The sequence below is a fragment of the Gardnerella sp. c10Ua_31 genome, from assembly GCF_055700915.1.
The window spans coordinates 1-230,686 of sequence record NZ_JANUYG010000001.1 but is presented as its reverse complement, the minus strand read 5'-3'; the positions used below and the strand labels follow the sequence as shown (position 1 = coordinate 230,686).

The following is a 230,686-nucleotide window of genomic DNA, read 5'->3' as shown; positions in this document are numbered from 1 at the left end:
GAAGTTGCAAACGCGCAAGTGTGGGCTGTGGAAAAGTCGCATGAAGCTTTTGAATATTTGCAAAAAAACTATCGCAAAATCGCGGAAAAATATGATATTTCAAACAGATATCACGCAATATTAGGCGATGCTACAAACGCTAATCTGCCTGAAATAAGTGCGATTAAAGGACTAGTAGACGTAGTAATTACGAATCCTCCATACGTGCCAGAAAGCAAGCCAGTCGAGCAGATTGAAGCTCGCGACTACGACCCAAAAATGGCGCTATACGGGGGATCTAAAGACGGATTGTTAATACCGCAAAAAATTGTAAAAGCGAGTTTTGCATATTTGCGTATGGGTGGAATAATGATTATGGAACACGATATTACGCAAGGAAAAGCGCTTGCAGATTATGCAAAAAACATAGGATTTAGCAGTGCAAAAGTCAAAAACGACTTAACAAACAGAGCAAGATTTGTAGTATGCAAAAAAGGGGCTAAAAATGAGTAAAATTTGCACAATTAACGAAGAATCATTGCAACTTGCAGCGCAAATAATTAACGCGGGCGGCGTAATCGTAGTGCCAACAGACACGGTTTACGGAGTGGCGTGCGACCCATTTAACGAGGCGGCAGTAGCGAAAATCTACCAACTAAAACGCAGGCCGCGCACAAAAGCCTTGCAAATACTTATGAGCAGTGTAAGTGACTTAGAAAAACTTGGTCTTTACTTGCCAAACCCGCTAGACGTGCTTGCGGAAAAATTCCTGCCAGGCGGATATTCACCAATCGCGCGCGCAAAAAAGGATTCGGTAGCTACAAGGCTTGCTACGCTTTGTAAAGCAGATGAGAGCAGTGAGCAAAGTCAAGCAACGCAAGGCGTGCGCGTTCCAGATTGCCCAGAACTAATGAAAATTTTGCGCGTTACGGGGCCATTGGCGGCATCTAGCGCGAATCGCAGCGGAAACGAGAGTGCAGACAGCGTAGAAGAAGCGTTTGCGGCTTTTGGAGACGAAATACCGCTGTACTTAAACGCTGGCCCAACGCGCTCGCACGTAGCAAGCACGGTGGTTGGTGCGGATGCAAGAGACAAAGACGGAATTGTGATTTTGCGCGAAGGTGTAATAAGTGAAGAACAGATAAGAGCAGAAAGTCGCAAGAAATGAGGGTATACCTGTTTATAGCAGCAATCGCAGGAGGCGCAACGTGGCTAATAATGCCGCTTATACGTCATCTTGCGATTCGCATAGGAGCTGTTGGAAAAGTGCGCGCTCGCGATGTGCACACAATACCTACGCCCCGTATGGGTGGAGTGGGAATGCTATTCGGCTTTGCTGTGTCGATGGCATTTGCAAGCTCCATGCCTTTTATTTCGGGGCTTTTTGCAGGAACACACCAGCCATGGGTGGTTTTAGCTGGAGCAGTACTCATATGCCTTTTGGGTGTTTGCGACGATATTTGGGATTTAGATTGGATGCTAAAACTTGCAGGTCAATTGCTAATAGCTGTTTTTGTAGCGTGGGGAGGATTGCAAATCGTAGCGTTGCCACTCGGGTCGCTAGTCACAGCCTCTCCAAGCCTTTCAATCGCAATAACCGCAATACTAATAGTTGCTTCAATTAATGCAGTCAATTTTGTAGACGGTCTAGATGGGTTGGCTTCTGGAATTGTGGCAATTGGCGGAATCGCATTTGCAACATACTCTTATATTCTTGCGCGCACGTCTCCGAGCTACGCTTCAATGGCAACTCTTATAGACGTTGCAATGGTTGGAATGTGCGTAGGCTTTATTTTGCACAATTGGCATCCAGCAAAGCTTTTTATGGGCGATTCTGGCTCCATGCTAATCGGGTATTTAATAACTTGCGCGTCTATTATAATGACAGGTCACTTAGATCCATCTGCAGTGCACACAAGCATCTATTTGCCAGTATTTATGCCGATTTTGCTTCCGATTTTAGTGCTGTTTTTGCCAGTTTTAGACATGTGTTTAGCAATATGCAGGCGTCTTGCAAAAGGGCAGTCGCCAATGCATCCAGACCGCATGCATTTGCATCACAGAATGTTGCGCATTGGGCACTCGGTACAAGGAGCGGTGCTTATTTTGTGGGGATGGGCGGCGCTCATATCTTTTGGCTCAATAATGATTCTGTTCTTTAAAGCAGTTTACGTGCTTGTTGGCATGATTATTGCGGCGGCGTTGCTTACAATTCTTACAATGATGCCATATTTGCGCAGACGTTTGCCAGAGTTGCGAAATTCGTGAAAAGCGAAATGGTGGATAATCGCTGCTGATTGAAGTTGGTCGTGTTTAATCGCGCTGTAGTAGCTTCGGCGCAAAATTGCCACTAAATATTGTGTATGAAACGCGGCTTTTGCAAACGTCATAGCAAAAACGTATAGTGACCCTATGGTTACAACTGATATGAACATGCAATCTGCGTATACTCCTGTTCCTCCAATTTTTGAAAAGCTCGGCCTCGCATATGACGATGTGCTTCTGCTTCCAAACGAGACCGATGTAATTCCATCCGAAGTAGATACAACTACTCATCTAACTCGCGAAATCACTATGAAAGTTCCTGCAATTTCTGCAGCAATGGACACAGTAACTGAGTCGGATATGGCTATTGCAATGGCTAGAAATGGCGGAATTGGCGTACTTCACCGCAATCTTTCCATTGATGATCAAGCTGCGCAAGTAGATATTGTTAAGCGCAGTGAGTCTGGCATGATTACCGACCCACTCACTGTTCACCCAGATGCAACGCTCGCCGATTTAGATAAATTGTGCGGGCGTTTCCATATTTCGGGCTTACCAGTAGTAGATGGCGAAAATCGTTTAGTTGGCATTATTACCAATCGCGATATGCGTTTCATTGCTTCCGAGGATTACGATCGCTTGAAAGTCAAAGACGTTATGACTCGCGAAAATCTTGTAACTGGTCCTTCTAATATTTCTAAAGAAGACGCGCATCGTTTGCTTGCAGAAAACAAGGTTGAAAAATTGCCTCTGGTTGATGCCGAAGGTAAGCTTACAGGTTTGATTACTGTTAAGGACTTTGTTAAGACTGAGCAGTACCCAGACGCCACTAAAGACGACCAGGGTAGACTTCGTGTGGCTGCTGGAATTGGTTTTCTTGGAGATGCTTGGCAGCGTGCGTGTGCGCTTATGGAAGCTGGAGTTGACGTACTTGTGGTTGATACTGCAAACGGCGAAGCTCGTTTGGCACTAGACATGATTCGTAGAATTAAGGCAGATAAGGCTTTTGATGGCGTGCAAATTATTGGCGGGAATATTGCAACTCGCCAAGGTGCACAGGCGATGATTGACGCTGGTGTTGACGCTGTAAAGGTTGGCGTTGGACCAGGCTCTATTTGCACTACGCGCGTGGTTGCAGGCGTTGGTGTGCCTCAGCTTACTGCTGTTTATGACGCTGCTCAAGCTTGCAAGGCTGCTGGAATTCCATGCATTGCTGATGGCGGTATTCACTATTCTGGAGATATTGCTAAGGCTTTGGTTGCAGGAGCCAACACCGTTATGCTCGGCGGCACTTTGGCTGGATGTGAGGAAGCTCCAGGCGAGAAGGTTTTGCTTCACGGCAAGCAATACAAGCTTTATCGTGGCATGGGTTCGCTTGGCGCAATGGCTCCTCGCGGTAAGAAGTCTTATTCTAAGGATCGTTACTTCCAGGCAGATGTTACTAGCTCCGATAAGGTGGTTCCAGAAGGCGTGGAAGGCGAAGTGCCATACCGCGGTCCACTTAACGCTGTGCTTTACCAGCTTCTCGGTGGCTTGCATCAGTCTATGTTCTACGTTGGTGCTCACAATATTGAGGAGCTTCAGGAGCGCGGTCGCTTTATTCGCATTACGGATGCAGGCCTTAGGGAATCGCATCCTCACGATATTGTGATGACTGCAGAAGCGCCAAACTACAGCGGTTTCCACAACTAAGTCGCAAGTTGTGCGCGAGTTGCGTATAAGTCGCGTATAAATCGCAAGTAATTTTGCATTAAACGGCGAAGAGTTAGCTAAGTCTTATTTGCTACTTTCTAACTTTTCGTCGTTTTTTGTTTTGACAATTCGTATAAAATTATTGTATAGTTAGTGGGATATCCCACTAAAAATGAGGTGTTTTGTGGAAGTAGTGAAAGATTATGACGTTCGTCTTGATAGTAAAAAGCGTGTAACTCTGCGCGGAGCTAAATACCCTTATTACAATGTTAAAGAATGTGATAACGGTTGTATTTTATTAGAACCTCGTGAGCTTACTATTCCTAAGAGTATCTCTTCTAAAACTCTTAAAAGTATGGATGAAGCAATCCGCAATTTTAAGATTGGCAAAGTCTCTGAACCAGTTGATCTTTCTGACTTCTAGGAGTAAGTGAATGAACTTCAATATTAGAATGGGTATTCCAGAGATGTCTAATATTTGGGAGAGATTGAAGAAAGAGTTTCTAGAAGGCAGTATAAGTAAAAAAGATCTTTCTCTTTATAAGAAATGGGGAAAATCTATGAAACTTTTATCTGAAAATCCAAGGCATCCAGGATTGCATACTCATGATATTGAAGAATTGACAAATAGATATGGTGTTAGAGTTTGGCAATCCTACTTGGAGAATAAAACAAGTAGTGCAATGAGAATGTATTGGGTTTATGGTCCAGATCATATGTCAATAACTATTATCGGTTTAGAGCCTCACCCTGAAGATAAGAAAAATGGATCATATTCTAGAATTTCACTTTCTGATATGCCAGAGATGTGATTTTAGCTGTTAGTCGTCGTTGGGAAGATGTAGGCTGATGGGTTCAAAAAAATATTAGGAAAGGAACGAAAATGGCAGAAGCTAAGGAAGATCTTACGTTTACGCCGGAAGAATCGCGTTTAATTTGGATTGATTGCGAGATGACGGGTCTCGATATTTTCCACGACGAATTATGCGAAGTGTCTGTAGTTCCAACTGACTTTAATTTGAAAGTTCTAGACGATGGCATTGATTTAGTGATTAAGCCAAGCGATGCTGCTGTGGCTCATATGAACGATTTTGTGCGCAATATGCACACATCTTCTGGTCTTGTTGACGAGTGGAATAAAAACGGTTTGCCTCTAGAAGAAGCACAAAAGCAGGTTGTTGAGTACGTAAAGCGCTTTTTGCCAGAGCACGGGAAAGCACATCTTGCTGGAAACTCCGTCGGCTCAGATAAAAAGTTCCTCGACCGCTACATGCCAGATTTAATGGCAAATTTGCATTACCGCGTAATCGACGTAAGCACGTTGAAGGAGATTTCGCGCAGACTTTACCCAGATGTTTACCGCAATAAGCCAGCAAAACACGGAGGTCATCGTGCGCTCGCGGATATTATTGAGTCGATTGACGAGTTGCGCTACTACCGCGATATGATGTTCGTTACAGCTCCAGGACCAAGCGAATCCCAGGCAAAAGCGGGAGCACAACACGTTGAAAGCACGAGTTTGCTTCGCGACTACGAGCGCCGAGGCGAAGCTCTAGAAGATGTAAATTCCGCAGAAAAGCGTGATTATTAAACCAAGCGTGATTATCAAACGCATTAAACGTAAATGCGCAAATAGCGCAAATAAAAGGTGCTGCCAATGAAGCAATCGGAAGCGTTAGAAATAATAAACGCAGGCGCAAGCGTGTTCTTAACAGGCGCTCCTGGGTCGGGAAAAACGTATGTTCTGAATCGTGCTGTGCGCTCAATGCGCGAAAACGGTTTAAGCGTTGCTGTAACGGCTTCAACGGGCATTGCAGCAACGCATTTGAACGGCCAAACCATTCACTCGTGGAGTGGAACAGGCGTTGCAAACGCGCTTACCGATTCGCTTCTTAAAACCATTAGAGCTCGGCGAGGAAAGCGCATAAAAGCCACAGACGTGCTTGTGTTGGATGAAGTTTCCATGATTCACGCTTGGCTTTTCGACATGGTTGACGAAGTATGCCGTAAAGTGCGCAAAAATCCTGCTCCATTTGGCGGCCTCCAAGTGGTGGTTTCTGGCGACTTCTTCCAGCTGCCGCCTGTTAGCACGTCTATGCGAAATCGCGATGTATTCGAGCCAAGCCCCGAGTTTATTGCGTCGCGAGAAAAGTATGCTGCTGCTGGCAAAAATCCAGAAGGCTATATTACGGAATCGTTTGCGTGGGATTCTCTAAAACCTGTTGTGTGCTATTTAACAGAGCAACACAGGCAAGATGATGGAAAGCTTCTTAGCGTTTTAACGGATATTCGAAGTGGCATTGTGAGTAATGAAGATAAGCAAGTTCTTGCTAGTCGACTTGGCGAATATCCTCAAGATAGCGAAGTTTCGGTTCATCTTTTTCCAACAAACTCGCAAGCTGACGGCTTAAATAATGTGCAACTTGCTGCGATTGATGCTGAGCCTCACGAATTTGTAGCAACGCAAGCTGGACCTAAAAATCTTGTAGAGCGCTTAAAAAAGAACATGCTTGCGCCTGAGCGTCTTGTGTTAAAGGCTGGTGCGGCTGTAATGGCTTTGCGAAATGACCAAGATAAGCAATATGTGAACGGTTCTGTTGGACGCGTATTGCGATTTGCGCCTGAATCCAAAGGTGGCTGGCCAATTGTTGAGTTTGAAAACGGCAATATTGTTACTCTTAAGCCTGCTGCTTGGGAGATGACGGATGGCGAAACGGTTCTTGCTAGCGTAAATCAAGTGCCACTTAGATGTGCGTGGGGAATTACGATTCATAAATCGCAAGGTATGACGCTTGATAGTGCTGTTATGGATTTGCGCCGTACTTTTGCGCCTGGAATGGGCTACGTTGCGCTTTCTAGAGTGGAAAATTTGAGTGGGCTTTATTTAGAGGGCATTAATGACCGCGCGTTTAGCGTTTGCGCGGATGCTGTGATTCTTGATGGCTCTTTGCGCGAGGCTTCTAAACGTGCTAGCGAGATTCTTGCAAACGATGGCGCTTGCGCGTTTATAAATAATGCGAATAGCGCAAATGGCGATTTTGCCGATCAGCAAGAGTTTGATATTTTTGCAAGTACTAGCAACGATGAGTTTGGATTCAATGACGAGTTTTAGTTGAAAATTACGTATTGTGAATTTGTTTAGCAGCGTAAACAAGTGTTTATGTCCTCGTGCGCAAATAGATTGGAACGCATGGGTTCTAATGTACTTCGTATGTCTAAGCTGTTTCTTCGTACGCTGCGCGAAGATCCAGCAGATGCGGACGTGACTTCCGCAAAACTTATGCAGCGCGCAGGCTACATTCGTAAATCCGCTCCAGGCGTGTGGACGTGGTTGCCGCTTGGTCTAAAAGTACTTAACAAAGTTCAAGCGATTATTCGCGAAGAAATCAACGGTATTGGTGCGCAAGAAGTTCACTTCCCAGCGCTTCTTCCACGCGAGCCATACGAGGCTACTAATCGTTGGGAAGAGTACGGAGACAACATCTTCCGCCTTAAAGATCGCCATGAGGCTGACTATCTTCTTGCTCCAACGCACGAAGAAGTCTTTACTCTTCTTGTAAAAGATATGTATTCTTCTTATAAGGATTTGCCAGTTACTTTGTACCAAATTCAAACGAAGTATCGTGACGAATTCCGTCCGCGCGCTGGCCTTATTCGCGGACGCGAGTTTATTATGCAAGACGCTTACTCGTTCTCGATTGACGAAGATGGTTTGAAGTCTGCTTATGTTGAAGAGCGCGCTGCTTACGCTCGAATTTTCGACCGTTTGGGCATTAAATACGTGATTGTTCACGCTGTTTCTGGCCCTATGGGTGGATCGGATTCCGAGGAATTCTTGGCTCCAATGGCAATTGGCGAAGATACTTTTGCTCTTGCTCCTTCTGGAAAAGCTTGGAACGTTGAGGCTTTGACAACACCAGAAATGCAAGATGTTGACTGCTCGGCAACTCCTAAAATGGAAGCTCTTGATACTCCAGATGCTAAGACGATTGAAGCTTTGGTTAAAGTTTCTAACGATTTGCATCCACGCAAAGACGGACGCGAATGGCAAGCAAGCGATACTTTGAAGAACTTGATTATTGCTGTTAAGCATCCGGCTGATGCTGAGGGTGGTGAGCACGAGGAACCATGGCGCGAAATCGTTGCTATTGGTATTCCAGGAGATCGCCAGGTAGATATGAAGCGTCTTGAAGCTCAATTTGCTCCTGCAGAAATCGAAGAAGCAACCGAGGATGACTTAAAGTCTCATCCTGAGTTTGTAAAGGGCTATATTGGCTTTAGCGTATTAGGTCCACAAGCTCGCAAAGATGGTAGCAAAATTGCTTGCCCTGTTCGCTACTTGATGGATGCTCACGTTGCAAAGGGAAGCACCTGGATTACAGGAGCTGATGAAGACGGCAAGCACGTTTACAACGCTGTATACGGCCGCGATTTTGAAGCGGACGGCGTTGTTGAGGCAGCTCAAGTGCGCGATGGCGATATGAGCCCAGACGGTTCTGGCCCATTGAGCTTTGAGCGCGGTGTGGAAATTGGCCAGGTGTTCCAGCTTGGATTAAAGTATTCTAAGGCTTTGGGCTTAAGCGTTCTTAACGAAAACGGCAAAGCTGTGCCAGTTTGGATGGGCTGCTACGGTATTGGCGTTAGCCGCGTGATTGCATGCCTTGCAGAAACGCATCACGATGAAGCTGGCCTTGCATGGCCTATGGCGATTGCTCCAGCTCAAGTTCATGTTGTTGCAACAGGCAAAGATCAAGTTGCTTTCGAAGCTGCAGAGAAAGTTGTTGAAGAGCTTAGCAAGCAAGGAATCGAAGTTATCTTTGACGATCGCCCAAAGGTTTCTCCAGGCGTAAAGTTTAAGGACGCGGAGCTTGTTGGCGTGCCGCTGATTGCTGTTGCTGGCCGAGATACTGTGAATAATGGCACGATTGAAATCCGTGATCGCAACGGTTCAAACGTTGAAGCGGTTCCAGTTGATGAGGCTGCTAGCCGCATTGTAGAGCGCGTTCGCGAGCAATTGTAATCGCAATAATTTGTAACAACTAATTAGCTATTAAACAATTGAACGATTAAAACAATATTGCCGTTGATATAATGCTTTGCACATTTTGCTATTTGCATATTTTGTATGTGTGCACATTATTTTCAGCGGCAATATTGCTATGAATAACAGTAGTAAAATTTTAAACAACACTATGTTTGAGTCTAATGTTTAATATTATTAGACTTTTCTAAAAATCATTGGCGCCTCTTTCAATATCGTTGTATTGTTCTTCATCTAATTGGCCTCCAAAATCATTTATCTCTTCATTTTCTTGAGAATTTTCTTGAGAATTAGAAGAATTTGATTTAGAAGACATTGGATTTTTCATTGCAAAGTTTTGATTTTGACTATCTCCATTTTCGCTATAGTCTTTGTTTTTAGACTCTGCGTTTGCAACGTTTCTGTTTCTAGCATACGAAGTCTTAGTAAATTCACTGATTCCGCGATTTAGGTCGTGTCCGATTGATGTTGCTTCTAGAACCACTCGCGACCGGTCTTCTCCATCTTTGTGCCAAGATTCCGTATTTAAATTTCCGCAAACTACGATTGCATCTCCCTTATGCACGCTTTTTAACACGTTTGATGCTAACGACTTGTACGCTTTTACAGTCATCCATGTTGTTGGACGCTCCTTCCATGCTTTTTCTTCGTTATGATAGTAAGAAGATGTGCTTCCAATTCTTAGTGAGCATGCGGGCGAGTTTTCATTTCGACTAAAGTTTACAGGGTCGCTTCCAACGTATCCGCTGATTGTTAATGTTGCTTGTTGCTGTGCCATATTTTTCAACCTTTCAAGAGTTTGGACTGCGACTAATTTAAGTCTCGAAGTTCATCGCGCAAAATCGTGTTGATTATCGTGGCTTTTGGCAAATTCGCCGCAGTAGAATCAACTATGAATTATGGAAAATAGTTGTGCAATATATTTTTATAAATGTGGTTAAAGCCTATGTTTTATTCACATTGATTAAAAAATCTTGACAAAATATGCAAAAGCGAGTATCGGATTAAAAGTCTAAAATATATGTAGATATGTAATTGGGGGGGGGGTATACTCAAAGCAGTGATTTTCTTTTGCAGCATAGAGTGAGCTTAGATTTTACTTACTTTCTACTTACTGCTATGTGAACATAAAATTGCTAATAGATAGTTATGTTCGTATACGAGAGAGGACTACACTTATGCGCAATAAGTTGCATGTGTTTTCTGTAAAGAAATGCCTAGCTGTTGCAACATCGGCTGTTGCTTGTGTGGCAATGATTGGATCTACTGCAGTATCTGCTAGTGCATTGGTTGATTTGCCTAATGACAGCGTTGCAAATGTTAATACAAATTGGCAGATTAAAGACAATAAAGTCGCAAGCTACATTTTAGGCGAAATACGTAATTTGCGCTTAAAGTATTATCAAGATGGCGTTACACTTCTTAATGGCATGCCTCTTGTAGACTATGTTGCTTCTAAGGGTCTTACAAAAGAGCAATATATTGATGGTATTCGCTACGATCGCGCAAACGAAGAAGATGCGTATCGTCGCGCAGAAGAGACTGCTAAGCATGGCAAGATTGATCATTTGGGTCCAGATGGCGTAAGCCTTCCAGACTACACTGGTCGTAAGGCTTGGGGCGAAAACCTTGCTTGGGGCGAAGATGCAAAAGAATCTATGCACGATTGGGCGAGGAAGGATGAGGAATCCCAATTGCATCAAGCTAATGGCATGATAAACAGTTATAACGCTCACTTATATCAGATTTTGAACCCAGAAAACATTTCCTTCGGCTATGGTGAAGCTAGTGGTGGTCCTTATGGAAAAGTATCTGCTTTAACTTTGTCAACTAAAGTTGGAGATACCGACTATCAAGATGGCAAGCTAAATAGCAATAACGCTACTCACCTTGATTTTGCTTGGATTGTTCGAGACAACGACATTGCTGTTGGTGCAAACGCATATAGCAATAAGACTCTTGAGTATCGTTGGCTTTCTTACAATTTGAGTACTCAACAGTGGGCAACTATTGCTGATTGGAGTACTGGAAACTGGGCTTCTTGGGTTACAAGGCCAGGCGACTATTGGTTGCATTGCGAAGTACGCGATCCTTATACCAAGAAAGTTATTTTAGAGAAGACAATTGCTTTCCACTACACAGTTCCAAGCCAGACTGTTATTGCTGGAACGTACGCTGCATGGCAGGGTAATAGTGTTCTTCTTGGCGCAACTACTAATAATCCTAATGGCTCTACCAAGATTAAGATTTACGATTACAACGCTAAGCAGTGGGTTGAAGGATTTGATGGTCCTTGGGCTTTGTGGAGCCCACGTCCAGGTATCTATTGGACTCATTTTGAGGCATATGATCAGAACGGTAACTTGTCGGATGTTAAGACATACGCCTTTGGCGTGTGAGTCTGATTAGCTGGTCTGATTATTTGGTCTGATTAGCAAGTCACATAAACATAAAAAGAATAATATAAAAAGCCTGCTTACGTATTAAACGTTTGCAGGCTTTTTGTTTACTTGTTTACTTTATTTATTATTTATTTGATATGCGATTTACCAAATGTGTACGCGCTCGCTTGGATTGAGCCACATCTCGTCGCCTTCTTTAACGTCGAATGCATTGTAGAACAAGTCAACGTTTCTAGCAATGCCGTTAGTGCGGCACTCTCGTTATTAAGTTAATGCTATGTTATAGATATTTATTACGCGAAAATCTATAGATATTTATTTTATTTATATAAATAATTGATTATGATTTTATATATGGAAGGCAATATTTCTTATGCTATCGGCATTGATGTCGGTTTAAATTCAGTAGGTCTTGCTGCAATTCGTTTGGATGATTATGGGGAACCTATAAGAATACTTAAAGCAATGAGTGTTATTCATGATGCTGGTATTGATCCAAATGGGGCAAAAGAATCTGATACGCGTAAAGCAATTTCTGGTGTCGCGCGGCGTGTGCGCAGGTTATATCGTCAGCGCAGACGTCGTTTGCAAAAACTTGATTTTCTATTGCAATCATTGGGTTGGCCTGTTGTTGAGAACAAGGATTTAGATTTTTCTGATTTGTTTATTCCATGGATTTTTCGTGCAAAACTTGCTGATGAATATATTGCGGATGAAGAACAGCGTAAACAAATGTTAAGTGTTGCAATTCGTCATATTGCTCGACATCGTGGTTGGCGCAATCCTTATCAGTCAATAAAGTCAATGATGCAAGAGACTGAGTATTCTGAATTTTACAATGAGTTGCTAAAAAATATTAAAAAGTTTGCGCCAGGAGTAGGTTGTGAAGGTTGTACGCCTGCGCAATTAGTACGCGATTATCTTTTATCACAACAAGGTAAAGCCTCGCGTCGTTTACGTATAACTACAGACAAGAAAAGGAAAGAACATCCCAACTCATTAGATCCTGTTTTACCACGTAAGCTAATGCAAAGTGATAACATGCTTGAGATTCTCAATATTTTCAATGTGCAACATATTGATGACAAGTATGTTAGAGAGCAGATTATTAATGCTGTTTTTTATGCGAAATCTCCGCGTGGCTCTGCAGAAAATCGTGTTGGCAAGGATGCTATAACAGGAAAGGGTAAGCGTGCTCTAAAGGCATCGTTAGCATTTCAGAAATATCGAATCATATCTACTATTTCTAATTTGCGCATAAGAGAAAATTCAAAAGAACGTTGTCTAACGATAGAAGAAAAACAAAACGTTTATAAATTATTAACAACTTCTATTGATAAATTTTCAAAAAAGAAAAGCGCTAAAGCTCCATTATATACTTGGATTGATGTGGCTGATTGCCTTGGAATTGAACGCTATAAGTTGTGTGGAGTAGGTTCACAAATAGGAGATGGAGAATCTGTTGGTAATCGTCCGCCAATGTTGAATAGTGAGTTAGCTATTATTTATGCGAAGGATGAATCTTTAAGGGAATGGTGGTTGGCTGCTAATCGCACGCAAGAAGAGAAAGAAGCTCTTATTGAGATATTGAGCAACACGGTAGACATAGAAGCAATTCATGATAATCCTGAATATCAAGATAAGTACGGCTCAGCAATAGCATTTATTGATTCAATGAATGAAACAGAAATTGCGGCATTGGAAAATATTTCATTGCCTGACGGTCGTGCTGCTTATAGTTTGGAAACATTAGATGAACTCAATAAGCAAATGCTTGAAACTGATGATGATTTATTTGAAGCACGCAAAAAGTTATTTAATTTACCAAATAATTGGCGTCCATCTGAAGCTCCTATTGCAGAGCCAACAGGTAATCCTTCAGTTGATCGAGTATTGAAAATTGTGCATCGATTCCTTATAAGTGCTAAAAATCGTTGGGGCAATCCTGAACGTATTAATATTGAACATGTTCGTTCTGGATTCCAATCTAAAAAAATGGCGAATTCATATAAGGAATTATTAGATAAACGAACCAAAGGCAAAGAAAATCTTAAAGCAATGATGCGGAATTCTTTGCATTTGGGCACGAATGATTCCATTTCAGATGCAGATATACGCCGTTATGAGGCTGTTCAACGTCAGAATGGTCAATGTTTGTATTGTGGCTCGGAGATTACTTATCTTACTTGTGAGCTAGACCATATTGTTCCGCGTAAGGGGCCAGGTTCTACGAATACTCGTGAGAATTTAGTTGCTACTTGCTCATCGTGTAACGCGCAAAAGTGTAATACTCCTTTTGTAACTTGGTGCGAGAAGTCTACATATTGCAAGAATCATGATATTAGTGTAGATTCCGCTATTAATCGGGTTCGTGCTTTTATTTTCCCTCCTAACTCATACGACAAACGCGGTGCTAACCAATTCAAAAAAGAAGTTATAGCTCGCTTGAAACAAAAAGTTGGTGATGAAGCGTTCGATAATCGTTCTATTGAATCGGTTGCATGGATGGCAAACGAATTGCATCGTAGAATTGATTGGTATTATAATTCACAGAATTATCAAACAAACAATGGTATTTCCGATATAAGTAATAAATCTCAAACAAATGTTGGAGTTTATGCTGGATCGCTTACTGCTATAGCAAGAAGAATGTCTGGAATTGACGGAAAACTAGAGTTCTTTGATGGTAGAAGAAAAACTCGTTTTGATAGACGACATCATGCAGTTGATGCATCAGTAATTGCAATGATGACTCCAGGAATAGCTCAAATACTTGCAATTAAATGCAATCTGCGTGAAACACAGTTATTACAAGGCAATAAAGTGGTTCCCGGTGGTATTGATTGGAAAGAATATCCAACGGCAAATGATCAAGGATATCAGCAATATGCTAATTGGTCTGTTCGTATGAATGCGCTATTGAAACTTCTTAATGAAGAAATGAGAGCTGATCGTATTGCTGTGGTTAATTCTATTCGTTTGAGATACAGTAATTCTTCTGTTCACCAATATGAGGTACATGCATTATTGAAGTTGCATGTCGGTGATGAAATCAACAGTGAAACAATCCGACGTTCTTCTACTCCTGCACTTTATTGTGCTTTGACAAGGAATCCTGATTATGATGTAAACAATGGTCTTCCTGAAAATCCAAATAGAACTATCCTGTTTCATAATAAGAAGTTAAATGCTGATGATTCGATTACTTTTTTCGAAGCACAAGCAGCGCAGCTTTTCGTACGAGAAGGTTCTGCAGAGATTGGTAATTCTATCCACCATCTACGCATTTATGAATGCTTTAAAAAGTTGAAAAGTGGAAAAGTTCAAAAATCTTATGGAATGATTCGTGTATTTCAAAATGATTTGCATAGACATATTCATGAAGATTTATTCTCGTGTGATTTGCCTGAGCAGTCTATCTCAATGAGATATGCTAATACTAAAGTCGCTCATGCTGTGCAAACAGGTAATGCTAATTATCTCGGATATCTTGTGCCTGGCGATGAGATTATCGTTGATTTTAGTCATATTACATTATCAGAAAATATAGGTAAATTTGTAGAATTCCTAAACAAAATAGGTGCAGATTGTACAGCATATAGGCATTGGGTGGTTGTGGGTACAGACACTGAAAAAGTTTTGATACTTAAACCATCGATGATTTCTTCTGAAGGAATTGACAAGTTGTATTCGAATTGCGAGCGCAATAACTTTGATTATTCTTCTTATGAAAAATCTATTAATGAGATTCTAGCTGGTAAAGGTTGGCGTGTTTCGGTTAATGTATTGGCTCAGTATAAAGCAGCAACTATTCGACGTAATGCATTAGGTGAGCCTCGTTGGGCATCGCGTTCTCATTTACCTATTTCTTGGCGTTGGGATACTGGAGAGAATAGAGAATAGAGGAATTATGCAGAATGCTTGGCGTGTGATTGATTGTACTAATTTACAAGGTGAATTACGGTATATTCGCGGTAGGGTTTTAGTGTGTGATCACGCATTAGAGCAGAAAGTTGAAATTCCGCTAGCGGAAACGGCAATATTGCTTATTGGTTTGCATTGTAACTGTTCTGCAGGTCTGCTTCATCAGTGTGCTGAATATGGTACTTGTGTAATGACCTGTGATTGGCGAGGTGTTCCTATAAGTGCTATGCATTCGTGGATTAATGTTCCTACGAGAATTACCATCCGTCAATTGTCGCAGGCAACAATGAGTGTGCCTCGAAGAAAAGCAGCGTGGGCTCAGATTGTTCGCGCGAAAATACGTGGACAAGCAGCTTGCCTTGATTTATTAAATAAAGAAGGGGGTGGATTATTACGAGGACTATCTAATACTGTTCGTTCTGGAGATGTAACGAATAGAGAAGGTCAAGCTGCTCGTGAATATTGGAAACGTATTTTTCCCAAGGAAGAAGATTTTCATCGTAAACCAGGGTCTGGTCAAGATAGGAATGCTTTACTTGACTATGCTTACATGGTGTTGCGTGGTTTTTCCATTCGTGCAGTTCTATCTGCTGGCCTTAATCCAACAATGGGTATGAATCATCATAATGGTACTAATTATTTCTGCTTAGCAGATGACATAATTGAACCATTTAGACCAGCTGTTGATTACGCTGTTTCAAAATTATCATTCTCAGATACTCCAAATGATAAAGCAGTTAAAAAGTATTTAATAGACAGTGTTAATCAACAGTTTAATGGTTCTGGGCATACAATTCCTAGCGCCTTATCTGATTTAGCTCAATCATATGGTATTTATGTGGAAAAAGACGTGGAAGAATTTCAAGTACCACAATTCGTAAGGAGTGAATTATGAAAGTCGATGAGGACAGTGGTGGCATGTGGTGTTTAGTAATGTTTGATTTACCAGTGAAAACAAAAGTAGAGCGTCACGCTGCAACTGTATTTCGCAATATGCTGCTTGATATGGGGTACGCAATGGTGCAATTTTCTGTATATGTTCGTTATAGCCCCACTCAAACAGGAAATAGAACTTCAGTAAAAATAATTAAGGATAATCTTCCTCCACGTGGATCTATACGCATTTTACATGTCAGTGATCATCAATGGTCATCTGCACAACGTTATTACAATGCCAGGCAAGAAAAGAAAGAGGAGACTCCCGATATTGCTATGCTTTTTTAATCATAAAATGTCTTATAAAGGTTGGAATTCTACCATTCTTGACGATATACCAATTATATCAAGAATGGTAGAAGCTAATTTTCAACCATTACTGTTTCTAGTGGTTCTCTTTCACAATTATATCAAGAATGGTAGAAGCTAATTTTCAACTATTGGTCTTGTGGTAGTTTTTGCGTTTCAATTATATCAAGAATGGTAGAAGCTAATTTTCAACAGAGATTTCTCGTCTTTTTTTGAAACCTCAATTATATCAAGAATGGTAGAAGCTAATTTTCAACACTCTTAGTATGGTACATTATGCGCTTAACAATTATATCAAGAATGGTAGAAGCTAATTTTCAACACGTTTAAGCAAACAGAATATTCCAACCCAATTATATCAAGAATGGTAGAAGCTAATTTTCAACTAACGCGGTCTTTGCCGTATCGCACTGACAATTATATCAAGAATGGTAGAAGCTAATTTTCAACATATCGCCCATTGATAAAGGTGTGATGCCAATTATATCAAGAATGGTAGAAGCTAATTTTCAACCGGTCTTGGTAACTCCGTCGTCGCCTTGCAATTATATCAAGAATGGTAGAAGCTAATTTTCAACATATCTTCCATTAATAAAAGTGTGATGCCAATTATATCAAGAATGGTAGAAGCTAATTTTCAACCCAGTATGATGCAGGCACTAGCGTGGTAGCAATTATATCAAGAATGGTAGAAGCTAATTTTCAACCCAGTATGATGCAGGCACTAGCGTGGTAGCAATTATATCAAGAATGGTAGAAGCTAATTTTCAACTTATTTTGACGAAACGGTGGACGGTAACCAATTATATCAAGAATGGTAGAAGCTAATTTTCAACAGATGGACGCGCTCGAGGATTTAATTGACAATTATATCAAGAATGGTAGAAGCTAATTTTCAACTGAGATATGACAACTTTCCTCGAAGCTCCAATTATATCAAGAATGGTAGAAGCTAATTTTCAACATTCATAATCGCGGCAACAAGGTTATTACAATTATATCAAGAATGGTAGAAGCTAATTTTCAACAGAAAAGTAATCGCGTGTTACAATCGCTCAATTATATCAAGAATGGTAGAAGCTAATTTTCAACGAGTGGCACTATAACATTCACGCCTTTATCAATTATATCAAGAATGGTAGAAGCTAATTTTCAACATTCGAGTCTTTCAAAGCAATATGGCAACAATTATATCAAGAATGGTAGAAGCTAATTTTCAACCAAAGCACACAAAGGACTTTGCACACAGCAATTATATCAAGAATGGTAGAAGCTAATTTTCAACGAATAAATAAAAACGGGGAAGCTAGAAAGCTTCCCCTGCAGTGATAATCATCAAAACTGCTGAGCAATCAAACTGGATAACAAGTCCAGTCTTATTGAAAATTAGCACTACAAATATATCATTTTTAAGAAATAAAAGACAAGTGATTTTTTAAGTTTTGTTAAAAGATTTGAAAAGTTAACATATCGATATATTCAATGAATGATGCAGTTGGAAATATTACTATTATTATGTTTAACATATATGCGTTTTTTAAAAAGTGCATTCCTAGAATGTATGTATGTACATAGATAGCATCCATATATTCATAATGGGAACGTTACTAATGCAGCGTTCCCATTATGTTTTTATAATATGCGACTTATCAGCGATTTACCAAATGTGTACGCGCTCGCTTGGGTCGAGCCACATCTCGTCGCCTTCTTTAACGTCGAATGCGTTGTAGAACAAGTCAACGTTGCGCGCAATGCCGTTAGTGCGGCACTCTGCAGGGGAGTGTGGGTCGATTTGAAGGTATTGCTCCGCAATCTCGTTACGAGACTTTGAACGCCACACAAGCGCGTAGCTTAAGAAGAATCGTTGCAAAGCAGTGAAGCCATCTACCTTAGGAGCGTTAAGCAAAGTTTCGCGAATTGCATCGTCACTTCCGTCAATCTCTTGACCATTGCTCTTTTGCAAAGCAAAAGCGTACGCTTTAAGCGCAATAGTTACGCCGCTTAAATCGCCAATATTTTCGCCGATTGTTAAAGCGCCATTTACGTGAGGCATTGCATTGCGCTCTTCTTTGCTCTTTAAGTGAGAATACTTAACAATAAGCTGCGTTGGCGTAAAAGCATTGTATTGCTCAATAAGCGCTTTAGTGCGCTCAGTGAAGTTGGTTTTGTCTTCTTCAGTCCACCAATTGTTAAGCACGCCGTCGCCATCGTATTCGCAACCTTGATCGTCAAAACCGTGGCCGATTTCGTGGCCAATTACTGCACCAATAGCGCCGTAATTTGCTGCGTCTGGAGCGCTTGGGCTAAAGAATGGCGGTTGCAAAATCGCAGCTGGGAACACGATTACGTTAAGCAGTGGATCGTAGTAAGCGTTTACGGTTTGCGGAGTCATCTGCCACTCTTCGCGATCCACAGGTTCTCCAGCTTTTGCAGTATACCTACCAAACACAAATCGAGAAACTTCGCGCATATTCTCAATTAAGCCAGCGTCTTCCTTAATATTTAGAGCAGAGTAGTCAATCCAATGGTTTGTATAACCAATATTTGGCTCAAACTTGCTAAGCTTTTCCAAAGCCTTTGCCTTAGTTTCCTCGCCAAGCCAGCTGCTGTTAGAAATCGATACGCGGTATGCGTTAATAAGATTGCTAACTAAGCCTTCCATGTACTTTTTAGAAGACTCAGGGAAGTGCAAGCGCACATATTCGCGGCCAACTTCTTCGCCGCAAGCATCGTCAACAACTCCGATTGCGCGCTTCCAGCGGTCGCGTGGCTTGGTGGCGCCAGAAAGCACTTTGCCGTAGAAGTCGAATCGCGCTTGTGCAAAGTCCTCGCTTAACATGCTTGCCCAGCACAAAATCACGTGCACGCGTGCCCAAAGCTTTAGATCTTCTAAGTCGGCTTCTTGCCAAATCTTATTCAATCCTTCTATAAAGCTTGGCTCGTGAACTACTACTTTGCTAAAAGCTTTACGAAAATCTATTGGCTGATTCTTTGCTTCTTCCGAGTTATCGTAAGATTTTTGAGCAGCATCTAAGAAGGCGTCAAGATTTAACGCTTCAAGCGTTTTTGCCAAATCCGCATAATCGTAAGGATTATAAGTTTTTTGAGAATCGCGTGTTGCTACATTATCCCAATGGTTGCTTGCGATTTGTGTTTCAACCTTCAAGAAACGTTCCGATTGCTCGCTTGTAGTAGTGGCATCTCCGTAACCAGCTAATCGCAGCAACTTTGCTACCATTTTTACGTATTCAGCGCGAATCGGAGCGTAATTATCTTCGCGATAGTATGCTTCGTCTGGCAAGCCCAATCCAGCCTGCTCAATGTGCATAATATTCGTCTTAGGGTCTTTAGGGTCTCCGCATACGCCAAAAGCAAACATTGCATTTGGACCGCCGTATGGAGTAAGAGAAGCAATAGTGCGAACTAAGTCTTCTTTGCTGCTGGCTGCATCAACAGCGTCTAAATCGCTCTTAATTGGCGTAATTCCAGCTTTTTCAATAGATGCAGTATCTAAATAGTTACGGTATAAGATTCGCGACTTTTTGGCTGGGCAATCTTCGCTTTCTAAAATATCTCGAATTTGCGTTTCTGCATCTTCTGCAAGCTTGTAGAAAGCACCAAACATTGGTTTGTCTTCTGGAAGAGTGTAAGTGTCAATCCAAGGACCGTTTACGTAGCGGAATAAATCGTCTTGTGGTCGAATAACCGAAGAGAAGGAAGCTGGGTCAAAATTTACAGCAGAAATTTCCTTCTGCGATTCCTCATTATTGTTATTATTTTCATTGTTATTAGGCATGTGCCTAGATTACAAGTATTAAGCGACATCATTGGCTAGTATTTTTCGCCATATTTTGTGCTATTTTCGTGCCTGCGCGTTAGTCTTAAATCATGATTGAACTTAAAACTCCATCCGAGATTGAAGCTATGAAGCCTGCGGGTCGCTTCGTTGGTAGTATTCTTAAAGATTTACAAGCAATGACAAAAGTTGGAACAAATCTTCTTGAGATTGATGACTTTGTTCGCCAACGCATTGTGAGCCGTAAAGGTGCGTCTTCTTGCTATGTTGATTACGCTCCTGATTTTGGAACTGGTCCTTTTGCGCACTACATTTGCACTTCTGTAAACGATGCTGTTCTTCATGGTGTTCCTTTTGATTACAACCTTAAAGACGGCGATTTGCTAACGCTTGACTTAGCGATTAACGTTGACGGATGGGTTGGAGATTCTGCTATTAGCTTTGTTGTTGGAAAGCATGCGGATCCTGAGGATTTGCGCTTGATTAAGTGCACGGAGGAAGCGCTGGAAGCTGGCATTAACATGGCTCAGCCTGGCAACCGTCTTGGGGATATTTCTGCAGCTGTTGGATGCGTTGCTCACGAGTATGGTTACAGCGTAAATCTTGAGTTTGGAGGTCACGGAGTTGGTCATATTATGCATGGCGATCCGCACGTTCCTAACGATGGCACAGCTCACCACGGCTACAAGCTTCGCCCAGGCTTGGTTATTGCTATTGAGCCGTGGTTCTTAAAGACTACTGACGAGATTTATCAAGATCCAAAAGACGGTTGGACTCTTCGATCTGCTGACGGTTCGCGCGGTGCTCATAGCGAGCATACGATTGCAATTACAGAGAATGGTCCAGAGATTTTGACTGTTCGCTAAACTTTTAATAGTAATTGTGTAAAGCGTTAAATAGCGTTAAATAGTAATTGCGTAAAACGAACATAATAAAACATAAAGAGGTACTTTAAGTAAATGGCGGAATTTGATTTTGCTCAAGCGTTAAATGATGTTGAAGCAAAGTATTCTTCGATTTCTAAAGCAATAGATATTGATTCGCTTAAGTCTACGATTGCAGATTTAGAAAAGCAAGCTGCACAGCCTGGACTTTGGGACGATTCTGAGCACGCTCAGCAAGTTACGAGTAAGCTTTCGGCAGCTCAGTCTCAATTAAAGCGTTTGCAAGCTGTAGATCAGCGCATTGAAGATGCTAAAACTTTGATTGAGCTTGGGCAAGAAGAAGGCGATGCCGATTCTATGAGCGAGGCTCAAGAGGAGCTTGGCGCTATTGCTCACGAGTTGGACGATATGGAAGTACAAACTCTTCTTGATGGCGAATACGACGCGCGTAGCGCTGTAGTTACTATTAGATCTGGCGCTGGTGGCGTGGATGCTGCTGATTTTGCGCAAATGCTTCTTAGAATGTACTTGCGCTGGGCAGAGCGAAATGGCTACAAAACTAAGATGATGGACACGTCTTATGCGGAAGAAGCTGGTATTAAATCTGCGACTTTCCAAGTGGATGCTCCATACGCGTATGGTCGTCTTTCCGTAGAAGGCGGCACTCACAGAATGGTTCGTATATCTCCATTCGATAATCAAGGCAGGCGTCAAACTGGCTTTAGTGCCGTGGAAGTAATCCCACTTGTTGAAGCTACGGATCATATTGATATTCCAGATTCAGACATTCGCGTAGATACTTTCCAAGCGTCTGGTCCTGGCGGACAAGGCGTAAATACTACGTATTCTGCTGTTCGTATTACCCATTTGCCTACTGGTTTGGTTGTTTCTATGCAAGATGAGCGCAGCCAGATTCAGAACCGTGCCGCTGCAATGGCAGTTTTGCAATCGCGTTTGCTTGTGTTAAAGCATGCGGAAGAAGCAGCGAAAAAGAAGGAGCTTGCTGGAGATATTAAGGCAAGTTGGGGAGACCAAATGCGCTCCTACGTTCTTCACCCGTACCAGATGGTAAAGGATTTGCGCACAGGCTACGAAACTTCGCAAACTCAAGCTGTTTTTGACGGAGATATTGACGGTTTCATTGAAGCTGGCATTCGATGGAGGCACGAGCAGCGAGTTGCTGCAAAGCGCGGATAATTGCGTCTAGGTTGTTTTGACTTAGCGTAAAGCGCCTAAAATCAAAAACAATCTATAAGATAGTAAAAAGTAAAGAATATCGTTCAATAGTTCGTAAAGGAAAATGCAGATATGTCTCTGATTTCGCTAGAACATGTGTCGAAGATTTATCCTAAGGGCACGCGTCCTGCTTTGGACGATATTTCTTTAGACGTTGATCGCGGCGACTTTGTGTTTCTTGTGGGTGCTTCTGGGTCTGGTAAGACAACGCTTTTGAGTTTGCTTTTGCGAGAAGAAGAAGCCACAAAAGGCGAGATTCACGTTGCTGGCAATGACTTGAGGCGACTGGTAAATCGCCAGGTTCCGCAGTATAGAAGGTCGCTCGGCTTTATTTTTCAGGATTATAAGCTGCTTAATAATAAAACTGTGTATCAAAATGTGGCTTTTGCACTAGAGGTTATTGGCACGAGCCGCTCTACGATTAAGTCGCTTGTTCCGCGAGTTTTGGAAACAGTTGGTTTAACTGGCAAGGAGAATAATTATCCGCACGAGCTTTCGGGTGGTGAAGCTCAGCGAGTTGCCATTGCGCGCGCGTACGTTAATCATCCGCAAATTCTTCTTGCAGACGAGCCTACTGGAAACTTGGATCCTACAACTTCGCTTGGAATTATGGAAGTTTTGGACGCCATTAATCGCACGGGTACTACGATTGTTATGGCTACGCACAATGAGGAAATTGTTAACTCTATGCGAAAGCGCGTTGTGGAGCTTCATTCTGGTCATATTGTGCGAGATGAGCGCGAGGGTTCTTACGATTCTGCGCTTTACTTCCCAGACGCAGATGTTGAGCAAAAGTCGAAAGCTCAACAAGCTGTAGAAGGAGACTCCATTAGTGCTGCTGTTGCTGATTCTAAGGGCGATTCTAAGAGCGGTTCAAATGGCGAATCTAGCTCAAATGCTAATAGTCAATCGTCTATAAATGCAAATGGTTTTGATGAGTCGCAAGAAAATTATCGTTTTATGTCTAAACGTGCAAAGCGTGCAGTTCAAGCAAAAAAGGCAATGGATGCTGTTGCTCAAACTTTGCAAAATGGGTCCGAAAATAATGAGGGCATTGCTCGTCTTGCGCAATCTGTTCATTCTGGCAGAACGGGTAGATATGGCGAGGTTTTTCAGCCTTTAGAAACAACTATGACTTGGGGGCGTGGGCTTTCAATTCCGCCTGCTCCTCCTGCAAAAAAGTCAGAAGATAAGGGTGATGCCAGTAGCGTTGATGGGTCGAATGAAACAAGCTCTAATAGCAAAGCTAGCGATAGTAAAGCGAATAAAACAGAAGTAAATAAAACAGAAGCGAATAAAAGCGAAGCGAATAAAACAGAAGTGAATAATAGCGAAAATCTTAAGAACGAAGGAGACGAGTAATGCGATTGCGATTCATATTCTCCGAAACGTGGATTAGTTTACGCAGAAACGTTTCTATGATTATTTCGGTAATGCTCGTTACCTTCATATCGTTCTTGTTTATAGGCGCATCTGTTCTTATGCAAGCACAAATCACAAAAGCTAAGGGCGATTGGTACGACAAAGTAGAAGTGGTTGCGTGGCTTTGCCCAGATGGTACGAGTCAGGCAGCATCTTGCGCTTCTGGAAAAGCTCCAACAAAGAGCGAAATCGTAAAGTTAGAAAACATTATTAACCAAGAACTTGGCTCAGATGTTTCAAACATAACTTACGTTAGCAGAAGTGAGTTTTACAAAAACACTTTTCTTAAGCAATATCCTAATGGCTTATATCAAGGCCGCACTTTAACAGCTGCAGATATGCAAGATTCCTTGCGACTAAAGCTTACAAATCCAACAAAATATCAAGTTGTTTCCGAAGTTCTTTCTGGGCGTGAAGGCGTAGAAGAAGTTGTGGATCAAAGGCAGATTTTTGACCCCGTGTTTAGTGTTTTGAATCACGCAACAGCTGTGACTATTGTGCTTGCTGCAGTTATGGTTGTTGTAGCGATTATGCTTACAGGCACTACGATTCGCATGTCTGCGGCTTCTAGAAAGCAAGAGACGGAGATTATGCGACTTGTTGGTGCTTCTAATTGGACTATTCGCATGCCGTTTATTTTAGAGGGAGCGTTTGCCTCTCTTATAGGCTCTTTGCTATCGGGTTGCGCGCTAAGTGTTGTTGTTAAAGTGTTTATTACGGATTGGCTCGCACAAAACGTTCGTTGGATGCCGTTTGTTAATCAAGCAACTGTTTGGATGACTGTTCCAGCGTTGGTTATTGGAGCTGTTTTGCTTTCAATAATCGCCTCTGCGTTTGCTTTGAGACGATATTTGCAAGCGTAAATTGTCTTAAATATAAATATAAGTGATATAAAACTTAAGATTGGTTTGAAACGCTTACGGTTAATAAGATTTTTAATGTATAATTCGCATTAGTGCTTGTAAAGGTTGAAAGGAAAGCAAGTTGGGTAGAAAGTTTGAAAGCAAAGGATGCTATTTTTACTATTCTAAACGCGTTGTTACTAGCGTGATTGCGCTAGGCGTTCTTATGCTTTCTGCATTTACTATTCTACTTGCGTATACTCCTTTGCGTGCGAATGCTGTAACAATGCAAGATTACAACAGAAAAGTGCAAAGTAATGCGGCTCTTAGAAAGCAATTGGCTGGAGTTAGTAAGCAGCTTGCAGATAAGATTTTAGAGCTTAATGATATTAACGAGCATCAAATTCCAAACCAGATTCGAGCAGCTCAACAGGCTCAAGATCAAGCGCAACAAGCAATGAGTCTTGTTGAATCAACAAATCAACGTTTGCAATCTGCTCAAAAAGATAAGCGCGATTTGGAAGAAAAGATTAAAAAAACTGGCGAAGATTTTGACGACGCAAAGGCTGCTGTGGCTCAGCTTGCGCGAAAAAGTTTCCACGGTTCAAACGCTTCTAATGTAATGGCTATGGTAACCAATTCAACAACTACCGAGCAATTTGTTGGAAAACTTCAATCGGAAGCTGCTGTTGTTCGTAGTGAGGCGAATGCTGCTAACGATGCTGCTGTTACTTTGAACAACTCAATGAATAGGCGTCAGCGTTTGGCTGCTATAGAAGATGAGATTCAAAAATTAAAGCAAAAAGCTCAAGATCAAGCGCAAAGCGCGCAAGCTGCAGCAAAAGCTGCTGTAGATAAGCAGCGTTCTTTGCAAAATCTGCGAGACCAGGGAAGTGTTCTTAGAAAGCAGTTGGAAAGTCAAAAGAACAGTCTTACGTCTCGTACTGCTCGTGAGGCTGCAGAAATCGTTGCGTTAAAGTCTCAAATCGACGCTCAAGCTAGGGCTTTGGCTGCGTCTGCTGCAGCTCGCATGAATCCAAATGCTAATCGCCAACAAATGCGTGGTGGTGGCTGGAGTGCGCCTTATTTGCCTGCGTTGCCTCTTTCTAATGGTGCTGCAAGTGGTATGAATTACTCAGTTCCTGGCAATTGCCCTGCTGGTTCTGGTAATTGCTACGGACATAATACTGGTAATACTGCTGGAGGTTCTGCATACCCTGCTCGCCAGTGCACGCTTTGGGCATATTTGCGTAGGTCGCAGCTTGGTTTGCCTGTTGGATCATTTATGGGAAACGGCGCAGAGTGGGCAAATTCTGGGCGCAGACTCGGTTATCTTGTAAATCGCACTCCACACGTTGGTGCCGTTATGGTGTTTTCTAGAGGTGCTGCTGGTTCCGACCCTACGTACGGCCATGTTGCTGTTGTTGAGCGTGTAAATTCCGATGGCTCCGTGCTTATATCCGAAGGCGGTGTTGGGTTTGCAACTTTCCCGTCTTATAGGACTATCAGCAATGCTGGAAACTATGAGTACGTTCACTATTAATTTTTAATTTTTATGATTTGATTTAGGTATGACTCGATTTAGGTTGGTGTAGTTTGGATAAGAAACCTGGTTCAGATGGTACTTTAACTGTTGCAAGGAATAAGAAAGCTAATCACGACTATGCGATTGAAGATTGCTACGAAGCAGGTATTGCGCTTACTGGAACCGAAGTTAAGTCTTTACGAGAAGGTCGAGCTTCTTTAGCTGAAGCGTTTGTAAATATTGATAGACGTGGTGAGATTTGGCTAGAAGGTGCAAATATTCCAGAGTATCTAAATGGAACGTGGAATAATCATGCTCCTAAGCGCAAGCGCAAGTTACTTCTTCATGCTGTTCAAATTGCTAAGCTTTCTAGGCAGATTGAAGCTAAAGGTTATACGATTGTGCCTTTGAGGATTTATTTTAAGGGCAGCTACGCTAAAGTTGAGATTGCTTTGGCGCGAGGCAAAAAAGAGTACGATAAGCGACAAGCGTTGCGCGAGGAACAAGATAAGCGCGAGGCTTTGCGTGCTATGCGATACAAGAATATGCAATCTAGGTGATTCATGTATTGGGTCTATAAACGACACGCCGTATATTATTCATTTTTACGAATAATATACGGCTTTTTGATTTTGTAATTCGTTATTTTTCGCTATTTTTCAGCATATGCGTGTATGGCAATTTGTGAATATTCAGTTTTTGCATTTTAATAATCGCAATTTAGTAGCGATATCGTGTATAGTTATGCATATCACTGTAAATTATAAGTTATTTATTCTTTAAGACTGAAGGATTGAACAGGAGAAGAAAATGCTTAAGTCAAATAAGATTTTTAAGTCAATTAAGTCAATTAAGCCAATTGCTGCAATTGCAACGCTTGCATTGATTGGATGCACATGCGCATGCGGACCTGCTGATTCTAAAGCAGCAGATCCAGATGTGGCACGCAGCTACGATGTAAGCAAAGTTCAAAAAGACGAAGAGATTGCAAAGCTTGTTCCAGAAAGCGTTGCAAAAACTGGCGAACTAACTGTTGGCGTAAATGTTAGCTATGCTCCTGCAGAATTCTTTGCTGCCGATGGCAAAACCCCAGTCGGCTACGAAATCGACTTTTCTAAAGCGCTAGCAAAGTTGATGGGCTTAAAGGCCAAGATTATGCATGCTCAGTTTGATTCCATTATTCCAGCAATCGGAAGCAAGTATAACGTTGGAATCTCTGGCTTTACAGTCAACGCTGAACGTATGAAGTCCGTTGATTTTGTAACGTACGCAAACGCTGGTTTATCTTTTGAAGTTCGTAAAGGCAATCCGACTAAGGTGGATCCAAAGAATCTTTGCGGTAAAAAAGTTACATTAGAAACTGGCACTGTTGGCGAGCCAATCATGGAAGAAGCCAAAAAGCAATGCAAGGCGAATAACAATAAGCCGCTAGAAATCTTAAGCTTTAAGGATCAAACAGATGCCACTACAGCTTTGCTTTCTGGCCGCGCAGATGTTATGTATGCCGATACTCCTGTTGCTGGATACGCTGCAATAAAGAATAGCGGAAAGCTAGAGATTCTAGAAAGCAGCAACGACGCTGAGCCAATGGGTGCAGCCGTTAAGAAGGGCGATGCTAAAATGCTAAAGCTTATTAAGGCTGCAATCGATAAGCTTATGAAGAATGGTGTTTACAAAGACATTCTAAAGAAGTGGGGCGTTGAAAACGTTGCCATTAAGGAATCGCAAGTAAACCCAGAAGTATGATCTTAAAGTTGGCGTGCGTTTACAGTTACTGCATAAGTAAAATCGCACGCCAATTTTTGTATTTAATCTATAGTGATTGCTAGTTAGTAATTTGCATATGTTGCAACCAAAAGCCTTTATGGAGAAAGTATGTTTAACAGTTTAAATAAAAAGCCTTTGCAAAATTCGCAAGGGAACGAGCGCATTTTGCCAGTTAAAAATCCTGGACCAATCGTAGCTGGCATAATCGTAGCTATAATCGCATGCTCGCTGCTTTATTCTATAGTCACAAATCCGCGATTTGAGTGGGATGTTGTTGGAATTTATCTTATAAGCAATAACGTTCTTGCTGGTATTGGTTGGACTTTGTTGTTGACTTTGCTTTCTATGGTTATTGCGATTGTTTTGGCTGTTTGTTTGGCTATGATGCGTAAGAGTGTTAATCCTGTTTTGCGTGGTGTTAGCTGGTTCTTTATTTGGTTTTTCCGTGGTACGCCTGTTTATACGCAGCTTGTTTTTTGGGGTATGTTTGCGGTTCTTGTTCCTAAGTTGAGTTTGGGTATTCCGTTTACGTCTGTTGAGTTTTTCTCGATTGATTCTAATGTTGTTATGACTTCTTTGAATGCTGCTGTTATTGGTTTGTCTCTTAATGAGGCTGCGTATTTGTCGGAGATTGTTCGTGCTGGCTTGGAGGCTGTGGATGCTGGTCAGGTTGAGGCTGCTCAGGCTTTGGGTATGGGTAGGTCTTTGACTATGCGTAGGGTTGTTTTGCCTCAGGCTATGCGTATTATTGTTCCGCCTTTGGGTAATGAGACTATTGGTATGCTTAAGACTACGTCTTTGGTTTTGGCTGTTCCTTTTACTTTGGAGCTTCAGTTTGCTACTAATGCTGTTGCTAATCGTATTTATAAGCCGATTCCTCTTCTTATTGTTGCTAGTGTTTGGTATTTGGTGATTACGTCTGTTTTGATGGTTTTGCAGGTTATGTTAGAAAAGCATTTTGGCAAAGGATTCGAAGCAAAAGACATTGTAAACAATAAGCAAATCAACTCGAATGCTGCAAAGCGTGGAGATAAGGCCATTAAAGCTGCTAGCGATGCAGTAAATGGTCGCAATAATGCAACAATGCTTGGATTTAACGCATAGTTGTATTGATTGCATAATGCATGCATAAATAAGTGCATTATAAATGATAAAATTCCATTAGTTTTTATTAGATTTGAGGAAAAATGACAAATAATCTAACACTTACAGAGCAAGACGTACAAGACGTGCAAAATCAGAATAATAATAATGATATTCCAGCAGTCGTTATAAGCGATTTGCATAAGAGCTTTGGCGATTTGCAAGTTCTTAAGGGCATTAATATGACTGTTAAGCCAGGAAGTGTAACAGTTATACTCGGTCCTTCGGGAAGTGGAAAGTCAACTTTGCTGCGATTAGTGAACCAGCTTGAAACAATCACATCTGGAAAAATTACGATTTACGGCGAGCGCATTGGCGTAAAAACTGTTGTTCGTAAGGGTAAAGAAGCTTTGCAAGCGTTAAACGATAAAGAGATTGCATCGCAGCGCGCAAAGCTTGGAATGGTGTTTCAGCGTTTTAATTTGTTCCCGCATATGACTGCTATTGAAAACGTTATGGAAGCGCCAGTTCACGTTTTGCATATGGACAAAATTGCAGCGCACGATTTAGCGGTTAAAGAGCTTGAGCGCGTTGGAATGGCAGACCGCGTAGATCATTATCCTTCGCAACTTTCGGGCGGCCAGCAGCAGCGAGTGGCTATTGCTCGCGCGCTTGCTATGAAGCCAGAAATAATGCTTTTTGATGAGCCTACGTCTGCGCTAGACCCAGAGCTTGTTGGAGAAGTGCTTAATGTTATGCGCGACTTGGCAAACGATGGAATGACAATGATTGTTGTAACTCACGAGATTGGTTTTGCTCGAGAAGTTGCAGATCAAGTTGTGTTTATGGACGGCGGAAAAGTTGTTGAATTTGGAACGTCTGGGATTATTGATAATCCTCAAACTGAAAGGTTCAAGGATTTTCTGCACAACGTTTTGTAAGCATAACATATAAATGTAAATACGTAAAAATTAAAGTATTTTGTGTAAAATCATGAATAATTTATGGCTGTGGTGTTTGCTGCAGCCTTTTTATTTTGATTAGTATTATTATTCAAACAATTTTACGTAAAGAATATCTTGCGCAATGTTTAGCGTGTTTGTGTAATAACAAACATAGTGTAAAGTTGTTCATTGTTTGAATATTCCATCCAATTTATTCGGAGATTAGTATGAGTGATGCATGTTCTTCATGCGAATCAAACTCGCATAGTAAGAACGGCGTTCGTGTATCTCGTTGGCTAAGATTTGTTGCTGCGTTTACGTCGCTATCTTTACTAGGATTTTCTAGTGCTTGCGGAACAAGCGATGCGGTTGGGCCAGATCCTCTTTTAGCTCGCAGCTACGACGTTAATCGTATTAAAAAAGATAAAAGTATTGCTGCAATGTTGCCAAAAAAGCTTGTTGAAAGTGGCGAGCTTGTAATGGGTACTAATGTTGGATATGCGCCAGCAGGATTTTATGCTAGAGATGGAAAAACGGTTGTAGGCTACGAAATAGACTTAAACAAAGCGCTAGCAAAATTGATGGGATTAAAGCTTCGCATTGTTCACGCGCCATTTGACGCGATTTTGCCATCTGTTGGAAGCAAATTCGATATTGGAGTTTCGGGATTTACAGTTAGCAAAGAGCGAGAAAAGTCGGTTGATTTTGTAACGTACGCGGATGCTGGTTTGCTTTTTGTTGTTAGAAAAGGCAATCCAACAAATGTGAATCTTAACGACTTATGCGGTAAAAAAGTCTCTGTGCAAGTTGGAACAACAAGCGAAACTCAAATGTATGACGCAAGAGATGTTTGTAAAGTAAGTCGCAAAGCGCCATTAGACGTTCTTGCGTTTAGAGAGCAAACGGATGCTACGACTGCAGTGGTTGCAGGCCGCGCAGATGTTATGTATGCAGATACTCCTGTTTCTAGTTTTGCGATTGAGCAAACGGACGGCCAGTTGGAGCCATTGGGTAAAAGCCGCGATAAAGCTCTTATGGGCATTATTGCTCAAAAAGGAGATGCTCAGCTTGTAGAAGCAATAAAAGCTGGTATTGAAAAGCTAATACAAACGGGCGCGTATCAAGAAATAATGAAGGCGTGGGGTGTTGAAGACGTTATGATTAAGCACCCAGAAGTAAATCCAAAAGTGTGATTCCTGTGTGATTTGCCTTGCTAAATGCTTTCTATGAATGCTTTATATGATTGATTTAGCTATTTAATATTCGCTAGTAGAAACTTTGTATGCTTAGAGTAGGATTAAAAACATGAGTGCTAAAAATAACAACAACGAGCGTATTTTGCCAGTCAAAAAACCTGGACATATTATATCTGGCATTATTGTTGCGATTCTAGCGTGTGCTCTTGTGTATTCAATTGCTACAAATCCGCGATTTGAGTGGGCAATCGTTTGGAAATACATTTTTAACGAGAATGTTCTTGCTGGTATTGGTTGGACTTTGTTGTTGACTTTGCTTTCTATGGTTATTGCGATTGTTTTGGCTGTTTGTTTGGCTATGATGCGTAAGAGTGTTAATCCTGTTTTGCGTGGTGTTAGCTGGTTCTTTATTTGGTTTTTCCGTGGTACGCCTGTTTATACGCAGCTTGTTTTTTGGGGTATGTTTGCGGTTCTTGTTCCTAAGTTGAGTTTGGGTATTCCGTTTACGTCTGTTGAGTTTTTCTCGATTGATTCTAATGTTGTTATGACTTCTTTGAATGCTGCTGTTATTGGTTTGTCTCTTAATGAGGCTGCGTATTTGTCGGAGATTGTTCGTGCTGGCTTGGAGGCTGTGGATGCTGGTCAGGTTGAGGCTGCTCAGGCTTTGGGTATGGGTAGGTCTTTGACTATGCGTAGGGTTGTTTTGCCTCAGGCTATGCGTATTATTGTTCCGCCTTTGGGTAATGAGACTATTGGTATGCTTAAGACTACGTCTTTGGTTTTGGCTGTTCCTTTTACTTTGGAGCTTCAGTTTGCTACTAATGCTGTTGCTAATCGTATTTATAAGCCGATTCCTCTTCTTATTGTTGCTAGTGTTTGGTATTTGGTGATTACGTCTGTTTTGATGGTTTTGCAAGTTATGTTAGAAAAGCATTTTGGCAAAGGATTTGAAGCAAAAGCAGATAGCATTCATAGCAACAGATAGCAGTAATTGCAAAACATAATTCAAAACATAATTGCAAAACATGTAGAAACACACACGTTTTATAACGTAGAATAGAAGATTATGTGTGGAATTGTTGGATACGCAGGTTTTGGCACAGTTTGCGCAAAGCCTTTAGAAGTTTGCTTAAACGGATTAGAACGCTTAGAGTACAGAGGCTATGATTCGTCTGGTGTGGCTCTTGCTGCTCCAGGAATGGATTCTATATGTGTTCGCAAAAAAGCTGGTCGCTTAGCTGTTTTAAGAAAAGATATAGCCGAAAATCCAATGCCAGATGCGAGCGTTGCAATAGGCCACACGCGTTGGGCTACAAATGGCGCTCCATGCGACTTAAACGCGCATCCTCATGTTAGTGCAGACGGAAAAATCGCCCTTATTCACAACGGTATTATTGAAAACGCTATTAGTCTTAAAGAACAAATGCAAAAAGAAGGCATAGAGTTTTCGTCTCAAACAGATACGGAAGTTGCAGCAAAAGCGCTTGGAAAAATCGCGAATCAAATAATTGAAGAAACTGGTAAGCCAGATCTTTTTGAAGCAATAAGACGAGTTGCAAAAATTCTTAAAGGAGCTTTTACTCTACTTGCAGTGGACGTTAGACAGCCTAATATTGTTGCTGCTGTTCGCCATGATTCGCCACTTGTAGTAGGTGTTTCAAATAACGAGTATTTTCTAGGCTCCGATGTTGCTGCTTTTGTTCAATACACAGATAAAGTGCTTGAAGTTGGTCAAGATCAAGCTGTTTTAATCGGAGATATAGAAGGAAACAAAAAAGCGCAGCTTTGTCTTACAGATTTTGACGGAAACGAGATTAAAGATCCTAGCTATTTTACAGTAGACTGGGATGCTTCGGCAGTAGAAAAAGGCGGATGGGATTCCTTTATGGATAAGGAAATCCACGAAGATCCGCATGCTGTAGCTGATACTTTAAGAGGGCGATTCGATGCAAAAGGGAATATTATTCTTGACGAAGTTAGGATTAGTCAAGATGTTTTGCGATCAATCGACAAAATAATAGTTGTGGCTTGTGGAACAGCAAGCTACGCTGGATTAGTTGCAAAATATGCGATTGAACATTGGGTGCGTATTCCAGTAGAAGTGGAGCTGGCTCACGAATTTAGGTACAGAGACCCGATTTTAACGCATAGAACGCTTGTTGTAGCAATTTCGCAGTCTGGCGAAACAATGGACACGTTAATGGCGTTAAGGCATGCGCGTGAGCAGGGTAGTCGCGTGCTGGCAATATGCAACACTCAAGGTTCGAGTATTCCGCGAGAATCGGATGCTGTACTTTACACGCATGCGGGACCGGAAATCGCAGTTGCTTCTACAAAAGCATTTGTTGCACAAATCGTAGCTGCATACATGCTTGGCCTTTATTTGGCTCAAGTCAAAGGAACAATGTACAGGGACGAGATTCAGCAAATCGTGTCTCAGCTTAAAGAAATGCCATCTAAAATCCAAAACGTTTTAGATACACAAACGGATTCAATAATGCAAGCTGCAAAGCGAACAATGGATGCAAAATCGTTCTTGTTCCTTGGCAGGCATGTTGGCTACCCAGTGGCGCTAGAAGGTGCGTTAAAGCTAAAAGAGATTGCGTACACGTTTACAGAAGGTTTTGCTGCAGGAGAGCTAAAGCACGGCCCGATTGCTCTTGTAGATAAGGGAGAGCCAGTTGTTGTTATAGTCCCATCTTCTAGGGGAAGAGACGTTTTGCACGCTAAAGTGATCTCGGGAATCGAAGAGGTTAAGGCTCGTGGAGCGTTTACGATTGCGGTTGCAGAAGATGGCGATCCAGACGCTGAGCGTTACGCAGATATTGTGTTCTGGCGCCCTAAGTGCCCAACATTGCTAAGCCCTCTTGTAGATGTTGTAGCATTGCAACTTTTTGCTATGAATATGGCAAAGCTTAAAGGCTACGACGTTGATAAGCCTAGGAATCTTGCAAAATCCGTAACTGTGGAATAGCAATACAATGAGTGTTATGAGTGCAAGAAGACCGCTCAAAAATCGCAAGCAGATTGCTGACTATTTTGTTAGGCGCATAATAACTGCTGTTTTATGCGTTTTCGCTGTTGTTTTTTGTGCGTCATGCGGATCTGTTGATTCTAGAACTAAAATCACGGTGTGGTCTTGGGAGCCAAGCATGAAGCGGATTGCTGCAGATTTTGAGAAGCAAAATCCAGATATTCGCGTTAGTGTTAAAGACACAAGTGGGTATAGCAATCTTAATAGCGCTATTCAAGATGGTTACGGCATGCCAGACGTTGCTCAAATTGAGTACTATGCATTGCCACAATACGCTGTTAGCGGTCAGCTTCTAGACATTACAGATAGGGTACAAGGAACTCAAACATTTTACACGCAAGGATCATGGTCTTCTGTGCAATTAGGAGGCCGAATATACGGTTTGCCAATGGATTCAGGGCCTTTAGCGTGGTTTTATAATCAAGATGTGTTTAGCCAAGCAGGTGTGGATGCTACACAAATTCACACTTGGAAAGACTACATTCATGCAGCAAGAAAGCTAAAAAATATTGGCGTTTATATTGCTGCAGATTCTGGAGATGCTAGCTTTTACAACGCTATGATTTGGCTTTCTGGCGGACATCCGTTTATAACTTCGCACGACGGAAAAACTGTTACTGTTCGTTTAAGTAAAGATAAAGGAACAAAAGACTTTACAAACTTTTGGCAATTAATGATTGACGAAGACTTAGTGGACACAAGGCTTACAACGTGGACTCCAGCCTGGAAGAGCGCTGTTGGCTCTGGCAATATTGCTTCCGTTTTTGCTGGAGCATGGATGACTTCGCTTTTAATGCACGATATTCCAGGCGGAGCAGGGCTGTGGCGTGTTGCAAGAGTTCCAACAATGGATGGTAAAAATCATAATGCGCAAATGGGCGGATCTGCGCTAAGCGTTTTGCAATCTAGCAGGAAGCCAGAAGCTGCAATGCGTTTTGTTGATTTTGTTTGCCACAATCAACAAGGTATTAAAGAGCGCGTTAGTTCGGGAGCGTTCCCAGCAGATGTTGTAACTCTTAGAGATAGCGCATTTTTGAATAAGACTACTGTTTTGGATTCTAGAGGAATTAAAGTGCCATACTTTGGCGGTCAACGCTTTAATCGCGTCTTTGCGGATGCAGCACAGCATGTGTATACGGGGTACAAGTATTTGCCATTTGAAGTATATTCGCGTAGTGATTTTCGATCCACAGTTGGCTTAGCTTACGATTGGAATCGAAAGTCAAAAGCGCGATTAAATATTAAAGCTATGATTGACGCTGGAATTAAGCAAGATGACGGAAAAGATTTTGTTCTTCCAGACGATCCTGGTCCTAAGATTCGACTTAAAGATGGAATCGCGCTTTGGAAAAAAGACTTAAAAGAATACGGGTATAATCAAGGTTTTGTTGTGCGATAATTATTCGCTAAGACTATGCTCTTTAGGTTTGTAATCCAAAGGAAAAGTCGCTAGCAGCCGATTGTTCTTCTATAAATCTCGTACATTCCCTTAAAAATCAAATTTGGATCGTAGTAATCGATTGCTGTAACGTCTTTTTCAAAAAGTCGCCCTAATCCGCCTGTAGCAACAACCTTAAAAGGCTCATTTATCTCTATTTTGAATTGCTCAATTGTGCGCTCAATGCCCCCGAGGAAGCTGTAGTAGAGGCCAGCTTGCATAGCGGGACGAGTTGATTTTGCAAGAACTGATTTAGGTCGAGAAATCTCCACTTCTGGAAGCTGAGCGGTATTATCCCATAGAGCTGCAGCAGCCGAACTAATTCCCGTGCAAATAAGTCCGCATGTAATAGCTGCGTTTGTATCAACGTAGTTATAAGTTGTAGCAGTTCCAAAATCAATTACTAATACGGGTCCGCCGTATTCATTAAATGCGCCAACGCAATCCGCTAAGCAGTCTGCGCCCAAAGAGCGAGGCTCGTCAATCCTAATATTTACGCCAGTTTTTACTCCAGGGCCCACAATCATAGGGTCGATTTGCAAAAACTTAACAATGCTTGCGCGGAAAGAGTGCATAACTTTTGGAACAACCGAAGCGACAATAACATCTTCAACATCGTTTACACTAAAACCGCTAAGATTTAAGAATTGCGTAATCATAATGCCGTATTCGTCGGAAGTGTGATTTGCCTTTGTAGTCATTCTATATGTGCCAACAATCTTGCCGTTCTCCAAGAATCCAAGCACAATATTTGTGTTACCAATATCGACTGCTAAAAGCATATTCGCCTCCAGTGTGTTTGTTGCGTGTTGCCAAACTTAAGTATGCGCATCTTTAGGCAATACTACATTAATGCTACGTCTGTTGTTGTCAATTTGATTATTTGCTGTCGCTTTAGAAAATCACCATCAAAGTGTGGCGGTGTAGAAGAGTAGGTGATAAAGTCGAAAACAATGGCAGCGAGGCTAGAAAGGAAATGTAAATGATAAATCGTCAAGCAATATTGCATAGGCCACTTTCACAATACGCGTATTCTACGGCAGAATATTGCTTAACAATTCGCTTGCGTGCAGCAAAGAATAATCTTTGTTCATGCGTTTTGCACTACGGAAATCGCGTTGATTTAACTCCGTTAGATCAGTTCCGCACGCTGAAAATGGAAAAGATTGCAAGCGACGATTACTTTGACTACTATGAAGCGAATATAAGCAGCGATTTAGATAGAGTTTGTTATTACTTTGAGATGCAAGATGCGGATGAGCGCTTGTATTTGTACGCCGATACTATTGCGACTGATTTTCCAGAAGATCGTACAGAAGTCTACCAGTTCCCATTTATTCGCCGCGAAGAGATTAGCGACGTTCCGCGTTGGCTTAAAGAGGCTGTTGTTTACAACATTTTCCCAGATAGTTTTGCAGATTCTAAGCGTGGCATAAGTTGCACAGCAAAAGATTATTTTGATGAGAAAACTGGTCAAACTTTGCACACTCGTTTGGGCGGAACAATTAGAGGCATAATCGAAAATCTTGATTATATTGAGGATTTGGGCTTTAATTGCCTGTATTTGAATCCAATTTTTACAGCTGCAGAATACCATCGTTACGATCTTCTTGACTATTACCATGTTTGCCCTAATTTGGGAACGGACGACGATTTTAGGGAGCTTGTTAGCGAGGTTCATAATCGCGGCATGCACATAATTATTGATGGCGTTTTTAATCATTCTAGTTGGTATTTCTTTGCGTTTGACGATGTTGTTAAAAATGGCGAAAATTCGCGATACAAGGATTGGTTCTATGGATTAAAGTTCCCTGTTAAGCGCCCCGAAGATGGCGGGCGTCCAAGCTATACGTGTTTTGCGTATGAGCGTAAAATGCCAAAGCTTAATACTTCTAATCCAAAAGTTCGCGACTATTTTATGGATGTTTGCCGCTATTGGCTTGAAGATTTTGATGTTGACGGTTGGCGTTTAGACGTTGCTAATGAGGTTGATAAAGACTTTTGGCGTGCCTTCCGCTCTGTTGCTAAAAAGACTAAAAAAGATAGTGTGCTAATTGCGGAGATTTGGGAGAATTCTGAGCGTTGGCTGCAAGGAGATATGTTTGACTCCACTATGAACTACGAGTTCCGCAAAGTTTGCCGCGATTTCTTTGCTTTTGGCAAGATTAATGCGCGCGAGTTTAATAGTCGATTTGTGGATATGCTTTTAAGGTACCCATTCCCGATTGTTCAAGGTCAGTTGAATTTGCTTGATAGTCATGACGTTAGTCGCTTTAGGAGCTTGTGCGCGCAAAATTCCGCGGATTCTGGCGATTCTTCTGCGCAAGATGAGCGATTCCGCTTGGCTGAGCTTTGCCTGCTTACATCTGTTGGAACTCCAAGCGTGTTCTATGGGGACGAGCTTGGAATAGTTGGTTTTGAAGAGTGTGATTACCGCGCCGCTATGCCTTGGGCAAATCCTGTAAAGGATAATCGTGACTTGTTCCGCGAACTTATAAACTTGCGTAAAAGTAACGATTGCTTTATTCATGGCAATTTTAGAGTTCTTGACTATGATGAGCGCGGAAAGTTTGTGTTTGCGCGGTCAACTGATTCTAAGCGCGTTGTTGTGGCTTTAAATGCGTTTAATGAGTCTAACGATTCGTTTAGTGGCTTGCCAGATTGTAAGCCGATTATTAGCTACAATTATGATGCTCAAAATCACTCTCTTGGAGCTTTTGGATACGCGATTTTTGAGGTAAAATAGCGATTTAATGGCGATTTAATTGAGTTTTAATAATAAATGTGGCACTTAATCAAGTGATTTAAGTGCCACTTTTATTTACAAGCTTAAGATATTTGCAAATCAAACTACAAATCTAAGAAAAGCTGGTGTATTCTAGTATCTTCGTCAAGCTCTGGGTGGAAAGCTGTTCCGATTTGATTTCCTTGGCGAGCAGCTACAACGTTGCCATTTACTGTTGCAAGAGTCTCGGCATTTGAGCCGACTTGCGCAATATAAGGCGCGCGAATAAATGTCATTGGAACAGATCCAAGATTTCCAAACTCAGATTCGCAATGGAAGCTTCCAAGCTGGCGGCCGTAAGCGTTGCGCTTAACAGTAACGTCTAGCGTGCCAAATCCGCTAACTTCGTTTCCTTCCACGTTTTTTGCAAGTAAAATCAATCCTGCGCAAGTGCCAAGAACAGGCATTCCGCTTGCAATCCTCTCGCGCAAAGGCTCAAGCATATTTTGCTCTTTAAGAAGTTTAGTTTGCACAGTGCTTTCGCCGCCAGGCAAAACAAGGCGGTCAAAAGATTGCTCCAAATCTCGCGCTTGACGAAGCTCAATAACGCGCGCGCCAAGCTTTTCTAGCATTAAACGATGCTCAAGAAAAGCTCCTTGAACAGCTAAAACAGCTACAGTGTGCGCGCAATTATTTGTATTGATAGGTGAGTTTGCCAAAATAATTCGCCTCAATTACTCGTTTTAATTACTCGCCGCGATTAGCCATTAAAAGCTTGATTTCTTGCTCGTTAATGCCAACCATAGCTTCGCCCAAATTCTCGGAAAGTTTAGCAATCATCTTAGCGTCTTTGTAATTAGTCACAGCTTTAACGATTGCAGCAGCGCGCTTTGCTGGGTCTCCAGACTTAAAGATGCCAGAGCCAACGAACACGCCTTCTGCGCCAAGTTGCATCATTAAAGCAGCGTCTGCAGGGGTGGCAACGCCGCCAGCTGCAAAGTTTACAACAGGAAGCTTGCCGTTTTGCGCAACGTACTTTACAAGATCGAAAGGCACGCGCAATGTCTTAGCTTCTTCAAAAAGCTCATCCTCGCGCATGCTTGTAAGCTTGCGGATTGCGGAATTCATCATGCGCATGTGGCGTACTGCCTGAATCACGTCTCCAGTTCCAGGCTCGCCCTTAGTGCGAATCATGGAAGCGCCTTCGTTAATCCTGCGCAAAGCTTCGCCCAAATCCTTAGCGCCGCAAACAAATGGAACTGCGAAATCGCGCTTGTTAATGTGGTACACGTCGTCTGCTGGGCTAAGAACTTCGCTTTCGTCAATGTAGTCAATCTCAATAGCCTCAAGCACTTGCGCTTCTACAAAGTGACCGATTCGGCATTTTGCCATTACAGGAATAGACACAGCTTCTTGGATTCCGTGAATCATAGCTGGGTCGCTCATTCTAGATACGCCGCCAGCTGCGCGAATATCGGCAGGAATGCGTTCCAACGCCATTACAGCGCAAGCTCCAGAATCTTCAGCAATTCGCGCCTGCTCTGGAGTGGTAACGTCCATAATCACTCCGCCCTTAAGCATTTGTGCAAGCTGGCGATTTAGAGCAGTGCGGTCTTGGCCACCGTTATTTTGCGGATCTGAGGATTCGTTTACTGTTACTGTAGTATTCAAGTTTTCTGCCATTATTCCTCGCTTTTTATTGGCGTTTTATTGGCGCATTTTGCATGCATGCTGTGTGTAACATCTTTATGCGTCTGTTATACATTTTTGCAAATATGCAAGCTATCGTATTGTTTTTTGCGCACGTTTGCAAGTTTACGTCTGATGGCATTTAACCACATTCATAGGATATGTGATTAAAATTGCGTTGAATTTTTATAGAATCGCGTTGAATTTTTTACACAATGATGTCAAATTTTTGTAAAAACGTATAAATATCAATTACTTATTAATGATTTATAACCAAGTTTTTAGACTCGCCCTAGTTTTGATTGACTTGCTAGCAAGCTACGATTGTATACGCCGTTGACTTTGTGTTGCAAGTGTTGCAATTAGATAAAGCGACGAGCTTAAACAATTAAATAACAACATAAACAACAATTAAATAAATGTATCTAATTCAATCCAGAAAGGTTTGTTGAATGGATAGCAAAGAACCCAAAGATGGCGCATACTCTAAAGATGCGACCAATAAATTCTATGGGCAAGAAAACGCGCAAGAATCGCAAGCTGGCTTTAGTACAGATGCTTCGCTTAACGCTGCGTCTAAAAGTGCGTATAAAACCAATAAGCGTGGTTTGGGAAAATTCTGGCTTGTTTCTGTAGCAATCGTAGTAATCGCAGTAGTTAGCGCGATTGTTGCAACGCTTACAGGTCCGCAAAAAAATCCTGCAAGTCAAACATCTTCTGCGCAAGTTTCAAATAAAACTGTGTCAATCGGATTAAAACTTGCTCCTACAAATCTCGATATTCGCAATCAATCTGGCTCATCATTGGAGCAATTGTTAATTGGAAACGTGTATGAAGGTCTTGTAGCTAGAAATGCTAAAAATCAGGTTGTTCCATCCCTTGCAGAAAGTTGGAAAATAAGCAAAGATGGCTTAAAATACACTTTCCACATGCGTAAAGGCGTTGTTTTTTCTAATGGGAATAAGCTTACTGCAAAAGATGCTGAGTGGTCTTTTAACGAGCTTGTTGCTAAGAAGTATCGCGGATCAAACATGGTTGGAAAAGTTGAATCTGCTAAAGCTAAAGATGATTACACGTTTGAAATTAAGCTTAAAGAGCCAAATGCAAAGCTTTTGTGGGCGTTGTGCTCTAGAGCTGGCTTAGTTTTCGATAAGCTTGCGAATTATGACGCTAAAACTCAAGCTGTTGGATCTGGTCCATATTTGGTAGAAAAGTTTGTGCCAAACGACCGAGTTGTGTTAAAAGCAAATCCGCGCTATAAGGGCATTAATAAGGCAAAAACTCAAAAAGTTGTTGTTCGCTATTTTGTAGACGATGTTGCTGCTGTAAATGCGCTTTCTTCGGGGTCTGTTCAAGCTTTGGCGCCTATTTCTGGTCAGCTTGCTAAGACTTTTAAGGCGGATTCAAAGCACTATGTTGTTAAAGCTGGAAACACTACCGATAAATTTGTGCTTGCTATGAATATGAATGGTGAGCGAACTAAAGATAAGCGCGTGCGTCAAGCGATTCGCTATGCGATTGACCATAAGCAAATTATTGCTTCGCGCGGAGGTACGGATGCTTTGCTTGGCGGGCCGATTCCTTCTTTGGACCCAGGATATGAGGATTTAACTAAGATTTACGCGCATAATGTTAAGCGTGCTAAGTCGTTAATGAAGGAAGCTGGTTTTAGTGAGTCGAATCCTTTGCATCTTTCGCTTACTTACCCGAATATTTATGGAACGCAACTTGGTGAGCAGCTAAGATCTCAATTAAAGCAAATTGGCATTGATCTTAAGGTAAACGTTGTTGAATTTACTACTTGGCTTCACGACGTTTATAACAATAAAAACTACGATTTGTCTATGGTAGATCACAATGAAAGCCATGATTTTGGCCAGTGGGCAGATCCTAAGTATTACTACGGTTACAACAATAAGCAAGTTCAGGATTTGTATGCTAAGGCAATGCTTTGCGCGAATACTAAGGAGTCTAATAAGCTTCTTGCAAAAGCTGCGCGAATCGTTAGCCAAGATGCTCCTGCAGATTGGTTGCTTAACTATAAGGTTGTTACAGCTAAGGTAAAGAATCTTGATGGCATGCCTTTTGACATTAATCAGGTTCTTTTGCCGCTATACAACTTGCGACTTAAGTGATTTGTTCTAAATTTCCCGATTTTGTTGCTCAAAACCGCAAAATCACGTACAAAAAGCGGAAATTCTCGGGAACATTAGATTAAGTAAGGGGTTTGTATGAAGCGCATGATTCTTCGACGCATCGCGTTGTTTTTTGTAGCGCTGCTATTTATTTCTGCAATCGTATTTCTTGCTCTTAGGGTTTTACCTGGAGACGTTGCTCAAGTTATGGCTGGCTTAAACGCGCCAGATGGAAAAGTTGAGCAATTAAGACGCGATTTAGGATTAAACAAGCCCCTTTTTGTTCAATATTTAGAGTGGATTTTTGGCGTTTTTAGAGGCGATTTTGGTGTTTCAATGCTTACAGGTCGCTCCGTTGCATCCACTATTGCTATGCGTGCTAGCATAACTTTTCCGCTCATTTTTCTTGGACTTTTAATTGCGCTCGCAATTGGTATTCCTCTTGGATGCTTGCAAGTTTTGCATTCTGGCAAGTCTTTGCAAGGCTTTTTAAGGTTTTGTGCGATTGCAGGCGGATCTGTTCCTGCTCTTTGGGGCGGAATGATTTTAATCATGATTTTTGGCAATGGCATTGGTTTGGTTGGGATTTTTCCTACTCAAGGTTTTCCAACAGACGGTTGGCGCGATTTTGGTAGCGCATTTTTGTCTTTGATTCTTCCAGCTCTAACAGTTGGCGTTATTGTTGGATCTGGTTTTATGCGTTACACTTCAGCATCATTAGAGCATATTTCTAATAGCGACATTGCTTTGCAAGCTATGGCTTGTGGAATGACTAAAAAGCAAATGATTTGGCGAGTTGGCTTGCGATTAGCGTTGCCGCAGCTTGTGTCTGTAATCGGATTGACTTTTGCACATATGATTATGGGTGTAATGGTTATTGAAAATCTGTTTTCGCTTCCTGGAATGGGCATGGGTCTTGTGCGCGATGTTGGCTTGCGAGATCTTATATCTGTTCAAGGAAATCTTTTTATGCTTTCTGCATTGTTCTTGCTTGTTGGATTTGCGATTGACGTGTTGCATCGTTTGCTGGATTCAAGACTTAGCCAAGATTCGAGTGGGGAGTGATTCGTGTGAGCGGTAATTCGAGCAGTGATTTAAGTGGGGGGCAATTCAAGCAATGATTAAGTTTTTAAGACGCATTTGGCGCGGAGTTATTGGAAAATTCGTTTGCATTATTTTGTGCTTGTGGATTTTTGTAGCTGCGCTTTCTTTTGTGTGGACGCCCTACTCTCTTCTAGAAACAAACGGGTACGAGGTATGGCAAAAGCCTTCTCTAAAGCATTGGCTTGGCACAGATGGAACGGGTGCAGATATGCTTAGCTGGCTTATGGCTGGTTCTAGAGTAGAGATTTTGCTTGTTATTTCAACAGTTGCGATTGCAAGCGTTGTTGGGTTTGTGATTTTAAGCTTTACGATTTGCCGCGTTCAAAAAATTCGTTCCGTAAGCATTATGGCAGTAGACGCTTTAATTTCTATTCCAACAGTTTTGATTGCGCTTATGCTTGCTGTACCTCTTGGAGCATCCGTTCTTGTAATCATGCTTGCATGCGGATTTGGATATGGCTTAAATCTTGCTCGTATCTTGCGACCAAGTGCTGTTCTTGTTCTTAAGTCTAATTATGTTGATTGCGCTGTTTCTAATGGTGCTAACAGAAGTTATGTTTTGCTAAAGCATGTTTTTCCTAATATTTTGCCTATCGCTTCCGTTCAGCTTTCGCTTTCTGCAGGAACTGTTATTTTAGCGGAAAGCGGATTGACTTATTTAGGTGTTGGTGTTCCTTCGGGAGTGCCGAGCTGGGGTCGCGTTCTTTCTACTTCGGTTACTTTGATTCACGTTTATCCGCTTGCGGCTCTATGGCCTGGACTTGTTGTTACATTAACAGTTTTGTCTCTTAATCTTTTTGGCGATGTTTTAAGAAGTGCTACAAATCCAGCGAATAGGGAGTCTAAGAATGAGTCTTGATATAAAAGGATTATCGCTTAGCATTGGATCTTCGCGCATTTTAAGTGATGTTTCACTTAACGTTAAAGATGGCGAGCGCGTTGGGCTAGTTGGATCTTCTGGCTCTGGTAAATCAATGCTTTTAAGAGCTGCGATTGGCTTAGTTCCGTCTAATTGCAAAATCACTGGCTCTTGCCATGTTGGCAATGCCCAAACTGTTGGCGCTAACGATTCTGCGCTTGCAAACATTCGCGGTAAGTATGTTGGCGTTGTTTTTCAGCAAGCGGATCGTGCTCTTAACCCTATTATGAGTGTTAGCGAGCAAATCGCCTTACCTCTTAGGCTCCACTACAATTTAGACGAAGACGATATTCAAAATCGTGTTAAAGTTATGCTTGAAAAAGTTGGTTTAGGCGCGAATATTTTGAATAAGCGCACTTTTGAGCTTTCGGGTGGGCAAATGCAACGAGTTGGGATTGCTACAGCGCTTATAACTTGCCCTAAGTTGATTCTTGCAGACGAGCCGACTACTGCTCTTGATTCTGTTACGCAAAAAGATGTTGTGAATATGCTCACTTCTTTAGTTGATAATATGGGCGCTTCAATGCTTTTTGTTACTCACGATTTTTCGGTTCTTTCTAGCGCTGCTACTCGTTGTTATGTTTTGGATTCTGGGCGATTAGTCGATAGTGCGCGTGTTGATGAATTGCTAGAAAATCCTAAGGTTCACTCTACTAAGCAACTTGTTTTTGCAGCGCGCGCTTTAAGTCTTAGTAAAAATTCTTCGAGTTTTTATGACAATGATTTAAGTTTTGATAATAAAAGCGATTCAAATAGGAATGATTCTTCTAAAGATGATTGCATTTTTAACGCTAAAAACATTCACGTTGTTTTAGGAAGCTCAAAAAACCGCGTTGAAGCATTAAAAGGCGTTGACTTTAATCTTAAAGTTGGCGAATCTTTAGCTTTAATTGGCGGATCTGGAAGTGGTAAAACAACTTTGATTCGCTCTTTACTTGGATTGCAAGAAATAAGCGAAGGAAGAATAGAGTATTGCGGCAAAGTTGTCGAAACTGTTGAAAACGCTAAAAAGTTAAATTTGAAAGATTCTGCTTACGTAAATATGAGAAGACAATGTTCGCTTGTATTTCAGCATCCTTTTGCAGCTTTAGACCCGCGTTGGACAGTTAGAAAAAGCGTTGCTGAGCCGCTTGAAATATGGCGTAAAAACATGAGTTTTGATTCAAATACTGTTGATTCACGTGATGTTGATTCACATGATGTTGATTCACATGCTATTGACTCTAAAGTGGATGATGTTTTGAATTTAGTTGGATTAGATCCTAAAGTTTTTGCTGGAAGATATCCGTGCGAGCTTTCTGGCGGACAGGCTCAATGCGTTGCGATTGCTAGAGCGCTAATCAATAATCCTAGAGTTTTGGTTGCAGATGAGCCAATGAGCGCAATCGATGTTGCTGAGCGCACAAGAATCTTAGATGCTTTTAATGTGATTCGCGCAAATCGCCCTAATATGGCGTGCGTATTTGTTAGCCACGATCTTGGTATGATTCAGCATTTGGCGTCTAGCGTTGTTGTTCTAAAAGATGGCGTTGTTGTTGAATCTGGGCGTGTAAGTCAAATTTTGACTAATCCAAAACATAGCTACACTCGCGAACTTATTGATGCTGCTACTTTGTAAGTCTGTATTTGTAAGTATTGCAAGTTTGCAAGCAAATAAGTGTTGCAAGTTTAATAAAAAATATTTTTTAGATTCGCGTTTATGTGTGTTTGGCAAGAATAGCGTCTAATATTATTTAGTAATCGTTATTTACGCATGGATTTTGCGCATACATTTTGCGCATGAATATAAGTTAGGATGGAATAAGATGAGCGAAAATCAAAACAATCAGCCGACTCCTCGTCCAGAAAGCTTTGAGCTTGACCACACTAAAGTTAAAGCTCCATATGTTCGCTACATTGACACTCAAAAAGGCCCGAATGGAGATGTTATTTCTAACTACGATATTCGCTTAACTCAGCCTAATCAAGAAGCTATTCCTACGGGCGCTTTGCACACTATCGAGCACACGATTGCTGTTCTTTTGCGCCAGCGCATTGAAGGCTACATTGATTGCTCTCCATTTGGTTGCCGTACAGGATTCCACCTTTTAACTTGGGGCACTCATAGCACAGAAGATGTTGCGCGCGCGTTAAAGGAATCGCTTGAATTTATTGCGTATAAAGCTACTTGGGATGATGTTCCAGCTACAACTATTGAGTCTTGCGGAAACTACCGCGATCATAGCTTATTTGGAGCGCGTCAATGGTGCAAAGATATTTTAGACAAGGGCATTAGCTCCGATCCTTTTGAGCGTAAGATTGTGTGATTTGTTGCGTTTAATTGTGTAAGACTGTAAAATCGCCATATTCTAAGCATAGGGGGGTGTATGTGTGAAATAAGATTGAAGAAAGCAACTCTTAGCGATCTAAAAGATATTGAAAATATTTATGAGAGAGCAAGAGTGTTTATGGTAAATAATGGCAATCCTCATCAATGGGGAGATTGCTTTCCTCTAACATCTAGTGTTATAGAAGATATTCGTTTGAACCGTTTTAATCTTCTTGTAGACACGGACCCAGACTTTGGTGAAGAGCGCATTTTGGCGCAATTTGCACTGTGCGAGGGACTTGATGAAGTCTACGCAAAGATTGATGGAGCGTGGCTAGATGACGTTTTGCCATACGTTACAATCCATAGGCTTGCATCTTCGGGAGTTAAGCCAAAAATGGCAAGCGAGTGTTTAAGATGGGCTAAGCGCAATTACTCTAATGTTAGAATCGATACTCATCCCGACAACTTGATTATGCAAAAAGTTATTTTGCGAGAAGGCTTTAGCAAGTGTGGTCTTGTTGTAATTCCAGATCGAGCGCATAGTGCAACTAGAATCGCGTATCAATGGTTGCGCTCGCATAATCATGTAATACGGTATTAGAAGTATTGCAGTATTGAAATGTAAGTCAAAAAATACTTGCATATATAGTAGATAAAAATAAATATAAAAGTAAAAATAAATATAAAGCTAAAAGTAAAGCTAAAAGTAAAACTAAAACTAAAACTAAAAGTAAAGGCGTGAGATATGTGTAAAAATTCGAGTATCCAAGCGATTTTGCAAGAAAACTATGCTCGCGCCTTAAGTACATACCCTGGGCAGGTAATTGTTGATCTAAAAGCGCTAAGAGATAATATGCGAACTCTTGTTGAGCGCGTTTCTAAAGATTTGAAGCCTGGTCAAAAGTCGCCAGCAGTTATGGGAGTTGTTAAAGCAGACGCTTATGGTCACGGGCTTATTCCTAGTGCGCTCGCAGCTTTAGCAGGAGGAGCAACTTGGCTTGGCACGGCTCAGCCTTATGAGGCTTTACGTCTTCGTAAATGTGGAATTGACTCAAGCAGATGCCGTATTCTTACGTGGCTTACTAGCGCTCCAACGTCTCTTTTTGCGGATTTAATAAAAGCAGATATTGATATTTCTGTTGGCTCACTTGATTCTATTGACGCTGTTGCGCTAGCTGCTAAATCGCTTGGTGCTGCTGCACGCGTGCACGTTAAGGTAGATACGGGATTTGGCAGAAACGGTTTTACGCCTGCTGGTTTTAGTGATGCTTTAGAAAAACTTAGCGAATATTCTAGCCAGGGATTAATCGAAGTTATTGGGCAATGGAGTCACTTGGCTGTTGCTGATTGCCCAGACGTTCCAGAGTTTGTTGCATCTACAGATAGGCAAATTGAGCAATTCCACGATTTTACTCGAAGAATGCGCGAAGCTGGGTTGGAGCCTAAAATCCGACATTTAGCTAATACAGCTGCAACTCTTAACAGGCCAGAGATACGATTTGAGCTTGTTCGACCAGGAATTGGATTATATGGATACGAGCCAGACCCTGTTATGGGAGCGCCTCAAACTTACGACTTGCGTCCAGCTATGACTTTACAAGCGCAATTAGGAACAGTTAAATCTGTAGAAGCAGGTCATGGTATTTCGTACGGCCGCACGTATTTAACGCCAGACAATACAAGCACAGCAATAGTTCCACTTGGATATGCAGATGGTATTTTGCGCGCATCTAGCGGATTCGATATGCAAGGATCTCGTCATGTTAATAAGCCTGGAGGACCTGTGCGCGTGGAAACTAAGAACGGCGCTAGGATTTTGCATGTTTCTGGGCGCGTTTGCATGGATCAATTTATTGTTGACTTAAAAGGCAGCGCTAAAGGGCTTGGAATTAAAGAAGGAGATACGGTCAGGCTTTTTGGCCCAGGCAGAGGCCTTGAATATGCGGAGCCAACGGCAGACGATTGGGCGGCGGCTGCAGGAACAATAAGCTACGAGATTATGACTGGGATTGGCTCTAGAGTTCCGCGATTGTATAAGAATGCTTACGAAGTTTTGCCTGAAAAAGACATAAAAATGTTGGATGAAAAAAGCTTAATATAGCAATCTTGCGATTTTGCGATTATCTGAATTGCTATTGGCTAATTTATGATTGGCTACTTGCGATTAGTGGAGGAGGTTTTTAATGTGTAACGATGTGATTGCTTCCGATAACGAAGTTGTTGGAGAATACAGCTTGCACGATACTGAGCGCTGGGCTAGCGAGCCTCACCACACGCGCGCTCGCACACCATTTGAGCGAGACAGAGCTAGAATAATCCACTCTTCAGCGCTTAGAAGACTCGGCGCTAAAAGTCAAGTGCTTGTAGCAGGCTCCGACGATTTTGCTCGCACGCGTTTAACTCACACTTTGGAAGTTGCGCAAATTGGTCGCCAGATTGCTGCAATGCTTGGAGCAGATCCAGATGTTGTAGATTGCGCTTGCTTAGCTCACGACTTAGGTCATCCTCCTTTTGGTCACAATGGCGAGCGCGCGCTTGCTCAAATCGCAAGCAATATTGGTGGCTTTGAAGGAAATGCTCAAACTCTTAGACTTTTAACGCGCTTAGAGCCTAAAGTTTTTAGAGAAAATGGCGCTAGCGCAGGCGTAAATCTTACGCGTGCAAGCTTGGATGCTGCTGTTAAATATCCTTGGGGTTTTGATGAAGCAAAAGCGCACGATAAAGGCGAGCGCGATCTAAAATTCTGCGTTTACCCAGACGATAGGGAAGTTTTTGATTGGCTAAAGTCTGGCTCTCCGCGCGAATCGAAGCCTATAGAGTGCCAAATTATGGATCTTTCCGACGATATTGCGTACAGTGTTCACGATATTGAAGACGCGATTGTGACTGGCGCTTTTAATACGGAGCTTGTTTGGGATTCAAGCGTTGCGGATCAAGTTGTTCAAGAAGCTCATAATTGGTACGGCAGCCAGTGGGATGCGGATAGTCTTTTGGCGGCTTTTAAGCGTTTGCGTTCTCTTAACATGTTCCCTGATTCTTATGACGGCTCTAGAAGGTCGCTAGCTCATCTAAAGAATATTACTAGTGCTTTAATCGGCAGGTTTGCAAGCTCTGTTGAGCGAGCAACTCGAGAAAAATACGGCAACGGCGCTTTAATTCGCTACCGCGCAAACGTTGTGATTCCGCCAGAAACATCTTACGAGATAATCGTTCTTAAAAGCTTGGCTGTGCATTTTATAATCCAACCTAGAGAGCGCGAGTTTTATAGGCGTGAGCAAAAGATTCTAACGGATTTGGTGGAGGTGTTTATGAGCAAGTCTCCGCGAGCACACGATGCTATGGAATCTGTGTTTATAAGCGATTGGAATGCTTGCTCTAGCGAAGACGAGCGTTTAAGAGTTGCGATTGATCAAGTTGCAAGTCTTACAGATGGATCTGCTACAGCTCTTCATGCCGCTTTGTGCTAAACTACGAGTTTTTCATAGAGTGTCTGTAGCCTTCGGCTTGCGATAAGCTAGAGACTATGGCTGGAATGATTGTAAAAGAAGACGTTGAGCGTGTGCGCGCTGCTGCAGATTTGTATGATATTGTGTCTGCGACTGTTACGCTTAAGCCTTCTGGAACGGGTACTTTTGTGGGGCTTTGCCCGTTTCACGATGAAAAAACGCCTAGTTTTAGCGTTCGTCCAAGCTTGGGTGTCTGGCATTGCTTTGGTTGCGGTGCTGGCGGAGATGTTTTTAAGTATGTTGAGCAAAAAGAAAACATTGATTTTCGCGAGGCAGTAGAGCTGTTGGCAGACCGCTACCACATTGAAGTTCATTATGACAAATCGCAGGATGCTAAAGATAATTCGCATGCTGGCTCCAAGCGCGCTCGTCTTATAGAAGCAAACGAGGAAGCTCAACGGTTTTTTGCGTCTCAAATCAACTCTAAAGAAGCGTCTGCAGCTCGTAGTTTGCTTGCAGGGCGCAATTTTACTCAAGCACAATGCGAGCGTTTTGGTTGCGGATATGCGCCAAACGGGTGGGATAATCTTGTTCGCTATTTGTCTAATAAAGGTTTTACTCGTCAAGAATTATTAGACGCAGGCTTAGCTCGCCAAGGTCAGCGCGGAATTTACGATTACTTTCGCGGCCGATTAACGTGGCCTATTCGCGATTCTACAGGCCGCACTTTGGGCTTTGGCGCTAGAAGGCTTTATGATGATGATTCTATTAGTGCAAAGTACATTAACACTCCAGACACTGTATTGTATAGAAAAACGCAAGTTCTTTACGGAATTGACATTGCTAAGTCGAATATTGTTAAAAAGCGCCAGGTTGTGATTGTGGAAGGCTACACGGATGTTATGGCTTGCCATTTAGCTGGTGTAGATACTGCTGTTGCAACTTGCGGAACGGCTTTTGGCGCGGAGCATGCGAAGATTATTCGCCGACTTATTGCCGACGATTCTTTGGGAGCGATTCAACTTGTGGGGCCTGTAAAAGTAGAAGGTCAAAAAGTTAGCTCGCGTATTGTTTTTACTTTTGATGGAGATGCGGCAGGCCAGAAAGCTGCTTTGCACGCTTTTGGCTTAGATTCAGCGTTTTTAACACAGACTTTTGTTGCTGTTGCAGATAATAACTTAGACCCTTGCGATTTGCGTATTCAAAGGGGAGACGAGGCTGTTCGCTCTTTGATTGCGCGCGCTAATCCTCTTTACGATTTTGTAATTGACACTGTTATTCGCCGTTTTGATACGTCTTTTGCAACAGGTCAGATGGGTGCTGTTAAGGCGGTTGCTCCTCTTGTTGCGCAAATTCGAGACAGGTCTTTGCTGGACTTATACACTAGAAAAGCTGTTAGAAATATTGGTGTTGATTTAGACGTTATGCGTAGGGAAGTGGAGTCTGCTAGAAGGCGATTGCACGTTGTAGACGATGACGCTTATTCTAAAGGCTATGCTTCTAGCGTTTATGCGGATTCTCGCGTGTTTGATCAGCGTTCTCAAAGCATGAATGAAGCTGCTGTAAAAACATCCATGCTTAGAAGTGCGTACAAGAATCAAAGCTATTACAAGGTTGACGATTCCGTGTTTATGTGCGAACAGCAGTTTATGGCTGTTCTTATGCAATCTCCTCTAGCGTTTAGCGGCCAACTTTTTGCGCATCTTACTTTGAATAATTTTATTACGCCAGTTTTTAGAACACTTTTCCAGGCTTTTGTGGCTTCTGGAGGCTTGCCTAGCACAAATATTAGCCAAGGTCTTTGGTTGCACACTATTACTAAGGCTGCAGGCCCTATGTTAGAAGGCGTTATTAACGAGCTTTCTGTAATGCCTTTGCCATTGTCTCTAAGCAAAGGCTTAAGTGGAGCTTCTTCCATTAACTCGTCGGCTGCTTACGATTATAGTGGCGAAGGCACTAAAGGCGGGCCATCCAGTCTTTTGCGTGTTCCTAGCGAAGAAGAACAAAAGTATGCAAACGAGTTGCTTATTAAGCTTTTAGACGTTGGTTTTATGCGAAAAATCGGAGCTATTAAGCTTAGAATGAGTAAGTTAGAAGATGGGAGTGAAAAGCTTAATCTTTTAGGTCAGATTACTAGATTAGAATCTGCTCGAAAAGATCTTCAATCACAAATTCTATAAGATTTATCAATTACTTGTTTTGTCTTTATATACAGAGATACGTTATTTATGTATAAATGCGTAGTTGTGTAAGAAAGAAGTGTAGGAACAATGTTTTTATTACCTGAGCAGCAATTAAATCGCTGTACAAGAGTTATGCAACAACGCTTATACCCGTATATAAATACTGTTCTATTGCACTGTAAAATTCGAGCCTATGAGATTGCTGGAGAACCTATTTCTTCTAGCGAATTCTTCTCTAAGTTAAAAAGAAACGATATTGTGTTTCACTCATTTAATGTTCCAGGCGTTTGGGGAACAACTTGGGGCACAACGTGGTTTGAAATTACAGGGTCGATTGATTTTTCAAAGGTAAAAGGGCGCAAAGTTGAGCTAAATGTTGATTTAGGTTGGATTAGCAATCTTTTTCCTGGTTTTCAAGCCGAAGGATTAGTGTATAACGTTGACGGAAGAGTTATAAAAGCTGTAAACCCTTGTAATCATTGGGTTCCATTGATTGATGAACATAACAATCGTTCGATTAGTATTGATGAAAATGGTAATTTTACTTTATATTTGGAAGCTGCAGACAATCCGTTTGTTGAAGGAGCTACTCCGTTTTCTCCTACTGATTTAGGAGAGCGTGCTACTGGAAAAACTGAATGCCAATATATGTTGAAGTATATTGACGTTACTGTTTTTAATCGCAATATTTTTGATTATTACATGGATCTTGAGACTGTAAGTTCTTTGATGCGCGAGTTAAGCGATGATAATCCGCGTTATTGGAAACTAGCTAAAGCTTTACAGAACTCCTTAAACGCGTATGATGAGCATGATTCTTCTACTGTTCAAAATGCTCGTAAAGAGTTGCATGATGTATTAAGTCAGCCTGCTGCAGCAAGTTCTATAAAGCATATTGCTGTTGGGCATGCTCATATTGATTCTGCTTGGCAATGGCCTGTGCGAGAGACGCATAGAAAGGTTGCGCGCACAGTATCTAATGTTTTGGCTCTTATGGATGAGGACCCTGATTTTACTTATGCTATGAGTTCTGCTCAACAATACGAGTGGCTAGAAAACGAGCATCCTGATTTGTTTGAGCGTATGAAAAATAGGATTAAAGAAGGGCGTTTTATACCTGTTGGAGGTATGTGGGTTGAGTCTGATGTAATGATGCCATGTGGTGAATCTTTAATTCGCCAAATGACTTTTGGTAAGCGCTATTTTAAGGAGCATCTTGGCACCGATCCGCATGGTATTTGGCTGCCAGACAGTTTTGGCTATACAGGTGCATTGCCTCAACTCGCTCGTCTCGCTGGTTTTGATTGGTTCTTAACTCAAAAGCTCTCTTGGAATGATACCACTAAATTCCCGCATCATTCTTTCCTTTGGGAGGGAATAGATGGTTCTAGGATTTTGGCTCATTTCCCTCCATCTAATACTTATGCTTCATCTGTTAGCATGCATGAGTTAGTTTATTCTCAGCGCAATTTTTTGGATAAAGATTTATCTGATAACGCAATATTGCTATACGGTTTTGGCGACGGCGGTGGCGGCCCTACTCGCGAGATGACTGCTCGTATTAGGCGTGATCGTAATTTAGAGGGTGTTCCTAGAGTTGATTTCGGCACTCCTGATGAGTTGTTTGAAAAAATACGAAAAGATATTGTTGACGATTCAAATGGTGATACACCAGTGTTTAAGGGTGAGCTTTATCTAGAGTTGCATAGAAAAACTCTTACTTCTCAGCAAGATATGAAGCGCTATTGTCGCATGGAGGAATCATTGTTGCGCGTTGCTGAATATCTTGTTGTTTTAGCTCGAGTTTATGCTCCAGAATACCGTTTTAATAATGATGAGCTTACTAGAATTTGGAAGACTTTATTATTGAACCAGTTCCACGATATTCTTCCAGGCTCTGCTATTGCATGGGTTCATAGGCAAGCTAGAGAAGAATATGCTAGAGATATTTCTTGTTTACGTAAAATTATTTCAGATCTTGCTAATGCGATTGTAAAAGCTAGCAGCACTAGCAGCGCGATTAATATGCGTAAAAATGTAAAGTTATTGACTTATACAGGTAAAAATGATGTTGCTTGGAATTTATATCAATGCAATGAAAGCAGTAAAAATAATAAAACAACTGTAAAACACAAAAATGATGGTGGAATAATTCTTAATAATAGTGTTTTAAGCGTGATTATTGAACGCGATGGCACAGTATCTTCCGTTAAAGATATTAAATTTAATCGTGAGCTAATTCCATCCGGTTATCGCATGGCGCAATACGAGATACTAAAAGATGAGCCATCTCAGTGGGATGCGTGGGATATTGAGCGAGACGCATTTATGCGTAATCGTAAGATTGATGATTCTTCAATTGTTTGTGTTAAAGAACTTTTATCGGGCGGTGTGTCTGTTGAAGTCTTGGCATGTAAAAAAGATGTTAAGATTCAAACAAATATAATTTTAGAGCCATGCGTTAAACGACTTGATTTCCATGCTCAAGTTGATTGGAATGCTAAAGAGCAATTTCTAAAAGTAGATATGCCAACATCTATATGTTCAAATAATGCGCAATATGAGTGTCAATATGGTTTAGTTGAACGTCCAATAGTAAAAAATACTCGTAGTGATGATGCAAAATTCGAGTCATGCACGCATAGGTTTGTTCGCATAGAAGATTCCTCTTATGCTGTTGCTGTTGCGAATTCGTCTACTTATGGCGCTGATGCTTCTCCTATTGGCGATTATTCTTCATCTTATGGAACTATGCTCAGATTATCTTTGCTTTCTGCGCCTCTTTACCCAGATTCGAATACCGATCAAGGTAAGCACGAATTTACTTGGTCATTTATTGCTGATGCAAATATGGATTCAGTTCTAAGCACAGCTAATCTTTTGAATTCGCCAATCATTGATATGCTACCAGAAGTCGATCCGCTGTTTACGATTCGCAGAAACTCAGGTCTAATTGCATTAGATTGGGTTAAGCTGGCCGATGATTGTTCTGGAGATATAATCTTACGTATTCACGAGCCATCTGGTGGATACGCAAATGGGCAAATAAAACTCAATAAAATCTTGCGTGCGGCTTCGATTGAAGAAGTGGATCTTATGGAAATGCCAGTGTTGCACGGTATGCCTATAGCTTTGCACAAGAATAACGATGAGTTAAATATAGAATTACGTCCTTTTCAGCTATGCTCATTGCGTATTCACGTTACATCTGAAACTACAGTTTCTATTAATTGATAGGATGTTGAGAGTTTATGAAAAATAAAGGAATTTATTCTAAAAAGAAAATAATAATAGATACAGATTGTGGTTCGGATGATGCTATGGCAATTGCCATGGCTTTAAATGATCCTAGATATGAGATATTAATGTTTTGCACTGTATCAGGAAACGTGTGCATGGAACAAGCGACTATTAATACGCTTACTACTATCGAGCATGCTGGTTCATATGAGCCACCTGTATATAAAGGAAGCAGAAGCATGCTCTTACGCGATTTGGCTTATGCTCATGAAACTCATGGTAGAGATGGAATGGGTGATATTGGTCTAGTGCCTCATCGTTTGAAAGAAAGTAATGGTAATGCTGTTTTGAAAATGATTGAAACTTTGAGAAACAGTGAAGATGGTGAAATAGACATTATTGCATTAGGGCCATTAACTAACATTGCTCTAGCTATTAAGGTTGATTATGAAGCGATGAAGAAAGTTGGTCGCATAGTCGTTATGGGATCTGCTGGTTTAGGCCGTGGAAATGTTTCTCCTGTAGCAGAATTCAATATTTGGCAAGATGCAGAAGCTGCAAAGATATTAGTTGATTCTGGTCTTAAAAATATTATGTTTGTTGGATGGGACGCATGCTTGGGAGAATGTATGCTGAATCCACAAGAAATTGCTAATATTCGCAAAAGTGGAGAACTCGGTAAGTTTGTTATTGATTGTAATAGGGAATTAATGGAAATGAATGTTAGCCGTTTTGGTGATGCTTATCTAGATATGGCTGATCCATCTGCCGTTGCCGCTGCGTTATATCCTGAATGTATAAGCGAGTGCACAAAATATTATTGCCAAGTTGATGCAACTCCTGGACCAAGTTATGGCTCAGTTCTTGTTGATGCTAATTTCTTCTCTGGTAAAACTCCGAATGTTGAAATATGTAGTAGGCTTAATCCCGAAAAATATAAAAATTACATTTATCGTACTTTGCATGTTGTAGATTAGCAAAATTTGTTTTTACCAACATGCTTTCTATATTGAAATAATATTTAAATACGACCGAGTTTGTTTATGGATATTCACAAACAAACTCGGTCGTATTTATATTTAATGCGTATGAATTAATGCGTATATTTTCAGTATAAATATACTTTAGTTGCCGAAGTCAATGTCTCCAAGCTTTTCAATAAGCTTCATGTTTTCGCTATAATCCACTGGGCAAGCTATAACGTCAACACCGCTTTCTTGAGCCAAAGCCTCTTTAAGCATGTTGTATAAATCTTCTGGCTTTTGTACAACATGGCCTCTTGCGCCAAAGCTTTCTGCTAATTTTGGAACATTTGGATTAGTAAAATCAACGTATTCGTGTTCTCCTGCGTGCAAGTCCATCTTCCACTTAATCAAACCGTATGCGTTGTCTTCCCAAACCAAAATCACCATTCTAGAGCCTACGCGAACGGCGGTTTCAATCTCTTGAACGTTCATCATAAAGCTGCCGTCGCCCATAACAGCAAGAACAGGCTTTGTGTTGATTTTTCCGCTATTGTCTTTAATAAACGATGCTCCAACAGCTCCAGGCAAAGTCCAAGCCATTGTAGAAAGACTGTTGTCTATAATGCACGTATTTGGATGCATTGTTGGGTAAAGCCTTGCCATCCACATTTTTAGCGCACCCGTATCTACAAGAACCTTAGTTCCTTCGGCAACAGCGCGACGAGTATCGTAAACAACGCGCTGAGGCTTCATAGGAATGCTGTTATCGTTTTCAAACGAATGCAACTCGTCTGTAATCATTTGACGAATCTTTGGGTGAGTTACGTCAAAAGTAACGTTTCTATCTTTAAGCACACTTGTAAGCGCTTTAAGCGTTTGGGCAATATCTGCCATAATGTTTAGTGCAGTAGGGTAGTGAGCGTCTGTGTCTTCAACGAATGTGTTTATGTGAATAATCGTCTTGTCAATATTTGGATTAATTTTCTTAGGGTCAAATTGCTGAATTGAGAATCCTACAGCAATAATCAAATCTGCTGTGTCGAAAGCAAAATTCTCATAATCTCTATGCATAAATCCAACTACGCCAAGAGCATTCGGGTGGTTGTCTGGGAACACGCCTTTGCCTTCAAACGTTGTTGCAACTGGAACATTAAGCTGTTCTGCAAAAGCGAGAAGCTGATCTTGAGCATGGCTTCTTGCAACGCCGTTTCCTGCAAGAATAATCGGCCTTTTTGCTTGGCTAATTATTTTAGCAGCTTCGTAAATTGTGTCTGGAGCTGGAAGAATATGTAACGGCTTTGGAAGCGGAAGTGGCTTTGCGTCTTCTGGAACGCTCATTTCGCTAATGTCTTCTGGAATAACAAGGCATGTTGCTCCTGGTCGCTTTCTTTGAGCGATTGAGAAAGCTTTGCGAACCATTTCTGGAGCTGTGCTTGGAGCAAGCATCATAGAAGACCATTGAGTGATTGGTTGGAATAGTGCTACTAAATCAATGATTTGGTGAGATTCCTTGTAAAGTCTAGATACGTTTCCTTGAGCGCATATTGCAACAAGTGGAGTTGTGCTTGCATTCGCTTGAGCTACAGGAAGTGTAAGATTTAGTGCTCCAGGCCCCAGCGTTGCCAAGCATACGCCTGGCTTTCCAGTAATATGCGCATAAGTTGCGGCCATAAAGCCTGCGCCTTGCTCGTGGCGAGTAAGCACAAAGCGTATATTTCCGTTTCGCTCAATTGCCTCTAAAAGTGGAATATTTTCTTCTCCTGGAATTCCAAAAACAACCTCAACGCCTTCGTTTACAAGGCATTCTACGATTAAGTCTGCTGTGTTTCTTTTATGGCTTGCTGTTTTTTGAGCTTGCGATTCTTGATTTGTCATAATTGCGTTTCTCGCTTTGTGCTTAATATGCTTGTTAGCCTTACGACTTCTTTTCCATTTATAATATAAGACTCTAAGACATGTGCATTTTGCGCGTGTCACAAAAATGGGCGGATTTTTGTATATTCGCTTTGTGGCAAAACTAAAGCACTTTTAGCACCCTTTGCCTTGTTATTTCAACGATTTTGTCGGGAATTTTTGCCTCTTTGGATTGGGTTTCTTATACAATTTTATAAGTTGTGTATTTTAGTTGCGGAGGAATGATGAGGCGTTGGCTTCTGAATTTGGTCAAATGTGAGACCATCCTTATTGTAGCCGCCGTTTTAGCTGTTATTTCTTGCTTTTTTGTTCCACCCGATGCGCAATATTTTAGCTACATTCACGTAAACACTATTTCTCAGCTTGTTTGCTTAATGATGGTTGTTTGCGGATTCCAGCGAATAGGCGTTTTTAGAAGTATTGGCGCGAATCTTCTTAGAAGAGTTAGAACTGAGCGCGGATTAGTTCTGGTTCTTATGTCTTTAACGTTTTTCTCGGCAATGCTTATTACAAACGATGTTGCTCTTGTGACTTTTGTGCCTTTTGCGATTTCTGTTTTGATGATGGCAAATGCCGAGAAGCACGCAATTCTTATTGTGACTTTAATGACGATTGGCGCAAACGTTGGAAGTATGCTAACTCCTATTGGCAACGCGCATAATTTGTATCTTAAAGCGCTTACTGGAATGTCTACGAGCGATTTTCTTTCCATTATGGCTCCGTACACGCTTACTGCTGCGATTCTTATGATTGCGTTTGCGTTTGTGTTCTTTAGTTCTAGAAAAGTCGATCAATTTGAAGGCTTGCATGGAGACGACATTGAGCAAGGCGTTTTAGCTCCGCATTCTAAATCGCCTAAGCCAGACGAGATTCGCGTTATGGGCTATGGTGTTGGCTTTACTCAATGGCGAGTTGTTGTTTACAGCCTTTTGTTTATTTTGTGTTTGTGTGGAGTAGCTGGCTGGATTCCAGACTGGATTATGGTTTTGGCAGTTGTTATTGCCTTTATTATTTGTGATTCGCATGTGTTCCGCGCTTTGGATTGGGCTTTGCCTCTTACGTTTATAATGTTCTTCATTTTTATTGGGAATATGCGCAGAGTTCCTGGATTTACCGAGATTGCGCAAATGTGGGTTGGTTCTCACCCTATGGAAGTTTCGGTTGTTTCTAGTCAAATGATTAGTAACGTTCCAACAACTATTTTGCTTTCTGGCTTCTGCGACCAGTGGAAGATGCTTATTATTGGCACTAATCTTGGCGGTATGGGAACGCTTATTGCGTCTATGGCGTCTTTGATTTCGTACAAGAGCATTACGCATAAGTACCCTCATAATAAGGGTCGCTATTTGCTTATGTACACAATTGTGAATCTTCTTTTCTTGGCTGTTTTGATTGGCTTAGCTTGGATTATTGAGTAGTTTCTGGCGTGTCTTTTTAAGAATTATTGTGATTATTTTCACATATTTTTAAGTTATTGACGAATTAAAGACTATTAATTTTCAGATTATATACGATTTTGTTATATTATTTTCTGTTAAATCACGATTATGCATAATAATTTTCATTTTATTTGTGATATGCCTAAAAATTGCCATAAATGGATATAACGTTATAACAAATTTATGTCTTGGCTTATCCATTATTATGACTTTTGAATTAAATAAATTCGGGCATATTCTGGTTTGATTTAGCTAATTACACTATCTCTCTTGTAATTTGCGTTTTCATGCCAAAATGTGTCTAAAAATATTAACATACAAAATAAGGAGAGAACTGTGAACGGTATTCTTTCTATACTGCTCGATGTTTTCCGGCAACCAGCTGTAATAGTTGCAATGATTTCTTTGATTGGACTTGCAGTTCAAGGCAAAAGTATTTCTAACATTGTACAAGGTTCGATTCGTACAATGGTTGGATTTTTGGTTTTGGCTGCAGGCTCTGGCGTTGTAACTCAAGCGCTTGATCCGTTTGGAAGTATGTTCCAATATGCTTTCCACGTTCAAGGTGTAGTTCCAAACAATGAGGCAATTATTGGAACCGTTCTTTTAAAGTACGGTTCGGAATCTGCTCTCATCTTCTTCTTTGGAATGATTGTAAACATTATTCTTTCTCTAACATCTCGCTTCAAATTCATTTATCTAACTGGTCATGTTGCTTTCTACATGGCTAGTATGATTGCAGTAATCTTCAATGTTGCAGGTTTTAACACTTTAGCCGTTATTATTTTCGGCTCTCTTGCACAGGGCTTATTTATTACGATTTCACCAGCGTTGGTGCAGTCGTTTATGCGTAAAGCTTCTGGCGAAGATGACGTAGCACTTGGCCACCCAGCTAGCAGTGGTGTTCTTATTGGAACTTTAGTTGCAAAGCTCACGCGCTCTAAAAAGCATCCGTCTAAGTCTACCGAAGATATTAAGTTCCCATCTGCTCTTGGATTCTTAAAAGACACAACCGTTTTAATTGCGCTTTCAATGGCAATTATTTACATTGTGGTTGCTCTTTTTGCAGGTCCAGAATTTATTGAGTCAAAGCTTTCGGGCGGTCAGAACTTTATTGTGTTCGTTATTCTTAAAGCAGCAATGTTCTCTGCAGGCGTATTTGTTATTCTTGCAGGCGTTCAAGTTGTTTTAGATGAGATTGTTCCAGCATTTAAGGGAATATCCGAAAAATTGGTTAAAAACGCTAAGCCAGCATTGGATGCTCCTATGACATTTGGCTTTGCTCCAAACGCCGTTCTTATTGGATTCCTTGCAAGCTTTGCTGGAGGAATTGTTGGAATGGTTATTATGGCTTTGGCTGGAACAACTGTTGTTATTCCAGGAATTGTTGCGCACTTTATGGCTGGCGGTGTTACTGGCGTGTTTAGCAATGGTCAGGCTGGTAGAAGAGGATGCATTATAGGCGGTTTTGTTAATGGCCTTGTTATTACATTCTTGCCTTTGCTTCTTTTGCCTGTTTTGGGCAATATTGGCTCTGCAAATTCAACCTATTCCGACGCCGATTACGGTGTAGCAGGCGTAATACTTGGCTATTCCAACGTTGCGGGCGGAAGAATTTTGATTATTGTTGCAATCGCTATTTTCTACGTTCTTTTCTATGCGTCGTCAATAATATTGACTCGTTTAGAAGAGAAAAAGTTAAATCGCTAGCAACAAACAATTCAGCTTATAGCTCGTCGAATTATAGATTGACCTAATAGACTGATACAATTAAGTTAATATATATTCAAAAAGCACTTTTGTAAGAATTGTCTTTGAATCGTATTGTTTTTGAATTGTAGGATTCTTGAATTGTAGGATTTTAGGCAATTCTTACAATTGTTTTTCTAGTCATTCTGTTTGGAGAGTGAATTGTGACTGAAGGTGTACCTAAATATGTAGCAGTGCGCGATAATCTTAGAAAGCGCATTGACTTAATGAAGCCGCAGGAGCAGCTCCCTCCAGAATTAGAATTATGCAAACAATACAACGTTAGTCGAATAACACTTAGGCATGCAGTAGATAGTTTGATACTAGAAGGCTTGCTTGTTAGAATCCAAGGAAAAGGAACTTTTAGAGCAAAGAATATTGTTCATAGCTCTAATCGAGAAGTTATATCAGATAAAATTCAAGGATTCTATCAAAATTATTCCGAAAACAATACAAACGTGCGAATCAAGGTTATTCAAAACAGCATTGTTAAAGACGAGTCGGCTGCGCATAAGCTTGGTTTAGACGAATCAGAAGATTTGATTTGCATAAAGCGACTAAAATACGTTGATAACGTTTTATCAAGTTATATTGTTGTTTATCTTTCGGCATCTAGATTCCCTAAGGTTTTGAGTATCGATTTTTCTAAGCAATCAATAGTGAATTTCTTGGAAAGTGATTATGCTGTAAAGCTTTACGAAAATGATTTATCAATTCGCGTTGAACAGCTATGCGACGATATGTCTGAATTTTTGCATGTTGAGCCAAAAACGCCAGCGCTTACTGTTGAGTCGATTGTTAAAGATTCTTTTGGTTCTATAATCGCCTTTGGCGTTGGTATACATACGCCTAATTATGGAGATATTCAGTTTAAGATGCACGTTAATTCGTAAGCTTTGCGCTGTTTTGTACGATACAAAAATCCCCGTTGCCAAATGAAATCAATGGTAGCGGGGATTTTTCAAACTCTAATCAATTCGCAATTATGCGATTATTAAAGAGCGTTGATTGCTACAGCAAGACCAGACTTGCGGTTTGCAGCCTGATTCTTGTGAATCACGCCACGGCCTGCAGCCTTATCGAGCTTCTGAGAAGCTACTGCAAAAGCAGCCTGTGCAGCAGCCTTGTCACCAGCGGAAATGGCTTCGCGAGTAGCGCGGATAGCAGTCTTCAAAGCAGACTTTACTGCCACGTTACGCTTGTGTGCCTTTTCATTGGTGAGCACGCGCTTTTTCTGCGACTTAATGTTTGCCACTATTACTCCAAACGACGTTTACTATACTAAGGACATACAGTGTGTAAGCATAGCATGGTTTATGGATAAGTGTTTCTAGGCCAGTCAAGTGTTTCTAGGGTAGTCAAGTTGCTAACATTAGTTAGTTGCAATACTTTTCGCATATTTGATTGCTCGTATAGTTTGCTCGTATAGACTTAAAAGGAGATATTTGCTTTGATTACACCGCATAACCAGCCAGGATTTACGGATCAATCGCTGATACGCAACTTCTGCATTATTGCGCATATAGATCACGGCAAATCTACTGTAGCAGATCGCATTTTGCAGCTTTCGGGAATTGTGCCAGAACGCGAGATGCGAGACCGATTTTTGGACCGCATGGATATTGAGCAAGAGCGCGGAATCACTATTAAATCGCAAGCTGTTCGAGTTCCGTGGACTTTTGACGGCAAAGAGTACTCGCTTGGAATGATTGATACTCCAGGTCACGTTGATTTTACTTACGAAGTTTCGCGTGCGCTTGCAGCTTGCGAGGGTGCAATTTTGCTTGTGGATGCAACGCAAGGTATTGAAGCGCAGACGCTTTCTAATCTTTATATGGCAATCGAACATGATTTAACGATTATTCCTGTATTAAACAAAATCGATTTGCCTAGTGCGGAGCCAGACAAGCATGCAGAAGAGATTGCTGGCTTAATTGGATGCAAGCCTAGCGATGTTTTGCGTGTTTCTGGAAAAACTGGCGAAGGTGTAAAAGATCTTCTCGACCAAATCGTGCTGGAAGTGCCAGCTCCTAGTGGAAATCCTAATGGTGCTGCTCGCGCGCTTATTTTTGATTCCGTCTACGATTCGTATCGCGGAATTGTTACATATATTCGTATGGTTGATGGCGAGCTTAAATCGCGTGAAAAGCTTCACATGATGGGCATTGGCATGACGCACGATCCTATTGAAATCGGCGTTATTAGCCCAGATATGACTCCAACAAAGGCGCTTGGTGCTGGGGAAGTCGGCTACGTAATTACAGGCGCAAAAGACGTTAGCCAGTCTAAAGTTGGCGACACAATTACTAGTGCTGCGCATCCTGCGGCTAAGCCGTTGGAGGGCTACAGAGACCCTAAGCCTATGGTTTACGCTGGCTTGTTCCCAATCGATAACGCGCAATTCCCAGAGCTTAGAGACGCGCTAGATAAGCTAAAACTTAACGATGCTGCTCTTATTTACGAGCCAGAAACGTCTGTTGCATTGGGCTTTGGTTTCCGTTGCGGATTCTTAGGTCTTTTGCACATGGAGATTGTTTCCGAGCGTTTAAGCCGCGAGTTTGGCTTGGATCTTATTTCAACTGCTCCAAACGTAACTTACGACGTTACAAGCGAAGACGGTACCGAGCATCATGTGACTAATCCTAGTGAGTTCCCAGAAGGCAAAATCAAGCGCATTATTGAGCCAATGGTTGCTGCCGACATTATTGCTCCAAAATATTTTATTGGTGCGATTATGGACTTGTGCCAAGATCATCGCGGCGAAATGGGCACAATGGAATACATTAGTGCCGACCGCGTGGAAATGCACTACAGGATTCCTCTTGCAGAAATCGTTTTTGACTTCTTCGATCAGCTTAAAAGCCGCACAAAGGGTTATGCTTCTCTTGACTACCACGAAGATGGCGAGCAAGCTGCAGATCTTGTTAAGGTAGATATTCTTATTCAAGGAGATAAGGTCGACGCTTTTAGTGCGATTGTTCACCGAGATAAGGCTTATTCTTACGGCGTTATGATGACTAAGAAGCTTCGCGGACTTATTCCTCGCCAGCAGTTTGAGATCCCAATTCAAGCTGCGATTGGCTCTAGAATTATTGCTCGCGAAACGATTAGTGCGCTTAGAAAAGACGTGCTTGCTAAATGCTACGGCGGCGATATTACGCGTAAACGCAAGCTTCTTGAAAAGCAGAAGGCTGGTAAGAAGCGCATGAAGATGCTCGGACACGTTGAAGTTCCTCAAGAAGCATTTGTTGCAGCTTTAGCTACAGATGATAATGCGAACGATAGAGACACTAAAGATAAGATTCGCGCTGCGCAAAAATCCGAAGGCTGAGGCTTATATTGAATTTTGAATCGAACAAGTCTAGTGAAGATTCGCGTTCAATCATGCCTTTTGAAGTGTACGTGCATGTGCCGTTTTGTTTGCGACGCTGCGGTTACTGCGATTTTAACACGTATACAGCTCACGATTTGGGGGAGGGCGCAAGTCGAAGCGGATACGCGGATGTTGCAATTCGCGAGATGTGTCTTGTAAAAAAGTGGCAGGAATTCCACGGGATTTTCGAGCCTAAAGCGCAATCTGTTTTCTTTGGTGGAGGCACTCCGACTGTTCTTAAAGCGCAAGATTTAGTGCGAATTTTGCGTGAAATCAGCGAATTGTGGGGCATTATGCCTGGTGCGGAAGTCACTACGGAAGCAAACCCAGATACCGCAGACGAGTCTTATATTGAAACGCTTGCAAAAGGCGGATTTACGCGAATATCTTTTGGAATGCAATCTGCTGTGCCACACGTGCTAAAAACGCTTGACCGCACACATACTCCAGAAAACGTAGAGCGCGGAGTTAAAGCGGCGTATGCTTGCGGATTGCAATCTAGTGTTGATTTGATTTATGGCGCTCCAGGGGAGAGCATAGACGATTGGCGAAAGTCAGTAGAAATGGCTTTGAGCCTGGGAGTTAATCACGTTTCCGCATATGCGCTAACAGTAGAGCCGCGCACAAAAATGGGTCGTCAAATTGCTGCTGGCACAATTCAAGCGCCAGATGACGATGATGAAGCAGCAAAATACGAGTTGGCAGATAGTCTTTTTAGTTCTGCTGGCTTAAAGTGGTACGAGATTTCTAATTGGGCGCGCACTGGTTTTGAGTCTCGCCACAATCTTGGATATTGGAAGAACATTGATTGGGCAGGAATTGGCCCTGGAGCGCATTCGCATTACAATTCGGCGAGTGGTCTTAATAAGCAAAGCATGGATGATTGTGCTGTTTTGGCGGATTCAAGCAAGTTTTACAATCTTAGATCTTGGGATATTTTGCATCCAAAACGCTGGGCGCAGGCGATTAATGCAGGAAACGTGCCTTGGCAAAACTACGAGTGCATAAATAGCGAGGACGCGTTAATAGAAGAAGTAATGCTTGGTTTGCGCATTAGGGAAGGGCTTAGCGTTGATGAATTGTGCACAAAAATGCGTAAAGCCAATTGCGGATTTGACGATTCGTATTTGCAAAAAGTGCTAATCGAAGTGTGTAAAGAAGATTTGGCAGTGTTGAACGAGAATCGTATTATTGCCACTCAAAAAGGGCGTTTATTAAACGATTTATTAATCGAAAAAATTGTTGATGCGTGCCAAAATGGCGTAGTTATGCGTTAAAATGATTCGTATTGTGTGAAAATTCAACGCAGAAAGGAATCAATCATGGCAAACCGCAAGGAGCGTAGAGCAAAAGCCAGGCAGAATCGTAGGGGAATCCCGTCTCAATACGATCAAACAAATGGCCGCGGTCGTGGCGGAATGATTGATGAATACAATCTGCAAGAACATTCAAGAAGACTTCAAGAAAACGGCGTTGATGGATGGAAGCCATCTTCTAGCGTTACGCAAAGCCAGAGCAAGATGGAACGCAATATTAAGCGCGCGCAGGCTGGAGATGATAAGTGGAATGCTGTTCGCAAGGTTATTGGCGTGTGCTCTTGGGCTGTGCTTTTGCTTTCTGCGTTTGCGTTCTTGGTTGTTATGTGGTTGCCAAGTCAGCCGTTGGTGCTTGTTGTAACGATTGCTGTGTTGTTTGCTTTGGGCGTGTTTGGGCTGTTCTTTAGTTTTAGTAACGCTAAGCAAAATCTGCGTCTCGACGAGCATGGCACTGCGATTTAAGTGTATTTAGGTCGATTTAGGCGCGTTTATAAATAAATAAAACTGTTTTTAATAAATTAATAAATTAAGGCGGGCACTTTGGTAACGCAATGTGCTCGCCTTAATTGTTGTTGTATGCGCATTTAGCCATGCAAATCCTACAAAATAATCATGCAAATCCTAGTCAAATCATGCAAAATAAATTTTTTTGATTGCAAAGTTTTAATTTATAAAACTTACTAATAGATTAATAAATTTTCTTCTATTAACATTTAGTTGTATAAATTATTTCAAATGATTATAACAATATGTCATATATTTTTTATTGAAAATCAGTAATTGTCATAAAATTTTCTAAGATTTTTGAAGATAATAAACAGATTATTCACAGTGTTTTATAAGGGTAAATAATATAGGCTACGTGATTGTACTTGCTGTGCAGCCGCATGATTTTATACGATTTTGTATGATTCACGCGACTTGTACATATTGTACTGATATTAATGATTGAATAACATACGATTTAACTACAAATGTTCGATGAGGATGGTAGTCAATGACATTTATTTCTCGCGCAATACGCTACGTTTTGAGAAAAAGAGTAAAAACAGCAATAGTGTTTGTAATATTAGCATTGATTTCAACGCTTCTGCTGGCATCTTCTGCAGTTGCGATTGCTGCAGAAAAAGAGGGCAAAAAGGTAGAAGAACAGGCAGAATCTAGTTTTGTTTTAGCAAATAATCCGCAAGTAAATCCTGGAACTCCAAGGGGAGCAGGAACTGTTAAGCCAAGTGATGTTAAAAAAATCGCGTCACTTAAAAACGTTGATTCGTATGTTTTACGTCAAAATGTTACTGCCGATTTAGTTGACGCAAAAGCAGCTAGAATCAAAGGTGTTCAAGACTACGATGCGCGTAGAGAAAAGCAATTCGGCAACGCTGTAAACCTAGAAGGAACAAACTCTTCTAAGGGCTTAAATGCGTTCAAAACAAAGTCAATTCACATGGTTAAAGGTAGAGCTTTGCAAGAATCAGATGAGCATGCTTCCTTAATCCACGAAGATTTAGCAAAACTAAATGGCCTAAAATTAGGGGATTCGTTAACACTTAAAGCAAACCCGTTTGACGCCGATAATCTTAACCACTCTACGGAGCAAGTAAAAACGCGCATAGTTGGAATTTACGGCGGAGCTAATAATCGCCCAGTTGCAACGCGTGCAGAATTAACTGCAAACACTGTGTATACAGATTTGAAAACAACAAGAGAGCTTTACAAATATAAGCCTGGAAAAGAGATATATCAGGACGCAAGTTTTAAGGTTAAAAAAGGAGCGGACGCAGATTCTGTGATTGAAGAAGCGTCTAAGCTTCCGATTGATTTGCAAAGCTATCAGATTACTCGAGATGACCAGTTTGTACAAGGCATGATTGGTGCGGCAAAAGGCGTAAAATCCATGATGAATATAACGGTTATTGCAGTAAGCGCGTTTGCTGTTGTAGCTCTTGGATTGGTTCTTATTCTTTGGATTAATGAGCGTAGAAAAGAAATCGGCGTTCTAACTTCTATTGGTATTAGCAAAGTTTCCCTTGTGTTGCAGCAGCTTTTTGAGCTTGTGTTGCTTGCGATTCCAGCTATTGCAATAGGCTATGGTTTTGCTAGTGCAATATCTCCTTGGTTTAGCGATTGCGCATTAGGTTCGGTAAAAAATTCCGCCGCTCAGCAGCTTAGCTCAATGGGTCAAGCTGGAGGAAACCTGGAATCGAGCATGGCCACTAGAACCTTAGATAAGATTGCTGTTCAAGTTAACCTTGATTGCTTAATTCAATCGTCATTGATGGTTCTAGCGATTATTATTGTTGCGGTTGCGCTGTCTTATCTTCCTATTTTGCGAAAGTCTCCTAGAGATTTGCTTGGCATGCAAAAGTAGTTGTTTGCAAAAGTAGTTGGCATGCAAAAGTAGGTGTAAAATGATTCAAATTATAAAAAGAGCTTGGCTAGCTATAGTTAGAAAACCAAGGCGTAGTGCTATTTTAGCTTTGATTATTACGGTTGTTCTTAGCGCGCTTATTTGCCAAGCGAGTGTTATTGCTTGCGTAAAAAATCTAGAGGATCAAATAACTTCCAACATTGGTTTAGGATTTAGTGTTTACGCAAAAACGCAAGGGCAGACTTTGCCAGAGTCTGATTCTGCTGGCGATTCTGCTGGCGATTCAGCCAGTGACTCCGTCAGCGATTCTGCTAAGCAATCGCAGGAAGATATTCCTCAAGATTTGCAAAAAAACGAGGGAATTCCCGAAAGTCTTATTGCAAAGTTTAAAAAGATTAGTGGAATAAAAACCATTGCAGAAGAAAAAGATGTTTTAGCAAATCCTGTTAACGCTAAAATTGTAGCGCCAATAAATGGTCCGCGTTTAGACAATGATGGAATGTTTTCGCTTGTTTCAATAACGGGAACAACTAAATCACAGTTAGCGCAGGGATTCCAAGAAGGATTATATAAGCTTGAGGAAGGCAATCATATTGATTCTTCGGTTGCTGGCGACTTTAAGCGCGCGAAATCTGCAATAATTCACAAGAGTTTTGCTAAACAAAATAATCTTAAACTCGGGTCTGTTTTAACTCTAAAACAAGGCAGCAAAAGCGTTAATCTTAAGGTTGTTGGAATTTTTTCTGGCAAGATGCAAACAAGGGGTGCGCTTCCTTCCGACTCTTCCGAAAATCGCGTAATAACTGATTTAGAATCCGCTCTTTACTTGTTTGGAAGTAAAAATCGCAGCTCTATAAAGTGCGTTATGCAAAATTCAAATAATCTAGAAAAAGCTTTAAAAGAAGCCAATAAAATCGCTAAAAACTATGGCAACGGCATGATTTCTGTAGAAAATAATGCGCAAAGATTTGCCTCTGTTCTTCAATCCGTAAAAACAGTTAAGCAATTAGTAACAATGATTTTAATGTGTCTTGCATTAGTCGGAATCATAGTGCTTGGCTTAGTTCTTGTTTTTTGGGTTCGAGGAAGGATTCACGAAGTTGGCGTTCTAATGGCAATTGGTGTAGAAAAACGTGTTATAGCTTTGCAAATGATTATAGAAGTTTTTATAATATCCGCATTTTGCTCAGTGCTGTCTACTGCGATTAGTGCTGCAATATCGTCTAGCGTTGGATCAGTGCTATTGGCAAATGTTGCAAATGGTGCAATTACATACTCGCCAAATCAGTCTTTGCTAACTGGCCAAACAGCGTTTTCTATTCTTTTAGGATTCGCTATAGCGTTTGCGTCTCTATGCATTGCATTTGTGCCAATAATGCTTAAAAAGCCGCGTTCTATACTCAGTTCAATTAGTTAGAGGAGATTAAAGTGGCGTATTTTTATGCACATAACGCTTGCGATTAGTGAGCAGAACAAGTGCATAGGCCGAAGTAAGCATAAAAATAATAGGTAGATTTATAACACAGATTTATAAAAAATATAGATTCATACAATATAGAGATTAATAGAATATTGGAGTTTATTATGACAACTTTATTAAAACTAAACAACGTTGATTACTCTTATGGAGCGACTCATATTGCGGTTCTTAAAAATGTTAATGCAGATTTTGAAGCTGGGAAAATCTATAGCATAACGGGGCCATCTGGAGCTGGAAAATCAACCATGTTATCTCTTCTTGCTGGTTTAGACTCGCCAACAAGTGGAACAGTATTGTTTAACGGGCAGGATGTTTCCAAGAATGGCGGTTATGCTAATCATCGTAAGAATAATGTTTCCTTAGTTTTTCAGAGTTTTAATCTAATCGACTATTTGACTCCTGTAGAAAACTTGCGTCTTGTTAATCCAAAGGCGGATTCTGCGATTCTTAAAGAGCTGGGGCTTAGTGAAGACGAGTCCACTAGAAATATAACAAAGCTTTCTGGAGGGCAGCAGCAGCGCGTAGCTATTGCGCGAGCGCTTGTATCTTCTGCGCCTGTTATTCTTGCCGATGAGCCAACAGGTAGCTTGGATCCAAACACAACTCAAGAAGTTATAGCAATCTTAAAAGATGCAGCTCATAAACGCGGAAAATGCGTGATTGTTGTAACGCATTCTAGCGATGTTGCGGCTGCTGCAGACGTAAAATATGTTCTTAAAAATAAGCAGCTAATAAAAAAGCAATAAAACATTAATAAAACACTAGTAAATCACTAATAAAACACTAATTATTAGCCATTTTTCCGTGCTTATGCGTAAAGTAAAACTTGCGTATAAACTTTGCGCATAAGCTGCGTATTTACGCATATACGGGAGGTTGTTGTGGCAGATATTTTAGATTCAAAACCTGTTGTGGCGGTTGTTATGGGCTCTTCTAGCGATTGGGAAACAATGCGCCACGCATGCGAAATCTTAGAAAGATTTAGAGTGCCGTATATGAAGCAAGTTATTTCTGCACATCGCACTCCAGAACTTATGGCAGATTTTGCGCATAGTGCTAGAAAAAACGGTTTTCGCGTGATTATTGCTGGCGCTGGTGGAGCTGCACACTTGCCAGGTATGATTGCTGCTCAAACAACGCTTCCAGTTGTTGGTGTTCCTGTAAAATCCCATGCTCTTTCGGGCTGGGATTCTTTGCTTTCTATAGTGCAAATGCCTGGCGGAATTCCAGTTGCAACAACCGCTGTTGGCAATTCTGGCGCTACAAACGCGGGCTTGCTTGCTGTAAGCATGCTTAGCACAACAGATAGTCGCCTAGAAGAAGAACTTGAAGAATACCGCAAAGAATTAAAAAAGAAGGTTGAGGAATCTAATGCCGAGCTTATGTGAAGCCACTAATGGTGCTGTAAAGTGCTTAATGCCAGGGGCAACTATTGGAATTATAGGCGGAGGTCAGCTTGGTCGCATGATGGCGATTGCTGCTAGAAGAATGGGCTTTAAAATCGGCGTTTTAGACCCAGCGCATAATTGCCCAGTGTTTCAAGTTGCGGATTTTCAAGTCGAAGCTGAATATGATGATTTGGAAGCCTTAAAAAAGCTTGCTAAAAGTTGCGATGTGCTTACGTACGAATTTGAAAACGTAAACGCAGATGCTTTAGATAGTGTGCGCGATTTAGTTGCTGTTCCTCAGGGAACCGACTTATTGCGAGTTACGCAAGACCGTGTTTTTGAAAAAAGCTTTATTAACAATCATGGTATTGAAACTGCTAAATGGCGTGAAGTAAACAATTTAGACGATTTAGATAAAGCAATCGAAGAAATCGGGCTGCCTGCAATTCTTAAAACGCGCAGAGGTGGTTACGATGGCCACGGTCAAGACGTTTTGCGCACTCAAGAAGACGTTAATAATGTTCGTAATCGCGTAGAAAATGGCCAAGAGATGCCGCCTTCTATTCTCGAAGGTTTTGTTGACTTTGCTTTTGAAGCATCAATTCTTGTTTCGGGAAATGGAAGCGAATTTGTGACTTATCCGCTTGTAAAAAACGTGCATCACAATAGCATTTTGCACATGACCTTGGCTCCTGCAAATGTTGATGCTAAGGTTCAAGAAGCTGCGCATAGTTTAGCGCTTAGATTGGCTCAAGGCTTTAAGCTTGCTGGAACGCTTGGAATAGAGCTGTTTATTACTAAAGACAATCGCGTAGTAGTAAATGAGCTTGCGCCGCGCCCACATAACTCGGGTCATTATACGATTGAAGCTTGCGATATGGATCAGTTTGAGGCTCATGTTAGAGGCATTGTTGGATGGCCTCTAAAAGAGCCTAAGCTGCTTTCTGCAGCCGTAATGGTTAATGTTTTAGGCCAGCATGTTGCGCCTACTCGCGCTCTTATTGCGGAGCATCCAGAATGGCATGTTCACGATTACGGCAAGGCACAGGTTCGTAAGAATCGCAAAATGGGTCATATTACTGTTCTTTGCAATAATCCTGTTGAGGAAGCCAATATGTTAGACTCTACAGGTTGTTGGGATGACGAGCTTGATTAAAAGTTTTTTGCGGCGAAAGGTTAAATAATGGTTGGTGAGCCAATACGTAGAAACACTAAGCAAAAGGAAACAGTTCTTGAGCATTTAAGAGCTTCGCGTAATTTTGTTTCTGCTCAAAATTTGCATCGCGCGCTTGTGGAAGATGGCGAAATCATTGGGCTTGCAACCGTTTATCGCCAGCTTAATACGCTTGCACAAAGCGGAGATGTTGATACTGTGCGTTTTAATGGTCAGCAGCTTTTTAGGATTTGTGACGAGAACACGCATCATCATCATCTTGTGTGCGAAAAGTGCGGCAAAACTGTAGATATAGAGCCTCCAGACGATGAAGGTTGGATTCATAAGATTGCTGAATCTCATGGATACACGGTTATAGATCACACTTTGGAAGTGTTTGGGCTTTGCAAAGATTGCAATAGTGAGAAACTAGAGCACTAAGTTAGAGCGCATAAAACATAGCGCATAAAACAAAAGAACGAGGAACAAATCCAACATTGGGATGTCCCTCGTTCTTGTAAGTCTACGCTTAAAGGTTCAACCTACTCAGTAACAGCCTTCTTAAGCAAAGAACCAGCAGAGATTCTAACACCGTAAGATGCAGGAATCTTAATGGTTTCGCCAGTACGTGGGTTGCGGCCAGTACGCTCTGCGCGCTTTACGCGCTCAGCGGAGAACAGACCAGTAAGCTTCAATCCTTCGCCAGACTGCAAAGCCTCAACGAACACATCCTGGAATGCGTTGACAGCGGCCTCGGCCTGTGCCTTGGTAAGGTTGGACTTCTGAGCGATCTTCGAAACGAGATCAGACTTGTTGTATGCCATACAAGCATCCTTTGTGTTAGGGGCCTTCTCTTCCAAAGACCACTTTCATTCATAGATATTAGTACATTTTCCCTACAAATGCGCGGTTTTTCAGCGTTTTATTAAGATTTTTTTACGATTTTTTACTTTTTTTAGTGAATAAAGTGTATAAAAACCGCAAAAATGCCTTATATAGGCGTATTTATGCGGTTTTTAACTAAATATATTCTTTTTTGATTTGTTAAATTTACACTAATTTGTTATTAGATTAATCCCTTATTGCTAAGACTTTTCATTGCAAAAGCGCCGATTGGTATTCGTAACCAATAGAACATAAGACGGTAAAGAAGAGTTGCAGATAATGCGATTGTTGGAGGAACACCAACCGAAGTGAATGCAAAAGTCAAAGATGCTTCAACAGCTCCCAATCCGCCAGGTGTTGGAACAGCAGATCCTGCAGTGTTTGCTACTAAGAACAGCAGAACTGTTTCCCAAGGGTTTGCGTAGTATCCAAATGCCAAAAGAGCAACCCAATATCCTAGTCCTGTTGCAAAAACAAGAATCAAACCGCCCAAAGTGCCGTTAAAAAGCTGTTTTGGTTTAGTTACAAGTTCTTTTATCTGTTTGCCATAATCGGAAAGAATAGGAAGATATTTTTTGCGTATAAATTTGCGAATAGGAGTAATTGCCATAAACGCGCATAGGATTATAGTAACAATTCCTATTACTGTAATAAGCATATGCGTAGGAATCATTCCAGATAGAAGGTTTTTACCAGTAAAAATTCCAACGCTAAATATAACAAGAGCGGTTACTAGCGATTGCAAAAGCCATACTGCGCTTGTAATCGCTGTTGCTTGAGATGTTGAACTACCATTTTTCTTTATAAGTTGCATGTTTACAAACGCAGGCCCTACTCCAGCTGGCATAGACACGGCAGTAAAGCCCGAAGCTGCTTGAGATGTAAATAAAACACCAGCATTTGGCTTTGAATCATCCATAAAAGACCCGAGCGTAATAGAAGACCCAACCCAAGCAAGCATGCTGCACGCAAAGCAAGCAAAGACCATCACGCTATCTGCTTTTTTAAGCGCAAAAATAAATTCTTGCGGATGCCATTGAGTAGCAATAGCCGAAATTGCAGCAATAATAAGTATTAAGCTAACAAAGAATCGAATATTAAAGCGTGCTAAGCGTACAGTGTCGTAGTCTTCTTCGTTGTTAAGCGTGCAAACTTTTTTGCTAATCTCATTTTTAAGATCTTCAAAAAGCTTTTTGTTGCAAGAAGAAAGTGACCTTGTAGATGCTGGAACGGCCGCTTTTTGAATAAATGGCAGAATTTGCGCAACCTTATATGCGCCCCAAACGTTTATTGCTGACTCAACAGCAGTTTTTGCATCAATGCAAGACGCGATTATTGTTAAAAGTTGAACTTTATCTAAAGCAATATTAGTTGAATCACTAGCAACATCGCCATTTTGCCAACCTGCAATTAGGGGAGTGCCATCTTCTAGTCGCGCAAGCGATTCTGGTCCTATTCTTCTGTGTGTAATACCTCTAGAGTTTGCAATATCGAGATATTGCATAAGTCTTTGAGCGTCTTTAGATGTAAGTGTGTTTAGATTGCAAGGAACAAGAACATTACTAGTATGAAATACCATTATTGATGATTTTTCTAGGTCTGTTACTCCATACACGTTTGCTGTAGCAAGATGCAAGTTTCTAAGAGCAAGTAGCATAGAAAGATGGTGATGTATTGAGTGTCTTGCAGAACGGTCTCGTCTAACTGGAATGTCAATTAGCTTAACCCATTGCCATAGCTGATTTAGATACCCAGGCAAGTGCACTTGATTGTCTAATACAGATATAACGTATCTTGTTCCGTGAATATCAATCGCATCGTATAGCCTTGAATTTTCAATCAAATCGTCGTCAAGACTAGACTTAAGAACTCCACTATGGTCGGTTGTTAATGTTCTTCTATTAAGCTGAACAAGATGAGTAATGCCAATGCTTTCTAGTGCTTCAACAATATCTTTGCCCCATGCTCCTTTGCTTTGTGTTCCCTTAATAAACCGAATTAGTGTTCCAAAAGAACGTCCAATGCACCAAGATGTTAATGCGCCTGCTAGCGAATGCCAAGAAGTTACGATTAATATTGGAGACGCAATTAGCAGCGCTTGCCAAGAGAGTTTTACGATTTTGTTATCTCTTCTAGGTCCGCTAACAGTTAGAAAAGCAACCAAAACCGCGTACATGTCTGGCAATAATTCTGTGCCATGACTATTAGATATTGAATTAAGAGATGCGAATATCGAAGGATTGTTTAGCGTTGTAAGAATGTAGGAAATATACCATACAAGCGGATACGTTAAAAGCAAAGTTATTGTTGATATTGCTGTATTAATCCATTTTTTCGAATCGATCATTGATACGATTACGCCAGCAACAATTGCGATTGTAAGCGCTTGCTGAAAAAGAGAAGACGGCAGTCCTTTTACAATCCACTCAATAATCTTTCCAGCATTTTTTGCATCGTGCTCTACGCCTGCTGTTGTTCCCGAAAAACACGTTGCAAATAACACTACTGCTGTAGCTACGCCAGCAGATACGATTGAGTAAATCAAGTCTGCCCAATTGCGAACTAGCTTAGGCTCAACGTCGTTAATAACTAAATCATCTTTTACTTGCGATTGCATAGTACACCGTTTATTCATTAATAATTATTAATGTTCAATAACGTATTAAGCATTAATAATTATTGAATAAAATCCACCAACTGTGATGCAATTCCAGTATAAGATTCTGGAGTAAGATTTTTTAGCCTACTTGCAGTTTGAGCATCGAAGTTTCTAGAAGATATAAAATCTTCAACATCTTGTCTAGAAATACTATGACCGCGCATAAGCTCTTTAACTTGCTCGTACGGCTTTTCCATTCCTTCTACACCAGCAATTTCTTGAGCGCGCATAGCAGTTTGGATTGGCTCTCCAAGAACTTCCCAATTGCTATTAAGCTCTTCGCTCATCATTTGCGTGTTTGGATGAATTGACTTTAAGCCGCCAAGAAGATTGTTCAAAGCAAGAAGAGCGTAGCCGAATGCGGATCCAACGTTTCTTTGAGTAGTGGAATCTGTTAAATCGCGCTGCCAGCGGCTTTCGGTAAGCGTTGCACAAAGAGTGTCGAAAAGTGCGCAAGAAATCTCTAGATTTGCTTCCGCGTTTTCGAATCGAATAGGGTTCACTTTGTGAGGCATTGTGGAAGACCCAGTAGCGCCTTTAACAGGAACTTGCACAAAAACGCCGCGAGAAATGTACATCCACACGTCTACAGCAAGATTGTGAAGAATGTGATTAATGTGACTTACAGTGCTATAAAGTTCCGCTTGCCAATCGTGGCTTTCGATTTGCGTTGTAAGAGGATTAAAGCAAAGACCCATTCTGTTTTCTACAAATTCTTTAGAAACGTTAAGCCAATCAACATTAGGGAAAGCAGCAAGATGAGCGCCAAAAGTTCCAGTAGCGCCATTTATTTTTCCAAGATACTCTTGGCAGTTAAGGTGTTTTAGCTGGCGATTTAGCCTGTAAACAAACACAGCAAGTTCTTTGCCTAAAGTTGTAGGAGTGGCAGGCTGGCCGTGAGTTAGCGATAGCATTGGCATATCTCTATACTCTTGAGCTTTTTGAGTCAAGTAATAAACAATAGCTTGCAAATTTGGCCTATACACGTTTTCAACAGCGTTTTTTACGCAACGCGCTATAGAAAGATTGTTTATATCTTCGCTTGTGCAAGCAAAATGAACCAATGTTTTAAGATTGCTAAGCTGGGTTTTATGCCCTAATACTTGTTCTGCTTTGTCTAACTCATCGTCAATATAGTATTCAACAGCTTTAACGTCGTGATGCGTAACAGCTTCGTGAGATGCATGGCGTTTTATGCCTTCTGCTCCAAAGTTTTCTGGTATTGCGCGCAAATAATCGCATTCCTCATCTGTTAAAGGCTTTACGCCATCTACAATCGTCTTAAAATCGTTTACCTTATAACCGTTTGCTAGAAGAATCATCCATTCAACTTCTACACGTATGCGCTCGCGGTTTAATGCTGGTTCGCTTAAATATTCTACAAGGCTTGCAGTTTGGTTGTGGTATCTTCCATCTAGAGGAGTCAAAGCAATAGCAGGGCAAATATCAGTAAGCTTCATACTCTAAAGGTTACAGCATGGCATGAAACTACTAAGTTTTGAGCGTTGCTATTTTACTTTGCATTAGTGTTGCATAACACCTTGCCACAATGTTGTTTCTTCTAATTTTCCGCTTAATATCTTATTAAAATGTGATTCTTGAGTTCTAATTTCTTTAGACGCAAGTTGGTGAGCATCCGCATATGCTGCTTGATGATAGTTCAAATCGTGTGTGAGTGTTCCTTCTTCTGGCACATTTTTTACTAATATCCCGTCTTTTTCAAAGATATTTTTTGTGTTGCGATTTGTGTTGCCAATCTTATTACGATTTTGTTTAGAGACATTTTCCTCATCTTCTTCTTTTCTTTTAATTCGATTAGCGCTTTTACTTGCCACTGCTTTACTTGCAACTGCGTGAATCGTAACCCAATTATTTCTGCTCGGATTACTTGCTCCGTCTAATGTTGGAACAAGTTCATCTTCCATTTCTATGCTCGTAACCCAAGTTTTGCTTGGAATCGCGTGGTTTGCTATTGGAGACCCAGCAGTTACAACGTGTTTTATGTTGTATTGTTTTGAATAGTCGCTAGCTATTCCTGCAGCTACAATTCCGCCTTGAGAATGTCCAACAAGAACAACGCTATCGTTTGGTTTAATGCCGCTTTTCTTCATTGCTTCTACAACCATTCTTGTGCTGTCTGCGTTCATTCTTACGCTTCTAGAACTGCTCATAACCTCTGCATTTTGAGGCCATCCAAAAGGAGATTTTGGCTTACCGTCTGTTCCAGGTATTGTAACAAGCCAAGACGTGCTACCGTCTTTTTGCCTAAAACGTTGAATTGCGATTGTTGCAGCATCTGGATTCGTTTTTGGCGGGTGCACAGAAAGATTGCCACTAGAAAGGTTGTTAAGATTTTCAAGCGCTTGACCAATATTATTTCCTTTATAGAGAAATATTTTAGATTGAGCGTTTTTAGGCAAAACTAATTTTGTTACTTTAAGATTGTTCCCTTGGTTCGCATCGTTGATTTTTGAGCTAAACATGCTTAATGCGCTTGCAAAAGTAGAAACTGGTGCTTTTGAATGTTTTACATCGTTCTCTTCTTGAATGCTAGAAAAAAGACGGATAGGGATTCCAGTTACGGGGTTTATTAGAAAATGTTTAGAAAAGCCTCTAATAAATCCTTGCTGAATAGGAGATGTTGCGTGGCTCCACTTAGAAAAGTTTTTCATGCCACTTTTCTGAGTCATGTCTAAAATCGCGCTGAATCCTACGCTTGCAAAGAATGGTACTGCAGTAATAGGGAAGATGGTAGTTCCAATCGAAACAAGGTTATCTAAGGTTTCTCTATTTTTGTATTCTGCTTGAGAATATAAGTTATTTGCTCTGACTATTAGAGTTGCTAATTCACTAAGATTGTTAGACATTGATTCGCATTGGCTTGACTTTATTCTGCATTCGTTAGAATCAGGCAAGTTTTGCAAAGTAGATTGGTAAAAATCTTTGTTAAAACAGTTGTTTTGGTTTTGTACAAGAGCTGCTTTTTGGCTTTCGATTTGCATTGCGGTTTGCATCCAACAAGCACTTAGCGAATGAAAATCGTTTGATAGTTCGCTAAGTCGTGCAGCTTTTGTTCTATACGCGTTAGAATCAGCAACGCTAAGAGGTTCGCCGCCAGTTATTGTGGATTTTACTCTCCAAGGCATTATTTACCCCCAAAGTTTAGCATCGATCTAAAAGTAGAATTAGCGTTAATAAAATCACAGTCAACAAAACTAGTGTTAACGCAGCTTATTTGGCATGCTTGTCTAGCAGTTTTAGCCATCTCTTCGTTAAACGCGTTTGCGGCTCTTCCGTGCCAGTCTTTAAGAGTGTTGGAGTGTGCTTCGCTAAGCACGCTGTTAGAGCATTGTTCTGTTCTTTCTAACAGCCATTGGTAGTTGTTAAATATGTGCATACAAACATTACACACAATGTTTTTCAAATAGTCACGAAAATTCTTGCAATGTGGTTAAAGGCTATAAGCCTTGAAATATAAGGCTTTTGTGTTTTTGATTTATTTTTTATTTTGATTTTATTTTTATCGCAATCTACCAAGGCTTATTACTGGAATCTTCTTTTTTAGAAGACTTAGTTTTTTCATTCTTGTTTGATTCGTCTTTAGTGGAATCATCGCTATTTTGATCTGATTGATTTTGCGAATTTTGGCTAGAATCGCTTTGATTATTTTGCTTTAGCAAGTCTTGAATCTTACTTTTTTGAGAATTGCTTAAGCTTGATTTATTAGATTTTTCTTGCGCTTTGTTAAGCATATTTTTGCGATTATTTTGGCTTGTTTGCGCATTAGAATCCGTATCTTTTTTATCTTGGTTAAGCTGGTTTTGCAAGCTTTTAGTAAGCTCTTTAGATATTATTGCGTTATGATTAATGCTCTTTAATAAGTGTGGCATTAAAATTGTGTAAGGCGATTTTGCTTCGTTAAATTGGTCATCAACTTGCTTTTGAGAAACAACCAACGTTTCTTTATCTGCATCAACCTTCTTCGATGCTTTTATGTTGTTTATAAGACTTTTTGTAGCAGCATTATACGTTGATTCTGCTTTAAGATTAGTTGCAATTAAATAGATTGAGACCATGCATAGAAATATAACAATAGAAGATATTGCAATAATAGAAAATCTTAGGAATGACTTAGGTGTGATTTTGCTAATCATATAAGCTTCCTCGATTTTGTAATCCAGCATGCCAATTCCCAAAGAATTAATACACTTGCAAGAATAGCAAACGGCCAAACGATTGGCTCTGGCCTAAGTCTTGGCTTAACAGTGTTGTTTTGCCTCCATTGCTTAGAAAGAATCTGCTTTGCTTCTATGCCAATAGAATGATCTTTACTGGAATCAACATATTTTCCACTAAGCTCGTCTGCAATATTCTTAAGATTTTTTGAATCCATTTTAGAAATTCCAGGCTTTTTTGTAGAAGGGTCAATAACCCATTTTTCAGACTGTTTTATAGAAGAATCAGTTACGTTAATATCGTCTAAATCATCCAACTTAGTGCTTTTATTTGGTATTTTTCCGCCATTTTTAGAGCCAACACCAATTACGTAAGCATGATTTATGTAGCCGCGCAAAGATGAGAATGTTCTGCGCTTTCTGCTAGTGGTTTCTTCGCCATCGCTAATCAAATACAAAACAGTAACATCTTGCGGATGAGCGTCGTGAATCGCTTTAGTGGCAAGAAGAGTTTTATCTAAAGGCGCGTCTAAGCTCGTTCCATTTGAAACTCCAATAGGCTCTGTGTTAATAGTGTTAACCCAATTTTCAATGGCATTTGCGTCTGGAGTTAGAGGAACGTCAACACTAGAAGATGCTCCAAATCTGATTGCGCTAAAGCTTGCGTTTGCGTAATTATTCGTTACTTGCTTTATTATTTGCTTTGCGCTGTTAAACCTAGTAGTGAGATTGTTGTTTAAGTCTTTAGAATCATTAACGTTCATAGAACCAGTAACATCTAAAACAAATATTACGTTTGTAGCGTTAAGAGAGCGTTGAAAAGTGCTTTTCATAATGCATGGGCATAATGCGCAAATCGCAAGCAAAACGCATATTAAAACTCTGCGAACACGCATATAAACAGTTTCATCTGTGCTATAAGAGTTGCGTTTTAGAGGGAAAATCTCGAATAGTGCTAAAACAGCAAGAATTGCAATTAAGATTAACGAAATCCAACTAAAATATATTCTCATCGTTTTATCCTTCTTGCAAAAATAAGCCAAAGAGACACAAAAATAACCGCCAAAATTGTTGCAATACTAGGGTCATCGCTTAAAGCTGATTGAGATGAATCATTTGGAATACTTGTATGCTGTTGCTCGATTTTACGAACCAAAGCCATTACAGAATCAGCGTTATGTTGCGTTAAGAAAATGCCTCCGTTTTGAGTAATTAGATCACGCATTTGCCTAGTGGTTGCCTCGTTTTCGCTTTGAGCAGACCCAGAATACAATCCGTCAACTTGAATATTCGCTTGTTTTGTTAAATCCAAAGCTGCTTTAAGCGAATAAGACGGCTTTCCAGAAACAACATTGTCTGTTGCTAAAACAATAGAAGCACTACGATTAAGGCGATTATGAGGCTTTTTAGAATTGTTAGAAGAGCCGTAAACAACTCCAGGAATCATTGCAGCACAACTAACAAGACCATCTCCGATTAAAGACGTTGCTTCTTTTCGATTTTGAGTTCCATCAAGCCATGTAGAAATTTGCTGATACTGCTTTTGTTGCATATTGTCGATTTTGTCTTGAGTTTGAACTCCATCCAAGAGTTTAGAAGCGTATTGCAATTGCTTTTTAACAAGCGAATAATCGTCTGTTAGTGGAAAAACAGTTCTAGACGTTGAGTTAAAAATACTCAAGCCAATGCGCTCGCCTTGAAAATGCTCAACAAATTTTAAGTAAGCGTTAATAACTTCTAAATCGTAGGGAAGAGTGGAGCCAGAAACGTCTAAACAAAGCACAATATCTCTAGAACTCGATTGCTCGTTTGCGTCTAAAACTCTAGAAGGCCTAGAGCTTAGAATTAGCGTGCATAAAAGAGCAAGAGAAAGCATTAACGCGCATATTCTTCGCAAAATATTCCATAATCGCCATCTTCTTGAGCATATGCTTCCTTTAAGGTCTTCGTCTAAAGAAAAAGACGTTAAAAAGCTTGTTTCTAATATTTTGGAAGATTTAATTTTGTAGTTTTTAGAATTACGTTTTTTAATCTCACTTATTGCAAACGCTAATATTGCAACGATTACGCTTATTAAAACGCCAAAAACAAAGATTAGCGGCCATTTTAATCGCATTGAAAATAGTGTTGAAGCAAATATTTTGCTCATTTCTAAATTAGGTATTGCCAAATTATGCATTGCAAAATTATGTATTGCAAAAGTGCATGTGCTTAAAGTGGAGAATGTCATCTTTTATTCTCCTTTGGCTTATTTTCCTTTGTTTTCCAACTTTCAAGAAGAACAAGAACCCACCTTGCGCCTTGATCAACATCCGTATTTTTAGCTTGATTATTATACTTAGTATCTGCAAATTCAGGAGGGTATAGTGCTGCAATCGTTTGACGCAATAAGTCTGCTCCATGCGTGTTCTTCCAAGAGTTTCTAAACGAACTTATGTCTGAAAGAGTATGTGATTTAATGTTTTCGCCGCTTATTATCGAAACATATTGTCTTGCAATTTGAGCTAATTTTGCAAAAGCTTGATCTTTTTTAATCTTTTTTTGATTATAGTCGCTAACAACTTGCTCGATTTTTTTACGCCATTCTTGCTTATTTGCATTTAGAGTATGCGCAGCATTCTTTATATCTTTTCTAGTATTAACTTTAGGATTGATTTTGCATATAGCAAAGTAGAGCGTTGCGCTTGCTAAAAGTGCCACTATTATGCTTAAGCCAATAAAAGCAAGTAGCATTGTTTCGTCGTTTAGAACCTTTTGAACATTAAGAATACTCACTGCAAACCAACCCAAACTAATCCAAAAGTAAATCTTGATTTTTCTTAACATTAAAAACGCTATTTTGCAAAGTTGCGTTGCAAATAAATTTAGCTAAAGAATGAAATATTTGGTTGCTGGAAGACCCTCGTATAAGGCAAGCTTTAGAAGTATTTAAGCACTCGTGCAAAGCGTCGTTTACAAATGTTCTATGTGCTTTTACTTCTTTAGCGCATGAATCATCTATTAAAAACGCTGGTATTTTGCGCATAGTTGTTCCATCAACTATTGGAATATTTTTAGACGCGCTAAATGGGTTTACAGGATTTATTGTTACAACTATTAAAGAATGTAAACTTGCGATTTTTTGTAAATCATTAAAATGTTTTTGCAAAATAGCGTATTCGTCCGTAATTATTACGATTAAACTATGTTTTTGCGTAATCGAATTAGCAAAATCAATAATTGCATTTGTGTTTCTAGTCTTTTTGCGTGCATTGCATAGTGAAATATCTAAGCTACGTTCAAAATCAGGAAGATTCCTGCAAGATGGGATTCTTAAAATATTATCTCCATCAAATAAAGCGCAATTAAGCGAATCGTTGCGTTTTAAGCTTAAAGACGCAAAAAAGCATGCTGTGTTAGAAGCAGTCTCATATAAGTACTCATTGCTTTTAGATGCGCAAGAAGCATTCATATTTACGCTAGAATCCACAAGAATCCAAGTTTTAGAAGAAGATTCGCGCTGCCTGGAAGAAACCATCGGCTCGCCAACTCTTGCGCTGGCTTTCCAATTAATCATTCTGGCTTCGTCTCCAGGCTGCCACGCGTGAACGTCTACTAAGTCGCCATTGCCAAATTTTTGACTAGAAGGATGTTCTCCTTCGAAAATGCTTAAAGATTTTTTTGCAAGTGGTAAATTTAGGCGATTGTCCAACACTTCGATTTTTCTTCTAACTTTTTTAGACGAATCGGAGCATAGCAAACTTCTTTTAGCATTATTAGCAAAAAAAGTTGGATGAGAATAAGCGTTAAGCAGTTTTGCAAAAATCATGGTGCAGGAACCGTCTTCACTATTGCATCAATAACTTGATCGCTAGTAATCGAATCCGCTAAAGCTTCAAAAGTCAAAAGAATTCTGTGTCTAAGAACTTCGTGAGCAAACTTTTTAACATCTTCTGGAATAACGTAATCTCTTCCAGAAAGCAAAGCTTGAGCTTGACCAATGCGGATCAAAGCAATAGAAGCTCTAGGGCTTGCTCCCATTCTAACTAGCGAAGAAATAGTTTTAAGAGGATGACTTCCTTGGCCTCTAGAAGTTGCAACAATATCTACAGCATAGTTCATAACAGCTTCCGAAACATGCACTCGCTTAGCAGCTGCGCGCAAAAAAGTAACATCTTGCAAACTTATTTTTTGACTATTAAGCGTTTGAGGATTAAAAACGTCACTTCCTCTGTTTGTTAGAAGCTCTAGCATACTTACTTCTTCGCTAGGCGAAGGATAAGTCATAACTGCTTTAAGCATAAAACGATCCATTTGAGCTTCTGGAAGATTAAAAGTGCCTTCTTCTTCAATAGGATTTTGCGTAGCAATAACCATAAAAGGCTGAGGCAGATTAATGCGTTCCCCGCCTATTGTTGTTGCGCCTTCGGCCATTGCTTCTAGCATAGCGGATTGTGTTTTTGCGTTAGAACGATTGATTTCGTCTAAAAGAATCACGTTTGCGTGAATAGGGCCGATTTGTGTGGTAAATCTTTGAGAAGCAAAGTCAAAAACTTGTGTTCCAACTAAGTCTGCTGGCATTAAATCAGGAGTGCATTGAATTCGCTTAAAACTTCCAGACATAGCTGTTGCAAGAGTCTGCGCAGCAGTTGTTTTTGCAAGTCCTGGAACTGATTCAATAAGAATGTGGCCCCCAGCAATAAGCGTCAAAATAAGTGATTCTCTAAGTGAATCTTGGCCTACAAGCGTTTGCGTGAATCTGGAGCGAAGAATGGCAGCTATTTGCTGTGCTTTTTTAATGCTTTCGTTAGACACGCCTGCAGATATTGGCTGATTTACTTCGTCTATTGTGCTAGAAGCAACACCATTAGAAGCAGGTATGCGCGGTTGAGGTGGAAGAGAGAAAACACCAGTATTTTCGCTATTATTTTGACTATTTGGTTGTGGAGGGAATAATGCCATGCGTTTTATTTTAACCGATATGCGCTACCTTAGATGTTTTTAGTTTCTATTTTTGGCAAGTCTTTACTCGTTTTTCTATAAACTCCAGCTTGCTATGTGCTTTAGATTTCTATAAACTCCAGTCAATTGGTGTTGCGCCTAGAGATATTAATGCTTGATTTGCTCTAGAAAATGGCTTTGATCCAAAAAATCCTCTTGAAGCAGAAAGTGGGCTTGGATGAGGGGATTGAATAATTATTGCATTTGTAAGAAGAGGTGCTAGGCTTTGAGCGTTTCTGCCCCAAAGAATAGCCACAAGTGGAAGTGGTTTGCCATTAGCATCTTTACGATTATTTAATGCTGTTATTGCAGCATCTGTGATTTGTTCCCAGCCTTTTCCTTGATGACTATTAGCTTTTCCAGCTTCTACGCTAAGGCATCTGTTCAAAAGCATTACGCCTTGCTTAGTCCAAGGTGTTAAATCGCCATTTTTAGGCATTAGAACGTTTAAGTCGCTAACTAATTCTTTGTAAATATTAGTCAGACTTTTAGGCAACGGTTTAACACGAGCATCTACACAAAAACTAAGACCAACGGGGTGGCCTGGAGTAGGGTATGGGTCTTGGCCAACAATAAGAACTTTTATTTGATTAAATGGAATAGTAAAAGCTCTAAGAATATTATGACTTTCTGGCAAAAATCGCCTTCCGCATGCCATCTCTTCGCGCAAGAAGTCTCCCATTTTGTGGATTTGCGGTTCAACTGGCTCAAGAGCATTTGCCCAATCTGGGTCTATTAGTTCGTGCAAAGATTTTCTATTCTTAATATTCATGATTATCAACTCTAAAACAAGGGCGATAAATCCAAAATCAAATATAAAAATAAATAAATTTTTTACGCTTTGTGCGCGGCATTCGCTAATATGGATTCATATTGTTTAGATAGTTTTTAGAAGGGATGCAATTATGGCGCATAAGCAGAACGTGTCGTTTACGCCAGATGCTTTTGATAATCCACCAGAAGGCCCTGTTGGTGTTCATCGCGGAAATCGCGCTTGGTATGCTGTATTGCTCCCATATGTAGTAGTCATAGCTGTAGCTGTTATTTTAGGCGTTTTTGCGTGGGCTATTATGTCTGGAGAAATCAACAATATTCGTTTGCCTTGGAGTGCAAATCAGTCAACAACTGCTAAGTCTTCTAACGTTAAGAGCGGTAAGATTGATGAGCACAAGAGCAAGTCTGATAATGCTAATGACGATTCAGACGAAGATAGAGATCCAGTAAAAGAAGATAAGTCAAACAAAACAGATAAAAATGATAATAGCTCTAAGGATTCTAAAGACAATAATGCAAGCGACTCAAATTCTTCTGAACAACCTATTAACAAGACTGTTCCAGTAAGAGTTGTTAACGCAACAAAGATTCAGGGTCATGCGGCTCAAGAAGCAGCAAAGCTTAAGCAAGCAGGCTATGCAAGCGTAGAAGCTGCAAATCCTTCTGGAAACGTTCCTGCTGATTCCGTTGTTTGGTATAAGGGAGACGAGAATCGATCTGCTGCTGAAGATATTGCTAAGACGCTTGGAATTAGCAATGTTGAGCCTGCAAATCAAATAGCAACCACTATTGTTGTTGTTTTGTGCAAGTAAATGTGCAATTAGATTGCATGTGTGCGATTGCATATGTGCGAGTGCATTAAATAAGTGACGCAACAAGTGATGTAATAAATTTGATTAATAAATAAATACTTAAATAGTCAATTGAAAAACTACAATAAGTGGCTTTTTGATTGGCTATTTTTGATTTTATACTATAGATTTTTTCTATAGATTTTTGATTATAGTTGGCACTCGGGCATGTAGAGTGCTAATCTTCATTTAGCACTCAGTTTAACGGTTTAGTCAACAGCTGACGGTTGATTAGCTAAAAGAAGCATGAGTGAGTGTCCATAGTTAATTTATGTGGAGGAATAATGGCAAAGATTATTGCCTATGAAGAGGATGCCCGCCAGGGTATGCTTGCTGGTCTTGATAAGCTTGCAAATACAGTAAAGGTCACTCTTGGACCAAAGGGTCGTAACGTAGTTCTAGATAAGTCTTACGGCGCTCCAACAATCACTAATGATGGCGTTTCAATCGCTAAAGAGATTGACCTTGAAGACCCATACGAGCGTATTGGTGCTGAATTAGTTAAGGAAGTTGCTAAGAAGACTGATGACGTTGCAGGCGACGGCACTACAACCGCTACTGTTTTGGCTCAGTCTTTGGTGCACGAAGGCTTAAAGAACGTTGTTGCTGGTAGCAATCCAATTGCTCTTCGCCGCGGCATTGAAAAAGCTTCCGAAGCAATTGTTAAGGAATTGCTTGCGTCTGCTAAAGATGTTGAAACAAAGGATCAAATCGCTGCTACTGCTACGATTTCTGCTGCCGACCCAGAAGTTGGCGAAAAGATTGCAGAAGCTCTAGATAAGGTTGGTCAAGACGGCGTTGTTACTGTTGAAGACAACAACAAGTTTGGTCTTGATTTGGACTTTACAGAAGGCATGCGCTTTGATAAGGGTTACATTTCTCCTTACTTTGTAACTAACGCAGAAGATCAGACTGCTGTTTTGGAAGATCCATACATTTTGCTCACTTCTGGCAAGGTTTCTAGCCAGCAAGACATTGTTCATGTTGCAGAACTTGTTATGAAGTCTGGTAAGCCATTGCTTATTATTGCGGAAGATGTTGATGGCGAAGCTTTGCCAACTCTTGTTCTTAACAAGATTCGTGGCACTTTCAACACTGTAGCTGTTAAGGCTCCAGGCTTTGGCGATCGTCGCAAGGCAATGTTGCAAGATATGGCAATTTTGACTGGCGCTCAGGTTGTTTCTGACGACCTTGGCTTAAAGCTTGATTCTATCGATGCATCTGTGTTTGGTCATGCATCTAAGGTGATTGTTTCTAAGGATGAAACAACTATTGTTTCTGGTGCTGGCTCTAAGGAAGACGTTGAGGCTCGTGTTGCTCAGATTCGCGGCGAAATCGAAAATACCGATTCCGATTACGATCGCGAAAAGCTTCAGGAGCGTCTTGCAAAGCTTGCTGGTGGAGTTGCCGTTATTAAGGTTGGCGCTGCTACAGAAGTAGAAGCCAAGGAGCGCAAGCATCGCATTGAAGATGCAGTGCGTAACGCTAAGGCTGCAATCGAAGAGGGCTTGCTCCCAGGTGGTGGCGTTGCTCTTGTTCAAGCTGCTGCAAAGGTTGAGAAGTCTGCCGAAGTCGCAAATCTTAAGGGCGAAGAAGCTACTGGCGCTGCAATCGTGTTCCGCGCTGTAGAAGCTCCAATCAAGCAGATTGCTCAAAATAGCGGTGTTTCTGGAGATGTTGTTCTTAACAAGGTTCGCGAGCTTCCAGAAGGCCAAGGCTTTAACGCTGCAACCAACGCTTACGAAGATTTGATGGCTGCTGGCGTTACCGACCCAGTTAAGGTAACTCGTTCTGCTCTACAGAATGCTGCTTCTATTGCTGGTTTGTTCTTAACAACCGAAGCTGTTGTTGCAAATAAGCCAGAAAAGCCAGCTGCAGCTCCTGCAGGCGGCGCAGAGATGGGCTACTAAATTAAATTAACTCTTTGATTGAGTCTGTTTAGTTATCAATACATGAGCGGTAAAGTTTTGACTTTGCCGCTCATGTTTGTTTTTGTTTTTGTTTTTGTGATTTGTGACTTTTGTTTAGTTCATTGCAAACAAGGAAGTTGCTTGTGCTTCTGTATCCATGTAAATGTTAGAAACATTTTGCATTGCTAATTGAATTGCCTCTAGAGATTGCTCCATTTGTTGGTGTGCTGCACGCCATTGCCCAGCGGTTGTTGCAAACTGAGTTGCAGCAGGGCCAGTCCACACGCTTTGTAATTGCTGTAGATTTGCGTACATTCCATTTGTTGCATCTCGAATCGCATTAATCGAAGATCCGACTGCTGCGGCAGATTGCTGAATTTGCTCTGAGTCTACTCTAAATTGTGACATTTTTTACTCCTTAATGTTTGTAAATGTATGCGTTTTTCTATGTTTTTTTTTTATTTCCGTGTTCTCTAATGCTTGTATAGAATGTGCTTGTACAGAAAGATGCGTCTAAAACTCAATTTTGCTATTGTTTCTTGTAATCTAAAAACACGGTATTATGAATATATGCCATTAAGCGATTATGACAAAGATTTTTTTACTAATGTGGTTAAAGGCTTATGCGCACTTATAATGCTTGCGTTTTTAAGCCAAATTGCTTTATTTGCAAGCATTGCTTTTGCGGAAGATGAATCAAAAAATGGTGATCTAGCAAATAAAAGTTCTAATAATTATGGCATTGTTGCTACTGATTCAATTACAGATACGGAAAATCTTCTAGGGGATTCCGTTGCAAAAGTTTCCGATATGATTGCTAGCACAAAAAAGCAAACAGGCGTATCTGTGCGCCTTCTTTACTTAGCTAATTTTAGCGGCAGCAAAGACCCATCAAAGTGGGCTAGCGATTTATTGACAAGCACGAATCCAGCTCCAAACACTGTTCTTTTAGCAATTGCTACTCATGATGGAAGGCTTGTTGTTGCAGTTTCGCCTAATTCCGATGAATGGCTTAAAAGAAAAACAACGGTTGACTTATTGTCGGATGCAGCTTACAGGCCATTAGTTAACGCGCAAGGTGCTGACTGGGCTAAGTCTGCGATTTTGCTTATGAAGCAGATTTCTAGAGCTAAAAAAACAGCGGTTACGCCTTCAACAAGTATTATTGCAACTATTGTTATGATTGTTGTGATTGCAGCATTGTTTGTAATTGTTGCGATTGTACTTTATAGAAGAAATTATGTGCTAAAGCAAGTTAAACTAGGATTTAGAAAAGCTAAGCGTAGGCACGCATCGCATAAATAAAATTATTTTTTCCAGGAAACACTCAGGAAACATTCAGCTTTATAAGTGATGCTAAACAGTATGGGTAAGAATGTAGAAGCATCTATTGTTGTGGTCGATGACGAACCTTCAATTCGTGAACTTTTGGTTGCATCGTTGCACTTTGCTGGATTTGACGTAGAAACCGCTGCCTCTGGATCGGAAGCAATCGAGGTTATAGAGCGCGTTCATCCAGATCTTATTGTTATGGACGTTATGCTACCAGATATTGATGGGTTTACTGTTACAAGGCGAATCCGCCAAAATGGTGTGGTAGTGCCAGTGCTGTTTCTTACAGCTAGAGATGATACTCAAGATAAGATTATGGGTTTAACAGTTGGTGGAGATGACTACGTTACAAAACCTTTTAGCCTAGAAGAAGTAGTTGCTAGAATTCGTGCGATTTTGCGCAGAACTCAAGAGCCAGAAGAAGACACCCCTGTTGTGCGCGTTGCAGATTTAGAGATTAATGAGGACTCGCACGATGTTTCTAGAGCTGGAGTTCCAATCGAGCTAAGTCCTACGGAATACAAGCTTTTGCATTACTTAATGGATAACGAAGGCAGAGTGTTGTCTAAAAGCCAGATTCTTAATCACGTTTGGCAATACGATTGGGGTGGAGACGCAGCAATCGTTGAATCCTATATTTCTTATCTTAGAAAGAAAATCGACGGTATTGAGATTAAGAATGACGATGGCTCTATAGAGAAAGTTGTTCCACTTATTGAAACTAAGCGTGGAATTGGTTACATGATTCGCGTACCAAAGGCGGGTCAAGCCTGATTATGAATAGTGGCAAGTCTGCGGAAGTCGCTATTTATAATCCAGAAGTTGCTAATGCAAATGCGGATTATAAAAGCAAAAACAATAATCCTAATAAAAAGCATAAAGCAGCAAAATGGATACGTAAACATCTAGATGCAATACCGTTAAGCACTCGATTAGTGGCATGTACGCTTGTAGTTTTAACTATTGCAGCATTTTGCATATCATTGTCGATTAGGCAATTAGTTGGAAGCTATTTGCTAGATAAAACCGATGCTCAGTTGGCAGATCAAGCCCAGCTTATTTACGACAATATTGATTTGCTTAGAAAAAAGGATTCAAAAGATCCAACTGTTGGTCCAAATGACTATTTCTTGCAAATTCGAGACACTAATAACAAAATTATTACAACGCCTTTGGTTCCTCCGCTTAAAGGAGACGTTGTTTCTATGCCAACGCTGCCAGAAGATGGAGAAATCAACAGCGTTGTTATAAAAAGAAAGCCGTTTACATCTCCTGCTGTTGTTCATGGCGACCTTAAAAGCGTTGATGAAGCAACTGCAAAGGTTGCTCAGTCGCCGTGGCGCGTACTAGTTCTTACATGGGGTAATCGCAGTGGTTACAACTCCGAAATGCGCGTTAGAGGTTACGTTTATATAGCGCTTTCTCTAAGCGACCAAATGGATACTCTAAATACTCTTACGCGCTATTGTTTAATGGTTAGTATAACTGTTATTTTGCTTGGTGCAGTTTTGTCTGCTTTGATTATTCAATCAACTCTTGTTCCGCTAAAAAGAATAGAAAAAACAGCTTCTAAAATTGCTTCTGGAGATTTAAGCAGACGAGTTCCATCTGCTCCAGAAAACACGGAAGTTGGGTCTTTGGCAGCAAGCTTAAATTCAATGCTTTCTAGAATTGAGCAAGGCTTTAACGATCAAGAAGCAATGACAGAAAAAATGAAACGTTTTGTTTCGGATGCAAGTCACGAGCTTAGAACGCCACTAGCTGCGATTCACGGTTATGCAGAATTGTATTACATGTGGAGAGACGTTGCTGGTCAGCAAGATAAGGCTGATGATTCAATTGCTCACATTAAGGCTTCTAGCGAAAGAATGACGGAGCTTGTTGAAGATTTGCTTTCGCTAGCGCGATTTGATGAGGGGCGAGGAATCAATGTTTCTCAAACTGTTAATGTAACTCCAATTCTTAAAGATGCTGCTAATGATTTGCGCGCGCTTGATCAAGTTAGAGTTGTGCAGCAAGGAACATTGTATTTAGCAGACGACTTAAAGCTAATGGATTGCTCTAAGCCTACAAATTGTAATCTTGATAGAAAGTTTATTTTTACTCCGGGCTCGCTTCCTAACGTTACTATAAAAGGCGATGGAGCAAGGTTGCGTCAAGTTCTTACTAATATTGTTGGCAACATTCATCGTTATACTCCAAGTGATTCTCCTGTAGAAATCGGAATGGGAATTTTTAAAGCTTCGATTACTCCAGAAGCTTTGCAAAAAATGAGCTCTGTTTCTAAGTCTCTTAAGGACTTTTTGGAAGCTGCAGAAGTTAGCCAATCAACAGGTGCTGGCAGTTCTTATGTTGTTATAAGGGTTGTTGATCACGGCCCTGGAGTTCCAGAAGAATCGCTGCCTCATATTTTTGAGCGTTTCTATATTGCTGATCCTTCTAGAGCTAGAGAAAAAGGCGGTACAGGCTTAGGCATGTCTATTGCACAATCTATTGTTAAAGCTCATCGCGGTTTGATTTGCGCAACAACGTCTTGTGCGTATAGAACTAGCCAAGATGATTTTGCTACAGATATTTCTGCAGACATAACAATGAATGGAGATGAATCTTTGGATTCTAAGCCTCACGGTTTAACTCTTACAGTTGTGTTGCCAAAAGTTATTATTGACGATAATAGTGATAATAACGATAATAACGATAATAACGATAATGCGAGCAAAGAAAGTAATGTAGATAAATCGAATAAAATGCTTACAAGTGGCTCTATTAGTGATGTTGAAAACAAGAAGATTGCTTAGATTATTTAGGTTGTTCTAGATTCATGCGCTACAATTAAAAAAGTGTGAATCTGTAGAGTTATATGGATGTAGTAGAATTGATGATTCGCATAAAGTTTAGTGAATTTGAGTGAGGTGTGTTATGCCCAACGGGCGTGTTCGTTGGTATGATTCCCAAAAGGGATATGGCTTTATAGTAGATGAAGATGGCAAGGATGTATTTTTGCCTTCTTCTGCGTTGCCATCGTCAATAAAGGAATTGCGTAAAGGTATGCGTGTGGAATTTTCTGTTATAGAAGGGCGCAAAGGCCCGCAAGCAATGGGACTTACACTCGTAGCTTCTGCTCCTTCGCTTGTAAAAGCTACAAGGCCAAAAGCAGAAGATATGGCTGCAATCGTAGAAGACCTTATTAAGCTTTTGGACTCTGCTGGCAACGGCTTGCGCAGACGCCATTATCCATCTAGTGCAGAATCTAAAAAGCTTGCTCATTTGTTGCGTGCTGTAGCAGATAATTTTGACGTACAAGATTAATAGTTAACAGGATTTTTTATGGAAGATGAAGTAATAAATCCGCAGGAGCTTGCTTATGAAGTTGCTGTGGAAACTTCGGAGCGCAAAAACGCTGTAGGCGATTTTGTAGGCAAAACGAATCTTGGTAGTAATGTTACTGATTTCCGTTTTGCTTGCACTATGCTTGGCTATGAAGGCTGGCAATGGTCGGTAACGCTGTATCATGATGAAGATGCTGGTCGTTGGACTGTTAACGAGTCTAGTCTTGCTCCAACTGAAGATTCGTTACTTCCTCCTCCTTGGGTTCCTTGGAAAGATAGACTTAGGCCTACGGATCTTTCGGTTATGGATTCAATCGGCACTGCAGAAGATGACTCCAGGCTTGAAGATGGAGTTAAGCTTGATGGTATTCAAGAAAATAATGCATCTGAAGATGGTTCGCAATGCGCTAAAGATAGTGAAAACACTAATAACGATGCAAATAGCGAAAATAGCGAAAATAGCGCGGATAGTTCAGATAGTTCGGATAGCAAAAGCGCATATAATACAGATAACGCAAGTGCAGAAGATGATGAAAATCTTGAAAATGGGGAGTCAAAAGAAGATTTTGAAGATGCTGTTGAAACTTTCCGCTTAACTCGAAAAAGAGTTATGACTGCTCAGGCTATAGCTCAAACTGCAAAAAGATGGTATGCGGGTCAACATGGGCCAAAGTCGCTTTCTACTAAGATTGCAGATGGAAAAGCTTGCTCGTCATGTGGATTTATGATTCCTCTTGCGGGAAGTCTTGGAAACATGTTTGGAGTTTGCGCAAATATGTGGAGCCCAGACGATGGGCGAGTAGTTGCGCTTGATCATGGATGCGGAGAACATTCCGAAATAGCGCCTCCTGAGCCATCGCAGCTTTGGGTTCAATCAGAGCCTGCTTATGACGATTATCACATTGAGATTGTTCCTCAAACGCCTAGAGAAGAACGTGCAGATGTTGAGCTTATAGAAGAAGCGATTGAAGATAGCAAAGAAAATCGCAAGTCAAGGCGTAAGCGCGTTTTGGATGAAAATAATCAAGATAGTAAAGAGCATGATGACGATGGTTTGCGCAATGAGGGTGAAGATATTGCAAATAATAATAGTGGTTTGCAATATGAAGATGTTGCAGAATCAAAAAGCAGTGCACAAATCGTAGATAATGCAGAATCTGAAGATAATTTTGACTCAAATAATAATCCGCAACCAAACGATTAGTCCCACGGATTCTATAGAGAGCATTGCTCTAGAGTCATGGCAACTCGTTACCATGGAACAAGGATAAAAACGGAAGGCAATTATGTTTGAACGGTTTACTGACCGCGCTCGGCGTGTTATTGTGCTAGCGCAAGAAGAAGCGCGCGCTCTTCAGCATAACTACATTGGTACGGAGCATATTCTTTTAGGCCTTATTAGAGAAGGCGAAGGAATAGCAGCGAAAGCTTTGAGCGCAAAAGGCGTAGATTTAGACGGTACTCGCAAACAAGTAAAAGAGATGATTGGCACGGGCACTGTTTCGCCTAATGGCCACATACCTTTTACTCCGCATGCTAAGCAGGTGCTTGAGCTTAGTTTGCGTGAAGCTTTGCAACTTGGTCATAGTTATATTGGTACTGAGCATATTCTTTTAGGCCTTATTAGAGAAGGCGAAGGCGTTGGAACGCAAGTGCTTATTAAAATGGAGGTTGATTTAGGAGATCTTCGTAGCACGGCAATGGATTTGATTCGTGGCAATTCTGGCATTCCAGCAGACAGTCAAGGTGCCGATCTTGCAAATGCTGGTGGAGTTCAAGATAAACGCAATCAGTCTGGTTCTGCTCTTTTAGATCAGTTTGGAAGAAATCTTACTAACGAAGCTCAACAAGGCAAGCTTGACCCTGTTATTGGACGCTCTAAAGAAATTGAGCGTGTTATGGTTGTGCTTTCTCGTAGAACAAAGAATAATCCTGTTCTTATTGGCGAGCCAGGCGTTGGTAAAACAGCTGTTGTAGAAGGTCTTGCACAAAAGATTGTTGCTGGAGATGTTCCAGAAACTTTAAAGGGTAAGCAAGTTTATTCTCTTGATCTTGGCTCAATGGTTGCAGGCTCTCGTTACCGTGGCGATTTTGAAGAGCGCTTAAAGAAGGTGCTTAAAGAGATTAAGACTCGCGGAGATATTGTTCTATTTATTGACGAGATTCACACTATTGTTGGCGCGGGTGCTGCTGATGGCGCTTTGGGCGCTTCAGATATGCTTAAGCCTATGCTTGCGCGCGGCGAGATGCAAACGATTGGCGCTACAACTACAGATGAATATAGAAAGTATATTGAAAAGGATGCGGCTTTGGAACGCAGATTCCAGCCAATTCAGGTTCAAGAGCCTTCTATTGCAGAGACAATTGAAATTCTAAAGGGCTTGCGCGCGCGTTACGAGAATCATCATCATGTAACCATTACGGATGGTGCTTTGCAATCTGCAGCAGAAATGTCTGCTCGATACATTCAAGATCGCAATTTGCCAGATAAGGCGATTGACTTGATTGACGAAGCTGGTGCTCGATTGCGAATTAAGCGCTTAACAGAGCCTTCAGAGCTTAAAGAACTTGATTCTAAGATTTCTAAGCTTTCCGATAAAAAAGACGAAGCTATTAAGAATCAAGATTTTGAAAAAGCTGCCGACTTGCGAGATGAGCAAGAGAAGCTTGAAGAAGATCGTAAGATTAAAGAGCAAGCTTGGCGCGAAGGCGAATCCAATGTGAATATGGTTGTAGACGAAGATGTGATTGCATCTGTTGTTTCTAATACAACTGGTATTCCTGTTGTTAAGCTCACGCAAGCAGAGTCTAAAAAGCTGCTTGGCATGGAAGCAGAACTGCATAAGCGCATTATTGGTCAAGATGAGGCTGTTTGTGCGCTTTCTCGCTCGATTCGTCGTGCTCGAGTGGGCTTGAAGGATCCAAAGCGTCCTGCTGGCTCGTTTATTTTTGCTGGCCCTACTGGTGTTGGTAAAACTGAGCTTGCTAAGACTTTGGCTCAGTTCTTGTTTGACGACGACGATGCGCTTATTCGCGTAGATATGTCGGAGTTTGCAGAAAAGTATGCAGCTTCGCGTCTTTTTGGTGCTCCTCCAGGCTATGTTGGCTACGAGGAAGGTGGCGAGCTTACGGAGAAGGTTCGTAGAAAGCCATTCTCTGTGGTTTTGTTCGACGAGATTGAGAAGGCGCATCCAGATATTTTCAACACGTTGTTGCAAGTTTTGGATGATGGCCACTTAACAGATGGTCAAGGCCGAAAAGTTGATTTTAAGAACACTATTATTATCTTGACTACGAATCTTGGTACTCGAGATATTGCTAAGGCAGCAAACACAGGATTTAGCCTTGGTAATAACGCGGATGCTTCTTATCAGCGTATGAAGGATCAAGTTAATTCCGAGCTTAAGCGTCAATTCCGCCCAGAGTTCCTTAACCGTTTAGACGATACTATTGTGTTCCGTCAGCTTACTGAGCCAGAGGTTCGTCAAATTGTTGACTTAGATGTTAAGCGTTTGAACGACCGCTTGTTTGAGCGTCATATGGCTTTGGAGCTTACAGATGAAGCTAAGAATCTTCTTGCGCAGAAGGGCTTTGACCCGCTTCTTGGAGCAAGGCCATTGCGTAGAGTTATTCAGCGAGACATCGAGGATGCTATTAGCGAGAAGATTCTGCTTGGCGATTTAACAGACGGCGAGTGCGTTGAGGTGGATGCCGAAGGCGAAGGGTTGCTTGGAGAATTTATTTTCCGCGGTAAGAAGTTTGATTCCGCATGCAGCGACTCTAAGTCGGCTGAATCCACTGATTCCAGCGATTCTTCTGAATCAACTGAGTCAGCTAAATTAGCTGACTCTGATTCCGCTTCTAAAGTCGAATCGGAGTCTTAGTTGTACAATTAAGATTTCTATTAAAATCTCTTAATAAACTTAATCTCCGTTAATATGCAAGCTACAGCACGCAAATTAACGGAGATTTTTTTGATTTGCGTCTTTCTTAAGTGTTTTTAGCATTTCTAAAATTTGCTTAGGATTAGTTTCTGGCAAATAGGAGCTTGTAACAGCTAGCGATATTTGCGCGAGCTTTGCAGAATCCAAATAGCATATGTACACAGGACTATTGGTTGGTTGGAACTTTTTCTTAAAGAAGTACAACGACTTAAATCCGTATGCTGGTTCCAAAATGTCGGACATCATCTCTAGAGCATGAACAATAATCTCGTTAGATTCATGGTGATTTACGTCATTTTGTGCATGTTCTACGCCATCATTATCATTATTTCCTATATCGTCCTTGTTATTAACAGTGTTCGCTTCATTTTGCAAAGAAGTTGAAGTACTAGAATCGTTTGAGTCGCAAATATCTGTTATTCCAGCAAGAGGAGCAGCAGAAAGACTCATAAATTCCACAGCAGATTCTGGATTCTCAAGTCCTTCATCTCTTAAGCGTTCCGCCATTCTTGCAATAAGCAACTCCATAATTCCATTAGGACTATCCGTACGGTGCCTCATAAAATCAAGAGTCCACCCTATTACGCGATTGTTGCTATAAGTAGGCATCCAGCTCGTAACGCCAAGAACCTTGCCGTTATTGTCAATTGCATACAAAATTTTTACTCGAGGATCGTGCAATTCTTCTAATCCGCCAAGAGTAAACTTCATCTCTGGAAGAGATTTAAGCTCTGCCCACTCTTCCGAAATCTCAATAATCTGTTGTTGAATTTCCCACGGAGCATCGTTGTATGTGCTAAGAACATCTGTTATTCCATCGCGTTTTGCTTTGTTTATAGCGGTACGAATATCTTGCCACTTTTTGCCACGAGTTTGCCACTCTTTAGGGTAAACAAGCATATCGCTTCCAACTTTAATAGACATAAAACCAAGAGATTCTAGGTTTTTGCGGTCTTCCTCATGCACAGCATAGAAAGCTGGAGACCAAGAGTTTTGCTCGCAAAGTTGAATAAACGCTTTCAAATCATTCTTATATTCTGTTTTATCTCCAAAAGGCCCTGTTAATGTTAAAGCAATTCCATACTTAAGCCTATATGCTATTGCGGAGCGTTCTGTGTTAGAGAACCAATAGTGATTGTCTGGCCAAGTAGTCATAAAGCTCATTGTGTCTCCGCCAAAATGAACTAATTGACTTGCTTTTTTATGATCTTCTTCGTTAATTGTAACTTTGTTTTTAAACCACATAAGGCAAACAACAAAAAGAACAATCCAAAGAAGCACTCCAACGCATTGAGTAATAGCAGAAGCAAGTGGAGTTAATGGCATAAGCATTGCGTTAGATCTTGTTCCAAATCCCATAGGCATCCAACGTCCTGGGAGGTCACGGAGTAAATGATGCAAATCTGCTGTAGGCTTAAACTCATTTGGAGCAATTAATCCAAAGCAAACATATCCTATTCCAGTAGAAAATAGTGCAAGAACAATTGCAACTAATCCAATTCTGCGTTCAAACTTATCGCTATGATTTGGAAAATGCTTTATGTTTATAAACAATAGTATTGCGATTAATAGTGGAGGCAGAGCAGTGAGCATAAACGCTATAGAAGTTGCATTATTCTTGTGGAAAATCATAGCTTGCTTAGCTGCGATTAATGGCAAAATCGCAAAATACATAGTTGCATAAACTGCAGTAAGTCCATTAATTGTTATAGCCGCATATGCTGCAAGCCTTCTTCCGCGTAAAAGCCCCCAAGCTATAATCATTAAAGTAACAATAGGCAAAAGAATACGAATCCAAAGACCGCCAATTGTTGCGTGTTGCAATCCAGAATGAAGCAAACAGCTGCTAGAACTATAGTTCGATATGCATCTTGCAAGCCAAGGTTTTGTGCCCATTTGTGGAGACATAAACAAGCCCAGAGTTGTTAGTATTCCAGCATGTGATTTTGAAGATAGAGCAAGAACAGGGCCTAGTGCCATAATAAGTTGTGCTATTGAAAAAAGACGCCTAATTTCGTAGTCTGTTCCATGCCACCAACTTGCGCTTTTAGTAGTATTAGTTTTGATGTTCTTGTTCATTAAATTGCCAATAATATGGCCACAAATCGCTGCAAAAATCGTGCAATAATCCCCAGGATTTCCACTATAAAGAAGCATTGCAGACGTTATTGAATAGCCTAAAACAAGCATTCGTCTACGCCACAAGATTGATTCGCATGTTGCTGCAGACATAAACGCGCCAACAAAAAGAGTAAAAGGCGAAAGTCTAATTGGTATTCTAGTAATCCAATGCATATTGCGAATAATCGCAGAAAGATTGCCAACTAGTGTTAGTCCTAGCAAAGTTCCAATAAGCGTGCTAGATACAGAAACAAAAAGCAAACGCATTTTTCCAATTCTTGTTTCTGCTAATCCGATTAAAACCAAAGAAAGAATAGCGTTAACAGCTAAAGACGGAAAACTGTTTACAAGGAAAAGCGAGTGGAACAGTTTAAGCAAAAGTTGAGGAACGTTTCTATGACCAAAAAGGAATGGGGAGCCAATTTTTGGCTTATGGTACGAGAAAAACTGTGCAAGAGTAGCGTTTGTACCGTAAGTGTAAATGTGCATTACGGTACGGAAAATCCAATGTAAAAGGTTTATAAGCAAAAATACAAGAGTGATTTTTACTGCAAGAACTCGCTGAGACAGCCAGATTCTAACATCATTACTTAGTATAGATAAATGATGTTTTGCTGTTGACTTGTGATTTTTTGATAAAAAGTTTGGCATGTTTATCGCCTCACCTTCTGATTAACAACCACTTGAATATTACTATAAGAGCTTAAATCTGGATTATGCTTTGCTATTCCAGCGTCTTTACAAAGATGATCAATAGCAACCTTTAATCCGCTTTGAACCGTATGCCAATCGTGGCCTGAGCCTTTAGAAATCATTGTTATAACGCTTATTCCAGCTTTGTGTGCTGCCACAGCAATAGTGGATTGGTTTATTTGTGATTTTGGATCCCATGCTCCTGCTATTGAATAATAATTTTGATTTAATGGAGCGTTTTTTCTCATTATGTTTGCTGGAATATGTTTTTCGTATTCCTTGCGATTCCCGTTAAAATAGCGGTTTATTGTTTCGTTTTTATTCTTGTAAGTTGGCTCTAATTCTCCGCCAGCAGAATACATGTTTCCAAATAACTTTGGATATGCTGGAACTATTTGAGTTGCGCAAGTTCCACCTTGAGAAAATCCTCCCATAAGCCAAAGTGCTGGATTTGTGCTTGCAGGAAGATTTTTGCGAATCCAGCTAACAACATCTTTAGTTAGGTACGTTTGAGCATTCCCATAAACCTTTGTGTTTGCGCAAAGTGAATTGTGCGTTGAAGTGCCATTTTGGTCTGGGGAAACAACAATCGGAGCTAAACCATTGTGTTTTTTAGCGTAAGCATCTAAAGTGTTCACTATTTCGCTTGCAGCAAATAGTCTATTAGGGCTTCCTGGCTGTCCAGAAAGAAGAACCATTACAGGAAGTTTTGGAGCAAATTTTGTTAGCGCAGCTGGAGGAAGATACACATTTGCGATTCTAGCGCGGAAGTTTGATTGCGTTGCAGGAATTCTAACAGAGCGGCTAATGCCTTTGGATGGCATTTTAGGCAGTTTTTTCTGATCTGCTAGTAAGTTCCAATCTTTAATCTCCATAATGGCATTGTGTTTATTATGCTCTTCTAGCTTTGGGTAATTTCCTAATCCAAAAACAGATCCAATAGTCGTGTATTCTCCGTAAATCATATTTACGCGAATCATTGTTGCTAAAACAAATAAGATAATCGAAAAAATAGCGAAAGCTCTTCTGCATCCTTTAGAAATTATTGCAGCACTTAGAGCAAAGCCTACGGCAGCAAATCCCCCTGCAATCGAACAAATCACAAGCCATCCAAGACTTACGCCAAACACAAGAAAAACGTCGGATATTAGCCAAGTTATGAATCCAAAAATAATGGCAAATAAAAATGCTGAGCCTAATTGAGTTAAGAGTTTTGAAAAATACTTAGACTTTTTAGGTTTTGTAATTAAAAGAACAGCTAAGCATAATCCAGATATTGCAAATATGCTTATAGGTAGAATGCCGTGCATTAAGTTAATTGTGGCAATAAATTGCTTCATTCTTACTGTTCCTTAAAACCTCGCTAGATTGAAGATAACAAACACAACCATTGCAAATATAGTATATAATCCTTAAAATTTTCTATATTTTGTCATCTATTATAATGATAAATGCTATAGAACATATTACAATACATCAAAAGTATGAATATGCATAGTTTTATACGGTTGTTTTGTATGACGATAGCGATACTTAAGATATATGTGTAAATGGATGCGTACACATACATGCGTTAAGAACGTAATAAACGTAATATGCATTAAACATTAGGCGTAAATCAGAAGGGTGCAAAATTGCCATTAAGCAATTCTCTTACAATTTTTAAGCAATTTGAGCGTTTTAAGATTAGGTTTGCTCGTTGGACGTACTCCGTTATGTTTGTTGCTTTTTGCGCAATAATGGTTATGATTGTGCAGTTTTCTGTACAGCGTTCTGGCCGAGTAGAAATGACTTCATCACTTTCGGCAAGTGCTTGGAACATAATCTCAAAAATGTGGCTTAAGCTTAATTTTGTTTTTGTGCTTAATCTTCTTATTCTTGCGTTAATTTACGGTATTTTGCTAATAATCATAAATCGTTTTTGGATTACGTCTGCTATTTTGATTAGCGCATCTATAATTGTTTCTGTTATTGAATATATGAAAGTGAATGTTCGATACGAAACTATTCTTCCAGCTGACTTAAACTTTTTAAAAAGTAATACTGGAAATATCGCATCTTTTCTTCCAGACAACGCAAATGCTGTTATTTTTAGCTCTATTGTTGCTGTTCTAATAACTTGGGTTATTGCGCTTTTATTGCATGTTCTAGATGTTAATCATGGAAAAATTGTTATTATTTCAAATTTAAGAACTTCGATTTTGGTTCGTGTTGTAACTTTAATAGCATTATTAGCGACTTTTGGATGGTATATTTGCACAGTTGGAACTGTTGATTCTAGCGCAAACAATTTTGCTAAGTTTATGGGAGACACGCCATCAATGTGGGACTCCGTTTACGACGCTCAAAGAAACGGCGCATTAGTGGCATTTTTAAGGCAAGTAAACCCAAAGGTTATGGATAAGCCTGCGGATTACAATGAGCGAACTATGAGCGCTTTGCTAGAAAAATACAATAATGAAGCAAAGAAAATAAACGCTTCTAGAAAGTCAAAAATCTCCGATAATACTGTTGTTTATGTGCTTTCGGAATCATTCTCTAATCCAATAAGAGTTCCTGGATTGCAACTAAATAAGAATCCAATGCCATTTATAAGCTCTTTGAAAGAGAAAACGGATAGTGGATTAATGCTTTCTTCTGGCTACGGCGGAGGAACTGCAAACCTTGAATACATGTCTCTTACGGGATTGAGCATGGTGAACTTTAACTCATCTCTTACAAGCCCGTATCAGCAACTTGTTCCAAATTCTTCTTGGACTCCTACGATTAACAGGTATTGGGGGAGTGAATCTAATTCCATAGCATTCCACCCGTATGAGCCGAGTATGTACTTGCGCTCAACAAACTATAAGAAGTTTGGTTTTAGTAAGTTCTACTCGCTAGAAGCTCCTAATGTTATTGCGCACAAAAATATGCTTGATAAATCGCCTTATGTTTGCGACGAGTCTGCGTATAAAAGTGCGTTTGAAAAAATCGCCTCTAGTAAAAATAATCAATTTGTGCAAATAGTCACAATGCAAAATCATATGCCATTTAGGAATTGGTATAAGAACAATGATTTTAAGGCTAGTTCAAAGCCTGGCTCGCCAAAGCTTGGAAGCTCGGAAATATCTTCGATTGAAACATATGCTAAGGGAGTGAGTTACACAGATAAAGCAACTCAATCATTCTTAAATGACTTGGATTCTATAGATAAGCCAGTGACTGTTGTATTCTATGGAGATCATCTTCCTGGAATATATAGTACTGCCAGCGATGATGAGAATAATTCTCTTGATTTACATCTAACTGATTACTTTATTTGGTCAAATAAAAAAGCTAGAGAAAATAATAAAGCTCCAAACAAAATTAGGGACTATTATTCTTCTCCAAACTTCTTTATATCGCAAGTGGCGTCTCACACAAATTCTAAAGTTTCGCCATATCTTGCATTCCTTACAAGATTGCACGAAAAGATTAGTGCAATGGAGCCTCCTGTAGTAAATAAGATTCAGGGGTGGGATAGAATTCCGCAAGGCCAGCCAATTTACTTGAATCCAAGCGGAAAGCCAATGATTGCTAGTAGTATGAACAAAGAAACTAAACAATTATTGAATGATTACCGTTTGATTCAATACGATATTACAGCTGGAAAGCATTATCTTAAAAACACAAACTTTCTTGGTTTTTAATTTTTCAATGCTTTAAGTGCTTTAGTTGCAATGTCGTGCCTATAAAACATGTTAGAAAGATTAAGATTGTCTAATATGCTATAGGCCTTTGATTGAGCATCTTTAACATCTTTGCCATTTACTTGCAAAAGTGCCACTCTTCCAGAAGACGTTACAAGATTATTGTTTTCGTCTAATTTAACACCAGAATAGTAAACATTTTGATCTGCACTATTAAGAGTGATTTGTGGCAGAGGTGTTCCTGTAACAAGCTTTCCAGGGTAGCCTTTGCTTGCTAACACAACGCCAAGAGTTACGCCATTTTTAGCCCAAGTAAATGTTGGTTCTTTGCCATGCAAAATGTTAAAAATAGCTTCGCCAAAGTCGCTAGTAAGTCTTGGAAGAACAACCTCTGTTTCTGGGTCTCCAAAGCGAGCGTTAAATTCTATTACTTTTGCGCCTTGCTCTGTGTTAATCAATCCAGCGTACAAAACTCCTGTAAAAGGCATGCCTTCGCTTGCAAGAGCTTGCAAAGTTGGGCGTACGATTTTATCAATCGCTTGTTTTACAACTCCATCGCTAATTTGTGGAACAGGGCTATAAGCTCCCATGCCGCCAGTGTTTGGGCCAGTATCGCCATCATGAGCGCGCTTGTGATCTTGAGAAATTGGCATAACCCAAAAATCTGTTCCGTTAGCAAAGCTCATTAATGAGAATTCTTCGCCTTCTAAAAACTCTTCTATAACTACTTTTGCTCCAGCTTTGCCAAAACGATGGTCTACAAAAATATCGTCTAAAGCTGCGAGCGCCTCATCAACGCTAGTGGCAACTGTTACGCCTTTTCCAGCAGCCAAGCCGTCTGCTTTAATAACAATAGGAGCGCCTTGATTTTTAACGTACTCAATCGCTGGTTCTATCTCACTAAATGTTTGGTAGGCGGCTGTTGGAATATTATGCCTTTGCATAAGTTGCTTTGCAAAATCCTTAGATCCTTCAATTTGAGCAGCCGCTTTGTTTGGGCCAAATGCTGGGATTCCATTAGCTTCAAAATCGTCAACAATGCCATTCATAAGAGGCACTTCGGGGCCAATAAAAGCAAAGTCGTAGTTGTTGTTCTTAACAAATTCGATTAAAGCGTTGTGATCCGATTCGCTAATGTTTTCAATTTTGATTCCGCTTTTAATCATGCCTGGGTTTCCAGGAGCAACTGTGACTTCGCTAACGCTTTTACTCGCTAAAAATGCAACTGCGATTGCGTGTTCTCGTGCGCCTGAGCCTACAACTAAAACTTTCATCTTTAATCCTTTATTACTTTAAGATTTTGTGAATTATAACAACTCAACTGCAACGTTTTCGCGTTTAATCATTTTGCCAATAACATACGCTTGTTCATTATTGTTTTTAAGGATTTGCATAGCTTCATCGGCTTTATTTGCATTAATTGCTAATATCATTCCGATTCCCATGTTAAAAACGTTGAACATTTCTGAGTGGTCTACTTTACCCGACTTTTCAATAAGGTTGAAAATTGCAGGAACTTGCCACTTTTTTGTGTCGATTTGTGCTGCAAGATTATTTGCAAACATTCTTGGAATGTTTTCTATAAATCCGCCGCCTGTAATATGAGCTACGCCTTTAATAAGATGATTAGCAAAAAGCGGTTTTAATGCTTTAACGTAGATTTTTGTAGGCTCTAAAAGAACTTCGCCAATAGATTTGCCACACAATTCTTCTGGTTTACTATTTACGTTGTAATTAGCTACATCAAAAAGTGCTTTTCTAACAAGTGAGAATCCGTTTGAGTGCACTCCCGAAGATGCAAGACCTATAAGAACGTCTCCAGGCGTGATTTTAGAGCCGTCAACAATGTTTTCTCTTTCTGCAACTCCTACAGCAAATCCCGCAAGATCGTACTCGTCTTCGTTGTACATTCCAGGCATTTCTGCAGTCTCTCCGCCAATTAAGCCAGATTCTGCCTGAATGCATCCGTCTGCAACGCCAGAAACCACTTGCTCGAGTATTTCTGGATTGTTTTTTCCGCAAGCAATGTAATCAAGGAAGAACAGAGGCTGTGCGCCTTGAGCTGCAATATCATTTACGCACATAGCAACACAATCAATGCCAATCGTATTATGCTTTTGCATCATTTGCGCAATCATAAGCTTTGTGCCAACTCCATCTGTTCCAGAAATTAGCACTGGGTCTTTGTATCCAAGGCTTGCTAAATCAAATAGGCCGCCAAAACCGCCAATTCCGCCCATAACGCCTGGTCTTTTTGTGCGATTTACGTGGGATTTTATTCTTCGCACAACCTCGTAGCCAGCTTCTACGCTAACGCCAGCTTGTTCATATGCGTTTGGCATTTAAGAATCCTTTCGTGTTTGTTTTAAGTGTTTAGTCGAAGTTTAGTCGTAGTTTAATCGCAGTTTTTAGTCGCAAAATTGTATTTACTATTCTTTTTAATATTCTCTAAAACTTCCTTGTCTTCTTTAGAAAGCGAAGCTAAGAATTCATCTCGATAGTCATCTAAAGCAGTAGGGTAGTCGCCATTAAAATACGCTACGCATAATCCTCCGTACGGAGCAGGCTTATTTAACCCAATAGACTCAACAAGACCGTCTAAAGATAAGAATGCTAAAGAGTCAGCGCCAATATATTCGCGAATTTGCTCAACAGAATGTTTAGCTGCAATAAGCTCTTTAGTAGTTTGAATATCGATTCCGTAGAAGCACGGGTATTTAAGAGGAGGCGAAGAGATTCGCATATGAACCTCTTTAGCGCCCGCTTCTCTAAGAAGACGAACAATCCTCTTAGACGTGGTTCCGCGAACGATTGAATCGTCAATAACAATTACGCGCTTTCCCTTAACAACACCTCTAACGGCCGAAAGCTTCATGCGAACGCCTTGTTCTCTAAGCTCTTGCGTTGGCTGAATAAAAGTGCGCGCAACGTATTGATTTTTAATCAAACCCATCTCGTTAGGGATTCCGCTTGTTTCGGCATATCCTGCAGCTGCAGAAAGCGAAGAATTAGGCACACCAATCACCATATCTGCGTCTACAGGAGACTCTTTAGCTAAGCGTGCTCCCATGCGCTTTCGCGCAGAATGAACATTAATTCCGTAAATATTAGAATCCGGGCGAGCAAAATAGATAAACTCCATTGAGCAAACAGCGTGCTGAATATTTTTTGCATAACGCTCAATCTTGTATCCATCGTTATTAATAACGATTATTTCGCCAGGCTCAATGTCTCTAATAAACTCCGCGCTAACAATATCTAAAGCGCAAGTTTCCGATGCAAGAACGTAAGCACCATTACTCATTCTTCCTAGACTAAGCGGCCTAAAACCATTAGGATCCGTTGCTCCAATAAGCGCGTCTTCTGTAAGAAGCAAGTATGCAAAACCGCCATGAACAGTTAACAGCGCATCTTTAAGCTTATCCATAAATGAAGTTTTGTTTGACCTTTTAATAAGATGCATCAAAACTTCTGTATCGGAGTTAGAGTGGAAAATCGCTCCGCAATCTTCTAGCTTATTTCTAAGAGTTGTGCAATTAGTAAGATTGCCATTATGCCCTAAAGCAACATCTCCATCGTGGAAAGAAAACAGAAAAGGTTGAATGTTCTCAACACTTCCAGATCCAGCAGTAGCGTAGCGAACGTGGCCAATCGCGCTGTTTCCAGTAAGATGCTTCATAATGTCTTCGTTTGCAAAAACTTTAGTTAAAAGACCTAAGTTTCTGTATCCTTTAAGATGACCATTATCGTTGGCAACTATTCCAGCACCTTCTTGTCCTCTATGTTGCAATGCGTGCAAGCCAAAGTAGGTAAGTCTTGCGGCATCGGAATGACCCCACACTCCAAAAACGCCACATTCTTCGTGAACTCCTTCAAGCTCAGCAGACATTCGCACCCCCTATATTTTCAAAATCGCAATAAATATTTTGATTAGAATAATTAAACACACAATCCCAAATCATGACGTAAAGTATTCAACTCCAGAGCTAAAAATGTTTTGTGTTCTAAAATCAGGAATATTTACGTACAAACCGTTACCGCTGCGCTCGCAATGACCCATTTTTCCGAATACTCTTCCATCTGGGCTAGTGATTCCTTCTACAGCCATAAGCGAACCGTTTGGATTTACTTTAAGGTTCATGCTTGGAACGCCATTGCTATCAACATATTGCGTTGCAATTTGGCCGTTTTGTATAAGAGTATCCATAACTTTTGGTAATGCTACGAATCGTCCCTCGCCATGAGATATTGCAACACTATGAACATCGCCAACTTTGCAATTTGAAAGCCAAGGAGAAAGATTAGATGCAACGCGAGTTCTAACAATCTTGCTTTGATGCCTTCCAAGAGTGTTAAACGTTAAAGTTGGGCATTCTGCATCAATTGGAACAATATCTCCAAATGGAACAAGACCTAGCTTAATAAGAGCCTGGAAGCCGTTGCAAATACCAAGCATTAAGCCATCGCGATTGTTTAGTAAATCGCGAACAGAGTCGCTAACGGCAGGGTTTCTAAAGAATGCCGTTATAAACTTGGCAGAACCGTCTGGCTCATCGCCTCCAGAGAATCCGCCAGGAATCATAACAATTTGGCTTTTATTAATCTCTTTAACAAGCTCTTTTGCGGATTCTACAACATCATCAGCGCTTAAATTATTGATTATAAGCGTTTTGCATTCTGCTCCAGCTTTTTCAAACGCTGCTTGAGTGTCGTATTCGCAATTGTTTCCAGGGAAAACTGGAATGATTACGCGTGGCTTACTCAATGGCGTTCTTCTATTAGATTTCATATGATTTCTAACAGGCTTGCGATTAGTGGAATTTATTTCGCGAACTGCGCTTCCTTTACCTCGATATGGGAAAATGCCCTCTAGTGGACTTTCCCAATCTTCCTGTAAGTCATCTAAACTAATGATTTCGTTGCAAGCATAAAGCTTAAATTCATTGCACGTTTGTCCAATAACTTCAACGTTTACAAGATCCTCGCTAAACTTGCTTGAAAAATCGTCAACGTTAAAATCTTCATCCACTTCTACAAAGAAAGTTCCATATCTAGACTTAAACAAGTCGTCTGTTTTAACAGAGTCGTTAAGCTTTAATCCAATATGGTTGCCCAAAGTCATCTTAAACAAGCTTTCCGCACTAGCTCCAAAACCTGGAGTGCTAATCGCTAGCGCGCGCTTGCTTGAAGTAAGATTTTCAACAATCCTAATCGCTTCTAAGAAGCTTTGAGCGTTAGGCGTAATGCCGTCTTCTTTATACGTAGGTAGTATTCTTAGGATTTTGCTATTGGTTTTTTTGAATTCTGGAGAAACAACATTTCGCGCGTCTCCTGTAGTAACAGCAAACGATATAAGAGTTGGAGGAACGTCAAGATTTTCAAAGCTTCCGCTCATAGAGTCTTTACCGCCGATCGCGCCAACGCCAAAATCAATTTGCGCGCTTAAAGCGCCAAGAACTGCTGCAGTAGGCTTTCCCCATCTTTCAGGCACATTTTGCGGTTTGCCAAAATATTCTTGAAGGCTTAAATAAGCGTTTTCGATTGTAAAACCGCTTGCTACAAGCTTTGCTAAAGATTCTACAACCGATATGTACGCTCCCGTAAATTGGTTCTTTTCCATAATGTATGGGTTAAATCCCCAAGACATTGCAGAAGCGGTGTTTGTTTCACCAAATACTGGGAATTTTGCGACCATTGCTTGTGCTGGAGTGAGCTGACGGCGGCCACCAAATGGCATAAGAACTGTTGCGGCTCCAATAGTGGAGTCAAACATTTCGCTAAGGCCTTTGTTTGAGCAAACGTTTATGTTAGAAACAAGATTTTTAATGCGTTCAGCTAAAGACTTGCCAGAGTAAACTCCACTTTCGTCTTGCCATTTTGTAGCATATTTTTTGCCATTTTCAACGTGAATATCTTGCGTTTTTGGAGCTCCATTAGAAGCTAGGAATTCGCGGCTTAGATCAACAATTGTTTTTCCTCGCCAAGTCATTTTCATTCGAGCTTCTTTTGTAACAGTAGCTACAATTTGCGCTTCCAGATTTTCTTGACGCGCGTAGCTCAAAAATTCGTCGGCATCGCTTGCAGCAACATCAACTGCCATTCGCTCTTGTGATTCAGAAATCGCAAGTTCCGTGCCATCAAGGCCTTCGTATTTTTTAGACACCTTGTCTAAGTTAATAATCAAGCCATCTGCGATTTCTCCAGTTGCAACGCTTACGCCACCAGCGCCAAAATCGTTGCAACGCTTAATAAGACGGCATGCGTCTTTGCGTCTAAAAAGTCTTTGCAACTTGCGTTCAATAGGTGCATTTCCTTTTTGAACTTCTGCTCCGCACTCTTCAATGCTGTCTGCGTCTTGCGCTTTAGAAGCACCAGTTGCTCCGCCAATTCCGTCTCTTCCAGTTCTGCCGCCTAGAAGAATAATCACATCTCCTGGCTCAGGTGTTTCTCTTCTAACGTGGTCTGCTGGGGTAGCTGCTACAACCGCGCCAACTTCCATTCGTTTTGCAACATATCCTGGGTGGTAAATCTCGTGTACTTCGCCTGTTGCTAATCCAATTTGATTTCCGTAAGACGAGTAGCCTGCAGCTGCCGACGTTACAATTTTTCGTTGAGATAGTTTTCCTTCTAAAGTTTCGCTAATAGGAGTTCTAGGGTCGGCTGCTCCAGTTACGCGCATTGCTTGATATACGTAGGAGCGTCCCGAAAGAGGATCTCGAATGCAACCGCCAATGCAAGTTGCAGCGCCGCCAAAAGGTTCGATTTCTGTAGGATGATTATGCGTTTCGTTTTTGAACAAAAACAGCCAGTCTTCATCGTGCCCATTAACGTCAACTTTTACTTTTACTGTGCACGCATTGATTTCTTCGGATTCGTCTAAGTTTTTAAGCTTTCCTATATGCTTCAAATATTTTGCGCCAATAGTGGCCATGTCCATAAGACAAATCGGCTTATTTGTGCGGTTAAGCTCTTCTCGTAATTTAAGATAACGATTAAATGCATCTTTTACTTGCTCGTCATCTATTTGCACGTTTTCAAAATGCGTTCCAAAAGTAGTATGGCGGCAATGGTCGGACCAATACGTGTCTATTACTTTTATTTCTGTAATAGTTGGATTGCGATTTTCTCTTCTAAAATAGTCTTGGCAGAATTTAGCATCAGCCAAGTCCATTGCTAGCGCGCGATCTTCAATGAATTTTTGCAAGCCTTTGGAATCTAAATCGTTAAAACCATCTAATACTTCTACGTTTGCTGGAACAATCGCCTCGCTTTTAAGCGTATCGACACTATCTAGCGATGCTTCGCGAGCTTCTACTGGATTAATAACGTAGTGTTTAATTGAGTCAAGTTCTTCTTTAGACAAATTGCCGTTAAAAGCAAGAATTTGAGCAGTTCTAACTTTGGGGCATTCTCCCTGGCTAATCATTTGTACGCATTCGCTTGCGGATTGCGCGCGCTGATCAAACTGGCCAGGAAGGAACTCTATAGCAAAAACATGTTCATTTGTGCTAATAGGCAAGTAGTCGTAAGTGTTGTCTACTGTAGGCTCGCTAAAAACCGTTTTAACAGCAGTGTTAAAAAGATCTTTAGATATTCCTTCTACATCATACCTGTTGATTATGCGCGTGGATTTTAGAGAATCAATACCAAGAATCTCTTTAAGCTCGTGATTAAGATGTTGGGCTTTTATATCGAAACCAGATCGTTTTTCAACATAAACGCGAAATACCACGGTGAACCTGCCTTGCAATTGTAGTTTTGGCTATTTGTGTTTGGCTATCTTTTATTTGTTTTATTTTATTTGTTTAAGAACGCGCGTGGCTCGCACCTAAAAGATGCGAGCCACATTAAAATCATTGTTCAGCACAATCGTTTGGATTAACTTCGTCGAAGTTTACTCCTTCGCTTTGCGCAAGAGATTTAAGCCTCGAGAATATTTCTTCGTAGGCTGGAATTATGTCTCCTAAATCGCGTCTGAACAAGTCTTTATCTAAATGACTTACTTCGGAGCTTGTATTGCGCTTATCCCAAAGTCGGCACGTATCTGGCGTTATCTCGTCTGCAAGAAGAATATTTCCTTGCGCATCAACGCCTTCTTCAATCTTAAAGTCAACGAGTTGAACGTCGATTTTGTTGAAAATATCCAAAAGTGCATTGTTTACAGCGTGAGCTTGCTTTGTAATTTCTGCCATTTCGCTTTCACTAGCAAGACCCAAAGCCACAACGCCTTCTGGGTTAATAAAAGGATCACCAAGATCGTCTGATTTTACGCAAAACTCCAAAAGAGGCTTTTTTAGGGCAGTTCCTTCTTTAACTGCATATCGTTTTGCAAAAGAACCAGCAGCCGTGTTTCGCATTATTATTTCTAGAGGAAACATCTTCATGCGCTTTACAAGTTGCTCGGTATTCGAGATTCTGCCAAGAAAATGGCTTTTAACTCCACGAGCTTTGAGAAGATTAAACAGTAGAGAAGTGATTTGATTATTTAAGCTGCCTTTTCCAGCAATTTGAGCCTTTTTAAGGCCATTGCCAGCTGTAGCTTGATTCATGTATTGAACCCACAGAACATTATCGTTACTTGTGGCATACAATTTCTTTGCTTTGCCTTCATACAACTTGTCAAGTTTTTCCATTGACGTGCCTCTCTCGTTGTATCCATGGCTGAGTGTTGCAAACCATCATTATTTGAAGGTTTATTCAACCGCCAGCATGATTAGACTAACAATTGTTACCTACATTTTGTTTGGATTATTTTTTGATTTTTTGTTTAATAAAACCAGTGAAAACCTTGACTTTTCAACGTTTTACGATGGCAGTTCTATTGTGCGTATTTTGCTTGCAATGCGTGTCGCACAAGATTTTGCATCATTTATGCTGTTCGATACTGTCAAAATAACACCCATTCGTCTTGAGCCGTGAACTTCTGGTTTTCCAAAAATTCGTATATCGCATCTTGTGCAATCTTCTTCATCTAATGCTTGCGCAAGATTTGTAAATCCTACAGCTCCGTTTCCTTGCGCAACAAGTGCGTGGCTTAATGCAACTTCGTTATCTTTTAAGCAAAGAGCAGTATGCTTTTGTGTGATTGGAACACCTAAAATGGCTAAAACATGCAAAGCAAACTCGCTGTAGTATTGCGAAATCATTGTTACCATGCCAGTGTCGTGCGGTCTAGGGGATAGTTCGTTAAAAAGCAAGTCGCCGTTTTTAAGAACAAAGAGTTCAACTCCGTAAATGCCCCAACCAGTTTCCCCATTCTCTTTTGCTATTTTGCTTAAACCTTCTACGGCTTTTTTTGCAATATTTTGAGCGGATTCTCTAACATTTTCCGATATGTTTGCTGGTTGCCATGATTGCCTGTAGTCGCCGTTTTCTTGGCATTGTGCAATAGGTTCGCATGTTATTATTCCAGCGCTTGAGCACACTGTTAAAACCGTTAATTCGTAGTCTAAAGGCGCTAATGCTTCCACTATTACGCGAGATATATCTTCATTATTTTCATTATCTTCACTCTGCAAGTTTTGCGTTTTATGCTTAGATCTTCTTCCATTTTGTGCTTCTATCCAAGCATCTTCAAGATTTTTAGGATCTTTTACAATAGATTGACCATGACCAGAAGAACTCATAATTGGTTTCACTACGCACGGATACCCTACGATTTTTGCTCCTTCTTCTAACTCTTTGTAGCTTGAAGCAAAACAATATGGTGTAGTAGGCAAACCAATTTTTTCGTGGGCGATTTTTCGCAAAGCTTCGCGATCCATTGCAATCGAAGTGATACTAGAGCTTGGAACGACTTGAATTTTTTTGTTTTTAACAACGTCTTTTAATACTTCGGTTGATATTGCTTCAACTTCTGGGATTATTATGTTTGGGTTTATGTTGTTTATTAGTTCTTGCAATTTTTTAGAATCGCTCATGTCTAAAACGCGATTTTCTTGCGCAACTTGCATTGCTGGAGCATTCGCATAACTATCTGCAGCAAATACTTTAATACCAAGTCTTATAAGCTCTATAGTGATTTCTTTTCCAAGCTCTCCAGACCCTAGAAGAAGAGCTTTTGTTGTGTATGACGTTGAATTTAGAATGCCAAAAGTGTGATTATTTTCAACGCTTTTCCAATGTTCTGCTTGCTCATTGAGCATGCTAGTTGCATTTGATTTTTGCAAAAAACTCATAGTCTTATTGTGTCATTAAGTAACGTCGTATTTTGTGCGACGCGCCGAAAATCGCAAGGGTAGCGCAAACGAGAAAAATCGTGTATAGTATTCCTCTGTTGTGCGATTCCCGAAGGGTTTCGCGCTGTAATGGTGGCTATAGCTCAGTCGGTAGAGCATCTGATTGTGGTTCAGAAGGTCGCGCGTTCAAGCCGCGTTAGCCACCCCACTTAATCGGCTGTTTTTCGGCCGATTTTTTTTTACTCTGTATGGCTTTCTGTTTTGTCTTGTTTTTGTGTTCAAACACGTTTATTTTGTTAGCATGCTTTGGAGTAGAATAAGTAAAGCTATTAATTTGATAATATTGATTGAATAATTTTAAATAATTCGGTTGGTGTTTGTACTTAATGTGAATGATTGCTGGCGATTAGCTTGCTAGTTGTTAGCGGTTTTTGTACGCGCATTTTATGGAGGAGCGATTTATATGCCAAACAATGGTGGTAAGCAGTCTAAAGCGCAGACTAATGAGCCATTTTGGGAGTCTGCTCTGCTTTTTGTTCCGCGTGTTATTGGCAAAGCAGTTCGCTCGCTTTTTGGAGTTGGGCAATACGATGAGGCATACCGTAGAGATGGATTGTGCTTTGTAATACTTATTCTTGCTGTTCTTTTTTGCGCATCTGAATGGTTTAGAGTTAGCGGATTCTTAGGTGTTGCGTTGCACTCTTTATCTTCCGCGGTTTTTGGAATTATGAGCGTTGTTTTGCCAGTGTGGCTTAGTGCGGTTGCTATTAGGCTTATGCGAAATAGTGGTGCTAAATCTGGAAATCCTCGTGTTATAGGTGGTTTTGTTCTTCTTCTATGGTCAATTTGCTCAATTTTAGACATTTTGATTGCAAGCAAAAATCAAGAATTTAATATAGATGATTTGCAAAAATCTGGCGGATTATTAGGATTCTTCTTAGGTTCTCCTTTGGCCTGGGGATTATCTAGGATTTTTGCTCTTACAATTTTTGTTATTATTGCAATTTTTGCTATTTTAATGATTCTTAAATTACATGTTGAAGATGTGACTCAATTTGTTTCATCTATTTTCTCTAAAAAGTCAAAGAATAATCAAGACTTAGAGAATACAGATGATGAAAATTCGAGTAATAGCAGCGATAATCTTGAGTTTGCAGAAGGCGTTCCAACTCACGACTCTTCCGATGGCGAAAAGTCGCGTAAAGATTTGCACAATTCAATAATCTCTAAGATTTTTAATTCTATGTTTGGCTCTAAAAAGAAGCGTAATAATAGCGAACTTTTAGATGCGTATGCTGGAGATGATGCTTTTCTTAGCGCTTCTTCTAAGCCAAGTCAAGATGGTTACTCTATTGAAGACTACGGCTCTAAATCGGACCCGCAAGAAGATCAGAATCAAAGTAATCATCCGCGTGTTGTTGGTTCTAATGGTGTTTCTAATGGCACTTATGGCGCTAATTCTTTGCCGTCTTCTGGTCAAATGTATATTGACGAATTTCCAAAAGCGCCAATTAGTGGCGAATCGCAATATAGCAATGATCCATGGAGTAAAATGCCTGGTCAGCAGTTGGATCAATATAGGTCATCGCAAGAAAATGATGAAAATAGTGTGAACAACGCCAATAATGCGAATGATTCTAGCGATTCTTCAAGTGAGTACAGCGAAGAGCCGTACAGATTGCCAGATTTGAACATTCTTGTTCACGGAAAACCGCATGCAACTAGAACTCCTGCAAATGATCGCGTAATTCGCGCGCTAACTTCTACGTTTGAACAGTTTGAAGTAGATGCAAAAGTTATTGGCTTTTTAAGAGGGCCTTCTGTTACTCAATACGAAGTTGAGCTGGGGCCTGGAGTGAAAGTTGAAAAAGTCACAAATCTTCAAAAAAATATTGCGTACGCTGTAGCAAGCACAGATGTGCGTATTTTGTCTCCAATTCCAGGCAAGTCTGCGATTGGTATAGAGATTCCAAACGTAGATCGAGAGATTGTAAACCTTGGAGATGTTTTAAGGTCAGATAAAGCTCGCCAGGATTCAAATCCTATGCTTACTGGTGTTGGTAAAGACGTTGAGGGTCATTTTGTAACTGCTGCTCTAGATAAAATGCCGCATTTGCTTGTTGCTGGTGCTACTGGTTCTGGAAAGTCAAGCTTTATAAACTCTATGCTAACTTCGATTATTATGCGTGCTACTCCAGAGCAGGTTCGCATGATTTTGGTAGATCCAAAGCGAGTAGAGCTTTCTGCATATGCTGGGATTCCGCATTTGCTAACTCCGATTATTACAGACCCTAAGAAGGCAGCTCAAGCTCTTGAATGGGTTGTTAAAGAGATGGACTCGCGCTATGACGACTTGCAATTCTTTGGTTTCCGTCATGTTAAAGACTTTAACAAGGCCGTGCGCGAAGGCAAGGTTCATGCTCCAAAAGGCTCTGAGCGAAAAGTTGCTCCATACCCGTATTTGCTTGTTGTTGTAGACGAGATGGCTGATTTGATGATGGTTGCAAAAAACGACGTTGAAAGTTCTATTCAGCGCATTACTCAGCTTGCTCGTGCTGCAGGTGTGCATTTGGTTCTTGCAACTCAGCGCCCGTCTGTTGATGTTGTAACTGGCTTAATTAAGGCGAATATTCCATCTCGTTTGGCTTTTGCTACGTCTTCTGCTACGGATTCGCGCGTTATTTTAGACACTGTTGGCGCGGAAACTTTGATTGGTCAAGGAGATGCGTTGTTCCTTCCAATGGGTGCTGCTAAGCCTCAGCGAGTTCAGGGCTCTTGGGTTAGTGAATCAGAAATTCGCAAAGCTGTAGAATATGTTAGAACTCAGCGAAAGCCTAGATATAGGGAAGACATTGAGCAAATGGCTGCAAAAGCAGACGAACAGGCTCAAATTCAAGCTAAAACAACAGATATTGGCGACGATATGGATGAGCTTCTTCAAGCTGCCGAGCTTGTTGTTGGTGCGCAATTTGGATCTACGTCTATGCTTCAACGAAAACTTCGTGTTGGATTCTCTAAGGCAGGCAGACTTATGGATTTGCTTGAATCGCGTGGCGTTGTTGGGCCTTCGGAAGGATCTAAAGCGCGTGAGGTTCTTGTTCAACCGCAAGATTTGCCTAAAGTATTAGCTTTTATTAAAGGCGAGTCTGATTCTTTGAATTAAGCATAATTAAGCATAATTAAGCATAATTAAGCATAATTAAGCACTTTGAATTAAGTATTGTTAAAGCATTGCTAAAGGATAGTTGTTAATTAAGTTTTGCGTTTGCTATACCATATTTGTGTAGCGGTTATGGAGGTATTAACGATGTTGCAAAATGGTAAGTCTAAGTTGCTAGAAGGTTGGAATTGTGCTCCAAACATTGTGACTTACATAAGAATAGCTCTTTCTGTTGTATTCATCGTTTTGTATCTTATCTCTGGGCCTTGGGGCTATGCTTCTACTTCGGTTCGCTGGGCTGCGTTTGCAATGTTTATAATCGCAGCTTCAACAGATAAATTAGACGGTTGGATGGCTAGAAAATATAATCAAGTTACAGAGCTTGGAAAACTCTTAGATCCTATTGCCGATAAGCTTTTAATACTTTCTGCTCTTATTATTGCTTCTGCTTTTGGTGAACTTTATTGGTGGATTACTCTACTGTTTGTTCTTAGAGAAATAGGCATTACTGTTCTGCGTTTTTACGTTATAGATAAAGGTGGAAAAGTTATTGCAGCATCTTGGGCAGGAAAGTATAAGACACTTTCTCAATCTGTTGGAATTTCAATGTTGCTTGCGCCTATTGTTCCAATGTTTTGCGCTTATAATGTTTCTGTTTGGGTTGTGTGCTACTACTCACTTTGCTACGGTTTTATAGGCATTGCTCTTGGCTTTGCGCTTTATTCTGGATTCCTTTACGTGCGCGGTGCATTTAAGCGATAGTAAAATGTGTGACGATTTGGCAAGTACTTCTACGGATTCTTCTACGGATGTTTTCGCAAGTAAGATTCTCGATTTTTGTGTGAATAATTCTTTGCATATTTCTTGTGCAGAATCTTTAACAGGAGGACTTCTTGCGGATTCATTTGTAAACATTCCTGGCGCTTCAAAGGTTTTTCTTGGATCGGCTGTTACTTACGATATTCGCGAAAAATCTAAGATTCTTGGCGTGGATTGCGATTTGCTTAAAACTTGCGGTGCTGTAGAGCCTAGTGTTGCAAAGCAAATGGCGTTTGGTTGCGCAAGATTGTATAGTGGCGCAAAGTGGCAATACGATTGCATGGATTCTAGTAAAGATGTTGATAGCGCAGATTTTCCTGTTATTGGATTGTCTACTACTGGCGTTGCGGGCCCTGGACCCGATGGCTTAAAGCCACAAGGATTGGCTTACGTTGGAATTTTTATTCCAAATGTTGCTTCAAAGCGCTGTTCTTCGCTCGATTTTGATTTAGTTTCGCTAAAAATTAACAATATTAAAGATCGTGTTTTTGATTGTGAATGTGGCAAAATAAGCAATCTTTCATTAAGTAGATGTTCTACTTATTCAGTTGACCACGGTTTTACGCTTTGCGCTCAACTAAATATTTCTGGAGATAGAAAAGACGTTCGTATTGGTGTTGTTAGCGCGCTAATTAGGATTTTCTATGCCCTTATTTTTGAAGATTGGATTTTTTATGCGCGAACGTGAATTTTGGGAGCTTCTTGAAGAAGTTTTTGGCAGAGAATTTGGTAGGAGTATTGCTAAAGACCAAGAGTTGCAAAAACTTGATGGTATGAGCGCGCGCGAGGCGATTGATGCTGGCGTGGAACCTAGAATTGTTTGGAATGTTTTATGCGATCATATGAATATTCCAGATAATAAAAGGTGGGGCAAAGATCATAATGCTCCGCCGCTTCCTGCAAAATAGGGGTTATTTTATTTTTTAATTTGATTGCGTGTATGCGTTTTTGTTGGAATTTCAAGCCAACACGCATATCGAACAAATGTTCGTTTGTGGTGTATAATATTTAATTGTTGGTCTTCTTGCAGCGTGTAAGTGCCTATTGGTTATTGGAAGATAGCCTTTAACCACATTGCTCTAAAACGCTTGCACGGGCATCATGTATTGAGTATGGTCATCAATACATCGGCATGCGAAAGGAGTAATAATATGGCACAACAAGCAAAAAAGGGTGCTGTGGATCGTCTTATTGATGCCGACAAGGCAGATCCACGTAGAAAAGCAGCGCTAGAGATGGCTCTTGCAAATGTTGAAAAACAATATGGCAAGGGTTCTGCAATGCGATTAGGAGATAAGCCACTGCAAGATGTTGAGGTTATTCCTACTGGTTCTTTAGCTCTAGACATGGCTTTGGGAATTGGTGGTGTTCCTCGTGGGCGTATTGTAGAGGTTTATGGTCCAGAATCTTCTGGTAAAACAACGTTAGCTTTGCACATTGTTGCTAATGCTCAAAAGAATGGCGGAGTTGCAGCGTTTATTGATGCTGAGCATGCGTTAGATCCAGTTTATGCGCGTAAATTAGGTGTAGATACAGATTCTCTTATTGTTTCTCAGCCAGATAATGGCGAGCAAGCTTTAGAGATTGCAGATATGCTTATTCGATCTGGTGCTTTAGATGTTATAGTTGTTGATTCTGTAGCAGCGCTTGTTCCAAAAGCCGAAATTGACGGAGATATGGGAGATAGTCATGTTGGTTTGCAAGCTCGCTTAATGAGTCAGGCTTTAAGAAAGATGACAGGAGCTTTGTCTCAAGCTGGAACAACCGCAATCTTTATTAATCAGCTTAGAGAAAAAATCGGTGTGTTCTTTGGTAATCCAGAAACAACTACAGGTGGTAAAGCTCTTAAATTCTATTCGTCTGTTCGAATGGATATTAGGCGTGTTTCTACTATTAAAAACGGAGAAGAAGCTGTTGGAAATCGAACTAAAGTAAAGATTGTTAAGAATAAAATGGCTCCTCCTTTCAAAACAGCTGAATTTGATGTTCTTTATGGAGAGGGAATATCTACTGAAGGCTCTGTAATTGATATGGCTGTACAGTGTGACGTTATTAAAAAGTCTGGTTCTTGGTTTACGTATGAGGGTGAACAGCTTGGTCAAGGTAGAGAAAACGTGCGTCAATTCCTTAAGGATAATCCTGCTATTACGGAAGAAATTAGCGATAAAGTAAAAGTTGCTTTTGGACTAATGAAGCCAGAAGATCAATTTGTTGAAGTAGAAGATGAAGACGATAGCGAAAAAGCAAAGTCGAATTCTAATGCAGAAAATAATTCAGATGCTTCTAGTAAAGATCCCAAGAATAAATAGTGATAGATGAGAAGACTGATAGATGATTAGTGTTGAGAGTTTTCTTCGCAATCATAAGCCCGTAGATGCTTCTGTTTTTAACAAAAATGATGTTAAGAACAAGAATGTGTGTGCAGAAGATGATTGTAGTTTAGAAGCTGTTAATTCACATTATTCAGAGAATAGTGTTGAAATAGGTGATTGCGAAGAAAACTCATGCCATTCGTCTTATAGATTGCAAAAGTATAACTCTTTTAATAATAAAGCTGTTAAAAAAGTAGACTCTAAAAAAGCATGCGACTTTGATAGTTGCAAAGAGTGTGCTTTAAGAATGTTAGATTATGCTTCAAGATCTTCAAACGACTTAAAAAATAGGCTTATAGATAAGGGTTATAGAGAGAATATTGTTGAATCTGTAATAATTCGTTTAGAAGATTTGCATTTGATTGACGATGAGCAATATGCTCAATCTGTTATACGCTCATGCATAAGTAGAACATTAGGAGAGCGCGCAACTCGCATGGAGTTGCAAAAAAAGGGAGTTGCTTCTGCAATAATAACCTCATCTTTGCAAGATGCTAGAGAAAACGGTGTTTTTGAACAAAGCGCATGGAGTTTAGGCAAAAAGGTAGCACAGCGAACAAAAAATCTAGAACCAGATGTTAGAAGGCGAAGATTCTTCTCTGCAGGAGCTAGAAAAGGTCACGATTTAAGCACGTTAAACGAAGTATATTATGCTCTGTTTAAGTCTTAAACTATTAGGACTTAGCAGATTTTGTTAGCACACTTAAGAACGTAATCTGGCATATCTTCAACGTTAATAACATCGTTGAATCTAGCTGTTTTATTCTTAAGTTCGCTAAGCATTTTAGGAGCGTTTGTAGAAGTTTTTCTTTCTAGCAAATCCATGCAAGCAAAATCATCTAATCCTTCAACATTTAAGCCTAAAGATTCGCAAACAACTCTAGGGAACTTATACGGGCTTGCAGTGCTTAAAAGAACGCGAGGAACACTGGAATCATGAGGAATATGGCTCATAACGAAGTATCCGCAAGCAGTATGTGGATCAATAACATAATTATGCTTATTCCAGCATTCTTTTATGGAATCGCGAATTTGATCCTCATTTGCCCATCCGCATCCAAAAAGTTCTCGAATTTTAGAAAGCACGTCTTCTGGTACTTCAAAAGCGCCCCATTGTTGCAAATCGCTCATAAGCATTTGCAAAAGTCGCGTATCTTTATTGCACATGTAATAAAGCATGCGTTCCAAATTAGAAGAAACAAGAATATCCATAGAAGGCGCAACTGTTTGATGGAAAGGTCGAATCTTGTTATATGTTCCGCTAACCAAAAAGTCAAACAAAACATTATTGCTATTGCTTGCAACAATCAAGTGCTTTATAGGAAGACCAAGCATTTTTGCATAATATCCAGCAAGAATATTGCCAAAATTGCCACTTGGAACGCAAAATTCCACTTCGTCTCCAAGCTTTATAGATCCGCGTTCAACAAGCTTAGAATAAGCGTAGAAGTAGTAAACAACTTGAGGAATAAGTCTGCCTATATTAATCGAATTAGCAGAAGAAAGCAAAGCATTATTGTTATTCTTAATCGATTCATTGATTGAATCGTTAGTAAAAATTTGCTTAACGCTGCTTTGAGTGTCGTCAAAATTACCTCTAACAGCGCAAACTTTTACGTTGTTTCCGCTTTGAGTTGTCATTTGCAATTCTTGAACTTTACTTACTTTACCTTCTGGGTAAAATGTAACCATAGAAGTGCCTTCAACGTTTGCAAAACCAGCTAATGCAGCTTTGCCAGTATCTCCCGAAGTAGCAGTAAGAATCATAACGTTTTGGCTAGAGTCAGAAGCATTTTTTGAGTGTCTAATAAATTGTGGCAAAATTTGCAAAGCAACATCTTTAAAAGCGCAAGTAGGACCGTGGAAAAGCTCTAAAACAAAATCATTGTTAGTGCCAAGCTGCTTTAATGGAGTAATCTCGCAATCTTCCCATTGATCTCCATAAGCATTTTCAACGCACTCATTAAGCTCGTTAGAAGTAAAATCTGGAAGGAGGATTTGAAGAACATCTTTAGCAATTTGCTTATAAGATTTTCCAACAAGATTAGAAATATTGTAGCGAGTTTCACCAAGGCAATCCGTAACAAACAGGCCACCGTCTTCGGCTATGCCCCTACGAATAGCTTGTTTCGACGTATAGGTTTTAGAGTTAGACCTAGTGCTATGAAACATAACTGTATTCGTAGTGTTTTCTGCCATGATTCCTCCATTTGTGTCAATTGTTATACATAATACCCGAAGCGTTGGAGCCTAAGCACTGCTATTGCTAATATGTTCAATATGATTAATCTCAATACAAAGTTTGACGAAACGCATAATAGTGAGCAAGTCAATAGTTCTAAAGAGCATGGGGACTCTACAGATTCTATTGTTTTTTCTAGAGCAGATGATGCGCGAATTGCACAAAGAGAATTTGCTAAAGCTAATGCCACTTTTAAGAACAAGCTTTTAATCGCTATTGCTGATTCTCTTGAAAATAATGCAGACTTTATTGAAAAAGCAAATAAGCAAGATTTAGAAAAAGCTCAAAAAAATGGTATGGACGCTGGAAAACTAGACAGACTTGTGTTTAACAAAGAAAGAATAGTTAAATCAGCTCAAAGTGTTAGAAAAATAGCGCAATTACAAGATCCTGTTGGCCAAATTGTTAGAGGGTACACGCTGGAAAATGGTATTAGACTTTCTCAAGTAAGAGTGCCAATCGGCGTAATGGGAATGATTTACGAAGCTAGACCAAATGTAACTGTTGACGTTGCATCTTTGTGCGTAAAATCTTCAAATGCTGTAATTTTAAGAGGCGGAAGCGCAGCCGAATGCACAAATCGTGCAACTGTTAGCGTGTTAAAGCAAGTCTTAAAAGATTTTGGTGTAAGTGAAAATCTTATAGAATCTGTTGATGATTTAGGTAGAAGCGGTGCAACATCAATGATGCACGCACATGGTCATATTGATGTTCTTGTTCCTAGAGGAAGCGCAAATCTAATCGCGGCAGTTGTTAAAGAATCAACAGTTCCAGTCATAGAAACTGGCGCTGGAAACGTTCACATTTATGTAGATAAAACAGCAAACTTTAGTCAAGCAATTCCGATTATTATAAACGCAAAAACTCAACGAGTCGGAGTTTGTAATGCTGCAGAAAAATTACTTGTAGATCGAAGCATTGCTAAAGATTTTCTTCCAAAAGTTGCAAGTGAATTAGCGAATCGTAATGTTTTAATTCATGCTGATGAAGAATCATACAATATCTTATCATCCGCAAATATAAGTGGTATTAAATTAGAGCATGCAAATAATGAAGATTGGTCTACAGAATACTTGTCTTTGCAAATCGGAGTAAAAGTTGTAGATGGTGTTAAAGATGCCATTAATCATATTTCAAAATATTCAACGGGTCACACGGAAACGATTATTGCGCAAGACTACTTAACGATTAACGAGTTTGTTTCGTCAATAGACAGTGCGGTTGTTATGGTAAATGCTTCAACAAGGTTTACAGACGGCGGCGAATTTGGTTTTGGAGCCGAGCTTGGAATTTCCACTCAAAAGCTGCATGCAAGAGGGCCAATGGGCTTAGTAGAGATGACAACTACAAAGTGGATTGGCTACGGTCAAGGACAAATAAGGGCTTAAGAGTAAGGTTAAGAATATGCCTGATACATCACAATCACAATCGTCTAAAATTGCTAAAAATCAATCAAACGAGGATTTAAGACTATCTATAAGCCTATCTAATGGTGTAAGTGCTTCTAATGTGCTTGATGCTTTAGATGTTGCAGCAGAAAGATTGTCTATTGTTCGTTACGTGTTTTTAGTTCAAATAGAAGATGGGATTGCGTCTGCAAGTCAAAGGTCTTCTCTTGAATATGCTGACGCTGTTTTAATGGGTTGGCCAGATAGATATAATCGAGATGTTGTTACGCCAGAAAACAGCGAAATAATAGATGAAGTTAATAAGAATTTGCAAAAAATGGAAAGCAATATAGCTGAATTTAGTAAGCTTGAGCGCGCTAGCCTTGTAGACAATATGAGTGAAGTTCTTGTAGAGATTACGGAGTGCGTTGCAAACATTCGAGGCGTTTTCCAACCCGATTTTGCTCTTCCAACGTTTGAAGAAATTAAGCGCGTTGTTCAAGATGAGTGGAATGAAGAAATGGGAAACATTAATCCAGACAAAGCAAATGTTGCTTCCAGCGTAATTGATGAAGCGAAAGCAGATGATGCTGCAGATGCGTCTAATGCAAATAACGCGCACAATGTACGCAATGCATCTAGGATGAATTAAATGAGTGATTCATCTACAGAACGCAGAATGTCGGATTTGTTCCAAGGTTCTTTTAATCAAAACCAAGCTAGCGTGCCAGTTTCGTCAAACTCTTCTAAACTTAAGCACTCTGCAAGAGGAAACGTTCATCAACACCCGCGCATAGGGATTATGGGTGGAACTTTTGATCCGATTCACAATGGCCACTTGGTAGCAGCTTCCGAAGTTGCGTGGGTTTATGATTTAGACGAAGTTATTTTTGTTCCTACTGGAAAGCCTGTTTTTAAGCTAGACAAAAAAGTCACAAATGCAGAAGACAGATATTTGATGACTGTAATCGCAACGGCTTCAAATCCAAAATTTACAGTTTCTAGAGTAGATATTGATAGGCCTGGTGTTACTTACACAATCGATACGCTTCGCGATATTCGCGCGCAACATCCAGACGCGGAGCTTTTCTTTATTACTGGAGCAGACGCTATTGCAGAGATTATGCAATGGAAAAATGCTAGAGAATTATGGAGTTTAGCTAGATTTGTTGCTGTAACGCGTCCAGGCTATGCAAGTCCAGAAAAGTTTACACAAATTGAAGCTCGTTCCGCGTCTTACGATTCGTGTGACGATATGGTTAATTGCCATAGTCATCGTTTTCCTGTTGACATATTGGAGATTCCAGCATTGGCGATTTCTTCAACAGATGTTCGCAAGCGTGCAGAACATGGTGAGCCAGTTTGGTATTTGGTTCCAGACGGTGTTGTTCAATACATTGTTAAACACGGTTTATACATACGCGATTTGTAATGATTTGTAATGTTTTTTGTAAGGATTTGCAACTGTTTGCAAGCATTTGTTATGTATGAAACGGTTTAATGGTTATAGTCTGCGCAAATAGATAGTATTAGTCTCAGTCCGATTTTTGTGGACTGTTAGCGAACTAGCGTTTGGAGATATGGTGAGCATCGTCCTTGAAGGAAAGCCAGATAAAAACCTTGTTCTCGTAACTGGTCGCGCGCATCCTAAGCTTGCTAAAGATGTTGCGAATCAGCTTGGTATAGATGTATTGGAAACAACGGCGTACGATTTTGCTAATGGCGAGATGTATGTTCGTTACACTCAGTCTGTGCGAGGAACAGACGTGTTTGTGTTGCAAAGTCATAGTGACCCTGTTAACAAGTCCATTATGGAACAGTTAATTATGATTGATGCATTAAAGCGCGCGTCTGCTCGTTCTATTACCGCTGTGTGCCCGTTGCTTGGATATTCTAGACAAGATAAAAAGCATCGCGGTCGTGAGCCTATTTCTTGCCGCTTGATGTTTGATTTACTTAAAACAGCAGGCGCAGATCGCATTATGAGCGTTGATTTGCATGCTGCGCAATCGCAAGGATTCTTTGATGGTCCTGTAGATCATTTGATTGCTATGCCAGTTTTGGTGGACTATGTAAGGGATCGCTTTAGCGAAGATTTAGGCAATGTTACCGTTGTTTCGCCAGATGCAGGGCGAATTCGTGTTGCAGAACAGTGGGCGCAAAGATTGGGCGGAGGTCCATTGGCTTTTGTTCATAAGACTAGAGATATTACGCGTCCAAATCAAGCTGTAGCAAACCGTGTAGTTGGTGATGTTGCTGGTCGCGATTGCGTTATGGTAGACGATTTAATCGATACTGCTGGAACAATCGCAGGTGCTTGCAATGTTCTTAAAGACGCTGGAGCGAAGTCTGTAACTGTTGTTGCAACGCACGGCGTTCTTTCTGGACCTGCAGTTGAGCGATTAAAGAATTGTGGCGCTAGAGAAGTTGTGTTAACAGATACTGTTCCAATTCCACAAGAAAAGCGTTGGGATGGGTTAACAGTTCTTTCAATTGCTCCACTTTTGGCAAGTGCTATTAAGGCTGTGTTTGAAGATGGGTCTGTTGCAAAGCTGTTTGACACATACCCAGAGCACCACGGAAAAGGGTTTTTGTTTGCATAAATTTGCATAAATCCTATTTCGCCACGCCAAGCTTGACGATTTTGATTGTTGTGGCATAATAGTGACTTGGCGGTTTTTTCCGCCGTTCCCTCATGGTGTAATGGCAGCACACGGGTCTTTGGAACCCTTTGTCTTGGTTCGAATCCAGGTGAGGGAGCTAGAATTAGCGCCGCTTAGTTTTAAGCGGCGTTTTTGTTAACACGGTGATGAGTTTAGAAGTGATTTGTGTTTGAATACTCGTGTTTGAGCGCTGTGTTTGAATACTCGTGTTTGAATACTGTGCTTGAATCAAAGAAAGGCTTAATATGTTGGAATCTTTAAGAAGTGGATTCAAACGTGTTATTTTGCCAATCGCAAAGCTTCTTGTTAAATTTGGATGTAGCGCTAACAGTGTTACGATTTTTGGCACCATTGCACTTGTTGCAACTTCTGTTTTTATTTCTATAAGCGGCCAGCTTTTTATTGGCACTATTTTGCTTACGATTTTTGTTCTTGCAGACGCTTTGGATGGCTCTGTTGCTGCTTTAACAAACAAGAATGGTGGCACTAAATTTGGCGCATTTTTAGATTCAACTCTAGATAGAATTGCAGATTGGTCGCTTTTTGCGTGTGTTTGCATTTGTTTATATCGAGCAAATAATCTAAACATTTGCTTATATGTGCCATTTTACGTGAATAATTTTTTGAGATATTGCGGATTAGTGTGCTCGCTAGTATCTATGATGTTTGCTTTTGTAACATCATATGCGAGAGCAAGAGGCGAGTCCGTTGGAGTAGACGCTAAAAAAGGATTGATTACTCGCGCCGATAGAGTTGCCATAATTCTAGTTTCAATGGGATTAAGCGGATTAACGGGTTGGTTATTGTGGCTTTGCTTGGCAATGATTATTCTTTGCATTGGTGGGGCTATAACTGTTTTTCAGCGCATTTTTGAAGTTAAAAATTTGCTGAAATAAATTCAATTTGGTGATTTGTCGCTAAAGCGCATTAAAATCATCACGTTTACGTAACCGTACACTTTTTAGGAGTATCATGTCAGGTCATTCCAAGTGGGCGACCACAAAGCACAAGAAGGCCGCTATCGACGCAAAGCGCGGCAAGCTTTTCGCCAAGCTTATTAAGAATATTGAAATCGCAGCTCGTCTTGGTGGTGGAGACCCAGATGGTAACCCAACTTTGTACGATGCAATCGTTAAAGCCAAGAAAGCTTCTATGCCAGCAGACAACATTAAGCGTGCTGTTAAGCGTGGCTCTGGAGAAGAAGCAGGCGGTGCAAACTACGAAGAGATTGTTTACGAAGGCTATGCTCCTGCAGGCGTTGGCTTGATTATTGAGTGCCTTACAGATAATCGTAATCGCGCTGCAGCAGATGTTCGTTCCACTCTTACAAAGGGCAATGGCTCTTTGGCTACAAGTGGTTCTGTGAGCTTTAACTTTGAGCGCAAGGGCTTGATTGAAGTTCCTAGCGAAGGCGTTGACTATAGCAAGCTTTTTGATATTGCTGCAGAAGCAGGTGCTGAAGACGTTGCAGACGATGGAGACGTGTATTCCGTATACACGGATTCTAGCGATTTGGTAACTGTTCGTAAGGCCTTGCAAGATGCTGGTTTTGACTACGATTCTGCAGAAATCGTTATGCATCCAAATAACGAGGTTGAGTTGAGCTTTGAAGATGCTCAAAAGGTGTCTCGCTTGATTGACAATCTTGATGATTTGGACGATGTTCAAAATATTTATAGCAACTGGACTGCTTCGGATGAAGTTATGGCTCAGCTTGAGGAAGCAGAATAGTTTCCAATGATGATTTTGGGCGTTGACCCCGGGCTTACTCGCTGCGGGGTTGGCGTGATTGAAGCCGGCGTTTCTCGTCGGCTTTCTTTTATTCACGTCGATGTTTTAAGAAGCAATCCAAAAACTTCTCAAGATTTAAGATTGCTAGAAATTTACAATGGTCTTGTGGAGAAAATCGAGAGGTTTTCGCCAGATGTTGTTTCGATTGAGCGCGTGTTTGCTCAAGAAAATCGAAATACGGTGCTTGGAACTGCTCAAGTTGCAGGAATCGCTATGCTTGTTGCAGCTCAAAGGGGTATTCCTGTTGCTTTACACACTCCAACGGAGGTTAAACTTGCTGTTGCAGGCAGTGGTAGTGCTGGCAAAGAGCAAGTAGAGCGCATGGTTGCGCGTCTTTTGAATCTTAATGTTTTACCAACTCCTGCAGATGCTGCCGATGCTTTAGCTCAAGCTATTTGCCATGCTCTTAGACCTGCAGGCGCGTTGCAAGGCGGAGAGCGAGAGCAGCATTTAACGGATGCTCAAAGAAAGTGGGCCGAGTCTTTGCGTGCGGCGCGCGGATCAAGTTCTGTCGGGCGAGGTATGTAGGATGTTTATAGAACAGATGTTCTATAGGCTGTAGGGATTCATTCAGAAAGGTGAGCGCTGATGATTGGTATGCTTAATGGCGTAGTGGAATCTATCGATTCGCGTTGTGCGCTTGTCTGTGTTTGTGGCGTTGGCTACGAGGTATATATGCCTTCGTCAGATTTATCATCTTTGCGCGAAGGTCAAGAAGTTAGAGTTTATACGTCTTTGCAAGTTAGTCAAGATGCTATTACGCTCTATGGTTTTACGAGTATGGCTGCAAAGCGTATTTTTCTTCAAATTCAACAAAAAGTTAGTGGAGTAGGTCCTAAAGTTGCTCTTTCTTTGCTTTCAACATTAAGCGTAGATCGTTTGATTAAAGCTATTGCGGATTCAGATGTTTCTGCGCTTTCTTCTGCTCCAGGGTTAGGCAAAAAGGGTGCACAAAAAATTATTCTCGAGCTTAAAGGTTCTATTGACGTGTCTTTATTAGAACAAGATAGCGCGGATAAAAATGTAAACAATAATATAAGCGATTTTATCGATTCTTCTATGCAAAAAGTTGTTGTTGGATTGATGTCTTTAGGCTGGAAGCAGTTTGATGCTCAAAAAGCAGTGGAAAGCGTTTGTAAACAAGAGCATATTTCTTTGCCAATTAGAGATGAAGATATGCCAACAGTTTTGCGCATGGCTTTGTCTTCGCTAGATAGAGGCAGGTGAGGATTATGAGTTTTGGCGAGAAAATCAACAGCGAGAAGCTAAACAACGAGAAGATCAACAACGTTCAATCTGTTAATACTGGCGTATCAGAAGATTCATTAAGAATAGTATCTTCTAGTGCTATAGAAAACGAGCAAATTAGTGATGAGGAGTTACGTCCTCATGCTCTGGATGGTTTTATTGGTCAGCCTTTATTAAAAGCGCAATTGCAACTTTTTTTGGATGCTGCAAGATTGCGTAATGTTCCTCCAGATCATATGCTTCTTGCGGGTCCTCCTGGTCTTGGAAAAACAACGTTGGCAATGATTGTTGCTAACGAATTAGGTGTTTCTATTCGAGTTACTTCTGGCCCTGCTATTCAACATGCTGGAGATTTAGCATCAATTTTAAGCTCTCTAGATACAGGTGAAGTGTTGTTTATTGATGAGATTCATCGACTTCCTCGCGCTGCAGAAGAGTTGCTTTATATCGCTATGGAAGATTTTCGAGTAGACGTTATGGTTGGAAAAGGACCTGGAGCGTCTTCTATACCGCTTACTTTGCCTCATTTTACGGTTGTTGGCGCAACTACTAGAGAAGGCATGCTTCCTTCTCCGCTTAGAGCACGTTTTGGTTTTACTGCTCACTTGGATTTTTATCCTCACGAAGAGCTAGAGAAGCTTATTGAGCGTTCTTCCGCACTTTTAGGCGTAAATCTTGCAGGCCAAGCTGCAAAAGAGCTTGCTTTGCGTTCTAGAGGAACTCCTAGGATTGCAAATCGACTTTTGAGGCGTGTTAGAGATTGGGCAGTAGTCCATAATCTTAAAGAAGTAAATCGCGAGTCTGTAATCGAGGCTTTATCTTTGTATCAAATAGATACTCAAGGCCTTGATCGCTTAGATATTGCTGTTCTAAAAGCTATTGTGGTTCAATTTAATGGTGGTCCTGTAGGGCTTAATAACTTGGCTGCAATGGTTGGAGAAGAGTCGGAGACTGTGGAAACAGTTTGTGAACCATATTTGGTTCGAGAAGGCTTTCTTGTTAGAACACCTAAAGGCAGAGTTGCAACTGAAAAAGCTTGGCAACATTTAGGTCTTAAAGCACCCGATAATGTCAGATAGATACCCTAAAATAGTTGATTTGGACGGTGTTTTACCGTCTTAGGGTTGGATAACTTAAGGAGTTTATTGTGCCCCAATTCTTTAGCCAGTATGGCATGCTTATTGTTCTTGTAATTGCCATGGTTGGTATCATGTGGTTCCAATCTCGTAACATGAAAAAGCGCCAAACTGAATTGCGTTCTTTCCATGATTCCTTAAAGCCTGGTGTTGAGGTTATAACCATTGGCGGAATTATTGGTAAAGTTGTTAGCGTTGATGCAGATCACGAAGAAATTGTTTTAGATTCAGAAGGTAGTCTGCTTCGCGTATCTTTCCGTGCTGTTAACAGGGTTTACGTTCGCGTAGATTTTAATAGCTACGATAAAGAAGATAGTGCAGAAGGCGCTAATAATAATGCGGATAGCGCAGAAGATAACGAATCGCAAGAATCCAATGAATCTAACGAGGTTCAAGAATCTAGCGAATCTAATGAAAATAAAGAAAACTAGAATAGAACGCTAGGATTATGACAACAACTGATATTACGGTAAAGCCTCTAAAGAATGTTAGTAGTGAAGATGCTAATTATTTAGCATCTCTTGTTCGCACAATTCCAGGATTCCCTAATCCAAAGATTGTTTTTCGCGATTTTCTACCAGTATTTGCAGATGCTCGTGGTATGAACATTCTTATTGAGTCACTTGTTGATTCTTTGCCAGTTTCTAAAGATTCTTTTGATTTAGTTGCAGGTCTTGAAGCTCGTGGATTCTTATTTGGCCCAGTATTAGCTGCACGCTTAAATAAGGGTTTTGTTGCCGTAAGAAAAGCAGGGAAGTTGCCGCCAGAAGTTATTAGCGAATCGTATTCTCTTGAATATGGAGAAGCTAAAATCGAGATTGAAAAAGACTCGATTAAACCTGGCCAGCGTGTTCTTATTGTTGATGATTTGATTGCAACAGGAGGAACCGCAAAAGCTGCTGCAAGGCTTGTTGAAAGATCCGAAGGTGTTGTTGCTGGATTCTGCTTTGTAATGGAGCTAACGGGCATTAACGGAATGAGCGACCTGCAATCCTATAAGTGCTCTAGCTTAATGAAAATGCCAGCTTAAACACAGCAAATAATAGTTTTAGGAAAAGCGTTAAATACATAGATAATCCAAAATAATCCAAGTCTAAACTTTAAGAACGTAGGGGAGAAACAATTTTGAAAAAACTAAAATCTTCTCTTATTAGCGTTTTGAAGGGTTTAGCTATTCCAGCAATAGCTATTTTTGTTTTTGCTCTTATTGTTGGATTGTTTATGTCTTTAACGCTTTTAGTAATTTCGATTGAAGAAGGAACTGGTAATCTTTCTGATTCATCAATGTCTTTAACATGGGCCGTACTTCTTTTTGCACAAGGTGTTGGTCTTGGTTTTGACGATTTTGTTCTTACGATTATTCCTCTTGGATTAACAATTCTTTTAGTTTCATCTCTTGCAATTGCAATGAGAAAGCTAAAAGGCGGTCAATTAGCCAATTCAATAGGATTATTTGTTTGGGTTTTTGCAAATTATGTAATATCCCAAAATACTAATATTGAGTTGTTGGATTCTTCGCCAATAATATTGCTAAAAAGTGTTTGTGTGTATATTTTGCCTATGATGATTGCCGTTTTTCCATATTCTTCTACGTTTGCACAAATAAAACAAAAGTTGGCAAAGCATTTTTCTGAGCGAACAATTAAATGCGCAAAAATCTGTTTTTATTGCTCTATAAGTGTTTTGGCAATTTACGCAATTGTTGCACTTTTAACAATCATCTTTTGGTGTGTAGTTGGTTCAAGCAACGTTGAGATTGCATTTTCTAAGCTAGGGATGCAAATCGGTTCTAGGATTTTAACATCTATTGCCTGTTTAGTGTGGTTGCCGAATATTGCACTATGGGCATTATCTTGGATTTCTGGAGCAGGATTCAACATTGGAGATATTGCAAGCTTTAGTATTTTTTCTGTTAGCAAAAAATCGTTACCACCTATTCCACTTTTTGCAATATTCCCAGATGCTATAAAAGATTCATTCTATAGAACAGCTTCGGTTAGTATATTGTTTGTTTTGTGCGCTATTTTGGCATTGTTTATAATTTTGTACTCAAAGTTGTGCAACCTTAGAATCATATTTGATAACAATAAAGTAGACTGGAAGAAAACAGCTTTTGCATTTGTTCAATCTGCAATAGTTCTAGTAGCGTCTTGCATGGCAATAATACTTGTTATGAGTGTATTGCTTCTATTTGCAAATGGTAGTTTGGGAAGATTTAGATTAGCACATGTTGGAGTTAATGTAAGTAGAAGTCTTCGTTCCTTAGGGCATTTAACAATATATGGTTTTGGCTTTTCTTGGCTTATTATTCTTTTTGTTTGCGCAATAATAATTGGTATTCGACTTTTAAGCAATAAAATTTTATCCGAAAATCAACCTTTGCTTGAGAGCAAAACTGAAACTAGTAATCTTGAGTCAACTAGAACAGTCAGCTCAAAAGTTAATAAAAAATAAATCCTCATCCAACACAAGGAGGAAGACCGGTGCAACAGATACATGAGCAAGAACAAAATGCAGATGTGCTGATAACCACAGGTAAAAGGTCAATAAAGCGAGTACTGGTTTCAGTATTTTGCAAAGAAGGACTAGAAACGCTTGCAGATGCTTTTAGAAAGTGTGGAACTCAAGTTGTTTCAACTGGTTCAACTGCTTCAAAGCTTCAAGAATTGGGTGTAAGCGTTACGCAAGTGTCGGATGTAACAGGATTCCCAGAAAGTTTAGATGGTAGAGTTAAAACACTCGATCCACATATTCACGCTGGAATCTTAGCAGATATGAGCAATTCGGATCACGTAAAGCAGCTTAAAGATTTGAATATTGAGCCATTTGATGCTGTAGTTGTAAACTTGTATCCTTTTGTGAACACAGTTATGAGCGGCGCTAAAAACGACGCCATTATTGAAAAAATCGATATTGGTGGACCTTCAATGATTCGAGCAGCTGCTAAAAATCATAAGTCTGTAGCTGTTATTACAGATCCTGCAGATTACAAATTGCTTGCTAATCGAATTGCTTCTGGCGAAGGCTTTAGTTTGCAAGAGCGCGAATACTTAGCGCATAAAGCATTCGAGCATACAGCCGCTTACGATGCTGCAATATGCCAATGGACTAATAGTGCTTGGCCAATGCCACAGAGCATGATAGAAAACACAGAAAACAGCGATGATTCGCTTGATAAAACAAGCAAAGATTCGTTACTTCCATGTGACTATACGCGAACATGGACTCTTGAACGTAAGCTTAGGTACGGAGAGAATCCACATCAATATGCGGGGCTTTATCTTGATCCGTTGCATAATGGCGGTTTAGCTCAAGCTGAGCTTCTTGGCGGAAAGCCAATGAGTTACAACAATTATGTTGATGCGGATGCAGCATGGCGTGCAGTTTGGGATTTTGCTCCGCAAATTGCTGTTGCTGTTTGCAAACACAATAATCCTTGCGGCTTAGCAATAGGTGCAACAGCTGCAGAGGCTCATGCGAAGGCTCACGCTTGCGATCCTGTAAGCGCATACGGTGGAGTGATTGCTTGCAATTCAACTGTTACTCTAGAAATGGCACAAAGTGTGCGTCCAATTTTTACAGAAGTAATTATTGCTCCAGACTACGAGCCTGAGGCTTTGGAATTATTGCGCACTAAGAAGAAGAATTTGCGAATACTAAAGGTTGCAAATCCTCCTGTTTTAGGTTTGCAAGTGCATCCTATTGACGGCGGAGCGTTGGTGCAAAGTGCAGATAAGATTGATGATTTTGGAGATAATCCACAAAATTGGACTCTTGTTTCTGGAAACCCAGCGAACGAAGAAACCTTAAAAGACTTAGAGTTTGCATGGCGTTCTCTTAGGTGTGTAAAGTCTAATGCCATTTTGCTTGCGCATGATTTAGCAACTGTTGGAATCGGAATGGGTCAAGTTAATCGCGTGGATTCTTGCCATCTTGCAGTTGAAAGAGCAAATACTTTGGCTGATGGCGTTGAGCGTGCTAAAGGATCTGTTGCAGCATCTGACGCATTCTTCCCGTTTGCTGATGGTCCTCAAATCTTGATAGAAGCAGGTGTAAGCGCAATAGTTCAACCTGGAGGGTCTATTAGAGATGAGGAAGTGTTTGAAGCTGCGCGCGCGGCTGGCGTAACAATGTACACTACTGGAACGAGGCACTTCTTCCACTAAAAATCAATCGCTATTTGCAAATTAGTATTTCTGTAAATAGCTGATTAGTCAGTTAGATTAGCTCGATTAATCATATTAACGTAAAAAGCCTTGGATTGTATTTAATATACTTTCCAAGGCTTTTTATGTATTATACAAGTATGACAATTAGCCAGAAGAATCAAGATAGCGAATTAAAATTTGATCATAAAGATGAATTAATGCACGATGCGAATAGCAATGCGAATAGCAACTCAAGAAATCATATCTACGTTTCGGAAGTAAAAGAAGGTAAGCCATACGCGCAATGGATTGTAGCAATAATCGTATGCGTGTGCGCTGTATTAGCTTTTATAGGAAGAATAATGGCTGCTACAGTTATTATTTCTGCAACAGCCATCATTCTTGGAATAATACGCTTAATTTTCTCTCAACGAAGCCCTTGGAAAGTTAGATCCGTTGCCTTTGACTCTTTTCTAAGCATTGCACTAGGACTTGGTTTGCTAATAACGTATTTTTCTATTTTTGTTTTTATGTAACCTATTTTGTTTTAACTATTTGTCTTCGTTATAAAATGGGTTAACTTCTTTATTCTCGCTATTTTCTGATTCTTCGTTAGATGAGGAAGTGTTTTTGGAAGAATCATCCAAGCTTAAATCGCCAGAATTATTAGATTCTTTAGCACTGGTTGAGTCTTTTGAAGAAGAACGAACAAGCTTGCTAATAAGCATAATGAATCCAACAAGAGCTGCTGCAAAAACAGGAGCAATCCAAAATACCCAAAGTTGGCTTAATGGCGAAGCAGCTAATTTCTTAGACTGTGCAAGAATGGCAATACCTGTAGAGCGAGCAGGATTAAGACCTGATCCAGTAATTTGGTAGGTAATAAAAGCTCCAACAGAGTATGCAATACCCATGTGTGCTGCATACGTGCATTTAGCACTACCATCTTCGCGCGTATACGTCATTGCTGTTGCAACAATAATAAGAACTGCAATAATCTCAACTATTAATGCGGAGATAACGCCAAAAGAAGCATTAACGCTTTTTAGTTGATTTGCAGAGATAGAAGCGCTTTCAAAACCGTTTACAACAGGAGCAAACCATGTTTTTTCTGGAACCATTTTAGTTTGAGGAAGAATAAAAACAGTTATTGAAGCAGCAACGAGTGCGCCAAGAACTTGCGCAATAATGTATAAAATTCCAGAGATATAAGAGGTTCTTCCAGTAAGCATAGAAGCGATTGTTACTGCTGGATTAACGTGACCTCCAGAAACCTTAGCTGCTATACTGATTGCTGCTGCGTAAGCTAAGCCTGTTCCTGCAGCAATCAAAAGAACATTCACGCCGTACATTGCTGTTACAACAGAAGAGAATGTGTAAATAGTAAATATTGCAAAAACGCTTGCAATAAATTCAGCAAAAATCCTAAAAATAAGAGGTGCAGGAGCAGATGTTTTTTGCTCATCATTTGAACATTTATTTTGCAAAGTGTTGTTCATAACAATTCCTTACGTTAATGTGTACGTGTTGTGTTGTTTTTATGTTGTTTTGTTATTCGCAACACAACCAAACGTTTGCTATAGTATCACGGCTATGCCATACGCTAGTATAGAAAAACGTGGCAATTTGCTGTGAGTATTAAAAAATGATTAAAAATTATTAAAAAATACGCAAAAATGGCCATAAATAAAACATCAATAAGATTAAATTAATACAATAGGTCACGTTGGGAGAACGATGCCAAACGCATATTCCCGCGCCAATCAGGCGCATTCAAATGACAAAAATGCCGTTCGACTGCAAAAGCTACTTGCTGAAGCGGGATTTGGTTCAAGACGCAAATGTGAGGAGATTATTCTCGATGGGCGTGTTGAAGTGGATGATGAGCTTGTAACAACACTCGGAACTCGAGTAGATCCAAGTAAGCAAAAAATTCGCGTAGACGGATCCAGAGTAAAGTTCAATCACAAGCTTGTAACGCTTGCGCTTAATAAGCCAAAGCGAGTTTTGAGCGCAATGGATGATCCAAAAGGTCGCTTTACTTTAAGAGATATTGTTGGAGACAAATACGAGCGAATTTTCCACATGGGTCGCTTGGACTACGATTCGGAAGGTCTTATTTTAATGACCAACGATGGCGAGCTAAGCCAGCATGTTATGCATCCAAAGTACGAAGTTGAAAAAACGTATATTGCAACTGTTGAAGGCAAAATCAACGGAATGGTTTGCCGCAGGCTAGTTTCGCAAGGCGTAAATCTGGAAGACGGCTGGATTAAGCTAGACAGATGCGCAATAATCGATCAGAATCACGATGCAACAATCGTAAAAGTTGTTTTGCACTCTGGCAAAAATCGCATTGTGCGTAGGATTTTTGGAGCTGTTGGCTTCCCAGTAAAGCGCCTTGTTCGTACGCAAATCGGCCCTATTAAGTTGGGCGACTTAAAAGCTGGGTCTTATCGCGTGCTTTCGCAAGTAGAAGTGCGCTCGCTTTCTAAGGAGGTTGGCCTGTGATTTGTGTAGCAATTGATGGACCAGCAGGAGTTGGCAAGTCTTCTACTTCTCGCGCTTTAGCACAATACTACGGTTTTGCGTATTTAGATACGGGTGCAATGTATAGAGCTGCCGCATGGTGGTGTTTAAAGCAAGGAATTGATTTAAGCAAGCAGCTTGAGTTGGATGAAGAAGGAAATCCAACAAATTCGGCAGATGCAGAACGCTTTAATCAAATTGTTGAAGCTGTTGGAGCATTGTTTACGGAAGATTATGCTGAATTTAGCGTTGATCCAAAAAATCCTGTAGTCGTAATTGATAGTGAAGATATTAGCGAAGAATTGCGTTCCATCGAAGTTTCTTCGCACGTGTCTACTGTTTCTTCGATTCCTGCAGTTCGACGCATGCTTATTGCTGCTCAACGCGCATATATTGCTTCAGAGTCTGCTGAGGATTCTTTCTCTGGCGGAGAAGGCATAGTTGCAGAAGGCCGCGATATTACTACTGTTGTGGCTCCTAATGCGCAAGTTCGAGTGCTTCTTACTGCTCGCGAAGAAGTGCGCCAAGCTCGCAGAAACAAGCAAGATATTGCGCAAGAAAATTCGCAAAATAATGAATCTAAGAATAATGAATCTTTAGAAGAAGACGATATTCGCGCTCGCGACGCTAAAGATTCTAAAGTTACTCATTTTCTTAAAGCAGCAGACGGTGTTACAACTCTAGATAATTCTGATTTGACTTTTGAGCAGACTCTTGACGCGCTTGTAGAGATGGTTGACGATGCAATTGAGCAAGATGAGTACGACCGTTATGCTGCAAATCTTGAAGGCTACGATCTTGACGATGAAGACCGTGCGCTTCTTAGCGGAAATTTAGCAGGCGAAGATGAGTCGAAAGATACAAAAGCTGTTGGAGTAATTGCCGTTATTGGCCGACCAAACGTTGGAAAATCAACGCTTGTAAACCGTATCTTGGGTCACAGAGTTGCTGTTGTAGAAGATACTCCAGGCGTTACTAGAGATCGCGTAAGCTACGATGCTGAGTGGGCTGGAACCAACTTCAAGCTTGTTGACACTGGCGGCTGGGAAGCAGATGTTGAAGGCATTGATTCTTCGATTGCTCAACAGGCGCAAGTAGCAGTGCGTTTAAGTGATGCTGTGATTTTTCTAGTAGATGGTCAAGTTGGTTTAACAGCTACCGACGAGCGTATTGTTTCAATGCTTCGCTCTGCTGGTAAGCCTATTACTTTGGCAGTTAACAAGGTTGACGACGCTAGAAGCGAGTATTTAACTGCAGAGTTTTGGAAGCTTGGAATGGGCGAGCCTTACGGAATTTCTGCAATGCACGGCAGAGGCGTTGGAGATTTGCTTGACGCGGCTCTTGCATCTTTAAAGAAAGCGAATAAGACTTCTGGATTCTTAACTCCGCAAGGTCTTCGCAGAGTTGCTTTAGTTGGACGTCCAAATGTTGGTAAGTCTTCACTTTTGAACCATTTGGCTCACGAAGAGCGTTCTGTTGTAAACGACTTGGCTGGAACTACTCGAGACCCTGTTGATGAGGTTGTGCGCGTAGACGGTGAGGACTGGCTGTTTATTGACACGGCTGGTATTAAGCGCAGGCAGCACAAGCTTACTGGCGCAGAGTACTATTCTTCACTACGTACGCAAGCTGCGATTGAGCGTTCGGAACTTGCTTTGATTCTTTTTGACTCTTCGCAGCCAATTGCGGAGCAGGATCTAAAAGTTATGAGCCAGGCTGTAGACGCGGGTCGCGCAATCGTACTTGTGTTTAACAAGTGGGATTTGATGGACGAATTCTCTAGGCAGCGCATGGAACGCTTGTGGAAAACTGAGTTTGAGCGCGTTACTTGGGCTGAGCGAGTTAATCTTTCTGCAAAGACAGGATGGCATACGAATCGTCTTGCGCGCGCTATGCGAACAGCTTTAGAAAGCTGGGATAAGCGCATTCCTACAGGCAAGCTTAACGCTTTCTTAGGCCGTATTCAGTCTGCTCATCCGCATCCTTTGCGAGGTGGAAAGCAAGCGCGAATCTTATTCGCAACGCAAGCTTCTACGCGCCCTCCGCGTTTTGTAATATTTGCAACTGGCTTCTTAGAGCACGGCTACCGTCGCTTTATTGAGCGTTCTCTTAGAGAAGAGTTTGGATTTGAGGGAACTCCTATTCAAATCTCTGTAAAAGTACGAGATAAGAAGAAGCGCAAGTAAAGTCGCAGGTTAATCACAAATAAATTGCAAATAAATCTGCGATTAAAGCGTAAGTAAAGTAGGAGCGGAATATGGCTGGATTAGGCGAGTTAGCTCTTGATTTGCATCATGCTAGCGAAGACGAAATTTTTCAAGCATTTGTTGATTGGGTTAAGACCAACAAGCATGTAGATTTGTGGCCGCATCAAGAAGAGTCGGTTATGGATTTGCTTGCAGGAGACCATGTAGTCTTAAACACTCCAACAGGATCTGGAAAATCGCTAGTAGCGCTCGGCATGCATTTTGCGGCGCTCGCCACTGGCAGACGCTCCTACTACACTGCGCCAATCAAAGCACTTGTATCTGAAAAATTCTTCGATTTAGTTGCGATTTTTGGGCGAGACAACGTAGGCATGATTACTGGCGACTCGCATATTAACGCGGACGCTCCAATAATCTGCTGCACTGCAGAAATCTTAGCAAATCAAGCTCTGCGCGAAGGCGCAAACGCAAAAGTTGATTGCGTTGCAATGGACGAATTCCACTACTATGGAGACCCAGAGCGCGGTTGGGCTTGGCAAGTGCCGCTACTTACTCTTGCAAACACGCAATTTTTGCTTATGAGCGCAACTCTTGGAGACGTAACGGATATTGCGGAACGCTTAGAAAAATCAACAAATCGTAGTGTTGATATTATTGCTAACGCTCCAAGACCAATCCCACTCGAATACGAGTACACAGATAAGCCGCTTGCAACAACTGTAGAACTATTATTTAACAAGGGTTTAACGCCAATATACGTAGTTCATTTTTCGCAAGACGCAGCTCTAGAAACAGCTCAAGCGCTTGCAAGCACGGGGGTTTCTAGCAAAGATCAGCGAGACAAAATTGCGCAAGCAATTAAAGGCACTAAATTTACTACAGGATTCGGCAAAATCTTGCAAAGGCTGCTGCGCACAGGAGTTGGCGTACATCATGCTGGTATGCTTCCGCGCTACCGCAGGCTTGTTGAGCAGCTCGCACAACAGGGGTTGCTGCCAGTTATTTGCGGAACAGACACTCTTGGCGTTGGTATTAACGTGCCGATTCACTCTGTTGTGCTTACTGCTCTTACAAAATTTGATGGGAACCGTAGTCGAAAGCTTCGCGCTCGCGAGTTTCACCAAATTGCAGGTCGCGCAGGCAGAATGGGATTTGATACCGAAGGCTTAGTAGTTGCAGAGGCTCCAGAGTTCGAGATTGAGAATGCGCGCGCTGTTGCTAAAGCTGGAAACGATCCTAAAAAGCTTAAAAAAGTTAAGCGTAAGAAGGCTCCAGAAGGATTTGTTGTTTGGAGTGAGCAAACGTTTACTAAGCTTATTGAAAGCGCTCCCGAAACTTTGAATCCGCACATGGTTGTAACTCACTCAATGATTTTGAACGAAGTTACGCAAGGTGGGGATGCTAGAGCACGCGTTGAAAAACTTATTGAAGATAGTGCGCAAAAGCCGCAAGATAAAGAAAAATTGCTTGAGCGTTGCAATGATATTTTCCAAACTTTGCTTGACACTCAAGTTATTGAATGCAGAGAGCTTTCGGATGGTTCTTGCGATTATGATCTTGATGTTGCTATGCCAGAAGGTTTTGCGCTAGATCAGCCACTCTCGCCGTTCTTGCTTGCTGCTTTGGAACTTCTTGACCCAGAATCTCAAAGCTACGCGCTTGACGTAATTTCTATGGTTGAATCAACTTTAGATGATCCTAAGCCTGTTCTTCGCGCGCAAGAGCGTAAAGCTCGCGATGCTGCAATGGCTGGCATGAAAGATGATGGCATTGATTACGAGGAGCGCATGGAACGCTTAGCGGAAGTTAGCTACCCTAAGCCTCTTGAAGATTTGCTTGAGCCTGCTTTTGCGCAATATCGCAAAGATGTTCCGTGGGCAAACGACTATTGGATTAAGCCTAAATCTGTGCTTCGAGACATGGTTGAAACAGCCTCTGATTTTACTGGCTATATTTCGCGCTATGGCATTGCTAGAAGTGAAGGAACGCTTCTTCGTTACCTTTCGGACGCTTATCGTTCGCTTGCTCGAACTGTGCCAGAAGACATGCTTAACGAAGAATTGCGCGATATTATTTCGTGGCTTCGACTTGTTGTGCGCTCTATTGATTCGAGTTTGGTTGACGAGTGGGAGAGTGCTGGAGGGTCGGACGCTGAAGCTAGTGCAGTAACTACGGCTGCGCCTGGAACTTCTGAGTCTGTTGTTGCGGATCGAAGAGGACTTATTGTGTTGATTAGAAATGCAATGTTCCGCCGCGTGCAACTTATGGATTTGGAAGATGCGGATGCTTTGGGAGAGCTTGACAAAGCTTGGGGTTACGGCGTTCATGAGTGGAATGATGTGCTTGACGACTATTACGACGAACATGAGTATGTTGGTATCGATGCCAAAGCTCGTGGCGGAGACTTGTTTATTTTGGATGATTCTCTAGAAAAAAATGAGCATTCGTGGAAAGTTCGGCAGATTATTGACGATTCGGACGGAGACCATAATTGGGCTATTACTGGAATTGTTGATTTGGATTCCACACAAGATACAGGCGAAGTTGTGTTCTTTGACTACAGCGTGTCGCACGTTTAGTGTTGTTTTACTTAAGTTTTATTTGCGTTTTGCTTATATTTTACTTATGTTTTATGCAAAATCTAAAATATAGTCGAACGTTTGTTCTATGGATTGAGTATACTTAGATTATGGTTCAGGATTTATTTACAGCAAGTAGTGCGCCTAGCGATGTAACACGTCCATTGGCTGTGCGTATGCGACCTAGCGTTATCGAAGACGTTCTTGGGCAGACTCATGCGCTAAAAGATGGTTCGCCTTTGCGCAGGCTTGCAAATCCTCAATCTAAAGGTTCTCTTACATCTCCAAGTTCTGTTGTGTTGTTTGGGCCTCCAGGTGTTGGTAAAACTACGCTTGCTTATATTGTGGCTCAACAGTCTGGTCGCGTGTTTGAAGAGCTTTCTGCTGTAACTTCTGGAGTTAAAGATGTTCGAGCGGTGTTAGATCGCGCGCATGAGCGTTTAGTTAGTAAAGGTCAAGAAACAGTCCTGTTTATTGACGAAGTTCATCGTTTTTCTAAATCACAGCAAGATGCTTTGCTTCCAAGCGTAGAAAATCGCGATGTAACTTTTATTGGTGCTACTACCGAAAATCCAAGCTTTTCAATTATTAAGCCACTACTTAGTAGATCAGTAGTTGTTAAACTTGAGTCGCTTAGTGTAGAAGATTTGCGCACGCTTATTGAACGCGCAATTTCTAGCGAAAATGGTCTTAATAATCAGCTTAAGATTGATGACGATGCAATAGATTCAATTATTCGTTTAAGTGGGGGAGACGCTCGCAAAACTCTTACGATTTTAGAGGCGGCTGCAGGAGCAGTAACAGGAGATGTTGCTTTGCAGCATGGCAAAAAGAAGCCTGTTATTACTGCCGATATTGTTTCTAACGTAATGGATACTACTACAGTTCGTTACGACAAAGATGGAGACGACCACTACGATGTGATTTCTGCTTTTATTAAGTCAATGCGTGGAAGTGATGTTGACGCTTCTTTGCATTATTTAGCGCGAATGCTTAGAGCTGGGGAAGACCCGCGTTTTATTGCAAGGCGGATTATGATTGCTGCTGCGGAAGAAGTTGGCATGGCAGCTCCACAAATTTTGCAAGTAACTGTTGCAGCAGCTCAAGCGGTTGCTTTAATTGGCATGCCAGAAGCGCGGATTATTCTTTCGCAAGCTGTGATTGCTGTAGCAACTGCTCCAAAATCAAACGCAAGTTACAATGCGATTAATAAGGCTTTGCAAGATGTTGATGCTGGAAATATTGGTCAAGTGCCTCTTCATTTGCGAAACGCTCCGACTGCTTTAATGAAAAGCTGGGGAAATCACGATGGGTACAAGTACGCTCACGACTACCCAGGAGCTGTGGCTTCTCAACAATATATGCCAGATGAGCTAGTTGGCCGCGAATATTATCACCCAAATAATCGCGGCTACGAGCACGAGATTTCACAACGTTTATCTCAAATTCGCGCCATTCTTCATAAATCCGATGACAATAAATAAAGTCGATAATTAAAAGGCTCCTTAGAATTTTAAGAAGCCTTTTAATGCAGTATTACTATTTTTTTAAGAGAGTTTTATTCGCGAACAAGCATAATGTGGTCAATATCTTCGCGACTTGAAACGCGGAACAATACAAAGCGGTTGCCAATTACTTGCACAACTTCTGCACCAAGATGCTCTGCAAGCTCCTGCGCAGCTTCTTTAGCACTTAAGCCAGAACCATCTTGTACAGCACACTTCATAAGCTCATGAGATTGCATTGTCTCGTCTGCTTGCTTAACAGCAGCGTCGCTAATATCGTTTTTTCCAACATAAAGCAATGGGCTTAAAGTGTTAGCGAGCGCGCGCAATTGCTTAATTTGCTTTTTAGTTAATGCCATTATTTTCCTTCCAAATCGCGTTCAACATGCATAAAACGTTAAAACGCCAATTTTCAAAACATTAAAACGTCAAAACGCTATATTGTTAAACGCAATTATCAACAACCAACTATCGACTATTGATTATCTACTTGTAACGCTTAAATTTTCAATGCTTATCGGATTATACATTAACCGTAAGAATCCGCGTTCAACACGTTCAATGAGTTCAATATACAAATATTCCAATTATCAGTTATATAAATATTCCAGCAAAAATTATTCCGCACACAATAGCTAATGTAACGCTTAAAAGCGCAAAGTCTTTTATGCGAATTTTCTCTGTATGTAAGTGCGTGCGCTTTGCTCCAGGAACGTAGCATCTGGAATCTAGCGCAAGTCCCAGTGTGTTTGCGTGCCGAATCACACTTGCAAATCCTGGAACTATAAGAGATGTTATTGCTTGCAATCGCTTTTTTATAGACCCGTCTTTTATGTTTCCGCCTCTTGCAATTTGAGCTAAAGCAACAGATTCTGCTTCTTTTGCAAGAGTTGGCAAAAATCGTAAAGCAAGGCTCATAATAAGAGCAATTTCTTGACTTGGCAATCCTACGCTTTTAAGAGGCGAAATAATAGACGCGCATGCTTCAGTCAATCGCGTTTGGCTTATGGTTAGTACAATTATTGACCCGATTAGTATAACAAGCGAAAATCTTGAAGCGAAAAGTATTGCAAACTTTATTCCATCGTCTGTTATTAATATCGGTCCGATTCTAAAAAGTCCTCTTCCAGAATGCACAACTAGAAGATTAAACAATCCAGAAAATACGAATATTGCAATAAACATGTGCAATGACAAGAATAATTTTATAGGCGATATTCTAGCGAGAAATATTAGAGCAAGCGTTGATAGTGCAAGGATTCCAAGTTGGTAGAAGTTTGTAATGCTAAACGCGCTAAACATAAGAATTAAGCATGATATTAGTATGATTCGCGTATTAAATAAGCTTAGCAATGACTTGTTTTTGTTCTTGTTTTCGCTACCATTCTCGCTAGTATTTTCAAGCTTTTCGTCTTGTGCTTGTTCTTGCGCTTGCTTCTTTTCGCGCGAATCAAGTGTAACTATGCGCGCTCCAAGTGATTTTGCTTCACTAAAATCATGCGTAATAACAATAATTGTTACGCCTTTATTGTGTAAATCGCTTAAAATTTTTAATACGATTTTTGCATACTCAAAATCTAATCCTGCTGTAGGCTCGTCTAAAACCAAGATTTTTGGATTGCAAGCCAAAATTCCCGCGATTGCTGCTAGTCGTTGCTGGCCTCCAGAAAGTTCGAATGGGGATTTTTGCGCTAAATGTTCAATATGCAATGATTTTAGTGCGCTCAATACTCTGGAACGCAATTCGCATCCCTCTAATCCAAAGTTTTTTGGACCGTATGCTACGTCTTCAAAAACAGTTTGCGCAAAAAGTTGCTGTTCTGGCAATTGCATAACGTAACCAATGTTTTTGCGAATTTCACGCATTTGTGATTTGCTTGTTTTCTCGCTAATTTTTATTCCGTTTACACAAATAGATCCAGAATCGTATTTAATAAGTGCGCATATTGCTTTTGCGAGCGTGGATTTTCCACACCCGTTTTTTCCCATTATTGCAACGATTTCGCCTGCTTTTACGCTTAGAGAATAGTCTCTTATTATTGGATTTTGACTATTTGCATAGCTCACACTTAAATTAGATATTTCAATTGCTGCATTCTTGTTTGTTTTATTCGAATCACGTTTATTTTTGCTTTCTGCATTCGAATTTTCTGCATTTGATTTTTCTACATTTTCCGTCATGCTTTTTGATCCAATAACAGCTGGCGATTTTTCCGCGTAGAATTCTTCTAATTCCAATAAACTTACATCACGCAATTTTCCATTTTCTAGCATTAATATTCGATCCGCATTTTTGCATTCGCTAATCTTATGTGTTACTTGAACGATTGTTGTGCCGCGCGTTTGTAATTTGTCAAAAAGCTTATTTACGTCTGTTTTTGCGCAAGAATCAAGCATGCTTGTAGGCTCGTCTAATACAAGAAGTTTTGATTTTGTAGCAATCGACGACGCAATAGCAACGCGCTGCTGCTGACCTCCACTCATATTGCTTGGGTCGCTAAAACGGTGATTTTCCATGTTTACAGCGCGTAAAGCATTGCTTATATTTTTCTTCATAAATTCTTTAGAGGCGCACAAGTTTTCAAGCCCAAAAGCAACATCGTCTTCTACAACTGTTGTAACGATTTGGTCTTCTGGGCTTTGAAACAATGCTCCAATAGATTCTCGTGCTTTTTGGTACGCTTTTGAATCAACATTGTTTGCTTCAAAAACTTTTATTCCGCATAGCGTAACAATTCCAGAATCTGGGGAAGAAAGTCCTGCAATAATTTTAGCTAGCGTGGACTTTCCACTACCATTTTTGCCGATTATTGCGATTCTTTGACCATATGCAATTTCAAGATCTATTCCGTCTAGAATCCAAGTTTTTCCGCCATCATAGCTAAAGCGAACTTTTTGCAAAGAAACAGCATTATCTTTTTTAGCACAATAATCCATATTGCTTTTTTCGTCTTTGCAACTTGTTTTATATTGAATAACTTTATTGCTTTGCATAATTAGCTTGCTTTTTACTTAATTGACTAATGCTATTTTGGCTAATGCTATTTGTTTACTATTTGTTGTAGTTAAGAAGTTTTGAAACAGGCTTATAAACAAGCATAGTTACTACGCAATGAATCGCAAGCTTAATCACATTAAACGGTAGCAGAGCTGGAACTATAAGAGCAGCAACTTGCTCAACGCTAATATGAGCATAAAGCGGCGTAATAATAAGATTTCCGACTATTGCAAGAGCAATCGCAACTACAGAGCCAACCACAAGCGAAATAATAGCGCCTTCTTTGGTTCTAATTTTTTTGTAGACGATTGCAGCGCTAACAGAAGCGCCCATTGAAACCAATATTGCCATTATTGCGCCAAACGGGTTAGTGAAGAAGTGTGGAGCAAATCCTAGTACGCTTACGATTGCAGCGGCGAATGGTCCGTATGCAAATCCTGCAATTAAACACACAATTCCCGAAGGATCGTATTTAAGGTAGTTTACGTCTGGAATAAGTGGAAATTCTATAAAGCTTACAGCAATAGAGAGCGCAACGAATAGCGCGTATTTAGCAATTTTTTCGCTTGACCAATAGTTTGTGCCAGAGTAAGTTGCGTGATTATTTGCTGTGTGATTGCTTGTTTTATGATTATTTTCGCGTGAAATGCTCATTAGAGCCTCCGTTTCTTTCATCCGGACTTTAACCGTTGGCTTCGGATTTTAACCGAATCAGCAGCAGTGGTGCCGCTCGCGGGCTTCGAGACAATTCACTAATTCAAGAATTACCTCGTTACCGCCAGTAAGGATTTTCACCTTCCCTGAAACTACTCTTTATTTTTATCTTATGCTAAGAACATTTATTGCTAAGCGCTAAGAACATTTAGCAGTTTGATTAACTTTTGACTTGTAACGCTTTTTGATGGCAATGCTAAGTGTAAGATTAAGAGCATGAGTGAAATTACGAATACTTCTGTTAATACTATAGACAAGCTTGCGATTATTGTTGTTACTTATAAGCGCCAGGAGCTTCTTGCAAATTTGTTCAAATCATTTGAGTGTTTAAATCAATGTCCGTGGCGAATTGTTGTTGTAGACAACGAAAGTAGCGAAAAAACACACAAAATGGTGGATGATCTAGGCGATATTCTTTCGCGCAGATGGGGCGCTTCTAGCGCGGACGATTCTGGCGATTCAAACCGCGTTGTTTACGCGCCACAAAGTAGCAATCTTGGGGGAGCTGGCGGTTTTAGTGCTGGCGTTAAAAAAGCGTATGAGCTTGGCGCACAATGGTTTTGGGTTATGGACGATGATGTTGAAACTGTTCCAGAATCTATTGAGCGTCTTTGCAAGTGGACTAAAAGCCACGATGTTATTCAAGGAAGCCGTTTAGACTACGACGGTGGCGATTTTTATTGGCAATATAACTTTATTGTTTCTCTTGGAATTCCTAATCCAATCGCTCCAGCAGCATTTGGGCCATCTGGCTACCGCGTTATGAACACAATGTGCTTTGAAGGGGGATTGTTTAAGCGCAATATTGTAGAGAAAATTGGACTTCCAGATTCGCGTTACTTTATTTATTGGGATGACACTACTTATGGCTATCTTGCTAGCAAAGTTACGAATCCGATTGTTGTAAATGACATTATTCTTCGCAGAACTCGTAATATTCCTAATTGGGATATTGCTGGCGTTCGTCAACTAAATTCCACTTCCGACATGAATCGTTATCATATTATGCGAAATCGTGGCTTTATGGCGCGCTACTTTATGATCCACGGCGATTTTAGACCATTTATGTTTGCTCTTGGAACCGCTTTGACTGCTGCAAAAGAGCTTATTAGGCTTGTTGCTGTAGATCGTGAGCATATTTTAAGTGGCGTTAAAAAGCTTTTTACTGGTTGTATTGCAAGCAGAAAAATTTTGCATGATCCTAATTGGAAGCCAATGCCTCCGTTAAAATAGCAGATTTTTTAAGACTTAAGTCTGAATACTGAGATTTAAGATTAATGCTTAAGTCTTAAAAATTAAAGCACAAACATAAACTAGAAGCCACCTAGCATTTGCTAAGTGGCTTCTAGATTTTTATTTTATCTCTTTTTTCAGTGGGAGAGGTCAATTACCATTCGACCGCGAATCTTACCGCTGAGCATCTCATCGAAGATGTCGTTAATGTCTTCCATCTTGCGCATATGGCATTTTGGAACAACCTTGCCTTCAGCACCAAACTGGAACGCTTCTTCCAAATCTTTACGAGTTCCAACAAGGGATCCAACCAAGCGGATTCCGTCGAGAACAAGGCGAGGGATGCTGAGTTCCATATCTTCTGGTGGAAGACCAACAGCTGCAACGGTGCCGCCTGCTCGTACAGAGTCAACTGCGCTGTTAAAAGCAGCCTTGCTTACAGCGGTTACAACAGCGCCATGAGCGCCGCCTACCTTCTTCATAGCAAATTCAGGAACATTTTCCTTAAGTGGGTTTACGCACAAATCTGCGCCATATTCCTTAGCAAATTCAAGCTGAGCATCGTTAACATCTACTGCGATTACGTGTGCGCCAAATACGTTCTTTGCATATTGCAACGCAAGATTACCAAGACCGCCAAGGCCAAAGAGAATAAGCCATTCGCCTGGGTGTACGCCCGACTCCTTAATAGCCTTGTAGGTTGTAACGCCAGCGCAAGTGATGGAGCTTGCAGGAGCTGGATCCAAGCCTTCTGGGACTTTTACAGCGTAGTCAGCTGCAACAATGCACTCTTGCGACATGCCACCGTCTGCAGTGTATCCTGCGTTCAAAACGCTACGGCAAAGTGTTTCTCGGCCAGTGGTGCAATATTCGCAATGACCGCAACCCTTAAAGAACCACGCTACAGATGCACGGTCGCCTGGCTTTAATGTTGTAACACCAGGGCCAACTTCCTTAACAATACCAATACCTTCGTGGCCAAGAACAACACCAGTTTTATCGCCAAAATCTTGGTTCTTAACGTGAAGATCGGTGTGACATACGCCGCAGCACTCCATATCGAGTAAGGCTTCACCAAATTCCAATGGACGAAGTTCCTTCTCTACAACCTGAGCCTTCTTATCTTTGGTTGCAACAATAGCCTTCATAGAAACCTCCTTGTTCTATGCTTCATCGTTGAAAAACATTGCTTTTTCAGTTTTCTTTTACCTGTTTGGTAAAAGCTATTTTTATTCTACATTATTTTTACGATTTTTCATGATAAAAATCACATTTTAAGAAAAAGTTTTATAAAAATTTATGGCTTAATGATAATAATTATCGTATTCAATATTTTTCTTATCGTTTTCTTATCTTTTTCTTCTGCTCAACACTCCGTAAAATCGCTTGAATACAGCAGAAAATCACTATACATTTTTTATTTTTGATTATAACTTGCATTAAACAATAAATCAGGCTACTATGGCATCTTGTTTGCGGATATAGCTTAGTTGGTAAAGCGCAACCTTGCCAAGGTTGAGACCGCGGGTTCGAGTCCCGCTGTCCGCTCCATTTGATTTCTCAGCAGACTTTCCTCATATCTGCTGAGATTTTTTTATTTTCTATTACATGTCTCAGCACGTATGCCAGCTTTGGGTTATAGGCAAAAAAGTGGGGTTATAGGCCAAAAAGTGTGTAAAGCTAAGCTGATGAATATTCTGGAAATAAAATTAGTCAGCTTAGCTTTGGACTATAAAGCAATTCTTTTTTATTCAATGTGTATAACTTTTGTTAGATAATCCTTGATTTTTCGGCGAAAATTCAAGCGTTATGAATGTTTTATCCACATATTAAATTAACTCTTTTATTTTTTGCAATAAGCTGTATGCTTTACTTAAACATTAGAAAATAATGTGAAAACAAAATTAACAAATAAGGAATTAAAAAATAAATGACTTGACAAAATTTTAGGAAAGAAGGAGAGAATGAGAAATTTTTCTAACACTCTGTTATACGCAAACGACGATGATAATGAGACATTTTGGGAGGTTATTAATAGTAACTTCCCAGATCAAGTAGATCCGTCGCGGTTCCAGACTAAAGATAGAAGACCTTTTCCAGTTTATGAAGGTTTAATACCAGTTGGGTCTTCTCGCTCAATGGCAAGTTATCACGTATCATCGTGTTTCAATAATACGCATGGTAAAAAGATGTACCTATATCTTGCAATGCAAATATGCAAAGTAGCGTGCATAGTAGGTGATATTTCTCACGGCAGGCCAATATCGCCAGAGATGAAAAGAGCATTAACAAAAGAGTGTATATACAAACTCGAGAATATGTGGTACTTGATTAATGAATGCTACAAAGATAAGCATAATGAGGCAGAAGTTTCTAAGCTAAGAAGTAATCCAACAATACCGAAGATGATAAACGGAATACTGGTTTCTCCATCACAATTAGAGGCAGTTGTTTTGCTTCATATTGGAGATACAGAATATTGGACATCTTTAACACTTAGATTCATAATGGGAAAATGGGTTTGCACGTTAGCAGATATAGGTTAGGTTTTACCTAATCGTAGTTTGCATAATATGAATTTTAAGTAGTTATTGATTCAATTAAGTATGTACATGCATAAACTGTTGGATTATGTAGCTTATTTGCGTAACGCCCCTAGAATATAATTTGCATTTGCTGTTTTACTCAAGGGGTTTTCTAAATCGTTATTTGTTAAATTGTTATTTTGTAAAAAACGCTAATTTTCTGTGCATATTTTTGTATCTTCATAGTTTTGTGTTGGCATGCTTATACCGTACAATTAAGAATATGCTGCGAGAATTTTCTGTAGAAGACATTCACCCAACTAACGATGGTGACACAATTTATTCATTGCTTGCCAATAGGGCAATGCGAGACCCGCAAGGTGTGATTGCACAATGGCAAGATGACAATACTCGTCAATGGCACGATGTTAGCGCATCACAGATGCTATCCAAAGTTCGTTCTACTGCAAGAGGCTTAATCGCTCTTGGCGTTAAGCAAGGAGACAAAATCGTTATTTACTCTCCAACTTGTTATGAATGGGGTGTTGTGGACTTTGCGTGCGCTTGTATTGGTGCTGTTAGCATACCTATTTACGAAACTGACTCCGCTCTTCAAGCTGCAGATATTATTTCGGAAGTAAAGCCTGTTATCGCTTTTGCAGGAGACGAAGAGCATGCGCAATGCTTGGAAAGAGTTCGTCAAGACAATAAGCGAATTTCATTAAAAACGGTTTTTAACTTTAAGGCCAATGGTATTGATGCTGTTATTGATTTTGGAAAATCAATAAGCGACGATGAGCTAAATAATGCTATTAATCAAATAAAAGCAGATGATTTAGCAACTATTGTTTACACTTCTGGCTCTACTGGCAAGCCAAAGGGAGCAATGCTTACTAATAGAAACTTTACGCACATTGTTTACGCAGCATACGATGTTCTAAACGACATGTTGTATAAGCCAAGTAGAATACTTCTATTCCTTCCTCTTGCACATTGCTTTGCAAGGTATATTCAATATGTTGCAGTTGGAGCGAATGGCGTTATTGGATATGTTCCAAACGCTAAACATTTGTTGGCAGATTTGCGTAGTTTTAAGCCTACGTATTTGCTTGGCGTTCCTCGAGTGTTTGAAAAAGTTTATAACGCAGCATCTCAAAAAGCTGGAGCTGGAATCCGCGGTAGAATCTTTGCTAAGGCTGTTCAGCATTTTGTTGAGTGGTCTAAAGACGAAGTCGAAGGAAAATTGCATTCTATTTATGCAAAATTGCAGCACGATTTTTATATGAAGACTGTTGGTTCTTCTATAAGATCTGCACTTGGTCCTAATTTAGCGTGGCTAGCTTGTGGTGGTGCTCCAATAAATGCAGAGCTTGCTCACTTCTTTAATGGATTAGATGGAATAACTTTTATTCAAGGTTATGGAATGACGGAAACAGCTGCTCCATGTGTTGTTAACTTTGAGCATGCTAATCAAGTTGGTTCTGTTGGAAAGCCTGGTCCTGGAATCACAATTCGCATTGCAAATGATGGCGAAGTTCTTGTAAAAGGTCCTAATGTTTTTGTTGGATATTACGGAAAGCCAGAGCTTACTGCAGGAGTTATTGACCAAGATGGATGGCTTCATTCTGGCGATTTAGGCGAGATTGATGATGAGGGCTTCTTAACAATTACTGGCAGAAAAAAAGACATTATTATCACTGCTGGTGGAAAGAACATAAGTCCTGCTCCTCTTGAAACTATTATTGCAAAGTGTCCTATTGTTTCGCATGCAGTGGTTGTTGGAGATGGAAAGCCATTTGTTTCTGCTCTTATTGAGCTTGAGCCAGATATGGTTCGTTCTTGGCTTAATAATCAAGGAATGGATGAGACTATTCCAATGAAAGATATTGCACAAAATGATGCAATCCGATCTGTTGTTCAGCAATTTATTGATCAAGCTAATAGCACAGTTTCTAGAGCGGAGTCTATTCGTAAATTTGTTATTTTAGACGAAGAATTCTCTCAAGATGCTGGTACGTTAACGCCAAGCATGAAGGTTGTGCGTCCAAAGGTTTTGAAGAAATATAGCGATATTATTGAAACGCAGCTTTATGCTCCAAAACCTAATAGTAGGCCACTTCCTGCAACGGTTAAGATTTTAGATAAAACAACCGAAACTGTTAAGCAGGCTCAAGAAACTGTTAAGCAAGCTCAAGAGGTTGTTACTCCTAAAGTTAAGCAAGCTATTGATCAAGCTGCAACGCATTTGAAGCGTTTTGGAGAAGATTTGCCTGTGCAATCCGATTCTAAGGAATCTTATTCAAATAATGAAGATGGAGTAAACCAAACCGTTAGTGAATAAGATTATAAAATAAGATACTAATAGGCTAATTAACAATTGCAAATATAGATTTACAGCTGGTATTACGATAAAGCTTGTATAATTATAGATTGCGATTTTAATTAGCCTTTTGTTTTAAGGAGTGCCGTGACTATTAGACAAATCCGCGTTGTTCCAGACCCTGTTCTTAGAACACCTTGTGATGAAATTCGCGAGATTACACCATCTGTTAGAAGTCTTGTAGAAGATTTATTAGAAACTGTAAACGACCCAGGTCGTGCAGGTCTTAGCGCAAACCAAATTGGTGTTAATCTTAGAGCATTTTCTTATAACATTGATGGAACAATAGGCTATATTCTAAATCCTGTTATAGAAGAGCTTAATGGTGAACAATACGGAGATGAGGGCTGCTTATCGGTTCCAGGATTGTGGTACAAGACCCGCAGAGCTGATTATGCTAGAGCAAGAGGAATAGATCTAGACGGTAAAACTGTTGTTTTAGAAGGTAAAGGCTTAATGGCCCGCATGATTCAACATGAATGTGACCATCTTGATGGTCATGTGTATATTGACCGTTTAGAAAAAGATGTTAGAAAGCAAGCTTTACGCCAATTGCGCAATAGCTCTTCTAAGTAGCTAATTTAATAAATTATCGCGATTTTTTATAGAGATTGATTACAAAGTTAGTATAAAGCTTCTGTTATAATTTGGATTTGCGTGTTCGCTTTGAGCATGAGTGTTGTCGCGTTATACGATTGCTCGTTTTTTATTGTCTATCAGAATGCGCATATACGCGCCATGTACGCGTCCGTTCGTGTCGGTCGGCTTGGATTTAGTTATATGCTAGCCAAGTTGCATGCGAACAGACATGGCCAGGCAAGAACCGACAAGAAAGGTATATAGATATGGCACAGATTACCATGAGCGAAATGCTGAAGGCTGGTTTGCACTTCGGTCACCAAACTCGTCGCTGGAATCCAAAGATGAAGCAGTTCATTCTTACTCAGCGCAATGGTATTCATATCATCAATTTGTTCAAGTCGCTCGACATGATCGACAAGGCTTATGACTTTATTAAGCAGACTGTTGCTCACAATGGCACTGTTTTGTTTGTGGGTACTAAGAAGCAGGCTCAAGAAGCTGTGCAAAATCAGGCTACTCGCGTAAACATGCCTTACGTAAGTGAGCGCTGGCTCGGCGGTATGTTGACTAACTTCCAAACTGTTTCTACTCGCGTAAAGCGTTTGAAGGAACTCGAGGAAATGGACTTTACCGACGTTCGTGGATCTGGTTTAACCAAGAAGGAACTTTTGCTTCTTGAGCGCGAAAAGGATAAGCTTTCCAAGCAGCTCGGCGGTATTCGCAATATGAACCGTACTCCTTCTGCAATGTTTGTTGTAGACATTAACAAGGAAGCTTTGGCTGTTGAAGAAGCACACAAGCTCGGTATTCCAGTTGTGGCAATCGTTGACACCAACACCGATCCAGAATCCGTTGAGTATCCAATTCCAGCAAACGACGATGCAATTCGTGGCGTAGAGCTTCTTACAAGCTTGATGGCCGATGCTGTTGCAGAAGGTTTGCTTGATCACGCTGGCAAGGGTGCAAAGGCTGAAGATGCCAATGCTCAGCCAATGGCAGCATGGGAAAAGGAACTGCTCACTAAGGAATCTGAACAGTCCGACAATGAAGCCAAGGCTGAATAAGCCTGTTGGCAGTTAATGAGGAGAACAAAATGGCAGCAATTACTGCAGCGTTGATTAAGCAGGTGCGCGAAGAAACTGGCGCAGGCATGATGGACGTTAAGAAGGCTCTTACTGAAGCCGAAGGCGATGTAGCTCGCGCTAAGGAAATCATCCGCGCTAAGGGCATTCAGGCCGCTGGCAAGCGTGAAGGTCGCAAGGCTCAAGAAGGAACCGTTGCTTCTAAGGTTGTTAAGACTGCAGAAGGCGAAACTGGTTATGCAGTTGAGTTGAATTCCGAAACTGACTTTGTTGCTAAGACACCAAAGTTTGTTGAATTCTCCGAAACTGTGTTGAACAATGCTATTGAAGCCAATGCTTCTAATGCAGAAGAGCTTCTTGCCGCTAAGGCTGGAGATGCTACTGTTAAGGAAGAAGTTGAAGAAGCAGCAGCATTGTTTGGCGAGCATGTTAAGGTTGGCCAGATTGCCAAGGTTAACGGTCCTCACGTTGAGGTTTACGCTCACAAGAAGTCCGTTGAATTGCCTCCAAGCATTGTTTCTATGATTGCTACCGACGAAGCAGGCGCTAAGGTTGCTCACGAAGCTGCTTTGCAAATTTCCGCTATGGGTGCTCAGTGGCTCCGCCGCGAAGATGTTCCAGCAGATGTGTTGGAGTCCGAGCGTCGCGTTGCTACCGAAAAGTCCTTGGCAGAAGGCAAGCCAGAAAAAATCGTTCCAAAGATTGTTGAAGGCCGTTTGAACGCCTTCTTCAAGGAAACTGTTCTTCTTGAGCAAGCTTATGTTAAGGATCCTTCCAAGACTATTGGCGACTTGTTCAAGGAAGTTGGCGGCTCTGCTTTAGCTTTCGCTCGTGTTGAGGTTGGCAAAGGCTCTGCTGAATAGTTTTTGCTAAGTTTCAAATAATTTTCTTTTACTGAAAACTATTTGAAATGTAAAAATGGACTTGCGTGTTTAACGCGTGAGTCCATTTTTGTTTGCAACATATTGTTTGAGCAGATAAACTATTAATCAGAATGCATACAGGGAGGCTGCGTTAAATGGACAACACTTTTGAATTGTCCGCTGCAAAGATGCGCGAACACGGTATGAGCGAAGTTGCTATTAGCCAATTTGAACGTCTTTATAAAGTGTGGAATGAAGATAAAACTGGCGGATTTATTCGCGAAAACGCAGTAGAGCCTATTAAGACTGTGCCAAATTTTCATGAGATTTATGAAACAATTGATCATAATAAAGCTGTTAACGCATTCTCAAAAACGGCATTTATTAAGCTAAATGGTGGTCTTGGAACATCAATGGGCTTGTCTTGCGCAAAGTCTTTATTGCCAGTTAGAAGGCATAAAGCTCGTCAAATGAGATTTATTGACATTATAATTGGTCAAGTTCTTACAGCGCGTCAACGTTTAGGCGTTGATTTGCCTTTGATTTTTATGAACTCTTTCCGCACGTCTAAAGATACTTTGCAAGTATTAAAGCGTACAAAAAAGTTTTCTCAAGAAAATATTCCTGTTGAAATTATTCAGCATCAAGAGCCAAAGCTTTTAGAGGAAACGGGTGAGCCTGTTTCTTGTTCTAAAGATAGTAGTTTAGAATGGTGTCCTCCGGGTCACGGTGACATTTTTTCAACTATTTGGGAATCTGGATTGTTGGATATTCTAAAGAAAAATGGCATTAAGTACTTGTTCATTTCTAACTCCGACAATTTAGGTGCGAGACCGTCTAGGACTCTTGCTCAGCATTTTGAAAATACTGGTGCATCAATCATGATTGAGGTTGCTAAGCGTACTCAAGCAGACCGTAAAGGTGGTCATATTGTTAGAAGTCTTGAAACTGGCAGAATGATGCTTCGTGAAATGACTCAAGTTGCTGCAGAAGATAGAAGAAGTGCGCAAAGTATTAATAAACATCCTTATTTTAATACTAACAATATTTGGATTCGTGTTGATGCTTTGCAAAAGATTCTTAAAAAATATAAAGGTGTTCTCCCTCTTCCAGTTATTTGCAATCACAAGACTGTTGACCCAACTGATGATTCAAGCGAAAAAGTGATTCAGCTTGAAACTGCTATGGGCTCTGCTGTTTCTCTTTTTGATGATGCAATTTGCGTTGAGGTTGATAGAATGCGATTTTTGCCTGTAAAGACAACTAACGATTTGTTTATAATGCGTTCTGACCGCTTCCATCTTACAGATTCTTACGAGATGGAAGATGGCAATTACATATTTCCAAATGTGGATTTAGATCCACGATTCTACAAGACTATTGATGATTTTAACGAAAGATTCCCGTATTCTGTTCCAGCTTTGGCGGCTGCAAAATCCGTTACAATACGAGGCGATTGGACTTTTGGAAGTCAAGTTTCTATGTTTGCGGATGCTGTTTTAGAAGATGCGGGGGAGCCAAGCTACGTTCCAAATGGCGAATTTGTGGGGCCTCAGGGCATTGAACCAGATGAGTGGGTGTAATCACAAAATAAATTCATTCGGGCGTGTCGTGTGGAAAATGGCCTTATTCCAACGTTTTTATAGTGTTGATTAATGGCTTTTTAAGAAAATTGATGACTTTTTTTGAAAATGTCCACACGTATGGCAAAACACCATTAAAATAGTTAAGGTGTGTGTTGAGAATTTAGCATTTTTCGCATGTTTTTAACACAAGATGAAACTACAAAAGAAACGATACGTGAGGACAAATGGCAGAAGGAAGTAACGGAAGACGTCGTTTTTCCGATAAGTGGGGTAAACACGAGCTTGATGTGCTAGCTGTGTTGTCTTCCGCATTTCCACAATGGCTGACTTCGCGTCAGATTGCGCAACGAGTTAAGGCTTATGCCGATTCTTATGGAGAGCTTGCCGACCAAGCTGCAAAGGCTGCGTTTGCAAAGCAATTCCAAAGAGATCGTGCAAAGCTTGCAGCTATGGGTATTGCGATTGAATCTCGTCAGCCTGAATATTCTTCAAAGTCAGAAGGCCAAGATTTTGCATCATACAGGTTGCAACTTGGTGACGAACCACGCGTGCGTATTCGTTTTGAACAAGAAGAGCTTCCTGTTCTTGCGGCTGCTAATTATTTAGCTCGTTCTATGTCGATTTCTTCTTCTGAATCGCGCAAAGTAGATCAGCAACATTCTTCTGCATCTCGTACTGCTCCTAGAGTTCCTCAAACACCTATTCCTGGTTTGGGCTTAGATTCGATTGCCCCTGGTCTTGGAACTCAAACAATTCCAGACGCATTGGTTAAGGTTATTGATTCTAGAAGATTTGCAGCAACTGTTGACGTTGATGGTGAACATTTGAACGTTGCATACACTGATTCCGACGATTTAGCAATGTTTGTTCTTGAGCACCCAGGTTCTTGCGTTGTAAGTCCTCAAGAAGCTGTGGACGCTTTCCATAGAAGACTTAATGCTGCTACGCAATTCGTTGAATGCGACGAGAATTACGCTGATCAAAGCGTTGATTCTGCACGTTCTAATGCGGAAGATAATCAAGCCCTTTCGGAAAACGAGCCAGACAAGTCTCGTCAAAAAAAGACGTCTTTCCAAACTGGAAGCGAAGTAGATCGCAGACTTCGACTAATGCTCTTCCTTTCTGCTCATCTTGGAGAAGAATTCCCACTAAATGAGCTTGCTGTAAGATTTATTGGCAAACCTAAGAATGATGATGAGCTTCGTAGATTTGTTGCGATTTTGCATAAAGACATTAATACGCTTACTACTGTTTCCGACGATGGCGAGATGGCAGGTAGCCAATTCTTCGATATTGATTGGTCTCTTTTAGAAGCCGAAGGTATTGTTTCCGCAACTAATTCGCTTGGTCTTGAGCGTTTAGCTGGAGTTTCTCAACAATATATGAGTATGCTTACGGCCTCTATCAACTACCTTGCGCATTCTCCTCTTTTGCCTGCTGAACAAAGAGATCAAGCCAAAGCGCTTTACATGCGTTTGCGTAGGCATGTTAGCCCAGGGGAGACTCCTTGGCTTAGCCTTACTGGTTACGAGGTAGAGCCTAGAAATTGTTCTGTTGTTCGCAGCGCTATTAGTGCTAATGCATTAATCGACATGGAGTACACAGATGGCGCTGGTAGAACACGCAGAAAGATTGTTGCTCCTTCTAAGATTTTTGTTGATGAAGGCGTTTACTACGTTGCTGTTTGGACAGATGTTGAGGCTCAAACTCCACAAGATAAGCGTACTTTTGTTGCAAAAGACACTTCGATTAATAAAGCAAACGGTTTGCCGAGAATTTGGCAGGTTTTGCGCGTTGCAAGAATTGAGCGTGCAGAAGTTATTAAGCCTATTTGCCCTGTAGAAATTCCAGATGTTCCAGTTAGCGAACTTAGAAAATGGAGTTTTGACAATGGTACTCAAACATGCTTTATTACAGATGAGCCAGATTTGAACTTCTTAAAGAGTCTTTCTGGAGCTACAATCGAGCCTTGTGGAACTGGCGTTAAGGTTCATTTAACGGTTTCTTCCGACTCTTGGTTTGTTGCATTTTGCATTGCTCACGCTCGTCATATTAAAGCTGTTTCTCCAGAAACTTTGCGCACTATGATTATTGCTCGAGCACAGCGAGAATTAAGCGTTAATAATAGCGATTGCCAAAACTTGGAGAATTAAAATGCCATGGTGGATTTGGCTTTTATTAACTCTTTTTATGCTATGCATGATTGGCGCAGGGCTTGCGTACGCGCTTAAATGCGCGTATAAGATTTTAACGAATTGCACGAGTTTTTATACTAAGGCTTATTCTTGTTTTGAAAAGTTGCAAAACAGTGAAGATTCGTTGAAAAAGGATTCATATCCATTTTTTACGCGTCCGATTTTCGATGCTGCGCAACGTGTAGAAGAGGCTAGAATTAGAGTTTTAAAGCGCAGAGAAAAAGTAGGAGATTCTCATAGAATTGTTTGGCAACATTGGAATAACTTGTCTTTGCGCAAAGAAGATATTGACAATCCAATTTTTAATGAATCTAAAGAAACTAAAGGAAACTAAAGAATAGTTTATGACTACGCTCCCATTATCTCCGTCTCAAAGATTTAGTGCGTTTCGCAAGACTTTGCAACATTCTAAATCAATGGCTGCTAAATTTGAAAGTTCCTTAAGCTTTGATTTGGATGATTTTCAACTTGAGGCAATTGATGCTCTAGAAAATGGAGATAACGTTCTTGTTGCTGCTCCTACAGGTGCTGGTAAAACTGTTGTAGCAGATTTTGCTGTTTTTTTGGGCGTTAATCGCGGTGTTAAAACCTTCTATACAACTCCAATCAAGGCTCTTAGCAACCAAAAATATCATGATTTTTGCGAAGTTTACGGCTCTAATAAAGTTGGTCTGTTAACAGGAGATACGTCTGTTAACAGTGAAGCAGATATTGTTGTTATGACAACAGAAGTCTTACGAAATATGCTTTATGAGCGTTCAATAACACTTAATTCGCTTGGATTTGTTGTTTTAGACGAAGTGCACTATTTAGCAGATAAATTCCGAGGAGCAGTTTGGGAAGAAGTTATTATTCATCTTCCGCAAAGCGTTAAAATTATTGGACTTTCGGCAACTGTTTCTAATGTTGAAGATTTTAGCGCATGGATTTCTTCTGTTCGCGGAAACACTCATTTAATCGTAGATGAGCATAGGCCTGTTCCTCTTGAACGTCATGTTATTATCCAAAAAGATGGCCAAACAGAGCCAGAGCTTCTTAATCTTTACGATTCAGACAAAAATGGCAATCCAACGAATCGTGTAAATCTTGCTTTAACTAGAAAGTTAAGCCAGTGGGAAAATGCTGCTTTGCGCAAAAAATCTTCTTATTTAAGTAAAGATAAGAGATTCTCTAAAGGGCGATTTTCTAAAAGAAAATCGCGCGATCGCTCTAGTGATTTACAAAAAAATTCCAAGTCGTCTTTAACTGTTCGTCATACTCCTAAAAGATGGGCTGTTATTGACGAGCTTGATTATCTTAATATGCTTCCTGGGATTTACTTTATTTTCTCACGTTCTGGTTGCGATCAAGCTGTTCAGCAATGCTTAAACGCTGGTCTAGCTCTTACAAGCGATGAAGAGATGTACGAGATTCGTAGAATTGTTGATTCAATGATCTCGCAAAATAAGCTTTCTAAAAGTGACTTAAAAGCGCTTAGATTTGAACGCTTTAGATACGCTTTGGAACAAGGATTTGCGGCTCATCACGCAGGTATGATCGCGATTTTTAGGCATATTGTTGAAACTCTTTTTGAGCGTGGTCTTATTAAGATTATTTTTGCTACAGAAACGCTTGCTTTAGGCTTAAATATGCCAGCTAGGAGCGTTGTTGTAGAAAAGCTAGTTAAGTATGATGGCACAGGTCATGTTCCTCTTACTCCTGGAGAGTTTACTCAACTTACTGGCCGAGCTGGCAGGCGTGGAATTGACGATATTGGTCATGCTGTTTTAATAGACAATCCTGATTTTGACCCAGCTAAAGCGGCTTCTCTTTCTAGTAAGCGTGTTTATCCTCTTCACTCCAGCTTTGTTCCAACTTTTAACATGGCTGTTAATCTTCTTAATAATAGCGATGCAAAAACAGCTCGAGTAACACTTAGCAGCTCGTTTGCACAATGGGAAGCAAATGCTTCTGCAACGCGCCTTTTGAGTCGTATTGAGGAGCTTCAAGAGGCGATTAGTGGCTATGAGCAGGCTTTTTATTGTTCTAATGGCGATTTTGCTGAGTTTATGACTCTTAGAATGCGTCTTAAAGACGCTCAACATGATCAGCGTAGAAAACTTAAGCATACTCTGTTTTCCAGCGATTTAGAGCGTTCAGATGCCTTCAAAGAGTTAGATAACAAAATTGCTAGCTTGCGCATTCAAGAAAGAAACCATCCTTGTGCAAATTGCCCAGATATTCAAAACCATTTACATTGGGGATATTATTGGGCTAGAGAAACAAAAGAGCTAAATCAAGTTAAAGAACGTTATAATTCTAGAACTGGTTCTGTTGCAAGATGTTTTGACCGTATTTGCAACGTTCTTTGTAGTTTGGATTACTTAAAAGAAACAGGTAATACGTTTGCTTTGACTAATAAAGGTCAGCTTCTTAGACGACTTTATAACGAGCTTGATGTTGTTTTTGCGCAAGCTATTTGCGAAGGTATTTTTAACGATTTAACTCCTATTGAGCTGTTGAGTTGTGTATCTTCTTTGGTTTATGAGTCTAGAGGTCCAGTTGGATCGGAGCCAAGAAGATATCCTGGCGGATTAGACGGCGCTGTATTCAATACTGTTTCTAGATTAAAGGAATTGTTTATGCGCATAAGCAATATGTGCTTAAATAATCATCTTGATGCGTTGAAATCGCTTGATTTTGGTGCAGTAGACCTTATATATGATTGGGCGCAAGGCGCTGATTTGCTTGATATTTTGCAAAATACAGATATTACGGGTGGGGATTTTGTTCGTTTTGCTAAAAGACTTATAGACTTGCTTAATCAGCTTGCTGTTCTTAGCGATTATTTAAGAATTTTGCCTAATGTAGACGATTCGTTAGCACACAAAGCATATGAAGCAGTTCAAATAATTAATCGTGGGGTAGTAGCCTATTGTGATGTTTAGTATGCGTGCAAGGGAATGCATGAACCTTAATGAGACTTGTGTAGTCCGTGCAATTCGCTAGCTTTATAATGGAAACTAAAAGGAGAATATAATATGGCAGAACGCAGTTTACGTGGTATGAGCATTGGTGCAAAGTCGCTAGAATCCGACGATAATGTTGATTTTGCAGCTCGTAATGATGTTACATATGTTTGTCCTAAAGGGCATAGGACTATTCTCCCGCTTGCTCAAGGTGCAGAAGTTCCAGAAGAATGGGAATGTCGTTGCGGTGCTTTAGCGCATAAAGAAGGCGACGCAGATAGGCCAGATGATGATTTTAATAAGCCAACTCGAACTCATTGGGATATGCTTTTAGAGCGTAGAAGCGAAGAAGAGCTAAAAGCTTTGCTCGATAAGCGCTTGAAGATGCATCACGAAGGTTGGATTCCTGATTACGAGTAGTCTTTGCTGCGTAGTTTTACTTTAATTTTGTGATTAATCACTAATATTAATTATTTAATTTAGGATTTTAGGGAAAACTCCATGAAAGTTGTTTTGCTTGATTTAGATGGCACTTTGACTCAATCTCATATGGGAATTATTGCGTGTGCTAAAAGAGCTATGAGCGATTTAGGCATGCAAATTCCAGACGATGAAGAGATGATGCGCTTTGTAGGACCGTCTATTCTTGAATCTTTTCAACGAAATGGCATGCCAGAAGATTTGCAATTAGAAGGCGTAAAGTTGTATCGAAAGTATTATTCCGAAGTTGCAACTTTTACAGATCCGAAAAATCCTAGTGGTAGTAAAATCACTGGAAGTCTTTTGAATAAGGTTTACGAAGGTATTCCAGAACAATTAAAGAAACTACGTGAATCTGGATATTATCTTGCTACAGCATCTTGCAAGCCAGAATATCAAGTTAAGCCTATTTGTGATTATTTTGGTTTAACAGATTTGATTGATGGAATTTACGGCGCGAGTGCCGATATGTCTAGAATTAAAAAAGACCAAGTTATTCGCTATGTTTTGAAAAATATTGGTTTTGACTATTCGCTAGACAAGGCATTAATGGTTGGCGACCGATGGACGGACGCAGATGGTGCTTTAGCATGCTACATTGATTGTCTTGGTTGCGCTTGGGGCTACGCAGAGCCTGGTGAGCTTAAAAAGCACGGTGCTTATAGGATTATTGACAATGTTTGTGATTTGAGCATTGCTATTGATGAATATTTTGATAATACTTTGCGCAAATGATATTTCTATATAAAAATAATTCTATATAAGTATCCGATAATGTACGTTATGTCAGATTTGTTATAAATCACGAATAAAACACACTACATAAGAATTAGAGTCAGCACACCACTTTCATTTTTTATTATTCATTATTTTTTTATTCTTAATATTTCGATATTTTCAATATGATATAAATTTTATGATTTAAGATTCTTTAGTTTTAAGATTCTTTAGATAAATCAGCTCGTACTTGCTTAACAATGCATCCAACTGCGATTGCAAAAACAGCTGAGCCGCCCTCAAGCATGCTAAACATATTTTCTTGATTATTGTTACATTCCATAACAGATTGACCATCGCAAATTATTGTCATGCGCTCAAGATGATTAACACTATAACAATTCAAAAAAACTATAGCTTTTGTAACGTTTGTAAGATTTACGCCAGCGTCTAAAAGTCGCTTAGCAACCGCCATAATAGAAATATCCTTAAAAGAATATAAACGCCTGGATCCAGACCCGTGAGAAGGATTAATAGAAGGCTCAATAATGTTTTTTCTAGCCCAATAATCAAGTTGCCTATAGGTTATTCCAGCAATCTTCATTGCAACGCTTCCGCGATATCCTACGGACTCTTCTCCGTAGCTAGAAAAAGCAAACAACTCCCCCTGCACTGGCTGATTATTAGATTCGTAGAAATCCGCCAGTGCATTTTTGCTAGAAGAGTTTTTTAACACCATTATTGTTTATTATGTTTATTGTGTTTATCGCTATCGTTTACTAACAGCACTTTGCGTAAAGAACATTAAGCGATATTTGCCAATCATAATCTCATCGCCATTATTAAGAACTGCTTCATCAACTCGATTACGATTAACATAGGTTCCGTTTAAGCTGCCAGCATCTGCAATGCTAAAAACGTTTCCATTCCTTCTAAACACTGCATGCGCTCTAGAAACAGTAGAATCGTCAAGCATAATATCTGCTCTAGAGTCACGCCCAACCGATACAACATCTTCGTCTAGCAAATAACGAGACCCAGAAACTGCCCCACGTGTAGAAATAAGCAAAGCGGTGCCTGGCAGTAGTTTTGCTATTGTGTCTAAATCATCCTGTTTGAGTGGGCGGTCTGCGTTCGAGTTTATTGGAATAGTTATTGCTGGCATGCCAATAATGGTTGTTTCGCCAGCTGTAGGAATAGGTTCAGTCATAATTGCTATTTTACCTTCTTATTCGACTGGTTTTGCATATTGATACTGTTTTGGTTCGCGTGTTGAACGAATCTCAACCTCTTCAGGCGTTGAAACGTATACGGAAGCGCCAAATTTAACTTTTAATCTAGATCCAACTCCCCCTGCAATATTTACGGCGTTTTGCAAATTTTGCGCATCGCCAATAGCCTTAACTATGTAAGGAGGATTTATCTCGATTCCATCGCACAGCAATCCATGCTTAGTGTCGGAAATATAAGTAGAAGTAACAATGCGAATATCGTTAATAGACATAACTTCCACGCCAGCGTTGCGAAGCTCTTCTATAAGCTGAAACATAGTTGCAGCATCTACGCGCTCTTTTTCTCCAGCTGTAATATGAATAATTACACCTTTTCCAATTGCTGGAAGGCGACCAGAAATCAAGCCGCTTGTTTGCGAATTTTGCTTAGCAATTCTAGCAGCTTCTTCTTGCTTATTCACAGATGCTTTTAGAGAATTAAGCTGACTTGTTAATTCAAACTTTCGTTGTTCAAGATTTTGTATTTGAGAATTAGTTTCTGTAATCAATCGCGTAAGCTCATCTTCGCTCATAGTTTGGTACACAAGAGCACTTCGATTTACTTGAATCATATATGCAAAGCTAAGAAGAGCGCAAAGAAGCATAACAAGTAAGCCTGTTAAAATGCGCGTTCTAGTAACATGACCTTGCAAAGATGGCTTATTTTTGCGCTTAACGATTGGGAAGGAACCCGTTTGCGTGCGGTCACTTTCTCGATCTTTAGCATGCTGGCGATGAAGCCGTTTAACAATATTGTCTACATTTTTATCAATATTATTATCGCTTAATTCATTGTTTTTTACGCTGTTTTTTGAAGTATTCGCAAGTGGATGTTTCATATTATCCCCTGAATCTATCCCCTAAATATAAAACGACGAATTGCAGAAACGTTAGAGAAGATTCGTATTCCTAAAACAACAATAACAGCCGTTTGCAATTGTGCACCAACTCCAAGCTGGTTGCCAAGCAAGACTAAAAGCGTTGCAGCAATAACATTTGAGAAGAACGAAATAACAAACACTTTGTCGGAAAAGCTGCGCTCAAAATAAGCTCTAGCAGCGCCAAGAAGAGCATCTAGTGCAGCAAGCACCATGATTGGCAAATACGGTTGAATAACCACTGGAATATCTGGATGCACAACAATGCCAATAAGTGCTCCTAAAATCAATCCAAGAATAGCTGTCATAACCTATTTCCTATCTTTCCTATCTTCTACTAGTCAACTCTTTTGCAAAATTGACTTCTCCCGTTCCAGCTGCCGACAACTTTAAGTTATTAGTAGCTGAAACTTGTGGATTAATACCAGCATTTGTAAGAGAAGTAAACCATTCAGAATGCTTTTGAGAATTTAACTTTTCAATAAGGCTAGAGCTGTCTCCTATTGCCTCAATCGTATACGGGCTTTGAGTTTGATTAACTCCAACAAGAATCGTGGATCCTGCAGTACGAATCGATGTTTGAGAACCAATCCTGTATCCGTTAATTGATATTGCTTCTGCTCCAGCATCCCAAAGAATAGAAACAAAGATTTGAATATCTCGATCGCTAACAACCTTGATTCTAGCACCTTTAGACATTTCTCTAGGAAGAGAGCCATTAGAAACATCGTTACTTGCAGAAATAGGATTTGCAATAGTTAAAACAACACCAGGGCCATATACAGCGTGAGTGCCATTAGTCATGTTGTCGGATTTATCAACTTGATTTTCGTACGGAGTGTTAATTCTTTTAGACTCTTTGTCTACACTAGCGCGAAGCTTTGCAACTTCTTTAACAAGATTATCGAATCTGCTTGCGTGAGTCGTAAGCTCGTTCGCTAAAGATACGCGTATAGCTTTACGCGAATCAGCGTGTAGTTTACGTACGAATTGACTACCAACAGTACCAACAGCAATGCAAATTAAAAAAACAATTATTCTTGTAATCCAAAGACTAATCTTGCTAACATTTTGCTTATTTAGTCTAGAATCCATAAAAAGCGGATCAACTGGCCTGTTGCTTAAATCATCTATTAGTCTAAGAGAATAATCTTCAAGCCTACGATGCCTATCTCGATGCGATGAAAAAGTATACGATGAATTTGTAACGTGATGAGCGCCTAAATTAAACACGGATTTAGAAAATACTGCTCTGCGCTTAGAAAACAAAACAACAGTTGGAGCAGGAAAAGACTCTGGAGCTTTGCCACTAGAGGCATAATCTCCGCTTTGATTTAGATTAGAAGTCTTTTCCACCATGATTCATCCGTTGTTATTGATTAGTTTTCAAAAATCGTAAGAATTATTTAGCCTTTTTTATTAGTAGCTTATAAGCTTGTATACAGTACAATATTCCCGCAAACCAATAAAGCGTTATTCCCCAAATCGCACATGCAATTGCAGCAGCATATAGAATAAGCACTGGCTCTGTTGCAATCGCGAAAACAATCATAAATAGAACAATAGTTACCATTAGCAATGCTGTTCCAGTTTTGCCCATAAAATTAACAGGCAAAGGGCCATAGTCGTATTGTGCAAGAATCACAATTAAAATTGCCATTATTGCGTCTCGCAAAACAACTAAAGCTAATGCCCACCAAGGTATAATCTTTGCAAATGCTAAAGCTAGTGTGCTGCAAACTATAAGAAGCCTATCTGCAATAGGGTCTAGAATCTGACCTAATTTGCTAACCTGATTAAAAGTTCTTGCAATATAACCGTCAATACAATCAGAAAGTGCAGCAATTGCAAGAACAATTAAAGCAGGCCACATTTTGTGTTGCGCAATTAAAACAGCAAGATAAGGTATTGAGCATATTCTTAAAAAGCTAATAACATTAGGCACAGTAAGAACTCGATTAAGCGCTTCAGGACTATATTCCTGACTATAAACGAATTTGACCATACCTAATTTCCTTAAAACTTTCTAAAAATAAAATTTCAATACTAATATTATTGCGAATAATAAAATATTGGGGCACTTTTATGCCCCAATATTTCTACGCACGCCAAGCTTCTTGAGCAATATTACGAATAGAATCAATTGCTTGAGCTGGGCTACTTGCTCCGTAAACTGCAGAGCCAGCAACAAGAACATCTGCTCCAGCTTGTGCAACAGTTGCAGCAGTAGATGGGCTAACTCCGCCGTCAACCTGAATATGCGTGCTTAGTCCGCGGCGCGTAATCTCATCGCGTAAACGGCGAACCTTGTTCATTTGATTGCTTAAGAACTTTTGACCACCAAAACCAGGCTCTACAGTCATAATAAGAACCATGTCGAACTCGTCTAAAATATCGAAAATAGGCTCAACTGGCTCAGCTGGGCGAACTGCAAAGCAAGCTTTGCAACCCATATCTCTAAGCTGGCGCGCAAGACGCACAGGAGCGTGAGTTGCACCCATGTGGAAGCTAACAGAATCAGCCCCGAGCTTAGCGTATTCTGGTGCCCAACGGTCTGGGTCTTCAATCATCAAATGAACATCTACAGGAAGATTAGTAACTTCGCAAATGCGCTTTACAATCGGCTCCCCCAAAGTCAAATTCGGTACAAAATGATGATCCATAACATCAACGTGAACAAGATCAGCATTGGAAATTGCTATAAGATCTCTTTCAAGATTGCAAAAATCTGCAGAAAGAATGCTAGGTGCTATTTGTATATTCATGTGTTCCATTCTAAGAAAAGCAAGCGACTAGAAAAACAAAATCTAACTAAAACTAACTAAAGCTAACTATTTAACTTAGATTCCTCTTTGGCTTCTCTTTTAGAAACCATTTTTGTTTTGGATTGAAGTTCGCGCTCACGTTCGTATGCAGTAATGTCGATTAAACGGTTCACAAGATTTGCTCGCGATTTTTTACTATTTTGCAAAATAACAAAAACAATAATCGAAGCAATAAAAATAACAATCGATACCCAAACGTTAATTCTTACTCCAAGGAAAGTGTGTGAAAAATCAATGCGTAAAGCTTCAATCCACATTCTTCCAGCCGTATACCACATTACGTAAAGAACAAACTCAGAACCAGACTTAAGCTTGCTTTTAAGCGCTTTACTAAAGCATATAAGCAAAGCAGCACCTGCAAAATTCCAAAGCATCTCGTACAAAAACGTTGGGTGAAAAAGTGTGCCTTCTGGGCATGTAAGACCGTCGTAGCATCTTTCAGCGTGACCAATTGCATTTGATGCCGAATAATTAAGTTTTAATCCCCATGGAAGTGTTGTAGGAGCGCCATAAAGTTCTTGATTAAACCAATTGCCTAAACGCCCTATTCCTTGAGCTACAAGCAATGCAGGAGCTGCACAATCAGCAAGTAGGCTTATAGGATATTTTCTGTACGCGCAAAATGCACTAGCAGCCAAAGATCCAAGTATTACTCCACCCCAGATTCCAAGTCCACCATTCCAAATCCTAAAAATTTCTAGAAAATCGCCATTTGCTCCAAAAAACTTCTCTGGAGTTGTAATAACGTGATATAGACGCGCGCCAACAATTCCCATAGGAAGGCTTACAAGAGCTATATCTAGAATTTGGTTAAAATCTCCGCCTTCTCGCTTCCATCTTCGATTTGCAATCCAAATTGCAACTAGCGCTCCAGCAAGAATCGAAAGAGCATAAAATCTTAATGTAATAGGTCCGAATGTAATTTGAGAAATACTTGGACTAGGAATAGCACAAATCGTCATATTCTTTACTTTCCTTTATTTTCTTTTACTTTCAACAAAACATAAGGACTTTTGTTAAAACGTTTAATTGGTAAATTCTAATTGGTAAAAACTAATATTAGAATCCAACAGCTTTGATTAATGCCATTAAAACTGGCGCACACAGCAAGATTGAGTCCACTCTATCTAAAACTCCGCCATGACCTTTAAGCAAATGACCCATGTCTTTAATGCCAATATCTCGTTTAAGCATAGATGCGCACAAATCACCAAAAGTTCCAACAATTCCAGACAAAATGCCCATAACAGCAGGCATCCACCAGAATTTAATCCAAGATGTTCCATAGAATCCAGCAACAATCGCGTAAGCTCCGATTAGTGCAAGAAGCATAGATCCTATAAGTCCTTCAACAGACTTTTTTGGAGATATTCGTGGAGAAAGCTTATGTTTACCTAACCATGCTCCAGCAAAAAGACCACCCGTATCGCTTAAAGCAGGTAAAAATATGAGTAGCATTGCGTGCGCTACAGCTTGTTTAGAATCAGCTATAGATAAAATAATGCAAGAAGCAAGAAGAGGAATGTACAACACTACAAACAACGAAACAGCTGTATTAGTAAAAGTATTAGCTTTTAAGCTTTTAGAAGTTGCACGCTGTAGTTTCTTTTCTACAGCACGCATAGTTCTTTTAGATACAGTGCTATTTAGAGTTGCAAAAATAACAGTTAAAATAAGCGAGGCAGTTATTCCACTTGCCATTGCAACTGCATGCCACTTTGCGTAGAAGGTTGAAAAAATCGTAATAACCGAGCAAATAGACAATACAGCAAAAGGAATCCTAAACCCCGCTGTAGCAAAGTCAACGTGCAATTCCCACAATGCAAGAAGCATAAAAACAGTTAAAAGAACAACAAAAGCATCTATACTTACAAGAAGACATGCCACAATTACAGCAATCAGCAGCACTGCAGTTGCAATAGCTTGTGGCATGTTCCTGCCAGTTCGCTTGTTTATATCTGTTAAAGCTTCATAAGCATCGTTTGTAGCATTTGAATCCAAAGAATCAAACCTCCATGATTTCCTTCTGCTTGCCTTCTAGCAAAGCGTCTAAGGAATCGGTAACTTGCTTAGTTACTTTATCTAGTTCTTTTTGCAAGCGATCGCCTTCATCTTCGCCAATCTCGCCATCTTTAACAGACTTATCAATGCTTTCTTTAGTCTTGCGACGAATATTTCTAACAGCAACCTTGCCTTCTTCTGCCTTGGTCTTAGCAAGCTTTACGTATTCCTTACGTCTGTCTTCAGTAAGCTCTGGCATTGTAACGCGAATAACATTGCCATCTCTGTTAGGGCTAACACCCAAATCTGAATCGCGAATAGCTTTTTCAACAGCATTTGCTTGCGATGCGTCAAAAGGAGTAACAGAAAGAGTTCTTGGCTCTGGAACGCCAATAGAAGCTACAGCCTTAATAGGAGTTGGAGCACCATAATAGTCAACCATAATGCCATTAAGAAGAGCAGGATTAGCTCGACCAGTCCTAATGCCCATAAAGTTTTCTTTTGTAGCTTCAACAGACTTGTTCATTTGTTCAAGAGCCTGATCAATAATAGCTGGCATGTGTTCTCCTTTATTGGTATTAGTTGTGCCAATTAAAATTTTATTTATAAATTTTATGCTTGTTAAATTTTACGTTATTAAGTTATTGCCTAATTTGCATGTTTGATTTATTGATGAGTTATTTATTGGTGATTATTCACTAATATTTCATCTATTAAGCAAATGTAGGCTCATCGTTAGAAACCAAAGTTCCAATTTGATCTCCGACTAATGCACGAGTAACGTTTCCTTCTCCTTCTAGACCAAATACACGAATCTTTTGGCTGTTGTCTCTAGCCATAGAAAGCGCAGAAGCGTCCATAACTGCAAGACCATCAACAAGCGCGCGATGGTAATTAAGAGTGAGGAATTTCTTAGCATTAGGATCTTTGCGAGGATCTGCACTATAAACTCCGTCAACTCCATTCTTGCCCATTAAAACTTCATCGCAATGAATCTCTAAAGAACGCTGAATAGAAACGGTATCGGTTGAAAAATAAGGCATTCCAGCGCCTGCACCAAAAATTACAACTCGGCCTTTTTCTAAGTGTCGAATTGCTTTAAGTGGAATATAAGGCTCAGCAACTTGACCCATTGTTATAGCAGTTTGAACGCGAGTTGCCTGCCCTGCTTGCTCAAGAAAATCTTGCAAAGCTAAGCAATTCATAACAGTTCCAAGCATACCCATGTAATCGCCGCGACTACGATCGATGCCAGCTTGTTGAAGCTCTGCACCGCGGAAGAAGTTTCCGCCGCCAACAACTATTGCAACTTGCACGCCTTCATGCACTGCTTTTACAATCTCGCCAGCAATTCTACGAATAACATGAGTATCTATACCAACGGCGCCACCGCCAAATGCTTCTCCCGAGAGCTTTAACAAAACTCTACGAGACTTGCTTTCCCCCGCTTGTGCGATAGTCATAAAACTTTCCTCCAGTCATAACGGCGAACGCAAGCATATCTTTGTTATAATATCTTTCAATAACGACACAGCAAAACACGATTTTTAACATGATTGTGGCGATTTTGTGCCGATTTTTATTTTAAGCATGTTTTGTAACGTTTTAAGCATGTTTTAGTCGTGTTTTAGTAAATACTAAATAGAGTTTTGTTCAAACGCATAAAACAAACGAATAAAAATAGCGCAACAGGCGGAATCAAACCCATTGCGCTATCAATACATGAATTAATCTAAAAATTAAGATTAATCATGTTTTTTATTATTTTTATCTTGGTTAGTATTTTGACTATCATCTAGATTCTCATCACCTATTTCTAAATGATGCTCATCGTAGCCTTGCAAGTAACGCGTACGACGCCAATGGTGAATAGAAGCATTTGTACCGCGGTGATGCACGTGGTACTTTCTAGGAGTTCCACCATGTGGCAGCTCTTTAACTTCCTTAGCAACAGCAATCTGATTCACGTTAGAAGGATCCATAATTGCGATTGGCGCAACAGGTTCTGGCTCAGTCGGAGCTGCCGTTCTGCTACTAAGCTTTGATGGGAGCCATTCAGCAAACCAAGAAAGAGCCCAACAAATCAAGAAGTACACAATTGCAGCAACAGTCAAAGTTTGCAAAATATTAAAGTACATTGATCCAAGTCGTCTAGATTCTTGGAGCAAATCAGTGTACATAATTATGGAACCTAATGCAGTATCTTTTAACACAACAACAAGCTGAGTTACAGCTGCTGGAAGCATAGCGAATATAGCTTGCGGCATTTCGATTTGTGTTAAAGATTGATATTGAGAAAGTCCAAGAGCTAAAGATGCTTCGCGCTGACCGTTAGGAAGATTTCCAACGCCAGATCGAACTAACTCTGCAACAACAGAACCGTTGTACAAAATCAAAGACAACACAACAGCCCAATAAGACGCTCCACTTATTCCAGCAAACGCAAATCCTCGCCAAAGGAAGATCATAAGCAAAAGCACTGGTACTGCTCGGCAAAACTCAACAACAACTGCAGAAATGCTACGAAGAATCAAGCTAGGCAATAGTCTTAAAAGACCAAACAAAAGTCCAAAAACTATTGATCCTGCAACAGCAAGAAGCGAAGCTTTAAGAGTCATCCACAATCCTGGAAGATAAAAATCGCTCCAAGCTTCCGATTCTACAGCTGGATTCCACAATGCCCACGAAAGCTGATTCTCGCCCTCTGGAGGATTGCTAAGTCTTAAAAGCAAAGCAATAACAATAAGCGCAAACACAACGCACGCAACAATATTTGCAATGCGAATCTTCTTTAGAGCCTTAGGTCCAGGCGCATCAAATAACAGAGATTTTTCTTGTTCTTTTGCCATTTTTATCACCTTCTAACCGCAAGCTTATTAGACAAATAAGTTGTAAGAATACCAATTGGAATAATCAACACAATGTATCCGCATGCAAAAATCAAAAAGATTGGAACAATCAAATCTGCATGCCTTTCAATCATCTCGCTCATAAGAGTAGATGTTTCAGTTGCAACAGATGCAGCAGCAGCAACAGTGGAATTTTTAAGCAACGCAATAAAAGTGTTTCCAAGAGGTGCTACAGATCCGCAAAATGTTTGAGGCAAAATCACATTAAAAGCTGATTGGAAGAAGTTAAGCCCAAGCGCTCTACATGCTTCTGCCTGACCCAAAGGTACTGTATTTAAGCCAGATCTTAAAGATTCGCAAACAAATGCTGCAGTGTAGAAACTCAAGCCAGCAATTGCAAGCCAGAAGAAGTTTACGCTAAAAACAGCAGAAAAACCGAGCTTTAGCTGAGCATACACGCCAAGAACCATAAACACCATGATTATAGTTAGAGGCATATTCTTAAAGAACTCAACATATGCGCTTGCAATAAGTCGAAGCGAATGAATTGGACAAATCCTCATCATAACTAGAATCACGCCAAGAATCGTGGAAAATAGCACGCTCCATAATGTGATTTCAATATTTACCAAGAATGCTCCTGGAATATTGTACGAGGTAAATAATTGCACAAAGTCTTGCATTTTACTCCTCCCCCTCATTTGGTACTGGCGGATTATACTTTGCGTTTGGCTTAAAACCAGTTCCGTGCATATTATCGTCTAATGCCCTTTTCCATGAGCCATTTTTAATCATGTCTTTAAGAGCATTATTAATGCGCTTAGCTAGCTTAGTGTTTCCTTTTTTAATGCCAATTCCGTAGTGTTCTTCAGTAAATGGCTTACTAACAAGCTTTAGTTTGCCGCGCGATGCTGTAGCAAGACCAGCGAGAATAATATCGTCTGTTGTAACAGCGTCTACGATTCCAGAGAATAATGCTGTTGCACACTCCGCATAACCAGGCTGTTGCATAAGTTGAACTTTTGAAGAGTACTTCTCTTTAATAACTATTGCAGACGTAGAACCAGTTACCGAGCATAAGCGCTTTCCATCTAAATCGTCTGGGCCACTTACTTTATGCTCGTCTTTACGAACCAATAAATCTTGACCAGCAATAAAATATGGTCCTGCAAAAGAAACAGTGTTTTTTCTGGCATCTGTTATGGAATATGTTGCAACAATCATATCCACATCGCCATTTTGAAGCATTGCTTCGCGCTGTTTTGAAGGCGATTCCTTCCAAACAATCCTATCTTCGGAGTAACCCAACTTTTTGGCAACATACTTTGCAACGTCTACATCAAAGCCAACGTAGGTTCCAGACTTTTTGAAACCAAGACCAGGCTGATCAAACTTAATACCAATGCGTATTACGTTACTGCGATTATCGCTACTGCAAGCGCTAAGCGGGAAAACGCAGCACAATACGCAAATCATAGATAAAATTGCGCGATATGTATGCCTTAATCCCAGTTTGCAGCGCTTACACTTAAGAGCAATATTGTGTAAATATTTCATAACTACCTCTTAAAGACTTAAAAATCGATATTAATGATTTCAATTAAGAATCAAATTAATGAGTCAAAATCTTTGAAAGGAAGTCTTTTGCTCTGTCTGTCTTTGGATTCTCAAAGAACTCTTCTGGCGTATTTTGCTCAAGAATTCTGCCATCTGCCATAAACACGATTTTGTCTGCGGCTTTACGCGCAAAGCCCATCTCGTGAGTAACGCAAATCATGGTCATTCCTTCTTTTGCAAGCTCAACCATAACATCAAGAACTTCGTTAACCATTTCTGGATCAAGTGCAGATGTAGGCTCATCAAAAAGCATAACCTTTGGGTGCATTGCAAGCGCGCGAGCAATTGCCACTCGCTGCTGCTGACCGCCAGAAAGCTGAGAAGGCATCTTGTTTGCTTGATTATCTACGCCAACTCTAGCAAGAAGATCCATTGCTAAACTTTCTGCTTCTTGCTGTTCCATATGGCGAACCTTAATAGGAGCAAGCGTAACGTTTTCTAGAATCGTCTTGTTTGCAAAAAGATTAAAGGACTGGAACACCATTCCTACTTCTGCACGCAATGCGGCAAGTTCTTTTCCTTCTTGAGGAAGAGGCTTACCATCAATGCGAATATCTCCAGAATCGATTGTTTCAAGACGATTAATCGTCCTGCACATTGTTGACTTACCAGAACCAGAAGGTCCAATAATAACAAGCACTTCGCCTTTATCGACCGTTAAGTTAATATCTTTCAAAACGTGAAGCTTGCCATAATGTTTTTCAACATGACTAAGTTCCACTAAAGGCTGTGCTACTTTTTTTGTATTGTTTAATTTAGTATCCATAGAAAGGATTTTAATGTTCTTGTGTTACATGCGTTTATCGTAATAGTTACTTTTAACCAACTATAGAGTTACGAAAAACATTAAAAATGATACAAAAATGTTAATTTTACATAAAAAATGCCGTTAAGCCTTGATTTTGGTTTAGTTAACCAAATGACTTAACGGCATATGAATACTAATTCTTGTTTAACGCTTGCGACTACTCGTCTTCTTCTGGATCGTAGTCAACGCCAGTTTCTGCACGCTGTTCAGCAGAGATTGGAGCAGGAGCGCCAGTTAGAGGATCACGACCGCCACCAGCCTTAGGGAAGGCGATTACGTCGCGAATCGAGCTTGCGCCTGCAAGAATTGCAGCAGTACGATCCCATCCCAAAGCAATACCAGCGTGAGGTGGAGCACCATACTTAAACGCTTCAAGCAAGAAGCCAAACTTTTCGTCTGCTTCAGCTTTATCGATTCCAAGAACGTTAAGAACGCGATCTTGAATATCGTCGCGGTGAATACGAACGGAGCCGCCGCCCATCTCGTTACCGTTGCAAACAATGTCGTAAGAATCGCTCATTGCATGTTCTGGGTCTTTATCGAACTTGTCAATCCAATCAGCAGATGGCATTGTAAATGGATGATGCATAGAAGTCCACTTGGAGTGGCCAACTGCAACATCGTCATCGTCTGGATCATCCGTGCGCTTAAACAGTGGGAAGTCAACAACCCAAGTAAAAGCAAACTCATCTGGGTGAAGCAATCCTGCGCGGCTAGCAAGCTCTACGCGGACAGCACCGAGCAAAAGCTGAGAAGATTCACGGCTGCCTGCTGCAAAGAACACAGCATCGCCATCTTGCGCACCAACAGCTTCTTTAAGTCCTGCACGCTCTTCTTCACTAAGATTCTTAGCAACAGGGCCTTTAAGCTCGCCATCTTCACCAAAGACTACGTAAGCCAAGCCCTTAGCTCCGCGCTGCTTAGCCCAATCCTGCCATGCATCAAACTGACGACGAGGTGTATCTGCACCGCCCTTAAAGAGCACAGCGCCAACATAAGGAGCTTGGAACACGCGGAATGGAGTGTTCTTAAAGAAGTCAGTCAACTCAATAAGTGGGTTTCCAAAACGCAAATCTGGCTTATCGGAACCGTACTTATCCATTGCTTCCTGCCAAGTGATTCGAGGCAAAGGAAGAGTAATCTCGTGACCAGCTTCTTTCCAAATAGCTGCAATAACGTGCTCTGCCATAGCCATAACATCTTCTTGGCTTGCAAAGCTCATTTCCATATCGAGCTGAGTGAACTCAGGCTGACGATCTGCGCGGAAGTCTTCATCGCGGTAGCAGCGAGCAAGCTGATAGTAGCGCTCAACACCAGAAACCATAAGCAACTGCTTTAAGAGCTGAGGAGACTGTGGAAGAGCGTACCAAGAGCCTGGAACCAAGCGCGCTGGAACAACAAAATCGCGAGCGCCTTCTGGAGTGGACTTAATAAACGTTGGTGTTTCTACCTCTGTAAAGTCCATATCTTCCAAAGCGTGGCGAGCAGCCTTAGCCATATTAGAGCGAAGTTTCAAATTGCGCTGCATTGATGGGCGACGCAAATCAAGATAACGGTACTTCAAACGTACGTCTTCGCTAGGAAGCTTGTTTTCGGACTCGTTTTCCAAAGCTGTAGAAACTTGGAATGGTAACGCATCGGACTTAGCGAGAATTGTTACTTTATTTGCAACGATTTCGATTTTTCCTGTTGCTAAATGGTCATTTTCATTGCCATCTGGACGCAAGCGAACTTCGCCAGTAACTTGCACAACAAACTCGCTACGCAATGGTCGCGCAGTTTCTTCATCGTAAATAACAACTTGTACTAAGCCAGTGTTGTCTCGAACGTCTACAAAGGCAACGCCACCGTGGTCGCGGCGACGATCAACCCAACCAGCAATGGTTACGTTTTGTCCAACTAATGTCTCAGTCACTTCAACGGCATGGTGTGTGCGATACGCCGTCTGGCTCATAAGTCCACTTCCTTGTTTGAATAATTTTGTTAATTTTTGTTTTGACTTTAATAGTTTACCGCATGAATCGCGCTTTCAAATATTAAAATCGTAAAAAGCAAATCGCAAATCTTAAATCTTAAAAAGCAAATTGCAATTATTGAGCGCAAGAAACAGTTTGATGTGCATATGCGTCATCTGGCTGCCAAGACGTAACGTCTGCGCAAACTTGCTCTCCTGTAATAATGTTTTTTACTTCATCATGACTAGATTCAGAATCCGTACTATCTGCTGGGAACCAAACGTATGGAATACCCAACTTATCTGCATATTTGATTTGTTTACCAAGCTTTGCTGCACTTGGAGAAACTTCTGTTGCAATTCCTCTAGAGCGAAGCTTTTGAGCAATATTGTTACAAGCTGGCCTATCTTCCTCGTTCCAAACTGCAACCATTACTGCAGCAGGAGAAACGCGTGAAACTGTAGCTCCAGCTGTGTGAAGCATGTAAGAGAGCAAGCGCGAAAGACCTATAGAAAGACCTACGCCTGGATACTTTTTGTTTCCTTGAGAAACAAGATTGTCGTATCTTCCGCCAGAGCAGATTGACCCTAGGGATTCAGCGCCTTCTAGGAACGTCTCGTAAACTGAGCCAGTGTAATAATCCAAGCCGCGTGCAATCTTCAAATCTGCAACAACAGATCCTGGACGAATTTTTGATGCATCGTCTACAATCATTGCCAGCGTTTCTACGCCTTCAATAGCTAAAGCGTAAGATTCATTGCTAGAATCTCTAGAAATATTGTGTTTATCGCATAAATCGTTGAATTTAGTCTTTAACTCTTCACCACTATTAGCGCTAAGCTCTGCCAGCTCTAAGCATGCTTCAGCTTGAGAATCCGAAGCTGCGCATTCTTTTACAAGAAGATTTGCAACTTCTTTTGCGCCAATCTTATCTAGCTTATCGATTTCTCGAAGAACACCTTCAATATCACTTAAGCCAATTCCTCTATAAAAACCTTCGGAAAGCTTGCGATTATTCGCGTGAACAGTGGCTTTTGGCAATCCAAACTTGCGCAAACGCTCCAAAGCTTCGACCATAACAAGCGGAAGCTCCACTTCGTAGTGAGATGGCAAGTCGCCATTCCCTACAACGTCAATATCTGCTTGAACAAACTCGCGGAAACGTCCTTCTTGTGGACGCTCTCCACGCCAAACTTTTTGCATTTGCCAACGCTTAAATGGGAATGCTAAATCGCCAGTGTGTTCAACAACATACCTACTAAGAGGAACTGTTAAATCAAAGTGCAATCCAATGCGATTTTCAACTGGTGTGTCGCTTTCGTGACCCACTTCTTGCAATCTAGATAAAAGATATATTTCTTTACTAGTTTCGCCTTTTTTCAACAAGCTTGAACCCTGCTCAACAGCACGAGTTTCAATGCCTATAAAACCATTTAATTCAAAGACTTCCCGCAATGTGTCCATAACACGCTGCTCAACAGCGCGCTCACTTGGAAGCCACTCGGGAAAACCAGATATTGATGAGCCTTGTACCATGTCCACTATAATAGGTTATGTTACGGAAAAATCATGGCTTACCGTCATACTTATTCGTAACACTATTACCGTGCATATGCTCTAAGGAGTCGTCCCGTGACCGAACAGACTAAACCTATAGAAACTACTAAACAAGCTACCCCAAAGCCGCATGCTCCTTCGCCTGCAAGCTTAGCAAATAAAGCTCGCGTTGTTGCTGCCGTTCCTGCTATTTCTTATAGCGAAGAAGACGTTAAAACCGCAAAAACCTTTGGGCGCGTTGATGAAAATGGAAATGTGTATGTTCGAGAAGCTGGTGGAGAACGCGAAGTAGGGCAATACTCTACTGGCACTCCAGAAGACGCTTTGACTTTCTACGTACACCGTTATCTTGACTTAAAAATCAAGCTTAATCTTTTTGAAAAAAGACTTGAATCTTCTAACGTAAGGCCAAAGGAAATTGACGAGACCTTAGCTACTTTAGATGCGGAGCTTAAGGAGCCATCTGTTGTTGGAGATCTTGCCGCTTTAAGCGCGCGACACGCCGAGCTAAAAACTAAAGCTGCATCTAAAAAAGATGAACTCGCTAAAGCTCGCAAAGAGGAGCTAGAGAAGGCTCTTAAAGATCGCACAGCCATTGTTGAACAGGCAGAAGCGCTTATTGCACAAATGGGCGAGTCTACAAATTGGCGCTCGCTTTCCGATAAGCTTCGTTCGCTGTTCGATAAGTGGCAGCAGCATCAGCGCACTACGATTCACTTAAACAAGGCGGATGCGGATGCTCTTTGGCAGCGTTTTTCCAAGGCTCGCTCTGCGTTCTCTCAAGCTCGCTCTGCTTGGGTTAAAGAGCGAGACAATGAGCGCAATAGTGCTAAAGAGATTAAAGAAGCAATCATAAAAGAAGCGGAAAGCCTAAAGGATTCTACTCAATGGCGTGAAACTTCAATGAAGTTTAATGCTTTGATGGATCGCTGGAAGAAGGCTGGCAATGCCGGTCGTCAACACGACGACGAATTGTGGACTAAGTTCCGCGAAGCTGCAGATGCTTTCTACCATGCTCGTCAAGAAGATAGAGAAAAGATGAGCGCTGGCGAAAAAGAAAATCTTAGCAAGAAGGAAGCTTTGCTCGTTAAAGCAGAAGCTCTTGTTCCTGTTAAAGACGAAGAAGCTGCTAAAGCTGCTCGCAAAGCTTTGTCTGAGATTCAAGAAGAATGGGACAAGATTGGTTTTGTTCCACGCGAAGATATGCGCAGAATTGAATCTCGCTTGAACGATGTAGACAAGAAGATTAAGGCTGTTGAAGATGCTGCTTGGAAGGATGCAGACCCAGAAGCAGATGCTCGCAAGTCTAGTTTTGCTGCGCAATTGAAGGCTCAACTCGAGGATCTTGAGTCTAAGATTGCAAGCGAAAAAGATGCAAAGCGTAAAGCTAAGCTACAGGCAGAAAAAGCAACTAAAGAACAGTGGCTTAACGCTATTAAGTAGTTTGTTTTAATGTCTTAATAAAATAAAGCATATTGCAAATAAGGCTGCTTGACGAAGAGTCAAGTGGCCTCATTTTTTATCGATTAATCGATTAATGATTTTGCAAGACTAACAAATGTATTCGCTAATTGAGTGTTTGCTAGTTTGCCATCTTTTGTAAGAACAGCAGGTCTGCCCGATTCTCCAATTTCTCTAATACTTGTGTCTAACGGGATTTGAGCAAGAAGAGGAACACTCTTACCAAGAGCTTTGCAAAGCTGATCGCTCACGCGCTTTCCGCCTCCCGAACCAAAGATTTCTAAGCGTGCTCCATTATTATCGAACCAACTCATATTTTCTACAACACCGCGCACATTAACTGGAATTTGCAAAGCCATAAGCCCCGCTCTAACAGCAACATCCGAAGCGCTAGGTTGAGGTGTTGTAACAACAACAAGCTCCACATTCGGCAATGATTGTGCAACAGCTAAAGCCATATCTCCTGTTCCAGGAGCCAAATCTAAAAGAAGCACGTCTGGATCTGCCCACCAAACATCGCATAGAAATTGCTCAAGAGAACGTTGCAAACGGGGTCCTCGCCACAAAATCGCGCGATCTGTTCCAGCAAACATTCCAATAGAAATCAGCTTAACTCCCCAAGCTTCAACTGGCATAAGCATGCCATTCAGATTAGTGGGTTGAGTTGTAACTCCAAACATGCGTGGCAATGAAAAACCATAAACATCTGCATCTATTGCTGCTGTTTTATAGCCAAGAGATGCAAAAGTGGCAGCCAAATTAGCTGTTATAGAAGACTTTCCAACTCCGCCTTTTCCAGATGCAATAGCAAAAATCCTTGTTTTAACGCCATTTTTATTGAACGGGTTTTCTTTACGCTCCTCTTTTAAATCCGAAACAAGCTTTGCAAGCTTATCTTTGCTCATAGCGCTTACGTTTACTGTTGGAATAAGCGTTGCATTTGGGTACTTTGCTACAACTGATTGAACTCTTTGCGTAATAACTTGAGCTAATGGGCAGTCTGGAACAGTAAGCTCAATGTCTATAGAAACGCTATAAGTTGGATTATGATTATTTGATTCGCATGATTTTTCGCTTACGCGAATGCCCGTAACCATGTTTAATTCGGTAACAGAACGCCCTAATTCTGGATCAATCACACTACCCAATAAGTCGTAAATACGCGTTTCTAATTCAACAAGATTATTACTCATGTTTTTACAATTCACTTTGCGAATCAAGTGTAATATCGTTTTTTAGTGCAGATTCAACACTACCCGTTTTAAGTAAAATCTTAAATTGATTCTCGTTCAACATTGGTATGCCAAGTTCTTCTGCTTTAGCTTCTTTAGATCCAGCATTTGCTCCAACAATCACACAATACGTTTTTTTACTAACAGAAGATGCAGCTTTTCCGCCTCTAGATACAATAGCCTCCTTAGCAGAATCTCGTGTGAAATCTTCTAAAGACCCTGTAACAACAACAGTTTTGCCACTAAGCGTTTGCTCAAGATTATTGGATTGTGCGGAATCGTTTCCAACAACTCCAGCTTCTTTCCATTTTCTTAAAACTTCGCTACGCCAATCGTTAGAATCTTTTGATTTTTCAAACCAATCGTAAACAGCTTGAGCAATTTCTGGACCAACGCCATCAATTTGAGTTAAGTCCTCAATAGTAGCATTTGCAATATTCTCGATTGAGCTAAATCTTGCAGCTATAAGGCGAGCTGTTGGAGGCCCAAGCCTGCGAATAGAAAGTGCCACTAGCACACGCCAAAGAGGCGCAGACTTACCTTTTTGAGCTATTTCTTCTAGCATTGCTCTTGTTGTTTCGCTAGGACGAGTGTATTCTGGTGCTTCAACTGTTTTAAGAACATTATTTATGCGAATTTTCTTTTCAACTAGCTTTGTTACATACGCATCTACAGGAACTTCAAACAGCGGGTAGTTTGGACTAAAAGATTCCTTAGATTCATCGCCGATAGAGTTGCTAGAGCTACTATAGCTATCAGAATTACTAGAATTACTAGAATCATCATTCGACTTTCTTCTAGTAGCTTCTAGAGGCCTAGTCCAAAAAGCTGAGACTTGCCTCCATAATCCACTTCCGCCAATCTTTTTAGATCGTTTTTTAAGTTTTCCGTCTTTTCCTACTTCTTCCCATTCTTCAACAAGCGGAATTTCCTTCCAAACTTTAACATTTCGCAAATCGTTAGCACTAAGGTTAAAAATATCGGCTTCGCTAGTAAGAACAGGAGTTTGAGGAGCAGGAAGATCGCAATTCGACTCTGGTAGAATCGGCGGATTAGAAGATCCGCGTTCAACAACTATTTTGCTTATGCTTTTATCTTCAATATAAACTTTTGACGTTATTGGCCTAGAATCTTCTGGATTAGTTAGAGCAAGAGCGGATGCTTCGCCAAGATTTTCAATATCAAAAGCTTGTCTTGAAGCCAAGTTGATTATGCGCTCAGTAAGCTGAGCTGGGCAATTTTCTACATTAGGGCAGCGAATGTCTTTGTCGCCTTCTTTTGTAGGAGCAAGTTTTGTTCCGCAAGATGGACAATACTCTGGCATAACGAATTTTTTCAATTCATTTTCTCTGCCATTTCTATATTTGAGCACAGGTCCAACTAATTCTGGAATAACATCTCCAGCTTTGCGAACAACAACTGTATCTCCAATAAGTACGCCTTTATGCTCAACTTCGTATGGATTGTGCAAAGTTGTACGAGATATTGTGGAGCCTGCAACAGTTACTGGCTCTAAAACAGCTACTGGGGTTACTCTTCCTGTTCTTCCAACTTGAACAACAATATCTTTTAAGCGCGTGTTAACTTCCTCTGGCGGATACTTGTACGCAATTGCCCAACGCGGCGCTCTAGAAGTTGCTCCGAGCTTTCTTTGCAATGAGCGATCGTCTACTTTAACTACAATTCCATCTAATGCATGAATAATAGTGTTTCTATGCTCACCATAGTAGTCAATCATGTCTTCTATTTGTTCAAAAGATGTAACTTTGCGCGTATATGGAGAAACAGGAACACCCCATTTTTTGTACAATTCGTAAGCGTCCGATTGGTTGAATGATGTTTGGGTATGCGCATTAGATTCGCCACCGCTTTGCGCTAAGTCCTTCCACTTTAGATTTCCTAATCCGTGTGCTATAAAACTCAAGCGTCTTGTGGCTGTAATTCTAGGATCTTTTTGTCTTAAGGAGCCTGCAGCTGCGTTTCTTGGATTTGCAAAAGGAGCTTTGCTTAAATCTTCTTGCTCAATATTCAGTTTTCTAAAATCCGTCCACTTCATAAATACTTCGCCGCGGATTTCCACAAATTCTGGAATATCGTCTGGATTTTCTCCATGCAATTGCGTAGGAATTTCTTCGATTGTTCTTACGTTTAGCGATATGTCTTCTCCAGTAACACCGTCTCCTCGGGTTAGTCCTTGTTCCAAAGTTCCATTTCGGTAGATAAGATTTAGCGCAAGTCCATCGATTTTTACTTCGCATGTCATTGGCAACGGCTTATTTTCTGGCCATTGCAAGTCTCGAATAATGCTGTTATACCAGGATTTTAATTCATCAATCGAAAAAACATCATCCAAGCTCATCATTCTTGAAGGGTGACGAACTGGCGCAAAATCGTTAGAAAAAGTTCCGCCAACTCTATGTGTTGGCGATTGAGGCGTGTCTAAAATCGGGAAAGTAGCCTCAAGTGCGCTCAAAACTCGCATTCTTGCGTCGTAAGCTGCGTCGGAGCTTGTTGGAGAATCGTCAACATAGTATGCGATTTGATCTGCTTGCGCCCATGCAGCCAATTTTGCCCATAATCTTGCGCCTTGTTCTGTTGTTAAAAGCGAAGGATCAAGCTTAGCTAATTGCATTGCGTCCGAATCTGACGGCTCTAGCTTAGCAATCCAATTGTCAAAATCTGCGATTGAACTAAAAGTGTTAGACTCACTTAAATCACTTGTTACATCGTGAGATTGCTTTACGCTTTGGATTGACGCAAATTTGCCATCATCGCTTGGCTCATTATTATTTTGTATATTTTCAGCATTATTAACACTATCTAAGTCATCAAAAAGTGACAATTGCGCACCGATTGAATGTTGCATTGAATCACCATTAGATGCAGCCATGAGTCTTCCCTTCAAAGCGTTTTAGTCTATTTTATAGCTTATTTAACAAGAATTTATTAAGCGTTAAGAGATCGCAAAAATTGCATTTGAACAATACTTTCAGAAGAATCGTTTCTAAAAAGCATTCTAGATCTAGCAACAGAAAGAGTTCGCGCAATAACAAACATACCCTCATTAACAGTGACTTTTGCAGCTTCGTCAATAATCTCATATGCATTAACATCTGGCCAATTCACAACATTATTTATTTCTAGCATTTCTTTTGCTTGATGCAAGCTTTTAGGAACAGAAATGCATTGAGATTCAACTCTACTTAAGAGTTCTGCAAGCTCTACTTCTAGAGATTCATTTTTTTCACTAAACAAGTCATCTGCAACCATATATGCAGCAACAGCGAGCGGGAAGTTATCTTGCATCCACTCTGCGTATGCTAGCCTGTAGTAAATAAACGCAGCATCTTCTCTATCGAAACATACTTGTAAAGCGTTTAAGCATACTGCTTCTACAGAAGGCCAATCTTCTTGACGAGATAATTGCGAAGCTAACTTTAAGTGAGATATAACATACGTTGGAGCATAAGAAACCATTGTATTTAGATGTTTTAGCGCCTCTTTACTCCTTCCAAGCTGGCCGAGTAAATCCGCAATCTCCATATGCGCGTAGAAAAGTCCGTCTGGTATAAGCCTCATTTGCTCGTTTTGCGTTGCAAACATGCGATTATAAACAACGCGCTCAGCATACGAGTTGAAGTATCTTGGAACAACATCCCCAGAAGCAAACATATCGTCAAAATGCTTTATATTGTTTTCATACTCTTCGATTGCGCTTTCTAAATCTCCACTCATAAATTGTTCGTGAGCATGCACTCGCATATTGTAAATATCTTTTGAAGCGTTAAACGATATTTCTGGTATTTCTTTTTCGTCTATTAATGCACTTATTACATGGTTTGCTTGATCGTTTAGCTCTGGATCGTTAATGCTTTCAACAATATCCATTGCCATACGAGCTTTTTCTGCGTTCGTCATAATTGCTTTAGACGCTATGTGATTAAAATCAGCAACCGCTTGTTGTAAAACGTCTTCGCGCTGTATTGAAAGGCCTTTTGCGTCTTGAGTTGCTAACAATTCTTGCGACTTTGCGTCAAAAATTATGTCGGAAAACTCTGGTTCTTCTTGAGCACCATGCGGCGCAAAGCAGCTGTCTCGTAAGTCAAACGTTGGCTCAATTTGGTTTAATGAGCCGTTTTCATCGACTTGCAAAGTTGCATTAAACTTTTTATACGTTTCAAGAGGATTATTTAATCCGTTTGCGCGTATGTGCTTTAAGAACGACTTTCTAGTAAAAGTAACAGTTAGCAACGGTATAATCGAAGGAGATTTGCTAAACGCTGCCATTGGGTCTTCGTTTTTTGCGCTATTATTGCTATCGCTATTACTACTATTGCTATTATCGCTACGATTACCGTTAGCGCTATTATCACTGTTGCTTGCGCTTGTATCTTCAAGATTTTCTACAATGCTTTCAACAAGACTATCTGAAGTACTGTCCGCACTACTATCCGCGCTAGACCCTAAATTAGCAAAACCACTACTAACGTCTCCATGAATATCCCCATCTTTTGGATCGCCTTTTGCTCTTGCAGCATTTTTATTCATGTGATTAAGAGCATTAATCGTTTGGCTTAAAATTTTATTCATAGCAACGTCTTGAGCTGCAACCATCTCTTCTAAGCCGATTGAATCTAATCGTATTGAAACGTTTTGCACTTCTTCGCTAGCACCAAAAGCAAGAGTAGCCAGCATTAATCCAAGACGAAGATTGTAGTTAGTTGTCATTTTGGATCTGTTTTGTTCGCTTATTGGAACAAAATCTTTTTTAACACAATCGTATGTTAGATTAGGCATCATTGAATTGCCTGTTGCCATAAACGATAATGCAACATTCCCACTATCTAAATTAGATCTAAAATCAGCATCGAATCTAAAAGGCAAATAAAGGCTTCTGATTAGTTCCGAGAGTCTTTGCCTGTACGACCATTCACAATTAGAAGATCCGTCAGCTTTATAAATATACAAATCATTAGATTTTCTTGCACGGTTAAGTAAATGCAATAATGGCCTAATATTGTTGTCTTGCAACGGGTCGCCAAAAGAATTCATGTCGATCTCGCCACTTGCACAAAAAGCTGGATCGTTTATAAAAGCCATGTCCATTGCGCAAACTTTATTATAAGTTGCGTTATTTTCTGTTAAATCACCGCCATTAGAGCAGTTTTCTTCTAAGCAATTGCTAATAGACTGAAATCTGTTTATTGCGCCTTCTATACGCAAAGCTTTTAACGCGGATTTTGCCTCCAAAGAATCATCCCAAACTAAAAAGTTTGCATCTGAACATTTAGATTTTTGCAAATGCAATCTTTCAGCGGCGTGTTCAGCCTCTAATGCTCCAGCGTCCTCTAACGCTCCCGCATCTGCCATTAAGTACGTAAAATATTTCTCCATTGCAGATACGCGTAGACCAGCTCTCTCTGCCGTGTTTGCATCGCAAACGCTTCGCCTAATAGCACTCAAAGGTGCTTCTTTTGTAAGATGCCTAAATATGTTTCCAGACCCAAATCCGCTAAAAGCTAACAACATATCTGGTACAAAAAATGACGCAAAATAAGATATAGCGATTGCGTCAAAATAACTAAGATTGCAACGCAAATTATTAGGCAAATCTACACGCGTTTCTTCTAGCGTATAAGTTTCTTTTTTAGTATTTGCTTTACGAATCCAAGACGACACCCATTGAATTCCGCCATCTTTAGAAGTTTGAACAACAACATCTCCCTTAATAACAACTAAATCATTATTTGACTTATTCTTAAAACCACTTTTTTTGATATGGCTTGCGCTATGGCTCGCTTTATGACTTGCTCGAGTAGTTTTTTTATCAATGCAACCGTAGAATCTATCTGAGTTAGAAATAGTCATAGAGTTTTGCTCAACAAAAGACAATTCGGGTATATTTTCCGTTGTATCTTCAATTGTTACAGTGTGCCCTTCGTAAACTCTGCCTTCTAAATCAGCAACAGCAACTTGGTAAAAACGTTTGCGATCTTTGCTAAACAATCCAATTGAAATACCTTGTTTTTTGCCGTAAATCTTAATCCAACCCAGTTTTGTTGAGCTAGGCATAAAAGGAAAATCGTTAAAAATATGTTTTTTTGAAAATAGCTTAACAGGAATTGAGTTTTTGCTCTCCCAAAGCGTATCAATTGTACGTAGCGCAATCTGCATGCTTCTATCTGCGTTATAATTGCAATTTTTTGCATTATGGCAGATTGAATCAGCGTTATTGCTAGATTGCACTTGGTTTTGCATAATCCCCATTCTTTCTTATTGCACAACTTTAACGTAAGACAATAAAATTCTACACAATTGATTTATACGCATCTTATTGATTCTTACTGAACATTCTAAGTATAGCGAACATTCTAAATATAAATGATTGTTGAATCGCAAGCATGTAATCAAATTTTATAGAAAATCTTACTAAGATTCTGCTAAATCATGTTAAATATGCAAATATATGATCGCAACTATTTTTTATGCAAATTCGCGCAAGTTCCACAAATAATCGTGCATAATCCTTCCATAATCTTGTCTACTGGAGAAGCAGCTCGCCAATTTAAGTACAGCGATCTGTACGGCTTTGGACTATTAAACTCGCGAATTGTTAAACCAGCTGGCTGAACAATAGGCGGAAGAGTCGCAAGACGCGGAAGCAATGTTACATCTTTGCTTCCAACAACCATGTATCGTAAGGTTTCCAAAGATGTTGCACAAAATTCGGACTGTTTTGCTCCAACCTTTTGACAAACATCAATCATACTTCGTCTCATACAATGTCCATCTTCCAAAAGAAGTATTTTTTGACTAGATAATTGAGACAAATCGATTGGAGATTTTTGGTTTCCTAATTGCGAATTTGTTGACGCTGCTAAAACAAAATCTTCATCAAAAATATGATTAACCTTTATTGACGATTCGTCTAACTTTTCACTCAATATTGCTGCATCGATTTGACCATTATTTAGCAATTCGATTAAAGTTGCGGACTTTTCTTCAACAAAACGAATAGTAAAATTCGGCTTAATCTTACGCAGAACAGGTATTATTCTAGGCAAAAGATATGGGCATAATGTTGGGAAAATGCCTAAAACTATTGTAGAAGACCAAGGATCTTCTAAGCGCCTTGCTGCTTGATAAATGTTAGAAACATCCGAATGAATACGCTTTGCATAATACACTACTTCTCTTCCTGCAGGAGTTAAAATCTGCTTTCCTGGAGTTCTCTCTATAAGACAAACTCCAAGCGTGTCTTCTAGCTTTTTAATCTGCGTAGATAAAGTTGGCTGAGAAACGTGCATGCGCTCGGCAGCTTTTGTAAAGCTTTCTTCTTTTGCAAATGCAATTAAGTATTCAAGCGATTTAATGTTCAAGTATTTATCTTTCTGTGCGTGTTATAGGTGCGTTCTATGCGTATTCTATGAATGTTCCATGCATGATTTTAATTATGTGGATCTCTAATTAAATAGTCGAAAGCACTAAGAGCTGCATTTGCGCCAGAACCATATGCTGTAACAATTTGCTTATAAGGCTCATCCGAGCAATCGCCAGCAGCAAAAATGCCAGGAATACTCGTGCATCCTTTTCTATCTGTTACTATTTCTGCCCGATTGTTTAAGCTTAGTTTATTTGCCACCCACTTTGTATTTGGCATTAAACCAATTTGAACAAACACTCCGTCTGTGTGCAAAATTTTCTCACGATTTTCCGCATTATTCTCATTGCGATCCATATAATGCACTGCGCTAACTTTTTTGTTATCTCCTTCTATTTTGCTAAGAGATGCACTTGTTATTACATTCGTATTAGAAAGAGAATGCAAAGTGTTTAGCAATATTTGATCCGCTTTAAGAGAATCCATAAACTCTATAACAGTAACGTGATTTGCAATTCCTGCTAAGTCTATTGCAGCTTCGACTCCAGAATTTCCTCCACCAACAACTACAACATTCTTGTTCTTAAACAAAGGGCCATCGCAATGCGGGCAGAACGACACTCCCCTGTTTCTGTATTCATCTTCTCCAGGAACGCCAAGTGTTCTCCACGTAGCGCCTGTTGCAATAATCACCGCTTTAGCTTTTAGACTTCCGCCAGATTTAGTGTTAATCGTGTGTAATCCGTAAGGTTCTTCTGCAACGTCTAAAGACGTAGCCCAATCGGGAGTAAATACGTCAATATTGTATTGAGCAATGTTGTTTGTTAAATCGTTAGCAAGTTTTGCGCCTGTTGTGTGCGTTTGAGAAATGTGGTTTTCAATGCTTTCTGTTTCAACAACCTGACCGCCTCTGTGGTCCATAATCATTGCTGTTTTAAGACCTTTTCTAGCTGTGTAAATCGCAGCAGCGCTCGCAGCAGGACCTCCGCCTACAATAAGAACGTCGTATGGGTTTTTAGCGTTCATTTTTTGCGCTAGTGAAGAATCGCTAGCCTCCGTAGAATCGCTAGAATCGCTCGAATCGCTAGAATCCCCATTTTCTTCTTGTCTTAAAAGCATCGCAACTAATTCGTCTATAGATGACCTTCCAGAAGAAATCATCTTTCCGTTTTCAAAAACAGCAGGAACACTCATTACGCCAAGAGCATCTACCTCGTCTTTGAAAGCGCTTCCTTCTACAGCAATATGCTTTACTTTTGGATTGATAATCGAAATTGTATTAAGTGACTGAACAACCTCTGGGCAATTAATGCAAGTAACAGACATGTATGTAGTAATATCATGACTTCCAAGTTGCAAAATTGCTTTGCGCTGGTCTTCGCTTATTTTGGGAGCATAACCACTTACTTGTAAAATAGCCAAAACTAAAGAGCTAAACTCGTGACCAAGTGGCAAACCTGCAAAACTTACAGAAACGTTATTTTGCGGATTAGTAATTGAAAAACTTGGGATTCGCTTCGTGCTACTTTTATCATCTTTTATAACAGTGATTTTGTTGCTTTGATTTGCTACTTCTTGCAAAAGCTCAATAACTTTTTGAGAATTTTCACTGCTATCAACGTACGCAACAAGATTAATCGGATTAACCATTTTTTCTAACAATCCAGCAAGTTGAGTAGTTAAATTTGAATCTAATAAAGTCATTATTTTCACTTTCTGTAGCAATCAAAGCAACGTGTAAATTGTGTTAAAATCAGTCGATAAAATCAGCAGTTAAAATAAGCAAATAAAATCAACTGTTAAAATCAGATTTTCCCAACTAAGTCAATAGATGGAGCAAGTGTTTCTTCTCCCTGCTCCCACTTCGCTGGGCACACTTCTCCTGGGTGAGATGCAATAAATTGTGCAGCTTTAACTTTGCGAAGCATCTCGTCGGCATTTCTACCGATTCCGTCTGCTGTCATCTCGTAGAATTGAATATTGCCTTGAGGATCCACCAAAAAAGTTGCGCGATGAGCTAAACCAGATTCCTCATTTAGCGCATTAAAGTTTCTAGAAAGCGCGCCGTTTGGGTCTCCAAGCATTGTGTATTGAACTTTTGCAATAGCTTTAGAATCATCGTGCCAAGCTTTGTGAACAAAGTGCGTGTCTGTTGAAACAGAATAAACTTCTACACCCAACTTTTGAAGCTCTTCATAGTGGTTTGCAAGATCTTCAAGCTCTGTTGGGCACACGAATGAAAAGTCTGCTGGATAGAAGAAGAAAATAGCCCATTTTCCAAGAACGTCACTGTCGCTTACTTCTACAAAATTGCCATTCTTGTATCCATTTACCTTAAATGGAAGAATATGCGTACCAATAAGGCTCATAACAACTCCAATCTTTACTTGTTTGCTAAAATCTTTTATTGCTTTTTGCAATATTTTTAGTTAAACGTGTTAAATAGCTTGCTTAAGAATCTAGATTTAACCGTATTTTTATAATAGATTATTTGTATTAATAATCCTATACGTATAGATAATCTCTATAGACTTACATGTGTTATGTCAATAATGATTTTGAAAACTAACTTAACTTTGTAAAATTCTGGGACAAAAGTCGATGCGCAAAAACAAAACTATCAAAAACGGGATTATGAGCCAAAAGATAACTGACTAATCGTATTTCACTAATATTCATCAACTTAGCTTTAAACATTTTTGGCCTATACACAAGAATTGCGCACTCAAAATTGAATTGAGCGCGCAATCTTGTTCATCCCGATAAAATGATTATAAGATTTTTATTATTTATCTTATGTCTTGATGGAATGGGTTGAAAACAACACTACAGCGTTGGAAGCTCTTAACATCAACATAGCCTGTAGATGCCATTGTTCGTCTTAAAGCGCCAATAAGGTTAGTATTTCCATCTGCCATATGGCTTGGTCCAAACAAAATATTCTCAAGCGGAGCAACAGTTCCAACATTCGTGCGCATACCGCGCGGCAAAGAAGGATGACGAGCCTCTGCCCCCCAATGCATTCCGCGTCCTGGAGCCTCAGTTGCACGCGCTAAAGGAGTGCCAAGCATTACTGCATCTGCTCCCATGGCAAGCGCCTTAATAAAGTTGCCAGACGTTCCCATGCCGCCATCTGCAATAATCTGAACGTATCGACCGCCAGACTCGTCCATATAATCTCTGCGAGCTTCTGCAACATCTGCAATAGCAGTTGCCATAGGCGCTTGCACTCCGAGCGTATGCATTGTTGCAGAAACTGCTCCACCGCCAAAACCAACAAGGATTCCAGCAGCTCCAGTTCTCATAAGATGTAATGCGGAAGTGTAGTCTGCACAACCTCCAACAATAACTGGAACATCTAAATCGTAAATAAACTTCTTTAAATCAAGAGGCTCATGGTCTTTAGAAACATGTTCTGCACTAACAGCAGTTCCGCGAATAACAAATAAATCAACGCCTGCTTCTAGAACAGTAGAATAAAATTCTTGAGTGCGTTGCGGAGAAAGAGCACCTGCAACCGTAACACCAGCATCGCGAATTGTGTGCAAGCGCTTAACAATAAGTTCTGGCTTGATTGGCTCCGAATAAATCTCTTGTATGCGCTTAGTTGCAACTTCGTCTTTAAGTTCTGAGATTTCTTTAAGAAGTGGTTCTGGATTCTCGTAACGAGTCCACAATCCTTCCAAATCAAGCACGCCCAATGCTCCCATTTGACCCATTGCAATAGCCGTATCTGGGCTTGTAACAGAATCCATTGGCGCAGCAATCACTGGTACGTCAAAACTATAAGCGTCGACTTGCCATGATGTAGATACAGCCTTTGGGTCGCGAGAACGACGAGAAGGAAGTATAGCAATATCGTCTAGTGAGTAAGCAACTCGGGCTTTTTTGCCCAAACCTATTTCGATTTCTTGAGACATACTTATAAGGCTAGTTGCTTATCATGACTAATCAACATGCCATAGAATTGTTTAGATTTATTGAGAGTGCAAAAACTCATAAATAGTTTTAGCCTTTAACAAACCGATTCCAGGAACTTTTTGTAAATCTTCTACGCTTGCTTCTTTTAGATTTTTAACACTGCCAAATTTTGAAAGCAAACGTTTTTTATAAGATTCGCCAATTCCAGGAATTGAGTCAATAGATGAATACAACATTGCCTTTGCACGTTTTTTTCTATGATAAGCAATAGCAAAGCGATGAGATTCATCTCTAGCTCTTTGAAGCAAATACAATCCTTCGGAGCTTCTTTTTAGAATAATTGGGTATTGGCTATTAGGCAGCCAAACTTCTTCTAATTTTTTAGATAATCCACATACTGTTATGCCTTTAACATTGCAATCAATCATTGCTTTTTGAGCTGCTTTTGCTTGCTCAATACCACCATCAACGATTACAAGATTTGGCGTATATGCAAATTTTTTTGAGGATGATTGTGCGCGATTTTCTACACAATCATCATCTTCATTGTTGCAACTATCGCTTTCATGCTTAAAACGTCTAGAAATAGTTTCATATAATGCGCTTAAATCATCTAATTGACCAATACCATTGGGGCCTTTTATAGAAAATCTTCTATATTCACTAGGTTTAGCAATTCCATCTTCAAAAACAACCATTGATGCAACTTGATATCTTCCATCAGCTGAGTTTGAAATATCGTAGCATTCGATTCGCAAAGGAGCTTCACTCATTGAAAGAGCTGCAGCAACTTGATTCATAGCATTAGTTCTAGATTCTAAAGTAGAAATCCTACTTGTTTTCATCTGTTTAAGAGACTGCTCAGCATTCAAGTTTGCTTTATCCATAAGCGAGCGCTTATCTCCACGTTCTGCAACTTTAATAGTTACTTTCGCGCCTCTTAAACCACTAAGCCATCTTTCAAGATTTTCTTTATGAGATTTTTCTAATTCAATAGGAATAATAATCTCTCTAGGAACTGGGCAAATTGGGTCGAGCAAATCTCCTCTTCCAGTTGTTTCTTGACGCTTTTTGCGTTCCTTTGTTTCTTTAGCTCTGTACGACGAATTTATATTTTGGCCGCTAGAGTAATCGATTTGTAACGCATTCCTGGATTGCTCTATTTTTAATGAGTTTGCATATTGCAAATCATTATTTGATTCATATTCACAATAAACTCGTATAAGCAAGTTTGCGATTATATCTTTATCACTAATATCTTCGCTTCTTTCGACTTGCCAATTTTTTTCTCCGCGAAGTAGACCTTCTCTAACAAAGAATGCGTGAACACATGCTTCAAGCGAATCTGCACTAAAACCAAAAACATCAGCTTCTACATTATCGTTAAAAACAACGGAATTTTGTTGAATAACAGTTCTAAAAATGTTGATTTTGTCTCTTATTTTTGCAGCATTTTCAAAATCTAAGTTATTGCTTAACTCCTTCATTTTTCTTGTTAAATCGTTAATGTAGGAATCTCCAATAGCACCACTTAGAATGCCAACTAATTGTTCAACATTGTTCCTATGCGTTTTTTTGTCTACTTTTTGAACGCAAGGTGCAGAGCATTTTCCAATAGATGCAAGAAGACAAGGTCTTCCTGTTTTTTGTGCTTTATAAAAAACAGACTGTCGGCATGTTCTAACTGGAAAAGTTTTTAGCAAAGAATCCAAACTGTGTTTTAATTGCCAAACTTTTGCATACGGTCCAAAATATTGCGTTGACTTTGAGTTTCGATTTCTAGTAATCCAAACTCTTGGAAAATCATCATTTACAGATACTGCAATATATGGGTATGTCTTATCGTCTTTAAAAACAATGTTGAACCTTGGATTAAACTCTTTAATCCAAGTATATTCAAGCGTTAGAGCCTCAAGTTCTGTATTTACAACAGTCCATTCTAAGCTTCTAGCTGTTAATACCATTGATTGCGTTCTAGGATGAAGCTGATTTAAGGGCTGAAAATAATTCGATAGCCTGTTTCTTAAACTTTTTGCTTTTCCAACGTATATTACTTTTCCTCTCTCATCTCTCCACTTGTATACTCCAGGCTGATTTGGAATATCGGAAGTTTTTGGCCTAAATAAATCACGACTATCGCCTAAAAGAGGAGCACCAAAATCGTTTTTTGACGAATTCTCAAAGTAGCTTGCATGACTTTTATCATATTTAGATTGGTGAGTTTTCTTCCATTCTCCCCTACTGATTTCTATATTTTTTCTAGCTTCTCTAGTCTCCATATTTTCTTCATCGTTTCTAATATTTGATTCTTTAGAATTTAGAACATTCATGATCTCACCTCCTTTCATAAGATATTCATAAAATTATTCATAAATTTTTACTTAAATACTTCTGATTTTGCTCTATTCAAGCATTGACTTTAAGAATTTACCCGTCCAGCTATATTGCACTTTTGCAACATCTTCTGGAGTGCCAGTTGCTACGATTTCGCCGCCTTTATCTCCTCCTTCTGGGCCTAAATCTATAATCCAATCTGCGCATTTTACAACATCAAGATTGTGCTCAATAACTATTACACTATTGCCTTTATCTACTAAAGATTGAAGAACACTTAAAAGCTTACGAACATCTTCAAAATGCAAGCCCGTAGTAGGTTCATCTAAAATATAAACGGTTTTTCCAGTAGAACGCTTTTGTAGTTCTGTAGCAAGCTTTACTCTTTGCGACTCTCCGCCAGAAAGTGTTGGCGCGCTTTGACCAAGCCGAATATAGCCTAATCCAACTTTAACCAATGTGTCTAAATATCTAGAAATAGACGGATATGCTTTAAAGAACACAGCAGCTTGCGATATTGGCATATCTAGCACGTCTGAAATAGTTTTACCATTGTACTTTACTTCTAGAGTGTCTCGATTATATCTTTTTCCGTGGCATTCTTCGCATTGCACGTATACGTCTGGCAAAAAATTCATCTCGATTTTAAGCGTTCCGTCTCCGCTACAAGCCTCGCATCTTCCGCCTTTTACGTTAAACGAGAATCTTCCAGGGCCGTACCCTCTAACTTTTGCTTCTGGAGTTTGAGCAAAAAGCGAACGGATCTTATCCCAAACTCCAGTATATGTAGCAGGATTTGATCTTGGTGTTCTACCAATAGGATTTTGATCTACGTGAACAACCTTATCGCAATTGTCTACTCCATCAACGCGCTTATGCAATCCTGGAACAATGCGAGCGCCGTTTAGCTTATCTGCTAAAACTGGGTAAAGTATTGAGTTTATTAAGCTTGACTTTCCAGATCCAGAAACTCCTGTTATGCAAGTAAATACGCCTAAAGGTATTTCTACATCTATGTTTTTAAGATTGTGCTCTTTTGCACCAACAATAGTTAACATACGACTTTTGTTGATTTTACGGCGCTTTTTAGGAACATCTATTGTGCGTCTTTTTGCAATATAGTCTCCTGTGATTGATCGCTTTGCCTCTGTTATGTGTTTTGCAGGGCCGCAATATACAACTTCTCCGCCGTTTTCTCCAGCTTCTGGACCAATGTCTACAAGCCAGTCTGACTTTCGTATTGTATCTTCGTCGTGTTCTACAACTATAAGCGTATTTCCAAGATCTCTAAGATTGTGCAACGTAGATATAAGCTTTTCGTTGTCTCTTTGATGAAGACCAATAGACGGTTCGTCAAGAACGTACATAACTCCAACTAGTCCAGACCCTATTTGCGTTGCAAGCCTTATTCTTTGAGCTTCTCCGCCAGAAAGAGTTTTTGCTGCTCTAGAAAGAGTTAAGTAGTTTAAGCCAACGTCATTTAAGAATCCTAATCTTGCTTTGATTTCTTTTACAATCTCTTTAGCAATTATCTTTTTTGCGCCTTCTAGATTTAACGAATTAATCCACTCAAGACTTTTTTCAATAGGCATATCGCATACATCTGCGATTGAGCACGAGCCAACTTTAATAGACAAGACTTCTGGATTAAGTCTTTTTCCTTTGCATGTTAAACATGGCACTTCTCGCATGTATGACTCGTAGTATTGACGCATTTGATCTGAGTCTGTTTCGTCATGCTTGCGCATAAGAGTACGCACTACGCCCTCAAATCCTGTTGAATACTCTCTCTGCCTACCCCATCGATTTTTATACGATACTTTTACTTCAAAATCATGGCCATAGAGTATTGAATCTTGCACATCTTTTGGAAGATTTTCCCACGGCGTATCCATACTAAAACCAAGCTCTACGCTTAAGCCTTTTAACACATGCCTGTAGTATTCTCCTGCTGCTTTATTCAATGCCCAAGGTTCTATAGCACCTTCGTTAAGTGACTTTTCTGTATTTGGAACAACAAGAGCAGGGTCAATCTCTAGATTGTAACCTATTCCAGAGCAATCATGGCATGCTCCATACGGAGCATTGAATGAGAACGTTCTTGGCTCTATCTCTAATAGGTTAAATTGATGGCTATTAGGGCATGCCATATTTTCGGAAAAACTTTGACGCCTGTTTTTAGAAGAAGCATCTTCGTCTACAAAATCAGCAACAACAATACCTTTAGAAAGCTTTAGCGCTGTTTCTATAGAATCTGTAAGGCGTGTACGTATGCCATCTTTTATAACTAGCCTATCTACAATAACTTCGATTGTGTGTTTCTTTTGCTTTTCTAAAGTAATATCTTCCGAAAGCTCGCGCATTTGCCCGTCTACAAGCGCTCTAGAATAGCCGTCTGACCTAAGAAGAGTAATAGTATCTTTAAACTCACCTTTTCTGCCGTTAACAATAGGAGCCAGTAATTGCAACCTTGTTTTTTGCGGCAAAGAAAGCAATGCATTAGCTATTTGTTGAGGAGTTTGCGCGCTAACGATTTCACCACATTTAGGGCAATGTGGAATACCAACACGGGCAAAAAGAAGCCTTAAATAGTCATAAATCTCTGTAATTGTGCCAACAGTAGAACGCGGATTGCGATTAGTTGTTTTTTGGTCAATAGACACTGCAGGGCTTAAGCCTTCAATAAAGTCTACGTCTGGCTTATCCATTCTTCCAAGGAATTGCCTTGCATACGCGCTTAAGGATTCCACATAACGCCTTTGACCTTCTGCAAAAAGAGTGTCGAAAGCAAGAGAAGATTTACCCGAACCAGATAGGCCAGTAAAAACAATCATCCTATTTCTAGGCAATTGCAAATTAACGTTCTTTAGATTATGCTCTCTTGCACCTTGAACAGTTATTTTTAAGTCGGAAGGAACATCACCTAAGTCGTATATTAAATTACCATTATTTTTTACAATTGGCGCAGAATCAATAAAGGATTGAAGTACATTGTTTTTTTGACGACTATTTCCATCTTTAACATTCATGTTTGTAGCATTCATGTTTGCATCTTTTATTGAAAGTGACTGCTTACTTTGTAAAGAATCCAAGTGTTTTTGCATTCTACCTCCTTAAGATGCTTTAGCGCATATGAATCAAAATTGCAAAACTAAATCTTGATTACGTGACTGTTTTGTAATATCATTCATTATAGAACACATGTTCGAAATATGTTGCTTACTGCGTGTTGCTAATCCTATGCAAGCCTAACGGTATAATCGGGAGTTTGGTTAACATATTTCAATTAATATTTTAATTACGATTTTACAAGAATAAAACTTAAGGGGTGGGTAAAAAATGGCCATTGACGCACAAGGACTTACTATACAAATTGGTGCGCGCACGCTATTAAACCCAACAGATTTTCATGTTACAAAAGGCGACAAAATAGGCTTAGTTGGAAGGAATGGCGCTGGAAAAACAACACTTACGCGCGTAATTACTGCAGAAACACTTCCAGCTGGCGGAAGCGTAAAAGTAAGCGGCTCTTTAGGGTACCTTCCACAAGACACACATGCAGCAGATCCAGAGCAAAGCGCGTTAGATAGAATTATGAGCGCTCGCGATATTTCGTCAATCGTATCTCGTATACGAAAAGCAGAAAAAGACATGACGAATCCAGATCCAGATATTATGACAAAGGCCATGAATCGCTACGATAAAGCGATTAATGATTTTGAAAAAGCTGGTGGATACGCTGTTCAATCGGAAGCAATATCAATGGCAAACAGCCTTGGACTCCCCCAAGAAGTTATGAAACAAGCTCTTGGAACACTTTCTGGCGGCCAACGCAGGCGAATCGAACTCGCGCGAATACTTTTTTCTAACGCAGATACGCTGATTTTAGACGAGCCTACAAACCACTTAGACGCAGATTCCATAGTATGGTTGCGCAATTACTTAAAACGCTTTGAAGGCGGATTCCTTGTTATATCGCACTCAACAGAGTTGCTAGACGAAGTTGTTAATAAAGTTTGGCATTTAGATGCACAACTTGCGCAAATAGACATGTATTCAATGGGCTGGAAAGCATACTTGCATCAGCGCGTTGTAGACGAAGAGAGAAGACGAAGAGAGCGCGAAGTTGCAGAAAAGAAGGCGGAGCGACTTATGAAGCAAGGAATTCGACTTCACGCAAAAGCAACTAAAGCGGTAGCAGCTCAAAACATGATGCGTAGAGCTGAACGCTTATTGAACGAAACAAGCGAAGCTCAAAGCCGCGAAAAAGTAGCAGACATTCGATTCCCAGAGCCTGCTCCTTGCGGACGCACTCCTATTATGGCTAAAGATATTTCAAAAGCTTACGGATCGAACATTGTATTTGCTGGCATAAATTTGGCTATAGATAAAGGCTCGAGAGTTGTTATTTTGGGATACAATGGCGCTGGAAAAACTACCACTTTGCGCATTCTTGCTGGCGAAGAAAGCGCAGATACTGGCGTTGTTGAATATGGACACGGATGCAAAATAGGCTATTTTGCGCAAGAGCACGATACTTTAGACTTAGATGCAACGGTGTTAGAAAATCTTCAACACGTTGCGCCAGAATTAAACGACACTCAAGCAAGATCAATGCTTGGAAGCTTCCTGTTTTCGGGAGACGACGCCATGAAACCCGCTAAAGTGCTTTCTGGCGGAGAAAAAACTCGCCTAGCATTGGCAACTCTTGTAACTTCTAAAGCAAACGTTCTTTTGCTTGATGAGCCTACTAATAACTTAGACCCAGCTTCTCGCGAAGAAATTCTTAAAGCAATTTCTAAGTATGAAGGCGCAATTGTGTTGGTTACTCACGACGAAGGAGCGGTTCTTGCGCTAAACCCAGAAAGAGTTCTTCTTATGCCAGACGGTGACGAAGACTTGTGGAACGACGACTATCTTGATTTGGTAGCGGAAGAATAGGATTTTAGATTTCTATGAAAAAAACAGCTAATTTTGCAAATTGCGCGCTACACAACATTTTTCGCGTTCTTCGCGCGCCTTTAGCAATATTGCTGTTAATAGCATTGTTTGAATGCACTGTTGGGAATATTCCATTTTGGAATAGTGTTACTGGCAGCACGGATAGCATGTTTGCTCACAATCTTACTGGCCCTGGAATTAAAAGACTTTCTTCTGGAGGACTTTTAATTACAGACCCTTCGGAATCTTATTTAGAAGTTAATTCCGACGGATCTTCGCCGTACATTCAGCTTAAGCCTTCACTAATTACGCCTAAAAAAATTGGCAAAAGTCCCGTTAAAACAGACGTGCATGTACGCATTGATGTTAATAAAATCGCTGGTAAGCCTTTGAGCACAAACCCTAGAGCTATTAGTTTTGCTATGCTTCCTGTTCCAGATCAAGCAGTTGGAGTTAAAAGCACGCTTCGATTATGGATACAGCACCCTAAAGGAGACGTTGTAGACGTTGAGGACGCAAAAGCAAATGTTAGAGCACCTTTTAGTTGGAATTGGGGTCGCGTTCTTTTTCTTATAGTCGTTTCAATTTTGATTGCATTGTGGAATCCTTGGTCTAAATTGTGGAAAATAAAACTTAATACAAAAAGTTTTAATCAAAGACTTTTACTAGTTTTATCTTGGACTCCATTTATTGTTATAGCTGTTGTTGCAATTGTTTGGAATGTTTTTAACGCTATTCCAATGCATTTTGACGTTGCTGGAAACTACACGTACGATTTTGATCAATATGCGCACACAGCAGACGCTCTTATTAAAGGAAAAACTTATCTTGATTTGCCTGTTCCTAAGCAAATGCAAAATCTTACTAATCCGTACGATCCAATTGCAAGAAACAAGCTTCTTTCTAATTTAGTGCACAATATTTATTGGGATCACGCATATTACAACGGTCATTGGTACTCGTATTTTGGCGTAATTCCAGCTGTTTTATTCTTTATGCCTTATAGACTTATATCGAGTTTGTGGATTAATGGCGGAAGTATGCTTCCAACAACAATCGCAACTCTTATATGCCTAGTGGGGTTCTTAATTTCTGGCTCTCTTCTAGTGATTAGACTTATTGAGCGAATAAATAAACGAGCGTCTCTTGCTTGCGTGTCTATTTGCTTAGCATTGTTCTTTATTACATCTAACACCGTTTACTTATGGTTTAGAACATCATTCTATAGTGTTCCAATGGCAGCTTCGCTATTCTTTACATCTTTAGGATTATGGTTTTATCTTGGCGCCAATAAAAATATTGCAAAAGATTGCAAACAAAGCCAAGAATCAAACAAGTCTATTTATCAAATATCTGCTAAGCATATTGCATTAGGATCTTTGTTTATATCTCTAAATCTAGGATGCAGACCAACATTTATAATCGCGTTTTTGCTTGCAATACCGCTTTTTTACAACAATATTTACTTCTATTTTAAGCATTTAATTTCTAGCAAGAAAATTATAAAAGAAGACTTAAAGCAAATAATAAAGCTAGTTTTAGGCGTGATTGTGCCGTTTGTAATAGTTGCAATACCAATCGGATTGTATAACGCTTTAAGATTTGGGTCGCCATTTAACTTTGGTAACGAATATCAAATTACTATTACAGACATGACTACAATGCGCCTTCCTGCGCAAAACATCATTCCTTCAATTTTAAGTTATTTAGCTTTGCCATTGCGCTTTACACCAACTTTCCCTTGGATTTCGATTAATCCTATTGCTTTCAATAGATGGCAATACGCGGAGCCAATGATTGGCGGAATGTTTACTCTTGCTCCATTGGCATTTATTGGCGTTATTTGTTCTTTGTTAATGATTAAAAGAATGAGCAAATTTGCGTCAAGACTTACTATATGCGCTTTGATTCTTGCAATGATTGTTGTTGTTTTCAACAGCTTAAAAGCAGGAATTGGATGGCGTTATATTGCTGACTTTGGATGGGCGTTCTCACTAAGCGCAATAATCGGAATTACTGTTTTTCTAGAAAAATACGCAAACGTAGAAGATTGCACAACTTTGCGCACAAAAGTTATGTGTTACACAATACGCATTGTAGTTTTAGCAATGCTATTTTTCTCTATTGCAATCGCTTTCTTAGGTTGGTTTGTTCCAGGAAGAGAAGACTCAGTTTTGCGATTCAATCCGGGGCTTTGGCATTACGTTAGATGCTGGTTTACTCTAATCTAGTTTATATTTTAAGAACTCGAACCTTCCTAGATTACTTCCTAGATTTTTCTACATCTCTTCTAGCATTTTATGAACAGTATTCAGCAATAAAGTAACGCCATTTTCAAATTGATCTTCTTTAGGAAGTAAAGACAATGCTAAGTAGCCATTAGTTGGCATGTCAAAATAATATCCAGGCTGAGAAACCAGCTTGTAGTCTTTAATTAAACGCAAAGCTAATAAGTCATCATCTATACAAGAAGGAACGCGCAATAAAATATTCCATCCTCCTTCTGCACGCAATGCACTAACGCAACAATTTGGGTAGTTTGCAAGCATTTTTCTAAGCGTTTTAAGATTAGATCGTACTCGACTTTGAACAGTCGCAGTTTGCTCTTTAGCGCATTGCAATAATTCTGGAATTCTTTCCGATACAGTTGCGCCAATTGGAAGAAAATCATCCGCAATAACGTCAAGTCGTTTCATTGCTTCTTGCACATCTTGACTTGGTCCCGAAACCTCAATCCACCCAACTTTTGCGTGCGGAGCTGCAAGCATCTTTGAGAATCCATCTAAAGCAAAAACGAGTGTTGATTGTTCTCCTGCAAGTCTTGAATTTTTGGCAAATGGTTCTAAAGAGTAATCGTAGAAAACTTCATCTGCAATAATCGCAACATTATTTTTATTGCACAAACTCAACAATTGCGCTCTTTCTTCTGGCTTAACATAAGAGCCTGTTGGATTATTTGGGTTTATTAAAACAAGAGCACGAATACGATTATTTGCGTTTTGCAAAAGTTCTTTAACTCTTGGAACATCAATAGTCCAAGAACCATCGTAAACAAGCGGATATGGTATAGATTTTACGCCTTGAAGTCTTGCAATAGATTCAATAAGAGGATACCCAGGAGTTGGAGATAAGACTGAATCGCCACAATCGCACAGAAGCATCATAAGCCATGCGTATGCTTGAGAAGTAGACGATAATACGTATAGATTATTTGGATTAAGAGCTTTTGGTGAATTACTTTTTTGATCTACAATATTTTGACTTGCAATATTTTGATCTACGCGATTATCTCTAGCATTTATAAAATCAGTAAGAATGCGCCTAACTTCGATTGGTCCTCTAGGATCCGCTGTATATTTTGCGCTTAAACATTTTGGAGCAAGACCATGCACTGTTGGGTTTGAATCGTTAAGTTTTGTAAGCTTAATACCTTTAGATATAGCAACGCGTTGAGCCAGAATAATTGGATTTGGCTCACTTACATCAACTCTAGAAGAAAATCGCACTCGACTACACTAGCGCATTGCATAACCAAATATAAAAAATGCGCTGAACGCAAAAGCATCCAGCGCAAATAAAGTAAATAAAACAAATAAAATATTAAAACTTTACTTGTTTCTTTGTTGCATTGCATAGTAAGCTGCACCAATAATGCCAGCTTCGTTATGCAAAGACGCAACAACAATAGGAGTCTTAATATCTATATGCGGCAAGAACTTCTCGCTCACACGGCTAACGCCACCGCCAACAACAAACAAGTCTGGATTAAAGTACTTTTCCATTAATCCGTAATACTTAGTTAAGCGCTTAGCCCACTTTTTATAACCCATATCCAACTTTTCGCGAACAGAAGAAGCAGCATACTTTTCTGCATCTCCCTTTCCTTTTTCTAGCTGAATATGACCAAGCTCTGTGTTTGGAATAAGAACGCCATTGTAAATCAAAGCGGTTCCAATTCCAGTGCCTAATGTTGTTGCAATAACTAAGCCATCTTTATCTTTTGCAGCACCAAAGTGTTGCTCAGCAAGACCAGCAGCATCGGCATCGTTAACAACCGTAACAGGACGACCGCAAGCTTCGCTAAACACTTCTGTAACATCCACACCAATCCAAGATTGATCGAGATTCGCCATAAACTCAAGTTTCTTGCCTGGCTTAATAGGCGCTGGGAAAGCAATACCAACAGGAACATCTTCAGGCACATCAAAATGCTCGAGCTGCTGACGAACAATATCTGCAACAGCTTGAGGTGTGGAAACCGCTGGAGTGAGAATCTTATATCGCGGTTCTGCAAACTCGCCTTTTTCCAAATTAACTGGTGCAGCTTTAATACCAGAGCCACCAATATCTACGCCAAATGCTTGTGCAGTGTCAATCATCGTTAACACTCCCCTCTGAATGTCGGACAATGGGATATCATGTTCATTCTACAATATTGCTAAAGCGACACGCTTATATATTGTCTATTTAATGATAACGATTGCATAAATGTTTTTCTCAAAATTAAAGCTTTAATATTAAAAATCATGCAAACAATTGCTAAGATTTTAACTCTAATTTATCGCAAATAGTTTTGAAGCTCCTTGTTTATTAAACCATTTGAAGCAATAACGTCGTTTTCGCGCCTCCAATGGATCGAGTCACCATTCCATTGTCGAACATGGCCTTGAGCCTCTTTAACAACAACAGCACCAGCGGAAACGCCTGGAATATCCCACTCGTGAAGATGCGGCTCAAAATAAGCGTCGTAAGTGCCATCAGCAACCTTGCATAAGTCAAGAGAAGCAGGGCCAATGCGCTTAATATCTGCTGGACATTCTTCCTCAAGCGAAGAAACAACATCCAATGCTCTTTTAGATTCGCCTGGAATATAAGACATTCCGTAGCAAACAACAGAACCGTGCAATGTTGATGTTGTAGAAGGAGTGATTTTCTCTCGCTTTTCTCCATTAGGAGTTTTACGAATACGAATAGCACCCTGGCCTTTAGCTGCTAAATAAGTAAGACCAAGAGCTGGAGCATGAACAACTCCAAGAACAGGCCTTGCGGAGCCTTGATCATTGAACTCAAAAAGCGAAACAGTTAGAGTCCACTCTGCCATATCTCGATTAAAGTTAATAGCACCGTCAATATTACCAACGCACCAAAAACGATCACCAATATTGCAATTTTCTGGACGATTACGCCAAAATCCCTGGAATGTGTTTATGTACGTAAGACGATTTTCAATAAAGCGTACGAGCTTATCTCCAAAACCAGAATCTGCTTGATTCGGATCCCCCAAAACCATCATGCTTGCCATATCTCGAGGATTTAATTGGTCTTGATACGCGTGCTTGCCAACATCTTCCAATATTCTAGCAACTTCAAGAGCAACATCGCGTAAATTCATACTTGCCATACTTTACTCACCTCTTTAATTCCCCACATTTTGATTATTTATCTATTCCAAAAATCTGCAACTATCCATAAATCTGCAACTATTTTACTCAACTAATCAAATTAAACCAAACTTCCACACGCAATATTCAAATAAAATCAATAAACTTTCACATTTAATAGTTTTATAGAAAAGATTCACATGCAAAAACGCGTAGCGAAACAAAATCCTAAATTTCTTAAACCAGCCTTAGAATTAATTAATAAACCTAACATCTCTCTTAAAAGATTATAACATGACTTATAACATGACTAAAGTATCAGACTTAAAAACACAAGACTTAATTAATACTCATTCAAATACGCCTTCAAACACTCCTTCACTAAAAAAACCAGGACTTCTTGTTTTAGATGTAGACGCCACTCTTATTGAAGAAGAAGTTATAGATTTATTAGGAGACATTGCTGGAGTTGGCTGCGATTTGGCAGACATAACATCTAAAGCAATGCAAGGAAAAATGGACTTTAATACGTCGCTAAAGCTAAGAGTTTCTATGCTTAAGGGACTTGACTATTCTTGCGTTAAACAAGTTGCTCAAAATATTCATGTAACAAATGGAGCTAAAAAGCTAATTAGCACATTGCACTCTTTTGGATGGAAAGTTGGAGCTGTTAGTGGCGGATTCAAGCAAGTTTTAGACGATTTTTTACCAAAACTAAACATAGACTTTTGGGTTGCAAACAATCTAGAAGTCGTAGATTCTAAACTAAGTGGAAAGGTTATTGATCCAATAGTAAATCGTCAATATAAAGCAAAAGCATTGACTAATTGGGCGAGCAAGAACAATATTGATATTGCTCAAAGCGTTGCTATTGGAGACGGCGCTAACGATATAGACATGATTAAAACAGCAGGATTAGGCGTAGCATTTTGCGCAAAACAGTTATTAAAAAGTCAAGCTAAAGCAAGCATAGATACGCGAGACCTAAGCCTAGTTTTAGATTTACTAAGCTAACATTTAATCCAAATAGAATTAATCCAAGTAAGATTAATCCAAGTAAGATTAGCCCAAGTAAGATTAGCCCAAGTAAGATTAGCCCAAGTAAGATTAATCCAAGTAGTATTAGCTCAAGTAAGATTCACTACTTAAGTGCGCTCCTCTTGCCCAATCTGCAGCATTCATAGCTTTTTTACCTTGCGCTTTAACTTCTAAAAGCTCAATAGCTCCACTTGCACATCCAACCCAAACATTGTGCTTTTTTGCAAGAATCTGCCCAGGTTTAAGCTCGTTTAGATTATGCAATGCAATATCTTCATCTTTTGCTAATGCGCAAGAAAGAACGTGCAAAGTAATTGTTTGCAAATCACTAGAATCAACATGAAGATTGCACCAAGCTCCAGGATTTGGCGTGCAAGCACGAATCTGCCTATCGATTGCAAACGCTGGAATATCAAAACGAATATGAGCATCTTCAACAGTGATTTTTTGAGCGATTTGGCAAGGCGTAGAGTCTTGCTCAACAGGAATAATTTGACCAGATTCCATACCAACAAGAGCAGAGCAAAGAAGATTTGCACCATCATTGCTTAATCGAGTGAGCAAATCACCAGCTGTTTCATGAGCTCCAATCTCGGTAGTCATTTGTGCAAGAATCGGACCTTCATCCATTCCGCGCGTAATCTTAAAAACTGTTGCACCTGTAATATCATCTCCAGCCCATATTGCGCGCTGAACAGGAGCAGCACCTCGCCATTGCGGAAGAAGCGAAAAATGCAAGTTATACCATCCTAGAGGAAGAGCATCCAAAACAGATTGCTTAAGAATCTTTCCGTACGCAACAACGGCCGCAAGCCTTGCGCCAGTAGCTTTTAGAGCACTCACACACTCTTGCTCATTGCTAGGATTAACCTCTAAAACAGGAATTCCAAGCTCAATCGCAGCTTTTTTAACAGCACTAGGAACAAGCTTTCTACCTCTGCCAGTCGGAGCATCTGGACGAGTAAGAACAGCTCGCACATCAAAATGTTCTTTATCTTCAGCTAGCGCGCGCAAAGGAGCAACAGCAACATCTGGAGTTCCAGCAAATAAAATAGGCAATACCATAAGTCAACTCCTTAAAATACTAAGAATCCTTAAAATCCTAAATCCTAGCAAAATGCATCTTTTAGCTTGCTAAAGAATCCCTTTTTATTGCCCACTGGCTCTGCAATAGCATGTTGCTTTACTTCGCTAACTTTTTCATCGTGCAAGTTTGCAAACTTTTCAATCAAACTACGCTCTTCTTCGCTAAGCTTTGTTGGAATATTAACAAGAACGTGAACAATAAGATTTCCTCTATCTTTGCTTCCAAAAGCAGTAACACCCAAATCGTAAAGAGGAATCGTGTCTTCGTTTTGCGTTCCAGCAGGAATTTCAACACTCTTTTTGCCATCAAAAGTATCAATATCTACTTTGTGACCAAGCACAGCCCAGCTCATTGGAACGTCAATCCAGCAATGTAAATCGTTTAAGTCTCTAGTAAATTGCTCGTCTTTACGAATGCGAACGTCAACATACAAATCGCCAGCAGGACCGCCACATTCGCCTATTGCTCCTTGAGACGCAAGTCGCAAGCGAGAATTGTCTTTAATTCCAGCAGGAATCGTGATTCCAACTTCTCTAGAAGTGCGAACGCGACCATGACCGTGGCAATTTGGGCAAACATTTTTAATAATCGTTCCGTGACCTTCGCAAGCGCGGCAAGGTTCCGAAGACATCATTTGACCAAACATTGTACGAGTAACTCGCTGCACAAAACCAGCACCCTTACAATCTGGGCAAGTTATAGGGTCTGATTTATCTGCAGAGCCCTTTCCAGCACAATCTTGGCAAAGACCGAAAGTTGAAACATGAACCTTAGCGTTTCCACCAAAAACAACAGTTTTAAGATCAACCTTAACTTCCGTTAATGAATCTTCACCACGATTAACGCGCGGAATAGGAGATCCAGCATTAGCACCAAAAGACCCAGAGAAGAACTGGTTTAGAATATCTCCCATATCCATATTCATATTTGCGTACGCGCCAGCGCCAGCACCAGCTCCTGATGCCGATAGATTATTTGGATCTACGCCCATATCTACCATTTTGCGTTTTTCTGGATTAGACAAAACGTCGTATGCAGCGTTAACTTCCTTGAACTTGTCTTCAAACTCAGGTCCTGCAATATCTGGATGATACTTCCGACTTAACTTTCTATAAGCTTTGCGAATCTCATCGTCGCTAGCGTTAGAATCAACACCTAAAATCTTGTAATAGTCAGTCACTTAACTCCCCTTTTATGTTCTAAAATTATTTTTGCATAAGGCACAGCCAGCTAATATTTATGAATTTTCAGATATAAACGTATTAAGATATTTTGCTACAGCTTTAACAGCCGTCATTGTTGCAGCATAATCCATATGAGTAGGGCCGATTGAGCCAATAAACGCAGAATCGGAATCTGAATTGTAGCCGTAAGCGCTTGTTACAACAGAAGCATTTAGAAGACCAGGCGTGTGAGTTTCCGAACCTATTGCAACGCTAACGCCACTTGCGCAATCGTTTGCTTCTTCGCTTAGCGAAGTCATAAGTCGCATAATAACAGCTTGCTCTTCTAGAGCGTCAAAAAGAGACGCAAAATCGCCAATATTTTGCCTATGCGCCAGTTGAGAAGCTCCAGCCATGTACAAATCGTAAGAATGCTCGCCATTATGCATATCTTCTAACGCGTTAGCAAGTTGACTAATAACTTGCAAAGCAGACGCTAAATCCTGGCGATTCGCTAGAGAATAAACACGCTTAGAAGCATCTAAAAGAGAGGCTCCAACGCAGCTCTCATTAACCATATTAACTAAATGCAATAAGTCGTCTGGATTTATGTTAGAGGCTTGAATAATGTGTTGCGCAACTCCTCCAGCGTCTGTAATAACAACAACTAGAAGAGTTGAAGAAGATACTTGAACAATCTCAATTCTTTTTACTTTTGACTTCGACAATGCAGGAGACGCAACGAGTGCGACTTGACCAGTTATGCTTGCAAGAAGTCGCGCTGAGCGTTGTAGAGTGTCTTGTAAACTAACAGATCCACTTAAAAACGTGCGAATCCCTCGTCTTTGCGCATTAGAAAGCGGGATTAGCGCCGCCATTCCGTCAACGAAATATCTGTATCCTTTTTCTGTAGGGATTCTTCCAGCAGAAGTATGTGGTTGAATCAAGTAGCCTTCTTCTTCTAGAAGAGACATATCGTTGCGAATCGTTGCAGAACTAACGCCTAATTTGTGATTTTTAGCTAAAGATGCAGATCCAACAGGTTCATGCGAACGAATATAATCTTCAACAACCGCACGCAATATCATCATGCGTCGTGATTGCATTGATTCTCCTTTATTAAAACATCAAACTCATTAAATAGCGCTAATAATTTTTATAAATAGCACTAATCGTTTATTAATTCACTGCTAACTATTATATATGCCAAAACAATATGTGATAACAATATGTGATTAAGTATTATTAAGTATTTTTAATAAATCACTTTTACAGAATAACAACTAACTATAAATATAAACTTTTGTTAACTTTTGACACACTTTGTTAAAAATTCGTCTGATATAAAAGATAGGATTAAAGGGCAATGTGAGGGTAATGGCCAGCGTAAGCTGTGCGCAAAAACCCGAATTATTGGAAGGAAAGTAGATCACATGACCGATTTCAACTGGTCTGCATTAGACGAGCGCGCCGTAAAGATGGCGAAGGTTCTCTCGGCTGATGCTGTTGAGCGAGCAGGACACGGACATCCTGGCTCCCCTGTTTCATTGGCACCAATTGCGTACACCTTGTACCAGCACTTCATTAAGCACGATCCTGCCGACCCAAAGTGGGCTGGCCGCGATCGTTTTATTCTTTCTGGCGGTCACGCTTCGCTTACGCAATACGTGCAATTGTTCTTCTCTGGTTACGGCTTAACTCTTGACGATCTTAAGTATTTCCGTGGCGGTGCAGACACGCGTACTCCTGGTCACCCAGAATATGGCTTAACTCCAGGCATTGAAATGACTACTGGCCCACTTGGTCAGGGTCTTGCTTCTGCTGTTGGTTTCGCTTATGGCCAGCGCTTTGAGCGCGGTCTTCTTGACCCAGAAGCTCCAGCTGGCACTTCCCCATTCGATCACAAGGTTTGGGTTATTTGCGGTGAAGGCGACGTTGAGGAAGGCGTTTCTTCTGAAGCTGCTTCCTTGGCTGGAAACCAAAAGCTTGGCAATTTGACTGTAATCTTCGATGCAAACCACATTCAGATTGAAGGCGACACTAAGCTCACCTTCTCTGAAGATATTCTTGCTCGTTACCGTGCATACGGTTGGTACACCGACGAAGTTAGCTTCATTCAGCCAGACGGTTCCTACAAGGAAGACGTTCAGGCTTTGGCTGCTGCTATTGAAAAGGCTCAGGAAGTTACCGATAAGCCTCACTTCATTAAGGTTAATACTTTGATTGCTTGGCCAACCCCAGGTAAGACCGACAACGAAGCTTCCCACGGCTCTAAGCTTGGTGAAGAAGCTGTTAAGGGCTTGAAGGAACTTTGCGGTTTCGATCCAGAAGTTTCGTTCCCAATCGACGAAGAAGCTTTGGCTCATGCTCGCAAGGTTGCTGAGCGCGGTTTGGCTGCTCACAAGGCTTGGGATGAAGCTCTTGCAAAGTGGGCTTCTGCCAACCCAGATAAGGCTGCTCTTTACGATCGTCTTAAGGCTGGCAAGCTTCCAGAAGGCTTCGACAAGGCTATTGACGACTTGGTTGCTGGCTTCGAAGTCGGTTCTAAGGTTGCTACCCGTAAGGCTTCTGGCGCAGTTCTTAACGCAATTGCTGCTGTTATGCCAGAACTTTGGGGCGGTTCCGCTGATTTGGGTGGATCCAACAACACCAACATTAAGGGTGCTGACTCCTTCGGCCCATCCGAGGATGCAACTCGCACTTGGCCAAACGTTTCCGAGTACGGTCGTCAGCTTCACTTTGGTGTGCGTGAGTTTGCAATGGGTGCTATTACCAACGGTATTTTGCTTGGTTCTAACACTCGCCCATTCAACGGCACCTTCTTCCAGTTCTCTGACTACGAGCGCCCAGCAGTTCGCTTGGCTGCTTTGATGGAGATTCCAAACCTCTACGTTTGGACTCACGATTCCGTAGCTTTGGGTGAAGATGGTCCAACTCACCAGCCAATCGAACACTTGGCTGCTTTCCGTGCTATTCCTCAGCTTGAGGTTGTGCGCCCTGCAGATGAGTATGAGACTGCTGAAGCTTACCGCTACTTCTTCGAGAAGAAGAACAACTACCCAACCGCTATGATTTTGACTCGCCAAGGCGTTCCAACTCTCGCAGAAACTGCCAAGAAGGCTCGCGAAGGCGTAAAGCACGGCGCTTACGTTTTGGTTGATTGCGAAGGCACTCCAGACGTAATCATCATGGCTACTGGCTCCGAAGTTCAGTGGGCTGTTGCTGGTGCCAAGACTTTGGCAGCTGAAGGCATTAAGGCTCGCGTTCTTTCCATGCCATCTCTCGAATGGTTCGAAGAGCAAGACGAAGAGTACAAGGAAGCAATCCTTCCAAAGTCCGTTAAGGCTCGCGTTTCCATCGAAGCTGGCTTGGCATTGCCTTGGTACAAGTATCTTGGCGATTGCGGCAAGGCTGTTTCTATCGAACAGTACGGCTTGCAGGGTGACGGCGGTCAGAACATGATCGACTTGGGCATTACTGCTGAGCACGTAGTAGAAGCTGCTAAGGCTTCTATCGAAGAAGCACGCGCTTAAGATAGCAAGTAATCAAAATAAAACTTGATGTGTCAAAATAAAATTGATTCATCACAAAAACTCGAAGTGCTAATTTAGCAACTTCACTGGAAACAGCAAAGGCGTGTTGATGTTAAGCTACAGATGGTTTAGCATCAACCGCTGTTTCCTGTAAAACGCCAACACTACCAACGTGTTCCAATTGGTGGAGCACAGTGTTAAGGAGATAACATGACTGAAGCAACGCAGCGCACTAGCGATTCCGGCGTTTCTATTTGGTTGGACGATTTGTCCCGTACCCGCATTGAGTCTGGCTCTTTGCAGGATTTGATTGCTAACAAGAATGTTGTTGGTGTTACTACCAACCCATCTATCTTCCAGAAGGCTTTGAGCCAGGTTGGCCCATACGACGCACAGCTTAAGGAGCTCGGCAAGGTTGACGTTGAGACCGCTATTCGCGAGTTGACCACCACCGACGTTCGTAACGCAACTGATATCTTCCGCGAGATTGCAGAAAAGACCGACTTTGTTGACGGCCGCGTCTCCATCGAAGTTGACCCACGCTTGGCTCACGATACTGCTAACACTGAGAAGCAGGCTGAAGAGCTTTGGGCAAAGGTTGATCGTCCAAACGTTATGATCAAGATTCCTGCAACTTTGGAAGGTCTTCCAGCTATCACCGCTACCCTCGCTAAGGGTATCTCCGTGAACGTAACCTTGATCTTCTCCCTCGAGCGCTACGAGCAGGTTATCGACGCCTTCATCGAAGGTATTGCTCAAGCTGCTGCTAACGGCCACGACTTGAAGCACATTGGTTCCGTAGCTTCCTTCTTCGTCTCCCGCGTTGATAGCGCTGTTGACAAGCTCCTCGAAGCTAACGGTTCTGCTGAAGCTAAGGCTCTTGAAGGCAAGGCTGCTGTTGCTAACGCTCGCTTGGCTTACGAACTCTTCGAGAAGAAGTTCGCTGCCGACCCACGTTGGGCTGAGCTTGAGGCCAAGGGCGCTAAGAAGCAGCGTCCACTTTGGGCTTCCACTGGCACCAAGAACGCAGCTTACTCCGATTGCAAGTACGTTGACGAGTTGGTTGCTGAGCATGTTGTTAACACCATGCCAGAGAAGACTTTGAACGCTCTTGCTGATCACGGCAACGGTGCTGCTTCCATTAAGGGCACTTACGAAGAGAGCCACGCTGTTATGAACAAGCTTGCTGAGCTTGGCATTAACATTAAGGACGTTACCGACAAGCTTGAGGCCGACGGTGTTGCCGCCTTCATCAAGTCTTGGGATTCCGTGATTGCAGACGTACAGTCTGGCATCGATCGCGTAAACGCCTGATTTGATTAATCAGTAATAAATAAACATTAAGCCGCACATGAACGTGGATTAATTTCCGCACATGTGCGGTTTTTGTTGTTTTGCGTTTTTATCAATCGCAATAAAAAGCTACCCAGTGTTATTTTCTAAGCTAATTAATTGAGAAAGACAGACAGTGTAGTTCTGTCTCTTTTCACGTAGAATTTTTTAATCGGCAGAAATATATATGATGGATAGGTATGTGTTCCTGCCTATTTTTATGCAATTTTTCAAAACAATAAAAAGAACATTATTAGATTAATAAGGAGGATCTATGAAAAATACGAAAAAATGCCCAAAGTGTGGGGGAAGTGAAATTATATTTGTGCCTGGATCTGCTGGGGCTTATGGGACTGGAAATAATGTTATGACTGGCCATACAATTATGTCGGCAGTACCTGTTGATAGGTATATTTGCACTGCCTGTGGTTTTAGCGAGGAGTGGATTGACCTTGATAATATGGATAAATTAAAAAAGAAATATGATGAGATTTAAATGAGAGTTACTTTTATATGTGACTGGGATAGATGATTAATAAACCAAATGTGCCAATTTGCTTTGTAAAGCTTTATTTCAGCTGCCTTTCTCACAATTTTCATGTCTGTGGCATCCCAATAATAAATTTTAGCATGCGTTCCATCTTGATATTCTTTTAGAACTTTATTGAATTCCTGACATGCTCCACAGCCTGAACTACCAAAATAGAGCACTTCTCCAGTTTTAAGATTTGAGATATTATTCTCCTGTAATACTGAAAATGAGGGTCTTAAGCCACTCAAATGAATATATGCAATAAAACCAACGAATAACATTATGACAATAGCTGGAAGTATACGAGATACTACACTTTTCATAACTCAGTACTCTTTTTTCATAAATTGGAATAACGACAATAGGAAAAACATAACAATATACATTAGAGCAATAATGCAAGTTACAGGCGTAAAAGCGGTGAACGAGTCTGGTGATAAATAATAAAATATCTGAAAAGAATACACGGATGTTTGAGACAATATTATGTTTATCAAATTCGGCAATATCCATAATAATATAAAGGAAAGAATCATCGTAACACCAACTTTTTCAAAATATATCAACAGATTCATATTTATAGCAATATACAAAAGGAAAATTATCGGATATACGAGCAGTTGATGCATAACTATTCTCAGAGACGAGTAATTTAGTGACAAAAATACCAAATTTACGACTAGATAAATGCTTACATATTCACCATATATAAAACACAATAATTTAATCCTATTAGGAATATACTCTAGATAATGATGAATAATTTTCTTCTCTTGCCATTCACCAATTGATAATATCTGATATAGGCTTAAAAATAGTATAGTTATCGTTGAAAAGAATTTATATTGTGATAAAAATGCACCTCTTTTAGCTTGAAATACTATAAACACGCAACATGCCAAATACAAAACAAAAGACAATAAGAAAAGCTTCTGATGACTAAACTTAATAATTTCTGATTTTATATAGTACTTCATTATCATCTTCCTCCAACATAAAATCTTTAATATCATGCGTAATATCACTGTATTCCACGATTTGTACCCCATGCTCAATCAGCAATTTAAGAACCTTGGCAATATCCTCTCTAGGCAATTTAATTCTAAAAGTTGATTCTTTGTTATCTTTGCTACGACAAAAAACCTCATATCTGTTAGAAAGCAATTCACTAATATCCACACCATTTATAACAATCACATTATAAATTCTTAGATTATCATTAAAATTAACAATTTTTTGAATTTTCCCTTTTTTTAAATACCATACAATATCAGCAATTTCACCTAACTCATCTAATATATGACTTGAAATTACAAGGCTTTTACCTTGTGAGCGCAATGACAAGATAGTGTCTTTTAACTGCTTTATAGTAAGAACATCTAATCCATTGAAAGGTTCATCAAGAAGAATAATTTCACTATTTGAGAGCAATATTCTAGCAATATTTAATTTTTGCTTCATACCTAGCGACAATTGTTTAAACTTTTTATTTTTTGCTTCGTCGAGACTCACCTGATGCAATAATTTATCACAATTAAAGTCTTTTCTCCCCATCAAAGCAGCAAACACTCTAAGATTATCCTGTACAGAAAATTCGTCATAAAAAGATGGATTCTCAATAGCAAATGAAAGTGAACCGTCCAATTCAATATTGCCTTGATAATCAACTATCAAATTTGCAATGCACTTCATTAACGTGGTTTTTCCTGAACCATTATTGCCTACTAACGCAATAATTTGCCCAGCACTGCTTTCCAAAGAAATGTCATCTAAAACGACTTTTCCCCCATATGATTTTTTCAAATGAGATATCTTCATAAGATTACCTCTTAACAAATGAAACTAAAAATTTCCGATCTCCTTTTACAGAAATCTTACTATCTTCACCAATAAAAATTTTAGGACTCTCTTCGTAGATAACAGCATTTTTAACATTTCCTGGCTGTTTCTGAGCACGCACAAAAAGAGCATCATCAAGCTTGTACAGCTTTCCAGCAAAGCGTATCTCTCCTTTGCCTCTCTTTGCATAAATAGCATACACTCCTGGCTTTAACGATAAGTTATCGTTATTTTTATAATCTCCTGAAACTAGTGTTGGCAAATCATCACGAATTATACCAAAACGAACATTATTTGTCTTATACCCTACATACAGCAGACTGATAAGACCGAGGACTACTATGGTAGCTGCAAATATCCATTTTTTGCTTTTCATTTCTTAATCACATCCAAATCTATTATTTCATCAGCAATTTTATCGAACATTGCATCATGAGTAACAATAAAAATCATATGCAACATTCTTACCAATAGAAGGATAGTTTAAAAATTGATTTTGCTGATAACAACTTATTCTACTCTGAATCATTTCTATTGGATAACCATACAAATCCCTATCAGAGTCATAATAATGCACACTTCCACCAGACACTGATACTACGCCCATAATAACATACATTAAAGTCGATTTGCCTATTCCATTCTTCCCTTTAACCAAAATCAAGCTATGACTACGAAATTGCTTTGATATTCCAGAAAGGACTGAGACTGAAGTGTCTTGACTGTACGAAACTGAAACATTTTCTAAAGATATTCCAGTAATAGTAAAATCTGCTGAATTGTTTCTATCAATAGCAGGTGGTTTACGATAATGGGAATCAAGCGAAGAATATCTATCCAAATCTAAAAATTTTTGTATAGCGGGCTTGCCAAGACTATAAACCATAATAATCATCTCCTCTCTTTCAAGTAAAAACCTCCTATAGAGCTAAATACGCAACATCATAGACGAATGTTACATCCTCAACTCTTACCATAGTTATAAATCATTTATGATGTCTTGTAAATACACTGTAACGAAAATGTTATAAAACATATATACCAGATATTTCCACCAACTTTCATCCTGGCATTCATGTAATTATCGCGAATTATGTATGATTTTGAAGATAAAATTCACATGAAAATATGCAGACTATCCTCTATTACGATTGCTCATTTTTCTCAATTATCGGGTTATAGACCAAAAAATAAGGTACGACCACACCTTATATGTGAAATCTTACCTTATTTTTGTTTTATGACTTCAATTTCCCACTTCACACCCTGGGTGCAAAGTGTGTGCACTTTTTAACGTTAACATCCTGTGCACTCGACCCCAGAGCGTTGATATCTTCCCTCATACAACAAAATCGCACTCAAAAACCGCGAGAAGTAAGCTTAAAGCCGCTTCGCATTAAACCTTTTAACGATAGCCCTCGCTAACCCCTGCTACACAAGGACTAAAATGCACCCACCTAATCAGCCTTTGACATCAATACGACACTCTAGACGTATCAAAACTACCCTGATGATAACCATGCATCAAGAAAAGAGCCTTAACGTTCGTTGCAGGAAAGAAGCTGACAAGGGTAATGTCGTATGATGATAAAAGTCTAAGGCACTACAAACTGGGATTTGGATCTTACTTAAAATTGTATTATTTTATTAGCGATATCTTCTACAAATCGCTTATCGTGTTCCACAAATATGAGTGTAGGCTTTGCTTCTTTTATAATTTCCTCAATCTGTATTCTTGATATTACATCTATATAATTCAGTGGTTCGTCCCAAACAAATATATGAGCTGGTTTTGAGAAACTTACAGCAATTAAAACTTTCTTTTTTTGTCCATCACTATAATTCTTCATATCCATTTCAAATAATTCTCTTGAAAAATCTAATTTTCTTAGAATTGTTTTACACAATGTTTCATCAACATCTTGCTTGTGAATATATTCATTTAGGCTACCTGTTAAATTAGATGTGTCTTGAGGAATATACGAGATTTTTAAATTACCTGCTAATTTTATCTCACCTGTATACTCGTGATTTATACCTAATAAAATTTTAATCAAGGTTGATTTTCCGCTACCATTACCCCCATATATAGCCACTATGTCGCCTTGCTTTATCTCGAAACTTACATTATTTAGGATCTGTCTCTCTCCATAGCATGATGATAAATTGCTAACCGATATTAGAGGATTTTTATGATGATGTAGCGGATGCAGTAATAGGCTTTCCTTTATTTCGATATCTTTTAGTAAACTCTGTTTTTCTTCTATTGCCTTGTTTTGTCTATTCTCCAAATTCTTAGATTTTTTCATCATCTTGGCTGATTGATGACCTATATGTCCTTTGTCTGGTTTTACACCTGATACTTTTACACCATTTTTAGTATTTTCAATTTTATCAGACCAAATTTGACTTTGTCTTGCAGACTCTTTTAATCGTTTAATATCTTTTCTTAATCTCTCATTTTGACTAATTTCAAATTGGTCTTTCATCACTTTGTTTTCATACCATGATGTAAAATTTCCCGATTGGACATCAATAGAATTCCTGTTAATAGAAATAACATGATTGATACAACCATCTAAAAAATCTCTATCATGAGATATAAGCAAAAATCCTTTTTTACTTTTCAGATATTCACTTACAATTTTTCTTCCGTCCATATCTAAATGGTTTGTTGGTTCATCAATAAGTAAAAAGCCATCTTCTCTTGTAAACAAAATAGCTAAAAGGATTTTTGTTTGTTCCCCTTTAGAAAGCGTTTCAAACTCTCTGTAAACAAGGTTCTCATCTACATTTAGCAAACTGAGTTCTCTAAATAACTTCCATTCTTCATCATCTGATATTAGTTCTTTATATAACTCAATTCCTAATTTTGAAGTATCGCTTATATTTGGTGGAAATTTAATAAATTCAACATCCTTGCTTATTTTACCTTGATAAGTTTCTTGATTTAAAAGTAACTTAAATAGAGTTGATTTACCGATTCCATTTCTTCCTATCAATCCCGTTTTCCAGTTTGTATCAAAGGAAAACGATACATTTTTAAATATGGGTTTTACATATCCATAATATGAGAAAGTGAGGTTTTCAATTTTAATTACTGACATAAAACGCCTCCCTAAATTATCATTTACCGCCCGGGTGCAAAGTGGGTGCACCTTTTAACGATAGGAAAAGCTATCGTTAAAAGGTTTGCCATTTATTAACAAATCCCAAATGCTTCAAATCCACTAACGGATATTTATCAATTATCTTTGATAACTTACTAGAAAATTCCTTGTAATGTTCGTTTTCAGCTAATACTTTAAGATTAAGAATACTAGCAAAAATAGTATTATTCAATACACCTTTCTTTAAATACTCTTTATATAATTTTGGTGTCTTGGTTAATTTTGAACCATATAATCTACCGTAGTGAGCACAAATATTTCTAACATAAGCTAAATTTTCAATCCATGACTCTAAATAAACGTAATCAACGCCAAATGTTGTTGCAATTGCTTTTTTATCATCATTCTTCATATTCTTATACATTTTAGAAAGAGTACCAAAACTTGCTACTTCAATAGCAGCATATAAAAGAATCTCCCCTCCATCATAATTATCCTTAAAATTACGTATAAAAGGCGATTTCCTATTCCTATTAATTTCTCTTTCTAACTCATCTAAAGTATTCTTCTGATAATTATTTTTCGCATAGTTATTAAGATTCTTATAACCAAAATTCCCATATTTTAATGAAAAGTAATTAGTGATTACAGCCCTTAAATAAACTTCTATATGTTCTATCAACGAAAATAAAATATGACGAAACTCCATATCAAATAGATATAACTCGACTATATTCTCAAAAGTAGTACCTTCTATGTATATACCATCTTCTTTTAGAGTTATACTATATGCTTTAATGAGGCGATAGTAAGAAACCCTATTAAGTACATCTTTAGCATAACTTGTATCTTTTATCTCTAATCCCAAAGACACTAAATTTTCTATTTGCTTATCAATGCTTATAGAAGGTTGATAGGATTTCTTCATATTTCTCTCATCAAAAATCAAAAGACCCGACTTGGTCCGCATTGTTAAGAGGCGCGTCGGGTACTGTTATCTACATATGCTACACCAATGAGAGTATTTTATTAAATCTTTCAAACTAACACAAATTTTTCTTTCTAACAAGATTATTTAGTCTTACACTCAACTTCATGAACATAAACAAATATAGAACGAAAACACAAACTATCACAGAGTACTAAATATTTTGCCCTTTATGACTTGATGACATGTATTTCACACACCGCGCTTCCCAATCATCCTCACGAACGCAAGCAAACGCATCCGCCACAGCCTGCAAACCTAAACTTTCAACATACTTACAAGCAATACTAAAAGTATTATCAATGCTAATCTCTTCATTTACTAGCAAACTATACTTCTCATAAACAGAAGGAACAGCAGAGCCAATATCATCAAATAAAAAAGGATTCATATCACTTAAAAATGAAGTCAATTCTTCACTTTTATTTTCTTTCCAATAATGATTTAACGCGTAATAAATCATAGAAAACAATTCAAACTTATTCACAACTATTCCTCCCACGGATCATTATTTAATCCTGTCCTATCATGCCCTAATTAGTTTTTCACTATGCTACTTCAATCTTCATATTCAACAAATTGAGTTTTCAAAAAATATAGTTAATGAATGCCTTAATTATAATTCCCAAAAAAGCGCGTCATTTGTTCGTCAATGCGCCTAATCCCCGTCCTACAAATAACACCTAAACCAACATACTGTATAAAACACAAAATTTGTAAGTAATAAGAAGATGACTTTTACCTACTTACAACAGTATTAAATATGTATATGATTGCAACATCTATGTTCATATCAGATTTAAGCGTTTTCTTCTATCATTTTGAGTGATGTGCCATCTTCTGTTTTCCAATCAACTTTACCATTGGTAGTCATACCTAAAACAAATGAAGCTGCATATGAAGGACTCTTAAACAGATAATTCCTAGTCAACACACCATCTTTTATCTCATTATTTTGCTTACAACGCTCTCTAAGTTCTTTGATTACATCTGGTATAGATCCAGAATCCGTCTCTTCTATCTGACTACCAGCCAAAACAACAAAACCTTCATTAGTTCTTTTGCAATACGCTTCAATATTTCTTTGAGACCTCTTGATTTTCCTAGAAAGACCTAAGATTAATTCATCATCATGCTCTTCAACTACAGATTCCGGTGTTTTCACTAACGGCACAAAAATCCTATATCCTAATACGCCAAGCATTATCTTAAACTGCTCAACGTAAATCTCTAATTCAGCTTCCTTTTCTTCAGTTACATTACCAGGATTAGGATCATTTCCATTTTGAACCTTATAACGATTTGTATCGATTGCTAAATTAGTAAACTTATTTTCAAGATAGCTTATTTCAGTTGGACCCCAAGAATTACCGCTAGTTGTAAACATAACAGCTTCATTAAAATAAAAGTCATCTTTCAAATGTTCAGCGACTCTGAACAAAACACCTTCGCCATTCTTCCTAATACCAGCCTGTCCAATATAAACCGCATCTTCATCAAAATTGTTCTTACCGAATAAAAAAATAAACACCACTCTGTTTTAACTGTTCCCTATCTTTGCATTTATCTAAATAAATTCTAGGAATTTTATATGCTAAACCACTCCAGCCAGGCATCGTGCATTTAATCCTGCCCGTAACATCGCCATCCATCAAAAATATATTTAAATTCTTGCTGCTATTCATAATCTATCTCACCATCTACAGATTTATGCTTATTATACTTAAAGAGTAGGGATTTTAACAACAGCTAAATCACATCTAGAATCTCGAGAACCCAGCTTAAAGCCGCTTCGCATTAAACCTTTTAACGATAGCCCTCGCTAAGCCTTGTTACACAAGGGCAAAAATGCACCCACCTATTAAGCCCTTGATGCTATTAATCTATGATAATTTCACCCCTGTAACTAACCAATTAAAATTTCACCCCCCGTGTAACAAACAATTGCCGGGAAGGATTATAAACAAATTAGTTAGTTAGATTAAAATACAAGGATGGAAAGATTATTTATGTCTCAAAAAGAATTAACTCGTTTGCATGTCCTTAAATCCTGCCTGCCGACCTTGTTCATAATATCCTTACCATAAGAGCTCTTGACCTTTACTTTGAGCACACAAGTAATTATCTATTTATGGTTTTCTTTTAAGAAAGCATCAATAGTTTTTCTTGATTCACTTCTTGCTTTATCATTGCTTTCAGTTGTTCCACCTGTTGCAATTCTAATTTTTCCTAGATTTAAAACACCATTGCCTGCAAATATATGTCCTGCTCCTTTATAAGAATAAATCTTTGCCTTAGGGTTTTGTTCTTTTATTTTTTTGGCCATGGCAAAGCTATCCCACATCAAATCATCTTCGCCAGCCATCATTAATATATTTGCCTTAACATTTTTGACTGGTATTAGTTTTTCTTGGCTTGAGGAGTCTTGTTCTATTGCGCTTTTATAAGATTCTTTATAACTAATAGGACTTTTAATTATAGTTGGAACAATAATATTTTTTAGAAATGAGTTAAATGATGATTGTTTTATATCTATATATGGAAGTTGTTCTCCTTTATATGTCCATGATGAACCATAATCTTTAAAATCTAGACCAGCAAAATTATAAGATGAAGGCGATATTAAAATCAGATTATCTATTTCAGGATATTTGCTAGCTAAATTAAGTGCATATTCTGCCCCTTTTGACGCTCCCAAAACACTTATCGGTTTATTGTCTTTTATATTTTTATTTATATAATTAATAACGTCTTCAAATTGTTCTAAGGGAATTTTTGTCAAAGTCTGTGCTTGGTTTTTCATGCCGAACATAAATAGTGCAAAGGTTTCATAGCCTTCTTTTGCTAATATCTTAGCATTTTCAAAATTTGGACTTCCTTCAGAACCTCCAAAACAAATTACAAGACCCTTATGTGATTTTTCTTTAGGTATAAATCTAAATCCTTGCATTCTACCCTCATCTACATAAGTTACATCAACTCCATTAATATCTGTAGGGTATAGACTTATATTAGTAACATCCTTATAATATTCAGGAAAATTTAGAGCATTGATATCTTTATACTTATGGTCGTTATATATCCTAAGACTAAAAACTAAAACTACTAAAATAATAATAACTGAAAAGATTCCAAAAAATATTTTCTTCATTTTCTTCATTTTATTAGCTTCCTTTAAAACAGTATGCAGAGTCTAATAGTATATAAAAAAATCTGTTTGTAGTTATTATATGCTCTTTAGAATATCAGGTACACTTATCTACATTAACACTTTAATAATCGACATTAAAACATCCACCACAATAGAATTGCCGGCCTGTTTTGACGTATCCTTCTTCATCTTTTTCAAATACAAAATGCTTATAAAACTGCTTAAATGCAGGATTTCTAAATTTACATCTTTTGTATCAATGCTATAGCTTCAACGTGGATTGAGAGAACTCCAAGTATAACTACACGTTTTTGAGTGCACACTATGGATATTGTGTGCACTTTTTAACGATAGGAAAAGCTATCGTTAAAAGGTTTGAGAATCTATTTTCTACAAAACAATTTTTTATTCTGGTAGAAAATTAAAGCACCTTTTTGTAATGATCCCCAAAAGTTAGATTTTTGGTCCAACTTTTGGGAACACTACATTGGTTAATTAGGTGTTTTTAATCAATAATTCGATTATAAAACTTACTTGCAATAATATTCGATTGCCTTGTTGACAAATACTGATGTCCCTTCGCCTGCCAACGCATCTATATTTTTCGTAAAATCATCACCAGAAGCATACATCTTGCCAAGTCCGAATAAAATCTCATTCGAGCACTTATAGAAATTAGCTGTAATAAAGTCCTGCAGTTTCTTTACCAAAGCCTGAACTTCAACTGAATCGCTGGGTTGTGATTTTACCTTGCCAAATTCTGCAAAAATCAGCATGAGTTGTTGATGGAGCATTTTTGTTTCCTCGCTGTTTCTCCTTTTTTCTTTAGCTTCAAATTCCCTGAATTCCGGTGTATCTCCCCAATACTCTTTTGCCTGTTTGGCATACTCATCAATTTTGCTTGTGTCAAATGCTGTAAAGTTCATATAGTTACCTCCTAATGCTTTTAATCCCTTTGCAAAAAGAATTAAATTTTCCAAATGCTCTTTTTTCAGGATTAATAATTTGATTTGTTGTTCCAGCGCTAAATCTTTGTCGAAATGCTCACTGGTTATTATTTCTTTAATTTCTTTGAGCGGAAATTCCAAAGCTTTAAACAGCAAAATGGATTGTAGTACCTTTAGATCCTCATCACCATACAACCTATATCCTGACTCCGAATAAGCGGACGGTTTTAACAAACCGATTTTGTCGTAATACTGAAGAGTACGAATACTAATTCCTGCTATCTTGCTGACTTCATTCACTGTTTTCACTATCTCACCTCCTTCCTTATCACTAGAATAAAGTATTACGCAACGTCATAGTCAAGTATTTTAGTCAAGTATTTTTGCTAGCGTTGTCGTCTAATGCTCAACCTAAGACTGTTGTATTTATACAGCTTCAATCGACAAACCATGAGTTCCGATTGACACCTGTCACATCTTTTCTGAGTTAATAGTTATGACGTAGATTTGAAATACTTAGGATTTATTTATCCTAAAATATATGCTATAATTCTCCTAAAAATGGAGGTTATTGATATGAATGTAAATACAGACACGCTTGTTTCTATTTCCGAAGCAAATCAAAACTTTTCTAGAGTTGCGCGACTTGTTGACACATACGGATCAGCTGTTATTTTGAAAAACAACGCTCCTCGCTACGTAATTTTAGAATTCCCAAAAGCCAAAACTGAAAAAGTTACTGTTCCAACAGACGATGAAGTTATGGCTTTATCCGACATGTTCATCAAAAAGAACAAAAAAGTCTATGAGGAACTTGCCAAATGAAGAACTGATAGATATTATTCTCAAAGTTGCATCAGGCGAAGCAAATGAAAATGACCTTTACACTTGGATTAAAAATCACCAAGCCTAATGCTCAACATTCCGAAGCGTTTTTAGAATATGCCAAACTCTATTTCGTGCGATTGGTCAAAGTAGCGGACATAAAACACCACAACAGTATTACTTCACTACAGCTTTCCCATTCAAACAATGCACAGCACAATGAGCACATCCATCTGTTTTACACCCAAGATTATTACAACTAAGATTGACCTTATTCTTATCAGAAACCTCGCTAATACCATTCTCACAATCTACTTCAAGACATGCACCCTTGGTAATTTCTCCCTCTAAAACACTCGTACCATTTAACGTATCCACCATGCAAGAAGCAACAGCCTTAACATTATTCGCCACAAAATCGGCTCCGAAAGTCACTTATTTCTTTCCGAGCATCCACGCTTTGAGCACCACTTCTATTACTCCGTAAGTCAATGCGGCCAACGGCCAAACAATCCAACTTTTTCCCCAATCGGACGTGATGAAACTGTAGGCTAAATAAATGCAGACAACTATAAGCCAGTAAGCTTGGAGGAATAACCTAATCTTTGCAGGATAGACAATCTTTTTCTTCGGCTGCAGCAAACGGTAATAGGACGAGCGGACAATATTCGCCTGTACGAATAAATAAACAGCTGCTGCCACCAGAGCAATAGCGATAACTACAAAAAAGCCGGATGAAAGTTGATAAAATTCCGGCACTATATCCGAAATTATAAGAAAAATAAAGGCAACCATACATAAAACGACACCGCTGACCGTACGCAGCACATACGACGGCATGAATCGTTCCAAGCGTTCTTTGAGCACACTGTCAACGCCGTAAGCCGTTTCAAAGTCCTCTTTTTCCAAATATTGATAACGCTTTCCGTGGAAACTCTGAATAATAAAAATAGCTACAGCTACGGTAATAATCGCAACACTGAATGCTAAGCCCATAGTTTTACCTACTTGCGCATTTACTGTGTGAGAAAGCAAAAGATCACTGCCGACCAACGGGATTGCCGCCAGAATACAAAGAAGAACACCTAGAGCAACATATGCGGCAAATGATATTCTATGAGCAATATAAGCGGAGGCTTCTTCCAGCTCAATTACCCGCATGCGAACGCCGGCTTCTTCCTGGCAGGCATTTTCATCTGCGTTGACGTTCTTCCCCATAACATCAATTTCATCTTTTACCAGAAGATCTGTACTAACACCAAACAAACGGCTCAATGCAATTATCCGTTCCATATCTGGGATACTTTGTGCGCCTTCCCATTTGGAAACAGCTTGGCGACTGACGCCCAATTTGTCCGCCAATTCTTCCTGCGACCAACCGTTTTGTTTACGCAGTTCCAATATTTTATCTGCTAAAATCATAAAAACATCTCCATTTCAAACTAGAATTCATCATGATCATGGTGAAATTATAGCTAAAACAGCAGTTGCGTAGTAGCAAGTTCAGTTGGCAATTGCCGTTAAAAGCGCAATTTCTGCCGACAAATGAGCGCAACCGACCGCCAATTCAAATGCAAAGTTTGCCTGATGGCATCTACTGCCCGCCGGAAAGCAGAGACAGAGCGACTTGCGGTAGATAACGATACAATGTTCCTTCATCGCACATAGCCTTTACGGGAATAAGGAAGGAATTTTCCGCCCAATCGACCAATACGCCGCAGGAGTCGGTCAGCGTACTAGACACGCAAACACCTCTTGAAACAGTCACGATTTGCAAAGGAGCGCTACTGATTCTGTATGGATTGAGAGAACTCCAAGTATAGCTACACTTTTTTGAGTGCACACTATTGATAGTGGGTGCACCTTTTAACGATAGAAGCGAGCTATCGTTAAAAAGTTTAAGATTGGCTTAATAACACGTTTACATTACAATTGTTCCAATTGCTTAGCCTGATCTCTTCTCACGTAAATAACCGCGAGTATTTGAACTTCTTTTCTACTCTCATCAACACAAAAGTAAACGTAATAATTTTTTACGCGTATTCTTCTAAAACCAAGCTTACCCCACGGCTGCTAATCAACGTTCAAGCTCTTCAAAAACATCATCTATCGAATAACTATCACTTTGAACCGCCTGATCATAACCTTTAGCCATCAACGCGTTAAACGTTTTCTCATCCATATCATCTTGTGCCGGAAGCGACTTCGGAATAGTAAGCGAAAACGGAATACCCTTATTAAGAATGATTTGACGATAAAACATATCAATAGCAGTAGCCCTAGAAATTCCAATAGTTTCCAAAATCTGCTCCGCCTGCTGCTTAATATTTTCTTGTATTCTCACATTCACATTAGCTGTTTTAGTAGCTGCCATATCAATCAACCTCCATACACACACCATAAAATACTGTGTCGCATATTGCAACACAATTTACATGAATAGGATTCCTCGACTGATATAAACACTTTCAACATTCACACTAAGCATTTAGTGCAAAATACTACTATTTCTTCTTATAACCTACAGCAACATTACCTGTTTTATTAAGTCCTGGTACTTTAAGAACACAAGAGCTTGACTTACAAGAGCTTGGCTTGTCTTTTAAATCAAATTTTCCAACTAAAAATAAAGCTTTAAGCCCTGGACCAGGTAAATTAAACGATGAGTCAACTAACTTAATACGCTCACCGCCAAGAGTGACTTTAGACAAATCATAATGAGAATCAAGAATATCTCGTGACGCAAAGAGATACAACTCATTCTTATTCATATAGTTTTCTGGTATACGAAACTCTTCCCGAGACACCGCCACTGTTTCCCAATGATACGACGCAAGCTCCGCCTTCTCCTCATCGTCAGCACATGCAGAAAGAGAAAAGAGAGTGCCTAGCAGCAGAAGCATAACAAGACAACTTTGAAAAATGGTTTTACAAAAAATAGTTTTACTTCTCATAACACTACTAGCCTCCTTTTCGTTAACACGACTCTGTATCAAATGATTATAAAACAGATTATTAAGCAAACAAGATCTACCATTCACTCTGATTACTGTAATAATCTTAATAAATATATTACTTTTTCGTACTAATTTGTCTAGATTATCGACGCTAATCTCTTCATTTACTAGCAAACTATAATTTTTATAAACAGCAAGATTCGCAGAGCCAGAGGAACCAACATAATCGTGAGCGTTTAATGCTTCCAACAATATTCCCTCATAAACGAAGCAATCACCTGCGAATCTTCACCTTCATAATACTCAACAAGCAACTTCTTAAACTCAGGAACCCTAGTTTCTGGAATAACCAACAAGCCTTTACCGTGAGAAATCAAATAACGATTCGCAAAAATCACAGAAGCCCTCTTATTCCCATCTAAAAATATCTGCGACTTCATACAATAAACGCATAATTCAATCGCAATATCAATAGGCTCTTTCCTTCCAACTTTACCTTCAACATTCTCACTATCTTCCTCACTTTCAACAATATTCCTTATTTTTTCTTTAACATCTATTTCATTAGGAATAGGCGGAATATAAGTAGATCCACCAATCGCAACAGGAACACCCCTTATACGACCGCCGTCTAAGAAAAAGCCCTCATTAACAAGCTTCGCTATATGACTGAGCATGTAATAATCAGACCTGCTTAATACAACATCCTCGTCTAAAATGAACTCCCAAGCATGCTTCAAATTCAAGATTTTTTGAACGTCACTCGCAGAAACACCAAACACTTTCCCGTTATCTATAATCTCTTCAGTTTGAGGAAAAGTAGTAGCAACACCTTCCAAAACCGCCTGATCGTAAATATTCGCCTTTAAGTTAGCCCTTGCAAAAGCAATATTGTTCACCAAATCAGCAGATAACTCACTATTAGAATATCCGGCATTCGCGAGCTGCCTTACTACAGCGCGAAGTTCCTTACGCAATTGCCTAGATTCACTTGCATTGCGAAGAAGAAGATTATACAAATCGTCCGAATACACACCAACATATGTAGACGTCAACTTTCCCGAAACACGCTTTCTGGTGTATAAATATTTACCATCTCCACGATTTTTGATTTCAGGAGTACCATCATACGCAAGCAAACTCAAGCGAGCATTAATATCAGCCTTTTTTCTAAGCAATTCTTGCACATCATCATATTTTGCAGCCATCTTCACACTCCTTTTTCACATAAATTGGGGAACATTTACTTAAATAAAATACCATTTTGTTCCCCAATAATCAATAATGTAGGGAACTTTTTTACAATTTTTACACCGTTTTGTTCCCCAAAACATAAACAACTAGAACACACAACCAGTAGGCTGAAAGGTAGCAAAATCACATCTAGAATCTCGAAAAGTAAGCTTAAAGCCACCGCACGCTAAACTTTTTAACATTTAGTCATTACAACCACATTTTTAACCAAAGCCAATCGTCGGAACGAAAACCCGCCAATCATCGGAATAAAAGTTCGATAGCGCGCTAACTATTGTAATCTTGATAACATTATGATACTTTCTTGATAAAAG

185 protein-coding genes, 3 tRNA genes, 2 pseudogenes, 1 CRISPR repeat array and 1 riboswitch (1 of these 192 cut by a window edge) are annotated in these 230,686 nt (G+C 40.0%); of the genes and pseudogenes, 106 read left to right on the top strand and 84 right to left on the bottom strand.

Features of this window, described 5'->3' with window-relative positions; translation table 11 throughout:
* The 9 genes from prmC to NYP55_RS00910 form a co-directional block, all read left to right on the top strand.
* A protein-coding gene (gene prmC, locus NYP55_RS00950; RefSeq protein ID WP_004130604.1) for a peptide chain release factor N(5)-glutamine methyltransferase crosses the window boundary here: on the top strand, positions 1 to 492 show its 3' portion. It extends 417 nt beyond the left edge of the window; the window shows 492 of its 909 coding nt (coding positions 418–909); the start codon falls outside the window, past its left edge; it ends in the stop codon at positions 490 to 492.
* Positions 485 to 1,147, top strand: coding sequence for an L-threonylcarbamoyladenylate synthase (locus tag NYP55_RS00945; protein ID WP_004130606.1), 663 nt, complete (start codon positions 485 to 487; stop codon positions 1,145 to 1,147). Before prmC ends, NYP55_RS00945 begins: the two co-directional genes overlap by 8 nt.
* On the top strand, positions 1,144 to 2,247 hold the full coding sequence (locus NYP55_RS00940; RefSeq protein ID WP_004130608.1) for an MraY family glycosyltransferase: 1,104 nt from the start codon (positions 1,144 to 1,146) through the stop codon (positions 2,245 to 2,247). The genes NYP55_RS00945 and NYP55_RS00940 overlap by 4 nt, the downstream gene beginning before the upstream one ends.
* 144 nt (positions 2,248 to 2,391) lie before the next feature.
* Entirely contained in the window at positions 2,392 to 3,936 is a 1,545-nt protein-coding gene (guaB, locus tag NYP55_RS00935; RefSeq protein WP_004130610.1) for an IMP dehydrogenase, read from the top strand.
* Between the two features lie 184 nt (positions 3,937 to 4,120).
* Positions 4,121 to 4,360, top strand: a complete 240-nt coding sequence (locus NYP55_RS00930; protein WP_004120033.1) for a hypothetical protein — start codon at positions 4,121 to 4,123, stop codon at positions 4,358 to 4,360.
* 10 nt (positions 4,361 to 4,370) lie between these two features.
* Positions 4,371 to 4,748, top strand: a complete 378-nt coding sequence (locus NYP55_RS00925; protein ID WP_004114894.1) for a hypothetical protein — start codon at positions 4,371 to 4,373, stop codon at positions 4,746 to 4,748.
* A gap of 71 nt (positions 4,749 to 4,819) precedes the next feature.
* Complete coding sequence (gene orn / locus NYP55_RS00920) at positions 4,820 to 5,527, top strand: oligoribonuclease (RefSeq protein ID WP_018623796.1); 708 nt, start codon at positions 4,820 to 4,822, stop codon at positions 5,525 to 5,527.
* Between the two features lie 66 nt (positions 5,528 to 5,593).
* Positions 5,594 to 7,048 (top strand): PIF1 family DEAD/DEAH box helicase, encoded by a 1,455-nt coding sequence (locus NYP55_RS00915; RefSeq protein WP_415688216.1) that lies wholly within the window; start codon positions 5,594 to 5,596, stop codon positions 7,046 to 7,048.
* 78 nt (positions 7,049 to 7,126) lie between these two features.
* A complete protein-coding gene (locus tag NYP55_RS00910; RefSeq protein WP_020759036.1) occupies positions 7,127 to 8,956 on the top strand; it encodes a proline--tRNA ligase in 1,830 nt (609 codons plus the stop codon).
* A 208-nt stretch (positions 8,957 to 9,164) separates the two neighbouring features.
* Here NYP55_RS00910 and NYP55_RS00905 read toward each other — a convergent pair whose 3' ends face one another.
* Entirely contained in the window at positions 9,165 to 9,755 is a 591-nt protein-coding gene (locus tag NYP55_RS00905; protein ID WP_020759037.1) for a single-stranded DNA-binding protein, read from the bottom strand.
* 400 nt (positions 9,756 to 10,155) lie between these two features.
* On the opposite strand from NYP55_RS00905, the gene NYP55_RS00900 reads away from it, so the two are divergent.
* Positions 10,156 to 11,376, top strand: coding sequence for a CAP domain-containing protein (locus NYP55_RS00900; protein WP_032839519.1), 1,221 nt, complete (start codon positions 10,156 to 10,158; stop codon positions 11,374 to 11,376).
* Between the two features lie 147 nt (positions 11,377 to 11,523).
* Here NYP55_RS00900 and NYP55_RS00895 read toward each other — a convergent pair.
* A pseudogene (locus tag NYP55_RS00895) lies at positions 11,524 to 11,637 on the bottom strand (M13-type metalloendopeptidase); the annotation flags it as partial.
* 96 nt (positions 11,638 to 11,733) lie between these two features.
* Here NYP55_RS00895 and cas9 point away from each other — a divergent pair.
* From cas9 to cas2, 3 genes are read left to right on the top strand one after another with little or no spacing between them, the layout of a single operon-like run.
* Complete coding sequence (gene cas9, locus NYP55_RS00890) at positions 11,734 to 15,282, top strand: type II CRISPR RNA-guided endonuclease Cas9 (RefSeq protein WP_032839521.1); 3,549 nt, start codon at positions 11,734 to 11,736, stop codon at positions 15,280 to 15,282.
* A gap of 7 nt (positions 15,283 to 15,289) precedes the next feature.
* Positions 15,290 to 16,198: a type II CRISPR-associated endonuclease Cas1 gene (gene cas1, locus NYP55_RS00885; RefSeq protein ID WP_020759041.1), complete on the top strand. Its 909-nt coding sequence runs from the start codon at positions 15,290 to 15,292 to the stop codon at positions 16,196 to 16,198.
* A complete protein-coding gene (gene cas2 / locus NYP55_RS00880) occupies positions 16,195 to 16,527 on the top strand; it encodes a CRISPR-associated endonuclease Cas2 (protein ID WP_004108445.1) in 333 nt (110 codons plus the stop codon). Before cas1 ends, cas2 begins: the two co-directional genes overlap by 4 nt.
* A gap of 50 nt (positions 16,528 to 16,577) precedes the next feature.
* Positions 16,578 to 17,833: a CRISPR direct-repeat array (repeat unit 36 nt; unit sequence CAATTATATCAAGAATGGTAGAAGCTAATTTTCAAC).
* Positions 17,834 to 18,205: 372 nt separating this feature from the next.
* On the opposite strand, the gene NYP55_RS00875 is transcribed toward cas2, so the two are convergent.
* Entirely contained in the window at positions 18,206 to 20,344 is a 2,139-nt protein-coding gene (locus NYP55_RS00875; protein WP_101896619.1) for a M13 family metallopeptidase, read from the bottom strand.
* A gap of 92 nt (positions 20,345 to 20,436) precedes the next feature.
* Here NYP55_RS00875 and map point away from each other — a divergent pair, with 92 nt between their 5' ends.
* The 13 genes from map to NYP55_RS00810 all read left to right on the top strand — a co-directional run bounded on the left by map (position 20,437) and on the right by NYP55_RS00810 (position 35,676).
* Positions 20,437 to 21,210 carry a type I methionyl aminopeptidase gene (map, locus tag NYP55_RS00870; protein ID WP_004130633.1) on the top strand — a complete coding sequence of 258 codons (774 nt, stop codon included), beginning with the start codon at positions 20,437 to 20,439 and terminating at the stop codon, positions 21,208 to 21,210.
* A 93-nt stretch (positions 21,211 to 21,303) separates the two neighbouring features.
* Positions 21,304 to 22,425, top strand: coding sequence for a peptide chain release factor 2 (gene prfB, locus NYP55_RS00865; protein ID WP_115793885.1), 1,122 nt, complete (start codon positions 21,304 to 21,306; stop codon positions 22,423 to 22,425).
* Between the two features lie 111 nt (positions 22,426 to 22,536).
* Complete coding sequence (gene ftsE, locus NYP55_RS00860) at positions 22,537 to 23,826, top strand: cell division ATP-binding protein FtsE (RefSeq protein WP_101889600.1); 1,290 nt, start codon at positions 22,537 to 22,539, stop codon at positions 23,824 to 23,826.
* Positions 23,826 to 24,749, top strand: coding sequence for a permease-like cell division protein FtsX (gene ftsX / locus NYP55_RS00855; RefSeq protein ID WP_004130639.1), 924 nt, complete (start codon positions 23,826 to 23,828; stop codon positions 24,747 to 24,749). The genes ftsE and ftsX overlap by 1 nt, the downstream gene beginning before the upstream one ends.
* 205 nt (positions 24,750 to 24,954) lie before the next feature.
* Positions 24,955 to 26,271 (top strand): CHAP domain-containing protein, encoded by a 1,317-nt coding sequence (locus tag NYP55_RS00850; protein WP_223293473.1) that lies wholly within the window; start codon positions 24,955 to 24,957, stop codon positions 26,269 to 26,271.
* Positions 26,272 to 26,324: 53 nt separating this feature from the next.
* On the top strand, positions 26,325 to 26,813 hold the full coding sequence (gene smpB / locus NYP55_RS00845; protein ID WP_004130644.1) for an SsrA-binding protein SmpB: 489 nt from the start codon (positions 26,325 to 26,327) through the stop codon (positions 26,811 to 26,813).
* 250 nt (positions 26,814 to 27,063) lie between these two features.
* Complete coding sequence (locus NYP55_RS00840) at positions 27,064 to 27,999, top strand: ABC transporter substrate-binding protein (RefSeq protein ID WP_004132871.1); 936 nt, start codon at positions 27,064 to 27,066, stop codon at positions 27,997 to 27,999.
* A 129-nt stretch (positions 28,000 to 28,128) separates the two neighbouring features.
* Positions 28,129 to 29,124, top strand: a complete 996-nt coding sequence (locus NYP55_RS00835) for an amino acid ABC transporter permease (protein ID WP_275883736.1) — start codon at positions 28,129 to 28,131, stop codon at positions 29,122 to 29,124.
* 83 nt (positions 29,125 to 29,207) lie between these two features.
* Positions 29,208 to 30,044, top strand: a complete 837-nt coding sequence (locus NYP55_RS00830) for an amino acid ABC transporter ATP-binding protein (RefSeq protein ID WP_004132865.1) — start codon at positions 29,208 to 29,210, stop codon at positions 30,042 to 30,044.
* Between the two features lie 230 nt (positions 30,045 to 30,274).
* Complete coding sequence (locus NYP55_RS00825) at positions 30,275 to 31,240, top strand: ABC transporter substrate-binding protein (protein WP_004130648.1); 966 nt, start codon at positions 30,275 to 30,277, stop codon at positions 31,238 to 31,240.
* Between the two features lie 112 nt (positions 31,241 to 31,352).
* Complete coding sequence (locus NYP55_RS00820) at positions 31,353 to 32,228, top strand: amino acid ABC transporter permease (protein ID WP_101896603.1); 876 nt, start codon at positions 31,353 to 31,355, stop codon at positions 32,226 to 32,228.
* 81 nt (positions 32,229 to 32,309) lie between these two features.
* A complete protein-coding gene (gene glmS / locus NYP55_RS00815) occupies positions 32,310 to 34,217 on the top strand; it encodes a glutamine--fructose-6-phosphate transaminase (isomerizing) (protein WP_102705037.1) in 1,908 nt (635 codons plus the stop codon).
* A 16-nt stretch (positions 34,218 to 34,233) separates the two neighbouring features.
* Entirely contained in the window at positions 34,234 to 35,676 is a 1,443-nt protein-coding gene (locus NYP55_RS00810) for an extracellular solute-binding protein (protein ID WP_472781428.1), read from the top strand.
* Between the two features lie 50 nt (positions 35,677 to 35,726).
* On the opposite strand, the gene NYP55_RS00805 is transcribed toward NYP55_RS00810, so the two are convergent.
* Positions 35,727 to 36,497 carry a type III pantothenate kinase gene (locus NYP55_RS00805; RefSeq protein WP_472781427.1) on the bottom strand — a complete coding sequence of 257 codons (771 nt, stop codon included), beginning with the start codon at positions 36,495 to 36,497 and terminating at the stop codon, positions 35,727 to 35,729.
* Positions 36,498 to 36,697: 200 nt separating this feature from the next.
* Here NYP55_RS00805 and NYP55_RS00800 point away from each other — a divergent pair, with 200 nt between their 5' ends.
* Positions 36,698 to 38,461 carry a glycoside hydrolase family 13 protein gene (locus NYP55_RS00800; RefSeq protein ID WP_472781426.1) on the top strand — a complete coding sequence of 588 codons (1,764 nt, stop codon included), beginning with the start codon at positions 36,698 to 36,700 and terminating at the stop codon, positions 38,459 to 38,461.
* A 104-nt stretch (positions 38,462 to 38,565) separates the two neighbouring features.
* Here NYP55_RS00800 and pdxT read toward each other — a convergent pair whose 3' ends face one another.
* The gene (gene pdxT / locus NYP55_RS00795) at positions 38,566 to 39,165 is read right to left on the bottom strand and encodes a pyridoxal 5'-phosphate synthase glutaminase subunit PdxT (protein ID WP_472781515.1); all 600 of its coding nucleotides are present in this window, start codon (positions 39,163 to 39,165) and stop codon (positions 38,566 to 38,568) included.
* A gap of 22 nt (positions 39,166 to 39,187) precedes the next feature.
* Entirely contained in the window at positions 39,188 to 40,123 is a 936-nt protein-coding gene (pdxS, locus tag NYP55_RS00790) for a pyridoxal 5'-phosphate synthase lyase subunit PdxS (protein ID WP_415695865.1), read from the bottom strand.
* A gap of 458 nt (positions 40,124 to 40,581) precedes the next feature.
* On the opposite strand from pdxS, the gene NYP55_RS00785 reads away from it, so the two are divergent.
* From NYP55_RS00785 to NYP55_RS00735, 11 genes are all read left to right on the top strand, one after another.
* A complete protein-coding gene (locus NYP55_RS00785; RefSeq protein WP_472781425.1) occupies positions 40,582 to 42,264 on the top strand; it encodes an ABC transporter substrate-binding protein in 1,683 nt (560 codons plus the stop codon).
* Positions 42,265 to 42,360: 96 nt separating this feature from the next.
* Complete coding sequence (locus NYP55_RS00780) at positions 42,361 to 43,329, top strand: ABC transporter permease (protein ID WP_472781424.1); 969 nt, start codon at positions 42,361 to 42,363, stop codon at positions 43,327 to 43,329.
* 52 nt (positions 43,330 to 43,381) lie between these two features.
* Complete coding sequence (locus NYP55_RS00775; protein WP_472781423.1) at positions 43,382 to 44,227, top strand: ABC transporter permease; 846 nt, start codon at positions 43,382 to 43,384, stop codon at positions 44,225 to 44,227.
* Entirely contained in the window at positions 44,217 to 45,905 is a 1,689-nt protein-coding gene (locus NYP55_RS00770; RefSeq protein WP_427898421.1) for an ABC transporter ATP-binding protein, read from the top strand. Before NYP55_RS00775 ends, NYP55_RS00770 begins: the two co-directional genes overlap by 11 nt.
* 187 nt (positions 45,906 to 46,092) lie before the next feature.
* Positions 46,093 to 46,593: an S-ribosylhomocysteine lyase gene (locus tag NYP55_RS00765; protein WP_004126097.1), complete on the top strand. Its 501-nt coding sequence runs from the start codon at positions 46,093 to 46,095 to the stop codon at positions 46,591 to 46,593.
* Positions 46,594 to 46,653: 60 nt separating this feature from the next.
* A complete protein-coding gene (locus tag NYP55_RS00760) occupies positions 46,654 to 47,199 on the top strand; it encodes an N-acetyltransferase (RefSeq protein WP_472781422.1) in 546 nt (181 codons plus the stop codon).
* 144 nt (positions 47,200 to 47,343) lie between these two features.
* Positions 47,344 to 48,699: an alanine racemase gene (alr, locus tag NYP55_RS00755; protein ID WP_472781421.1), complete on the top strand. Its 1,356-nt coding sequence runs from the start codon at positions 47,344 to 47,346 to the stop codon at positions 48,697 to 48,699.
* An 82-nt stretch (positions 48,700 to 48,781) separates the two neighbouring features.
* Complete coding sequence (locus tag NYP55_RS00750; RefSeq protein WP_020759001.1) at positions 48,782 to 50,065, top strand: deoxyguanosinetriphosphate triphosphohydrolase; 1,284 nt, start codon at positions 48,782 to 48,784, stop codon at positions 50,063 to 50,065.
* 56 nt (positions 50,066 to 50,121) lie between these two features.
* Entirely contained in the window at positions 50,122 to 52,224 is a 2,103-nt protein-coding gene (gene dnaG, locus NYP55_RS00745; protein ID WP_101896595.1) for a DNA primase, read from the top strand.
* A gap of 90 nt (positions 52,225 to 52,314) precedes the next feature.
* Positions 52,315 to 55,461 carry an alpha-mannosidase gene (locus tag NYP55_RS00740; RefSeq protein WP_165845262.1) on the top strand — a complete coding sequence of 1,049 codons (3,147 nt, stop codon included), beginning with the start codon at positions 52,315 to 52,317 and terminating at the stop codon, positions 55,459 to 55,461.
* A 17-nt stretch (positions 55,462 to 55,478) separates the two neighbouring features.
* Positions 55,479 to 56,444, top strand: a complete 966-nt coding sequence (locus NYP55_RS00735) for a nucleoside hydrolase (protein WP_115793897.1) — start codon at positions 55,479 to 55,481, stop codon at positions 56,442 to 56,444.
* A 147-nt stretch (positions 56,445 to 56,591) separates the two neighbouring features.
* Here NYP55_RS00735 and NYP55_RS00730 read toward each other — a convergent pair whose 3' ends face one another.
* Positions 56,592 to 58,307 (bottom strand): acetolactate synthase large subunit, encoded by a 1,716-nt coding sequence (locus NYP55_RS00730; RefSeq protein WP_115761861.1) that lies wholly within the window; start codon positions 58,305 to 58,307, stop codon positions 56,592 to 56,594.
* A 263-nt stretch (positions 58,308 to 58,570) separates the two neighbouring features.
* Here NYP55_RS00730 and NYP55_RS00725 point away from each other — a divergent pair, with 263 nt between their 5' ends.
* The 3 genes from NYP55_RS00725 to NYP55_RS00715 all read left to right on the top strand — a co-directional run bounded on the left by NYP55_RS00725 (position 58,571) and on the right by NYP55_RS00715 (position 62,427).
* Complete coding sequence (locus NYP55_RS00725) at positions 58,571 to 59,764, top strand: SLC13 family permease (RefSeq protein ID WP_004130691.1); 1,194 nt, start codon at positions 58,571 to 58,573, stop codon at positions 59,762 to 59,764.
* A 357-nt stretch (positions 59,765 to 60,121) separates the two neighbouring features.
* Positions 60,122 to 61,495 carry a PTS ascorbate transporter subunit IIC gene (locus NYP55_RS00720; RefSeq protein WP_032819166.1) on the top strand — a complete coding sequence of 458 codons (1,374 nt, stop codon included), beginning with the start codon at positions 60,122 to 60,124 and terminating at the stop codon, positions 61,493 to 61,495.
* 203 nt (positions 61,496 to 61,698) lie between these two features.
* On the top strand, positions 61,699 to 62,427 hold the full coding sequence (locus NYP55_RS00715; RefSeq protein ID WP_020757678.1) for a GntR family transcriptional regulator: 729 nt from the start codon (positions 61,699 to 61,701) through the stop codon (positions 62,425 to 62,427).
* Between the two features lie 101 nt (positions 62,428 to 62,528).
* Here NYP55_RS00715 and rpsT read toward each other — a convergent pair whose 3' ends face one another.
* Positions 62,529 to 62,789, bottom strand: a complete 261-nt coding sequence (rpsT, locus tag NYP55_RS00710; RefSeq protein ID WP_004130697.1) for a 30S ribosomal protein S20 — start codon at positions 62,787 to 62,789, stop codon at positions 62,529 to 62,531.
* Positions 62,790 to 62,984: 195 nt separating this feature from the next.
* Here rpsT and lepA point away from each other — a divergent pair, with 195 nt between their 5' ends.
* The 9 genes from lepA to NYP55_RS00665 all read left to right on the top strand — a co-directional run bounded on the left by lepA (position 62,985) and on the right by NYP55_RS00665 (position 73,053).
* Complete coding sequence (gene lepA / locus NYP55_RS00705; RefSeq protein ID WP_472781420.1) at positions 62,985 to 64,865, top strand: translation elongation factor 4; 1,881 nt, start codon at positions 62,985 to 62,987, stop codon at positions 64,863 to 64,865.
* A 53-nt stretch (positions 64,866 to 64,918) separates the two neighbouring features.
* Positions 64,919 to 66,184 carry a radical SAM family heme chaperone HemW gene (hemW, locus tag NYP55_RS00700; RefSeq protein WP_472781514.1) on the top strand — a complete coding sequence of 422 codons (1,266 nt, stop codon included), beginning with the start codon at positions 64,919 to 64,921 and terminating at the stop codon, positions 66,182 to 66,184.
* Positions 66,185 to 66,229: 45 nt separating this feature from the next.
* Complete coding sequence (locus NYP55_RS00695) at positions 66,230 to 66,685, top strand: tripartite tricarboxylate transporter TctB family protein (RefSeq protein ID WP_472781419.1); 456 nt, start codon at positions 66,230 to 66,232, stop codon at positions 66,683 to 66,685.
* A gap of 535 nt (positions 66,686 to 67,220) precedes the next feature.
* On the top strand, positions 67,221 to 68,591 hold the full coding sequence (locus NYP55_RS00690; protein WP_472781418.1) for an ABC transporter permease: 1,371 nt from the start codon (positions 67,221 to 67,223) through the stop codon (positions 68,589 to 68,591).
* A gap of 40 nt (positions 68,592 to 68,631) precedes the next feature.
* A complete protein-coding gene (locus NYP55_RS00685; RefSeq protein WP_472781417.1) occupies positions 68,632 to 70,008 on the top strand; it encodes an ABC transporter permease in 1,377 nt (458 codons plus the stop codon).
* 167 nt (positions 70,009 to 70,175) lie between these two features.
* Positions 70,176 to 70,817, top strand: a complete 642-nt coding sequence (locus NYP55_RS00680) for an ABC transporter ATP-binding protein (protein WP_004130704.1) — start codon at positions 70,176 to 70,178, stop codon at positions 70,815 to 70,817.
* Positions 70,818 to 70,994: 177 nt separating this feature from the next.
* Positions 70,995 to 71,459, top strand: coding sequence for a 5-(carboxyamino)imidazole ribonucleotide mutase (gene purE, locus NYP55_RS00675; protein WP_217430129.1), 465 nt, complete (start codon positions 70,995 to 70,997; stop codon positions 71,457 to 71,459).
* Positions 71,443 to 72,615, top strand: coding sequence for a 5-(carboxyamino)imidazole ribonucleotide synthase (gene purK, locus NYP55_RS00670; RefSeq protein WP_472781416.1), 1,173 nt, complete (start codon positions 71,443 to 71,445; stop codon positions 72,613 to 72,615). Before purE ends, purK begins: the two co-directional genes overlap by 17 nt.
* Positions 72,616 to 72,642: 27 nt before the next feature.
* Positions 72,643 to 73,053, top strand: a complete 411-nt coding sequence (locus tag NYP55_RS00665) for a Fur family transcriptional regulator (RefSeq protein ID WP_004130708.1) — start codon at positions 72,643 to 72,645, stop codon at positions 73,051 to 73,053.
* Positions 73,054 to 73,154: 101 nt separating this feature from the next.
* On the opposite strand, the gene NYP55_RS00660 is transcribed toward NYP55_RS00665, so the two are convergent.
* The 12 genes from NYP55_RS00660 to NYP55_RS00605 all read right to left on the bottom strand — a co-directional run bounded on the left by NYP55_RS00660 (position 73,155) and on the right by NYP55_RS00605 (position 86,083).
* Complete coding sequence (locus NYP55_RS00660) at positions 73,155 to 73,436, bottom strand: HU family DNA-binding protein (protein WP_004112617.1); 282 nt, start codon at positions 73,434 to 73,436, stop codon at positions 73,155 to 73,157.
* A 242-nt stretch (positions 73,437 to 73,678) separates the two neighbouring features.
* Entirely contained in the window at positions 73,679 to 76,114 is a 2,436-nt protein-coding gene (locus NYP55_RS00655; RefSeq protein ID WP_472781513.1) for a lysylphosphatidylglycerol synthase transmembrane domain-containing protein, read from the bottom strand.
* A gap of 59 nt (positions 76,115 to 76,173) precedes the next feature.
* Positions 76,174 to 77,616: an adenylosuccinate lyase gene (purB, locus tag NYP55_RS00650; RefSeq protein ID WP_472781415.1), complete on the bottom strand. Its 1,443-nt coding sequence runs from the start codon at positions 77,614 to 77,616 to the stop codon at positions 76,174 to 76,176.
* A gap of 63 nt (positions 77,617 to 77,679) precedes the next feature.
* On the bottom strand, positions 77,680 to 79,302 hold the full coding sequence (locus tag NYP55_RS00645; protein WP_472781414.1) for an esterase/lipase family protein: 1,623 nt from the start codon (positions 79,300 to 79,302) through the stop codon (positions 77,680 to 77,682).
* On the bottom strand, positions 79,302 to 79,553 hold the full coding sequence (locus NYP55_RS00640) for a hypothetical protein (protein WP_472781413.1): 252 nt from the start codon (positions 79,551 to 79,553) through the stop codon (positions 79,302 to 79,304). The genes NYP55_RS00645 and NYP55_RS00640 overlap by 1 nt, the downstream gene beginning before the upstream one ends.
* A gap of 133 nt (positions 79,554 to 79,686) precedes the next feature.
* Positions 79,687 to 80,310, bottom strand: coding sequence for a DUF6466 family protein (locus NYP55_RS00635; protein ID WP_032839489.1), 624 nt, complete (start codon positions 80,308 to 80,310; stop codon positions 79,687 to 79,689).
* Complete coding sequence (locus NYP55_RS00630; protein WP_472781412.1) at positions 80,307 to 81,344, bottom strand: vWA domain-containing protein; 1,038 nt, start codon at positions 81,342 to 81,344, stop codon at positions 80,307 to 80,309. The genes NYP55_RS00635 and NYP55_RS00630 overlap by 4 nt, the downstream gene beginning before the upstream one ends.
* Positions 81,341 to 82,480: a vWA domain-containing protein gene (locus NYP55_RS00625; RefSeq protein WP_032839502.1), complete on the bottom strand. Its 1,140-nt coding sequence runs from the start codon at positions 82,478 to 82,480 to the stop codon at positions 81,341 to 81,343. Before NYP55_RS00625 ends, NYP55_RS00630 begins: the two co-directional genes overlap by 4 nt.
* A gap of 77 nt (positions 82,481 to 82,557) precedes the next feature.
* On the bottom strand, positions 82,558 to 83,106 hold the full coding sequence (locus NYP55_RS00620; protein WP_472781411.1) for a hypothetical protein: 549 nt from the start codon (positions 83,104 to 83,106) through the stop codon (positions 82,558 to 82,560).
* A gap of 16 nt (positions 83,107 to 83,122) precedes the next feature.
* Positions 83,123 to 84,139 (bottom strand): DUF58 domain-containing protein, encoded by a 1,017-nt coding sequence (locus NYP55_RS00615; RefSeq protein WP_472781410.1) that lies wholly within the window; start codon positions 84,137 to 84,139, stop codon positions 83,123 to 83,125.
* Complete coding sequence (locus NYP55_RS00610) at positions 84,136 to 85,272, bottom strand: AAA family ATPase (RefSeq protein ID WP_180946727.1); 1,137 nt, start codon at positions 85,270 to 85,272, stop codon at positions 84,136 to 84,138. The genes NYP55_RS00615 and NYP55_RS00610 overlap by 4 nt, the downstream gene beginning before the upstream one ends.
* Before the next feature lie 109 nt (positions 85,273 to 85,381).
* Positions 85,382 to 86,083, bottom strand: a complete 702-nt coding sequence (locus NYP55_RS00605) for a uracil-DNA glycosylase (RefSeq protein WP_101896584.1) — start codon at positions 86,081 to 86,083, stop codon at positions 85,382 to 85,384.
* A gap of 133 nt (positions 86,084 to 86,216) precedes the next feature.
* Here NYP55_RS00605 and NYP55_RS00600 point away from each other — a divergent pair, with 133 nt between their 5' ends.
* The gene (locus tag NYP55_RS00600) at positions 86,217 to 86,897 is read left to right on the top strand and encodes a LytR C-terminal domain-containing protein (RefSeq protein ID WP_004133213.1); all 681 of its coding nucleotides are present in this window, start codon (positions 86,217 to 86,219) and stop codon (positions 86,895 to 86,897) included.
* A 323-nt stretch (positions 86,898 to 87,220) separates the two neighbouring features.
* Positions 87,221 to 88,846, top strand: coding sequence for a chaperonin GroEL (gene groL / locus NYP55_RS00595; protein ID WP_004133211.1), 1,626 nt, complete (start codon positions 87,221 to 87,223; stop codon positions 88,844 to 88,846).
* A 114-nt stretch (positions 88,847 to 88,960) separates the two neighbouring features.
* On the opposite strand, the gene NYP55_RS00590 is transcribed toward groL, so the two are convergent.
* The gene (locus tag NYP55_RS00590) at positions 88,961 to 89,254 is read right to left on the bottom strand and encodes a WXG100 family type VII secretion target (protein ID WP_004130730.1); all 294 of its coding nucleotides are present in this window, start codon (positions 89,252 to 89,254) and stop codon (positions 88,961 to 88,963) included.
* A 162-nt stretch (positions 89,255 to 89,416) separates the two neighbouring features.
* Between NYP55_RS00590 and NYP55_RS00585 the strand changes: the two genes are divergently transcribed.
* From NYP55_RS00585 to NYP55_RS00560, 6 genes are all read left to right on the top strand, one after another.
* The gene (locus tag NYP55_RS00585) at positions 89,417 to 90,151 is read left to right on the top strand and encodes a TPM domain-containing protein (RefSeq protein ID WP_032812836.1); all 735 of its coding nucleotides are present in this window, start codon (positions 89,417 to 89,419) and stop codon (positions 90,149 to 90,151) included.
* Positions 90,152 to 90,211: 60 nt separating this feature from the next.
* Positions 90,212 to 90,952, top strand: coding sequence for a response regulator transcription factor (locus tag NYP55_RS00580; protein ID WP_004130734.1), 741 nt, complete (start codon positions 90,212 to 90,214; stop codon positions 90,950 to 90,952).
* 2 nt (positions 90,953 to 90,954) lie between these two features.
* The gene (locus NYP55_RS00575) at positions 90,955 to 92,976 is read left to right on the top strand and encodes a sensor histidine kinase (protein WP_472781409.1); all 2,022 of its coding nucleotides are present in this window, start codon (positions 90,955 to 90,957) and stop codon (positions 92,974 to 92,976) included.
* Positions 92,977 to 93,097: 121 nt separating this feature from the next.
* The gene (locus NYP55_RS00570) at positions 93,098 to 93,487 is read left to right on the top strand and encodes a cold-shock protein (RefSeq protein WP_115793912.1); all 390 of its coding nucleotides are present in this window, start codon (positions 93,098 to 93,100) and stop codon (positions 93,485 to 93,487) included.
* An 18-nt stretch (positions 93,488 to 93,505) separates the two neighbouring features.
* Entirely contained in the window at positions 93,506 to 94,711 is a 1,206-nt protein-coding gene (locus NYP55_RS00565; RefSeq protein ID WP_020758987.1) for a DUF3027 domain-containing protein, read from the top strand.
* Positions 94,712 to 94,793: 82 nt separating this feature from the next.
* Positions 94,794 to 97,391, top strand: a complete 2,598-nt coding sequence (locus NYP55_RS00560; RefSeq protein ID WP_004130742.1) for an ATP-dependent Clp protease ATP-binding subunit — start codon at positions 94,794 to 94,796, stop codon at positions 97,389 to 97,391.
* A 75-nt stretch (positions 97,392 to 97,466) separates the two neighbouring features.
* Here the strand turns inward: NYP55_RS00560 and NYP55_RS00555 are convergent, their stop codons facing one another.
* The gene (locus NYP55_RS00555; protein WP_020758984.1) at positions 97,467 to 100,223 is read right to left on the bottom strand and encodes a bifunctional lysylphosphatidylglycerol flippase/synthetase MprF; all 2,757 of its coding nucleotides are present in this window, start codon (positions 100,221 to 100,223) and stop codon (positions 97,467 to 97,469) included.
* A 2-nt stretch (positions 100,224 to 100,225) separates the two neighbouring features.
* On the bottom strand, positions 100,226 to 101,605 hold the full coding sequence (locus tag NYP55_RS00550; protein ID WP_004130747.1) for an alpha/beta hydrolase-fold protein: 1,380 nt from the start codon (positions 101,603 to 101,605) through the stop codon (positions 100,226 to 100,228).
* A gap of 294 nt (positions 101,606 to 101,899) precedes the next feature.
* Here NYP55_RS00550 and NYP55_RS00545 point away from each other — a divergent pair, with 294 nt between their 5' ends.
* Positions 101,900 to 103,936 carry an LTA synthase family protein gene (locus NYP55_RS00545; RefSeq protein WP_004130749.1) on the top strand — a complete coding sequence of 679 codons (2,037 nt, stop codon included), beginning with the start codon at positions 101,900 to 101,902 and terminating at the stop codon, positions 103,934 to 103,936.
* On the opposite strand, the gene purD is transcribed toward NYP55_RS00545, so the two are convergent.
* From purD to purT, 6 genes are all read right to left on the bottom strand, one after another.
* The gene (purD, locus tag NYP55_RS00540; protein ID WP_020973616.1) at positions 103,933 to 105,210 is read right to left on the bottom strand and encodes a phosphoribosylamine--glycine ligase; all 1,278 of its coding nucleotides are present in this window, start codon (positions 105,208 to 105,210) and stop codon (positions 103,933 to 103,935) included. The genes NYP55_RS00545 and purD overlap by 4 nt on opposite strands.
* 33 nt (positions 105,211 to 105,243) lie before the next feature.
* Positions 105,244 to 106,278, bottom strand: coding sequence for a phosphoribosylformylglycinamidine cyclo-ligase (gene purM / locus NYP55_RS00535; RefSeq protein ID WP_415695164.1), 1,035 nt, complete (start codon positions 106,276 to 106,278; stop codon positions 105,244 to 105,246).
* Between the two features lie 53 nt (positions 106,279 to 106,331).
* A complete protein-coding gene (purF, locus tag NYP55_RS00530) occupies positions 106,332 to 107,825 on the bottom strand; it encodes an amidophosphoribosyltransferase (protein WP_116689576.1) in 1,494 nt (497 codons plus the stop codon).
* 69 nt (positions 107,826 to 107,894) lie between these two features.
* A complete protein-coding gene (locus NYP55_RS00525) occupies positions 107,895 to 111,668 on the bottom strand; it encodes a phosphoribosylformylglycinamidine synthase (protein ID WP_415702390.1) in 3,774 nt (1,257 codons plus the stop codon).
* Positions 111,669 to 111,789: 121 nt separating this feature from the next.
* The gene (gene purC / locus NYP55_RS00520) at positions 111,790 to 112,569 is read right to left on the bottom strand and encodes a phosphoribosylaminoimidazolesuccinocarboxamide synthase (RefSeq protein ID WP_004130757.1); all 780 of its coding nucleotides are present in this window, start codon (positions 112,567 to 112,569) and stop codon (positions 111,790 to 111,792) included.
* 171 nt (positions 112,570 to 112,740) lie between these two features.
* Positions 112,741 to 114,114 carry a formate-dependent phosphoribosylglycinamide formyltransferase gene (gene purT / locus NYP55_RS00515; RefSeq protein WP_101889282.1) on the bottom strand — a complete coding sequence of 458 codons (1,374 nt, stop codon included), beginning with the start codon at positions 114,112 to 114,114 and terminating at the stop codon, positions 112,741 to 112,743.
* A gap of 132 nt (positions 114,115 to 114,246) precedes the next feature.
* Here purT and NYP55_RS00510 point away from each other — a divergent pair.
* The 7 genes from NYP55_RS00510 (at position 114,247) to NYP55_RS00480 (ending at position 121,135) form a co-directional block, all read left to right on the top strand.
* A tRNA-His gene (locus NYP55_RS00510) sits at positions 114,247 to 114,322 on the top strand.
* 255 nt (positions 114,323 to 114,577) lie between these two features.
* Positions 114,578 to 117,277, top strand: a complete 2,700-nt coding sequence (locus NYP55_RS00505; protein ID WP_472781408.1) for a DNA translocase FtsK — start codon at positions 114,578 to 114,580, stop codon at positions 117,275 to 117,277.
* Between the two features lie 144 nt (positions 117,278 to 117,421).
* Entirely contained in the window at positions 117,422 to 118,036 is a 615-nt protein-coding gene (pgsA, locus tag NYP55_RS00500; protein ID WP_004130762.1) for a CDP-diacylglycerol--glycerol-3-phosphate 3-phosphatidyltransferase, read from the top strand.
* A 4-nt stretch (positions 118,037 to 118,040) separates the two neighbouring features.
* A complete protein-coding gene (locus tag NYP55_RS00495; protein ID WP_004130764.1) occupies positions 118,041 to 118,781 on the top strand; it encodes a CinA family protein in 741 nt (246 codons plus the stop codon).
* Entirely contained in the window at positions 118,768 to 119,001 is a 234-nt protein-coding gene (locus tag NYP55_RS00490) for a DUF3046 domain-containing protein (protein ID WP_004130765.1), read from the top strand. Before NYP55_RS00495 ends, NYP55_RS00490 begins: the two co-directional genes overlap by 14 nt.
* 243 nt (positions 119,002 to 119,244) lie before the next feature.
* Complete coding sequence (recA, locus tag NYP55_RS00485; protein WP_004130767.1) at positions 119,245 to 120,402, top strand: recombinase RecA; 1,158 nt, start codon at positions 119,245 to 119,247, stop codon at positions 120,400 to 120,402.
* Between the two features lie 22 nt (positions 120,403 to 120,424).
* Entirely contained in the window at positions 120,425 to 121,135 is a 711-nt protein-coding gene (locus NYP55_RS00480) for a regulatory protein RecX (RefSeq protein ID WP_004130769.1), read from the top strand.
* Positions 121,136 to 121,146: 11 nt separating this feature from the next.
* Here the strand turns inward: NYP55_RS00480 and thrC are convergent, their stop codons facing one another.
* Positions 121,147 to 122,664, bottom strand: coding sequence for a threonine synthase (gene thrC, locus NYP55_RS00475; protein ID WP_004130771.1), 1,518 nt, complete (start codon positions 122,662 to 122,664; stop codon positions 121,147 to 121,149).
* Positions 122,665 to 122,736: 72 nt separating this feature from the next.
* Between thrC and NYP55_RS00470 the strand changes: the two genes are divergently transcribed.
* The 15 genes from NYP55_RS00470 to NYP55_RS00400 all read left to right on the top strand — a co-directional run bounded on the left by NYP55_RS00470 (position 122,737) and on the right by NYP55_RS00400 (position 135,617).
* Positions 122,737 to 124,095 carry a glutamate-5-semialdehyde dehydrogenase gene (locus NYP55_RS00470; protein ID WP_080573935.1) on the top strand — a complete coding sequence of 453 codons (1,359 nt, stop codon included), beginning with the start codon at positions 122,737 to 122,739 and terminating at the stop codon, positions 124,093 to 124,095.
* 16 nt (positions 124,096 to 124,111) lie between these two features.
* On the top strand, positions 124,112 to 124,747 hold the full coding sequence (locus NYP55_RS00465) for a phosphoribosylglycinamide synthetase (RefSeq protein ID WP_472781407.1): 636 nt from the start codon (positions 124,112 to 124,114) through the stop codon (positions 124,745 to 124,747).
* Entirely contained in the window at positions 124,748 to 125,527 is a 780-nt protein-coding gene (gene nadD, locus NYP55_RS00460) for a nicotinate-nucleotide adenylyltransferase (RefSeq protein WP_020757652.1), read from the top strand.
* A gap of 148 nt (positions 125,528 to 125,675) precedes the next feature.
* Complete coding sequence (locus NYP55_RS00455) at positions 125,676 to 126,698, top strand: ribose-phosphate diphosphokinase (RefSeq protein WP_018639222.1); 1,023 nt, start codon at positions 125,676 to 125,678, stop codon at positions 126,696 to 126,698.
* Positions 126,699 to 126,784: 86 nt separating this feature from the next.
* Positions 126,785 to 126,855: transfer RNA gene (locus NYP55_RS00450), tRNA-Gln, on the top strand.
* Between the two features lie 148 nt (positions 126,856 to 127,003).
* The gene (locus NYP55_RS00445; protein WP_472781406.1) at positions 127,004 to 127,654 is read left to right on the top strand and encodes a CDP-alcohol phosphatidyltransferase family protein; all 651 of its coding nucleotides are present in this window, start codon (positions 127,004 to 127,006) and stop codon (positions 127,652 to 127,654) included.
* Positions 127,655 to 127,730: 76 nt separating this feature from the next.
* Positions 127,731 to 128,489 (top strand): YebC/PmpR family DNA-binding transcriptional regulator, encoded by a 759-nt coding sequence (locus tag NYP55_RS00440; RefSeq protein ID WP_004113651.1) that lies wholly within the window; start codon positions 127,731 to 127,733, stop codon positions 128,487 to 128,489.
* Positions 128,490 to 128,495: 6 nt separating this feature from the next.
* Entirely contained in the window at positions 128,496 to 129,077 is a 582-nt protein-coding gene (ruvC, locus tag NYP55_RS00435; protein WP_004133171.1) for a crossover junction endodeoxyribonuclease RuvC, read from the top strand.
* Between the two features lie 60 nt (positions 129,078 to 129,137).
* Positions 129,138 to 129,776, top strand: a complete 639-nt coding sequence (gene ruvA / locus NYP55_RS00430) for a Holliday junction branch migration protein RuvA (RefSeq protein ID WP_472781405.1) — start codon at positions 129,138 to 129,140, stop codon at positions 129,774 to 129,776.
* 5 nt (positions 129,777 to 129,781) lie between these two features.
* On the top strand, positions 129,782 to 130,876 hold the full coding sequence (ruvB, locus tag NYP55_RS00425; protein WP_004130788.1) for a Holliday junction branch migration DNA helicase RuvB: 1,095 nt from the start codon (positions 129,782 to 129,784) through the stop codon (positions 130,874 to 130,876).
* A gap of 68 nt (positions 130,877 to 130,944) precedes the next feature.
* Positions 130,945 to 131,364 carry a preprotein translocase subunit YajC gene (yajC, locus tag NYP55_RS00420; RefSeq protein WP_004130790.1) on the top strand — a complete coding sequence of 140 codons (420 nt, stop codon included), beginning with the start codon at positions 130,945 to 130,947 and terminating at the stop codon, positions 131,362 to 131,364.
* 17 nt (positions 131,365 to 131,381) lie between these two features.
* A complete protein-coding gene (locus NYP55_RS00415; RefSeq protein WP_004130797.1) occupies positions 131,382 to 131,963 on the top strand; it encodes an adenine phosphoribosyltransferase in 582 nt (193 codons plus the stop codon).
* Positions 131,964 to 132,058: 95 nt separating this feature from the next.
* Positions 132,059 to 133,387, top strand: a complete 1,329-nt coding sequence (locus NYP55_RS00410) for a cell division protein PerM (protein WP_472781404.1) — start codon at positions 132,059 to 132,061, stop codon at positions 133,385 to 133,387.
* A 29-nt stretch (positions 133,388 to 133,416) separates the two neighbouring features.
* Positions 133,417 to 135,099 (top strand): bifunctional phosphoribosylaminoimidazolecarboxamide formyltransferase/IMP cyclohydrolase, encoded by a 1,683-nt coding sequence (gene purH, locus NYP55_RS00405; RefSeq protein ID WP_472781403.1) that lies wholly within the window; start codon positions 133,417 to 133,419, stop codon positions 135,097 to 135,099.
* A 200-nt stretch (positions 135,100 to 135,299) separates the two neighbouring features.
* Positions 135,300 to 135,617 carry a DUF3017 domain-containing protein gene (locus NYP55_RS00400; RefSeq protein ID WP_472781512.1) on the top strand — a complete coding sequence of 106 codons (318 nt, stop codon included), beginning with the start codon at positions 135,300 to 135,302 and terminating at the stop codon, positions 135,615 to 135,617.
* Between the two features lie 15 nt (positions 135,618 to 135,632).
* Here NYP55_RS00400 and NYP55_RS00395 read toward each other — a convergent pair whose 3' ends face one another.
* On the bottom strand, positions 135,633 to 136,580 hold the full coding sequence (locus NYP55_RS00395) for an MIP/aquaporin family protein (protein ID WP_472781402.1): 948 nt from the start codon (positions 136,578 to 136,580) through the stop codon (positions 135,633 to 135,635).
* Positions 136,581 to 136,818: 238 nt separating this feature from the next.
* On the opposite strand from NYP55_RS00395, the gene NYP55_RS00390 reads away from it, so the two are divergent.
* From NYP55_RS00390 to NYP55_RS00375, 4 genes are all read left to right on the top strand, one after another.
* Positions 136,819 to 137,592, top strand: a complete 774-nt coding sequence (locus tag NYP55_RS00390) for a pseudouridine synthase (RefSeq protein ID WP_004133164.1) — start codon at positions 136,819 to 136,821, stop codon at positions 137,590 to 137,592.
* Positions 137,589 to 139,796 carry a bifunctional cytidylate kinase/GTPase Der gene (gene der / locus NYP55_RS00385; RefSeq protein WP_472781401.1) on the top strand — a complete coding sequence of 736 codons (2,208 nt, stop codon included), beginning with the start codon at positions 137,589 to 137,591 and terminating at the stop codon, positions 139,794 to 139,796. The genes NYP55_RS00390 and der overlap by 4 nt, the downstream gene beginning before the upstream one ends.
* A gap of 71 nt (positions 139,797 to 139,867) precedes the next feature.
* Positions 139,868 to 142,396 carry a DEAD/DEAH box helicase gene (locus tag NYP55_RS00380; protein ID WP_004130811.1) on the top strand — a complete coding sequence of 843 codons (2,529 nt, stop codon included), beginning with the start codon at positions 139,868 to 139,870 and terminating at the stop codon, positions 142,394 to 142,396.
* Positions 142,397 to 142,506: 110 nt separating this feature from the next.
* Entirely contained in the window at positions 142,507 to 143,880 is a 1,374-nt protein-coding gene (locus NYP55_RS00375; RefSeq protein WP_353938486.1) for a replication-associated recombination protein A, read from the top strand.
* Positions 143,881 to 143,954: 74 nt separating this feature from the next.
* On the opposite strand, the gene NYP55_RS00370 is transcribed toward NYP55_RS00375, so the two are convergent.
* The 3 genes from NYP55_RS00370 to NYP55_RS00360 form a co-directional block, all read right to left on the bottom strand.
* Complete coding sequence (locus NYP55_RS00370) at positions 143,955 to 144,260, bottom strand: YhbY family RNA-binding protein (protein WP_016635300.1); 306 nt, start codon at positions 144,258 to 144,260, stop codon at positions 143,955 to 143,957.
* Between the two features lie 235 nt (positions 144,261 to 144,495).
* Positions 144,496 to 146,895 (bottom strand): energy-coupling factor transporter ATPase, encoded by a 2,400-nt coding sequence (locus NYP55_RS00365; protein WP_472781400.1) that lies wholly within the window; start codon positions 146,893 to 146,895, stop codon positions 144,496 to 144,498.
* Between the two features lie 58 nt (positions 146,896 to 146,953).
* On the bottom strand, positions 146,954 to 147,553 hold the full coding sequence (locus NYP55_RS00360; RefSeq protein ID WP_004130819.1) for an ECF transporter S component: 600 nt from the start codon (positions 147,551 to 147,553) through the stop codon (positions 146,954 to 146,956).
* Between the two features lie 5 nt (positions 147,554 to 147,558).
* A riboswitch (FMN riboswitch) is annotated at positions 147,559 to 147,711 on the bottom strand.
* 118 nt (positions 147,712 to 147,829) lie between these two features.
* Here NYP55_RS00360 and NYP55_RS00355 point away from each other — a divergent pair.
* A complete protein-coding gene (locus tag NYP55_RS00355) occupies positions 147,830 to 148,846 on the top strand; it encodes a glycosyltransferase (protein ID WP_004133157.1) in 1,017 nt (338 codons plus the stop codon).
* Between the two features lie 137 nt (positions 148,847 to 148,983).
* Here NYP55_RS00355 and adhP read toward each other — a convergent pair whose 3' ends face one another.
* Positions 148,984 to 149,994, bottom strand: a complete 1,011-nt coding sequence (gene adhP, locus NYP55_RS00350) for an alcohol dehydrogenase AdhP (RefSeq protein WP_016792006.1) — start codon at positions 149,992 to 149,994, stop codon at positions 148,984 to 148,986.
* A gap of 327 nt (positions 149,995 to 150,321) precedes the next feature.
* Here adhP and NYP55_RS00345 point away from each other — a divergent pair.
* From NYP55_RS00345 to NYP55_RS00290, 12 genes are all read left to right on the top strand, one after another.
* A tRNA-Gly gene (locus tag NYP55_RS00345) sits at positions 150,322 to 150,397 on the top strand.
* Between the two features lie 413 nt (positions 150,398 to 150,810).
* On the top strand, positions 150,811 to 151,392 hold the full coding sequence (locus NYP55_RS00340) for a hypothetical protein (protein ID WP_004130824.1): 582 nt from the start codon (positions 150,811 to 150,813) through the stop codon (positions 151,390 to 151,392).
* 262 nt (positions 151,393 to 151,654) lie between these two features.
* A complete protein-coding gene (locus NYP55_RS00335; RefSeq protein ID WP_472781399.1) occupies positions 151,655 to 153,712 on the top strand; it encodes an AMP-dependent synthetase/ligase in 2,058 nt (685 codons plus the stop codon).
* Between the two features lie 126 nt (positions 153,713 to 153,838).
* Positions 153,839 to 154,327 carry a peptide deformylase gene (locus NYP55_RS00330; protein ID WP_016801421.1) on the top strand — a complete coding sequence of 163 codons (489 nt, stop codon included), beginning with the start codon at positions 153,839 to 153,841 and terminating at the stop codon, positions 154,325 to 154,327.
* A 269-nt stretch (positions 154,328 to 154,596) separates the two neighbouring features.
* Entirely contained in the window at positions 154,597 to 155,397 is an 801-nt protein-coding gene (gene rpsB / locus NYP55_RS00325; protein WP_004130830.1) for a 30S ribosomal protein S2, read from the top strand.
* A 29-nt stretch (positions 155,398 to 155,426) separates the two neighbouring features.
* Positions 155,427 to 156,278: a translation elongation factor Ts gene (gene tsf, locus NYP55_RS00320; protein WP_004130831.1), complete on the top strand. Its 852-nt coding sequence runs from the start codon at positions 155,427 to 155,429 to the stop codon at positions 156,276 to 156,278.
* Positions 156,279 to 156,433: 155 nt separating this feature from the next.
* On the top strand, positions 156,434 to 157,861 hold the full coding sequence (locus tag NYP55_RS00315; RefSeq protein ID WP_004133153.1) for a UTP--glucose-1-phosphate uridylyltransferase: 1,428 nt from the start codon (positions 156,434 to 156,436) through the stop codon (positions 157,859 to 157,861).
* Positions 157,862 to 158,088: 227 nt separating this feature from the next.
* Entirely contained in the window at positions 158,089 to 160,017 is a 1,929-nt protein-coding gene (locus NYP55_RS00310; RefSeq protein WP_018639278.1) for a helix-turn-helix transcriptional regulator, read from the top strand.
* A gap of 1 nt (position 160,018) precedes the next feature.
* Positions 160,019 to 160,393, top strand: a complete 375-nt coding sequence (locus tag NYP55_RS00305) for a hypothetical protein (RefSeq protein WP_004133149.1) — start codon at positions 160,019 to 160,021, stop codon at positions 160,391 to 160,393.
* 10 nt (positions 160,394 to 160,403) lie between these two features.
* Positions 160,404 to 162,986 carry a DEAD/DEAH box helicase gene (locus tag NYP55_RS00300; protein WP_353938479.1) on the top strand — a complete coding sequence of 861 codons (2,583 nt, stop codon included), beginning with the start codon at positions 160,404 to 160,406 and terminating at the stop codon, positions 162,984 to 162,986.
* A 93-nt stretch (positions 162,987 to 163,079) separates the two neighbouring features.
* On the top strand, positions 163,080 to 163,427 hold the full coding sequence (locus NYP55_RS00295; RefSeq protein WP_004130843.1) for an RNA polymerase-binding protein RbpA: 348 nt from the start codon (positions 163,080 to 163,082) through the stop codon (positions 163,425 to 163,427).
* Between the two features lie 81 nt (positions 163,428 to 163,508).
* The gene (locus tag NYP55_RS00290; protein ID WP_016635311.1) at positions 163,509 to 164,222 is read left to right on the top strand and encodes an HAD hydrolase-like protein; all 714 of its coding nucleotides are present in this window, start codon (positions 163,509 to 163,511) and stop codon (positions 164,220 to 164,222) included.
* 202 nt (positions 164,223 to 164,424) lie between these two features.
* Here NYP55_RS00290 and NYP55_RS00285 read toward each other — a convergent pair whose 3' ends face one another.
* From NYP55_RS00285 to hisS, 17 genes are all read right to left on the bottom strand, one after another.
* Positions 164,425 to 164,943 (bottom strand): MerR family transcriptional regulator, encoded by a 519-nt coding sequence (locus NYP55_RS00285; protein ID WP_060785982.1) that lies wholly within the window; start codon positions 164,941 to 164,943, stop codon positions 164,425 to 164,427.
* Between the two features lie 30 nt (positions 164,944 to 164,973).
* Positions 164,974 to 165,414: an FHA domain-containing protein gene (locus NYP55_RS00280; RefSeq protein WP_016635312.1), complete on the bottom strand. Its 441-nt coding sequence runs from the start codon at positions 165,412 to 165,414 to the stop codon at positions 164,974 to 164,976.
* Between the two features lie 18 nt (positions 165,415 to 165,432).
* Complete coding sequence (locus NYP55_RS00275; protein ID WP_081090848.1) at positions 165,433 to 166,314, bottom strand: DUF881 domain-containing protein; 882 nt, start codon at positions 166,312 to 166,314, stop codon at positions 165,433 to 165,435.
* Between the two features lie 14 nt (positions 166,315 to 166,328).
* Entirely contained in the window at positions 166,329 to 166,661 is a 333-nt protein-coding gene (locus NYP55_RS00270) for a small basic family protein (RefSeq protein WP_004130859.1), read from the bottom strand.
* Between the two features lie 19 nt (positions 166,662 to 166,680).
* Complete coding sequence (locus NYP55_RS00265; protein ID WP_060785981.1) at positions 166,681 to 167,712, bottom strand: DUF881 domain-containing protein; 1,032 nt, start codon at positions 167,710 to 167,712, stop codon at positions 166,681 to 166,683.
* Positions 167,713 to 167,755: 43 nt separating this feature from the next.
* Positions 167,756 to 168,358 (bottom strand): CDP-alcohol phosphatidyltransferase family protein, encoded by a 603-nt coding sequence (locus NYP55_RS00260; protein WP_060785980.1) that lies wholly within the window; start codon positions 168,356 to 168,358, stop codon positions 167,756 to 167,758.
* 94 nt (positions 168,359 to 168,452) lie between these two features.
* Positions 168,453 to 169,118: a ribulose-phosphate 3-epimerase gene (gene rpe / locus NYP55_RS00255; protein ID WP_004130865.1), complete on the bottom strand. Its 666-nt coding sequence runs from the start codon at positions 169,116 to 169,118 to the stop codon at positions 168,453 to 168,455.
* Positions 169,119 to 169,180: 62 nt separating this feature from the next.
* A complete protein-coding gene (gene lgt, locus NYP55_RS00250) occupies positions 169,181 to 170,140 on the bottom strand; it encodes a prolipoprotein diacylglyceryl transferase (protein ID WP_060785979.1) in 960 nt (319 codons plus the stop codon).
* A 97-nt stretch (positions 170,141 to 170,237) separates the two neighbouring features.
* The gene (locus NYP55_RS00245; protein WP_060785978.1) at positions 170,238 to 171,179 is read right to left on the bottom strand and encodes a phosphatidate cytidylyltransferase; all 942 of its coding nucleotides are present in this window, start codon (positions 171,177 to 171,179) and stop codon (positions 170,238 to 170,240) included.
* Positions 171,180 to 171,183: 4 nt separating this feature from the next.
* Positions 171,184 to 171,738: a ribosome recycling factor gene (gene frr / locus NYP55_RS00240; protein WP_016635318.1), complete on the bottom strand. Its 555-nt coding sequence runs from the start codon at positions 171,736 to 171,738 to the stop codon at positions 171,184 to 171,186.
* A 154-nt stretch (positions 171,739 to 171,892) separates the two neighbouring features.
* The gene (gene pyrH / locus NYP55_RS00235; RefSeq protein WP_004130872.1) at positions 171,893 to 172,642 is read right to left on the bottom strand and encodes a UMP kinase; all 750 of its coding nucleotides are present in this window, start codon (positions 172,640 to 172,642) and stop codon (positions 171,893 to 171,895) included.
* A gap of 282 nt (positions 172,643 to 172,924) precedes the next feature.
* Entirely contained in the window at positions 172,925 to 174,028 is a 1,104-nt protein-coding gene (locus NYP55_RS00230; RefSeq protein WP_180963223.1) for an amino acid ABC transporter permease, read from the bottom strand.
* 5 nt (positions 174,029 to 174,033) lie between these two features.
* Positions 174,034 to 174,711: an amino acid ABC transporter permease gene (locus NYP55_RS00225; RefSeq protein ID WP_060785976.1), complete on the bottom strand. Its 678-nt coding sequence runs from the start codon at positions 174,709 to 174,711 to the stop codon at positions 174,034 to 174,036.
* 1 nt (position 174,712) lies between these two features.
* Positions 174,713 to 175,585: a glutamate ABC transporter substrate-binding protein gene (locus NYP55_RS00220; RefSeq protein WP_472781398.1), complete on the bottom strand. Its 873-nt coding sequence runs from the start codon at positions 175,583 to 175,585 to the stop codon at positions 174,713 to 174,715.
* A gap of 55 nt (positions 175,586 to 175,640) precedes the next feature.
* Positions 175,641 to 176,411 carry an amino acid ABC transporter ATP-binding protein gene (locus tag NYP55_RS00215; protein ID WP_032835928.1) on the bottom strand — a complete coding sequence of 257 codons (771 nt, stop codon included), beginning with the start codon at positions 176,409 to 176,411 and terminating at the stop codon, positions 175,641 to 175,643.
* A 199-nt stretch (positions 176,412 to 176,610) separates the two neighbouring features.
* Positions 176,611 to 178,407 carry an aspartate--tRNA ligase gene (gene aspS / locus NYP55_RS00210; RefSeq protein ID WP_020758970.1) on the bottom strand — a complete coding sequence of 599 codons (1,797 nt, stop codon included), beginning with the start codon at positions 178,405 to 178,407 and terminating at the stop codon, positions 176,611 to 176,613.
* 136 nt (positions 178,408 to 178,543) lie between these two features.
* Positions 178,544 to 179,944: a histidine--tRNA ligase gene (gene hisS / locus NYP55_RS00205; protein WP_128814153.1), complete on the bottom strand. Its 1,401-nt coding sequence runs from the start codon at positions 179,942 to 179,944 to the stop codon at positions 178,544 to 178,546.
* Between the two features lie 96 nt (positions 179,945 to 180,040).
* On the opposite strand from hisS, the gene NYP55_RS00200 reads away from it, so the two are divergent.
* Positions 180,041 to 181,408, top strand: a complete 1,368-nt coding sequence (locus NYP55_RS00200; protein ID WP_472781397.1) for a DUF349 domain-containing protein — start codon at positions 180,041 to 180,043, stop codon at positions 181,406 to 181,408.
* 83 nt (positions 181,409 to 181,491) lie between these two features.
* Here NYP55_RS00200 and NYP55_RS00195 read toward each other — a convergent pair whose 3' ends face one another.
* The 9 genes from NYP55_RS00195 to uvrA all read right to left on the bottom strand — a co-directional run bounded on the left by NYP55_RS00195 (position 181,492) and on the right by uvrA (position 199,338).
* Positions 181,492 to 182,619 (bottom strand): Mrp/NBP35 family ATP-binding protein, encoded by a 1,128-nt coding sequence (locus tag NYP55_RS00195; RefSeq protein ID WP_115793944.1) that lies wholly within the window; start codon positions 182,617 to 182,619, stop codon positions 181,492 to 181,494.
* A 4-nt stretch (positions 182,620 to 182,623) separates the two neighbouring features.
* Entirely contained in the window at positions 182,624 to 185,548 is a 2,925-nt protein-coding gene (ligA, locus tag NYP55_RS00190; RefSeq protein ID WP_472781396.1) for an NAD-dependent DNA ligase LigA, read from the bottom strand.
* Positions 185,549 to 185,604: 56 nt separating this feature from the next.
* A complete protein-coding gene (locus tag NYP55_RS00185; RefSeq protein ID WP_472781395.1) occupies positions 185,605 to 188,916 on the bottom strand; it encodes a tetratricopeptide repeat protein in 3,312 nt (1,103 codons plus the stop codon).
* 218 nt (positions 188,917 to 189,134) lie between these two features.
* Positions 189,135 to 190,037, bottom strand: coding sequence for a LysR substrate-binding domain-containing protein (locus NYP55_RS00180; RefSeq protein WP_016635329.1), 903 nt, complete (start codon positions 190,035 to 190,037; stop codon positions 189,135 to 189,137).
* A 68-nt stretch (positions 190,038 to 190,105) separates the two neighbouring features.
* On the bottom strand, positions 190,106 to 191,743 hold the full coding sequence (gene ahpF, locus NYP55_RS00175) for an alkyl hydroperoxide reductase subunit F (protein WP_472781394.1): 1,638 nt from the start codon (positions 191,741 to 191,743) through the stop codon (positions 190,106 to 190,108).
* A 101-nt stretch (positions 191,744 to 191,844) separates the two neighbouring features.
* Positions 191,845 to 192,408, bottom strand: coding sequence for an alkyl hydroperoxide reductase subunit C (ahpC, locus tag NYP55_RS00170; protein WP_032816827.1), 564 nt, complete (start codon positions 192,406 to 192,408; stop codon positions 191,845 to 191,847).
* 420 nt (positions 192,409 to 192,828) lie between these two features.
* Positions 192,829 to 193,959, bottom strand: a complete 1,131-nt coding sequence (locus tag NYP55_RS00165) for a GuaB3 family IMP dehydrogenase-related protein (RefSeq protein WP_472781393.1) — start codon at positions 193,957 to 193,959, stop codon at positions 192,829 to 192,831.
* Between the two features lie 57 nt (positions 193,960 to 194,016).
* A complete protein-coding gene (gene uvrC / locus NYP55_RS00160; RefSeq protein WP_472781511.1) occupies positions 194,017 to 196,239 on the bottom strand; it encodes an excinuclease ABC subunit UvrC in 2,223 nt (740 codons plus the stop codon).
* A 123-nt stretch (positions 196,240 to 196,362) separates the two neighbouring features.
* Complete coding sequence (uvrA, locus tag NYP55_RS00155) at positions 196,363 to 199,338, bottom strand: excinuclease ABC subunit UvrA (RefSeq protein WP_472781510.1); 2,976 nt, start codon at positions 199,336 to 199,338, stop codon at positions 196,363 to 196,365.
* Between the two features lie 295 nt (positions 199,339 to 199,633).
* Between uvrA and NYP55_RS00150 the strand changes: the two genes are divergently transcribed.
* Both NYP55_RS00150 and NYP55_RS00145 read left to right on the top strand, forming a co-directional pair.
* A complete protein-coding gene (locus tag NYP55_RS00150) occupies positions 199,634 to 201,235 on the top strand; it encodes an ABC-F family ATP-binding cassette domain-containing protein (RefSeq protein WP_472781392.1) in 1,602 nt (533 codons plus the stop codon).
* Between the two features lie 14 nt (positions 201,236 to 201,249).
* Entirely contained in the window at positions 201,250 to 203,466 is a 2,217-nt protein-coding gene (locus NYP55_RS00145; protein WP_472781391.1) for a beta-carotene 15,15'-monooxygenase, read from the top strand.
* 48 nt (positions 203,467 to 203,514) lie between these two features.
* Here the strand turns inward: NYP55_RS00145 and NYP55_RS00140 are convergent, their stop codons facing one another.
* The 3 genes from NYP55_RS00140 to NYP55_RS00130 form a co-directional block, all read right to left on the bottom strand.
* A complete protein-coding gene (locus NYP55_RS00140; RefSeq protein ID WP_472781390.1) occupies positions 203,515 to 204,741 on the bottom strand; it encodes a pyridoxal phosphate-dependent aminotransferase in 1,227 nt (408 codons plus the stop codon).
* 102 nt (positions 204,742 to 204,843) lie between these two features.
* The gene (ppgK, locus tag NYP55_RS00135; RefSeq protein ID WP_004130916.1) at positions 204,844 to 205,614 is read right to left on the bottom strand and encodes a polyphosphate--glucose phosphotransferase; all 771 of its coding nucleotides are present in this window, start codon (positions 205,612 to 205,614) and stop codon (positions 204,844 to 204,846) included.
* Between the two features lie 179 nt (positions 205,615 to 205,793).
* Positions 205,794 to 206,636 (bottom strand): inositol monophosphatase family protein, encoded by an 843-nt coding sequence (locus NYP55_RS00130; protein ID WP_016635339.1) that lies wholly within the window; start codon positions 206,634 to 206,636, stop codon positions 205,794 to 205,796.
* A 286-nt stretch (positions 206,637 to 206,922) separates the two neighbouring features.
* Here NYP55_RS00130 and serB point away from each other — a divergent pair, with 286 nt between their 5' ends.
* Positions 206,923 to 207,630 carry a phosphoserine phosphatase SerB gene (serB, locus tag NYP55_RS00125; protein ID WP_115761951.1) on the top strand — a complete coding sequence of 236 codons (708 nt, stop codon included), beginning with the start codon at positions 206,923 to 206,925 and terminating at the stop codon, positions 207,628 to 207,630.
* Here the strand turns inward: serB and NYP55_RS00120 are convergent.
* From NYP55_RS00120 to hrcA, 4 genes are read right to left on the bottom strand one after another with little or no spacing between them, the layout of a single operon-like run.
* On the bottom strand, positions 207,627 to 207,728 hold the full coding sequence (locus NYP55_RS00120; protein ID WP_472781509.1) for a pentapeptide repeat-containing protein: 102 nt from the start codon (positions 207,726 to 207,728) through the stop codon (positions 207,627 to 207,629). The genes serB and NYP55_RS00120 overlap by 4 nt on opposite strands.
* Positions 207,729 to 207,738: 10 nt before the next feature.
* Entirely contained in the window at positions 207,739 to 208,719 is a 981-nt protein-coding gene (fmt, locus tag NYP55_RS00115) for a methionyl-tRNA formyltransferase (RefSeq protein ID WP_020758961.1), read from the bottom strand.
* A gap of 44 nt (positions 208,720 to 208,763) precedes the next feature.
* Positions 208,764 to 209,921, bottom strand: a complete 1,158-nt coding sequence (locus NYP55_RS00110) for a DnaJ C-terminal domain-containing protein (protein WP_020758960.1) — start codon at positions 209,919 to 209,921, stop codon at positions 208,764 to 208,766.
* Positions 209,922 to 209,978: 57 nt separating this feature from the next.
* Positions 209,979 to 210,995: a heat-inducible transcriptional repressor HrcA gene (gene hrcA, locus NYP55_RS00105; RefSeq protein ID WP_004133102.1), complete on the bottom strand. Its 1,017-nt coding sequence runs from the start codon at positions 210,993 to 210,995 to the stop codon at positions 209,979 to 209,981.
* Positions 210,996 to 211,337: 342 nt separating this feature from the next.
* Between hrcA and tkt the strand changes: the two genes are divergently transcribed.
* From tkt to NYP55_RS00090, 3 genes are all read left to right on the top strand, one after another.
* Positions 211,338 to 213,437 carry a transketolase gene (gene tkt / locus NYP55_RS00100; protein ID WP_472781389.1) on the top strand — a complete coding sequence of 700 codons (2,100 nt, stop codon included), beginning with the start codon at positions 211,338 to 211,340 and terminating at the stop codon, positions 213,435 to 213,437.
* Positions 213,438 to 213,647: 210 nt separating this feature from the next.
* Positions 213,648 to 214,751: a transaldolase gene (tal, locus tag NYP55_RS00095; protein ID WP_016798447.1), complete on the top strand. Its 1,104-nt coding sequence runs from the start codon at positions 213,648 to 213,650 to the stop codon at positions 214,749 to 214,751.
* Positions 214,752 to 215,043: 292 nt separating this feature from the next.
* A complete protein-coding gene (locus NYP55_RS00090; RefSeq protein ID WP_004111696.1) occupies positions 215,044 to 215,265 on the top strand; it encodes a hypothetical protein in 222 nt (73 codons plus the stop codon).
* On the opposite strand, the gene NYP55_RS00085 is transcribed toward NYP55_RS00090, so the two are convergent.
* The 11 genes from NYP55_RS00085 to NYP55_RS00035 all read right to left on the bottom strand — a co-directional run bounded on the left by NYP55_RS00085 (position 215,262) and on the right by NYP55_RS00035 (position 225,645).
* Positions 215,262 to 215,624 (bottom strand): thioredoxin family protein, encoded by a 363-nt coding sequence (locus NYP55_RS00085; RefSeq protein WP_472781388.1) that lies wholly within the window; start codon positions 215,622 to 215,624, stop codon positions 215,262 to 215,264. The two genes, NYP55_RS00090 and NYP55_RS00085, sit on opposite strands and share 4 nt — an antisense overlap.
* Positions 215,625 to 215,627: 3 nt before the next feature.
* The gene (locus tag NYP55_RS00080; protein ID WP_472781387.1) at positions 215,628 to 216,278 is read right to left on the bottom strand and encodes a hypothetical protein; all 651 of its coding nucleotides are present in this window, start codon (positions 216,276 to 216,278) and stop codon (positions 215,628 to 215,630) included.
* Positions 216,247 to 217,119, bottom strand: a complete 873-nt coding sequence (locus NYP55_RS00075) for an ABC transporter ATP-binding protein (protein ID WP_128831744.1) — start codon at positions 217,117 to 217,119, stop codon at positions 216,247 to 216,249. Before NYP55_RS00075 ends, NYP55_RS00080 begins: the two co-directional genes overlap by 32 nt.
* Positions 217,120 to 217,123: 4 nt before the next feature.
* The gene (locus tag NYP55_RS00070; protein ID WP_472781386.1) at positions 217,124 to 217,516 is read right to left on the bottom strand and encodes a hypothetical protein; all 393 of its coding nucleotides are present in this window, start codon (positions 217,514 to 217,516) and stop codon (positions 217,124 to 217,126) included.
* Between the two features lie 54 nt (positions 217,517 to 217,570).
* Positions 217,571 to 218,026, bottom strand: coding sequence for an ATP-binding cassette domain-containing protein (locus NYP55_RS00065; protein ID WP_230478866.1), 456 nt, complete (start codon positions 218,024 to 218,026; stop codon positions 217,571 to 217,573).
* Positions 218,027 to 218,768: 742 nt separating this feature from the next.
* Positions 218,769 to 220,247: an Lsa family ABC-F type ribosomal protection protein gene (locus NYP55_RS00060; protein ID WP_116438304.1), complete on the bottom strand. Its 1,479-nt coding sequence runs from the start codon at positions 220,245 to 220,247 to the stop codon at positions 218,769 to 218,771.
* A 76-nt stretch (positions 220,248 to 220,323) separates the two neighbouring features.
* On the bottom strand, positions 220,324 to 221,178 hold the full coding sequence (locus NYP55_RS00055; protein WP_174191363.1) for an Abi family protein: 855 nt from the start codon (positions 221,176 to 221,178) through the stop codon (positions 220,324 to 220,326).
* Positions 221,179 to 221,392: 214 nt separating this feature from the next.
* On the bottom strand, positions 221,393 to 221,740 hold the full coding sequence (locus NYP55_RS00050; protein WP_472781385.1) for a hypothetical protein: 348 nt from the start codon (positions 221,738 to 221,740) through the stop codon (positions 221,393 to 221,395).
* Between the two features lie 297 nt (positions 221,741 to 222,037).
* Complete coding sequence (locus NYP55_RS00045; protein WP_472781384.1) at positions 222,038 to 222,772, bottom strand: GIY-YIG nuclease family protein; 735 nt, start codon at positions 222,770 to 222,772, stop codon at positions 222,038 to 222,040.
* 591 nt (positions 222,773 to 223,363) lie between these two features.
* Entirely contained in the window at positions 223,364 to 224,398 is a 1,035-nt protein-coding gene (locus NYP55_RS00040) for an alpha/beta fold hydrolase (RefSeq protein WP_285060872.1), read from the bottom strand.
* A gap of 521 nt (positions 224,399 to 224,919) precedes the next feature.
* The gene (locus NYP55_RS00035) at positions 224,920 to 225,645 is read right to left on the bottom strand and encodes a MerR family transcriptional regulator (protein ID WP_353938465.1); all 726 of its coding nucleotides are present in this window, start codon (positions 225,643 to 225,645) and stop codon (positions 224,920 to 224,922) included.
* Positions 225,646 to 225,912: 267 nt separating this feature from the next.
* On the opposite strand from NYP55_RS00035, the gene NYP55_RS00030 reads away from it, so the two are divergent.
* On the top strand, positions 225,913 to 226,161 hold the full coding sequence (locus NYP55_RS00030; RefSeq protein ID WP_032839476.1) for a prevent-host-death protein: 249 nt from the start codon (positions 225,913 to 225,915) through the stop codon (positions 226,159 to 226,161).
* Between the two features lie 177 nt (positions 226,162 to 226,338).
* On the opposite strand, the pseudogene NYP55_RS00025 reads toward NYP55_RS00030, so the two are convergent.
* The 5 genes and pseudogenes from NYP55_RS00025 to NYP55_RS00005 all read right to left on the bottom strand — a co-directional run.
* Positions 226,339 to 226,572, bottom strand: a pseudogene (locus NYP55_RS00025) (hypothetical protein); the annotation flags it as partial.
* Between the two features lie 24 nt (positions 226,573 to 226,596).
* Complete coding sequence (locus NYP55_RS00020; RefSeq protein ID WP_472781383.1) at positions 226,597 to 227,583, bottom strand: helix-turn-helix domain-containing protein; 987 nt, start codon at positions 227,581 to 227,583, stop codon at positions 226,597 to 226,599.
* Between the two features lie 655 nt (positions 227,584 to 228,238).
* On the bottom strand, positions 228,239 to 228,535 hold the full coding sequence (locus tag NYP55_RS00015; RefSeq protein ID WP_165845255.1) for a type II toxin-antitoxin system RelB/DinJ family antitoxin: 297 nt from the start codon (positions 228,533 to 228,535) through the stop codon (positions 228,239 to 228,241).
* Positions 228,536 to 228,665: 130 nt separating this feature from the next.
* Positions 228,666 to 229,115 (bottom strand): hypothetical protein, encoded by a 450-nt coding sequence (locus tag NYP55_RS00010; protein WP_472781508.1) that lies wholly within the window; start codon positions 229,113 to 229,115, stop codon positions 228,666 to 228,668.
* 239 nt (positions 229,116 to 229,354) lie between these two features.
* Positions 229,355 to 230,326 carry a DUF6788 family protein gene (locus NYP55_RS00005; protein ID WP_472781382.1) on the bottom strand — a complete coding sequence of 324 codons (972 nt, stop codon included), beginning with the start codon at positions 230,324 to 230,326 and terminating at the stop codon, positions 229,355 to 229,357.
* Positions 230,327 to 230,686: the final 360 nt, after the last annotated feature.

Excerpts from the sequence above, each read along its gene's own strand:
- recA (WP_004130767.1), top strand. The coding sequence starts at position 119,245 with ATGGCACAACAAGCAAAAAAGGGTGCTGTGGATCGTCTTATTGATGCC.
- NYP55_RS00390 (WP_004133164.1), top strand. The coding sequence starts at position 136,819 with ATGCCAAACGCATATTCCCGCGCCAATCAGGCGCATTCAAATGACAAA.
- NYP55_RS00130 (WP_016635339.1), bottom strand. The coding sequence starts at position 206,636 with ATGGCAAGTATGAATTTACGCGATGTTGCTCTTGAAGTTGCTAGAATA.
- ftsE (WP_101889600.1), top strand. The coding sequence starts at position 22,537 with ATGTCTCTGATTTCGCTAGAACATGTGTCGAAGATTTATCCTAAGGGC.
- purF (WP_116689576.1), bottom strand. The coding sequence starts at position 107,825 with ATGTCTGCTGAGCTTGAAGGAGTTCACGAAGAATGTGGCGTTTTTGGA.
- NYP55_RS00810 (WP_472781428.1), top strand. The coding sequence starts at position 34,234 with ATGAGTGCAAGAAGACCGCTCAAAAATCGCAAGCAGATTGCTGACTAT.
- NYP55_RS00725 (WP_004130691.1), top strand. The coding sequence starts at position 58,571 with ATGAGGCGTTGGCTTCTGAATTTGGTCAAATGTGAGACCATCCTTATT.
- NYP55_RS00265 (WP_060785981.1), bottom strand. The coding sequence starts at position 167,712 with ATGGTGGAAAAGACTTCTAATCTAAATCAAAGCGGAGATTATGCCTCT.
- NYP55_RS00910 (WP_020759036.1), top strand. The coding sequence starts at position 7,127 with ATGGGTTCTAATGTACTTCGTATGTCTAAGCTGTTTCTTCGTACGCTG.
- NYP55_RS00785 (WP_472781425.1), top strand. The coding sequence starts at position 40,582 with ATGGATAGCAAAGAACCCAAAGATGGCGCATACTCTAAAGATGCGACC.
- NYP55_RS00060 (WP_116438304.1), bottom strand. The coding sequence starts at position 220,247 with ATGTCAGTAATTAAAATTGAAAACCTCACTTTCTCATATTATGGATAT.
- NYP55_RS00090 (WP_004111696.1), top strand. The coding sequence starts at position 215,044 with ATGAAAAATACGAAAAAATGCCCAAAGTGTGGGGGAAGTGAAATTATA.
- NYP55_RS00365 (WP_472781400.1), bottom strand. The coding sequence starts at position 146,895 with ATGCAAAGCAATAAAGTTATTCAATATAAAACAAGTTGCAAAGACGAA.
- glmS (WP_102705037.1), top strand. The coding sequence starts at position 32,310 with ATGTGTGGAATTGTTGGATACGCAGGTTTTGGCACAGTTTGCGCAAAG.
- NYP55_RS00495 (WP_004130764.1), top strand. The coding sequence starts at position 118,041 with ATGTGTGACGATTTGGCAAGTACTTCTACGGATTCTTCTACGGATGTT.
- lgt (WP_060785979.1), bottom strand. The coding sequence starts at position 170,140 with ATGACGATTTGTGCTATTCCTAGTCCAAGTATTTCTCAAATTACATTC.
- NYP55_RS00260 (WP_060785980.1), bottom strand. The coding sequence starts at position 168,358 with ATGGTCAAATTCGTTTATAGTCAGGAATATAGTCCTGAAGCGCTTAAT.
- NYP55_RS00290 (WP_016635311.1), top strand. The coding sequence starts at position 163,509 with ATGAAAGTTGTTTTGCTTGATTTAGATGGCACTTTGACTCAATCTCAT.
- NYP55_RS00445 (WP_472781406.1), top strand. The coding sequence starts at position 127,004 with ATGTTGGAATCTTTAAGAAGTGGATTCAAACGTGTTATTTTGCCAATC.
- NYP55_RS00875 (WP_101896619.1), bottom strand. The coding sequence starts at position 20,344 with ATGCCTAATAACAATGAAAATAATAACAATAATGAGGAATCGCAGAAG.
- ahpF (WP_472781394.1), bottom strand. The coding sequence starts at position 191,743 with ATGACTTTATTAGATTCAAATTTAACTACTCAACTTGCTGGATTGTTA.
- NYP55_RS00550 (WP_004130747.1), bottom strand. The coding sequence starts at position 101,605 with ATGAAGCAATTTATTGCCACAATTAACTTAATGCACGGCATTCTACCT.
- purD (WP_020973616.1), bottom strand. The coding sequence starts at position 105,210 with ATGAAAGTTTTAGTTGTAGGCTCAGGCGCACGAGAACACGCAATCGCA.
- tsf (WP_004130831.1), top strand. The coding sequence starts at position 155,427 with ATGGCAGCAATTACTGCAGCGTTGATTAAGCAGGTGCGCGAAGAAACT.
- cas1 (WP_020759041.1), top strand. The coding sequence starts at position 15,290 with ATGCAGAATGCTTGGCGTGTGATTGATTGTACTAATTTACAAGGTGAA.
- NYP55_RS00355 (WP_004133157.1), top strand. The coding sequence starts at position 147,830 with ATGAGTGAAATTACGAATACTTCTGTTAATACTATAGACAAGCTTGCG.
- fmt (WP_020758961.1), bottom strand. The coding sequence starts at position 208,719 with ATGGTATTGCCTATTTTATTTGCTGGAACTCCAGATGTTGCTGTTGCT.
- NYP55_RS00635 (WP_032839489.1), bottom strand. The coding sequence starts at position 80,310 with ATGATTAGCAAAATCACACCTAAGTCATTCCTAAGATTTTCTATTATT.
- NYP55_RS00695 (WP_472781419.1), top strand. The coding sequence starts at position 66,230 with ATGGCAAACCGCAAGGAGCGTAGAGCAAAAGCCAGGCAGAATCGTAGG.
- NYP55_RS00605 (WP_101896584.1), bottom strand. The coding sequence starts at position 86,083 with ATGAATATTAAGAATAGAAAATCTTTGCACGAACTAATAGACCCAGAT.
- NYP55_RS00270 (WP_004130859.1), bottom strand. The coding sequence starts at position 166,661 with ATGACAGCTATTCTTGGATTGATTTTAGGAGCACTTATTGGCATTGTT.
- groL (WP_004133211.1), top strand. The coding sequence starts at position 87,221 with ATGGCAAAGATTATTGCCTATGAAGAGGATGCCCGCCAGGGTATGCTT.
- NYP55_RS00570 (WP_115793912.1), top strand. The coding sequence starts at position 93,098 with ATGCCCAACGGGCGTGTTCGTTGGTATGATTCCCAAAAGGGATATGGC.
- NYP55_RS00480 (WP_004130769.1), top strand. The coding sequence starts at position 120,425 with ATGATTAGTGTTGAGAGTTTTCTTCGCAATCATAAGCCCGTAGATGCT.
- NYP55_RS00305 (WP_004133149.1), top strand. The coding sequence starts at position 160,019 with ATGCCATGGTGGATTTGGCTTTTATTAACTCTTTTTATGCTATGCATG.
- ruvC (WP_004133171.1), top strand. The coding sequence starts at position 128,496 with ATGATGATTTTGGGCGTTGACCCCGGGCTTACTCGCTGCGGGGTTGGC.
- ftsX (WP_004130639.1), top strand. The coding sequence starts at position 23,826 with ATGCGATTGCGATTCATATTCTCCGAAACGTGGATTAGTTTACGCAGA.
- ruvA (WP_472781405.1), top strand. The coding sequence starts at position 129,138 with ATGATTGGTATGCTTAATGGCGTAGTGGAATCTATCGATTCGCGTTGT.
- NYP55_RS00685 (WP_472781417.1), top strand. The coding sequence starts at position 68,632 with ATGATTCAAATTATAAAAAGAGCTTGGCTAGCTATAGTTAGAAAACCA.
- NYP55_RS00680 (WP_004130704.1), top strand. The coding sequence starts at position 70,176 with ATGACAACTTTATTAAAACTAAACAACGTTGATTACTCTTATGGAGCG.
- pgsA (WP_004130762.1), top strand. The coding sequence starts at position 117,422 with ATGTTGCAAAATGGTAAGTCTAAGTTGCTAGAAGGTTGGAATTGTGCT.
- serB (WP_115761951.1), top strand. The coding sequence starts at position 206,923 with ATGACTAAAGTATCAGACTTAAAAACACAAGACTTAATTAATACTCAT.
- NYP55_RS00360 (WP_004130819.1), bottom strand. The coding sequence starts at position 147,553 with ATGAGCATTTCACGCGAAAATAATCATAAAACAAGCAATCACACAGCA.
- NYP55_RS00900 (WP_032839519.1), top strand. The coding sequence starts at position 10,156 with ATGCGCAATAAGTTGCATGTGTTTTCTGTAAAGAAATGCCTAGCTGTT.
- NYP55_RS00215 (WP_032835928.1), bottom strand. The coding sequence starts at position 176,411 with ATGGATACTAAATTAAACAATACAAAAAAAGTAGCACAGCCTTTAGTG.
- NYP55_RS00465 (WP_472781407.1), top strand. The coding sequence starts at position 124,112 with ATGCCTGATACATCACAATCACAATCGTCTAAAATTGCTAAAAATCAA.
- purK (WP_472781416.1), top strand. The coding sequence starts at position 71,443 with ATGCCGAGCTTATGTGAAGCCACTAATGGTGCTGTAAAGTGCTTAATG.
- NYP55_RS00840 (WP_004132871.1), top strand. The coding sequence starts at position 27,064 with ATGCTTAAGTCAAATAAGATTTTTAAGTCAATTAAGTCAATTAAGCCA.
- ppgK (WP_004130916.1), bottom strand. The coding sequence starts at position 205,614 with ATGATTGACACTGCACAAGCATTTGGCGTAGATATTGGTGGCTCTGGT.
- NYP55_RS00610 (WP_180946727.1), bottom strand. The coding sequence starts at position 85,272 with ATGGCATTATTCCCTCCACAACCAAATAGTCAAAATAATAGCGAAAAT.
- rpsB (WP_004130830.1), top strand. The coding sequence starts at position 154,597 with ATGGCACAGATTACCATGAGCGAAATGCTGAAGGCTGGTTTGCACTTC.
- NYP55_RS00915 (WP_415688216.1), top strand. The coding sequence starts at position 5,594 with ATGAAGCAATCGGAAGCGTTAGAAATAATAAACGCAGGCGCAAGCGTG.
- NYP55_RS00905 (WP_020759037.1), bottom strand. The coding sequence starts at position 9,755 with ATGGCACAGCAACAAGCAACATTAACAATCAGCGGATACGTTGGAAGC.
- NYP55_RS00490 (WP_004130765.1), top strand. The coding sequence starts at position 118,768 with ATGCGCGAACGTGAATTTTGGGAGCTTCTTGAAGAAGTTTTTGGCAGA.
- NYP55_RS00600 (WP_004133213.1), top strand. The coding sequence starts at position 86,217 with ATGGCGCATAAGCAGAACGTGTCGTTTACGCCAGATGCTTTTGATAAT.
- NYP55_RS00805 (WP_472781427.1), bottom strand. The coding sequence starts at position 36,497 with ATGCTTTTAGCAGTCGATATTGGTAACACAAATATTGTGCTTGGATTC.
- NYP55_RS00660 (WP_004112617.1), bottom strand. The coding sequence starts at position 73,436 with ATGGCATACAACAAGTCTGATCTCGTTTCGAAGATCGCTCAGAAGTCC.
- NYP55_RS00380 (WP_004130811.1), top strand. The coding sequence starts at position 139,868 with ATGGCTGGATTAGGCGAGTTAGCTCTTGATTTGCATCATGCTAGCGAA.
- NYP55_RS00780 (WP_472781424.1), top strand. The coding sequence starts at position 42,361 with ATGAAGCGCATGATTCTTCGACGCATCGCGTTGTTTTTTGTAGCGCTG.
- pyrH (WP_004130872.1), bottom strand. The coding sequence starts at position 172,642 with ATGACTATCGCACAAGCGGGGGAAAGCAAGTCTCGTAGAGTTTTGTTA.
- NYP55_RS00400 (WP_472781512.1), top strand. The coding sequence starts at position 135,300 with ATGCACGATGCGAATAGCAATGCGAATAGCAACTCAAGAAATCATATC.
- NYP55_RS00020 (WP_472781383.1), bottom strand. The coding sequence starts at position 227,583 with ATGATTTTAGCAGATAAAATATTGGAACTGCGTAAACAAAACGGTTGG.
- NYP55_RS00370 (WP_016635300.1), bottom strand. The coding sequence starts at position 144,260 with ATGGCATTAACTAAAAAGCAAATTAAGCAATTGCGCGCGCTCGCTAAC.
- NYP55_RS00640 (WP_472781413.1), bottom strand. The coding sequence starts at position 79,553 with ATGCACATATTTAACAACTACCAATGGCTGTTAGAAAGAACAGAACAA.
- purM (WP_415695164.1), bottom strand. The coding sequence starts at position 106,278 with ATGCCAAACGCATATGAACAAGCTGGCGTTAGCGTAGAAGCTGGCTAC.
- NYP55_RS00760 (WP_472781422.1), top strand. The coding sequence starts at position 46,654 with ATGTGTGAAATAAGATTGAAGAAAGCAACTCTTAGCGATCTAAAAGAT.
- NYP55_RS00625 (WP_032839502.1), bottom strand. The coding sequence starts at position 82,480 with ATGAGCAAAATATTTGCTTCAACACTATTTTCAATGCGATTAAAATGG.
- NYP55_RS00830 (WP_004132865.1), top strand. The coding sequence starts at position 29,208 with ATGACAAATAATCTAACACTTACAGAGCAAGACGTACAAGACGTGCAA.
- NYP55_RS00220 (WP_472781398.1), bottom strand. The coding sequence starts at position 175,585 with ATGAAATATTTACACAATATTGCTCTTAAGTGTAAGCGCTGCAAACTG.
- ruvB (WP_004130788.1), top strand. The coding sequence starts at position 129,782 with ATGAGTTTTGGCGAGAAAATCAACAGCGAGAAGCTAAACAACGAGAAG.
- NYP55_RS00735 (WP_115793897.1), top strand. The coding sequence starts at position 55,479 with ATGAAAAATAAAGGAATTTATTCTAAAAAGAAAATAATAATAGATACA.
- NYP55_RS00285 (WP_060785982.1), bottom strand. The coding sequence starts at position 164,943 with ATGGTGTTAAAAAACTCTTCTAGCAAAAATGCACTGGCGGATTTCTAC.
- NYP55_RS00690 (WP_472781418.1), top strand. The coding sequence starts at position 67,221 with ATGACATTTATTTCTCGCGCAATACGCTACGTTTTGAGAAAAAGAGTA.
- NYP55_RS00295 (WP_004130843.1), top strand. The coding sequence starts at position 163,080 with ATGGCAGAACGCAGTTTACGTGGTATGAGCATTGGTGCAAAGTCGCTA.
- NYP55_RS00415 (WP_004130797.1), top strand. The coding sequence starts at position 131,382 with ATGACAACAACTGATATTACGGTAAAGCCTCTAAAGAATGTTAGTAGT.
- NYP55_RS00560 (WP_004130742.1), top strand. The coding sequence starts at position 94,794 with ATGTTTGAACGGTTTACTGACCGCGCTCGGCGTGTTATTGTGCTAGCG.
- NYP55_RS00770 (WP_427898421.1), top strand. The coding sequence starts at position 44,217 with ATGAGTCTTGATATAAAAGGATTATCGCTTAGCATTGGATCTTCGCGC.
- uvrC (WP_472781511.1), bottom strand. The coding sequence starts at position 196,239 with ATGGAGACTAGAGAAGCTAGAAAAAATATAGAAATCAGTAGGGGAGAA.
- uvrA (WP_472781510.1), bottom strand. The coding sequence starts at position 199,338 with ATGAATGCTACAAACATGAATGTTAAAGATGGAAATAGTCGTCAAAAA.
- ligA (WP_472781396.1), bottom strand. The coding sequence starts at position 185,548 with ATGGCTGCATCTAATGGTGATTCAATGCAACATTCAATCGGTGCGCAA.
- NYP55_RS00375 (WP_353938486.1), top strand. The coding sequence starts at position 142,507 with ATGGTTCAGGATTTATTTACAGCAAGTAGTGCGCCTAGCGATGTAACA.
- cas2 (WP_004108445.1), top strand. The coding sequence starts at position 16,195 with ATGAAAGTCGATGAGGACAGTGGTGGCATGTGGTGTTTAGTAATGTTT.
- NYP55_RS00945 (WP_004130606.1), top strand. The coding sequence starts at position 485 with ATGAGTAAAATTTGCACAATTAACGAAGAATCATTGCAACTTGCAGCG.
- NYP55_RS00820 (WP_101896603.1), top strand. The coding sequence starts at position 31,353 with ATGAGTGCTAAAAATAACAACAACGAGCGTATTTTGCCAGTCAAAAAA.
- NYP55_RS00645 (WP_472781414.1), bottom strand. The coding sequence starts at position 79,302 with ATGCCTTGGAGAGTAAAATCCACAATAACTGGCGGCGAACCTCTTAGC.
- map (WP_004130633.1), top strand. The coding sequence starts at position 20,437 with ATGATTGAACTTAAAACTCCATCCGAGATTGAAGCTATGAAGCCTGCG.
- hemW (WP_472781514.1), top strand. The coding sequence starts at position 64,919 with ATGCCTTTTGAAGTGTACGTGCATGTGCCGTTTTGTTTGCGACGCTGC.
- NYP55_RS00300 (WP_353938479.1), top strand. The coding sequence starts at position 160,404 with ATGACTACGCTCCCATTATCTCCGTCTCAAAGATTTAGTGCGTTTCGC.
- NYP55_RS00040 (WP_285060872.1), bottom strand. The coding sequence starts at position 224,398 with ATGAAGAAAATGAAGAAAATATTTTTTGGAATCTTTTCAGTTATTATT.
- NYP55_RS00665 (WP_004130708.1), top strand. The coding sequence starts at position 72,643 with ATGGTTGGTGAGCCAATACGTAGAAACACTAAGCAAAAGGAAACAGTT.
- NYP55_RS00150 (WP_472781392.1), top strand. The coding sequence starts at position 199,634 with ATGGCCATTGACGCACAAGGACTTACTATACAAATTGGTGCGCGCACG.
- NYP55_RS00075 (WP_128831744.1), bottom strand. The coding sequence starts at position 217,119 with ATGAAGATATCTCATTTGAAAAAATCATATGGGGGAAAAGTCGTTTTA.
- purE (WP_217430129.1), top strand. The coding sequence starts at position 70,995 with ATGGGCTCTTCTAGCGATTGGGAAACAATGCGCCACGCATGCGAAATC.
- NYP55_RS00335 (WP_472781399.1), top strand. The coding sequence starts at position 151,655 with ATGCTGCGAGAATTTTCTGTAGAAGACATTCACCCAACTAACGATGGT.
- NYP55_RS00310 (WP_018639278.1), top strand. The coding sequence starts at position 158,089 with ATGGCAGAAGGAAGTAACGGAAGACGTCGTTTTTCCGATAAGTGGGGT.
- aspS (WP_020758970.1), bottom strand. The coding sequence starts at position 178,407 with ATGAGCCAGACGGCGTATCGCACACACCATGCCGTTGAAGTGACTGAG.
- NYP55_RS00615 (WP_472781410.1), bottom strand. The coding sequence starts at position 84,139 with ATGATTTTTGCAAAACTGCTTAACGCTTATTCTCATCCAACTTTTTTT.
- NYP55_RS00275 (WP_081090848.1), bottom strand. The coding sequence starts at position 166,314 with ATGAAACATCCACTTGCGAATACTTCAAAAAACAGCGTAAAAAACAAT.
- NYP55_RS00555 (WP_020758984.1), bottom strand. The coding sequence starts at position 100,223 with ATGCCAAACTTTTTATCAAAAAATCACAAGTCAACAGCAAAACATCAT.
- frr (WP_016635318.1), bottom strand. The coding sequence starts at position 171,738 with ATGCCAGCTATTATTGATCAGGCTCTTGAACAAATGAACAAGTCTGTT.
- NYP55_RS00850 (WP_223293473.1), top strand. The coding sequence starts at position 24,955 with ATGCTTTCTGCATTTACTATTCTACTTGCGTATACTCCTTTGCGTGCG.
- NYP55_RS00775 (WP_472781423.1), top strand. The coding sequence starts at position 43,382 with ATGATTAAGTTTTTAAGACGCATTTGGCGCGGAGTTATTGGAAAATTC.
- orn (WP_018623796.1), top strand. The coding sequence starts at position 4,820 with ATGGCAGAAGCTAAGGAAGATCTTACGTTTACGCCGGAAGAATCGCGT.
- NYP55_RS00655 (WP_472781513.1), bottom strand. The coding sequence starts at position 76,114 with ATGCAATCGCAAGTAAAAGATGATTTAGTTATTAACGACGTTGAGCCT.
- NYP55_RS00145 (WP_472781391.1), top strand. The coding sequence starts at position 201,250 with ATGAAAAAAACAGCTAATTTTGCAAATTGCGCGCTACACAACATTTTT.
- NYP55_RS00185 (WP_472781395.1), bottom strand. The coding sequence starts at position 188,916 with ATGCAAAACCAAGTGCAATCTAGCAATAACGCTGATTCAATCTGCCAT.
- NYP55_RS00010 (WP_472781508.1), bottom strand. The coding sequence starts at position 229,115 with ATGAGAAGTAAAACTATTTTTTGTAAAACCATTTTTCAAAGTTGTCTT.
- NYP55_RS00165 (WP_472781393.1), bottom strand. The coding sequence starts at position 193,959 with ATGTCTCAAGAAATCGAAATAGGTTTGGGCAAAAAAGCCCGAGTTGCT.
- NYP55_RS00440 (WP_004113651.1), top strand. The coding sequence starts at position 127,731 with ATGTCAGGTCATTCCAAGTGGGCGACCACAAAGCACAAGAAGGCCGCT.
- NYP55_RS00280 (WP_016635312.1), bottom strand. The coding sequence starts at position 165,414 with ATGACTGAACCTATTCCTACAGCTGGCGAAACAACCATTATTGGCATG.
- pdxS (WP_415695865.1), bottom strand. The coding sequence starts at position 40,123 with ATGGCAGAAAACTTGAATACTACAGTAACAGTAAACGAATCCTCAGAT.
- NYP55_RS00230 (WP_180963223.1), bottom strand. The coding sequence starts at position 174,028 with ATGGCAAAAGAACAAGAAAAATCTCTGTTATTTGATGCGCCTGGACCT.
- NYP55_RS00630 (WP_472781412.1), bottom strand. The coding sequence starts at position 81,344 with ATGAGAATATATTTTAGTTGGATTTCGTTAATCTTAATTGCAATTCTT.
- NYP55_RS00315 (WP_004133153.1), top strand. The coding sequence starts at position 156,434 with ATGGACAACACTTTTGAATTGTCCGCTGCAAAGATGCGCGAACACGGT.
- prfB (WP_115793885.1), top strand. The coding sequence starts at position 21,304 with ATGGCGGAATTTGATTTTGCTCAAGCGTTAAATGATGTTGAAGCAAAG.
- NYP55_RS00765 (WP_004126097.1), top strand. The coding sequence starts at position 46,093 with ATGAGCGAAAATCAAAACAATCAGCCGACTCCTCGTCCAGAAAGCTTT.
- tal (WP_016798447.1), top strand. The coding sequence starts at position 213,648 with ATGACTGAAGCAACGCAGCGCACTAGCGATTCCGGCGTTTCTATTTGG.
- rpe (WP_004130865.1), bottom strand. The coding sequence starts at position 169,118 with ATGAATATACAAATAGCACCTAGCATTCTTTCTGCAGATTTTTGCAAT.
- NYP55_RS00580 (WP_004130734.1), top strand. The coding sequence starts at position 90,212 with ATGGGTAAGAATGTAGAAGCATCTATTGTTGTGGTCGATGACGAACCT.
- NYP55_RS00940 (WP_004130608.1), top strand. The coding sequence starts at position 1,144 with ATGAGGGTATACCTGTTTATAGCAGCAATCGCAGGAGGCGCAACGTGG.
- NYP55_RS00085 (WP_472781388.1), bottom strand. The coding sequence starts at position 215,624 with ATGAAAAGTGTAGTATCTCGTATACTTCCAGCTATTGTCATAATGTTA.
- ahpC (WP_032816827.1), bottom strand. The coding sequence starts at position 192,408 with ATGAGCCTTATTGGTACGCATATTCTTCCATTTAAGGTAAATGGATAC.
- NYP55_RS00590 (WP_004130730.1), bottom strand. The coding sequence starts at position 89,254 with ATGTCACAATTTAGAGTAGACTCAGAGCAAATTCAGCAATCTGCCGCA.
- adhP (WP_016792006.1), bottom strand. The coding sequence starts at position 149,994 with ATGAAGGCTATTGTTGCAACCAAAGATAAGAAGGCTCAGGTTGTAGAG.
- NYP55_RS00225 (WP_060785976.1), bottom strand. The coding sequence starts at position 174,711 with ATGCAAGACTTTGTGCAATTATTTACCTCGTACAATATTCCAGGAGCA.
- NYP55_RS00455 (WP_018639222.1), top strand. The coding sequence starts at position 125,676 with ATGGTGAGCATCGTCCTTGAAGGAAAGCCAGATAAAAACCTTGTTCTC.
- NYP55_RS00065 (WP_230478866.1), bottom strand. The coding sequence starts at position 218,026 with ATGGTTTATAGTCTTGGCAAGCCCGCTATACAAAAATTTTTAGATTTG.
- NYP55_RS00575 (WP_472781409.1), top strand. The coding sequence starts at position 90,955 with ATGAATAGTGGCAAGTCTGCGGAAGTCGCTATTTATAATCCAGAAGTT.
- NYP55_RS00005 (WP_472781382.1), bottom strand. The coding sequence starts at position 230,326 with ATGGCTGCAAAATATGATGATGTGCAAGAATTGCTTAGAAAAAAGGCT.
- alr (WP_472781421.1), top strand. The coding sequence starts at position 47,344 with ATGTGTAAAAATTCGAGTATCCAAGCGATTTTGCAAGAAAACTATGCT.
- NYP55_RS00505 (WP_472781408.1), top strand. The coding sequence starts at position 114,578 with ATGCCAAACAATGGTGGTAAGCAGTCTAAAGCGCAGACTAATGAGCCA.
- NYP55_RS00080 (WP_472781387.1), bottom strand. The coding sequence starts at position 216,278 with ATGAAGTACTATATAAAATCAGAAATTATTAAGTTTAGTCATCAGAAG.
- NYP55_RS00835 (WP_275883736.1), top strand. The coding sequence starts at position 28,129 with ATGTTTAACAGTTTAAATAAAAAGCCTTTGCAAAATTCGCAAGGGAAC.
- tkt (WP_472781389.1), top strand. The coding sequence starts at position 211,338 with ATGACCGATTTCAACTGGTCTGCATTAGACGAGCGCGCCGTAAAGATG.
- NYP55_RS00470 (WP_080573935.1), top strand. The coding sequence starts at position 122,737 with ATGTTCAATATGATTAATCTCAATACAAAGTTTGACGAAACGCATAAT.
- NYP55_RS00565 (WP_020758987.1), top strand. The coding sequence starts at position 93,506 with ATGGAAGATGAAGTAATAAATCCGCAGGAGCTTGCTTATGAAGTTGCT.
- NYP55_RS00195 (WP_115793944.1), bottom strand. The coding sequence starts at position 182,619 with ATGAGTAATAATCTTGTTGAATTAGAAACGCGTATTTACGACTTATTG.
- purT (WP_101889282.1), bottom strand. The coding sequence starts at position 114,114 with ATGAGTTTTTTGCAAAAATCAAATGCAACTAGCATGCTCAATGAGCAA.
- NYP55_RS00055 (WP_174191363.1), bottom strand. The coding sequence starts at position 221,178 with ATGAAGAAATCCTATCAACCTTCTATAAGCATTGATAAGCAAATAGAA.
- cas9 (WP_032839521.1), top strand. The coding sequence starts at position 11,734 with ATGGAAGGCAATATTTCTTATGCTATCGGCATTGATGTCGGTTTAAAT.
- hisS (WP_128814153.1), bottom strand. The coding sequence starts at position 179,944 with ATGGTACAAGGCTCATCAATATCTGGTTTTCCCGAGTGGCTTCCAAGT.
- NYP55_RS00015 (WP_165845255.1), bottom strand. The coding sequence starts at position 228,535 with ATGGCAGCTACTAAAACAGCTAATGTGAATGTGAGAATACAAGAAAAT.
- guaB (WP_004130610.1), top strand. The coding sequence starts at position 2,392 with ATGGTTACAACTGATATGAACATGCAATCTGCGTATACTCCTGTTCCT.
- NYP55_RS00825 (WP_004130648.1), top strand. The coding sequence starts at position 30,275 with ATGAGTGATGCATGTTCTTCATGCGAATCAAACTCGCATAGTAAGAAC.
- dnaG (WP_101896595.1), top strand. The coding sequence starts at position 50,122 with ATGGCTGGAATGATTGTAAAAGAAGACGTTGAGCGTGTGCGCGCTGCT.
- NYP55_RS00730 (WP_115761861.1), bottom strand. The coding sequence starts at position 58,307 with ATGACAAATCAAGAATCGCAAGCTCAAAAAACAGCAAGCCATAAAAGA.
- NYP55_RS00030 (WP_032839476.1), top strand. The coding sequence starts at position 225,913 with ATGAATGTAAATACAGACACGCTTGTTTCTATTTCCGAAGCAAATCAA.
- NYP55_RS00070 (WP_472781386.1), bottom strand. The coding sequence starts at position 217,516 with ATGAAAAGCAAAAAATGGATATTTGCAGCTACCATAGTAGTCCTCGGT.
- NYP55_RS00340 (WP_004130824.1), top strand. The coding sequence starts at position 150,811 with ATGAGAAATTTTTCTAACACTCTGTTATACGCAAACGACGATGATAAT.
- purB (WP_472781415.1), bottom strand. The coding sequence starts at position 77,616 with ATGAAGCTTACTGATATTTGCCCTGCTATTGCTTTGACTCCTCTAGAT.
- hrcA (WP_004133102.1), bottom strand. The coding sequence starts at position 210,995 with ATGATGATATTGCGTGCGGTTGTTGAAGATTATATTCGTTCGCATGAA.
- NYP55_RS00740 (WP_165845262.1), top strand. The coding sequence starts at position 52,315 with ATGTTTTTATTACCTGAGCAGCAATTAAATCGCTGTACAAGAGTTATG.
- nadD (WP_020757652.1), top strand. The coding sequence starts at position 124,748 with ATGAGTGATTCATCTACAGAACGCAGAATGTCGGATTTGTTCCAAGGT.
- NYP55_RS00750 (WP_020759001.1), top strand. The coding sequence starts at position 48,782 with ATGTGTAACGATGTGATTGCTTCCGATAACGAAGTTGTTGGAGAATAC.
- NYP55_RS00585 (WP_032812836.1), top strand. The coding sequence starts at position 89,417 with ATGCCATTAAGCGATTATGACAAAGATTTTTTTACTAATGTGGTTAAA.
- thrC (WP_004130771.1), bottom strand. The coding sequence starts at position 122,664 with ATGGCAGAAAACACTACGAATACAGTTATGTTTCATAGCACTAGGTCT.
- NYP55_RS00395 (WP_472781402.1), bottom strand. The coding sequence starts at position 136,580 with ATGAACAACACTTTGCAAAATAAATGTTCAAATGATGAGCAAAAAACA.
- NYP55_RS00925 (WP_004114894.1), top strand. The coding sequence starts at position 4,371 with ATGAACTTCAATATTAGAATGGGTATTCCAGAGATGTCTAATATTTGG.
- purC (WP_004130757.1), bottom strand. The coding sequence starts at position 112,569 with ATGGAAAAACTTGACAAGTTGTATGAAGGCAAAGCAAAGAAATTGTAT.
- NYP55_RS00800 (WP_472781426.1), top strand. The coding sequence starts at position 36,698 with ATGATAAATCGTCAAGCAATATTGCATAGGCCACTTTCACAATACGCG.